Here is a 229315-nt window from a genome sequence, read left to right as displayed (position 1 = left end):
GATTTTTTAAGAACTAAGCAAACAGCTGAAATTATTTCAAAAGAAATTGGAAAGAAAGTAAAATATGATAAACGTTTAATAGAAGTAAATATTGGTATTTTTGATGGTAAAAATATTAAAGAGTACCGTAAATTATTTGAAGGGAAAATAGATAAATTTGACAAAAGGCCGTTTAAAGGAGAAAGCTACACAGATGTTAAAAAGCGAGTCTACGATTTTCTAAAAGAAGTAGATAAAAAATACAAAAATAAGAATATTTTAATTGTTAGCCATGGCGGTCCAATCTTAATGGCGGAAAGTATTGTTAAAGGATTTTCTCAACAAGAAATTACACAACACTGGCAAGATAGAAGTATGGATGTTGGAGAATTAAGGAGATTAGAATTTAAGCTTTTTCCTTATAATAAAGAAAATCAAGAATTGGATTTTCACAAACCATATATTGATGAAGTAAAATTTGAGTGTCCTAAATGTAATAATTTAATGAAGCGAGTTCCAGAAGTGATTGATTGCTGGTTTGATTCTGGCGCAATGCCGTTTGCCCAGTATCATTACCCTTTTGAGCAAGAAAAATTTAAAAATCAATTTCCAGCTGATTATATTTGCGAAGCAATTGATCAAACAAGAGGCTGGTTTTATACCATGTTGGCAATCTCAACTTTATTAGATTTTGGCACTCCTTATAAAAATGTTATTTCTTTAGGCCATGTTTTAGACGAAAAGGGAGAAAAAATGTCAAAGTCCAAGGGCAATGTGGTTGATCCCTGGCATATAATTGAAAAATATGGTTCAGATGCTGCTCGCTGGTATTTTTATACTATAAATCAGCCAGGCGATTCCAAACTATTTACAGAAAAAGATGTAGATAAGGCATTAAAGAAATTTATTCTTACTTACTATAATGTATATACCTTTTTTGAAACATATGTTCCAAAAGAAAACTCAAAGCTCAAAATTCAAAGTGCAAAGCCACAACGCAAAGCTCAAAACTTGTTAGATAGATGGATAATTTCCAGATTAAATGAATTAATTTCAGGGGTTTCTGAAAAGATAGATAATTACGATATTACTTCAGCGGCCAGAGATATAGAGGATTTTGTTATCAACGATTTATCTTTATGGTATGTGAGAAGATCTAGGAAGAGATTTCAGAACCCCAAAACAAAAAAAGATTTTCAAGAAGCGTCGCAAACTTTGGGATTTGTTCTTCTTAGCTTAGCTAAGTTGACAGCCCCGTTTGTTCCATTTATTTCAGAAGAAATATGCCAAAATTCTTCGAAAAATAAATCTGTTCATTTAGAAGATTGGCCAAAACCAGATAAGAAGGCAATTGATAAGAAATTAGAAGAAAAAATGAAAATAGTGCGGGAAATTGTAGCAAAGGGATTGGCTCAACGAGCAAAGGCAGGAATAAAAGTCCGTCAGCCGCTCGCTTTGCTCGAAGTAAAAAGTAAAAATGAAAAGCTAAAAAGGAATAAAGAATTATTAGGATTGATTAAAGATGAAGTAAATGTGAAAAAAATTACCTTTGATAAAACCTTTAAATTAGATACTAAAATTACGCCGAAGTTAAGAGAAGAAGGAATAATCAGGGAGATTATTCGAAATATTCAAGAAATGCGTAAAAAAGCTGGTTATAAGCCCAAACACCGGGTGTTTGTTAGATATTCTGGGGAAGAAAAGCTCTGTGAAATTTTAAAGAAAAATAAAAAGACAATTTTAAAAGAGATTGTAGTTAAGGACCTTTTAGAGGGTGACAGACCAAAAAGAGTTTTTGATATTGAGAAAACTTTTAAAATAGAAGGCCAAGAACTCTGGCTGGGAATTAGAAGAATTTAATTATGGCTGTTCATTATAGGACAAAAAGTTTTTTTATAACAGAGATTGCTCAAGGAGAATCAGATAAATTATTTGTAGTTTATACAAAGGATTTTGGAAAGTTAAAGATTTTAGGAAAAGCAATTAGAAAAATTAAATCAAAGCTAAGGGGCGGAGCAGGGCTTTTTTATCTTTCAGAAATTGAATTTATTCAAGGAAAAACTTATAAAACCTTGACTGATACTATTTTGATTAATAGCTTTCCAGATATAAGAAAAGATTTAGAAAAATTAAAAACTGCTTTTCAAATTAGCGATGTCTTGGATAAATTAGTTAAAGATGAAGAAAAAGACGAGAAAATTTGGGAATTACTGAAAGAAGTTTTTGAGAAATTGAAAATTGAAAATTCAATGAAAATTGGAAATTGGAAATTAGAAATTATATACTACTATTTTCTTTGGAATCTTCTTTCTGCTTTAGGATATCAGCCAGAGTTTTATAAATGTTCATCTTGTGGAAAAGAATTAAAACCATTTCAATTATACTTCAGTCCAGAGCAAGGGGGAATTGTTTGTAATGTTTGCGCTCAGGAAATTAAAAAAGAGGATTCTTTGACTAAATTAATAGAGATAAAGCCAGATGTTATAAAAATTTTACGGCTTTTTCTGCAAAAAGATTGGTCTGTTCTATCAAAGTTAAAAGTTGAAGAAAAAAATAAAGAGTTATTAGAAACAATTTCTGAAGATTATCTTTCTTTTGTTTTGGAAAATTTCTGAAAAACTGTTAAGATAAAAAGATGAGAAACAAATTGATATTATTTTTAATATTTTTGAGTGTTCTTATAGGAGTAACTGGTTTTTGGTATTATCAGAAAAATATTTATTCAAAAGAAATTATAAAGCTTGAAATATTGGGTTCTGAAAAAGTAGAAGCAGGTGAAGAGATTGAGTATCTTGTTAAATATAAAAATAATGGTAATACAAGAGTTGAAGAGCCAAAGCTTATTTTTGAATACCCTGAAAACTCAATAACTGATGATGGTCATTTGAGGGACGAGATAGAGATTGAAAAATTAGGCGAGGCAATTTATCCTGGTCAAGAGAAAACATTCAGTTTTAAAGCCCGGCTTTTAGGAAAAGAGGGCGAGAAAAAACAGGCAAAGGCAGTTCTGACCTACAGGCCCAAGAATTTAGAATCACGATATGAATCAAAAACCACTTTTACTTCTATTATTGAAAAGGTCCCTTTGACTTTTGAGTTTGATTTTCCTTCAAGAATCCAGGAAGGCAAAGAAATTAAATTTCATTTGAATTATTTTTCTTATATTGACTATCCTCTTTCTGATTTAGGCATAAAAGTTGAATATCCTTTTGGTTTTGAGTTCATAAAGTCTTCTCCTTCTGCTTTAGAAAATACAGATTGGTCAATCAATCTTTTAGATAAATCAGAGGGAGGCAGGATTGAGATTACAGGCAAGCTTTCCGGCAATGTTGGAGAAAAGAAAATTTTTCAAGCTGAATTTGGTGTTTGGCAAGAAGGGGAATTTGTGTTGTTAAAACAAGCGTCCAAAGGCGTTGAAATTATTGAACCATCGCTTTATATCTCACAACAGATTAATAGCAATCCGCAATATGTTGCTAATGCAGGGGATTTGCTGCATTATGAGATTTTTTTTAGGAATATCGGGGAAAAGGCGCTAACTAATCTTTCTTTAGTAACAAAGCTGGAAGGAAAGCTGTTTGATCTTAATAGCATTAAAACATTTGATGGTAATTTTGGGCCTGGAGACAATTCAATTATTTTTGACTGGAAAAAAGTTTCAAAGCTCCAGTTTTTAGATTCTCAAGAAGAGGGCAGGGTTGAGTTCTGGATAAATTTGAAAGATGACTGGCAAATGGACAATTCAGGAGATAAAAATTTGACAATAAAAAATAAAATTTATTTAGCTCAACAAGCTCGGGAAGAATTTATAACTAAAGTGAATTCAAAGTTAGTTGTTGAACAAAAAGGATATTTCCAAGACGAGGTCTTTGGGAATTCCGGACCAATTCCTCCAGAAGTTGGTAAAACTATCACTTATACTATAATCTGGCAAATTAAGAATTATTACAATGATATCAAAAATGTAAGAGTTAAAGCAGTTTTGCCAAAAGAAGTAAGCCTTACTAGTAAGATTTTTCCAGAACAACAAAAAGAAAAATTTTCTTTTGACTCTGATTCTAGAGAAATTGTTTGGAATATAGAAAATTTAGGAGCAGAAATAGGTATTTTAGATTCTGATGTTTCTGCTGTTAGTATGAGTTTGGCTTTCCAGATTGCTTTTACGCCAAGTATTCATCAAACAGGACAAACACCAGAAATTATTAAGGAAGTTTTGATTTTTGCTGAAGATACTTGGACAGAAGAATTATTAGAGAGCAATGATGAAAACATAGATACAACCCTGCCTGATGATGAAACCATTACTGACGAACAAGGCATTGTTCAATAGGATCGCTCGAATTTCTTTCTTTCCTCCCCGCCAAGGCGGGGTCTCGGAAAGCAAGAAATCCTCACCATCCTATTTTAAAAATAGGTTTTCTTCGCAAAAATACTATATAAATATGGATAATTTAATAAATAAAATTATTTCTCTTTGCAAAAGGCGGGGATTTGTCTTTCCCAGTTCTGAAATCTATGGCGGTTTTTCAAGCTGTTATGATTTCGGACCTTTGGGAGTAGGACTCAAAAGAAATATTAAAAATCTCTGGTGGGATGAAATGACAAAACTCCATGATAATATTACGGGATTAGATGCTGGTATTCTAATGTCGCCAAAAGTTTGGCAGGCATCTGGTCATTTAGCTGCTGGTTTTGCTGATGAATTAGTTGAATGTAAAAAATGCCATAAGCGATTTAAGTTAGATGAAATAGAAACAAAATCCCGCAGTATGCGGGAAAAATGTCCGGAATGCAGGGGAGAATTAACTAAACCAAAGAAATTTAACCTAATGATGAAGACATTTGTAGGGCCTGTTGAGAATGAAGCAGCTAAAACTTATTTAAGGCCGGAGACCTGTCAGGGGATTTATGTTAATTTTTTAAATGTTTTAAATTCAATGAGAATGAAAATTCCTTTTGGTATTGCCCAGATCGGCAAGGCATTCAGAAATGAAATTACGCCTGGCAATTATATTTTTCGTCTTCGTGAATTTGAACAAATGGAAATGCAGTGGTTCTCTGAATCATCTAAGGCAGATGATTGGTTTAATTATTGGAAAGAAAAGCGCTTAAAATGGTATTTAAATTTAGGGATAAAAAAAGAGAACTTGAGAGCCGTAGAAATTCCTAAAAAAGAACGAGCTCATTATGCTAAACGACAAATAGATATTGAATATCATTTTCCATTCGGCTCGCCGGGCGGCGAAGCGGGCTGGAAGGAAATTGAAGGGGTTCATAATAGAGGTGATTTTGATTTATCCAATCACGCGAAACACAGTAAGGAAGATTTATCTTATTTTGACGAAGCGAATGGCAAAAAATACATTCCTCATATTATTGAAACATCAGTAGGAGTAGAGCGGATTTTATTAGCTTTTCTTTGCGATGCTTATACAGAAGTAAAAGGCGGAAGAACAGAAACAACCAAGGCAGTAAAAGAAGTTGAATCAGTTTTGAAATTAGATAAGCGGTTAGCTCCAATTAAAGCAGCAGTTTTGCCTTTAGTAAAAAACAAGCAGAAGCTGGTAAAAAAAGCTAAAGAAGTTTATAAATTGTTAAAAACCAATTTTACCTGCCAATACGATGAGGTTGGTTCTATAGGTCGCCGGTACCGAAGAGTTGATGAGATTGGTGTTCCTTTTGCAGTTACAGTGGACTTTGAGACCTTGGAGGATAACGCAGTTACTCTCCGCGACCGCGACACAATGAAGCAGGAAAGAGTAAAGATTAATCAAATTGTTGAGGTAATAAATAAGAAATTTGCTGTCGCTATTTGATACCGACAAACTATTTTTATGAAAGAACTTTTATCTGAATATTCTTCTTTATTAAAAAATCTTCATCAAATCGCTTTAAAAAGCGATTGTTATTTAATTGCGCGCATTCAAGAACAAAAAACAAAATCTGTGAATGTGATAGATAATAAATTAGAACAGGCGAGAAAAGATTGTTTATTAGGCATAGGTATGCGTGTTTTTACCAAGAGTGGTCATAATGCCTTTGGGTCAATAGACGATATTCGCAATAAAAATGAGGTTATTAAACTTTTAAAACAAATTATTTCTTCAGCGAAAAAGGCAGAAAAATTAAAATTTGCTACAAATAAAGAAATTTTCAAACTAAAACCGACAAGAGATATTATAGTTCCTAAGACAAAATATTCTTTTGAGAAAATTAAATTAGAAGAAATTAAAAAAATACTAATTGATATAAACAAAGAAGCAAAAGAGTTCCTTCTAGTAAAAGCTAACAGTTCATTTAATATAGCTGAAGAAATATGGAGAATAACCAGGTCTGACGGAACAGATGTAAGTTTTCAAATTCCTCGCAGTGTTTTGGGTAGTATCTTAACCTATAAGGAAAAGGGAGAAACCATCCAGAGAGGTGCAAGTATAGGCGGTAAAAGTTATGAAATACTGTTAGGTAGAGAAAGTCGGCAAAAGCTGATAAAAGAAATCAAAAAATTATCTATAGTGATGCCCAAATTAATTAAAGCTTCTGTGTATAAATCTGGAAGTTACGATTTACTCTTAGATACACGATTAGCTGGTACCCTAATTCACGAGGCATTTGGGCATGCTGCTGAATCCGATATACTTTATGCAGGTTCTATTCTAAGCAAAAATAGAAAATTATTAAAAGGTAAAAAAGTAGCTAACTCTGTGGTTTCTATTTACGATTATGCTCAAGAAAATGAACGAGGTTTTTATCCCTATGATTCTCAAGGCGTAAAAAGAAAAAAAATAACTATTGTAGATAAAGGAATTTTGAAAGAAGCGATATCTGATGTCTATACAGCAGAAAAAATTGGAGCGCTTTTAACAGGTGGTTCAAAAGCAGAATTTTATAGTTCTATTCCTATACCCCGAATGAGCAACACGATTTTAGAAGTAGAAAAAGTTATTGATGATAAAATATTTTCTAAAGAATTGTCCGACATTTCTATACAAGAGCTCAAAAATTTTTTAGTTAAATCTGATATTTTGAAAAAAGGAAGAAAAATTCTTTTTCTTCAAGGAACCAGAGGAGGACAAGTTAATACCCTAAAAGGAGCATTTATGCTTGGTATGAATGCACTTTACGAATTTACTGAAAACTCGGTTAAATTATTTAAACCTGCTTCGTTTAGCGGAACAACTTTAGATGCTCTTCGCTCAATAAAATTTGCTTTAGGTAAAAAAACTTACGGTTTTCCGGGTACTTGCGGTAAGACAGGACAGTGGGCTCCTGTTTCTGAAATTGCCAATCAATTTATTTTTATTGCTGCCAACAAAAAAGTCAAAATCGGAGGCAATTAGTTTTTTATGTTTGCTCAAAAATTTTATAAAAAATTTGAAGACGCTAAGAATAAAAAAATAATTTCAAATTATCGGGTTTTTATTTCAAAAACAAAGGGTTGTCAGATAGGTGTCACTAACGAGGAAATAGCCGGCGTGTATAATCCCATCACTCTTTCTTCAGAAATTTCAGGTGATTGTCTTGTTCAATGGCAAAATGGCCTAATCAGTTCGGCTAATTTAGATGATGAAACCTTATATCGTTTTGAAAAATTTTTGCGGGAGCTAAAATTTTTAAGCTATAAAGACCCGGCTATGGCGAATTTTCTTCCTCCTCAAAAATATCCTAATGTCAAATTATACGATAAAAATGTAGATGACATTATTGAAGGTAAAGAAAAGATACTACTAGATTTGGTATTAAAGTTAAAAAAATGGCAGGATAGAATAAAGACAAAAGTAAAGGAAATTTCTGCTTATGCTATAAATATAGAAAATGTGGTTTTTACTTCTAATGGCTTGTTTGAATCAGAAAAGTCAACCTTATGCGGTTATGCCTCTACCTATGAAGATACAATCGTTCTTGAAGATAGCTTAAGAAAAGTTCCTAAAAAAAATAAAATTGACGAAAAAAGAAGATTTATTGAGCAATTTTATTTTGAGTTGACAAAGAGTCGCAAAGTTAAACCAAAAGATAAAAAAATGCTATGTCTCTTGGCGCCTTGGGTTTCCAAAGATATATTTTATCATTTTATTATTAGTAATTTGGACGGTTCTTCGGTTTATAACAAACAAAGTTGCTTTTCTATAAATAATTTCAAAAATAAGAAGCAAATTTTAAGAAGAGATTTAAGTTTGAAATATGACCCTACTATTGATTTTGATGTTGGTTCTTACAAATTTACCGGGGAAGGTGTGAACAGCCAGCCAACTGATTTTATAAAAAACGGCAAATTAGAAACCCCGATTTTGGACTTAAAATATGCTAAATTACAGAAAAGTAAGCCAACAGCCATTTTTAGCAGCCAAGCAATACCTTTACTAAAATCTGGAAAAGAAATCTCTTTTGAGAAATGTTTTAATATAATTGACGAAGGAATTATGGTTTTTAATGTCTTGGGTCTGCATACCCAAAGTCCGGTGAGCGGTGATTATTCCTTGCCCTCCCCGCAAGTGCTATATGTTAAAAATGGCAAAATCGTTGGCAGGACAAGAGCAATAATTGTAGGCAATCTTTTTGAGGATATGAATCAAAAAGATTTTCAGCTAATAAATTTTGCTACAGAAAAATTTCCTGGTTTTTTAATAGAAACAAATGTAAGTTTTGAATCGGTTCAATAAATAGTTGATTATATTATAAAAAATGATATTCTAAAAGTAGCTAAAGATATTTTTTATGACTAATGAGAAAATATTAGATATTAGCTGGGCAACAATTTTAAAAATTGCTGTAGCTGGTATAATTTTTTATTTTTTATATTCAATTAGCGAATTTTTAGTTTTGTTTGCTTTTGCTTTTGTTATTGCAATGCTTTTTGAGCCAGCCATTAAATGGTTTGGCAGAAGAAGAGTCCCTCGTTTTTTAGCAATTACTTTTATTTATCTTTCAATTTTTGGCATTTTAAGCATTTGTATTTATCTTTCAGCTCCTTATTTTATTGCTGAAGTTCAATATTTTTCAGAATATTTTCCACAGGTATTTCCAGAATACTTTGGAAAAATATCTCCTTTTTTTGAAAAGATAGGCCTTGAATCATTTAAAGATTTGGAAACATTTTTAAGTAAAATTCAAGGAAATTTAGAACAATTGGGTGGAAATGTTTTTAGCGCTATTTTTGTGTTCTTTGGCGGTATTTTTAGCGCTGTTTTTATTATTACTATTGCTATTTTTCTTTCTTTAGAAAGGAAGAATATAGAAAAAGGATTAACTCTTTTCTTCCCCAAAAAATATGAGGATTATTTGCTTAATGCCTGGATAAAATCACAGAAAAAAATTACTGGCTGGTTTTTAATGCGCATTATCGGAGTTGCCTTTGTCGGAATAAGTTCATATATTGCTTTCTATTTTCTTAATGTAGAGTATGCTGTTTCTTTAGCTTTAATTGCCGGTATTTTTGATTTTGTTCCTATAATTGGACCATTTTTTGCCGCTATTATCGCCTTCTTTATAATTTCTATGGATAATATCGCAAAAGCGATTTTTGTTTTAATAGCTTTCGGCCTTATTCAGCTTATTGAGAATAGTATTCTTTTGCCAGTTCTTTCAAAAAAAGTTATCAAAGTTTCACCTCTCTTGGTTATAATAGCCCTTTTCATTGGCGGAAAATTTTGGGGACCGTTAGGAGCCATTTTGGCTGTGCCATTAGCCGCAATCTTAATGGATTTTTTCAAGGACTTTTTAGAAAAGCGAAAAGAGGAAGAGGAAGAGGAAGAGGAAGAGGAAGTAATATCACAAAATGAGTAAATTTAATTTGTTTTATTTGACTTTTCATTTGAAAAAGATATAGCAAGACAAGTCTTGATATATTACACTTCGTGTATTATAATAAAAATGATGACTACAACAATAATAAAAGAAAAAAACACTATAAAAATTGGCAAAGAACCAATGGTGATTTTGCCTTTGAAAAAGTGGGAAGAGATAGAAGAAATGCTTGAGGATTTTGAGGATATGATCAGGTTTAATAAGGCCTTTAAAGAAAGTCGTGGAGAAAAAATGATTAGCTTAAAAGAATTGAAAAGAAAATATAGCTTAAAATCATAATGTTTGAAGTTCAATTAACAAAACGGGCAGAAAGAGAATTCAATAGATTGCCGAATAATTTAAAACAGAAATTTTATAACGAATTCAAAAAACTTTCAGTAGATATTTTTGAACATCCACAAGTTAGAAAAATTCAAGATACTGAGTTTGGTTATCGCCTCCGCATCGGCCGGTGGCGTATTTTGTTTGCTCTTTTCTCAAAAGAGAAACGAATAGAAATTGTAGATATTTTTATAGAAAAAGGAAAAGACGACTATCGCAAAAGAAGAAAATTATTATAGTAGAGGAAAAGAAACAGAATTACTCACAAAATTTATGTCAAGCAAAAAGAAAAAATTTTATATCACTAGTAGTTTAGCCTATACAAATGCTCTGCCGCATATAGGATTTGCTCAAGAACTGATTCAAGCCGATGTTCTTGCTAGATATCATCGGTTTTTGAGTGAAGAAACTTTCTTTTTAACCGGAACAGATGAACATGGCCAAAAAAATTTAAAGGCGGCTGAAAAAGCTGGAAAGAACCCAAAAGAATTTACAGATGAGATTTCAGATAAGTTTAGAAACCTAACAAATGTTTTGAATTTATCTAACGATGATTTTATCAGAACTACTGATCAAAAACGTCATTGGCCGACAGTAAAAAAGGTTTGGCTGAAATTAAAAAAAAATGGCGATATTTGCAAGAAAAAATATAAAGGATTTTATTGTATTGGTTGTGAAGCCTTTATTACGAAGAAAGATTTAGTGAATGGAAAATGTCCTATTCACAAAAAGAGGCCAGAGATTATTGAAGAAGAGAATTATTTTTTTAAACTCTCAAAGTACTCAAAAAAAATAAAAAAGGCGATAGAAAAAGATAAGGTTAAAATTATTCCTCAAACCCGAAAAAATGAGATTTTAAGTTTTGTAAAGCAAGGGTTAAAAGATATTAGTTTCTCTCGCTCAAGGCAAAATTCGAAATGGGGAATTCCTGTGCCAGAAGACAAAAATCAGACCATTTATGTATGGAGCGATGCCCTTGTAAATTATGTTTCTGCTCTTGGCTATGCTCAGAACAATGAAAAATTCAAAAAATTCTGGCCAGCTGATGTACATTGTATTGGAAAAGATATAATCAGATTCCATGCTATAATTTGGCTTGGCATATTGCTTTCTTTAAAGCTAAAACTACCTAAAATTATTCTTGTTCACGGTTTTATCACATCTGGCGGTCAGAAAATGTCAAAATCTTTGGGAAATGTTGTTGACCCATTTGTATTAGTTGAAAAATACGGGACTGATGCTGTTAGGTATTTTCTTTTGAGGGAGATTTCTCCAACTGAAGATGGTGACTTTACTTATGAAAAATTTGAAGCAAGATATAATGCAGATTTGGCAAAAGGGCTGGGAAATCTTACTGCTCGGGTCTTGACCATGGCAGAAAAAATAAAAACTTCCCGAAGCAGAGCAAGCTTGCTACGAGACAAGCAAAATTTAAAAGTAACCAAAGCTATTAGAAATACAGAGAAAAAATATAAAAATGCCTTAGATAATTTTAAATTTAATGAAGCATTGGAAGAAATTTGGAAGTTAATTAGTTATTGCGATAGATATATAGAAAAGGAAAGGCCTTGGGAGAAATCCGAGAGACAGTTATTAGTAATTAGTGAGTTGTTATTTGCTTTAACAAATATAGCTGAAATGTTAGAGCCGTTTTTACCAGAAACATCAGAAAAGATATTGAAACAAATCAAAGCCAAAAAAAGCAAATCGCTTTTTCCGCGAATTAAGTAAAGGCTACAAAAACAAGATTTTTAAATCATTACAGTTTGCTCGGATTTCGAAATTTCCTCGCGCTTTACCCTAAAGGGCTCCGACACGTCTTCGGAAAATTCAGAATCCTCGCCAACCTAATTTGAAAAATCTGTTTTCTTTGCAAGAAGATTTTACTTTTACATTTTAACTTTTTAATTATGCTTGTAGATACTCATGCTCATCTTAATTTTGCTGCTTTTGACAGAGATAGAGATGAAGTTATAAAGAGATGTTTAGATAATAATATTTGGATGATAAATGTAGGGACAAATTATGAGACCTCAAAAAAAGCAGTTGAAATTTCAAAGGATTATAATGAAAGAGTATATGCGGCGATTGGACTTCACCCTATTAATATTAAACAAAACTCAAAAGTCAAAACTCAAAAGTCAAAGCCACAACTTAAAACTCAAAACTTAGAAGATATATTAGAAGAGAATTTTAATTTCAATAAATACAAAGAATTAGCAAAATCTAAAAAAGTAGTGGCTATTGGCGAAATTGGATTGGATTATTACTATAAGCCGAAAACAAAGAAAAAGCTTGCGCTTTTTAAAGAAAAACAAAAAGCACTTCTTGAGCAGGAATTAAAATTAGCCGAAGAATTAAATCTGCCAGTAATCTTTCACTGCCGAATGGCTCACGACGATTTAATAGAAATACTTGAGGTCAGACCTCCTATAGAAGGTCTGACCTCGGTAATCCATTCTTTTACCGGTACTTGGGAGCAGGCAGAGAAATTTTTAGAAATGGGATTTTATTTAGGTTTTAATGGAATTGTTTTTAAATTAGACCTTGATGAAATAATTAAAAAAACGCCATTAGATAGAATTTTGATTGAAACAGATTGTCCTTTTTTAACTCCGCCTTTGCCCGCCAAAGCTTTAGCGAAGGCGGGCCGAAATGAACCCATTTTTATCAAATACATTGCCGAACATATTGCTAAAATTAAAAATATCCCTCTTGAGAAAATAGCTGAAATCACCAGTACAAACGCTAAAAAGTTGTTTAAAATTTAAGTTTTTTATACAGACACATTTTATATTCGGCTTGTAATAGGCTGATTTTTTTTGTAAGATTAAGATATAATTATAGTTCAATGATGAAAAAATACGAACCGCAAAAAATTGAGCCAAAATGGCAAAGAACTTGGGAAAAATCAGAAATATATAGAGCTCAAGATTTTTCAAAGAGACCTAAAAAATATATTTTAATTGAATTTCCTTATCCTTCAGGAGAAGGGCTTCATGTTGGTCATTTAAGACCTTATACTGCCTTAGACGCTGTTGCTCGAAAAAAAAGAATGGAAGGATATAATGTTTTGTTTCCTATTGGCTGGGATGCTTTTGGTTTGCCGGCAGAAAATTATGCTATAAAAACAGGGATTCATCCTCAAGAAGCAACTAAAAAAAATATCGCCAATTTTAAAAGACAATTTAAAAATTTAGGTCTTTCTTTTGATTGGAATAGGGAAATTAATACCACTGACACAAAATATTACAAATGGACTCAATGGATTTTTCTTCAGCTTTTTGAAAAGGGCTTGGCTTATCAGGCAGAAATACCTATTAACTGGTGTCCTTCCTGCAAAATTGGCTTAGCCAATGAAGAAGTGGTTTCCGGTAAGTGCGAGCGCTGCAATACTCAAGTAGAAAAAAAAATAAAAAAACAATGGATGTTAAAAATCACTAAATATGCTGACCGGCTGATAGATGATTTAGAAAAGCTTGATTATTTAGAAAAAATTAAAGCCCAGCAGATAAATTGGATTGGCAGAAGTTATGGCATAGAAATTAATTTCAAAATTGAAAATTCTCAAGACACAATAAAAGTTTTTACTACTAGGACTGACACTATTTTCGGGGTGACAGCTGTTGTCTTAGCTCCGGAACATTCCTTGATTGAAAAGCTAATTACAGATGGCAACAATGAGAAAGTAATTAATTATATTGAACAATCAAAGAAAAAAAGTGATTTTGAAAGAACAGAATTAAAAAAAGAAAAAACAGGAGTTTTTACTGGCTCTTATTGTATTAATCCAGTAAATAATGAAAAAATTCCTATTTGGATAGGAGATTATATAGTGGCGACTTATGGAGGAGGGGCAGTAATGGTAGTTCCTGCTCATGACAAACGAGATTTTAATTTTGCTAAAAAATATAAATTGCCAGTCAAAGAAGTAATAGTCTCGCGAGAACGGTTCTCGTTGACGAAATCAACGAGAACCGTTCTCCCCAAGTTAAATGAATGTTTTGTAGAAGACGGAGTTTTGATTAACTCCGGACAATTTTCGGGTTTGAGTTCAAAAAAAGCAAGAGATGAAATGCTAAAATGTGCTGAAAAGCAGGGCTTTGGCAGAAAAACAGTTCACTACAGACTAAGGGACTGGGTTTTTTCCAGACAGCATTACTGGGGAGAACCGATGCCAATTATTCATTGTGAAAAATGCGGTGCAATTCCAGTGCCGGAGAAAGATTTACCAGTAAAACTTCCTTATATTGAAAAGTATCAGCCAACAGGCACTGGTGAATCGCCTTTAGCAAAAATTAAAGATTGGGTTGATATCAAGTGTCCAAAATGCAAGGGACCAGCTAAAAGAGAAACCGACACTATGCCTAACTGGGCTGGTTCTTCTTGGTATTTTATGCGCTATACTGATACTGATAATAATAAATCGTTAGCTGATTCCAAAAAATTAAAATATTGGCTGCCAGTAGATTGGTATAACGGCGGCATGGAGCACACAACTTTGCATCTTCTATATTCTCGTTTTTGGTATAAATTTCTTTTTGATATTGGCATTGCTCCGCAGGCAGAACCCTATACTCGAAGGACTTCTCATGGTATAGTTTTAGCTGAAGATGGAAGAAAAATGTCAAAGTCATTTGGCAATGTAGTTAATCCTGATGATATTATTAAAGAATACGGAGCAGATACTTTGCGTGTTTATGAAATGTTTATGGGTCCATTTGGTCAGGCAATTGTCTGGAGCGCTAAAGGAGTGAAAGGTGTTTATCGGTTTTTAGAAAAAGTTTGGAAATTGAGTTTGGAGTGTTCTAAAAACGAAAAAAGCAGTCCCAAAATAATAAGAGCGATTCATCAACTTAATAAAAAAATAGATGAGGATTTAGAAGCAACAAAATTCAATACCATCATTGCTGGTTTTATGAAGTTTGTAAATTTGGGTTTGGAAGATAAAAAAGAAGTTGGCAAAGATACAATTGAAAAAATGTTGATTTTGCTTTCTCCTTTTGCGCCGCATATTTCAGAAGAGATTTATCAAAATTTAGGTTATAAAAAATCTATTTTTAAAGAAAAATGGCCCAAGTATAATCCGAAGTTAATTAAAGAAGAAAAAATCTTTTTAATCATCCAGATTAATGGCAAAATGCGCGACAAAATAGAAGTTGAAATAGACATTTCAGAAGAAGAAGCAAAAAGATTGACATTAGAGAGAGAAAAAGTTAAAAAATGGATAGAGGACAAGCCCATCAAGAAGGTGGTATTTATTAAAGGAAGATTAATTAATATTGTTTGTTAAAATTTTTGAGTTATCTCGCCACTAATTTTACAAATTAGTATCGGGATGCTCAATTTTGTTTCCGCTTAGCTTTGCCTTACGGCTTGCTTCGCGGACAAAATTGGCATGTGCGGCATCGTTGGCTACATTGGTAAAAAAAATGATCCCCAAATTGGTCTGAACGCCTTGAAGCGTTTGGAATACAGAGGATATGATTCTGCTGGAATGGCAGTATTTAATCCTGAAAAACAGGAGATTTTTTGTTTGAAAGCAAAAGGAAAGATAAGCGAGCTTGAGAATAAATTTTCTCAATCGCCTTTCAACGGTAATCCTTTTATACTGCATACTCGCTGGGCAACTCATGGCGAAGCAAGTGAAATAAACGCGCATCCGCATTGGGACTGTAAAAAAAACATTTATGTCGTCCACAACGGTATTATTGAAAACTATAAAGAATTGAAAGAGCAGTTAATGTCAGAAGGGCATCAATTTATTAGCGAAACAGACACAGAGGTTATCGCTCATTTAATAGAGAGTTGCTTCAAAAGCAATTTAGAAGAAGCTGTAAGACAAGCGCTGAAAAAAGTTAAAGGAGCTTATGCTTTGGCAGTTATTGCCCGAAAAGACCCGGAAAAGATTGTTGCGGCAAAACTTGGTTCACCTTTAATTTTAGGAATCAACAATGATGAGTTTTTAGTAGCTTCAGATACTTCTGCTATTATTTCACATACTAATCAGGTTATTACATTAGATGATAATGAAATCGCTGTTTTGTCCCCAAATAATTTTTTTATATTAAAAGAAAAACCAATTGAAAAAATTGAATGGGAGACAGAAGAGGCGCAAAAACAGGGTTTTTCACATTTTATGTTAAAAGAGATTTTTGAACAGCCATCAACAATAGAAAAAAGCATTGCCGGAAGAATGATTTTAGAGCAGGGATTAGCGAAATTAGGAGGGTTAGAACAGGTTTCAGAACAATTAAAGAAGATAGAAAAAGTCGTTATTGTTGCCTGTGGCACTGCAAGTTACGCCGGCAAAGTAGGAGAATATATGTTTGAAGAGTATGCTAAGATTCCGACAAAATTGGAGATAGGTTCCGAGTTTCGTTATAAGAATTCTATTTTAGACGATAAAACAGCTGTTTTAGTTATTTCCCAATCAGGTGAAACAGCAGATACTTTAGAGGCAGTGAAAGAAGCAAAAAGAAAAGGATGTTTGTGTTTAGGATTAGTGAATAGAGTCGGTTCTTCAATTGCCAGGGAAACAGATGCTGGTGTTTATTGTCGCATTGGTCCAGAAATTGCTGTTGCCTCAACTAAAGCATTTATTTCCCAATTGTCTATTTTGGTTCTGATTACTGTTGGACTTGGCAGACAGAGAGAAATGAGTTTAGTTGTTGGTAAAAAGATTTTGGAGGAACTGCAGAAATTGCCTGAGTTGTCTAAAAAGATTTTTAGTCAGGCCGATTACATCAAAGAATTGGCAAGGAAATATTCTCAATATAGGAATTTTTATTTTTTGGGGAGAAAATATAATTTTCCTATTGCCCTAGAGGGTTCTCATAAATTAAAAGAAATTGCTTGGAAAATTCATGCTGAAGCTTATCCTGCAGGAGACATGAAACATGGAGCAATTGCTTTAATTGATGAGAATTTTCCCACTTGTGTTATCTGTCCTTCTGATTCAGTTTATGATAAAATGAAAAATGCCATAGAAGAAATTAAGGCAAGACACGGAAAGATTTTAGCTGTGGCTACTGAAGGAAATGAAGAAATAAAAAATTTGGCTGATGACGTAATTTATATTCCAAAAACCCTTGAGATGCTTACTCCAATTTTAAGTATTATACCTTTACAACTTTTTGCTGCTTATCTTGGCTTGGAACTTGGTTTGGATATAGACAAGCCCAGAAATTTAGCAAAAAGTGTAACTGTAGAATAAAAAATATGACCAATCTTTATAAAGACATTCCAGCTGGCGATAATTTGCCAGAGGAAATAAATGTAGTAATTGATATTCCAAAAGGTTGTGCTAACAAGTATGAATATGATGAAGAAAAAGGATGCTTTAAGTTAGACAGAGTTAATTATTCGTCCTTATTTTATCCTTGCGATTATGGTTTTATACCTCAGACACATTCAGAAGACAGCGACGCTTTGGATGTTTTGCTTTTAACTACTTATCCTACTTTTTCTGGTTGCGTTGTTAAAGCCAGACCAGTTGGTTTGCTTTTAATGAAAGATGAAGCAGGGATTGATAATAAAATTATAGCTGTACCAGTAGAAAAAGTTGATCCGCGATTTAAAGAAATTCAAGACATTGAAGATATTGGTGAACATCATAAGAAAGAGATTAAAAACTTTTTTGAAGATTGTAAGAAATTAGAGCCGGAGAAATATAAATATGTGAAAGTAGAAGATTTTGAGAAAAAAGAAAAGGCAATGGAAATAATTCAAAAAGCAGTTGAAAAGTATAAAACAAATAATAAATAGATGTTTGAAAATATTTTAGAGAAACCAAACAAAAAAGTTATTCTTTTAGGAAACGAGGCAATAGTAAGAGGCGCTTTGGAAGCAGGCGTTCAGTTTGTTTCCACTTATCCTGGGACGCCGGCTTCAGAGATCGGTAATAGTTTTTATCAGATTCAAAACTCTAAAGACAAAATTAAAAGCTTATATTTTGAGTTTTCTGTTAATGAAAAAGTCGCGATAGAAGCAGCAGGAGGCGCTTCTTTTTCTGGTTTGCGCTCTTTGGTGGCAATGAAAAATTTTGGTTTAAATGTTGCTTCTGATTTTTTACTTCCATTGGTTTATTCTGGAGTTAAGGGAGGAATGGTAATTTTAATAGCAGATGATCCTTCCTGCCATAGCTCGGCTCAATCAGAAGAGAACAGCCGGGCTTTTGCGGCTTTAGCCAATATTCCTGTTCTTGAACCGTCAATCCCTCAAGAATGTAAGGATTTTATTAAATTTGCTTTTGATTTATCTGAAAAATTTGAAATTCCGATAATGATTAGAGAGACAACAAGAGTAGCGCACCAAAGCGCTCCAGTCAAACTAGACAAATTAAAAACATTGAGAACAGTTCTCCATGGAAAATTTATAAAGGACAATAAGAAATTTGTAACAATGCCGCCTCGAGTTATGGAAATGCATAAGGAACTTTTGGATAAGATTGAAAAAATACGTGAGTATAGCGAGAAAAGCAAATTGAATTTAATTAGAAGAGAAGCCGGAAGAGACCCGACCTCCGCCAGAATTGGCGGAGGTCGGGTCTCTGCGAAGCTCGGAATTATTACTTCCGGAGTTTCTTATCTCTATGTGAAAGAAGCATTAAAGGAATTAAATATTTCTTTGCCGGTTTTAAAGCTTGGATTTTTTCATCCCTTGCCAGAGAAAAAAATTAAAAATTTTATTAAAAATTTGGATAAGGTTTTAATAGTAGAAGAATTAGAACCATATTTAGAAAATGAAGTAATAAGAATGGCAAAAGAAGTAAATTGTGATTTAAAGATTATTGGCAAAGATTTAGTACCAGAAGTCGGCGAGTTGAAACCTGAAATAGTTATTCAGGCAATCGCCAAATTTACTGATAAAAAATTGGAATTGTTTGGCTCTGCCAGATCTGGCGAAGCTAGAAAAATTCCTCGTCGTCATCCTCAGCTTTGCCATGGCTGTCCTTATTGGTTGGTTTTTGGAGGCGTCAAAAAAGCTGCAAAAGGTATGGATGTAATTTTCGGCGGTGATATTGGCTGTTATATGTTGGCAGGATTTTCTCCCCACAATGTTCAGGATTATCTTTACTGTATGGGTTCTTCAATTGGTATTGCTCATGGGATTAAGAAGGTAAGCGAGCAAAAACTGATTACTTTTATTGGTGATTCAACTTTTTTCCATTCCGGCATTACTGGTTTGATTAACACGGTTTTTAATAAATCAAACCCATTAATAATTATTATGAATAATTCCACTACTGCTATGACTGGCCATCAGCCGCATCCAAGCGCGCCGACTGAACCAGATGGAGTAAGTATTGAAAATATTGTTAAAGCCTGCGGAGTTAAGCATTTAAAAACAATTGACCCGGTCAAACAGGAAGAATTTGTAAAAGCAATTAAGGATTTTTTAAACAAAAAAGAGGTTTCAGTAATAATTGCTAAACATCCCTGCAAATTCGTGCAGAAAAAATAGATTGTTTAACAATTCATCAAAAATTTGATAGGGCTAAAACAGCCCTTTTTAAATTAAGTGTGGGCTGAAAAACAAAAAGAGGTGATAAAATGACAAATCTGAATGGGATAGAAGTAGAAAATAGGTTTTTTGTTTCTTCCGGCGCTTTGGCTTATGGCAATAAATACCTTTGGGCAAAACCGTTTATTGACCCGACTATATTTGGCGCAGTAGTAACCAGGACTCTAACATTGGAACAGCGGCAGGGAAATTTTGGAGTTAGTCCAATAAAACCTAATGGGATTTTAAAACAGACACTTTGGGGTATTCAGATACTGAATGAACGGCCAACAGTTTTGCGAAAAATTCCCAACGGATGGATTAATGCTTTTGGCTGGTGGAATATTGGAATCAAAAGATATATCAGTGAGATTTATCCAAAAACAGAGAAAGTTCCCAAAATTGTCTCTATCGGAGGGTTTTCCATAAAAGAATATCTGGAAATGATCAGGCGGTTGAATGATTTAGCAATAATAGCCATTGAACTAAACGTTTCTTGCCCTAGTGTTAAAATTGACTGGGAAAAAGATGTTCTTCTTTTTAGAAAATTGATGGAGCAATGCAGAGAGGAAAGCAGGCATCCTTTATGGGAAGATAGTTGTAATCACAATTGTTCATCGTCCTGAAAAAGTGCCGAAGAACTATCGTGACCATAAAGTTCTTGCGTTGCTGGAAACAGAAGCCCATAATTGGCCAGCAGAAGAATGTCCACTGTGCAAGAAAGGATCCGAAGCTTTACCGCCAAAACCGAATTGGAAACGATTTGCCAGATTTGTGGCATAGCGGAATAAGGAGATAAAGAAAACAAAAAATAATCCGGTTTTGGTTTTCCAGAACCGTTTTTTTTATTTTCAGGAATTGCGAATCAATACTTTTTGTGCTAAAATAACAAAATATGAAAAAAGAATTTAACATAGTTATTGTTGGGACAGGTGGGCAGGGATTGATTACCCTGCTTCAAGTTTTGGCTGAAGCAGCCTTAATTGAGGGCTATGATGTAAAAACATCAGAGCTTCATGGTTTGTCTCAAAGAGGAGGTTCAGTAGAGGTGCATATTAGGTTTGGCAAAGAAATATCTTCGCCTTTAGTCATACAGGGAGGGGCAGATTTAATTTTGGCATTAGAAATACAGGAGAGTTTGAAAGGCGTTTATTTTGCAAATAAAAATACAATTTTTTTGATAAATAGGTTTTTTATTCCAATTTTAGGAGAGAAATTATTAAAAGAGCAGGAAATTTTAAAATCGCTTAGAAAAATAAGCAATAATATAATTTTAATTCCAGCAGCTGATATTTGTGAAAAAGAGCTTGGTAAAAATGTAGTGGCAGGCGTTTTTTTATTAAGTTATGCTTCTCACAAGAAAATTATTCCTTTAAAGCCAAATTCTATTTTAAAAGCAATGGAGAAGGTGGTGTCAGAAAAATACTTTGAATTAAATAAAAAAACTTTTGAATTTGCCAAAAAATATGACAAAGATTGATCCATATATTTTTAGGGCTTATGATATTAGAGGAATTTATCCTTCTCAAATAAATGAAGAATTTGCTTATAGGCTTGGTAAATCATTTGCAACTTTTAACCAAGGAAAAATTGTGGTTGGCAGAGATTGCAGAATTGGAGGAGAATCTCTGAAAAAGGAATTAGTCAAAGGATTGACTGAAAGCGGCGCTGAAGTGATTGATATTGGGATTGTTCCTACTCCATTAATAATTTTTGTTATCAGCTATTATGGTTTTAATGGGGGAATTTCTATCACTGCAAGCCATAATCCGAAAGAGTATCAAGGTTTTTTACTTTATAATAAAGAAGGTGTAGGAGTTGGAGTAGAAAATGGATTAGAGGAAATTAAAGAATTAATTCTTTCTGAAAAATTCAAAAAGGGCAAAGGTATTATCAAAGAAAAATTTGTTTTAGAGGATTATATTAATTTTATATCTAAGAAAATCACTTTAAAAGAAGCAAATAAAAAAGTTGTTATTGATTGCGGTAATGGTGTTATTTCTACTGTTTTATTTGAGTTGTTAGATAGATTTAATATAAAATACGAGCCCTTATTTTGTGAATTAGATGGAAATTTTCCAAATAGAGAACCAGAGCCCAAAAAAGAGAACTTAAAAGAACTACAAAAGACAGTAATTGCCCAAAAAGCCGATTGTGGATTTGGCTATGACGCAGACGCTGACAGGATTGTCGCCGTAGATGAGAATGGAAAAATCCTTAATTTTGCGCAATTATTCAGTATCTTAATAAAAAGTTATTTAGAAGATAAAAAAGAAAAAGTTGTTCATGATTCTTTGAGTTCAAGCGTAATTGATGAGATAATTAAATATTATAAAGGGCTGCCTATAGGTTGTAGGGTAGGACATGTTTTTATTCAGAAAAAACTTTTAGACTCCCAAGCAGTAATAGGAGGAGAAATTTCCGGACACTATTTCTTTAGAGAAATTTTTGGTGCAGATGATGCCGCTTTTGCAACCTTGAAAATTTTAGAATATTTAGAAAAGAAGAAAATAAAATTATCAGAGGCCTATAAAGATGTTCAAAACTATTATTTTAATTCTATGAGGGTTGAGATAAGAAAAAAAGATAAGTTTAAGTTTATAGAGGATTTGAAGATTAACTTCAGGCAAAAATATAAATTAGATTATTTAGACGGTCTTAAAATTATTTTTAAGGATTCCTGGGTTTTATTTAGAGCGTCTAATACTGAAGCAAAAATTTCTATTGCTTATGAAGCAAAGACAAAAAACGAATTTAAAAAATTAGAAGAATTTGTTTATAAAATCGTAGAAAGAATTCCTAAATAATGACTACTAAAAATACAATTTCTCAAGCAGTTATTTTAGCTGCCGGTAAGGGAACAAGGATTGAGCCACTTACTTTAACCAAGCCAAAACCTCTTTTGAAGATTTGCAACAGAACTATTCTTGAACATAATCTGGACCAGTTAAACGGTTTAGTAAAAGAAGTAATCTTAGTTATTGGATATAAAGGAGAGATGATAAGAAAACTTATTAGCAGTGAATATAAAGGTTTGAAAATAAAATATGTCTGGCAAAAAAATGCCTTAGGAACTGGAGATGCTGCTAAAAAAGTTGCTCTACTATTAAAAAATAAATTTCTACTTTTATATGGTGATGACTTATATTACAGAGAAGATATTAAAAAATGCTTGAAAAAATTTCCTTGTATTTTATTAAAAAAAATAGAGGAACCATCAGCTTTTGGCCAAGTATTAATAAAAAGAAACATAGTTAAGGAATTAAAAGAAAAACCAAAGAAAAATGTAAGCAATTTAGTTAATACAGGCGTTTATTTTTTGGATAAAAACATTTTTCATTTTAAAATAAAAAAATCGTCTCGCAGTGAATACGAATTTACTGATTTTATTAAAGAATTTATAAAAAAAGAAAGGCTATATTTTTCCTTGGCTGAAAATTGGATTCCTTTGCCTTATGTTTGGAACTTGCTTGATGCCAACCAATTTCTAATGGAAAAGATGAAAAAGAAAGTTTTAGGAAAAATAGAAAAGGGTTGCCAGATAAAAGGGAGGATTGTTGTAGAAAAAGGAACTATTATTAAAAAAGGAACATATATTGAAGGACCGGTCTATATTGGCAAGAATTGCCAAATCGGACCAAATTGTTATTTAAGAAAATATACTGATGTTGGAGATAGTTGTCATATTGGCCAGGCCGTGGAAATAAAAAATTGTCTTATTGGGAAAGGAACCAATATTGCTCATTTGAGTTATGTCGCTGATTCTATTATTGGAGATGATTGTAATTTTGGGGCTGGAACAATTACAGCTAATCTAAGGCATGATTATGATAATGTGAAAACAATTGTCAAAGGACAATTAATAGACACCAAAAGAAGAAAATTTGGCACTGTCTTTGGTGATAATGTTAAAACTGGCGTAGGAACTTTAATTTATCCAGGCAGAAAAATTTGGCCTGGAAAATTTACCAGGCCTGGAGAAATAATTAAAAAAGATACAATATGAATCAAAAACAATACGATTTAATAATCATTGGCGGGGGGCCGGCTGGAATAACAGCCGGGATTTACGGAGCAAGAGAAAATCTTGATATTCTTTTAGTCACTAAAGATTTTGGCGGGCAGATTAAAAGAAAATCAATAGAAATTGAGAATTATTCCGGGTTTAAGAAAATTTCCGGGCAGAAGCTAATCCAAAGATTTGAGAGCCATTTAAAGAAATTTAAGATACCAATAATACAAGATAAAGCAGTAAAAATCAAAAAACAAGGAGAGATTTTTTCTGTTTTAACTGAAAACAAAAAACAATTTAAATCATATTCAATTATTATCGCTTCTGGGGCTGATCCAAGGCCCTTGGAGGTTCCAGGGGAAAAAGAACTAATTGGCCGCGGTGTTAGTTACTGCGTGGTTTGCGACGGGCCATTATATAAAAACAAAACAGTAGTTGTTATCGGCGGCGGCAATGCTGGTTTTGAAGCAGCTATTTTTTTAAGCAGGATTGCGGAAAAGATTTGTATTTTAGAATATGGTCCAGAAATAAAAGCTGATGAAACTAATCAAAAAAGAGCTAAGAGAGCTAAAAATATTGAAGTTATCACTAATGCTGAATTAAAAGAAATCAAAGGGAAAAATTTTGTGGAAACAATAGTTTATAAAAATAATAAAAGTAAAAAATTAGAAACTCTTAAAATAAATGGTGTTTTCATTGAAATTGGAAGTATTCCAGCTACTGGCTTTGTAAAAGGATTAATTGATTTCAACAAAAGAGACGAAATTATTATTGATTCTAGAACAGGAGAAACAAAAATTCCCGGACTTTTTGCTGCTGGCGATATTACTGATGAAAAATATAAACAGATTATTATCGCTGCTGGCCAAGGCGCAAAAACTGCCTTATCAGTTTCGCGATATTTACAAAAATTAAAAGAATAATTAGAAAGGTCGTAAATAAAATTTAAAGAGTTATATTTAAAATACAAATATGAAAGTTTTAAAAATTGGTGAAAAAGGATGTGATGATTGCGAGACAATGGTGCCTCGCTGGAAAGAAATTGAAAAAGAATATCCTTGGTTAGAAACAGAATACATTGAAAGAAATGAGCATCCAGAAATTGTAGAGAAATACAATCTTTTGGCTATTCCCAGTTTTATCTTTCTTGACAAAGAAGGTAATGAGATTCGCAGATTTTCCAAAATAGTGGAAAAAGATGTTTTAGTAAAAGCAATTTTAGAGGATAAAGATAAGTAAAAAATGAAAAAAAATACCATTATAATATTTGGTTTTGGGATTATAATTATCGCCATTATTGCTGGCTATTTAGTTTATGCAAAGCAAAATCCAAGCCCGAGCCCAAGCCCGGCTCCTGATCAAAACAAAGTTAATTTAGAACTCTTTGTTTTAGATAAGGAAGGGAGAATAGCTTTAGATGCTTGTTTAGAAAGAGGACTTTCTGATAAAATTATACTTTTAGAATCAAAACATTGCAGCGCTTGTAAAATCGTTGTTCCGAGATTACAAGAACTTGAGATGGAATTAGGGAAGGAAATTATTTATTTAGATTTGTCTAAAGAAGAGGATCGAAATAGGGCTAAAGAATTTAAAATTTGGCCTAAATGGACGCCTACTGTTTTAATAGGTTGTGATGTTTTTATTGGCGCTTATTCTAAAGAAAAATATAAAGAGGCAATAGAAAATTTAAGTCATTAAAAATTAAGCTATGGAAAAAGATAAAATTATCATTGCTGTTTTAATTGCTATAGGGTTGATAGGCCTTTTTTTCTTAGCCAAACAGGCCTCTCCAGAGACCTTTAAAGAGCTCGGTTTGAGTTTGTCTTTACCTTGGTTCACTTTTATTATTGCTATTATTGACGGTTTTAATCCCTGTACTTTATGGGTTTTAACTTTTTTGCTTGTTTTACTGATTTCTGTATCTGAAAGCAGAAAAAGGATATTTATTGTTGGTTTAACTTTTGTATCAGTTATTTTTTTTGTTTATCTTATGTTTATGGCTGCCTGGTTAAATGTATTTCGTTATATAGGATTTATTGATCCTTTAAGGATAATTATTGCTATTGTAGCTTTAATTGCCGGAACAATTAATTGCAAAGAATTTTTCGCCTTTAGAAAAGGTGTCACTCTAATGATTCAAGAAAAGCATAAACCTCTTTTAATGCAAAAGATAGAAAAAATGAAAGAGGTTATAAAATACGGCTCTCTTCCTGCCTTAATCACAGCTTCTGTTGTCCTTGCTCTATTTTCTTCTTTAGTGGAACTGCCTTGCACTGCTGGCTGGCCCATAATTTATACAGGCGTATTGTCAGCAAAAGTTTTTGAAGGAACTATTTCCTATTATATCTATTTATTATTTTACAACTTTATTTACATCATACCTCTTAGCGCAGTGATATTATTATTTGGCTGGTTTTTTAAAGGTAAAAAGATTAGTAAAGAGCAAACACAAATAATAAAACTTATTGGCGGAGTAATAATGATTGCCTTGGGAATAATTTTATTAGTCAATCCAGAATTATTAATGTTAATGGAGTAAAATACCGAGAACCGTTCTCGGAAAAAAGGTCGGTTTAAAATTAAAAAACTCAAAATCTATGTTTGAATTAAAAAACAAAGTAGCTATTATTACTGGTGCTAGAAGAGGGATGGGTAGAACTCATGCTTTGATTTTAGCAAAAGCCGGAGCAAAAGTAGTTGTTTCTGATATTTCTCAGGAGGACTGTGAGAAAGTAGTGGAAGAGATAAAGAAAAATAAGGGAGAGGCAATGGCTGTAAAATGTGATGTTTCTAAAAAAGAGGAAGTAGATGAAATGGTAAAAAAAACAGTGGAGAAATTTGGTAAAATAGATATTTTAGTTAATAACGCTGGAATCTGCCAGTTCAAACTATTTCTGGAATTAACAGAGGAGGATTGGGCTCGAACATTGGATATTAATCTCAAAGGATATTTTCTCTGCGCCCAGGCAGCAGTTAAAGAAATGGCAAAGCAGAAATTCGGAAGAATTATCAATATCTCCTCAGTAGCTATGGGTCAACAGGGAATTGGATTCCCTAATATTGTGCATTATTGTGCTTCAAAAGGCGGAATTATTGGAATGACCGAAGCATTAGCAGTGGAGTTAGCTCCTTATAATATTCGAGTTAATGCCATTGCTCCGGGAATGATTGAAACACCAATGATTGAATCAGTCAAGCAGGACCCTAAAACAATGGAAGGAATGCTGGCTCGAGTCCCAATGCACCGAGTAGGCAAACCAGAAGAGGTTTCTAATTTGGTCTTGTTTTTAGCTTCAGATGAATCCTCTTACATCACTGGCTCTACAGTAGTGATTGACGGCGGCTGGCTATCTGGTTGATCCTTGTAAAAATGAAAAACAAAATCACTAAAGATACGACTTTGGCTGAGGTTTTAAAATAGCCGAAAACAAGAAAGATTTTAGAAGAATATAATTAGAAAAATAATTTTTATGCTTTTAGAAATTAAAAATTTAAAAGTTTCAGGCGATGGTAAGGAGATATTAGAAGGGATTGATTTAACAATAAAAAAAGGGGAGATACAAGCTCTTCTTGGTCCAAATGCCAGCGGGAAATCCACTCTTGCTCAAGTGATTTTAGGGAATCCGAATGTTAAAATTATAGAAGGCAGGATTTTTTTTAATAAAGAAGATATTACCAAACTTTCTCCTGAAAAACGAGTTAAATTAGGGATTGCTTTAACTTGGCAAAATCCGCCAGCTGTAAAAGGAGTAAAACTTTCTCAATTATTAGAGAAGATCCACGCGAGATCTAGAGCGAGAACTGTTCTCGCTCTGATAGAGCGAGAACAGTTCTCGCTCTACTTATTAGATAGAGAGATTAATGTTAATTTTTCCGGTGGAGAGAAAAAAATGTCAGAATTATTACAGATTTTATCTTTAAGACCAAAGCTAGTAATTTTTGATGAGATTGATTCTGGCTTGGATTTAAAGAAAATAAAAGAAGTAGCAGAGATAATTAAAAAAGAACTGCTCGCAAAAGATATTTCAATTCTCTTGATTACTCACTCTGGAGAAATTTTAAAATTTTTAAAACCAAATATTACTAATGTAATAGTTAATGGAAGGATTATTTGTAAAGAAAAAAATTATAAAAAGATTCTGAAAACCATTAAAAGATATGGATATGAAAAATGTAAAAAATGTGAATTATTATCAGATAAATAATCAAATTCCAGAAATTTGTGAGTTGAAAGAAATAGAGATTCTTCCTTCTGAATTGGCTTGGCAGAAATATAACTGGACTAAAGAATATTTTTTTAAAAAACCAAAAAGCGGCTATTTTATTTGGGTTAAAGAACAACCTCAACAGCCCATTTTTACTTGTATTACTCTTGCTAATAAAAGCATAAAGCAGGAGCTTCAGAATCTTTTAATTGTAGAAAAGAATTTAAAAGTAGAGCTCCAAGGAACTTGTAATGCTTTAAAAAAGAATTTAGCTGGAATACATCAGGCAAAAGGGAAGATTATTTTAAGACAAGGATCAACTCTTCAATATAGACATATTCACTCTTGGGGAGAAAGAGATATTGTTGAGCCAAATTATGAGTTTTTCTTAGAGAAAAAGGCGAAATTAGATTATAGTTATAAAGTTTTTTCTCCTCCTAAAAAATTAAAGATGAAAACATTAATTACTCTTTTGGAAGGATCCTCTGCTAATCTGAATATTGTGGGAAAATTTTCTCAAACCAAAACAGAATTTGAAGAGACATTAATTCTAAAAGAAAAAGGTGCTTCTGGAATAGTGAAATTAAGATTAGTTGGAGATAAAGATAGCGAAATTACTGCTCGTTCTCAAGTTATAGCCGAGTCTGAAAGCAAAGGTCATTTGGACTGCCAGGGGTTATTAGTTGACCCCGAAGGATCCCGCAGGGGCGGGACCTACGGGGCAGGCAAAGCTTCTGTAATAAGGCTTATACCAGAGCTTATTTGCAAACACCCAAAAGCTCAAATTACTCATGAGGCCTCAATTGGAAGAATTTCAGGAGAGGAATTAAATTATTTAAGAATGCGTGGATTAAACGAAAAAGAAGCCATTAATTTAATTGTTAATGGATTTTTAGAAAGACCTATTGCGAAATAATTTTTCGTAACGAAATCACAAAATTTTGAGCGAAAATTATGAAGAATGAGGAGGTTATACATTGTATAGCGCGCATCTCTGAATGATTTGCAGCCAAAATTCTGGGATTGCAGTAGAAAAGATTATTTTGCAAGAGGTCTAAAAAATAATTATGGAGGAACTTAAAAAAATAGAAAAAGAACTTAAAGAAATAAAAGAGGAAGTTCTCCAATGTAAAAAGTGCTCACTTTATAAAACACGAGGTCTGCCTGTTATTGGACAGGGAAACCATGAAGCAGAAATAATGTTTATTGGCGAGGCGCCTGGTGCGTCAGAAGACAAGACTGGTCGGCCTTTTTGCGGAGCAGCTGGTAAAATTTTAGACGAGCTTTTAAGCTCTGTAGGAATTAAGAGAACAGATGTCTATATTTGTAATATCCTGAAATGCCGTCCTCCAGAAAATCGCAATCCTAAAACAGAAGAAATAGAGGCCTGCACTTCTTATCTTTTGAAACAAATTGAAATCATAAAACCCAAAGCAATTTGCGCTTTGGGTAATTTTTCTACAGCTTTTATTTTTGAGAAATACGGCCTGAAAGATAAAATTGAGGGAATAAGCAAGATTCATGGAAAAGTTTTTGAAGTGAGAGAATTTAACAGGGTGAAAATTGTTTCTCTTTATCATCCAGCTGCAGCAACCTATAATCCAAGCATGAAGGAAATTCTCAAAAAAGATTTCCAGATTCTTAAGAATCTCTAACATAATCGCATTCCTTGTTTGAGCATTTGATTTTGCCTTTTTTTGTTTGAATTAAAAGAGAACCGCATTCAGGGCATTTTTCATTTATAGGTTTGTCCCATAAGGCAAAATCGCATTCCGGGTAGCGATTGCAAGCGTAAAAAATTTTTCCTTTTCTAGTTCTTTTTTCAACTATTTCTCCTTTTTCGCATTTTGGGCATTTTATTCCAAGCTTTGGTTTCTCTATTGGTTTGGTATATCTGCATTTTGGGAAGCCGGAACAAGCGTAAAATTTTCCATATCTGCCCATTTTTTTTATCAATGGCGAGCCGCATTCAGGGCAGTTTTCATCTGTTTTTTCTTCAGCAATTTCTTTTTTATCTATTTCTTTTTCTTTTGCCTTTAAGTTTTTTTCAAAAGGTTTATAAAATTCTTGTATTACTGGAACCAATTTTTTCTTGCCTTCAGAGATTTCATCTAAATCCTTTTCCATTTCTGCTGTGAATTTCATATCTACAATTTTAGGAAAATGTTCAACCAAAAGATCATTTACAATAATTCCTATTTCTGTCGGTTCAAACTTTTTATTTTCATTTTTCTGAACATAATTTCTATCCTGAATAGTAGAAATTGTTGGCGCATAGGTTGACGGCCTGCCAATGCCGTTTTCTTCCAAAACCTTAATTAAACCAGCTTCAGTATAGCGAGGCAACGGCTGGGTAAAGTGCTGGGAAGGAACAAGCTTTTTTAATTTTAAAACTTCATTTTTTTCTAAAATAGGTAACTCTGATTCCTCAAATTTCAAAGGGTACACTTTTAGAAAACCATCAAACTTCAATACTTGTCCAGAAGCCCTAAAAATATAGTTTTTGGCAGAGATGTCAACAGTAGTGGAATCGAAACGAGCTTGGCTCATTTGACAAGCAATAAATCTTCTCCAAATCAAATCATAGAGCCGAAATTGATTATCATCTAGTTTTTCTTTTATTTTGTTTGGCTTTTTATCAGGATAAGCAGGCCTTATAGCTTCGTGGGCTTCTTGAGCTGCTTTTGTTTTTGTTTTGTATTTTTTCAAAAATCCAGCCCAATATTCTTTTCCAAAGCTATTAATAATAAATTTTTTAGCGGAAAATAAAGATATTTCAGATAAATTTAAAGAATCGGTTCTATGATAGGTGATAAATCCTTTTTCATAAAGCTGCTGGGAAATTCTCATTGTATGTCTTACTGGCCAACGCAGCCTTCTCCATGATTCTTGCTGTAAAGTAGAAGTAGTAAATGGAGGCAAAGGATTTCTTTTAGTTTCTTTTTTTTCAATATTTGAAATTTTGTATTCTGCTCCTTTTAAATCTTCAATTATTTTTTCTGCTTCTTTTTTTACTTTAATCCCTAATTTAGGAATTACTTTGCCGTTTTTTTTAACCAAAAGCGCTTCAATACATCGAGAACTGTTCTCGATGTATTTTTCAAGATGGGCGATAATTGTCCAATATTCTTCTGGCTTAAAATTTTCAATTTCTCTTTCCCGATCTACCACAAGCCGAACTGTCACTGACTGAACCCTTCCTGCAGAGAGCCCTCTGGCAACTTTTTTCCATAAAAGAGGGGAGAGTTTATAGCCAACTAAACGGTCTAAAATTCTTCTTGCTTGCTGGGCGTCAACAAGATCCATATCTATATCACGAGGATTTTTTAGTGCTTGTTCAATCGCCTGTTTAGTTATTTCATGAAAGACAATCCTCTGATGTTTTTTACCATTTGAATTTAAAATCTGGCTTAGATGATAGGCAATTGCTTCTCCTTCTCTGTCTTCATCAGTAGCCAGAATAAGCAGGTCTGCTTTTTGAGAATCTTTTTTTAAAGAGTTAACAGTTTTTCTTGCTTTTAAAGGGATAATGTATTTTGGCTTAAAATCGTTTTCTATATCAATTCCTAATTCGCTTTTCGGCAAATCGCGGATATGGCCATATGAAGAAATGACCTTGTATTTAGGCCCTAAAAATTGCTGAATTGTTTTTGATTTCGTTGGACTTTCTACAATAATTAAGTTCATAGAAAAGATTTATTTATTAAATTCTGACATTGTTTTTTCAATGCCTTGTTTTATTGCCATTTCAATTGCCTTGCAGGTTTTTTGCACAGTTTCTTTTATAACTTTTTTTTCATCTTTTGTAAATTTTTTTAAAACAAAATCCTCAATATTTTGGATTTCCAGTTCTTTATTTTTAATTCCAATTCTAAAACGGATAAAGTTTTTATTGCCAATCTCATTAATAATTGACTGTACTCCTTTGTGTCCGGCAGAGCCGCGGTTTTGAACGATTTTCATTTTTCCTAATCCCAAATCCAAGTCGTCATGAATAACATATAGTTCTTGTCTCTTGTCTCTTGTCTCTTGTTGCATGATTTTTACTGCTTTGCCTGACTCGTTCATAAAAGTTTGCGGTTTTGCTAAAATTATTTTTTTGCCTGTTAAAGTGCCTTCTGAAATTTCTGCTTTAAATTTCTTTTTTAATTGCCAATCAGAAAAACTATGAATTTTTTTAAATTCATCTAAAACCATAAATCCAACATTATGCCGCGTCCTTTTATATTTTTCTCCAGGATTGCCTAACCCCACTATAAGAATCATTTAAACATTTAAACATTCAAACATCTAAACATTTTTGATTTAATTTTGTTAAAATGTTTATATGTTAAAATGTTAGTATGATTTTTCTATTATAGCACTTCCCTTGTAAAAATAAAAAAAGTTGTTAGAATAGAATTAGTATGAAATTCTTAAAAGGGACATTATCATTTATCTGGGAAATTTCTAAAATCGTTATTATTGCCTTGCTGATAGTAATTCCTATCCGTTATTTTATATTCCAGCCGTTTTTTGTTAAAGGCCAATCCATGGAGCCGAATTTCCATAATGGCGATTACTTAATTGTTGATGAGCTCTCTTATCGTTTTTCAGCTCCTGAAAGAGGAGAGGTAATTGTTTTTAATTATCCTAACAATCCTTCTCAACGTTATATTAAAAGGATTATTGGTTTGCCAGAAGAAACAATAAAAATAGAAGATAAAAAAGTAAACATTCTAAGTAACGATTATGAATTTATACTAAATGAATCGATGTACCTTTCTGAGTTTGTGCAAACACCAGGGAATATTACGGTTTCTTTGGGAGAAAACGAGTATTTTGTTTTAGGCGATAATAGAGATGCTTCTTTTGATTCGCGAAAATGGGGCGTTCTGCCAGAAGAAGATATTATAGGCAGAGTAATTTTTAGAGCCTGGCCAGCTAAAGCTTTGGCTAAGATAGAAATACCAAATTATTAGATCCATGAGGAAGCCGAAATTTCAAACCCTAACTGGAATGCACGATATTTTAGGCGAAGAGCAGAAATATTTTCAAAAAATTTTTGATGTATCTAAAAATATTGCTGATTTCTATGCTTTTGAAAAAATTGATACACCTATTATTGAGTATGCTGAGCTTTTTGAGAAAGGAACTGGTCCAACTACTGATATTATTCAGAAAGAGATGTATGGCTTTAGAACCAAGGGAGGAGATTTAGTAACCCTAAGGCCGGAAGGAACTCCTTCTATTGTTCGAGCTTATATTGAGCATGGCATGCAGTTTTTGCCCCAACCAGTAAAGCTTTGGCATTTTGGTCCATTTTTCAGGCATGAACGTCCGCAAACAGGCCGTTATAGAGAATTTCATCAGATAGATTTTGATATTTTAGGCGAGGAAAGTCCAGTTATTGATGCTCAGATTATTCAAATTTTTTATAATATTTTAAAAGAATTAAAAATTAAGGATATAATAATAGAGATAAACAGTGTTGGAGACTCCCAGTGCCGTTCATATTACAGAAAGCTATTAGTGAGTTATTTGAAAAATAGAGAGGGTTTGCTATGCTCTAATTGCAGAAAACGGCTTAAAGAAAATCCTTTAAGAATATTGGATTGTAAGGAGGAAAGGTGCCAGAAAGTAGTGGATCAAGCGCCTCAAATGATTGATCATCTTTGCGATGAATGCAAGCAGCATTTCAAAGGAGTTCTGGAGTTTTTAGATGACATGCAGCTGCCTTATAATCTTAATCCATATTTGGTTCGCGGGCTTGATTATTACACTAAAACCGTTTTTGAGATCTATCAGGACACAGAAGAAGGAAGAAAGCAAGGCGCTTTATCTGCTGGAGGAAGATATGATAGATTAGTTAAACTTTTGGGAGGCAGGGATACTGGAGCTTGCGGCGGGTCCTTAGGCATAGAAAGAGTGGTTAATATAATGAAGAATATGGGGCTATATCCATTTCATCCGTCTTCCCCTCGGATTTTTTTAGCTCAATTAGGCGCACTTTCCAAGCAAAGAAGCTTGAAACTCTTCGAGGAATTCAGAGAAGCTAAGATTCCAGCAGCTGAATCATTTAGCAAGGATTCTTTAAAAACACAATTAAGAATAGCTGATAAAATAGGTGTTGATTGGACTTTAATCCTTGGCCAGAAAGAGGTTTTTGAAGGAGTAATAATTTTAAGAGAAATGAAAACAGGCAAGCAGGAAACAGTTAAATTAGATAAAATAGTTGATATTATGAGGAAAAAACTTAGAAAATAATATGGCTTGTTTATTTTGTCAAATTATCAATAAAGAAATACCGGCTGATATAATCTATGAGGATGAAAAATTTGTAGTTTTCAAAGATATTAAACCCAAAGCTCCTATCCATCTCTTAATTGTTCCTAAGAAACATATTCCTTCTGTCCAGAATTTAGAATTGGAAGATAAGGAACTAATAGGAGAATTATTTCTCCTTGCCAAAAAAATAGCCCAAGAAAAAGGCATTGCCGAGAAAGGATATAAATTAGTTTTTAATGTGGGAAGAGGTGGCGGACAAATAATAGACCATCTTCATCTGCATTTAATTACTGGTTGGAAAACTCCAAAAGAAAGGGATATTCCCGGAATGCCATAAGATTAAAACATGCCTATTAAAATAGAAAAACAATTAAGAGAAAATTCTCAATCTTTGACAAGACGCTTTTCAAGAAGAATCAAGCAAAGCGGGATTTTGCGCCGGGCAAAAAAAATTAGATTTAGGAAAAGGCCAAAAAGCAAGCAATTAAAGAAAAAGGGAGCTTTAAGAAAAGAGGAGCTAAGGAAAGAATATGAAGAATTAAAAAAACTTGGCAAGGAAAAATAATAATTACTTGGGTTATGAATGAATTAAAAGAGAAAATTCAAGAGAGCTTAAATTCATCCCTGAAAAACAAAAGAGAGATTGAATTATCAACCTTAAGAATGTTAAGCGCTGCAATTTTGAATAGAGAAAAAGAAAAAAGATTCAAAACGACCAAGGAAAAGCCTGATTTAAAAGAAGAGGAATTAGTAAAAGAAAGCCAATTAAATGACAAAGAAATAATAGAAGTCATTTTTTCAGAAATCAAAACAAGAAAAGAAGCGATTTTTGAATATGAAAAAGGAGAAAGGCAGGACCTGGCAGAAAAAGAAAAAAAAGAACTTGAGGTTTTAAAAAAATACTTGCCAGAGCAGCTTTCTAAAGAAGAGCTTAAAAAAATAATAGAAGAAAGTATTAAAAAAGTTGGGGCAGAGTCAATAAAAGATATGGGCAGGGTTATAAAAGAGCTAGTGCCGCAAATAAAAGGAAAGGCAGATATGAGCGAGATAAGTAAAATGATTAGAGAATTATTGTTATGATTGAAATTAATAATCTGACAACTAATTCTGTAGATGAGAAATTTTTGAAAAAAACTGCTAAAATAATATTAAAAGGCGAGGCAAAGAAAGAAGCTAATGTATCAATTGCTTTTGTTGGACAGGGAAGAATGAGGGAAATAAATAAGAGATATCGAGACAAGAACCGAGTTACCGATGTTTTAAGTTTTCCAGAATCAAAGGTTTTATTACAGAAATTTAAGGTAGGTCCTACTCAAAGAATTCAAGGATTAGGAGAAATAATTATTTGCCTGCGCGAGGTTAAAAAAAATGCTAAAAAATTTAATTCTTCTTTTAAGAAAGAGTTAAATAGAGTTTTAATTCATGGAATTCTGCATTTGTTAGGATATGACCATGAAAAAACAGAAGAAGAGGCAAAGCAGATGGAAGAAAAAGAAAAATATTATTTATCAAAAGTTTAAAATATGAAACAATCTTTCATCACTGGTTTGGATATAGGGACTGGTTCTATAAAAGGTTTGACTATTTTAAAGAGACAAGATTCTCAAAGTTTTGAAGTTTTGGGAAGATCAGAGAAGTTCTCTTTAGGGATTAGAAAAGGAGTGATAGTTGATCCTGAAACAGTTTCTAAAAATATTCGCTTAGTGATAAACCAACTTGAAAACGAATCAGGGCAGAAAATTCAGGATGTTTATGTTAATTTAGGCGGAGGACATATTTTTTGCGTTCCATCTCATGGAACTGTGGTTGTTTCCAGGGCTGACCAGAAAATTTCTAAAGAAGACATTGACAGAGTTCTTCAATCTGCCCAAGCCTTTTCTCTGCCTTTAAATAAAGAGATACTTGAAATTTTTCCTAAAGAATTTATTGTTGATGGAGTAAAAGAAATAAAACAAGTTGAAGGAATGAGGGGGGTAAAACTGGAAGTAGATGCTTTAGCTCTTTGCGTTTTTGCTCCTTATTTAAATAATTTAACTAAAGCTGTTGAAGGTTCAGATGTCCAAGTGGGAGATATTATCCCATCTGCTTTAGCGTCAGCCAAAGCAGTGCTGACTCCGCATCAAAAAGAATTAGGCGTAGTTCTAGTAGATATTGGCGCTGGCACTACTTCTTTAGCTGTTTATGGGGAAGGGGACTTGATACATAGCGCTGTTTTTCCTATTGGTTCTGCACATATTACCAATGATATTGCTATTGGTTTGCAAACCGATATTGATATTGCTGAAAAAATCAAAAAGCAGTTTGGCACTTGTATTCTCAATAATACTGGAAGAAATAAAAAAGAAAAAATTTTATTATCTAAAGGCACGCCTTTGGTTTTTTCTAAAAAAATGCTTACAAAAATTATTGAGGCAAGAGTCTCTGAAATTTTTAATTTAGTCCAGAAAGAAATCAAAAAAATATCTCCGCAAGTATCGTTTCCAGCAGGTATTGTTTTAACCGGCGGCGGCGCAAAAATGCCAAAGATTGTAGAATTTGCCAGAAAAGAATTAAAGCTTCCGGTTCGGCGCGGATTCCCACAAGGTTTTTCAGAAATAGAGCAAGATACTTCTTTAAGCACTGTCTGCGGTTTGGCGTTAGAAGGAGCAGATTGGTCTAAAGAAGCAAGTTTTCCCGGCTTTAGTGCTGGGAAAGGTATCATCGGAAGAATCAAAAAAGTTTTTAAAATTTTTATACCATGACAAATTTAACTAAAATAAAAGTAATAGGGGTTGGCGGGTCTGGCTCTAATGCTGTTTCTCGGATGATGAAATGTAAAATTCAAGGCATTGATTTAATTGCTTTGAATACTGATGTTCAGGATTTAGCAAAAACGCAGGCGCATAAAAAAATTCGTATTGGCAGGGAAGCAACTAAAGGTTTGGGCGCTGGAATGAATCCGGAAATAGGAAAAAAAGCAGCTGAAGAAAATAGAGAAGAAATTGAACAGATTTTAAAAGATTCTGATATGGTTTTTATCACCTGCGGATTAGGCGGAGGCACAGGAAGCGGCGCTGGCCCAATGGTAGCAGAAATTGCTAAAAAACAAGGAGCTTTAACTATTGCTGTAGTTACAAAACCATTTTCTTTTGAAGGCAACCAGCGGCAGTTAATAGCTGAGAAAGCATTAGAAAATTTTAAAGATAGGGTAGACACTTTGCTTATTATTCCCAACGACAAAATCCTTTCTCTTATTGACCAAGAAACAACATTACTTTCTGCTTTTTGGGCATGCGACGAAGTTTTAAGGGAAGCGGTTCAGGGGATTTCTGACTTAATTGTTTTTCCGGGCATTATTAATGTTGATTTTGCTGATTTAAAAGCAATTATGAAAAACTCTGGTCCTGCCTTGTTTGGTATTGGTTATGGAAAAGGAGAAAACAGAACAGAGGAAGCAGTAAACAGAGCGATTAATTCTCCATTGCTTGATTTTTCAATTCATGGGGCAAAAGGTATTTTATTCAATGTTAGTGGAGGAAAAGATATTAGCTTGGATGAAGTAAACGATATTGCAAATATCATTACGAAAAACACTAATTCCAAGGCAAAAATAATTTTTGGGGCAGTTCAGGACAAAAGCTTGGCGCCTGGAGAAATAAAAATTACAGTTATTGCTACTGGTTTTAATAATAATGATTGATTTAAATGACCAAAATTTTAAAGAGGAAGTGTTGGAAAGTAACAAGCCTGTTTTAGTTGATATGTATACTAATTGGTGCCCTCCATGCAAAGTTATTGCTCCGATGGTAGAAAAAATAGCCGAAGATTATCAGGAGAAAATTAAGGTCGGGAAACTTAATGTAGACGAAGCAAGAGGAACGGCTATGACTTATGGTATTGAGGCGATTCCTACCTTAATGATTTTTAAACAAGGCCAAGTAAAAGATAGAATAGTCGGTCTTGTTCCTTATGAAGTTTTAATAAAAAAAATAGAAGATAGTTTTTAATTATATGGATGATAAAATAGAAGCCCTACTTAAAGAATATAATATTTATGCCCAGGAAAATGGTTTTGAATTGAACCAGAACAAGGAAGTCGTAGTGGGTCTGATGAGAAAATTATTAGATAATGAAGAGAAATATGGTAAAAAGTTTTGTCCTTGCCGAGTTATTACAGGAAACCACGAAGAAGATGACAAGAAAATTTGTCCTTGTATTTTCATGAATTCTGAAATAGAAGAAAAAGGGCATTGCCATTGCGGTTTATTTTTAAAACCCGTTAGATGAAAAAGATTAAAGCTATAATCTTGTTTTCAGGCGGGTTAGATTCAATTTTAGCTGTTAAGCTTTTGCAAGAACAAGTGGTAGAGCTTTTGGGAATAACTCTCAAAAGTTATTTTTTTGATGAAGAGCAAGCAAAAGAAGCTGCTAAACAAATAAAATTGTCGCTAAAAGTTATTGATTTTTCAGAAGAACATTTAAAAATAGTGAAAAAGCCAATTTATGGCTATGGGAAGAATATAAATCCTTGCATTGATTGCCATATATTAATGCTGGAAACAGCTAAGAAAACAATGAAGAAACAAGGATTTAATTTCATAGTCACTGGCGAGGTTTTAGGCGAGAGACCAATGAGCCAGAATAGAAAAGCATTAGAATTAATAGAAAAACAATCTTCTTTATCTGGATATTTATTGCGGCCTCTGTCTGCTCAATTGCTGAAACCTACCATTCCAGAGAAACTGGGCTGGGTGAATAGAAAAGAATTTTTAGATATTTCCGGCCGTTCAAGAAAAAAACAGATTGCTTTAGCTAAAAAATATAAGATGAAAGAATATCCTGCGCCTTCTGGCGGCTGTTTATTAACTGATCCAGAATTTAGCGAGCGATTAAAAGAACTATTGAAAATCTATCCAAAATGCAAAGAAAATGATATTGAATCATTAAAATTCGGCAGGCATGTATGGCTTGATAAATCAAAGGTTGTTATAGGCCGCGATGAAAAAGAAAACAAAAAAATTAGGAAAATTGCTTTTGGGCGGGATATTTTAATTGAAATGAAAAATTATCCTGGACCCTTAACTTTAGTTAGAAATTATAGTAAAGCAAGAATTTCTGAAAAAGTTATAGAAAAAGCTAAAAAACTGACTCAATATTATTCAACCAAAGCCCGTCAGAAAAAAGATATAGAGTTTAGAATTACAGCCAAAATTTGACAAAATTTTTTGTGATTGGTAAGATGAAATATCTTTAACAAAAATATATGGGGTGAGTAAAATGAAGGTATTTGAATATCTGATGGATAAACTAGAAAAAGAGCGATTGCATTTCACCTTAATTGATCCCGAAAAACAAAATACGAAAAGATCTAAGGATTTAGCCAGGGTGGCAAAAGAAGCTGGGACTGATGCTATAATGGTTGGAGGCTCTACTCCAATAGAGCAGAAGATTTTAGACCGGACTGTAATAGAAGTAAAAAAAACAGAGTTACCGGTAATCTTATTTCCTTCGAGTGCTAACTTTTTGAGTAGGTATGCCAACGCTATATTTTTCTTGAGTTTGTCAAATTCAAAAGATAGAAGGTATTTGGTCGGAGAGCAAGTGAAAGGAGTATCAATTATAAAAAAGATAGGGATAGAGCCAATTTCAGTGGGTTATATATTGGTTAAGCCAGGGATGAAAGTCGGAGAGATAGGTCGTGCAGATTTGATTCAAAGAGAAGATATTGATTTGGCGGCCAGATACGCCTTAACAGCTCAGTATTTCGGTATGAAATTTGTCTATTTGGAAGCCGGTTCCGGTTCTCTACTTTCGGTGCCGGATAAAATGATAGCTGAAGTCAAGAGAAATATAGATATTCCTTTAATCGTAGGTGGAGGAATAAGAAGCGATAGGATTGCAAAGGAAAAACTAAAAGCTGGGGCTGATATTTTAGTTACCGGTAACATAATTGAAGGACAATTGACCAAATTACAAGATATCATATTAGCCACAAAAAGAGGGAAAGTAGGGATAGGGTGAGTAATAGATAAAAATTAAAGCTGGCGGTAAATAGTCAGCTCTTTTTTATTCTTTGAAATTAAGATATAATTGAGAAATGACTTTTTCTAATATAAATCCAGTTTCATATTTATTTTTCTTCCTGAAAAGAGAATCAGATAGATTTTTTACTAGCATGGCTATACGAGGTTTTGGATTTGGGATGATTACTATATTTGTGCCGATTTATATCTATCAACATTTTAATTCACTGCCTTTAACTTTTTTATTCTTCGCCGGAATTTATGGATTACAAGGAGCCTTAGCGCCATTTGGAGGTCAGATAATGATGAAAATTGGCCTTAAAAAAGCTATGCTTGTTTCTCTGCCATTTTTTTGGGGATTTTATATCTGTCTGCTTTATTTTAATATTTCTCAGTTTTTTATTTTTCTATCAATAATCTTATATGTGTTAGGAATAATTTTTTTCTGGCCTGCTTATCACACCAATTTTGCTCGTGTTTCTGAAGGAAAAAAATTAGGAAAAGAGGTAGGCAAGCTTAATTTTGTAGTTGCTTTGCCAGGAATTTTAGCTCCAGCTATTGGAGGAACTATTATAGCTCTTTTCGGATACCCAGCTTTATTTGTAACGGTTTTAGCTGTCCTTTTCAGCTCAGCTATTCCTTTATTTTTATCCAAAGATATTCATCAAATTTATACCGACTCTTATCTCGGTGCCTATCAAAGAATATTTAAAAAAGAAAATAGATATCATAATTTAGCTTTTGCCATTTTGGGAATAGAGGGAACAATAAATAACTGCATTTGGCCTCTATTTTTAGCTATTTTAGCTATTGGCTATATCACTATTGGAAGCGTGGCTACTGTAGCTTTAATGATCTCTTTATTTTTTACTTTGTATATGGGCAGAATTACTGACAAAATGAACAAAACCAAACTTTTAGCTATTGGTTCAGTGCTTACTTCTGGCGCCTGGCTCGGAAAGTTTTTTGTATTCAACCCCATTTCTGCTTTTTTGGCTCAAGGTTTTTATAGATTTGCTAGAACCTCTGCGGGAATTCCTTTTCAAACTATTTTATATCAAAAAGCAGAAGATAAAGGCGCAGAAATTGATGAATTTATTATTTATAGAGAAATGGCGATAGCGCTTCCTCGTTGCGCTTTTCTTATAGTTTTAGCAGGACTGTCTTTGGTTATTTCTAACATAAACTTTGCCTTTATTTTGGCGGCAGTGTTTTCGTTAGGATTTATATTTATGGGAAAAATCCCAGAATTTAAATCCTGGTTTGGGAATAAAAAATGAAACAATGGATATAGATTTTTATTTATTTCAAATAGTAAATAATTGGGCAGGGCAGTATGCCTGGTTAGATAGTTTAGGTATTTTTTTTGCCAAGTATTTTGAGTATGCTTTAGTTTTTTGTTTATTCTTCTTTCTAGTAAAGAACTTCAAGAGATATTGGCCAATGGTTTGGCAGGCGATTTTAGCCGGCATTCTTTCCCGTTTAGTTTTTACAGAAATCATTCGCTGGATTTTGCCAAAAGCCAGACCCTTTATTGATAACGATGTTAATCTTCTCTTAACTCATGCTCCTACTTCTGCTTTTCCTTCAGGGCATGCCGCTTTTTACTTTGCTTTATCAACAATAATTTATTTTTACAATAAAAGAGCTGGCATTTTATTTTTTATAGCCAGTTTTTTAATTTGTTTAGCCAGAGTTTTTTGCGGGATTCATTGGCCCTTAGATATTTTTGCTGGCGCTGTTATTGGCGTTTTCTCTAGCTGGCTAATAATAAAAATTTTCAAAAAATAAATCTAATGGAAAATTTGAAAGAAAAAGTTGGGCAATTGTTTATTTGTAAAACCCCGGATAATATCGACCAAATTGAAATGTTTATAAAGGAAGGAATTGGCGGATTTATGATTGGTAAAGGCGGTGAAATCGTTTCTGAAAGTCAATCAACATTAGAAGGAGATAGCTCGGAATCGTTAAAACGATTTGTAAAATTATTGAATAGATTATCGCAGAAAAATAAAAAAATCCCTTTGTTTTTGGCAATTGATGGGGAAGGAGGAAAATATTTCAACAGGCTAAAATCTATCTCTGATTATAAATCTCCACGTTTCTATGGAAAGAAATTTGAAAAAGATAGGAATTTAGAATTCTTTAAAAAAGAAGTTGGAAAATTTGCTAAGTTAATGAATCAAATTGGGTTTAATATGAATTTTGCGCCATTGGTTGATTGTGCAAAAAAAGGGTATAAAGGATATGTGGCAGAGGAAAGAGTATTGATTAAAAATAAAGATGATTTGACAAAATCTGAAACTATAGCAGCATGCAGGTCTTATTCTGACAAAATGGAAACAGTAATCACATTGGGCTTGACTGCAATGCGAATTTTTCAAGAACAGAATATTATACCAACATTGAAACATTTTCCTTCATATGGAATTTTGAAGAAGAATCAAAATCCACACAGAATTCTGCTAAAATTAGCTATTCTTAGAAATAAAATTTTAGCACAGATTGAGCCATATAAAAAAGCTTTTAAAAATGGGTGCTATGCTATAATGAAAGGACATATAATAACTTGTTTGGATTGGAATGTGCCTACATCACTTTCAGTCAAAATTGATAAATTTCTAAAGAATGAATTAAGTTTTAATGGTTTGGTAATTGTGGATGAATTACATATGGGCGCAATAAGACAATATTATAGACTGGACCATAAAGAAGTTCCTAAAAGAGCTGCTGTTGATGCATTAAAAGTTAATGATATTATATTAACCAGTCATCCGGAAGATTTTATTGTTATGCGGGATGCGATTATTAAAGAAGCAAATAAAAATGAAAAATTTTTAGAGAGAGTTGACGAAGCATACAAAAAAATATTATATTATAAAAAAATCATAAATTTACTATAATGGCAAAAAAAATGATAACCTTAAAAAGATATATTAAAAACCCTATTCTTAAACCGATAAAAACCCATCATTGGGAAGAATACGTTTACAATTGCGCTGCAATAATCTTGGACAATAAAGTCCATATAGTTTATAGAGCATTAGGCAGGGATAAAGTATCAAGGCTTGGTTATGCGTCAAGTAAAGATGGTTTTCGCATTGATGAAAGGTTAGAAAAACCAATTTTTATCCCAGAGTTAGAATTTGAAAAACCAATGGTAAAATTCAATAATTCTGGTATTGAGGACCCAAGATTAACAAGGATTGGCAGCAGAATTTATATGCTTTATGCCGGCGTAAATGGCAGAACAGCCCAATCATCTATGGCTTCAATTGAAGTTGAAGATTTTTTACAAAAGAAATGGAATTGGAAAAGGCATGGGGTTATTTTTCCAGATATTGATGATAGAAATGCAGGTTTATTTCCAGAAAAGATAAATGGTAAATATGTTCTTTATACAAGATTTATGCCGAATATTTGGGTGAGTTATTCAAGAGATTTGAAAAACTGGTCAAGACCAAAAATAGTAATGAAACCAAGAAAAGGGATGTGGGATGAATACAAAATTGGTATAGCCGGACCTCCTCTAAAATTGAATAATTCCTGGCTATTAATTTATCATGGAGTTGAACAAAAGCAAGCCGGAAGAATTTATAGATTAGGATTTACTTTAATAGATCTCAAAAACCCAGAAAAAATTTTATATAGATCCAAAAAACCAATTCTTGAACCAGTCAAGAATTATGAATTAAAAGGACAGGTTCCAAATGTGGTTTTTTCATGCGCTGCTGTTATTAAAGGAAAAAAGCTTTTTGTTTATTATGGCGGCGCTGACACTGTAATAGGAGTGGCTACCGCAGACATTTCTAAATTTCTTTGAAACAAAAAAATACGGGGATTGATTTCCCGTTTTTATTGTGCCGGAGGAGGGACTCGAACCCTCACAGACTTTCGTCTATACGATTTTGAATCGTACGCGTAAACCAATTCCGCCACCCCGGCTCAATTTAATTCTATCAAAAATTATCCCCCTTTGTCAATTTTGAAATCTTATGCTAAAATAAAATAATGGCTAGGATTATCTCTATATGTAACCAAAAAGGAGGGGTAGGGAAGTCAAATGTTGCTGTAAACATGCCAGTTTTTTTGAGTGCCAAAGGGAAGAGAGTTTTATTAGTAGATATGGACCCCCAAGCCAATGCAACTTTGAGTTTAGGAATTAACTGCCGTAATCTGCCTCTTTCTATTTATAATGTTTTAATGGAGCAGATTACTCCTTCGGCAATTATTAGAAAAAGTTCTTTTTTTGGTTATGATATTATGCCTGCTTCTCCGGATTTAGCCGGTGCTACTGTGGAATTGGTTGGAATGAAAAACCGAGAATTTAAATTGTCTCAAGTTCTAAAAAAGGTTGAAGAATCTTATGATTTTATCATTATTGATTCACCTCCAAGCTTAGGCATTTTAACCCTTAATTCTTTAGTCGGCTCCAAGGAAGTTTTAATTCCTGTTCAGTGTGAATACTTGGCTTTAGAGGGGTTAGATCAGCTGCTTGATACCATTGCCTTAGTAAAAAACAATCTTGGCCAAGATTTAAAAATTACTGGAGCTTTATTAACAATGTATAATAGAAGAAATCGTATTTGCAGGGATGTTGCCAAAGAAGTAAGAAGAAGCTTTTCTGGGTATGTGTTTGATACTATTATTCCTAGAAGCGTGGTTTTAGCTGAAGCGCCAAAATACGGCCAGACAATTTTACAATACGCTCCTGGTTCTCAAGCAGCCAAAGCATATAAGCAATTAGCCGAAGAAATTCTTATTCTTGAAACTAAAAATTTAGAATCTTAATTATTTAATTTTATGAAACAAACATTTGGCAAGGGGATAGAATCATTAATTCCTAATAAAAAACAAAAAAATATTGAAAAATCAGCAACCAAGAAAGAAGCAGTTTTTTATATTGAAGTTGAGAGAATAAAATCTAATCCATATCAGCCAAGGAGAGAATTTAATATGGATGCTTTAAATTCTCTGGCAGAGTCAATTAGAGAGCATGGAATTTTACAGCCATTAGTTGTTGCTAAAATTGAAACATCTGGCTTAAAGGATAAAAGCATGCAGACGCAATATCAGTTAATTGCTGGTGAAAGACGTTTAATGGCGTCTAAAATAATTGGTTTAAAAGAGGTGCCAGTGATAGTAAGGCATCCTACAAATAAAGAAAGGCTGGAATTATCTTTAGTAGAAAATGTTCAGCGCCAGGATTTAAATCCAATAGAAAAAGCAGAGGCATTTGACCGTCTTCATAAGGAGTTTGGCTTGACTCATGAAAAAATCGGACAATTAGCAGGTATTACTAGACCGGTTGTCAGCAATATGGTCCGATTTTTAGGCCTATCTCAAGAAATAAAACAAGCAATTAGAGAAAATAAAATCACTGAGGGGCTGGCAAAAGCCATTTTATTGACTAAAGAGCCGCAGAAAAGAAAAGTAGTTTTTGATAAGATTTTAAGAGATAACTTAAATGTGAGGGAAGCAGAACATCTTGCGAGAAAACTTAATATATGGCAGCCGGGCAAAGGCGTTAAAAAAGAAATAGTTGATGAATTAGTTGATTTAGAGATGAAATTCAAAGAGCTTTTTGGAGTTACTGCCAAAACAATTAAATTAAAGCTTGAAGACGGCAGGCCAAAATTAACAGTATTCTTTGATTCAAAACACGAAGCAGAAAAACTGCTCAATGATTTGAAATAAAACTTTTTAATAATCAATATTAAATTCTTTTCCAGGTGGTTTTAATAATTCTTTGAGGCCATTTTTCTTTTTCTTTTCTAACATTAACACAGTCAATTTTGTGTATAGTGGCTCCTTGATTTTTTGTAACATAAGCAATGATTTTGTCTCCTGGCTTAGGAGAACAGCATTTTGCCATATTTATTAATATTCCTCTTTGCTTCTCTAAAGTTTGTCCCTCTAAAGAAACAACAGTTTTTTCTTCTTTTTTTATTGCTTTTTTACTTTTTCTTTCTTTTTTGGTAGGCATTGGCATAAAAGAAAGAATTTTAGGCAAAGAAATTTTTCTCTTTTTTTCTATTATTGGAGTAAAGAATCGTTTGATTCTAATTCTGGCTAAATTTGTTTTAACAAAATCAAGCCAGTTCCGCGACGGCACTTTATTTTTGTTTATTATAATTTTAACCCTGTCTCCTGTTTTCAATTCTTGATTTAAACGTACTATTTTTCCATTTACTTTTGCTTCCTGGCAGTGATGTCCTATTTCAGTATGCACAGCATATGCGAAATCTACTGGCGTGGCTCCTTCTGGCAAATCAATAATATCGTTTTTTGGCGTAAAAACAAAAATTCTATTGCCAAAAAAATCAATTTTCAAGGATTCTAAATATCTGTCTGGAGAAAATTTCTTTGTTTCTTTTTGCCATTCCCTTAATTGTTTCAACCAGTATAGTTTTCGTTCCGGCGGTTTGGAAACCAGTCTTTTAATATAGGTTTTTAGCCCTTTTTGTTCTGAATAATACCAGTGAGTAGCAATACCGAGTTCTGCTTCTTTATGCATTTCAGGAGTTCTGATTTGAACTTCAATGATTTTATTATCTATACAGGAAACGGTAGTATGCAGGGAACGGTATTGGTTTGGTTTTGGCTTGGAAATGTAATCTTTAATTCTGTCTGGCAATGGGTTCCATATTTTATGGATAATACCCAGTGTTTTATAACATTGCTCTACATCCTTAACAATTATTCGCAGGGCGACTAAATCATAAATTTTATCTAAATTATCATCATATCTTTTAAGTTTTTGATAAAGAGAATAATAATGCTTTGCTCGAGAGTTAATTTGGATAGGTTTAATTTTTTCTTTTTTTAATTCTTTTTCAATAATTGGGACAAGTTTGTTTAGATAACTTTCTCGTTTTTTATATCTATCTTTAACCCTTGATACAAGTTTTTTGTATTCGTCAGGGTAAGCATATGGAAAAGCAAAATCCTCTAATTTGCCTTTGATTTCCCCGATACCCAAGCGGTAGGCGAGAGGAGCATAAATATCAATGGTTTCTAATGCAATTCTTTTAGCTTTATCAGGCCTTAGATAGTTTAAACTTTTTAGATTATGGAGGCGATCGCATAATTTAATGAAAATCACCCGTATATCTTCTGCCATAGCTAAAAACAGCTTTCTGAAATTTTCCGCTTGCCTTTCAATGCCGTGATACTTAATTTTTCCTAACTTGCTTACTCCCTGCACTAAAATGGCAATTTCTTTGCCAAATTCTTTTTTGATTTCATTATTAGTTATATCAGTGTCGTCTACTACATCATGAAGCAAGCCGGCAACTATTGTAGTTGGACATAGCCCTGCTTTTTTTAAACAAATAGCAGTACGCAAAGGATGTATAATAAATTCCTCTCCGGATGCCCTTTTTTGGTTTCTATGGGCATTCTCAGCAAATTGATAGGCCTTTTGAATCAATCTTGGGTCAGTGCTGTCTTTTATAAGCTCTTGAAATAATCTTTGTTTTTTGCTTGACATAGAAATAGTTTGGTTATATTTTACAATACCCCAAAATTTATTTTTTGGCAACTTTCAATAAAGCTATAATTAATGTATAATAAAAATGAAAAGGTCAATTTTATTATTATTTTAAAATATAGCAAAATATGGCAAAAATTCTCATAACTTCAAATGGTTCTGATTTAAATTCTCAAGTTTCTCCTATTTTTGGAAGATGCCAGTATTTTTTAATTGTTGATGAAAAGGGAAAAATGGAAAAAGCTGTTCCTAATGCCGGTATTCAGGCGATAAGAGGCGCTGGCATTGCTGCTGCTCAAACAGTAGTAAGTGAAGGCGCAGCAGTTGTTATCACGGGTAGTGTCGGCCCTAATGCTTTTTCAGTTTTACAACAATCAGGGATTAAACTCTATAATGGAGTAGGGATGACTGGCATGGAAGCTTTAGATAAATTTGAGAAAAATCAATTAACAGAAATTGCTACATCAGCTGGCCGTTTCGGCGGCAGAGGGTTTGGTCAAGGTTCTGGTAGAGGAATGGGCCGCGGCATAGGCGGCGGCGCAGGAGGAGGAAGACAGGTTTAAAATATAAAAGGAAAGAATAAAGAATCCATTACTATATTTATTATTTGGAGAAAAATAAAATGACTAAAACTTTAGCAGTGACAGGGGGAAAAGGAGGAACTGGAAAATCTACAGTAGCTGTTTTATTGGCTAATGAATTTATAAAGAAGGACAAAACAGTCCTTCTTTGCGATTGTGATGTGGAGTGCCCAAATGACTATTTGCTAATTGGTGAGAAATTAAAAAAACCAGTTAAAAAAATATTTGCTGAATTTCCCAAATTAAGCAAGGAAAAGTGCCGGAAATGCGGATTTTGCGCTAAGACCTGCCAAAGTAATGCCATTTTTTTACCTCCGGGAAAGTATCCGGTATTTATTAAAGATTTATGTTCTGCCTGCGGCGCTTGCTGGGCTGTTTGTCCTTATAGCGCAATTACACCTAAAAAAGAAGAAATAGGAAAAATATACTTAAATAAAGTCAAAACTAGCCTTTACTTAATAACTGGAATGGCTAAGCCAGGGATAGAAGAAACAGGGCCGGTTGTTACCCAGCTTAAAGAATTTGTTTTGGATTTTGCCAAGACAATAAAAGCAGATTATATTTTATTTGATACCGCAGCTGGTATCCATTGTCCGGTCATCAGCGCTTTATTAGGCTGTGATTTTGCTTATGCTGTTACAGAGCCAACTCCAATGGGCGCTTATGATTTAAATTTAATTTTAAACTTGTGTAAAAAACTTAAGGTGCCAGCTAAAATAATTATAAATCAAGCAGATTTAGGGGATAAAAAGGAAATTAAAAAAATTGCCAAAAAACACGAAACCAAAATAGTAAAAGAGATTCCTTATTCAAAAGAAATAGTTAATGCCTATTCCAAAGGAAAAATGCTTAAAGTTAGTATTTAGAAATGAAAAAAGATAAAAAATTAAAAGAATTTAAGTTAGTGGTTTCAGGAGGAAAAGGAGGAGTGGGTAAATCTATGCTTACTTCTGCTTTAGCTATGCTTTTCGCGGAAGAAGGACAGTCCCTTATAGCGGCAGTTGATTGTGATGTTGATGCTCCTAATTTAGCAATATGGCTTAATGAAGACAGGAATTGGCAGAAAATTAAGAAGATTTCTACATCATCTAAGGCAGTAATTGATTATAAAAAGTGTACTGGTTGCGGTTTGTGCGCTGAAAAGTGTCGGTTTAATGCTATAAAAATGGAAAAAGGCAAGCCAGTCATAAATCCTTTTTTATGTGAGGGATGCGCTGCTTGCCAAGTTATCTGTCCTCAAAAAGCAGTAAAGCTGAAACCAGTGAAAAATGGTGAAATAAAAATTAAAAGAACAAAGTATGGCTTTTTCTTGGTTTCTGGCCAGCTTTTTCCCGGAGAAACTGGTTCTGGCAAGATAGTAACCGAGATTAAAAAAGAAGCATCCGCCTTCGCTAAAGCTTCGGCGGACAAGCAAGCGGATAATTATATTATGCTCATAGATTCAGCTCCGGGTACTGGCTGTCCGGTAATTGCTTCTCTCCAAGGTGCTGATTTTGTTGTATTGATTACTGAACCAACTCCTTCCGGGTTTTCTGACCTAAATCGGGTCTTAGAGGTGGTAAATCATTTTAATATCCCTTATAATATAGTAATAAACAAATGGGATATTAATTCTAGCTTGAGCAAGAGAATTGAAAAATGGGCTGGTCCAAAATTTTTGGGTAAAATTTCTTACGATAAAAATATATTTAAAGCTATTTCCAGCTTAACCCCGATTTTGGAAACAAATTTAAAAGCAAAACAAGAGATTAAGAAGATTTATGAGAAACTGGCTAAAAAGATAGATTAAGGGTTTTAGGGGCTTGACTATATCTCTTGCTTAATTTAAGCTTAAGTATAGTAAACAAATAATATAGAAAAGGTCGAAAATATAGAATAAAATTATTAACTTTAAATATAATTTTAATTATGGCTGAAAAAATTACTGCTTATTGCGTAAAATGTAAAGCAAAAAGAGAAATAAACGATCCAAAAGAAGTTACCATGAAAGGAAAAGGAGGAGCTAAAAGAAGAGCTATGACTGGTACTTGTCCAAAATGCGGGACAAAGATGTTTAGAATAATGGGGAATAAGTAAAATTTTGGAATATTCTAGAATTTCAAGCCTGGTGTTTTATCAACACTGGGCTTTATATTTGATTTAAGCTATTATTAATTAATGAAAAATAATCAAAAGATTGTTTTTGGGATTTTGGGAATATTAGTTATGGCTAATGTTTTAGCTTTTTCGGTTGTATTTGAGCTGAACCAGCCGCAAATGCTGGAAGTAAGTTTCTTTGACGTAGGCCAAGGCGATAGTATTTTTATTGAAACGCCAGAAGGGCATCAGATTTTAATTGACGGAGGCCCATCCTCAGCTGTTCTTGAAAAATTAGCTAAGGAGATGCCTTTTTATGACAGGACGATTGATTTAATTATTTTAACTCATCCAGAACATGACCATATTGCCGGCTTGATTAAAGTTTTGAAAAGATATAATATAGATTATATCTTATGGACAGGAATTATTAGGGATACAGGAGAGTACAAAGAATGGCAAAAATTAATTCAGGAGCAAGGAGCAGATATTAAAATAGCGCAGGCCGGTCAAAAAATTAAAGCTGGAGAAGCATATTTAGATATAATTTATCCTTTTGATAATTTAGAAGGCAGGGAAGCGAAAAATGTAAATAATACTTCTATAATTTCTCGTTTAGTTTTCAGAGAAAATTCTTTTATTTTTACCGGCGATGCTTTTAAATCTGTGGAAAGAGAATTAAAGGAAAGAGGCGCTGTTTTAGATTCAGATGTTTTAAAAGTCGGGCATCATGGAAGCAAGACATCGTCGTCTCAAGAGTTTATACAAGCAGTCAGTCCGGAAATAGCTGTGATTCAGTGCGGTAAAGATAATAGATACGGCCATCCTAATTTTGAAACATTGGAAACTCTTGGAATGCTTGGCATAGAGATATTGAGAACGGATAGAGATGGCGATATTAAAATTGTTTCTGATGGCAAAAAAATCATTTTAACATCTTTTAAATCCATCTTTTGTTAATATGTTAGTATGTTTAAATGTTAGTATGTTTTCGTGAACTTTCCAATTTTTAAAACAAAAACAAAAGGAGCAAATAAAAAATTTGATTTAACCGATCCAAAACAAAGGAGCGAGTATTTTGAATTAAAGGCTGGCGATGAAATAAAAAAAATAAGAAAGTATTTGGATAATCACACTTTTATTATTTATTTTTTAGGCAAAAAAAATTCAGGTAAAGGGACTTATGCCAAAATGTTCGCAGAAATTGTCGCGCCAGAAAAAATTTTTCATTTTTCCATTGGTGATATGATAAGAGAAATTGATAAAGAATTAAGAGATGATAAGAGAAAAAAGAAATTGATTAGCTTTTTAGAAAAAAATTATAGAGGATGGCAGTCTCTCGATGAAATAATTTCTGTATTGGAGTCAAGAAGCACTAAAAGGCTGCTGCCGACAGAACTGATTTTAGCTTTAGTCAAAAGAGAAATAGCCCGGCAAAAAGGAAAAGCTATTTTTATTGACGGCTTTCCCAGAGAATTAGACCAAATAAGTTTTTCTTTGTTTTTTCGGGATTTAGTTGATTATAGGGAAGACCCGGATATTTTTGTTTTAATTGATGTGCCTGAAAAAGTCATTGATGAAAGAATAAAATGGAGAAGAGTTTGTCCTGTTTGTCAAACATCAAGAAATTTAAAGCTACTGCCTACTTCAAAAGTCGGCTACAACAAGGACAAAAAAGAGTTTTTCCTAATTTGCGATAATCCAAAATGCAAGAAAGCTAAAATGCTTCAAAAAGAGGGAGACGAATCAGGCATAGGACCGATAAAAGAACGTTTAAACTTAGATGAGACATTAATTAAAAAGGCATTTTCCTTGTATGGCATTCCTAAAATTTTATTGAGAAATTCTATTCCAGCAAACAAAGCCAAAGAATTTACTGATGACTATGAAATCACTCCGGAATATTGCTATCAATGGGACGAGAAAGAGAAAAAAGTAAAAATAATTGAAAAACCCTGGATTGTCCGCGATGAAAAAAACCTTTTTTCTTACAGCTTGATGCCTCCGCCAGTAGTGCTGTCTTTTATTTCTCAAATGGTTGATGTTCTAAAACTTCGCTGATGTGGTGGGGGTTGACACAGGTTTTAAAAGATATATAATGAAAGTGGAGAAAGGATAGAAATTCGGCGGTGCTTCATTAGAAACTATAAATAAGATAATTTCTAACGGAGCCCTGCTGGGTTCTAATTAGATTCTGGACAAAAGTTTTTTCTGGGGACTATATTTGTGTGGTCTGTGGATCGTACAAGAAGTGCCCACTTAGATATTTTTCCGGAGATTCTTCTAGGAGCCGCAGGGTGTTCAATTTGTCTTAATATAGAGGCAGATTTTTTTTATATTAATCTACGACATTATTCCTCCAAATAATTTTATAAAAGCAGATATTTCCATAGAGGAATAAATTCAGTACTTACTCCTTTCATTACTTTTTTCCCTTCAAAGTTTTTAGTAATAACTAATAATTTTTTAGATCTCAAGTATTTTACTGCTAAAAGATTATTTTTAATTTCTGGTTTTGTATCACTATATTTTATTTCAATAGGTGTATTTTGATGATAAAAATCAATTTCTGTATATTTTTTCCAAAACCATTTAGCATTTAGATGAGAACAGACCAAATTTTCAGCTAAGAACGGAATTTGATTTAATAGTTCCTTTTCAGAATCCATAAATCCAGCAGCTAAATTTACAGTTCCTAAATATGCCTTCTTTAATTTTCTTGCTCTGGCTATGGGACTGCCTCGAAAATTATAAATAAGGTTAATTAAAAATGATTTTTCTAAATAGCCAACATATTTTGAGACCGTTTGATAACTTATGCCCAGAGACGAAGCCAAAGACCGATATTCCAAAAGCATTCCTGGTTTTTGAGCGATTAAAGAAAGGATACTCTTTAAGACTTCTGGTTCGCCAACATCATAGACCTTAGGAATATCATAGAAAATAACCTTATCTACAATTGAATTAATATATTTTTTAATTTTCAGGAAGTTATTTTCTTTGATAATCTCTGGCAAAGAACCAGAAAGAAAATATTTATTAAGTTCTTTTTTTAGGGTGAGTTGTTGAAGGTTAAGATTTTCAATTTTTATTCCTTTCAGGTAAAGAAATTCTTTAAAATCCAATGGTTTGAGTTCAAATTCATAAATTCTTCCGGCTAAGCTTTCTTTTGTTTTTTTTAAATAAATACTTGATGAACAGGAAACAAAAAACTTAATCCTTTTTTTTAGGTCATAGTATCTTTTTAAGATAACCTGCCAGTTTTTTAGATGGTTGACCTCGTCAAAAAAGATATAGACATTTTTTAATTCATCTTTAAGGATTTCGTTTTCGTAGATTTCAATAACTTTTTCAATAATTTCCGGGTCCTTACCTAAAATTTCATCAAAAGAAAAATAAAGAATTTTTTTAGGAGGGATATTTTTGAGTAATTTTTCAATCGTTTGTAAAAGAAGCACGGTTTTACCCGTTCTTCTCATTCCCAAAACAGCGATTATCTGAGAATCGTCACGATATTGCCAGAGCTCTTTTAGAAGAAATCTTTTTTGATAATTTTTGATTTCTTCTATCTCTTTTTTCTCCCACCAGGGATTTTGTTTAATAATTCTCTCAAGTAAAGTCATATTTTTTAGTAGTTATACTTTTATCTTTATATTACTTTTAGTTAATATGTTGTCAAGACCTATTTTGTGGATAACTTTTCCTTGTTTTAAAATTTGCTTTTACTATAATACTATAATAAATGCTATAATATAGGTAAGATGCAAAAATTAAATAATAATTATTTTCAGCCCGTAAGGGCTGAAACCGAGAGAGAATAATCGCTCACCGAGTTTTTTGGTTTTATTCAATCCTTGTGTTATAATATCATTATATGAATAAAGATTTTAGCGAGTTAATTGAATATTTAAATAAGAAGTTTGAGAAGACAGCTACCAAAAAAAATTTGGCCGGTTTAGTAACCCTTGAAAAATTTAGATACACTTTTTACCAAGAAGACAGTTAAAGAATATCACAGAGCAAAGCTCGGTGCGGGGCAAGGAGAGAGAGTAATTCGCGCCTGCCCCGTAGTGAACTTGTTCTACTTTGGGGCCTGTTGCTTATAATATAGGAGGGACAAAAATTATGTTGATAACCAAAGAACAAAAGCAAAAAATTGAAGAAATTGGCAGAAAATATAATTTAAAGCTGATTTTACTTCATGGTTCTTACGCTACTGGTAAAATTAAGCCCGGCAGCGATTTAGACGTTGCGGTTCTTGGTAAAAAACCGATTGAATTTGAGGAATTGTTAAAAATCCATGGTGATTTAGCGAATATTTTTGGCGATAATCGTGAGCGAGAGCTGGATTTGAAATCTTTGCATAAGATCAATGCTTTGTTTCGTTTTGAAGTGATGCGGTATAGTGTTTTGCTTTATGGAAATCTTATTGACTATTATTCTTTCAAGGCGTATGCGTTTCGCGATTTTCAGGACAGCCAGAGTCTTTTCTATCTTTTAGGAAAGCTCATAAAAAAGAGACAGAAGTATTTAATGGAAGCTTATGTTAAATAAACAATTTATTAAAGTAAAAATTGAGTATATCCAGCGAGATTTAAATAGATTAGAAGCAATGGCTGGTTTAACCATTAATGAAGTTGCTAAAGATTATGTGAAATATGCTGCCTTGAAGAATTTTTTAATGGAGATAATCGGTCGGGCGATTGATATTAACGAACACATTATCGCCGAAGCAGGTGATGCTAAATTAGAAGCTCCATTGAAATACAGGGAAACATTTTTACGATTAGCCAATATGGGCGTTCTGCCGGTAGATTTTGCCAAAGAAATAGCAGAGAGCGCTGGATTTAGAAATGCCGTAGTTCATGACTATAATAATTTAGATAAGCATATTGTTCATAAAAGCGTTGACGAGGCGATTAAACAATACGCGAAATACTGCGGCTATATTTTGAAATTTATTGAGAAATAAAAGGTTTTTTATGTTAATTACAACAATTAAATATTTATGAATGATACTAAAATTGCTATTTTCAAGGGCAAAAAAGTGAGAAAAGCTATTCACAAGAATGAATGGTGGTTTTCGGTTGTTGATGTGTGCGAGGTATTAACCAACAGCGTTGATGCGGGAGCATATTGGAGGAAATTAAAACAACGACTAAAAGAGGAAAGTGATGAGGTTGTGACATTTTGTCACGGACTGAAATTAGAAGCGTCTGACGGTAAAAAATACGAAACCGATTGCGCTAATACCGACGGGTTAAGAAATTAAAGTAGATGTTATTCTAATTCTAAAAATGTGATACAATTCTATTAAGATGACAAAATCTATTTTTGAACAAATTGTGAATTACGAGAGACGCCAGCACTGGAGCAAGCTCGGTGTATGGCAAGGAGAGAGTAATTCGCGCTCGCCGTGCCTGGCTCCGTAAAATCCGCAGGATTGTTCGGGGTTTTGAATTTTATAAAATTTTTTATTGAAAAAGTGTTAAAAGCGGAAAACGAAGTTGATTTTGAAACTCGTCTGAAATTAAAAAACGCTGTCAGAAATTTAAGCGATGAGGAAATTTTAAACCAATGGAATAAATTTGTTGAAAGCAAAACTGAAAACGAAGCCCAGGAAGAAGCAAAAAATTTGTTGGAAATGCTGATAAATAAAATAAGCGGCGGCGAGGTCTGACCTCGCTCTAATAAATACGCAGCTACAAAGTAACTAAAAAAATACTCGTAGAAACGAGTATTTTTCGTTGATCGGAGTGACAGGGATTGAATCAGGGCGACACTCCGGGTTACTTTAATTTAGAAAGGGACTTGATGCATTTGGTACAGGCAAGGATTCTTTTGCCAACGAATTTTTTAAAAGCTTTTCTTTCTGTGTCCATAGGAACTTTAACCCATTGTAGATTAGGGTATTTTCTTTTTTTTGGGCTGGGATTGTACTTGCCGCGAAGCTTGTTTAATTTCCGAGCCATTATTCCTTTTTTTTCGCATATTGCGCATTGCTTAGCCATCGTATTTTATATTAGTATCTTTTTATAAATTTGGCAATAGTTAGTTTATTTGCTATACTAATTAATATATAATTTTTAATTTTTAATTTTCCACTTTTAACTTGAGCGATAGCGAATATGGATCCTTCAACTTTAATTTTAATAATTATAATTTTTCTTTTTTCTGTAGTGATTCACGAAGTAGCTCACGGTACTATGGCGAATATATTAGGAGATCCGACTGCTAAATATGCAGGCCGGCTTACCTTAAATCCCTTAAAGCACTTAGATTTATTTGGTTCTATCATTGTGCCAGGTATTTTAATTCTAACCAGCATGGCTGTAGGAGGCGGAATTATTTTTGGCTGGGCAAAGCCGGTTCCTATTAATCCATATAATTTCCGAGACCAAAAATATGGTTCAGCTAAAACAGCTCTTGCCGGTCCGGCAGCTAATATTTTTCTTGCTTTAGTTTTTGGTTTATTAATAAGATTTTTACCTTTTGGCACAGGTTTATTTTCCCAAAATTTGATTTTTGTTTTTGGGTTCATTGTCTGGGTAAATTTACTTTTAGCAGTATTTAATCTTTTGCCCATTCCGCCTTTAGACGGTTCTCATATTCTTTTTGCTTTTTTACCTCAAAGATTAGAACATCTAAAAATTGTTTTAGCTCAATATGGTTTATTTATCTTACTTTTTGTTATTTTCTTTTTATTACATTGGATTATACCAATGATTAATTATCTATTCGCTTTAATCGTCGGCGTTCCATTTTTCTGATTGACATTGTCTTCAACATCTGTTAAATTTAAAAACATCAATATGCCAACAATACACCAATTAGTTAAAAAGAAGAGAAAAACTACAAAAAAAGCCAATAAAAGGCCGGCTTTGAGTTTTGGTTTCAATGTTTTAAAAAATAGGCCTAAAAAATATCCTTCTCCTTTTAAAAGAGGTGTTTGTCTTAAGGTTTTTACTGTTACCCCTAGGAAGCCGAATTCTGCTTTAAGAAAAGTAGCTCGTGTTAGATTAAGCAATGGGTCGGAAGTTACTGCTTATATTCCTGGCATCGGCCATAACCTGCAAGAGCATTCAGTGATTGTAATTAGGGGAGGGAGAGTTAAAGATTTGCCAGGAGTAAGATACCATGTTGTAAGGGGTCTTTTAGATACTGGCGGAGTTGAAGGAAGAAAACAAGGAAGAAGCAAATATGGAACTAAAAAAGAAAAAGGCAAAACACCTTCTTCTTAAATAAATTATGCGCAAAGCAGTTAAAAAAAGAGAAATATTGCCTGATCCTGTTTATGATAATGTTATGGTTGCCCAGTTTATCAATAAGATGATGCGTAAAGGCAAAAAAACAATTGCCAGAAAAATTATTTATGGCGCTTTTGATATTATTAAAGAAAAAACAAAAAAAGAGCCTTTGGAAGTTTTTGATTTAGCTATTCAAAATGCTTCTCCTTTATTAGAAGTAAAATCAAAAAGGATTGGCGGAGCAGTTTATCAGGTTCCAAGAGAAGTAAGGGGAGAAAGGAAAATAAGTTTAGCTATGCACTGGATTATTTTAGCCGCTAAGGCAAAAAAAGGAAAAGCAATGAAGGAAAAGCTGTCCGAAGAATTAATTGTGGCTTCTAAAAATGAAGGAGCGGCCATTAAGAAAAAGCACGATACGCACCGTATGGCAGAAGCTAATAGAGCATTTGCCCATTTTGCCTAAAATATAATGGAAACTTTAGATTTTATTTTTTCTTTTATATTAGTATTACTTTTAATATATCTTTTACTAATCTGGTAAAAGTTTTGGTTGATTAAATTTTAATTTTATAGTATATATAAAATATATGGCAACAATAACTATTCAAAAAAAACAATATCAGAGTCTTTTAGAAAAAGCTCTTCGTTATGAATATATTCGAGAAATTATGAAAGAGAATTTATTTGCTTCTCCTTCTGTTCGTGATACAAAAGAAATTATTAAGAGTTTTAAAGAGACAGGAAAATATAATGATAAATTTCTAAAGAGTTTGGAAAAAGGATTAAAGCGCTCTTCATACTTTAAATAATTTATGAAAATAATTGCCCTTCATTCTGAAATTAAAGAATATCTTAGAAAAAGAAAACTAGAGAAAAAATTTGAAAAACAAAAGTACCTCTTTGAGGTTAATCCATTTCATCCAAGTTTAAAAACAGAACTTCTTGAACCAAGAAAAATGAGAATCTGGAGTTTTAGAGTTAATCAGAAATATCGGGCGATTTTTGTTTTTAGAGAAAAAGATACAATTGAAATTATTGATGTGAACGACCATTATCAATAATCTAAGCACAAAATTCAAAATTAAATAAAAAAAATCGGCAGCAATACGATGATTGCTACCTATTTTATATTTTTTGGTTTTTTGAAAGAACTATTCTATCCATCCTCTTTCAATGATTCTTCTAATGTCGCTATTATCCCTACTATTGTTGTAAGGAAAATGGCTATCGTTGCTCCAAAGATTATCGATGCTAATATCCCTAAAAATATACTCGATAGCAATAGTGCTATTATTGTGGAGCATAAAGAGGATGCACTTCCGATTGATGTCCACAGTATTCCTGACGTTATGTTTTTGTTGCTTTCGTATTCATCTTCCATTTCTATCACCTCAAAATTAGCATAACATACCATCAAAATTTTGTCAAGGGAATTCCTTGATAAATGATATATAAGGAATTTTTTATTTTGAAAATTAAGACATTGAAAATTCATTGATAATTGAAAATTGATAATTGCAAATTATGCGAAAGTATCCAATAGAAAAAACAAGAGATATAGGGATTATTGCCCATATTGACGCCGGCAAAACAACCGTTTCAGAACGGGTGCTTTTTTATACTGGTATTTCACATAAAATCGGCGAAGTCCATGAAGGTGAAGCTATTATGGATTGGATGGAGCAGGAAAGAGAAAGAGGGATTACTATTACTTCAGCGGCCACAACTTGTTTTTGGTTAGGGCATAGAATTAATATCATTGATACGCCAGGCCATATTGACTTTACAGCTGAAGTTCAGCGCTCTCTTCGCGTTTTAGACGGGGCTGTAGTTGTTTTTGACGGTGTGGCTGGTGTTGAGCCGCAGTCAGAGACAGTTTGGCGCCAGGCAGATAAGTTCAAAGTTCCGAGAATTTGTTTTATAAACAAGTTAGATAGAATGGGCGCAAATTTTGAGAAAAGCTTTTATTCTATTATTCAGAAGCTTTCTCCTAATGCCTGCGCAATGCAGATTCCAATTGGTATTGAGGATAGGCTTGAAGGAGTGATTGATTTGTTGAAAATGAAAGCGTTAAAATTTGAAGGCGATCTTGGCGAGAAAGTGGTAGAAGAAGAAATACCAGATGGTATAAAAAAAGAGGCAGAGGAATGGCGAAAGAAAATGCTGGAAAAAATCGCTGGTGAAGATGAAAAACTTTTGGAAAAATATTTAGCTGAGCAAGAGATTTCAGAGCAGGAATTAAGAGAGGTGTTGAGAAGGGCTACAATAGACTATAAGCTGATTCCAGTATTTTGCGGTTCTGCCTTGAAAAATAAAGGTGTTCAGCAGGTTTTAGACGCTATTATTTATTATCTTCCTTCTCCTGTAGATATTCCTCCAATAATTGGCAAGAATCCAAAAACAAATGAAGAAGTAGAAAGAAAATCTGATGACAACGAACCATTTACTGCTTTGGCTTTTAAAATTGCTACTGATCCCTATGTAGGCACTTTGACTTATTTCAGAGTTTATTCAGGAACTTTAAAAAAGGGTTCCTATGTTTTAAATACCTTTACTGGAGAAAAAGAACGATTAGGCAGGATTTTAAGAATGCATGCTGCCGAAAGAGAAGAAGTTGATGAACTTTTCGCCGGTGATATTGCCGCTACAGTTGGTTTAAAAAACACGAGTACAGGCCATACCCTATGCGATGAGTCCAGCCCGATTATATTAGAAGAGATTACCTTTCCAGAGCCGGTTATTGGCATTAGGATTGAACCAAAAACAAAAGATGATCAGGAAAAGATGAGTTTGGCTTTAAAGAAATTATCAGAAGAGGACCCTACTTTTAAAATAAAAACAGATGCAGAAACAGGGGAAACGATTATTTCTGGAATGGGCGAACTGCATCTTGATATACTTTGCGACCGAATGAAAAGAGAATTTAAGGTTGATGCAGCAATGGGCAGGCCACAAGTTGCTTATAAAGAAACAATCATGACGGAAGCAGAAGCAGAAGGCAAATATATTCGGCAGTCTGGCGGCCGCGGACAGTATGGCCATGTTTGGCTTCGTTTAGCTCCGAAAGAAAGAGGAAAAGGTTTTGAATTTATTAATGAGATTAAAGGAGGAACGATTCCAAGAGAGTTTATCCCTGCAGTAGAAAAAGGAGTAAAAGAGGCAGTAGATAAAGGTGTGATAGCCGGCTATCCAGTAGTAGATGTTTCGGTTACCCTTTATGACGGTTCTTTCCATGAAGTTGATTCTTCAGAAATAGCTTTTAAAATTGCCGCTTCTACTGCGTTTCAAGAAGGAGCTAAAAGGGCAAAACCAATGCTTCTTGAGCCGATTATGAAGCTAGAAGTAGTTATCCCTGAAGATTTCCTAGGAGAAGTTATTGGAGATTTAAGTTCAAGACGAGGAAAGATTGAAGAAACACAGGAAAGGTTAAATATGAAAGTTATTAACACTAAGGTGCCATTGGCTGGAATGTTTGGATATGCCACCTCTCTTCGTTCCTTAACAGAAGGCAGGGGAACTTTCACAATGGAATTTGACCATTATGAGCCAGTTCCGGAAAACATTGCCCAAGAAATCATTGAAGGAAAGAGAAAATAAGTTGATTTTTTGGGAGAAGTTTGCTAATATAAAACCATTATGGATTTAGATGAAATCAAAAATTTAATAAAAATTGATGGAGGAAAGTTTATTATTGTGGAAAATGGAGAGCCAGTGCTAATGGTGATGAGTTTTCAAGATTATAAAAAAATAATAGAGGAGAATTCTGAAAGAATTTCTTCCCGGCAATCAAATCCGAGTTCTATAGAAAAAATCCCAGAAGCTCAAGAATTTAATTCAGAGAGCGATAACGAATATACAGAGGCAGTTGAGAAAACTCCGCAATCAGAAGAATCATTAAAGATTGAAGATTTGCCGGTTTAACTCTTTTTTCAATAAAGGGGGTTGACTTTTTTTTAATTTTTAATATTATATATAATATAATCTTATAACAACATACTAACACGTTAACATATTAACAAAAATTAATGTTAAAATGTTAAAATGCTTAGATGTTAAAATGATTTATGGCTGAGAAAGAAAAATTTGAAAGAGGAAAAACTCATCTTAATATTGGCACCATTGGTCATGTAGACCATGGCAAGACCACTCTTACTGCAGCTATACTGCACATTTTAAGATTAAAGGGATTCAAGGCCTCAGAAAAAGCAGTAGATCAGATTGATTCTGCTCCAGAGGAAAAAGCGCGCGGCTTAACTATTAATATTTCTCATTTGGAGTATGAAACAGAGAAGAGGCATTATGCCCATATTGATTGTCCTGGCCACGCTGACTATATTAAGAATATGGTTACCGGAGCCGCGCAGATGGATGGCGCTATTTTGGTTGTTTCTGCGGCTGACGGCGTTATGCCTCAAACCAGAGAGCATATTTTACTTGCCCGTCAGGTAGGATTATCAAATATAGTAGTGTTTTTAAATAAATGCGACACTGTAGACGACCCTGAAATAATTGATTTAGTGGAATCAGAAGTAAGGGAGCTTTTAAAGAAATATAAGTTTCCTGGTGATGAAGTTCCAGTGATTCGCGGTTCAGCTATTAAATCATTAGAGGTAAAGTCAGTTGATGAAGAGGCAGCAAAACCCATCTTAGATTTAGTCAAAGCAGTAGATGATTATTTCCCTGAACCAGTCCGGGATATTGATAAGCCAGTTTTAATGGCTATTGAGGATGTTTTTTCTATTGCTGGAAGAGGAACTGTTGCTACTGGCAGGATTGAAAGAGGTGTAGTGCATCCAAATGAGGAGGTAGAACTTATTGGTTTTAAACCTACTCAGAAAACAGTCGTAGTAAGCGTTGAAATGTTTAATAAAATGCTGGATGAAGGAAGGGCAGGTGACAATGTTGGTATTTTGCTTAGGGGTTTAAAAAAGGAAGAAGTTGAAAGGGGGCAGGTTTTGGCTAAGCCAGGCAGTATAACACCTCATACTGAATTTGAAGGCGAGGTTTATATTTTAAGCAAAGAAGAAGGCGGAAGGCATTCTCCTTTCTTCACTGGCTATAAGCCTCAATTCTATATTCGAACCACTGATGTTACTGGTGATGTTGTTCTGCCAGAAGGGACAGAAATGGTTATGCCAGGAGATACGGTTACCTTAAAGATTAAATTAATTGCTCCAGTTGCTCTTGAAGAAAAGCAAAGATTTGCTATTAGGGAGGGAGGTAAAACTGTTGGTGCTGGAGTAGTAACAAAGATTATTAAGTAAATCAAAAGCAGGAACTTAAAAGTTTAAAATAAACGTGGCTACAAAAAAGAAAGCAGTTGAAGAAGAGATTAAGTCCAAACTTCGTATTAAGTTGCGGGCTTATGATCATAAAGTTATTGATAATAGCGCTAGGCAGATTGTTGAAACAGTCGAGCGCTATGGTGTTGAAGTTTATGGTCCCATTCCTTTACCTACTGAAATTCATAAATATACAGTGAATAGATCTTCTTTTATTCATAAAGATAGCAGAGAGCAGTTTGAAATGAGGGTTCATAAACGTTTGATTGATATTCTTAATCCAAATCCCAAAATTGTTGATGCTTTAACTAGTTTGACTCTTCCAGCTGGTGTAGAAATTGAAATCAAGATGTAATATAAAATAAAAATATCGGCCAAGGCAGAAAACCGGGCTATACCCGGTTTTTAATTAAATCTAAGTAAAATATGAAATTTATTTTAGGAAAAAAATTGGAGATGAGTCAGTTTTTTGACGAAAAAGGCAAGCAGGTTCCAATAACTTTAATTGAGGCTGGACCTTGTTATATTACACAGATAAAAATGCAAGAAAAGGATAAATATGAAGCGATTCAGATTGGTTTTGAAAAAATTACCAAGCAAAAAAAAATTAAGAAAACTATGAAAGGAAAAGAGTTTAAATATATCAGAGAGTTTAAGCCCGCTTTCGCTAAATCTTTAGATAACAAACAGGAATTAAAAATAGGTGATAAGATAGATGTTTCAATTTTTGAACAAGGAGATAAAGTAAGAATTTCCGGTATTTCCAAGGGAAAAGGTTTTCAAGGAGCAGTGAAAAGATGGGGTTTCCATGGAAGAAATGCCACTCATGGAGTGAAGCATGAACAAAGAACATTAGGTTCAGTAGGAAGTTCTTTCCCGGAAAGGGTTATTAAGGGAAGAAAAATGCCTGGCAGAATGGGAGCTGAAAGAGTTACAGTTAAGAATTTAAAAATAGTCAAAATTGATAAAGATAATAATCTATTAGCAGTGAAAGGCGCAATACCAGGTCATCGCGGCACCTTGCTGGAAATCCGAGTATAGTTCGAGAACAGTTATTTATGAAAATTAATCTTTACAATCAAAAAGGCGAGAAGAAAGAAGAAGTTGAATTGCCAAAAGAGATTTTTGAGGTTGCTTTTAATTCTGATTTGGTTCATCAGGTGGTTGTTTCGCAAATGGCAAACAGGCGGCAGAATAGCGCGCACGCTAAAGACAGAAGCGAGGTTAAAGGAGGCGGCAGAAAGCCGTGGAGGCAGAAAGGCACTGGCAGGGCAAGAGTAGGCTCTATCCGTTCGCCTTTATGGAGAGGAGGAGGCATTACTTTTGGTCCTGTTAAAGAGAGAGATTTTAAAAAAATAATTCCCAAGAAAATGAAAAGAAAAGCTCTTTTTATGGTTTTGAGCCAAAAAGTAAAAGTAAAAGGATTAATTATTTTAGATGAATTAAAAATTGATAAGGCGAAAACAAGAGAGATGAAAGTCATAAGAGATAATTTAGTCAAGCCAGATAAGAAAAAAATAAAGAGCGTTTTAATCGCTTTGCCAAAGATGGATAAAAATGTAATTTTATCAGCAAGAAATATTCCTAAATTAGCGACGATTCAAGCAAAAGAATTAAATTGCCTTGATATTTTAAATTATAAATATTTGATTATGCCGAAAGAGTCAATAAAAGTAATAAAAGAAACATTTGTAAAATCTTAATATGAAATTATTTGATTTTTTTAAAAAAGAGAAGAAAAAAATTGAAGAAAAACCTAAGATTGCTGAAAAAAAGGAAGTTAAAGAGAAAAAAGAAGTTGAACCTAAAGTTGTTGAAAAAGAAAAAAAGGAAGAAAAACCGAAAAAGAAAGTAGATTTAGCCCGTCCGCCAAGACCTCGTTCAGACGGAGTCGGGCAGGCTTGGAGGGTTTTAGAGCAACCTCATATTTCTGAAAAAGCGACTGATTTAACTAAAGAAAATAAATATATTTTTAGAGTTTTCCCCAAATCAAACAAAAAAGAGATTAAAAAAGCAGTAGAAGGTATTTATGGAGTTGATGTTTTAGATGTTAGGACTGTTAGTATCCCTAGGAAAAAAAAGATGAGAGGTAGAATTCTTGGTTGGAAAAAAGGATATAAAAAAGCAATTGTAAAAATAAAAAAAGGCCAAAAGATAGAATTATTGCCAAGATAAAATATATGAAGAAGTATAAACCAACGACACCGGGAAGGAGAGGCATGACCAAAATTGAATCTCCTCAATTAAACAAGAAAAAACCTGAAAAAGGTTTAATTTCAATATTAAAAAAAAGAGGAGGAAGGAATTTACAAGGGAGAATTACTATAAGGCATAGAGGCGGCGGCGCAAAAAGAATGTATCGCCACATTGATTTCAGCCAGGAAAAAATTAATATTCCAGCAAAAGTTGTTGCTTTAGAATATGATCCTAATCGCTCTGCTTTTATCGCTCTTTTAGAATATGAAGATAAGGAGAAAAGATATATTCTCGCTCCTCAGGGATTAAAAGTAGATGATACGATTGTTATTTCAGAGAAAGGAGAGTTTAAGCCGGGAAACAGAATGAAATTAAAAAACATTCCAATAGGAACCTTAGTTTATAATATTGAGTTTGAGCCAGGCAAAGGAGGGCTTATTGTAAAAGGAGCAGGCACCACAGCGAGAGTTTTGGCTCAAGAAGGAGGATATACTCATCTTGTTCTTCCTTCTTCTGAAATTAGAAAAGTATCAATGGAATGTTTTGCTTCAATAGGAATGGTTTCAAATCCTGAATATAAATATGTTAAAATAGGAAAAGCAGGCAGGAGCCGTTATAAGGACAGAAGGCCGCATGTTAGAGGATCAGCAATGAATCCTGTTGACCATCCTCATGGAGGCGGAGAGGGAAGAACCGGAATTGGAATGAAGCATCCGAAAACGCCTTGGGGGAAACCTGCATTAGGGGTAAAAACAAGAAAGAAAAAATGGACAGACAAGCTTATTATCAAGAGACGAAAGAAGAAGAAAAAAACCTAAAAAATTAAAAGTTTAAAGTTAGAAGTTAAAAGTCAAAGTTTTAAGTTAAAAGTTTTAATAAATAATTTTTAATTTTTCACTTTTAACTTGACTGAGCGAAGCGAAGGAACATGGCTAGATCTCTGAAAAAAGGTCCATATGTGGACGAAAAATTATTAAAAAAAATAAGCAAGTTCAAGAAAGGCGACAGAGTAATTATTAAGACTTGGGCGAGAGCTTGCACTATATCTCCAGAAATGGTTGGTTTTACATTTGGCGTTCATAACGGCAAGGAGCATATTCCAGTATTAGTTGCAGAGGATATGGTGGGGCATAAGTTAGGTGAATTTGCTCCAACAAAAAAATTTGTAAGGCATGGGGGAAAAATACAGAAAGAGCAGGAAATAAAAACAAAACAGCAAGAAACCGAAAAAGATAAATCATCTTAATATTTTGTTTATATGAACATTACAGCCAAACTAAGATATCTTCATATTGCGCCGCGAAAGGTTCGTTTAATGGTTGATTTGATTAGGGGAAAATCAGTTGAGCAAGCTCAAAGGATTTTAAATTTCACGCCGAATAGATCGTCTGAGCCGTTATTAAAACTCTTGAAGTCAAGTATAGCTAATGCTAAAGATAATCTTCAGCTTGAAGAAGATAATCTTTATATCTCAAAGATTTTTGTTGATGAAGGACCGAAGCTAAAAAGATGGCATGCTCAGTCAAGAGGAAGAGCTGCTGAAATTCAGAAAAAGAGTTCTCATATTTCTTTAGAATTAAGCGAGATTAAAAAGAAAAAAGTTAAAAAGGTTAAGAAAACAGAAAAGAAAGTTGTAGATGAGAAAATAGAGAAGGAAGAAAAAACAACTGTCAAACCAGAACAACCAAAGCCAAAGGATACGAAAGAGAAATATGTGCCAAAAATAACACAAGGCATGAAAAGAGTATTTAGGCGAAAAGCCTTCTAAATTAAAAGTTTAAAGTTAGAAGTTAAAAGTCAAAGTTAGAAGTTAAAAGTTTTAATAAATAATTTTTAATTTTTCACTTTTAATTTTTAACTTGAGCGATAGCGAACATGAGTCATAGAGTGCATCCAAAAGCATATAGATTGAGAGAAACAAGTGATTGGGATTCTCGATGGCAGTTTAAAAAGAGTATTCCTAAATATTTAAAGGAAGATTTTGTGATAAGAGACTTTTTAGAAGAAAGGCTAAAGGATTCTGGGGTTCAAAATATTGAAATTGAGAGATTTCCCGGTAAAGTCAATATTATTATTAATACTTCAAAGCCAGGTTTTATTATAGGCCGCGGAGGCAAAGGAGCAGAAGAACTTAAAAAAGAGTTAGAGAAAAAAATCATTAAGAGCTATAAGCCACTTATTAATCAAAAATTAACAGCATTAAACAAAGTAAAAGAAGAAATCAGAATTGAAATTAGAGAAATTAGAAATCCTTGGACATATTCGAATATTATTGCTCAATGGATTGCCCAGCAGATAGAAAGGAGAATGCCTTATCGCAGGGTATTAAAACAAGCATTGAGCAAGATTATGGTCAATAAAGAAATAAAAGGGGCAAGAGTAGAGGTTTCCGGTCGTTTGAATGGAGCGCAAATCGCGCGTAGAGAATGGATAAAAAATGGCCGTCTTCCAAGACAAACATTAAGAGCAGATATTGATTATGGAACAGCAAGAGCTTATTGTACTTATGGTGTGATAGGAATAAAGGTATGGTTATACAAAGGCGAAAAATTTTAACTTTATAAAGGAACATGTTGATGCCAAAAAAAATTAAACATAGAAAATGGCATAAAGGCCGTTCAAGAGGGATAGAGAGGCGGGCAGCTGATCTGTCTTTTGGCAGTTATGGTTTAAAAGCATTGGAGAAAAAATGGATTACAGCCCGCCAAATTGAGGCAAGCCGCAGAGCTATTATTAGATATTTAAAAAAAGGTGGGAAGCTTTGGATAAGAATTTTTCCAGATAAACCTATAACTAAAAAAGGAACAGAAGTTCCTATGGGCGGAGGAAAGGGAACTGTTGAATATTATGCTTTTCCAATAAAACCAGGTAGAATCATTTTTGAGTTAGAAGGAATAAAAGAGGAAATGGCCAAAGAAGCTTTTAGCAGAGCGGCAGATAAGCTGCCGATAAAGACAAAATTTATTAAAAGATAATCTATAATTTATGCAGGCAACAGAATTACAACGTAAATCAAAATCAGAGCTTCATGGTATTTTAATAAAAAATCGTGAGAAATTACGACAGTTGCGTTTTGATTTAGTCTCTGGTAAAGTGAAAAATGTTAGAGAGATTAGAAAAATTAAAAAAGAAATTGCTCAAATATTAACAATTTTAAAGCAAAATTAGTATGAAGAAAAAATTAAAAGGAATAGTTGTTTCTAATAAAATGTTAAAGACAATAGTGGTAGAGGTAGAAAGGATAAAAGTCCATCCTAAATATAAGAGAAGATATAAAATGCATAAAAAATATAAAGCCCATAATGAAAATGGAGAATTTAATGTCGGCGACAGGGTTATAATTGAAGAAACAAGGCCAATATCAAAAGACAAACGATGGGTAGTAATTAAAAAGATATGATTCAGCCGCAAACAATGTTAAAAATAACAGATAATACCGGAGCCAAACTTGCTCAGTGTTTTAAGGTGCTCGGCGGCACCAGGAGAAGATATGCTCAAATTGGAGATATAGTAGTAGCAGCAGTGAAAAAAGCAGAGCCAAGGAAAATTGTTAAAAAACATGATAAAGTTAGAGTAGTAATCATCAGGCAGAAAAAAGAATATAGGCGTTCAGATGGTTCTTATATTCGTTTTGATGATAATGCAGGAGTAATTCTTGAGGGTAAAACTAAAGAACCAAAAGGAGGAAGAATTTTAGGCCCTGTTGCCAGAGAGTTAAAAGAAAAAGGATTTGATAAAATAGCTGGAATGGCAAAGGATCTTGTATAAAACATGAAGATAAAAAAAGGCGATACAGTATTAATAATTTCAGGCAAGGACCGAACCAGAAAAGGCAAGGTTCTTGAAGCTTTGCCTAAAGGGCAAAGAATTTTAGTTGAAGGCATAAACATAAGAAAAAAAAGTGTTAGGCCTAAAAAAACTGGTGAAAAAGGACAGATAGTAGAAATGCCTGGTTCAATCTCTGTCTCAAATGTGAAGCTGATTTGCACTAAATGTAAAAAAGCGGCAAGGATAGAATATAAAATAGTAAAGCCAAAAGCAGGATCTGCCAGCAAATCGAAGAAGATTAAAATAAGAATTTGTAAAAAGTGCGGAGGAGAAATTTAAATCATACTAACATTTAAGCATACTAACATATTAACAAAAAATAAAATCAGAAATGTTAAAATGCTTAAATGTTAAAATGTTAAAATGAGTGTTGTCAAACTAAAAGACAAATATATTAAAGAGGTTGTGCCGGCTATGAAAAAAAAGTTCGGATACAAAAACAGTATGGCTGTTCCTAATGTTGAAAAGGTAGTGGTTAATATTGGTTTTGGCAGAATGATAACAGATAAAACATCTGATGAAAAAAAGAAAATTAAGGCAGCAATTGTCCATGATTTAGCTTTAATATGCGGACAACGTCCAGTTTTAACTAAAGCAAAGAAATCTATTTCTACATTTAAAATCCGTGAGGGTATGGAGATTGGAGCCAAAGTGACTCTAAGAAAACAAAAAATGCATGATTTTTTAGATAGATTAATTCATATCGCGCTTCCTCGTTCACGTGATTTTCAAGGTATTGAGCTTAAATCAATTGATCAAAAAGGAAATTTAACTATTGCTATAAAAGAACATATATCTTTTCCAGAAATATCCCCGGAGAAAACAAGATTCCTTTTTAGCTTTGAGATTACTATTGTAACCACAGCAAAAAAAAGAGAGCAAGGATTAGAATTATTAAGATTATTAGGTTTCCCAATAAAGAAATAAGATGGCTACTAAATCACAAATAGCAAAATCAAATAAAAAACCCAAATTTTCAACTCGTATTGTAAGGAGATGTTTTAGATGCGGCAGAAAGAGAGGCTATTTAAGAGAATTTGGACTATGCCGAATTTGTTTCAGGGAAATGGCGAATAAAGGGCAAATCCCAGGAGTAAAGAAATCAAGCTGGTAGTTTGCATCTAAACATACAAACATGCTAACATTTAAACAAAATTTTAATTTATTATGTTAAAATGTTTGAATGTTAAAATGTTAAAATGAATTTTTATGACTGATCCAGTAACTGATATGTTTAATAGAATAAAAAATGCTCAAGCCGTATTAAAGCCTACGGTTGATATTCCTTTTTCAGCTTTCAAATATGAAATTGCAAAGATTTTAGAAAAGACAGGATACATTAAAAAAACGGAAAAAAAGAAAAGAAAGACAGAAAAAATAATAGAACTTTCTCTTAAATATAATAAAGATATTTCGGCTATCACTGAGTTAAAAAGGATTTCAAAGCCAGGACAGAGAATTTATATTCCTTATCAGAAAATAAGGAAGATAAAAGGAGGATTTGGAACAGCTATTATTTCCACATCAAAAGGATTGATGGCTGATGGAGAAGCAAGAAAAAATAGATTAGGAGGAGAGGTAATATGTGAAATATGGTAAAGTTCATCTAAACATACAAACATGCTAACATTTAAACAAAATTTTAATTTATTATGTTAAAATGCTTAAATGCTAAAATGTTAAAATGATTTATGAGTCGTATAGGCAAAAAACCAATTGAAATACCAGATGGTGTCGAACTAAAAATTGATGGTCAGAAAGTTACAGTTAAGGGTCCTAAAGGCGAACTTTCTAAAGAGGTTCGGCCTGAAATTGATATTGAAATTAAAACTCAAGAAGTTTACGTTTTTCCTAAAAAAGAAAACCAGAAAACGACTTCAAGAAAAGAATCAGGAAAGCAAGCAAAAGAGATTAATGCTTTTTGGGGGTTGACTAGAGCTTTTTTAGCCAATATGATACAAGGCGTTAAAGATGGTTATGAGAAAAAGCTTCAAATAGAAGGTTTGGGATACAAGGCCTCTTTAGATGGAAATGATTTAATATTAAACATCGGTTTTAGCCATCCAGTGAAAATTAAATCTTTAGATGGCATAAAATTATCAGTAGAAAAAAATATTATTACTATTTCAGGTATTGATAAAGAATTAGTTGGCATGGTCGCTGCTAAAATAAGAAAAGTAAAACCGCCGGAGCCGTATAAGGGAAAAGGAATTAGATATATTAATGAAATAGTCAGGAAAAAGGTAGGTAAAAAGGCAGTAGCCGCAGAATAATATGTTAAAAAAACAAGAAAAAAGATATAGACGGCATAAAAAAGTAAGAGTTAAAATATCTGGGACAGCTAAAATTCCGCGGCTTTGTATTTTTCGTTCAAATAAATATATTTATGCCCAGCTAATTGACGATGAAAAAGGTAAGACAATTTTAAGTTCAAGTGAGTTTGAAATTAAAAAAGCAAAAAATAAAGAAACCACTAAAATCTTTATTGCTAATCAAATTGGGGAACTGATTGCTAAAAAGGCCGTTGAGAAGAAAATTAAAAAAGTGGTTTTTGACAGGGGCGGATATAAATATCATGGAAGAGTCAAAGCGTTAGCCGAGGGAGCAAGAAAAGGAGGACTAAATTTTTAAATTATATGGAAAGATTTATAAGAAAAGAAAAACCAAAAGATGAGTTTGATTCTAAATTATTAGATTTAACTCGAGTAAGCAGGATGACAGCCGGCGGACGCCGGATGAGATTTCGCGCTGTTATGGTTGTTGGCAATAGAAAAGGAAAGGTTGGATTAGGTGTTTCCAAAGGCAAGGATGTGGCCCAAGCGATTGAAAAGGCTACACGTTTAGCAAAGAAAAATTTAATTGAAATTCCTATTGTAGAAGGCACTGTTCCTTATGAGATTATTTCTAAATTCGGAGCAGCTAAGGTTTTACTTAGACCCCAAAGAAAAACAAGGGGGTTAGTTGCTGGCGGTACAGTCCGTGTAATTTGTGATTTAGCCGGTATAAAGAATATATCTTCAAAGATTCTTGGAAGGACTGGAAACAAACTTAACAATGCCAAAGCAACTATTCAAGCATTAGAAAAATTAAAACCAAAAAGCTAAATTTATTGCTTCGAAAACATGCAGATAAATCAAATTAAGCCAAAACATAAAGCAAAACAAAAAAAACGGATAGGCCGCGGCGGTAAACGCGGTACTTATTCTGGTCGAGGAATGAAAGGTCAGAGATCGCGCGCTGGAAGAACTTCAGAGCCGATTATCCGCGGATTAATTAAGAGATACCCCAAACTTAGGGGATATAAATTTAATAAATGGAAAGTAAAACCGACAATAGTTAATATTAGCAGTTTAGAGCAGTTTAAAGACGGAGACAAAATTAGTCCTTCTGTCTTGTTTAAAAAGGAAATAATTCGTAGAATAAAAGGGAAGGCGCTGAAAGTAAAAATTTTAGGCAATGGAAAACTAACCAAGTCATTGACGATTGAAGGATGTGATGTTTCAAAATCAGCAAAAGAGAAGATAGAGAAAGCCGGCGGCACAATTATATGAGAAACTAAATCATTTGCTATGAAAACAAAATTTTTCAAATTCAGCCCTCCTTCGGGCTTCGCCGCGCCCACGCCCCAGAATTTGAAAAATCTGTTTTCTTCGCAACTTTTTACTTTTTCACTTTTAATTTTTAACTTGAGCGTAAGCGAACATGTGGTTTAATAAGCTTATCCAAATATTTAAAATTCATGATTTGCGGAACAAACTTTTTTTTGTTCTGTTTATTTTTGCTGTTTTTCGATTAATGGCAAATATTCCTGTTCCTGGAGTAAATCTTGAGAATCTAAAGATGTTCTTTGCCAGCAATGAAAGTTTAAGTTTATTAAATTTATTCACAGGCGGCGCATTGGAAAGGTCTTCTATTGTCATGCTGGGATTGGGCCCGTATATTACTTCAGTCATTATTCTTCAGCTTTTGACAATGATTTTTCCGCAGTTGGAAAAAATGTATAAAGAAGAAGGAGAGGCAGGCCGCAGGAAATTCAATCAATACGGAAGAATATTAACTGTTCCTTTTGCCGCTTTACAGGGATTTGCAATGTTGAGTCTGCTTCAGCGCCAGAGTCCGCCAGTAGTTGAATTTGCTTCTCCAGTTTTGCTGCTGGCTGCTGTTTTAAGCATTACAGCAGGAGCGGTCTTTTTAATGTGGCTGGGAGAATTAATTACTGAAAGAGGAATTGGTAATGGTGTTTCTCTTTTAATTTTTGCCGGTATTATTGCAGCTTTTCCAATGTCTATTTATCAAAGTTATTTTGACGTTGAATCAAGCCCTGAGAAAACTCTTTCTTATGTCTTGTTCTTTGTTTTAGCTTTGGTTATAATTTTCAGCGTTGTTTTAGTTAATGAGGCGCGCAGGAATATTCCTGTCTCTTATGCTAAAAGAGTAAGGGGGATGAAGATGTATGGCGGCGTATCTACTTATTTGCCATTGAATCTTAATCCTGCTGGTGTTATTCCTATTATTTTTGCTCTTGCTATTATGCTTTTTCCTGGAATGATTGCCAGTTTTTTAGGAGGTGTAGGAGGAATGGTGGGCAATATCGCCCAAACTCTTGGTAATCTTTTTGATCCGCAAAGAAATCTTTTAGTTTATGGAATGTTCTATTTTATTCTAGTGGTCTTATTTACATTTTTTTATACAGCAGTAACATTTGACCCTAAAGCGATTGCTACTAATTTGCAGAAAATGGGCGGATTTGTGCCTGGTATCAGGCCAGGTTCTTCCACTGCAAACTTTTTGAAATATATTTTAAACAGAGTCTTGCTTTTCGGAGCTTTGTTCTTAGGTTTAATTGCAGTAATGCCTTTTATAGTAAGCGGTATAACCAGCGTTCAAACATTTTCCTTTTTAATAGGAGGAACATCTTTGTTGATTATTGTGAGCGTTGTCTTAGAAACTATAAAACAAATAAATTCCCAACTACAAATGAGAGATTACGATACATTTTAAATATGTCTAAGCCATTAAATTTTACTTTAATAGGGAGATCTGGTTCAGGAAAGGGGACACAAGCAAAACTTTTGATGAAGCATTTTGGAAATCTATTTTATGTTTCTACTGGTGATTTGTTTAGAGATTTATCCAAAGCTAATACAGATACGAGCATAAGAGTTCAAAAAATAATAAAAGAAGGAGGTCTGCCGTTTGATGATTTAGCAGCTGCTTTATGGATGCATGAACTTGCTTATAATCTTAAAGAAAACCATGGATTTATTCTTGATGGCGCTCCTCGCCGAGTTAATGAAGCTCAAACATTAGACAGATATTTAGATTTTTTAGAAAGAAAAGAAACCTGTTTTAATTTATTGATTGATATTTCCAGAGAAGAAGCATTTGGCCGTTTATCAAAAAGAAGAATTTGTAAAAAGTGCGGGCATTTAATTCCATGGGTTGGCGAATTTAAAAAATTAAAAGTTTGCGACAAATGCGGCGGAGAATTGATTACTCGGGCTGACGATAGTCCAGAAGCAATAAACAGTAGATTAGATTTTTATGATAATAGAGTAGCTCAAACAGCTAAATTTTATAAAAACCAAAACCGTCTTATAAAAATCAATGGTCAGCAACCAATTGAAGATGTTTTTAAAGATATTCTAAAAGCCATAAATTCAAAATCAAAATAAAAATTAGCGTCACAAACTAACACGATCGTGCTACTTTGTGACTGGCAAAAATACCGAGAACTGTTCTCGGCAGAGCCGAGAACAGTTCTCCAAAAGTTAATGATTTCAATAAAAACTCCGGAAGAAATTAGGATAATGGCTGAAGGTTGTAAAATCCTGGCAAAGATTATGAAACAATTAGTGGACATGATTAAGCCAGGGATTACTACTAAAGAATTAAATATGGCTGCCGAAAGCCATATTTTTAAATATGGGGCAGAGCCGGGATTTAAAGGTCCAATTTCTAAGGGCTATGGCGGTTTTCCTACGGCTTTATGCACTTCTATTAATCAGGTAATTGTTCATGGAGTTCCTTCTTATTACAAATTAAAACAAGGCGATATTTTGTCTTTGGATTTAGGATTAAGATGGAAAGGGTATTTTGCTGATATGGCAGTTACTGTTCCAGTAGGAGAGATTTCTTTAGAAGCTCAACGTTTAATTAGAGTAACCAAAAAAGCTTTGAAAAGGGGAATTAAAAAAGTCAGGCCTGGAAATACATTTGGAGATATTGGGAATACGATTCAAAGATATGTTGAGTCGCAAGGTTTTAATGTTGTGCGCGAGCTTTGCGGACACGGCATTGGCAAAGAATTGCATGAAGATCCTCAAATTTTGAATTATGGCAAACGCCATGCCGGTCCAAAAATAAAACAAGGCATGGTTTTTTGCCTTGAACCAATGGTGACAGCAGGTGATTGGAAGATTAGAAAATCAGAAGATGGCAATGGTTTTGAAGCTATAGATGGCTCTCTATCAGCTCATTTTGAACACCAAATGGCAGTCACCGAACACGGCTGTCGAGTATTGACAGAAATATAGTCTGGACATATATTACTGACGGCCGTCAGTGCTGTATGTCCAGCACGCAACTACGCGAGAACATTTCTCGTAGTTTTTCTGTTTTTATTTTCAATTTTGTGCTAAAATAATTTAATGCTCAATGAAATTTACCTTTCAGTTATAGTCCCTGCTTATAAAGAGGAAAAAAGGATTGTTAAGACATTAAAAGAAATTGACAAGTATTTGTCAAAACAGACATATGCTTATGAAATTATTGTAGTTAATGACGGTTCTCCAGATAGAACTGCAGAGGTTGTAAGAAAAGTAATCCCTGAAATTAAGAATTTACGAATAATTAACAATAAAACAAACCACGGCAAAGGTTATGTTGTTAGACAGGGATTATTAGAAGCAAAGGGGAAATACAGAGTTTTTACTGACGCTGATAATTCTACCTCAATTGACCAAATAGAAAAAATGTGGCCAGAATTTCAAAATGGTTATGAAGTTGTAATTGGTTCGCGGGATATTAAGGGAGCAGTTATTACTGTCCCTCAGACCTGGTGGAGAATAATGCTTGGTAATATCTTTAATTTAATTGTCCAGATTATTTCCGGACTTTTTGGAATATGGGATACCCAGTGCGGATTTAAGGGTTTTACTAAAAAAGCAGTGGAAGATATTTTTCCGAAATGTAAAATCAACCGTTTTGCTTTTGATGTGGAAGTTTTAGTTTTAGTTAAAAAACTTGGTTATAAAATAAAAGAAATTCCAGTTGTTTGGATAAACGATCAAGCAAGTACAGTAGGATTCAAGTCAATGGTAAAAATGTTAATTGAAGTATTTCAAATTAGATGGAATTTAATTAGTAAAAAATATGTCTAAAAACCAAAAACTGAAATTTCCTTCCGAATTACGTTTTGATCTCGCTTCAAAGGATTGGGTTGTTATTGCGACTGGCAGGGCGCGGAGGCCGGAAACTTTTAAAAAAGAAAGAAGAAAAATAGAAAAGGTTTCTAAAAAAGATTGTCCTTTTTGCCAAATTCATACTCAGGAGATGCCAACAATTTTATTTTCCAATGGTAAAAAAATAAAATTTAAACCCGGGAGCAAGATTCCAAAAAATTGGACAACAATTTCTGTACCAAATAAATATCCTGCCTTTATTCCTAATTCAAAAATAGATAAACATATTGAAGGGGGCTTATATGAGAAGATGAACGCAGTGGGTTTTCACGAAGTAGTGATTACTCGAGACCATAATAAACAAATGACTCAATTTTCAATAAAACAGATTAAAGAAGTAATAGATATTTATCAAGAAAGATATTTAAGTTTAATGAAAGAAAAGTTTGTCAATTATATCTCAATTTTTCATAACCATGGTATAGAATCAGGCGCTTCAATTGCTCATCCTCATTCTCAAATTATAACTACGCCTCTTATTGATACTGATTTAAAGAAAGCAATCCGTAATTCTAAAAAATATTTCAGAGCTCATAAAAAATGCCTTTATTGTTTAATGGGCGATTGGGAAAGGAAAAATAAAAAGAGAGTAGTTTTTGAAAACAATGATTTTTTAGTTATTTGTCCTTTTGCCTCTAAAATGGCTTTTGAAGTTATTATTACTCCTAAAAAACACCTTTCTTATTTTGAAAGAATTACTGAAAAAGAAAAACAGCATTTAGCAGAGGCATTTCAAAAAGCATTAAGCAAGCTTTATAAAGGTTTAAATGATCCAGCTTACAATTTTTATCTCCACACTGCTCCTTGCGATGGAAGAAATTACGATCATTATCACTGGCATTGGACCATCTTGCCAAAAACTTCAACTTGGGCCGGATTTGAAATAGGGACCAGAATGGAGATTTCTACTATTGAGCCGGAAAAAGCAGCAGAGTATTTAAGAAAACAATGATATTAGAATTAAAAACATTTTTATTGGCAATGGCGCCGATAGGCGAACTTCGGATATCTATCCCTTATGCATTAGAAGTGTATGATTTATCAGTTTGGTCAGCTTATTTTTTTTCTGTTATTGGCAACTTAATTCCAGCTATTTTTCTGCTTTGGTTTTTAGGACCGATTTCAAAATATTTGAGTCATCATTTTTATTCTTTTAACCGTTTTTTCGCCTGGCTTTTTGAGAGAAATAGAAAAAATCACAGTAATAAGTTTAAAAACTGGAAAGAGCTGGCTTTGGTGATTTTAGTAGCTATTCCTCTTCCTTTTACTGGCGCCTGGACTGGTTCAATCTGCGCATTTATTTTCAGAATTCCTTTTAAAACAGCCCTGCCTTTAATCTTTATCGGAATACTCATAGCCGGTTTATTAGTTACATTATTAACTTTAGGCATATTCCAATTTTTTTAATTTAAATCATTTATACAAACACCGGGTGTTTGTTTAAAATTTTATGAAAAAGTCAGAAAAATATATTTTATGGTATAAGGACATCTCTAAAGATGATGTTGCTTTGGTTGGCGGCAAAAATGCTTCTTTGGGTGAGATGTTTTCGCAATTAACTAAAAAGGGAATTAATATTCCTGATGGTTTTGTATTAACCTCAAAAGCCTATTGGTATTTTTTGAAAGCAAATAAAATAGACAAAAAAATAAAAGAGATTTTTCAAAAATTCAATCCAAAAAGCATAAAGTCGCTTCAAGAAACCGGGAAAATGGCTCGGCAATTTATTTCAAAAGCCGAGTTTCCACAGGATTTAAAAAAAGAGATTTTAGAAAATTATAAAAAACTATCTCAAAAATATGGAGAGGAGAATACTGATGTAGCTGTTAGAAGTTCGGCTACTGCGGAAGACCTGCCAAGCGCGAGTTTTGCCGGACAGCACGAAACATACTTGAATATTTCCAGCGAGGAAGAATTATTAAAAGCCATTAAAAAATGCATGGCTTCTTTATTTACTGATAGAGCTATTGCTTATCGTGAGGAGAAAGGTTTTGATCACTTAAAAATTGCTCTTTCTGTTGGTGTTCAAAAAATGGTTAGATCGGATTTAGGCACAGCTGGAGTAATATTCACCATGGACACTGAGACAGGTTTTAAAGATATAGTTTTAATTAACTCTATTTTTGGAATAGGTGAGATGCTCGTTAAAGGAAAGATTACTCCTGATGAATTTTATGTTTTCAAGCCAACTTTGGAACAAGGGTGTAAGTCAATTATCTCTAAAAATTTAGGAAGAAAGAATAAAAAATACATCTATAATAAAAATGGAGGATTAAAAGAAATTAGTGTCGCAGAGAAACAGCAAACAAAATTTAGTTTAAATGACAAAGAAATTCTTACTTTGGCAAAATGGGCTTGTTTAATTGAAGAACATTATAAGATGGCTCAAGATATTGAATGGGCAAAAGATGGAAAAACAGGAGAGTTATTTATTGTTCAGGCAAGACCAGAAACAGTGCATATTCCTAAAAAAATTCAATTTTATGAAGAATATCAAATAAAAACATCAAAAAATCCTATTTTGACAGGTATTGCTGTTGGAAATAAAATCGGGCAGGGGAAAGTGCATATTATTAAAGATATTGCAAGAATTTCAGATTTTAAAAAAGGAGAAGTTTTAGTAACGCAAATGACTGATCCTGATTGGGTTCCGATTATTAGAAATGCTTCAGCAGTTATTACTAATGAGGGTTCTAAGGTTTGTCATGCAGCAATTGTTTCAAGGGAATTAGGGATTCCTTGCATAGTAGGAACATTAAACGGAACAAAGGTTTTAAAAACAGGCGAGGAAATAACAGTTGATTGCACACAAGGATTAGACGGTAAGATTTATCAAGGAAAGATTGGCTTTAAAGTTAAAAAATATGATTTAAAAAAGATTCCTGAACTGAAAACAAAAATTATGCTTAATATTGGTACTCCGGATATTGCTTTTAAATCATCTTTTTTGCCTAATGACGGAGTAGGCCTGGCCAGACAAGAGTTTATTATCGCTGAAAAAATTAGAATACACCCATTGGCTTTGTATCACTATAAAAAATTAAAAGACAAAATATTAAAGAAAAAAATTGAGAAAATAACCATTGGGTATAAAGATAAAAAGCAGTATTTTGTTGATAAGTTAGCTGAGGGGATAGCTATTATCGCGGCAGCGTTTTATCCAAAAGAAGTGATTTTAAGATTTTCTGATTTTAAAACCAATGAATATAAAAATCTAATTGGCGGCGAACTTTTTGAACAAGAAGAAGCAAATCCAATGATGGGATTTAGGGGCGCTTGCCGTTATTTAGATAAAGAGTTTCAGCCAGCTTTTAAAATGGAATGCCAGGCGATAAAAAAAGCCAGAGATGTTTTTGGCTTAAAAAATATTACTTTAATGGTTCCTTTTTGCCGGACAGTAGAAGAGGGGAAGAAAGTTTTAGATTTAATGAAAAAGTTTGGATTAGAAAAAGGAAAAGACGGCTTAAAAGTAATAATAATGTGCGAGATTCCTTCCAATGTTATTTTAGCAGAAGAGTTTTTAGAGATTTTTGATGGAATGTCAATTGGCTCAAATGATTTAACTCAACTTTCTTTAGGAATGGATAGGGACAACGCACGCATTGCTCATATTACTGATGAAAGAGACCAGACTATAAAAAAAATGCTCTCAAAAGTAATTACTCTTTGCTGCCAAAAGAAAAAATACTGTGGAATTTGCGGCCAATCACCGAGCGACTTTCCAGAATTTGCCGAATTTTTAGTTCAAGAGGGGATTGAAAGCATTTCTTTAAATCCAGATACAGTAATCAAAACAATTTTAAATTTGGCAAAAAAGAAAAACAAGTGATATAATGATATAAATATGGAAAAAACATTTACATTAAAAGAATATGTGAAAAAAAACGATAAAGAGCTGGCAGATTTGATTGTAAAGATAGCTGATATCGCAGAAAGGATAAGCCAAGAGCTTCCGTACAGGCGAGGCAAGGCAGATACAAAAAATGTATTTGGCGAAACACAATTAGTTGCAGACAAATGGGCAGATGAATTTATAACTGATGAATTAAAAAAATCAGGATTGATCAAGATGATGACATCAGAAGAACAGGAAGATGTGGTAAAACTTGATAACAAAGGGACATTTAGTATTACCCTGGATCCATTAGACGGTTCTTCAAACATTGAAAGCAATAATTTGGTCGGTACAATTTTTGGCATATATAAAAAAGACCTGCCAGTTAAAGGAAAATACCAGATGGGTGCGCTGTATATTTTATACGGTCCTGTGATGACTTTAGTTTATGCAACAAGAAATGGAGTTAATGAATTTTTACATACCAGAAAAGGATTTATACTTAAGAAAAAAAATATAAAACTTCCAGAGCCAGGTAAGTTATATGGAATCGGCGGTTTGCGCAAAGATTGGCTTCCTAGGTTTAGAAAATATATTAAAGGATTAGAAGCAGAGGGATATAAATTAAGATATGGCGGCGCGTTTGTTGGTGATTTTAATCAAATTCTTCATTATGGCGGGATTTTTGCTTATCCAGCGCTTAGTACCAAACCAAATGGAAAATTAAGATTATTAGCTGAAAGCAATCCAATGTCGTTTATTATAAAGCAAGCAGGTGGCTCTTCAACTAATGGTGCAGGGTCAATATTAGATATTCAGCCAGAAAGCATTAATCAAAGAGTTCCAACTTATGTTGGCAACAAAGGTCTCATTAAAAATTTAGAAAAAATATTATATGAAAAAAACAATTAAAGCGCCTTTGGATGTTCCAAAAGCAATGCAAAAAAAATATATTCAAAATTATTTGGATATAACACATAATTCCGGCAGGATAATGCTTTTTGCCGGAGATCAGAAAATAGAGCATTTGAACAAAGATTTTTGTGGTGAAGGGATACATCCTGATGATGCTAATCCAGAGCATCTTTTCCGAATTGCAAGCAAGGCAAAAATCGGAGTCTTTGCTACACAGCTTGGACTTATTGCTAAATATGGTGCTGATTATAAAAATATTCAGTATCTTGTAAAACTTAATTCAAAGACGAATCTTATTAAAACAGAACAGAGAGATCCGTATAGTGGAAAAATTACTCATATTAATGAAGTTATTGAATTTCAGAAAAATTCTGGTTTAAAGATAGTTGCTGTTGGATATACAATTTATTTAGGGAGTGAATATGAAGTAGAAATGTTGAGGGAAGCATCGAGAATGGTTTATGAGGCGCATAAAAATGGTCTTTTAACAGTTCTTTGGATATACCCGCGAGGAAAAGCAGTAAAGGATGAAAAAGATCCGCATTTAATTGCAGGCGCAACAGGTGTGGCTGCTTGTTTGGGTAGTGATTTTGTCAAGATTAATTATCCAAAAATGGAAGGAGAAGAATCAAAGGAATTATTAAAGGAAGCGATTCAGTCAGCAGGCAGAACAGGAGTTGTATGTGCAGGCGGTTCTTCAGTAGATGTTAAAGTGTTTTTACAACGGTTGTATGATCAAATTGAGGTTGGAGCATGCGGAAATGCCACTGGAAGAAACATTCATCAAAAAGGATTTAAAGAAGCAGTAGCAATGTGCAATGCAATTTACGCTATCACTGTTGAAAACAAAACAGTTGATGATTCTTTAAAGATTTACAATCAAAGCATTTAAGAATTTTCTTGACTTTTCTGCTTATATTCTGATACAATACACAAGCATTATGCCAAAGATTATTTTAGATAAATCAAAATGTGTTGGATGCGGGGCATGCCAGGCAGTATGCCCGAGATATTTTGAGATTGGAGAAGATAATAAACCGCATCTTAAGGGTACTGAAGATGATTCAGAAGAACAAGAATTAGAAATTAAAGAAATTGATTGCGCCAAAGAAGCAGCTGAAGGATGCCCGGCGCAGTGTATCCATATTAAAGAATAATCATTTTAGCATATTAACATACTAACATTTTAACATTTTTAAATTTATTTTTTGTTAATATGTTTAAATGTTAAAATGAAAGCGAAGCGATTATGCTTAGTTTATCAGCCGAAATTAGAGATGAAAAAGAGAAGACAGACACTCTCCGGCAAGAGGGTTTTTTACCTGCGGTTTTGTATGGTCCGAAAATTAAAAACTTTTCTTTACAAGTTAATGAAAAAGAATTTGAAAAAGTTTTTAAAGAAGCAGGCGAGAGTTCTTTAATCAAGTTAAAAGTTGGTGAAAATGAGTTCTTGGTTTTAATTCACGATTTCCAAAAAGATCCCTTAAAAGGTAGTTTTATCCATATTGATTTCTACCAGCCTGTTTTAGATGAAGAAACAGAAGCAACAGTATCTTTAGAATTTTTAGGAGAAGCACCAGCTGTAAAAGAATTAGGAGGAACATTAGTGAAAAATATTAAAGAGATAGAAGTAAAAGCCCTTCCACAAAATCTTCCTCACAGTATTAAGGTTAATGTTGAAAGTTTAAAAACTTTTGAAGATAGTATTATGGTAAAAGATTTGCAAGTTCCAGAAGGAGTAAAAGTTTTAAAAGAACAGGAGGAAGTTATAGTTTTAGTGACTCCGCCTGAAAAAGTAGAAGAAGAATTAGAAAAGCCAGTTGAAGAAAAAGTTGAGGAAGTTGAAAAAGTAGGAGAGAAGGAGAAAGAGGAGAAAGAGGCGGAGAAAGAAGAACCTGCTTCTGCTGAAGCTTCGGCGGGCAAGGAAGAAAAATAATTTGGAGAAACAAAATAATATGTTTTTTCGTTTTTATAAATTAATACTTTTAATTTTACTTATTTTGGCTTTAGCTTTGCCAAATTTTTTTCTATTGGCTGAAGAAAACTTAGAAAAAGAATGCCAGATAGAAAATATTGAAAAAAGGGAAAGCGAGCTTTCAAAGAATGACTATGAAAGTTTTTTAAGAAAGTGTGAAGCATATTTTGTAGAAAAAAGCGAGGAAATAGAAAAGGATATTAATAAAACCGAAACAGAGAAAAAAAGCCTGGAAAACAAAATTTATAGTTTAAGAAAGAAAATTCAAAACTTAAATTATAAAATTAATCAGAGCAGTTTAATAATAAAAGACCTTGGCTTGCAAATTACAGACACTGAATCATCAATAGATGAAACCACATTAGGAATTGAAGATTTAAAAGAAAACATGGCAGAGCTTTTGCGTCTTATTTATGAAGAAGACCAAAAATCATTAATTGAGATTTTTCTTTCAGAAAAAGAGCTTTCTGATTTTTTTGATAATTTAGTGGCATTAGAAATACTTAACTCTGAAAACCAAGAAATTTTAAAAAATATTAAAAGTTTGAAGACATATTTGGAAAATCAAAAACAATCATTAGATGGAGAAAAAGAAGACAGAGAAAAGACTCTTGCTGTTTATAATTTACAAAAACAAGAAAATGCAGAAATAAAAACAGAGAAGGAATATTTTCTTAAATTAACAGAAAAAGAATATCAAAAGTATATTAAAGACAAGGAGGCAACAGATAAAACTGCTTCTGAAATAAGAGCTCGTATTTTTGAGTTAGTTGGTGTCGCTAAAGCACCAACTTTTGGCGAAGCATATGAATTAGCTAAATATGTTGAGGGAGTCACTGGAATTCGTCCTGCATTTTTACTGGCGATTTTAACTCAAGAATCAAATATTGGTAAGAATGTTGGACAGTGCTATTTAAAAAATACAAAGACCGGTGATGGAATTTACATAAAAACTGGTAGAACAGCGCCTAAGACAATGGGGCCTAAAAGTATTCCTAAGTTTTTAGAGATTACTAAATCGTTAGGAAGAGATCCTTATAGCACGCCTGTTTCCTGCTGTATGTATTATAAAGGCAAACCTTATGGCTGGGGAGGGGCAATGGGTCCAGCCCAGTTTATTCCTTCTACTTGGGTTTTATATAAAGATAAAATAAAAGCAGTGACTGGAAAAACTGCTGATCCTTGGAATATAAAAGACGCTTTTTTAGCGTCTGGTATTTACCTGACAGAATTAGGCTGTACAAAAAATGAATTTAAAGCAGCCATGCATTATTTCTCTGGAAGCGCTTGGACTAAATATGAAGAATTTTACGGAAGGTCTGTAGTGTCCTTAGCTGATAGATACGAAAAAGACATTGCTAAGCTTGAAAGCGAGAAGTAAAAATTTAATTTTTTAGATTTTTTTCTAAAGTTTTAACCATTTTGTCTAATTCTCCATCCATAATTTTTTCAATATGATGCCAGGATTTTTTTATGCGATGGTCAGTAATACGGTCTTGAGGAAAATTATAAGTTCTAATTTTCTCTGCCCTTTGCGCCGCATGAATCTGGGCATTTCTTGTTCCTTTAATTTTCTCTTCTTCTTCTCTTTGTTTTTTTTCTAAAAGCCGTGCCTCCAGAATGCTTAAAGCATTTTCTTTATTTTCTAACTGGTTTCTTTCTGTTTGAGATGTGACTATTATTCCAGTAGGCAAGTGGGTTACTCTAATTGCTGTTTCTCTTTTGTTGACGTTTTGTCCTCCTGGCCCGGAAGATTTGTAAATATCAATTTTTAAATCTTTTGAATCTATTTTAATTTGAGTTTTTTTTGATTTTGGCAGAACAGCTACAGTTGCCGTGGAAGTGTGCGTTCTCCCCCCTTTTTCTGTTTCTGGAATTCTTTGAACTCTATGAACTCCTCCTTCATATTTCATTTGAGGCCAGGCCTCTTCATTTTTTAATTCAAATGTTATTTGTTTATATCCGCCAAGTTCTGTTCTTTGGGAATCTAAAATTTTTTGTTTCCATTCTTTATTTTGAGCATATCTTGTATACATTCTAAATAAATTAGCTGCAAATAAAGCAGCTTCTTCTCCTCCAGCCCCAGCCCTGATTTCTATAATTACTGAGTCAATTTTTGATTCGTTCTCATCAGTCATATTTTATTTTTTTCTTTTTTTCGTTTCTTTTTTGGCAAGCCGTTTTCTAAATTTTTCAACTCTTCCAGCAGTATCTATAATTTTTTCTTTGCCAGTATAAAAAGGATGGCATTGAGAACAAATCTCAATTTCAATGAGTTCTTTTGTTGAGCCAATAGTAAAACTATTGCCGCACGCGCACCGCACTTGTGCATTTGGGTAGTATTTTGGATGGATGTCTTTCTTCATAATATTATAGTAACAAAAATATTTTAAGAAATCAACCCTTCGGCAAGCTCAGGGCGAGTCCAAAAAAAAGAGGCAAATAATAGATGCCTCATAGCTTTTCTTTTTATGTTAAAACATATTTCCCACAGAGTGAATTTATTCTTGAACAAAATGCCTGTGGATTAATGTCGAGAATTATGCGTTGTTCTTCTAATGATTCTATCGCTTTTTCAAAATCCTTTTTTTGGCTTAGTTCTTTCAGTTGAGCTATTACTTGTAAAATTTCTTGCTCTGTTTCCGAACCCATTTTTATCACCTCCTTATTTTTTTGAAATTTGCTTTATTATTTTCTTTCTACCAAACCAGATAAAAAAGTCAATGTCTTTACAATAAAACTTGAAAAAATATCCATATGGATAAAAAGTCAAGTAATCGGAAATCAAAATTGAAAATAAAAAAGGGATAAAGTATATTATCCCAAAAAATTATGTTATAGGTGCTATTAAAAGATCTATTCCTGTTTCTGTCCCTATATATGTTGAAAAGTTTGGTTTTGTTGCCAAATATAAATGATTTGACAATAATGGCACTATCTTTTTTAGGTATCTATACTCTATTGCGACATCTTCGTTTATCTTACCTTTGATTTTGGTTTGACACTTTAATTCTATCTCTTCTCCAATAGTGGTTGCTGTCTTCCAATTCATGCCAGTTAGTTTATAGAAAACCATGCTAATACCGTTTTCTGTTTTTATTTTTATCTTCCACTTTCTACTTGTTAACCTTAGTATTCTCTTGAGTATCTGGGCGTCAATGATTATCTCTGTAGGGTCTGGAAGTTGGCGTTTTATGTTTTTCATAGCTTTTCTTAATGCAGAAGAATGTTTATTGGGTATTATGTCAATGCCTTCCTTTATCTTTAGTTTGCCATCATATTGTTCAGCGATAATTCTTGGCCACATTCTGTTTCTAATTTCTAATATAGAGCCCTTTTTAATCGTTGGCGGTATCTCAATAGCAATTTTTAATTCTCCACTAATATTGTCTGTTTTTCCATTCAAGATTATATTATCTATTTCCATATCATAGAGAAGTGTCATTGTAGGGTCTAATCCAATAATATGCAATCCCTCTTCTTCTGTGTTTTCTATTCCAATATAACCGCTTTTTTTACTAATTTTTTCAACATACTTTAATGCATCTACGATATCTACCATTTTTTTCACCTCCTTTTCTTTTTTATACCACCAAATTTTCAAGGTGCGAAACCTATCATCAAATCGTATATCCTTTCTACCAAACCAGACAAAAAAGTCAATGTCTTGATTATTTTTCAAAGTGATGATATATTAAAACTATTATGACGGATAAAAAAGAAACCAAAGAGAAACAAAAAGAGGAAAAGGAAACTAAAAAAGAGAAGCCGAAGCCCGCCTCCGCTAAAGCTACGGCTGGCAAGGAAGAAAAAAAAGTTGAAGATAAAAAAGTTTCTAAAAAGGAAACTAATTTTAAAATTGACGTAGATGAAATGTTGGCGGCCGGTGTTCATTTCGGCCATCGGACATCTCGCCTTCATCCAAAAATGGAGCCTTATTTAGCTGGTGTTAAAAACACAGTTCATATTATTGATTTAGAAAAAACCGTGAAGAAATTTGAAGAAGCATTGAAATTTATTCAAGAACTTATTTCTGAAAACAAGGTTTTACTTTTGACTGGCACTAAAATTCAGATTAAGGATTTAGTTAAAGAAATTGCTGAAGAATGCGCGTTGCCTTATGTTAATGAAAGATGGCTCGGCGGGACATTAACTAATTTTGGAGTGCTTTCTAAACGAGTGGAATATTTAAAAGAGATAGAAAAGAAAAAAGCAGGCGGCGGATGGGAAAAGTATACGAAAAAAGAAAGGATTAAAATGAACAGAGAGCTTCAAAATATGAAAACCAAATTTGAAGGACTTAAAAAACTTGAATGGGTCCCTGATGCCATTTTTGTTTTAGATATAAGAAAGGATGATTTAGCAGTGAAAGAGGCGAGAATGAAAGGAATAAAAGTAATTGCTATTTGTGATACTAATGTTGATCCAACATTAGTTGATTATCCTATTCCTGGCAATGACGATGCAATATCATCTGTAAAATATATATTAGAAAAAGTTAAAGAGACAATACTAAAAACAAAGAAATAATATGGTTTCTATTGACCAAATCAAACAACTTCGGGAAGAGACTGATGTTTCTGTTTCAGAATGCAAAAAGGCATTAGAGCAAGCTAATGGGGATATTAACACAGCCAAAGAAATTTTAAGAAAATGGGGCAAGGATTTAGCTGGTAAGAAATCAGAAAGACAAGTTAAGCAGGGAATAATTGAAAGTTATATTCATTCAAATAAAAAAATTGGCGTTATATTAAAGATTCTTTGCGAAACTGATTTTGTCGCAAAATCAGAGCAATTTCAGATGCTGGCTCATGAAATTTGCCTGCAGATAGCCGCTTCCAAGCCATTATTTTTAAAAGAAGAAGACATTCCTGAAGAATTTTTACATGGAGAAACAAAGATTTATCAAGAACAATTTAAGGATTCTGGCAAGCCTAAAAAGATTATAGATGAAATAATAGAAGGAAAGCTGACAAAATACAAGAAAGAAATTTCATTATTATCCCAGTCCTGGATAAAAGACGAAGCAAAGACAGTAAAGGATTTGATTGACGAATATATTGCCAGGATTGGTGAAAATATCGTTGTATCAGAATTTAAGAGATACGAAATTTAATAGTTAAAAGTTAAAAATGAAAAGTGTAAAGTTAAAGTTTTAAGTTAAAAGTTTAATTTATTAAATTTTTTCTTGAATTCTAACTTTTAATTTTTAACTATGACTTTTGACTTTCTACTTTTAACTTGTTTTTATTATGGCAGGACTAATCGCAACAATAATTTTATTTGGTAGTTTGTCTGGTATGGCGATTATTGTATTCCGAAAGATTCCAGTTTTGGTTGATTTACCATTGACTAGTGGAGAAGAAAGCCTATTTTTAAAAGCAAAAAGAGAAATTAAAGGATTAAATTTTTCTGAAATTTTTGATTCTAAAAATTTTTTACAGAAACTTCTTATGCGGATTCGCATTTTAACTTTAAAAATGGAAAACAGAATTAGTAAGACATTAGATGGATTGCGTCAGAAGGACAATGAAGATCATTATAAGAAAGATAATTATTGGGAAGAGATAAAGCAAACGCAAAACTCAAAACTCAAAGTTCAAAACCACCCGCTTCGCCCGCGAAGCGATGCGAGCAGCTCAAAACGCAAAACTCAAAAAAAACTAAAAGTCAAAAGTCAGGAGTAAAAAAATGCCGGTGTAGCTCAGCGGTAGAATAATTTTACCAAAGTTTCGCCTCCTTAGCTTAGTGGCAGAGCAATGGTTTTGTAAACCATAGACGTCAGTCCAATTCTGACAGGAGGCTTTTTGAAAATTTCTAATAAAAAAAGATTATTTAGAGCTTGAGAGGGAATATTCACAATTTATAAAAAACTGGGAATATAGGAATAGTCCATTTCCTATAGAATAAAATTTCAAGTAGTATAAAAATTATGACAGATTATAAAGGCGTTATCATTGAAGAATCTCTTGAAAATAAGAAGGTTCTTAAAAAAGTAAAGATTATCTCAACGAAAGTTGAACAAGTTACGACCAAACATAAAACACCATGGCTTTCGCAATGGACTTTACACACTGTTGAGATACCGGAAAATGAGGCAAGAGATATAGCCGAAGAAATTAGCCAATCATTAGATCGTGATCATGGCGGCTCGTGGTATGCCGATTTCAAAAATAAAACTTACGCCTATATTATTTTCCGGAACAAAATTTTCTACATTGACCGAACAAGCAAAGAACAACATGACGAAGCGAAACGTTACGGTATTTCGCTTGGCATACCAGAATATCAAGTTGATTTTCACCCCGATATTGCGGAATAGGAAAGAACAAAGCAGATTTAGAGTATGATTATTTAATTGACAAAGATTTTATTAATTGATACAATGAAAATAGAAGGAACAAGGAAAGTTCGTTGATAATTGAATAATAAAATTGGTTTTTTAGAGTTGTCCCGAATCAAATTTTTTGAGAGTTTGATCCTGGCTCAGGATGAACGCTGGCGACGTGGATAAGGCATGCAAGTCGAACGCTCCCGATTTATCGGGGGAGTGGCGAACGGGTTAGTAACACGTAGATACATACCGTTAAGTTGGGAATAATTTCGCGAAAGCGGAACTAATACCCAATAGTCCCTGAGAGTAATCGAAGGGTAAAGGTTTTGAGTAATCGATTCCGCTTAATGAATGGTCTGCGGCTTATCAGCTTGTTGGTAAGGTAATGGCTTACCAAGGCAATGACGAGTAGGGGGTGTGAGAGCACGGCCCCCAACATAGGCACTGAGACACGGGCCTAACTCCTACGGGAGGCAGCAGTCGAGAATATTGGGCAATGGACGAAAGTCTGACCCAGCGACGTCGCGTGCAGGAAGAAGGCCTTCGGGTTGTAAACTGCTTTTCTGGAGGATGAACCTTCGGGTGACAGTACTCCAGGAATAAGGAGCCGCTAATTACGTGCCAGAAGCGTCGGTAATACGTAAGCTTCAAGCGTTATCCGGATTTATTGGGCGTAAAGCGTCTGTAGGCGGTTTGAAAAGTCTTTGGTTAAAGCTAATGGCTTAACCTTTAGATTGCCAAAGATACTTTCAGACTAGAGGGTGTTAGAGGCTGATGGAACGGTCGGTGTAGGGGTGAAATCCGTTGATATCGACCGGAACACCGAAAGCGAAGGCATTCAGCTGGGGCAACCCTGACGCTGAGAGACGAAAGCGTGGGTATCGAATGGGATTAGATACCCCAGTAGTCCACGCTGTAAACGATGGATACTAGCTATTGGTAGTGTCGACCCTATCAGTGGCGAAGCTAACGCGTTAAGTATCCCGCCTGGGAAGTACGGCCGCAAGGCTAAAACTCAAAGGAATAGACGGGGACTCACACAAGCGGTGGATCATGTGGCTTAATTCGACGATAAACGAAGAACCTCACCAGGGCTTGACATGCTAGTGAAATTCCGATGAAAATCGGAACTACCCACAAGGACACTAGCACAGGTGCTGCATGGTTGTCGTCAGCAGGTGTCGTGAGACGCTCCTTTTAATAGGGAAACCTGCGCAACCCTTGCCCTATGTTTTACTTGTCATAGGGGACTGCCTCGGACAACGGGGAGGAAGGTGAGGATGACGCCAAATCAGCATGGCCCTTTGATGCCCTGGGCTGCACACATGATACAATGGCCGGTACAATGGGCTGCTTAGCCGCAAGGTGAAGCTAATCCCTTAAAACCGGTCTCAGTTCGGATTGAGGTCTGTAATTCGACCTCATGAAGCTGGAATCGCTAGTAATCGCCAATCAGCTATGTGGCGATGAATACGTTCCTGAGTCTTGTACTCACCGCCCGTCACACCAAGAGAGCTGGCAATGCCCGAAACTCCCGTCTTGACGGGGTCTAAGGTAAGGTCAGTAATATGGGTGAAGTCGTAACAAGGCACGCGTAGCGGAAGCTGTGCGTGGATCATTACATTTTAAAAGTGTTGACTAAAGTTGAAGGGTGAGAATTCTCTCTTTAACTTTAAAGGTATTGGTCGAACATCTTAAAGATCGACCCGGGACAACTCTAAGAAACCAAAAAAATTAAGGCCAGTAAGGTCTTTTATTTTTGGTAAAATTTGATAAAATAAAGCTATGAATTCTGATAAACTGCGCAAGAATTTTTTAGATTTTTTTAAAAAAAGAAAGCATAAAATCGTATCGTCTTCTTCTTTGCTGCCTTCTGATTCTACTGTTTTATTCACTACTGCTGGAATGCAGCAGTTTTCTTTGTATTTATCTGGCGAAAAAGATGTTCTAAAAGATTTTAAAACAAGACACTTAGCTAATTGCCAAAAATGCTTTCGCAGTGATGATATTGAAGAAATAGGCGATGATACGCATAATACTTTTTTTGAGATGTTGGGAAACTGGTCAATTGGCCAGGATGAAAAAGGACATTATTTTAAACAAGGAACAATTAAATATGCTTTGGAATTTTTAATCAATGAACTTAAATTAGATAAAAACAAATTTTATATTACTATATTTAAAGGAAACGAAGAAATTCCTAAAGACGAGGAATCTATAAAGATTTGGAAAAAACAAGGTATTCCAGGAGAAAGAATAAAAGAATTTAGCGAAGAAGACAATCTTTGGGGCCCAGTAGGAGAGACAGGAATTTGCGGACCCTGTTCAGAGATTCATTATGACAGAGGAAAAGAATTTGGCTGTGGAGACACAGATTGCGGTCCTAATTGTTCTAAATGCCAGCGTTTTATAGAAATATGGAATCTTGTTTTTATAGAATATTTAAAAAACAAAAATGGCAATTATCAGAAACTTTCTCAGAAAAATGTAGATACTGGAATGGGTCTTGAAAGAGTTCTGGCAATTTTAGAAAATAAACATTCAGCTTATGAAACAGATTTATTTCTGCCGATTATTCAAGAAATAGAAAGGCAATCTTCAAAAAAATACGAAAACAATAAAAAATATTTTAGAATTATAGCAGATCATATCCGTGGTTCTGTATTTTTAATAAGCGAAGGTGTTTTTCCTTCCAATATAGAACAAGGATATGTTTTAAGGCGGATTTTGAGAAGAGCTATCCGTTATGGTAAGATAATAGAAGCAGGACCAGGATTTTTAATTCCTTTAGCAAATAAAACAATTGAGATTTATAAAGACATTTATCCCGAAGTTTTTTCCAAGCAACCAGATATTTTAACTGTTATCCAAAAAGAGGAAGAGAAATTTGAAAAAGCCTTAGAAGTTGGTATTAAAGAAACTAATATAATCATTGTCAAAGGAGACATTACAGGAAAACAAGCTTTTGATTTATACCAAAATTATGGCTTTCCAATTGAAATGATAGAGGAAATAGCAAAAGAGCATAATAAAAAAGTTGACAAACAAGGTTTTGAAAAAGCGCTTAAGGACCACCAGGAGATTTCCCGGGCTGGCAAAGAAAAGAAATTTGGCGGCGGCGGAAAATTTTCTTCAAAACTTCATACTGCTACTCATCTTCTTCATAGCGCTTTAAGACAAGTTTTAGGAGATAAGGTTAAGCAGATGGGCTCTGATATTACTTCAGAAAGATTAAGATTTGATTTTTCTTTTGATAGAAAGCTGGCCAAAGAAGAAATAAAAAAAGTTGAGGATTTAGTCAATCAAAAGATAAAGCAGGATTTAGAAGTTAAAAAACAAGAAATGCCGCTGGAAAAAGCATTAAAATCAGGCGCTTTAGCGTTTTTTAAAGAAAAGTATCCAGAAAAAGTGTTTGTTTATTCAATACAAGTTTTTTCTAAAGAAATTTGCGCTGGCCCTCATGTCAAGAGAACTGGAGAATTGGGAAAATTTAAAATTATAAAAGAAGAATCAAGCAGCGCTGGCATCAGGAGAATAAAAGCCATTCTTGAGAAATAAATGTTTGTTTAAATAATTTATTGCTTCGAAAAATCTGTTTTCTTCGCTGAAAAAATTATATTTTTATGTCTAAAAAGATATTTGATATTATTCCTCCAAAAAAAGAAAGTATAGACAGCATTTTGATTAAGAAAAAAGATGGCTTATCTAAAAAGAGAGAGAAGATTGCTTTTTTGTCTCCAAAAAAACTTATATTTCTGCTAATTGCTTTTATTTTTTTAGGTGTTTTCATACACATCACTTTTTCTAAAGCAGAAATAGAAATATGGCCGGAAAAAGAATTATTAAGTTTTGAAGATAATATTACCATAAATTTAAATACTAAAGATAGCGATTTTTCTAATAAGATTATCTCAGGAGAAATAATGGAAGAAGAAAAAGAAATAGTTCAGGAATTTTCTGCGACTGGTTCTGTTTCTAAAAAAGCAAAAGGCATAGCCCGTGTTTATAATGCTTATTCTACTTCTTCACAGGTTTTAGTGGCAACAACAAGATTTGTTTCTGCGTCTGGAAAGCTGTTTCGCACGCCTAAGAAAATAGTAATACCAGGAGGCCATTACGAAAAAGGCAAGCTGGTTCCTGGCCAGATTGATGTTGAAATTATTGCTGACCAGCCTGGTGAAGATTATAATATTGAGCCGACAACTTTCTCTATTCCTGGGTTTGCCGGTTCCTCCAAATTTACTTTTTTTTACGCTAAATCATTTTCTCCAATGGCAGGCGGAGGGATAGTTGCTCAGGTTACTGAAGCAGATTTAGAAAATGCAGAAAAGGCCTTGTTGGACAGCTTAAAAAAAGAAACTAAAAAGACATTATTACTCAAGGCGGAACCAGAATACTATTTATTAGAGAAAACCTTAAAGCAAGAGATCATAGAATCATCTTCATCAATTCAAGCAGAAACAGAAGCAGAAAGATTTAATTATAAAGTGAAATTAAAGTCAAAGGCATTAACATTCAAAAAGCAAAATCTTAGGGATTTTGTTAAAAATACAATTTCTTCTCAGATTTCAGCAGATAAAAAGTTGCACAATGAAAGCGTGCAAATCAGTTATTCTATTCAAACGATTAATTCAGAAGCCAGTAAAGTTAATCTTTCCTTAGATTTTTCAGCTAATATTTATCCTGCTCTTGATATTTTAGCTTTTAAAGATGCTTTAAGCGATAAATTATTTGATGAAGCAAAGGTGCTTTTAGAAAATCAGCAAGAGATTACCGCTTTTCAGATTGAACTTTGGCCTTTTTGGCTTAAAAAAATTCCAAAAGATACAGAAAAAATTGATATTGAAATTAAACTTGACTAGCTTTATAAAATTTGTTAATCTTAATACCAGATGGGGAATTTAAATAACAAAAATTCAAATAAAACAAAAATAGAGGGAATAGTTTTAGAAACTTTACCTAGTTTAAAATTTAAAGTAAAGTTAGATGACGGAAGGGAAATAATTGCTTATCTTGCCGGCCGGTTGCGTATGTATAGAATTAAAATTTTAGCTGGTGATAAGGTAACAATAGAAATGGGTCCTTATGACGAAAATAGAGGCAGGATTGTATACAGAGGGAAATAGCAACCACTAATAGAATCACGAATAAAAATCGCGGATATATCCAAATACTTATTCGTGAGAATTAGTGGTTTTAATTAGTGTTTATTTATAAGATATGAAAGTTAGGTCATCGGTGAAAAAAATGTGTAAAGATTGTAAAGTCGTCCGAAGAAAAGGGCGAGTTTATATTATTTGTTCTAAAAATCCGAAGCATAAACAACGCCAAGGGTAGAAACATGCCACGTATAGCAGGGATAAATATCCCGGAAAACAAACAAATAGAAATTGCTTTAACCTATATTTATGGAATAGGCCGTTCTTTGGCTAAAGAAATTTTGACAGAAACAGAGATTGACCATTATATTCCTGCTTCTAAATTGAGTCCAGAGCAGATTAACGCGCTTAGAGAAGCCATTGAAAAGAAATATAAAATTGAGGGAGACCTTAGGCGCGAAAGAATAGTTGCCATAAAGCGCTTAAAAGACATTGGTTGCTTAAAGGGTATCCGTCATATTAAAAATTTACCAGTTAGAGGCCAAAGAACTAAAAGCAATAATAGGACTGTTCGCGGCAATGTAAGAAAAACAGTTGGTAGCGGAAGAAAACCGCCTCCAACAGCAAAATAATCATTCTAACATTCTAACATTTAAGCATTTTAACATTTTGAATTTACATTTTGTTAATATGTTAGTATGTTAATATGTTAGTATGCTTCTGTGGGTAAGAAACGTATTATTCAAAAAACAGAAAAAGAGCTGATTCAAGAAAAGGAAAAAGTAGATGCTGCTGTAAAAAAAGAGACAAAGATTCAACCTTCCAGAAAAATAAACGAAGGCAGAGTTTGTATTTATTCTTCTTATAATAATACTATTATTACACTGACTGATTTGCAGGGAAATATATTAAGCTGGGCAAGCGCTGGCAATATCGGTTTTAGGGGAACAAAAAAAGCTACCCCTTTTGCCGCTTCAAAAGTCGCTGAAGCATTAATCCAACGGGCTCAAAAAATAGGAATAGAAAGAATTCAAATAATAGTAAAAGGCGTTGGCAGTGGCAGAGATTCAGCAATAAGAGCCTTAGCAAGCAGAGGTTTTGATATTTTATCTATTAAGGATGTTACACCTATACCTCATAATGGGTGCAGGCCTAGAAAGGCAAGAAGAGTATAAAATCATAAATGTTAAAATGATTAACGCAAAATGTAAAATTTGTAGAAGAGCTGAAGTCAAGCTTTTTTTAAGAGGAGAGCGATGTTTCTCTACTAAATGCGCTATGATAAAAAGGCCTTATCCGCCTGGCAAAAGAATTAAAAGAAGAAAATCTATTTCTGAATACGGCAAGGAATTAAAAGAAAAACAAAAACTTAAAAATTGGTATAATCTAAAAGAAGAGCAATTCAGCAAATACGTAAAAAAAGCATTAGGAAAAAGAGGGAAAGTAGAGGATGCAGGAACCTTTCTTATGAAAGAGTTAGAGAGCCGTTTTGATAATGTAATTTTTAAATTAGGATGGGCTTCTTCCCGTTCTCAAGCTCGACAAATGGTTTCCCATCAACATTTTTTAATTAATGGAAAGAAAGTTAATATACCTTCTTACAAATTAAAGAAAGGAGACAAAATCACTATTCATCCTTCTTCTTTGAAACTAAACATTTTTCAGAAACTTCCTGCTGCTTTGAAAAAATATCAGCTTCCTGCCTGGTTAGAACTCAATTTAGAAAAGCTAGAAGCAAAAGTTAAGGAAGAACCATTAATGGATGAGTCAGATTTTCCTGCCGAGATTTCTGTAATTTTTGAGTATTATTCAAGATAAATAGCATACTAACACTCAAACATTCTAACATTTTAACATTCTGAATTTAAATTATGTTTATATGTTAAGATGCTTAAATGTTTAGATGTTAAAATGATTTTATGATTTCTTTACCTAATAAAATAAAAATTATTGAAAAAAAAGACAACTGGGCTCGTTTTCAAATAGAAGCTCTTTATCCTGGTTACGGTGTTACTGTTGGAAATGCTTTAAGGAGAGTTTTACTTTCTTCTTTGCCTGGTGCTGCGGTTACTCAAGTAAAAATTAGAGGAATTTCCCACGAGTTTTCAACTATCCCAGGTGTTTTAGAGGATGTGGTTTCAATTTTATTAAATTTAAAACAATTAAGGTTTAAGATTCATAGTGATGAGCCGCAAAGAGCAGTTCTTTCTATAAAGGGCGAGAAAAAAGTAAAAGGTTCTGACTTTAAATTGCCGGCTCAATTAGATTTAATAAATAAAGATGCTTTTATGGCTACTTTAACAGATAAGAAAGCAGAATTAGAAATGGAAATTTTAGTTGAGAGAGGATTTGGTTATGAGCCGGTAGAATGGAGAAAAAAAGAGAAATTGGAAATAGGTGAAATGCCTCTTGATGCAATTTTTACACCAGTGAGAAAAGTGTCCTTCCATATAGAAAATGTTATGGTAGAGGAAAGGACGGATTTTGACAGTTTAAAAATAGAGATTGAGACAGATGGGACTATTACTCCGGAGCAAGCCCTATTCCAGTCCTCTGAAATTTTAAAGAAACATTTTTCCTTACTTACAGATATTTTTCAAGAAAAAGAAAAGCCGAAGCCATTAGAAACCGAAAAGCCAGCGAAAAAAGAGAAACCTACAAAGGCAAAGAAACCAGCCATAAAAAAGAAAAAGTATAATGCGAAAACGAAAAGAAGGTAGAAAATTTCATAGGCAAAAAGATCAGCGGAAAGCGCTTTTAAAAACTTTAGCAAGTGCTCTTATTTTGAATGAGAAAATAAAAACAACTGAAGTAAAAAGCAAGGAAGTTTCCAAATTTGTTGAGAAAAATATTACCAAAGCAAAAAAAGGAACAATGGCTGCAAGAAGATTATTAGCCAAGTTTTTTGCTCCTAAAATAGTTAAGAAACTTATAGATGATATTGGACCAAGATATAAGGGGAGGAATGGTGGCTATACTCGAATTATAAAATTAGGAATTAGAAAATCAGACGGAACAAAGATGGCGATAATAGAATTAGTTAAGTAGAATTTGAAAAATTTGTTTTCTTCGCAGAAATACTTTTTAGTTTTTAATTTATGAAGAGAAATACTCATACAATCGATGCCACTAATAAGGTTCTCGGTCGTTTAGCGACTGAGATCGCAGTTTTCTTGCGTGGCAAGCACAAACCTGATTTTACATATAATAAAGATATAGGAGATTTTGTTATTGTAAAAAATGTTGATAAAATTAAATTTACAGGTAAGAAGATAGAGCAGAAAGTTTACTATCATCATACAGGTTTTATGGGTGGTTTAAAAGAAACGCCCTTAAAAGATCTTTTTGAACAAAGTCCTGGAGAAGTTTTAAAAAAAGCAGTTTTCGGAATGCTGCCTAAAAATAGATTACGCGCTAAGATAATAAAACGTTTAAAAATTCAATAATTTTTATGGAGAAAATCAAACCTAAAAAAATAACTAAAGAACCAAAAAAGCAGAAAGAAGTCAAAAAGAAGGAAAAAAGCGCTTCTAAAATAATTGAAAAAAAACCTAAAAAGGTCTCTTCCTCCTATATAGAGGCCATTGGAAGAAGAAAAACATCAGTTGCTCGAGTGAGGGTTTGGACAAGAGGCGAGAAAGAGTTTTTTGTTAATAATAAAGCATTAAAAGATTATTTCCCTGATTTTGAAACGCAAAAAATTGCTGGTGAAAGTTTAGATAAAATGAAAAGTGAGGACAAGTTTAAGATTCAGGTTTTAGTAAAAGGAGGCGGTTTTCATTCCCAAGCTGAAGCAGTAAGACACGGGATAGCGCGCGCGTTAGTTAAATTTAATTCGGATTTTAGAAAACGTTTAAAGAAAGCAGGCCATTTAACTAGGGATCCTAGAATGAGGGAAAGGAAGAAATTCGGACTTAAGCGAGCCCGCCGCGCTCCGCAGTGGAGAAAGAGATAAGGAAGTGTGCGCCGTGCATGGATAGGAAGATAACGGCATGGATTTTGAGGAAAATAAAAAGGGTTCACATTGAAGTGAACCTTGAGCCGAAGCCCTTATGTAAAAAATGTTACCTGCGTGGAGCTTTGAGTTCCTCCGCGGTTGGCTCTTCTTCGCCGTAGTCCAATCGTCCCGCTTTCTTTAGTTCTGTTTCGGGAATTTCTTCTCGATGAAATGCCAGATAGTGAATACATAGAGAATTAGTTATCTGGTCGTTCGGTAACTTGTAGTCGCAGTTAGAACTAAATACACCACAGCTACATACATGGAATCCACGATATCCAGGGCCAGGAATACTTCGACGAAATGCTGCAGTCATCTTGCGGGTCAACTGATCGACGATTGGATGAAGAGATACACGAGCCGATGGTTCAATGTATAGAATACCACTGTCGTTTATCATTTTTTACCTCCTGTTTTTATTATAGCAATCCCACGTAATTTGTCAAGTGTGGCGAGTGCCAGTGCGGTGCGCGCTCCGCAGTGGAGAAAGAGATAATATGCTAACAGAACTTATAGATAAATTTTATTTGGAACAGCAAAGCAATAGAGAGCAGAATCATTTTTATATTACTGATGCGGGCAAATGTCCCCGGGCAGTATTTTTTAAATTTAAAAATGTACCCAGGGAAAAGATGGATGCGCGCATTCTAAGAATATTTGAACGTGGAGAGTCAATGCATATGAACACTATTAATACCTTAATTAGATTAGGTATTGTGGTAGCGGCAGAAATAAAAATCCCTGAACAAGAAATAATTTCCGGCAGAGCAGATGCTATTCTTTCTTTAAATAATGAGCTTTATGTTTTAGATATTAAAAGTATGAACAGTATGATTTTTAGAAACCTAACTGAGCCAAAGCCAGAGAATCTCCAACAAGTCCAGCTTTATCTTCATTATTTTAAAATTAAAAAAGGCATATTGCTTTATATTGATAAAGACCAGCAAAACATTAAAGAATTTGTGTTTGATTATGATGAAAATCTTGTGAAATCTCTTTTACAAGGATTTGAATCGCTAAAAACAAAAATTGACAATAATCTTATTCCTCCAAAATTGGCAGAATCGCCAAATAACTGGCAGTGCAACTATTGCCAGTTTAAAGATGTTTGTTCAACAGCTGGAGATGGAGAGATTGATTGGAATGATTTTAAAAAGAAGATAGAGGAATAAAATTCAAAACGTTTTTTTTAGTAAGAATGTAAAGTTGTTTAAATTCATTACCCCAAGTGAATTTTTTTATTTCTGAACACAATTCATAATTATTTATTTTGTCACGGTCATCGATTTCCATGACTCTTATTTTACTTTCTAAATCAAATATTAAATAATGAGAATTAAACCAGGAAACATCATTGATTTTTTCTGAAAAACGGCTTAGAAATTGCTTGGTCATTGCTTCTTTTTTTGGCTGTTTTTCTTGTTTTTCCAGGAATAAAATCCAGATTTCGTGTTCATTAAAATAAAGGATTTTTTTGCCGTCAGGAGAGAGTTTAATTTCTTTTACTGGCTCAAAGATTTTTTCAAAGTTTTTATCTTTTGAGTTAAATAAAAATAAACTTTGGTTTTCTAAAATAAAAATAAGGCTATTCTCAACTTTTAATTCATATTTAGTTTCCTTTTTTAAAGAAAAAGGAACAATATTGATTTTTTCTTCAGAATCAAAAGATAAATTATTTTTAAAAATATAACCGCGCTGATTAATATAATAAATATTATTGTCTAAAATTTTATAAGTCAATATTTCTTCTAAAACACATCGAGAACAATTCTCGATGTGTTTTAGTAAATCAACTTCAAATAAATTACCATCTTTAAAATAAAATATTATATTTAGCTCTTGAGGATGAAAATCAACTCTTTCTGCGTCTGATTCTAAAAAATCAAGAGGAATAATTTCAGGCGGGCTTTGTTCTAAATCTAAGATATAGTATTGAAGCTGTTCTTTAATCCCGAGTTTCAAGAGGATTTTTTTATTGTCTGAAGAAATATTTAATTTTAATAGCTCTGATTCTTTTTTAGAAATTTCTTTTTCACTAATTAAGTGGTTCTTAAGATTGTTTTCTAAATCAAATATTTTCAAAGCCCATTCATCCTCGTCCGTCGTAGCTTTTTCATCCGCCGAAGCTTTAGCGAAGGCGGAAGCGGATTCTTCAAAAATTAATTTTTCTTGAGATAAAACCCAAAAGTTTTCTACTTTTTTAGTTAAAGTTTTAATCTCTAAATTTTTTGGAATTAAAGTAATGTTTTTCGCTTCAGCAACTTGTTTTTCTTTTATTTCTAAATTTTTTTCCCAGATATTATAATCATTTTTTTCTACCCGAATATTGTATTTTTTTGGCAGCAAGTTATCAATATAAACCGAGCCAAAGAAAAAGCTTGTTTTTTCTTCTATCTTTCCATCTAAAAAAACATCAGCATTTTTAGGAAAAACCTTCACAAACAAACCCCCTGTTTGGGTAATTTTTATTCCGCCGCTTGGCGGATTAAAATCAAAACGATATCCCTGCGAGTGTAAAACCAAAATAGGAGTAATCAGAAAAAATGAAGATATTAAAACAAAAATTGATATAGCCCTGAATTTATTAGTCATAATCTAATTATATCCAAATATTGACAAAAAGGAAAGAGTTTGCTATGCTTATAATTCAGTGAGGGCTTGCTGTTTTTATTATCACCTAATTTTAGGTGTGTGAGCAAGCCCGATGACCTGCACATTTAGAAGTAAAAAAGGAGAAAAAGTAAAAAGAGGTGAAAAGAAAAAAAATGGAAGAAATAGAAATAGAAGAACAATTTAGAAGGGTGAAAGAGAAGGCTAGAATAACTGGAGAATGCCAAAACGTCTTTAATCATGGAGTAGGAATAGTAACAGCTGTCATTTGTCCGAATGGAGAGATTGATGGTTACGATGGCGACGGAAATCGTTGGGAGAATATATAAAAGGTGATTGTAAAAAAGGAGGTAAAAAGGAAAAAATGGGAGAATTTGAAAATAGGATAGAGGAAATTAACAGTCTTTATGCAAAGGCTGTTGGAGGAGAGGAATACGTGTCAATAATGGAAAAGACAAATAAACTAGAGGAAGACATGAAGGAAGGCGGTAAATCAGTAGAGGAGATCGCGGAGGGGATATATAATGGCTTTTTCGGAGAGTATTACTGGGTTAGAAAGTTTTTCACAACCGACCGGCACATATCTATGCTTAAGGAAAGCGTAGGAGAGTATTATCAACAAATAAAGGAGCCGTCGCTTAAGGTGAAATATGGCTATTTGTTGACAGTGATTGTTAGCGAGCTTGAAGAGAACTTTGACGAGGCCAGAAGGATAGAAAAAGAAATCCGTGAGATAGCAAGTAAGACGGGAAATACAGCGTCGATTTTCAGAGAAATAAATGCCAGAGGACTACGCAAGATGAAAGAAAGTGACTTCAGTGGAGCAGTAAAGGTTTTTAATGAGATAAATGATTTCGAGGAAATTTCAAGAGAAGATTTCAGGCACGCCGGGAATATTGTCAACAACAGAGGAGCGGCGAGGATCAGAGGAAACATAGATATCATAGATGGAGCGAGAGATTTGCTGTTAGCAGCGGACTATTATTTGCAGGAAGAAGAACCATCAAGAGGACATCTTGGCGGACTCAGGAACAGATTAAGAGAAGTAATGGAAAAGTTGTGAAAGATAGCACAAATATAAAAAAGTTTTATGCAGAGAATTATATTTATATCTCTGCTTGTTTTTTTGGAAAATTTTGAGGTTTATTGTAAAATAAATCTATGCAGTTTAAAATTTTTAAAAATAAAAACTTAATTCATGGAGTTTCAGATAATTCTTTTGGTTCAATGAGAACTAATAAGCAAGCAATAAAATTTTTAGAATTTTTAGCTTACAAAAATATTAATTCCAAAAATTTGATTTGGGCGCAGCAGGTTTTTAGTTCAAGAGTTCATATCTGCAAACAGAAAGACTTAGGAAAAACCGTAAAAAATGTTGATGGTTTAATTTCCAATATACCCGGCCAGATTTTAGCCACAATTTCTGCTGATTGTGTGCCAATTTTAATATACGATCCAAAACAAAAAGTAATTGCCGCTTTACACAGCGGCAGGAATTGTTTAGTTAAGGGAATTATTAAAAATACTATTGATAAAATGGTTAGGAATTTTAAAACAAATCCAAAAGATGTTTTAGTGGGAATTGGTCCGCATATAAGGGTTTGTCATTATTGGTTAAAAGGAAAAAGTTATCAAAATCTTAAAAATACTAAATTCAAGAAATATTTTGTGAAAAGAAAAGAAAAAATATTTTTTGATTTAACCAAGTTAGCTTTTGACGAACTTTTAAAGTCTGGGATAAAAAGAAAAAATATAGAAGATTGTAAAGTTTGCACTTTTTGTAAATACAAAAAATATTTTTCAGCCCGAAAACAGGAACAATTTCCAAAAATTTACAAAGAAAAAAAGCCCAGGTTTGCTTCATTCATCGGCTTAAAAATTTGACAAACTTTAAAAAAGTGATATTGTTTATTTGATGGTAAGAAAATAAACCATCAGCACATAAGAGTTTAATATAGAAAAAAGAACAGGAGGTGAAAAAAAGAGAAAAATGGAAGAAAAGAAGATAAGGGAAATGGTGAATGAAGCGAATCGGCTTTCGAAAGTTGGTAAGAACGAAGAGGCGTTAGCCCAGTTGAACATGGCTTTTGATGAGATAAATCTTTTGCCTGAAGTCGAGATGCAACAATCTTTGTTGGGATTGACATGGCATTATCGAGGGAGTACTTTGCAGAGAATGGGCAAATATGATATAGCTGTCGAAGCGATAGAAATGGCAATTGCGTTCAGAGAAAATGACCCAATAGCAAAAGCGTATTCTGTATTCCAGCGATTCATCTGCAAGATATACGGCAAGATTACAATTTTTGACGAGGAAATACGGCAAACAAAAATGGTGCTCATAGAGGCAATGGCAGATGACGCGGCGACTATCGCAGATATTGGAAATATGATGCAAAACCTTGCGTATATTAAGCAAGTGAGAGGGGATACAGAGAAAGCCATTTTGTTTTATAAAATGACTTTGGCCGCGCGAAGAGAAGCGCAGGACGAGAGGGGGCTCGCTTTGACAGAAGCAAGATTGGCAGAAGAATATTGGAAAATGGAAGGCAGAGGTGATTTAGCTATGAGTTTCGGCAGCAGAGCATTGGGATATTTCAAAAGAACAGGCGATGTCGAGAGAATAAAGCAAGTGAAAGATATATTCGGCTGGGAGTAGTGCTATAATCGCAAACATTTGCTTAATTAGCGTTTGGCTGAAAAAACAAAAACGCGTTTGGTTAAAATGACTGAACGTTCTTTTTTTATCTATGCGATTTTTTAAAGATTTATATTTGGATAATCTTTATAACAAACTGATACGATCGTGCTGGTTTGTTATGCATTGAATGTTTAACACTTGTCTACTTGACTTTTCTTGCGGTCGCAAGATTATTAAAGTGCACATTTAACATTTGACAAAAATTTGAATGTATAATAAGGTTTATTAGATGGCGAAGAAATAAGCCATTAAAAGTACACGAAAAATTGAAAAAGGAGGATGATGTAAAATGGGGGAAAAAGGAATATTTGACGTGGTAGTAGTTGGAGCAGGGCCGTCCGGATCAGTAGCGGCGAAAACAGCAGCGGAACAGGGATTAGATGTTTTGATGGTAGAAAAACATCACGGAATAGGTATTCCGGTCCAATGCGCGGAAGGAATAAGTGAAGAGGGGTTAGAAATATTAAAAGCTCTTTTAGGAGAAAAGGCAGTTCCGCGTTGGGTAGCTAAGCAGGCAAAAATAGCTGAAATTATTACTCCAGACGGAACTACAATAACAGTGGATAGGAAGGGATATGTTTTAGAGAGAAGAATTTTAGACAAAGATTTGGCAATAAGCGCGCTGAGAGCGGGAGCTGAAATAGTTAAGGGCACAGCAGTTGGGTTTACAAGAAACAAAGAAGCAGATTGTGTGGTAGTTAGGGTGGTTTCATCTGGGCACGATTATTCTTTTCCTGCTAAGATTGTAATCGGAGCAGACGGTCCTGAATCCAGGATAGGTAAATGTGCAGGAGTAGACACAAAACTAAATCCTTCTGATAAAATACTTGGTCAGCAGTATTTAGTATACTCGCCCGAACTTGAAGATTTAGATAGAGTTAGGTGTTTTTTGGGTCCCAAGATTGCCCCTGGTGGCGGTTATGCTTGGATTTTTTCGAAAGGAAACAGTACTGCCAATGTGGGAATAGGAATGTTTGAAGACAAACTTAAGGAGTTTGATATTTCTGTTCCTGATTACTTTTTGAACGGTTTTGTTGGAAGAGTATTCAAGGAATACCAGATTATAGAAAAAACAGCAGGAATAATTCCAGGAGCGCCGCCATCTGATATAGTCGCAGATGATGTAATGTTAGCAGGGGATGCCGCAGGAGCTGTTAATTATATATCAGGAGGAGGATTAAGAACCGGAATGGAATCAGGGAAGATTGCAGGCGAGATAGCAGCCGCAGCTATTTCAAAAGGAGACACTTCCAAAAAAGGATTGGCTGATTACAGGAGAAGAATTTTTGTGGCATTCGGGAAAGATAATGAGCAGTTCCTTACAATGAGAAGGTTTTCCCAGACCTTAACAGACAAAGACTATAATGACTTGGGCCATTCCTTAAAAGATGTAAATTTTTCATCGGAGGCCTCTGCTATCTCTTTGGTAACAACATTGCTTTTCAGCAACCCGGGAATTGCGGCGCGGTTCGCTGTTTTTAAAGTAAAAAATAAATTGTAATAAACGCTCCATTTGAGCGTTCTTTTTTTAAAAACGACCTCTTGAAACTTTAGTTTGACAAAGGTCAAGTTTTTTAATAGGATAAAATTACTGATATGCCAGAGAAATTTATTATTCAAGGCGGGAAACCGTTAAACGGCGAAGTAGAAATTGAGGGATATAAAAACTCTGCTGGAGCAGTTTTAGCTGCTTCTCTTTTGACTAAAGAAGAAGTCATTATTGATAATCTTCCTTTAATGGAAGATGTTTTTACAATGATTGATATTTTAAAAGATATGGGAGTGCGAGTAGATTGGATTGATAAAAGAAAAATAAGAATAAAGGCAGAACAAGTGGATATCAGTAAATTAGATCCAGAAAAAATTTATAAAACAAGAGTTTCAGTTCTTCTAATAGGGCCTTTATTGGTTCGTTTTAGAGATTTTAAATTCTTTCGTCCTGGCGGTGATAGGATTGGTTTAAGGCCTATTACTACTCATTTAGAAGCTTTAAAAAGATTTGGCGTTCAGATTGAAGAAAGAGAAAATTTTTATGATTTTAAATCAGAAAATCTTTTTCCTGCAGAGATTATTTTAAAAGAATTTAGTGTTACAGCTACAGAAAATGTGATGATGGCTGCTTCTTTATTAGATGGTGAAACGACTATTAAAGGCGCAGCTTGCGAGCCGCAAGTCCAGGATTTGGGAGAAATGCTTCAAAAAATGGGAGCGGAAATTCAAGGATTAGGATCGCATACAATTATTATTAAGGGCAAAGAAAAGTTGAATGGTGCTTCACATAAAATTATTCCTGATCCAATAGTAACAGCAACTTTTATAATAGCTGGCTGCATGACTCCCGGTCAAGTTGTTTTAAAAAATATTCGGCTTGATCACTTAGATCTTTTTTTAGATAAATTAGAAGAGATAGGAGTGAGGTTCAAAAAAGGAAATAATTCTATTACTGTTGACTATTCTCCTGATTTGAAGCCGGCGAGAATTCAGACATTTTTCTATCCTGGATTTCCTACTGATTTTTTGCCTTTTACTTCTGTTTTGTCAACTCAAGCGAATGGCAAAACTCTAATCCATGATCCTTTATATGAATCCCGTTTTAGTTATCTTGAAGAATTAAAAAAAATGGGAGCAGATATTGAAATAGTTGATCCTCATCGAGCTATTATTTTCGGCAAGACGCCATTGCATGGTTTGAATATTGAAAGCTGGGATATTAGAGGAGGCGCTTCTTTGATTATTGCTGGACTTTTAGCTAAAGGCACTACAACTATAAATAATATTTATCAAATTGACAGAGGATACGAACGGATTGAAGAACGACTACAGAAGTTAGGGGCGGACATCAAAAGAGTGAGGGTTTAATAAATTACTGGACTTTAGTTAAAAGTTAAAAATGAAAAGTTAAAGTTTTAAGTTAAAAGTTTAATTAATTTAATTTTTTTCTTAAATTCTAATTTTTAATTTTTAACTTTTAACTTGACTAAGCTCGAGTGAACCCTGAACAAAGCGAAGGGGAGCGAGGGCGAAGGAACGTGTTTATAAAAAAAATCGGTATTGACTTAGGAACATGCAATTCATTGGTTTTCTTGCCAAGGCAAGGTATTGTTTTGCAAGAGCCGTCAGTGGTTGCTGTTTCTCTTGATGAAAATAGAATTTTAGCTGTAGGCGAGGAAGCCAAAGAAATGACTGGGCGCACCCCTGATACAATTAGAGTTTATCGCCCTTTGAAAGATGGCGTTATTGCTGATTTTCGGGTAACACAGGCAATGCTCGCATATTTTATCAAAAAAACAGCAGGTTCTTTCAGATTTCTAAAACCAGAATTAATGATTTCTGTGCCAGCAGGAGTTACTTCCACTGAGAAAAGAGCTGTAATTGAGGCAGGTATGAATGCTGGCGCAAAAGCAGTTTATGTAGCTAAAGAACCGATTTTAGCAGCTATTGGCGCCGGTATTCCAATAAATTCCTGCTCTGGCAACTTAATTTTAGATATAGGAGGAGGAACTTCTGAAGTTGCAACTATTTCTTTAGGCGGGATTGTTAATTCTTCTTCAATGAGAGTGGCAGGCGATAAGATGAATACAGCTATATCTGATTATATTAAAAAGAAATATAATTTAGCAGTAGGAGAGCAGACTGCTGAAGAAATAAAAATGAAAATTGGCACTGCCTTGCCGGAAAAAGAACAAAAATATTTAGAAATCCGCGGCAGGGATTTAGTATTAGGCCTTCCTCGGACTATTAAAATTTCCTCAAATGAAGTTTGCAATGCCACTTTCAGTGTTTTAGAAGAAATAATTCAAGTAGTCAAATTAGTTTTAAGGGATACGCCGCCAGAGATTTCAGCTGATATTATGGATAAAGGAATGATTGTTTCTGGAGGCGGAGCTCTTTTAAGAAACATTGACGAGCTTATTACTCAAAATATAGGTATTCCTTGTTTTATAGCAGAAGAACCGTTATTGTGTGTAGCTAAAGGCACTGGAGTAGTGCTTGAGAATTTAGACGTTTATAAAAAGAGCATAATGAGCAAGAAGTAACCATTTTAACATTTAAGCATTCAAACATTTTAACATTTTGTATTTTAAGTTTATGTTTAAATGTTAATATGTTAATATGTTTTAATGATTATTGGTCATAAAAAACAATGGCAGTTTTTAAAAAGTTGTTATGAGATGCAAAAGCTTTCTCATGCTTATTTATTTTCCGGCCCGGAACATATTGGAAAAAAAACACTAGCTGTTGAATTTGTTAAATTTTTAAACTGTGAAGCGGAAAAGCCTTCTCTTAAACCTTGTCAAGTTTGCCGGTCCTGTAAAGATATTGAAAAAAAAGCTTATCCTGATTTTTTATTAGTGGAACCGGAAAAAGAAATTAAAATTAGCCAAATAAGAAAAATGGAGAATGTCTTTTCTCTTTATCCTTCTTTATCCTCATTTAAAATAGCAATTATAGATAAAGCTCATTCTATGACTAAAGAAGCGCAAAATTCTTTTTTAAAAACCTTGGAAGAGCCAAAAGGAAATACTCTTTTTATTTTGATCAGCGAGTATCCAGAAATGCTTTTGCCAACTATTTTATCAAGAGTTCAAAGAATTAATTTTCATCCGGCAAAACAAGAGGAAATTGGAGATTATATTAAATCAAAAAATATCTCTAATGAGAAATTCAGAGAGGTTGTTGAGCTTTCTTTGGGCAGGATAGGTGAAATAATAGACCTTATAAGAAACCCTCATAGGCTAGAAGAGTTTAAAAATAGAATAAGAGAAATTGATAAGCTTACTAAATCAGATTTGTCTTATCGTTTTCAGTATGTCAAGGATTTAACTGAAAAAAATAATGATTTAAAAGAAGTATTAGATATTTGGTTGAGATATTTTAGAAAAAAGTTATTGGCCGCTATTAAGTCCCAAAATATTGACTCATTAACCAGTATAAAAATAACTATTGAGAATATTTCTAAAATACAGCTTTTAATTTCTACTACCAATGTCAATCCAAGGCTATCTTTAGAAACCATAATGTTAGACTTATAATTGAATTTAATTTTATTTTTGTTATTATATAAACATATGAATTTTAAAGAAATTATTAATCAAATTAAACCGGAGATGGAAAGAACAATTGATTTTTTAGAAAGAGAAATGATTAAAGTTCGGACAGGCCGCGCTTCTATTTCTTTAGTAGAAGATATAATAGTAGATTGTTTTAGCCAGAAACTTCCTTTAAAGCAATTAGCGGCAATATCAGTGCCAGAACCAAGAAAAATTACTATCCAGCCATGGGATAAATCATATATAGAGCCGATAGAAAGAGCTGTTTCTAAATCTTCCTTAGGAGCTGCTCCTATTGTTGATAAAGATATAATTCGTATTAGTCTGCCAGCTATGAACGAGGAATACAGAAAAAATTTTTTAAGATTTATTTCTGAAAAGCAAGAAGAGGCAAAAAAAACAATTAGGCATTGGCGTGAGAAGGCATGGGACGAGGTTCAAGAAGAGTTTAAAAATGGAGAAATTAGGGAAGATGATAAATTCCGCGCAAAAGACGAATTACAAGATTTAATTGATGAATATAATAAAAAAATTGAAGAGATAGGTGAAAGGAAGAAAAAAGAAATAGAACTATAAAATAAATTTCTAACAACCAATTATTGCTTTGAAAAATCTGTTTTCTTCGCAATAATTATTAAATAAAAATAAGTTAATTAGATATTAGACATTTTAGAACTTTTATGATTTTTGCTGTTATTGTTTTCATTTTAATACTAAGTTTTCTAATATTTGTCCATGAGTTGGGCCATTTTATTTGTGCTAAAGCTACTGGGGTAAAGGTGGAAGAATTTTGTATTGGTTTTCCCCCAAGGATATGGCAAAAGAAAAAAGGTGATACCCTTTATGCAATCGGTGCTATTCCTTTTGGCGGTTTTAATAAAATTTATGGCGAGATAGATACCCAAAAAATTAAAGACCCCAAAAGTTTTTCCAGTAAGCCAATTAGAATAAGGGCTTTGATAACTATTGGCGGAGTAGCAATGAATGTGCTTTTGGCAGCGATTATTTTTTACTTTTTATTAGGATTTAGCGGGTTTCAATCTCATCAGTCCTTAATTTTTGATTATGAGTTTCCTTTTGGCAAACAAGAGAATTTTGTCATCATCGGAGATATTGCCCAAAACTCACCAGCAGAAGAACAAGGCATTGAAGCAGGGGATATTATAATTGAAGCCAATCGAATGCAATTTGAAAATTCAAAAGAATTTATAAAGTTTATAGAAGAGAACAAAGGCAAGGAAATAAGCCTGTATTTAGAAAATTTTTCTACTCAAAAAACAAAAAATATAACTGTAGTTCCCCGTATTGATCCGCCTGCAGGAGAAGGCGCTTTAGGCGTCGCTTTAGGCAATATTGCTGAAATAAGCTATCCTAGCTTATTAGAAAAATCCTCTTCAGGATTTTTACATTCTTTTAATATTCTGCATTATTCTTTTTTTGGTCTTGGCCATATTATAAAAATATCTTTTCAGCAAAAAGATATTAAACCATTAAGTTCTTCAGTGGCAGGTCCAGTTGGTATTTTGCATTTTACTGAACTAACCATAGAGGCAGGTATTACTGCTGTTATAACTCTTTTAGCTGTGATTTCTTTAGCTTTGGCTTTATTTAATATCCTGCCCATTCCAGCTTTGGATGGCGGAAAACTAGTTTTTTTAGGAATTGAAGCAATCACTAGAAAACCATTTCCTCAAAAAATAGAAGAAAAACTGACTATTTTTTTCTTTGCCTTATTAATTCTTCTAATGATTGTTGTCACTATCAATGATGTCCAAAGATTTTTTATTAAATGAGGTTCAATAATTAAGAATGATTTTCACCGAGAACCGTTCTCGGTTTTTTGTTGATTATTTTTGCTTTTTGGGATACCATAAGAGAATGAGGCAATCGCAACTTTTTACTAAAACATTAAGAGAAGCGCCTAAAGATGAAAAAAGCATTAGCGTTCAGTTTTTAATTAGAGCTGGCTTTATTGATAAACTAAGTGCCGGTGTATACACTTTCTTGCCTTTAGGCTTCCGGGTTTTAGAAAAAATTGAAAAAATAATTTCTGAAGAAATAGAAGAAATAGACGGCAAAAGGATTTTAATGCCAGTTCTTATTCCAAAAGAAAATTGGCACCGAACAGGCAGATGGAAAAGTTTTAAAGAACTTTTCAAGATTAAGGGGAAAAGTGATCAAGAATATGGATTAGGTTCAACTCATGAAGAAGTAGTAGTACCTTTAGTCCAGAAATACGTTTCTTCTTATAAGGATTTGCCTTGTTATGTTTATCAGATTCAAGCAAAATTCAGAGATGAAATTAGAGCAAAATCAGGCATTTTAAGGACCAGAGAATTTCACATGAAAGACCTTTATTCTTTTCACAGAGATGAAAAAGATTTAGATGGATATTATGAAAAAGTAAAAAAGCTCTATTTTAAAATTTTAAGAAGAGTGGGTTTAGAAAATAAAACTTATTTAACATTGGCTTCAGGTAGCACTTTTTCTAAATTTTCCCATGAGTTCCAGACCATAACTTCAGCTGGTGAAGATATTATTTATATTTGCCAAAACTGCGGTTTAGCTATTAACCAGGAAATTAAAAAAGATTATTCAAAATGTCCAGATTGCGGAAAAAGTAAATTCAAAAAAGAAAAAGCTATAGAAGTAGGCAATATTTTTAAATTAGGCACAAGGTATACTGAGCCGTTTGATTTTAAATTTATTGACAAAAATAGTACTAAGAGATTAGTAATAATGGGATGTTATGGTATTGGTCTTAGTCGTTTAATGGGGACAATAGTAGAAATTTATAATGATAAAAATGGAATTATCTGGCCTAAAGAGGTAGCGCCGTTTGATATCCATTTGATATCATTGTCAGATACTACGAGGTCTGTCCTCGCAGCGTCAGAGAAGATATATAAAAATTTATCCGCCTTCGCCAAAGGCTTCGGCGGACAAGGCAAAGGAATTGAAGTATTATATGATGACAGGCAAAATAAATCTGCTGGCGAAAAATTCGCTGATGCTGATTTAATTGGAATACCAATAAGAATTGTGATAAGCGAACGAACCCTTAAAAGTGACTGTGTAGAATTTAAAAAACGAAATGAGAAACAAATACGATTAATAAAAATCAAGAATATTTTTTCAGAGTTAAAAATTAAAAGTGAAAAATGAAAAGTTAAAGTTTTAAGTTAAAAGTTTTTTTAATTAAATTATTCATAACTTTTAACTTCTAACTTTATACTTTTAACTTATTTTGGTGTTCAATAAAATATTTTCATATTTATCTCAGGATATTGCTATTGACCTTGGGACTGCTAATTCTTTAGTTTATGTAAGGGGCCAAGGAATTGTTATCTCTGAACCTTCAGTTGTCGCTTTAAACCAGAAAACTGGTCAGATTCTAGCTATTGGAGATGAAGCAAAAAAAATGGTAGGCAGAACTCCTGCTTATATTATAGCAAGCAGACCTTTAGTAAAAGGAGTAATTTCTGATTTTGAAGTAACGGAACAAATGCTGAAGTACTTTCTTGAAAAGGTTAGTAAAAGCAGGATTAGTTTTATTGCTCAGCCAAGAATAATTATTGGTATTCCATGCGGTGTTACTGAAGTAGAAAAGAAAGCTGTCCAAGATGCTGCGAAATCAGCTGGAGCGAGAAAAGTTTATTTAATTGAACAGCCAATGGCAGCTGCTATTGGAGCAAGATTGGCGGTCCAGGAGGCAGGAGGAAATTTTATTGTTGATATTGGTGGCGGAACAACCGAAATAGCAGTCATCTCTTTAGGAGGAATGGTCATAGCTAAAAGTTTGAGAATAGCTGGCGATAAACTTAATGAGGACATAATTTATTATGCCCAAGAGGAATATAAATTATTAATCGGAGAAAGAACAGCAGAAGAAATTAAAATTGGCATTGGTTCTGCTTATCCTTCAAAAGAAAAAAAAGAAATGCCGATGAGGGGAAGAAATTTAGTCACTGGCTTGCCTGAAGAGATTACTGTTTCTGACGAGGATGTTCGCAAAGCATTGGAGAAATCAGTAAAACAAATTGTAGATGAGATAAAGGCTACTGTAGAGGAAACACCGCCAGAACTTTTAGCCGATGTTATGTCAAAAGGAATATATCTTGCTGGAGGAGGTTCATTGCTTAGAGATTTAGACACTCTTATTACCAAAGAGACCAAAATTCCGGCTAAAATTATTGATGACCCTTTAACAGCAGTGGCTCGGGGGGCAGGAATGGTTTTAGAAAAATTAGATGAACTACAAGAGGTTTTAATAGAAACAGAAGAAATGGAACCGCCGAAATAAAAATCATTCAAACATATTAACATAATTTAAATTCAGAATATTAAAATGAATTTATGATTTCTGAGAAAGAAGTAAAACACATTGCAAAACTTGCTCGGTTGAGTTTGAACACGAAAGAAATAAAAAAAATGGAGAAGGAGCTTTCTTCTATTTTGGATTACTTTGATTTATTAAAAAAAATAGATGTTGAGAAAGTTGCGTCTTTCAGTTATTCTTTTTCAATTGAGAATGTAATGAGAGAGGATTTGGCTGAAAAACAGCCAAAAGAAAAAAATGATAAATTATTAAAGGCAATGCCAAAGAAAAAAGAAAGATACCTAAAAGTAAAAAGCGTGTTGTAAATTTATACTATGGATATAACTTCTTTTAACATTAAAGAAACGCATCAAAGATTGATTAAAAAAGAATTTTCAGCATTAGAATTAGCTAAGGTCTATTTAGATAAAATAAAAAAACAAGATAAAAAAATCAATTCTTTTTTAACAGTTTGTAATAATTTAGCTCTTTCTCAAGCTAAAGAAATAGATAAGAAAATTTCAAGAAAAGAAAAAATAGGTTTATTAGCTGGAATTCCTTGCGCTGTTAAAGATAATATAATGATAGAGGATATTAAATGTACAGCTGCTTCAAAGATTTTAGAAGATTATATCGCTTGTTATGATGCTACAGTAATAAGAAGGCTAAAAGAATCAGGAGCAGTGATTTTAGGAAAAACAAATTTAGATGAGTTTGCTATGGGTTCTTCCTGTGAAAATTCTGCTTTTGGAGCGACGAAAAATCCTTGTGATTTAAAGAGGGTCACGGGCGGTTCTTCCGGCGGTTCAGCTGCTGCAGCAGCAGCTGAGCTATGCGGTTACGCTTTGGGCTCTGATACTGGCGGATCTATCCGCTTGCCTGCATCATTTTGCGGAGTAGTTGGTTTAAAACCGACTTATGGAGCTGTATCCCGTTATGGCCTGATTGCTTTTGCTTCTTCCTTGGACCAAATTGGACCGCTCGCCAGAACAGTAGAGGACGCCCAGATAGTTTTTGATGTTATCAAGGGTTGGGATGAGATGGATAGCACAAGCATAGAAACTAAGTCATTAAGTCACTTAGTGACTAAGTCTTTAAAAGACTTAAAAATTGGTGTGCCAAAGGAGTATTTTATAAAGGGAATGGATCCAGAAGTTGAAAAAATAATTAAAAAAGCAATTAAAAAATACGAAGACATGGGTGCCAAGATTGTGGAAATATCTCTGCCTAATACGAAGCATGCTTTAGCTGTTTATTATATTATCAGCAATTCAGAAGCAAGCGCTAATCTGGCTCGTTTTGATGGAATAAAGTACGGCTTCTCCGCAAATTCGAAAATCCAGAACTTAATAGACGTTTACCTAAGAAGCAGGAGCCATGGTTTTGGAGATGAAGTAAAAAGAAGAATAATGCTTGGAACATATACTTTATCTGCTGGTTATTATGATGCTTATTACTTAAAAGCTCAAAAAGTTAGAACTTTAATTAAACAGGATTTTGATAATGCTTTTAAAAAAACTGATATTCTTTTAACTCCGGTTTCTCCTACTACGGCTTTTAAAATAGGCGAAAAAATTGATGACCCTTTACAAATGTATCTTTCTGATATTTTTACCATTTCAGTCAATTTAGCTGGCTTGCCTGCTTTGTCTTTGCCATGCGGTATGGCTGGCAGATTGCCAGTCGGCTTGCAGATTATTGGCAACAGCTTTGAAGAAGAAAAAATTTTAGAGACAGGCAAGGCATTAGAAAACTATGAATGATATTTATAATATAATTTCATACTTGACTTCAGCTGAATCAAGAGAAACACTACTTGTTTTTCGAAATGGCTTTTTTCTTTTTTCTTTTTTCTTTGTTATTATTATCATCATTCTTTTTCTTAGAACTAATTGGAAAAAATATGCTTTTTTAGAGGATACTGTTCATTTCTTTACTTTTAGACCTTATGGAGCTAAAAAATTTACTAAATCCTGGCAGAGAATTTCTAAAAAATTAAAAACCCGCGAAGAGCCAGAGTATAAACTGGCTATCATTGAAGCAGATACAACATTAGATGATATTTTAGAAGAAGTGGGATATAAAGGAGAAAAATTTGAAGATAAAATAGATAAAGTAAGCCCAGTTGTTATTTCTAATAAAGAAGAAATTTTAGAAGCGCATAAGATTAGAAACAGCATTGTTTATAATCCTAATTATAAAGTAGAGTTTGAAGAGGCAGAAAGAATATTAGAAATTTATAAAAAAGCGCTTTCTGATTTGGGGATTTTGTGATCATTAGTCATTGACTTTAAAATGAAAACAAGGTAAAATTTATAATAGATTTTGTTTTTATTATAGCGGCGTGGAGAAGTAGTATCTTACAAGCCTCATAAGCTTGGGACCCAGGTGCAATTCCTGGCGCCGCAACACTTCGACTACGCGAAGCGGAGGAGAAGTGTCCTGAGCAAGCCCCGAATATAAATGAGTGGCGAGCCGAAGGACATTTTATTTTTCTGTCTCCGCTTCGCTCAGTGCAAGCAAATATTAAAAAGTAGTTTGTTTATATTATTCAGTGTAAAGATAGAAGTTTTTATATTGGCGTAACTCCTGACATCAAAAGACGATTTCAAGAGCATAAAGAAGGACGAGGGGGAAGATATACAAAATTATTCAAGGTAGATAAACTTGTATATTATGAGAGATATTTTAATAAAAAGGAAGCACTGAAACGCGAAAGACAAATTAAAGGATGGCGAAGAGAAAAGAAAGAAAATTTAATAGAGCATGGAAATCCTAAAGTGCCGAGGAGTAGACCGGCGTCTAAGACCGTCTCATAAGCGGCCAATGTGGGTTCAACTCCCGCCCTCGGTACTAATTTAATTTTACGGTCGCGTGGTGTAGCGGTTAACATGTCGCCCTGTCACGGCGAAGATCGTGGGTTCAAATCCCATCGCGACCGCAAGAATATGCTGGATTTATAATCCAGTATTTTTTTGTTTTCCACAGTTGATTTTAAGTTTAAAATAAGTTAAAATGAATATAATAATGGATATAAAAACAATAAAAAAAGAGGCGAAAAAAGATATAGATTTGTCTAAAAATTTAAAGGAATTAGATGATGTTTATAAGAAATATCTGGGTAAAAAAGGAGAAATTACCCAGGTTTTGCGTTCTTTAAAAGATCTTCCTGAAAGACAAAAAAAAGAAACAGGAATGCTGGCTAATAAAATCAAGAAAGAATTAGAAATAGATATAAAAGAAAAAAAATATGTGTTTCAATCTGCTGACTGGCTGGCAAATAAATTCCATGATATTTTTGATATTTCTGTTCCAGGCAAAAAGCCATTAGTTGGTCATCTTCATCCTATTACTATTGTAAGGCGAAAAGTTGAAGAAATTTTTCAGCAAATGGGTTTTTCCGTTATTGAGGGTCCTGAAGTAGAAACAGAATGGTATAATTTTGACGCGTTAAATATTCCAAAAGACCATCCTGCTCGAGACGCTTGGGATACTTTATGGCTAAAGCCAGAAAACAAAAAATTATTATTAAGAACGCATACATCGCCAGTACAAATTAGATATATGAAAAAACACCAGCCGCCTTTGAGAATTATTGTTCCTGGCAGGGTTTTCCGACATGAAGCCACTGATGCTTCCCATGATGTTCAATTTTATCAATTAGAGGGATTGATGATTGGTAAAGATGTTTCAGTGGCTAGTTTTAAAGCAATAGCAAAAGAATTTTTTCAGAGATTTTTCAATAGAGACATTAAAATACGATTAAGACCAAGCTTTTTTCCTTTTACTGAACCAAGTTTTGAAATAGATATAAGCTGTGTTAATTGCCAGGGTAAGGGATGTAGTGTTTGTAAAAAAACTGGCTGGGTAGAAACATTAGGATCTGGCATGGTTCATCCCAATGTGTTGAAAGCCGTGGGATTAAATCCAAAATTCTGGCAGGGTTTTGCCTTTGGAATAGGTTTGGACAGATTAGCAATGATGAAGTATAAAATAAATGATATTCGTCTTTTCTATTCAAGCGATTTGCGATTCTTAGAACAATTTTAATTATGATATTTTCTTACAACTGGTTACAATCGTTTTTCAACCTGACCTCCGCTAAAGCTTCGGCGGACAAGGAAAAATTACCTAAGCCAGAGAAATTGGCAGAGGTTTTGACTATGCACAGCTTTGAAGTGGAAAGTTTGGCAAGGAAAGGCAAGGATTGGCTCTTAGATATTGATGTTACTCCTAATAGGGCAGGTGATTGTTTTTCTCATTTAGGAATTGCCAGAGAAATAGGAGCAATAGCTAATCTTAATTGCCGAGAACCGTTCTCGGTTATTAAAGAGGATGAAAAACTAAAATCCAACGATTTTATAAAAATTGAAGTTAAAGATAAAAATTCTTGTCCAAGATATACTGCCAGAGTTATTACTGATGTTAAAGTAGGGGATTCGCCTAAATGGATTAAGGAAAGATTAGAGGCCTGCGGCTTGCAGCCAATCAATAATATTGTTGATATTGCTAATTATGTTATGTTAGAGCTTGGCCAGCCCCTGCATGCTTTTGATTTTGGAAAAATCGAAAGTGTAAATTCAAAATTCAAAACAATCATTATTAGAAGAGCAAAAAAAGAAGAAAAAATCACAACTTTAGATAATCAAAAATTTGATTTAAATAATAATATTTTGATAATTGCGGATTCTAAAGAGCCGTTGGCTATTGCTGGGATAAAGGGCGGGAAAAAAGCGGAAATTGATAAAAATACAAAAACAATAGTTTTAGAATCAGCTAATTTTGAGCATAGGATTATCCGCAAGGCGTCAAAATTATTAACCCTAAAAACAGATGCTTCTTGGCGTTTTGAACATGGTCTTGACCCAAATTTAACTGAAGAAGCCATAAATAGAGCAGCAGATTTGATTCAAGGAATAGCAAAAGGGAAAGCGGCAAAAGGATTAAAAGATTTTTATCCCAAAAAAGTTCTTCCTAAAAAAATTAAATTAGATTTAAATTATGTTGAAAAGCTATTAGGAGCAAAGATTCCACAAAAAGAAATAATACGAATTCTCAAAAGTTTAAATTTTCAATGTAGTGAGAACGGTTCTCGATGGGTTATGGTTGAAGTTCCAACCTTCAGATTAGACATTTCTATTCCAGAGGATTTAATTGAAGAAATTGGCAGGATTTACGGTTATAAAAAGATTGAGCCAGTAATACCGTTAAGCAGTTTAATCCCCCCAGAAAAAAATGAAGATATCTTTTGGCAGAATTTTATTAAAAATATTTTAAAAGAGCTTTGCTTCACAGAGGTTTATAATTATTCCTTTATCAGTGAAAAAGACAAAGAGATTTTCATAAACTCTACGAGAACTGTTCTCGTAGAAATAGAAAATCCAATGAGTGTTGAGCAGAAATATTTAAGGCCAACATTGCTCATTAATTTGTTAAAGAACATTAAGAGCAACATTAAAAATTATGAAGAGATGAAGCTTTTTGAAATCGGAAAGAGGCATACAAAAGATTCAGTACGAGGGATAGACGAAAGAACAATGCTTTCTGGAATAATTATCAAAAAAGATAAAAAAGAATTGTTTTATGAATTAAAAGGAATAATTGGCTTGTTGTTAAATAAATTAGGAATTAGTGATATCTGGTATAATGAACACAAAGTATCTTTTGAGGATATTAAACTTTGGCATTTGGAAAAATGCGCTGAAATCAAAATCAGCGGAGAAAAAATCGGATTTTTAGGAGAAATTTCTCCCAATATTTTGGAGAGTTTTAAGATAAAGAAAAATGTTTGCGCTTTTGAAATTGATTTTGAGAAATTAAAAAAGCTTTGTTTAGAGGAACAAGAATATCAGCCGATTTCTGCTTATCCAAGCGCTATAAGAGATTTAGCCCTTTTAGCGCCAAGAGAAGTAAAGGTAGTGGATGTTTTAAATACAATAAATGCTTCTGGAGGAACCTTAGTAAGGGATGTTGATTTGTTTGATATGTATGAAGGCAAAGAGCTTCCAGATGGCAAAAAGAATTTAGCTTTTCATATAATTTATCAGGCGAAAGACAGGACATTGCTTTCAAAAGAAATAGATGAGGTTCATAATAGAATTATTAAAGCATTAGAAAAAAACCCGACTTGGGAAGTAAGAAAATGAAAAAAACAAAAACAGAAACAAAAAAAACAAAGGAGAGTTACGGAGCGAAGGATATATATGTACTTGAGGGTCTTGAGCCGGTTAGGCGAAGGCCTGGAATGTATATTGGTTCAACTGGTTCTGAGGGACTGCATCATTTGGTTTGGGAATGTGTTGATAATAATATTGATGAAGCAATAGCTGGCTTTTGCAGTGAAGTAGAGATTATCCTTTCACCTGGAAACAAAGTTTCAACTAAAGACAATGGCAGAGGCATTCCAGTAGATATTCATCCACAAACAAAAAAATCAGCATTAGAAACAGTAATGACTACTCTACATGCTGGAGCAAAGTTTGGAGGCAAGGCATATCAAGTAGCTGGAGGCCTTCACGGTGTTGGAATATCAGTCGTCTGCGCTCTTTCTAAATCCATGAAAGCAGAGATTTGCCGAAATGGCATAAAGTATACGCAGGAATATTCTAAAGGCAAGCCAATTACTAAAGTCAAAAAAGATGGAAAATGCAGGCACACTGGGACCACAGTCATTTTTGAGCCAGATCCAGAGATTTTCAAAGACATTACATTTGATTTAAAAAAAATAATAAATCACTTGCGCCAGCAGGCATATCTAACAAAAGGCATAAAAATAAAAATTAAAGATGAAAGAGAAGAAAAGAAAAAAATCTATAATTTTTATTTTGAAGGCGGATTAACTGCTTATGTTAAGCATTTAATTAGGGGAGTAGAACCAAAAAATGATAATATTTTTTACGTCTCAGGAGAAAAAGACGAGATTTTAGTAGAAACTGCTTTCCAATATACCCAGGAATACGAGGTATACGAAGAGAGTTTTACCAACAACATTTATACTGGAGAAGGCGGCACCCATCTTACTGGTTTTAGAGCTGCTTTAACAAGGGGCTTGAATGATTATGCTCGGAAAAACAGTTTAATTAAAGAGGGAGATGACAATCTTTCCGGGGAGGATGTAAGGGAAGGGTTGACAGCTGTGGTTTCTGTAAAGATAAAAGAGCCGCAGTTTGAGGGACAAACCAAAGCAAAGCTAGGAAATCCAGAAGCAAAAGTAGCAGTAGAAACAGTTGTTTTAGAGGGATTAGCCGATTTTTTAGAAAGAAATCCTCAAGACGCCAGGGCTATTATTGGAAGCTGCCTTTTATCTGCTAAAGCCAGAAAAGCAGCTAGAGCAGCCAGACAGACAGTTTTAAGAAAAGGCGCTTTAGACGGTTTGGCTTTGCCTGGCAAGTTAGCTGATTGTTCTTCCAAGGATCCAGAAGAATCAGAGCTTTATATTGTAGAAGGTGAGAGTGCCGGCGGAAGCGCGAAAGGAGGCAGAGACAGGAGATTCCAAGCAATTTTGCCGTTGAGAGGGAAAATTTTAAATACCGAAAGGGCGCGTTTAGATAAAATTTTGGATTCAAAAGAAATCAAATCATTAATTATTGCTTTAGGCACTGCGATTGCTGAAGATTTTAATCTTGAGAAAATTAGATATCATAGGGTAATAATAATGTGCGATGCGGATTCTGACGGAAACCATATCCGTACATTGCTTTTAACTCTTTTCTTTAGATATTTTAAACCAATTATTGAAGCTGGCTATCTTTATATCGCCCAGCCTCCGCTTTATAAAATTCAAATAGGTTCAAGGATTGAGTATGCTTATACTGATTCAGATAAAGTTGAAATTTTAAGCTCAATAAAAGAAGAGAAGAAGAAGCAGAGAAAAGCTAAAACTCAAACTAAAATTAAAGCTCAAAAAGAGATTATTGAAGAAGAGAAAATTTCTGGTGTAAACATTCAACGTTATAAAGGTTTAGGAGAAATGAATCCAAATCAATTATGGGAGACAACTATGGATCCTAAAAACAGGGTTTTGTTAAAAGTTAATATTGAGAACGCTAAAGAAGCAGATAGAATTTTTGATACTCTAATGGGTGAGGAGGTTTTGCCTCGCAAGAAGTTTATTCAAACACATGCGAAAAAAGTAAAAAACCTTGACATTTAACTATTTTTTCATAAGATAAAGATGAAGCCCTTTAGGGCTGTTTTAAAAAACTATGAATATAAAAAATCTTCCAAATCAAATCATTACATTCCTTAAAGAAGCAAAGCTTGAATTGAAAAAAGTTAATTGGCCTACTCGTAAAGAAACAGTAAGGTATACTTTGATTGTTGTTGGTATTTCCATAGCTGTAGCTATATTTTTAGGCGGATTAGATGTTATATTTAGTGATTTATTGAATAGATTCTTACTTTAATATGCCAAAACAACAAATTTCTCAAGAGAAAAGTTGGTATGTCCTGCATACATATTCTGGTTATGAAGATGCAGTTGCTAAAAGTTTGAAGCAGCGGATTGAGTCTTTAGGCATGGAAGACAAGATTTTTGATGTTATAGTGCCAAAAGAAAAAAAAATTAAAATTAAGAATAATAAAAGAAAAATAATAGAAGAAAAAATTTACCCAGGGTATGTTTTAGTGCAGATGATTGTTACAGACGATTCTTGGTACGTAGTAAGAAATACGCCGAATGTTACTGGTTTTGTAGGCGCTGGCACCACGCCAGTTCCTGTTTCTAAAAACGAGATTGATGTTTTAAAAAAGAGAATGGGTGTGGAAGAGCCGCAGTATAAAATTGATGTTAATGTGGGTGATACTGTAAAAATTACAGATGGTCTTTTTAAAGATTATGACGGAAAGGTTGCAGAGATTGACCAAGAAAAAGGGAAAATTAAGGTTTTAGTGAATATGTTTGGCAGGGATACACCTGTGGAGTTAGATTCTCTTCAAATTAAGAAAATATAATTATGGCAAAAAAAATAAAAGCTATTGTAAAATTACAGATTGAAGCTGGCAAAGCAACGCCTGCGCCGCCAGTAGGTTCGGCTTTGGCGCAGTATGGGCTTAATATCGCTGAATTTTGCCAAAAATTTAATGATGCTTCTAAAGAGCTTGTTGGTTTTAAAATTCCGGTAGAAATTACGGTTTATGAAGACAGAACCTATGATTTTAAATTAAAACAACCTACAGCCGCTGAACTTTTAAAAAAAGCAGCTGCTATTGAAAAGGGTTCTGGAACACCTAACAAAACAAAAGTGGCTAAGATTACAAGAGCTCAGCTCCAAGAAATTGCTGAAAAGAAATTGCCTGATTTGAATGCTTTAGATATAGAGCAGGCAATGAAAATTATTGAAGGCACAGCCCGCCAAATGGGAATTGAGGTAGAGTAGATTTTTTGCTTTGAAAAATCTGTTTTCTTCGCTAAAATAATTTTTTTTCGTTCTAACTTTTTAATTTAGCAAAGCGATGATGCGTCCATCAAAAGACCAATATTATTTGAATATTGCCCGAGAAGTTGCCCAACGTTCAACTTGTATGCGAATGAAGTTTGGGGCAATTATTGTCCGAGACGACCAGATTATCGCTACCGGTTATGTTGGCGCTCCAAGAAACACTAAGGACTGCCTTGAAAGGGGAAATTGTTTAAGAGACCAATTAAAAATTCCCCATGGTCAGAGATACGAACTTTGTAGAAGCGTGCATGCTGAACAAAATGCTATAATTAACGCTGCTCGGGCTGGTGTGAGTTTACTCGGCGGTGATATGTTTCTTTACTGTGAGGATCAGAAAGGAGAAATGAAAAATGCTATACCTTGCTTTATTTGTAAAAAAATGATTATCAATGCTGGCTTAAATAGAGTAATTTGCTCAACTGAAGAGGGAAAATATAAAATTTTCAATATTCAGGACTGGGTTCACGACTGGCAGGAAAAAGACATTTTAGATGACCAGCATCAATACGGAAAGGATTAAAATAGGGGTTGACCCCCCTTTTTATTTTTGATAGTGTAAAATTACAGCACACATAAAATTAAAGAGGGGAAAAAATGGGAGAAGAGATAGAATATGTAATAGTTTGGAACAGGGAAACTTCTGAAGTGCGTGATGACATTTCAGAGAATGAGTTAGACACTTTTCTTAAAAGTGATGAGGGCAAGGGTTTTAAACTTGTCTGGCAGCATAACAAGAAAGGAGTAAAGAGAAATGTCTGAAGAAAGAGAGCCGAATAGACAGGAAACTCTTGCCAGAAAAATAGCAAGAGTGAAAGGAATAGAGATTGACCAATTGATATTATCACTCAAAGGACAAGAAGAAGACGATCCGGATTTTCAGCAATACTTAGAAGAAAGAGAAATAGAGATAGAGACAACTATACAATGTTGGGAAAGAGAGATAAAACAGTAAAAACAGAGAAGACATCTTGACAAATTTATTGGAAAGAGTAAAATGAAAACTGGAGGTACTAGAAATGAGTCAGTTAGAAAAGATAGCTATTGCCACAGAGTTGACAGAAAGAGCTAAATACATACATAAAATAGCTCTTATGTTAGCAAGTCTGAGACGATAAGAAAATCGGTAAATCGGCTTTAAAAAATAAACAATATATAAATTTAGAGGGTTTTCTTTTATCCCTCATTTCTATTTTTTAGCTCTTTTCATTTTTAGCTCTTTTAATTTTTATCACATTTAACAAAGAGGTTTTTATGCCTCTTTATTTTTTTTGGCTGTGTATTACAATTTATTGACATTTTATTTAATATAGATAAGATAAAAATGGAGGTAAAAACAGAATATTAAAAAAAGAATATAGAGAGAAATGAGAAAAAAAGAAGGAGATGATAGAAAATGGAAATAGAAGAGATAGAAGAAAGAGTACATCTTTGGTTAGCAGAGGAGTATAGAGAAGATGCATTATACAGAGTTTCGGTTCTCCTGTCTCAACTTGGCGATATAGCAAAATTTATTTACCATGACCCGGAATACAATCCAGAAGCTCGAGTTGTTGGTGTTCACAAAGACGAAATTTCAATTTATGGTGAAGCAATGTGTCATTTGATAGCACTGATGATTTCCAGAAAAGTAAATGTATTCGATGCTTTGGAAGCAGGATTAAAACGTTTGGAAGATAGAGATGGGTACAAGAAAAAGGGCGAAGTTGTAAAATTAGATAATACAACAATGTTTAAGGGAATTCGTGCTTCGCCCGGCAGAGCTGAAGGAACAGCAATGGTAATGCAGTTCGTCTCAGTAAAAGAGTTTGAGAAATCGCCAATGAATTTGAGAGATGAAAAGAAAATACTGGTGACAGAAAGTTTAACTCTCGATGCAGTTGATTTTTTGAGAGCAATGAATCTGATAGGAATAGTGACGAATCAAGGAGGAAGTACTTCACACGGAGCAATAATAGCCAGAGAGATGGGGATTCCTTGCGTTGCAGGAACAGAGAGGGCAACAGAAATAATTAATTCCGGAGACTACATTATCATAGATGGAAATAAAGGAGAAGTGGTTTTAAAATGGTGGTGATAAAAAATGGTAAAAGTTGGTTTTTTGGAAGATGAGCCGATTATATTGGCTGCAGTAGGAGTGAAAATCTCTCAGACGCCGTTTGAAAAAGGAAGCATCCGAGATATTTACGAAGAACGTCGAGCAGACAAGGAAGAATCTAAGAAATTAGTGAACGAGATAATGACAAAGCATAGACATCTAATACTAGGTGATTTCTTACCCCATGCTATAATCCTAGAAGATATCTCACGGCTGGCAGCGATTTATATCTGGCGGATGGTGAATGTCAATAATTTGGTTTTCGGCGCTGGCATAGAAGCATCATTTAAGGTGATAAAGCCAAATAGATACAATGAGGCAGTTAGTAATTTTGGAGAGATGGCTTTTGAGGCTTATGAGAGAGCGGTGAGCGGTGGAGTTCCAGAACAAGACGCAAGATATTTACTGCCAGAAGGGGTATTGACAAGGATGATATTTTCTAGCACACCTCGCTATTTAGAAAAACTGGCAAATGCTCTGAAAAATACGTCATTACAGGAATTCAAAGAAATCGGTGAAAAAGTTGAGACATTGGTTAAGAAAGAATTCGGTCTGGAATTATTGCAGGAGACACTGCCTTCGGAATGGAAATTTTGGGGAAAGGAAGAGATTAGACAAAGAACTTCTGTTGTATATAGGGGAGATATTTACGCTCTTTCTATTGATACGGAAGTTAGCGGAAGTTTGGCGATGTATGCGCAGTTAGTGAGACAGAGATTATTGCTTTGTGAGATTGAGCCATTGGAGGGAATAAGCAAGAGAGGGACATTCGTTGTTCCGTCTACTTTTTCTGAAGCAGCGAGGGAAGATTACCAAGAGATAGCCAAAGAGGTAAAGCAAAAGCAGATAGCGTTAATAGAAAAGCGCGACTCAAATTTTGTTTACTATCTTTTACTTGGCCAGGAAGCCAAAGCAATGATGTATGGAAAAGGTTTTGCTGTAATTGAGACATCCAGAGCAAGAAGCGAAGGAGTGGCGTAGTGGGAAATAAGAAATGAGGTGGGAATTCCAATAACAAAAAAATTGGCGAAGTATCCCGAGTTGCGAGCGCAAATTGGTCCAAACTGTTGGCGAATAGGAAAATGCATAGAACCTGCTACGTTTAAGACAAAAAAGAGCATGTGTGAGGCATTTTTTCAAGCAGGAGGAAACTGGACAGGAACTTTGGAAGAGCTACTTGACACTTTGACTGAACATTACGAAACCTTTATGGTATAAGAGAACAAAATATACAAAAATAAAAAAATTTATGGCTTCTAATTTTTGAGGCCTTCTTTTTTTATCTGCGAAAATGTGGTATTATAAAATAATAGTAAAAAATTTTTATCATATGAAAAATATTGCTAAATGCATTGACCACACAAACATTAAGCAGGACGCAACTATTAAGGATATTAAAAAAACCTGTGATGAGGCAAAGCAGTATGGTTTTCGGAGTGTTTGCATAAATCCAGAATGGGTGAAGTTAGTTAAAAAAGAATTGAGCGGAACAGGGGTTCACCCTGTTAAATCCCCGATAAATCGGGGAATTTCGCCAAAAGCGAAATTATTTAACAGGGTAAAAGTGGTGGTTTTAATTGATCCGCCAATGGGTTTGAGTTTGCATCAAAAACGGCTCAAAATGTGCCAGAAGGCAAAGAAAGACGGCGCAGATGAATTGGATATAGTAATGAATATCGTTGACTTAAAATATGAGAAATATGATAAAGTTTTAAAGGATTTAAAAGGAATTTGTAAAATTTTACCAACAAAAGTAATTATTGGCTCTGGTTATCTAACTGATGAAGAGATTGTTAAGGCATCTCAAATTGTCAAAAAAGCCGATGCCTTTTGCGTTAAAACAGCAACTGAAAAAGATCCCTTGGAGCATCGGGAATTAAAAGAAAAATATTTTCATCTAAAATTAATGAAGAAGGGAGCGCCGGGTTTGAAAATTAAAGTGGCTGGAAAGATTAGAACTCTGGCTGATGTGAAAGAATCCATCAAAGCCAGCGCAGACATTATTGGCACTAGTTCCGGAGTATCAATTATAAAGGAAGTTAAAAAATGATTTTATGAGTTATTTCCCAACCATCGGTCTGGAAATCCATGCCGAACTGAAAACAAAATCAAAAATGTTTTGTTCCTGTATTAATAATTCAGATGAAAAGCAGGCTAACACTAATATCTGTCCTGTTTGCACGGCTCATCCAGGCACTTTGCCGGTTATAAATAAGGAAGCAATAAAAAAAGTAATTAAAACCGGTTTGGCTTTGAATTGTCAAATTCCAGAATCTTCAAAATTTGACAGAAAAAACTATTTTTATCCTGATTTGCCAAAGGCATACCAAATTAGCCAGTTTTATTCGCCTTTATGCAGAAATGGTGCCTTAGAGATTAACAATAAGAGAATAAAGATAAGGGAAATTCATCTTGAGGAAGATACAGCACGGCTGATTCATCCTTCTAAAGCAGATTATTCTTTAGTTGATTTCAACAGAGCAGGTGTTCCTCTAATGGAATTGGTGACAGACCCAGATATTCATTCAGCAAGAGAAGCCAGAAGATTTGCTCAAGAGCTGCAAATGATATTAAGGTATCTTGATGTGTCTGATGCAGATATGGAAAAGGGAGAAATGAGAGTTGAAGCTAATATCTCATTAGGAAAAGACAAGAAATTAGGAACTAAAGTAGAAATCAAAAACTTGAATTCTTTTCGAGCAGTAGAAAAGGGGATTGATTATGAAATTAAAAGGCAGGGAGAAATTTTAAAAACTGGTAAGAAAATTATTCAAGAAACACGGGGCTGGCACGATACAAAACAAATAACAATAAGCCAAAGAGAAAAAGAGGAAGCTCATGATTATAGATATTTTCCAGAACCAGACCTGCCAATGCTTTGCTTCAAAAATTAATAATTTAAATTACGAGGATTTCCTTCTTTCCTTGCGCTTTATCCCTCGTTCTGTAAGCAGAACGGGGAGAGCCCTACGCGTCTCGGAAAGCAGAAAATCCTCGTCATTTTATGGATATAGATATTAATAAAATAAAAAATGAAATAGAAGAATTGCCTCAAGCCAAAAGAGAGAGATTTAAAGCAGAATATGATTTGTCAGATAATGAGATAGAAGTTTTTGTTCAAAACAAAAATCTTGGAGAATATTTTGAAAAAGTAATGTCAGAGCTAAGAAACTGGATAAAAGAAGCAGATATAAAAAGAAAAGTTGATAGACAGGAATTTTTAAGGCTATCAAAAATTTGCTCTAATTACCTTATTACTGATTTACAGAGATTATTAAAAGGAGGTGAAGGGTTAATTACTTCAGAAAATTTTGCTGAGTTTATCACTTTGCTTTATAAAAAAGAAATTTCCTCGAAGATCGCCAAAATAGTTTTAAATGAGATGTTTAAAACTGGAGCTGATCCGTCGCACATTATTAAAGAAAAGGAATTGAGCCAAGTGACCGATGAAATAGAAATTGAAAAGGCAGTAAAACAAGTAATTTCTAAAAATACAAAACCAGTTGAAGATTATAAAAAAGGAAAAGAAAACGCCCTTCAATTTTTAATAGGCCAGGTAATGGCAGCTACCAGAGGCAAGGCAAAACCGGAAACAGTTAGCAAGATTTTGAGAAAAAACTTGACTTAATTTTTGACAGTGATAATTTAAAAGTAGCAGTTTAAGAAGAAGAATAGGAGGTGAAAAAGAAAATGGAAAAAAGATTTTGCGATGAGTGCGGAGAAGAAATAGATGAGAATTATAAAACTATAGAATCTAAAGGCAAAGAGAGAGATTTTGGATTAGATCTTACCTTTGGAAAACCAGCGGATTTCTGTAATTGGCGGTGTTTAATCGCTTGGGCTGAAGAAAAAAGGATATCAGCAGTAATACAAGAAGAAAGAACTGAAATGGGGAAGAAGAAAAAAATATTGTACTCATGGGAAGGAAAAGATATACTTTCTAACGATATAGAGAAGAAAAATGGAGAACTTCGACTCACTCAGGGGGCATACGAAAGATTAAAATAAATAAAGGTGGATTATTTAATTACCACCTTCTTTTTTATTTCAGAATTAACTTTTAGAGAACAGTTCTCTTTAGGAGAACTGTTCTCTTTATATTAAATGGCCTTTGAGTCCCCAAGGGATAGCGTCAGTAACTTTTACTCTTACAAATTTGCCGAAGTCCGACTTCCTTAAGGAAGTCGGACTTCTTAAACTTTGAAATTTAATAGTCTTATATTCTCTAGTCTTTCCAATCAACCAGTTCTTTCTTTCGTATTCTGACAGAACTTCAACTATTTTTCCAATGTATTTTTTATTGTTTTTTAAAGCAGTTTTTTTTAGAACTTCAGTCAAAACCTTATCTCTTCTTTCTTTTTCTTGGTGAGAAACAGTATCTTTCATCTTATAAGCGGCAGTGCCTGGCCTTGGAGAGTACTGGGCGATATATGCCATATCAAAGCTTGTTTCTTTGAAAAAATTGACAGTATTTTGAAACCGTTTTTTTGTTTCTCCAGGGAAACCTACAATTACATCAGTAGATAAAGTAAGATTAGGAATTTCTTTCCTGATTTTTTTAACTAAATTTTTATAATTTCTAACAGTATAAGGCCGGTTCATTTTTTTTAAAATTTCATCATCTCCTGACTGAATAGGCAAACTGATATATTTTGTTACTTTCTCGCACTTAGCAATTGTTTTAATTAATTCGTCAGAAAAATCTTTGGGATGAGAAGAAGTAAATCTTATCCAAAAGTCGCCAGGAATATCATTTATCATTTTTAACAATTTAGAAAAATTAACCTTGTTTGATGAATAAGAATTCACATTTTCACCAAGCAGCCATATTTCCTTGTATCTTTTTTTAACTAAATTTTTTACTTCTTTCACAATATCTTCTGCAGACCTTGAAATTTCTTGCCCCCGAGTATATGGGACAACACAATAAGAACAAAAATTATTACATCCAATAACAACAGGGATATAGGCAGAAAACTTAGTGGTGTATTTTGGTTTAATTTTTAAATAGTTACAACTTAATGTGCCGAGAACAGTTCTCGGCATATTTGCCGAGAACTGTTCTCGGCTTTTTATTTGGTTTGGATAATAGATATACTTTTTCTTCTTCAATAACTTTTTCCAGTGAGGCAAGCTCTTAATAGATAAAACATAATCAAATTTTTCTTTAAGTTTTTTCAAGTCATATTTAGTGATACAGCCAGTTAGAATAATTTTAAGTTTTTTATTCTTTTTTTTGAGTTTATCAAAGTTTTTAATATTGCCATAAACTCGGTCAACAGCTGATTGCCGCACAGAACACATATTAACCACAATCAAATCCGCCTCATCTATTTTTGAGGCGGATAAGTATTTCATTGTTTCCAGAGTTAAAGCAATCCGTTCACTGTCAGATTTATTCATCTGACACCCATAAGTAATGATCCAATATTTTTTCATAATTTATTCATTCTTTTTCCCGCTCTAAAATTTTTGCTTTCCATTCGATCATTCTTTGCTTTAATTGAATATTTTTTGATGTTTTTGACGCTTTTTGTATCTCTGATTCTAAATTCTCCAAAATCTCCAAATGTTTTTCTTCATTCCCGCTAATTTCTTCAAGATAATCTTCAAATCTTTTATGGTCTTCAAGAGACATCTTCTCTAAATCTCTATGCAATCTTTTGAGCACATTTTCTTGAGCTTTTCTAATTGATTCTTTTGCCTGTTCTGGAACTTTTTCTTCAAGCTCTAATAAAACTTCTAAACTCTTGAAATTTTTAAATTGACTGCCCATTATTTCTTCCAGATTTTTCTCTAATCTTTCACTAATATTCGCTTTATCTTGCAGTTTTGCCATTACTTCAGCAAATCTTTCAAGATGTCTTTCTCGAGCTTGTTTTATTTTTTCAAATACTTCAGTTGGAACCTGGGTTTCTAATTTAGTAAGGAGGTTTTGATGCAGGAATTCATGTTTGATGAATTTATTTAAAAACTTTTCCACATCTGTATTTTCTTCCGCCTTTTCTTTTATTTTTTCAGATGCTTCCTTAATTTCATCCATTTCATCTTGATAGTTATCTATGGCTTTGTTGATAATTTTTGGCTTTTTCTTTAACTCAACTATTTTTTTTAGTTCTATTAATTTCTCGTTAGCAAATTTTGATTTCAATTCAGCTTTTTTTATTGGGTTAAAAGTAAAGAAAGACTGGATTCCTCGACCCCAGTTTTTTAAGAAATAAAAAGAACTATCCGGTAATAAAGTTGGTTCTTCAATATCTAGATATTCTGCATAAATATTTTCATCAAGAGCAGCGTCTGTTATAGGCATCTCAGCAGAGGCCGTTGAGATTACTCCTAATCCCAAACAAAAAGCGATTAAGATTAAGGGAATAAAAAACTCATTTGAGTTCATATATCATATAGATAGACAAACATATAAACATTTGAACAAAATTTAAATTAAAAATGTTAAAATGTTTGAATGTTAAAATGAAATTAGTGTATTTCCTCTTTTTTCTCTTTTAAAAAATATCGCCATTGCTCTAAGAATTTTACAAAAGAAAGAAAAGGCATATCAATTAGAGCAGCGATAATTAAAGCAATGTTTAATTTAGCCCATTTTTTTGAAAACCATCTTCCTGTGCTTACTACTGGCAGAGTAAAGAAATCAAAAAGAGTGCCTAAAAATGTTTCTTTTTCTTTTTCTATTGTAAGCTCCTTGCCTCTTTCTCTGATTTTTACTCCAAAAAAACTAATCATTGACAGGAATAAAAGAAATATAATCATAGAAACAGTTCCGAAATCTAATCTTTGGAGTATTAATATAATTATACCAAATGAAAGAACAAAAGCCAGAAAGTAAATGCCAAGAATTATGCTATTTAAAATTTTACCTCTCTTTTTCGGTATCTTTATTTCATAAATATCTTTTTTTTCTCTTACAAAAACAAGCTTCATAACTTCTATTATCACTCTTTGAAGATTTTCTTTTTTTGGAGCTCTAACGCTTGCTACCAAAAGAAACATCAAAAAAGGAGGGAAAAGAATATTCACCCCTAAGCTGAGATAATTAAAATCACTAGTAATAAATTTATCAAAAGGTATTTCAATTGATAAAGCTAAAACCATTTTAGTTATAAAAATAGAGAGAGTGCTATAAATAGCTGCTCTTCTCATTACTCCTTTTAATTTAATTACCCTTTTGTTATAGGATTTTTTAATCAATTCTTCTAAAATTTCCGGCTTTTCAAAATTTTCTTTTACTTTCATTGGATTTTCCTCTATAACATCTCCTAAAATTAAATAAGGAGTATCATATTTTTCGCAAAGATGATAGAATTTTTGAGCTAAAGGATGATAGAGAGCTTTTTCAACTTTTCTTTTAGTGGAATAGATATTTTGAGCAATCTCTAAAAGTAGGGAAGAAGAAGGAGAAAGATCATCCCATCCTATATATTGTTTTTCTAAAAGATTATAACCAATTATGGAATCGTCTACCTTGAAAAGAGCTTTCTGGACAGCGATATAAATTTGAATATTTTTTTCATTCTCTGTCATTTTTTCTATTGTTATTCCTGCCATGCTAATAGTTCCTTCCCGAATTTTTATTTGTTCTTTTATTAATCCAAACATATATTCAATCAATACTTCTTCTTTTACAGGAGGGGAAAGAGTTTTTTCTAATTCATAACTGGCAATTTCTATGAGCCAATCTTGTAGTTCTTTTTTTTCTTTTTCTGGCCTATTGGGTCTGTTTTCTAAAATATAAAAGTATTTGTCAATGAGTTTATCAACAACTGTTATTTTTGATTCAGGAATAGTATCATTGAGAAAATGTCCGCCCCTAATCAATTCGTAAATTAATGATTCAGCCATACCTTCTCTTTTTTCTTGGCCAAAAATAATTCTTCTTTTTAGAGACCGCTCAATAGCTCTTTTTCTTAAAAGATGTTCTTCTTTCCAATCAATCACCCCTTTTATTTTTTCATAAAAAGCGGCTACTCTGGCAGCAACTTCATCTACATGAATAGTAGAAACACCCTTTTTTGGTTGGAGGGATTGATGCCATTCCTGGTATTTTTGGATTAGTTTTTCTGTTTCTTGAGAAAACATATTTTTTTGATAAATTTTTCTAATTTCATCATTCCGATGTCTCCTTTTTCTCTTTCTCTTACCCGAACTGATTTAGATTTTTGTTCTTTATCGCCGACTACTAAAAGATAAGGAATCTTTTCAATTTCTCCTTCGCGAATTTTTTTAGATACCGTCTCATTTTCATCTTTTAGTTCTACTCGGCAACCAATGTCCAAGAACCGTTCTCGGACGAGTTGAGCGTATTTTTCGTGCCGGGTTCCCACTGGGATAACCCAAACCTGAACAGGCGAGAGCCACAAAGGAAAAGCGCCGGCATAATGTTCAAGCAAGACGCCAATAAACCTTTCTATGCTTCCTAAAAGCGCTCTATGAATCATAATGGGTTGTTGTTTTTTTCCTTTTTCATCAATATAGGTTATCTTAAATTTTTCCGGCAAGTTAAAGTCAACTTGAATAGTAGTGCATTGCCAAGCCCTAGCCAAAGAGTCATTTATTTTAATATCAATTTTAGGTCCATAAAACACGCCTTCGCCAGGGTCAATTTTATATTTTATACCTGATTTATCCAAAGCAAATTTTAAAGAATTAAAGGCCTTTTGCCAATTTTTAATAGAGCCGACATATTTCTTGGGACGAGTGGATAGATAAACATCGTAATCATTAAAGCCAAAGGTTTTAAGAATTTTTAAGGTATATTTTAAGAGTTTCACCAACTCTTCGCTTAATTGTTCTTTAGTGCAGAAAATATGAGCATCATCTTGGGTAAATCCGCGAACTCTGGTTAAACCGTGCAGTACACCAGATTTTTCATAACGATAAACAGTTCCAAGTTCAGCATATTTTATTGGTAAATTCCGATAACTTCTGATTTTGTTTTGATATGCCTTAATATGAAAAGGGCAATTCATTGGCTTTAATAGATATTTTTCTTCATCTATCTGAATAGGAGAGTATATATATTCTCTGTAAAAATCCCAATGCCCAGATTTTTTCCATAAATTCAAATTGCCAATATGTGGAGTCCAGAGCCAATCATAGCCCTGTTCAGTTAGCTCCTTGTATAAATAATCTTCTATAATTTTTTTTAGAATTGCTCCTTTTGGAAGCCAGATTGGCAGTCCAGCGCCTATTTCTTCATCGAACATAAATAATTCTAATTTTTGACCCAAAATACGATGGTCTCGTTTCTCTGCTTCTTTTTGTTGATGAAGATAATTCTGAAGTTCTTTTTTTGTTTGAAAAGCAATTCCATAAATCCGAGTGAGCATTGGATTTTTTTCATCTCCTTTCCAATAAGCGCCAGCAATTTTTGTTAGTTTAAACGCATCAATTGGTATTTCTTTTAATGATTTAATATGCGGTCCCTTACACAAATCAATAAAGTCACCAACTTGATAAACAGTTGGTTGCTTAACCTGGTTAAGCAATTCTAATTTGTATGGCTGGTCTTTAAATAATTTATCGAAGTCGGACTTCGATAAATTAGATTTCTTAAAAGAGATGTTTTTTTTAATCATCTCTCGCATTTTTTTTTCAATTTTTGGCAAGTCAGTAGGGGATATGGACTGCGGCAAATCAAAATCATAATAAAAACCGTTTTCTATTGCTGGCCCAATGCCAAACTTAACTCCCGGATACATTTCCTGGACTGCTGCTGCCAATATATGAGCTAATGAATGCCTGATTGTTTCAATTTTTACCATATTAACTTTCTTCAACTACTTCCTCAATTTCGTTGCAGATTATTTTAGGAACTCCGCCGCGATTATCAACCCTTCCTTTTACCATTACAATTTTATTCTCTTGAAAAATAGTTGGATTTTGTTCAATAATTGAAGGGAAAACCACTAATTCAATTTTATCTGTTTGGTCTTCTAATTTGACAAAAAGCATTGGCTTGCCGTTTTTAGCAATGATTTTCTTTATACCGCAAATTACGCCTCCGATTCTTACTATTTTACCAGTTATATCTTGAGAGATTTTAAATAACGGCAGAACTTTTTTTTCAAAAGCTTTTTTAAAATCTTCTAATGGATGACTGGTAATATATAATCCTAAAAGTTCTTTTTCCCAGTTTAATCTTTCTTTTTTTGCGGCTAATGGAGCAGAAGCAAGGGTTATGCTGTTATTATTCAAATTTTTTCCTTGGCTATTTCCTGAAAAAGAATCAAAAAGTCCTTTTTGCCCGTTGGTTTTATTTTTATGTGTTTCCCTGCTAAATTCCAATAGCTTTTCCATGTTTTGCAAAAGTTTGTTTCTTTCTTCAAACCTATCAAAAGCGCCGGTTTTAATCAAGCTCTCTAAAGATTTTTTATTAATATCTTTAGAGCTGATTCTATTCATAAAATCATTAATGGAAAGAAATTGTCCTTTTTCTTTTCTTTCCCTTACAATTGCTTCTACCACATTATGGCCGACATTTTTAATCGCCAGCAAGCCAAATCTTATTTTGTTCTCTTCAGGTACAACGCTGAAATTTCTAAAACTTTCATTAATGTCTGGAGCTAAAACTTCTATTCCCATTTTTTTGCATTCTTCAATTAAAAAAGCAATTTTTTCAATATCATTTTTTTCAGAAGTCAAAGCGGCAGCCATAAATTCAACTGGATAATTAGCTTTAAGGTAAGCAGTCCTATAAGCGATCATTGCATAAGAAGCCGCGTGGGACCTATTAAATCCGTAACTTGCAAAAGGCAGAATCCATTCCCAGATTTTTTCAGCAATTTCTTTTTGAACGCCTTCATTTGTGGCTCCTTTAATAAATTTTTCTTTTTGCTCTAAAAGAAGTTTTTTAATTTTTTTGCCTACGGCTTTTCTTAATATATCCGCTTCAGCCATAGAGAAACCGGCTAATTGCTGGGTCACTTGCATTAATTGTTCCTGATAAACCATTATTCCATAGGTATTTTTTAAAATTGGCTCTATTTTTGGATGAATATATTTTATTTTTTTGGGATTATTTTTTCCTTTAATATAACTTGAAATAAACTGCATAGGTCCTGGACGGTATAAGGCAACCATAGCAATAATATCTTCAAATTCTGTTGGTTTTAACTGTTTTAAATATCTTTTCATTCCATCGCTTTCCAGTTGAAACACGCTTGTGCTTTGTGCTTTTTGCAGTATTTCGTAAGTTTTTTTATCGTCTAAGGGAATATCTTCTATTTTTATACTTTTATTCTGGACTTTGTAAATACGAGCGAGAGTATCTTCAATAATAGTCAAGTTTTTTAATCCTAAAAGATCCATTTTTAATAATCCTAAATCTTCAATTGAATGCATTTCATATTGGGTAATAATTGTTTCGTCATTCTGGGTTGGATGTTGAAGTGGGACTAATTCTGTTAATGGTTTTTCAGAAATAACTACGCCGCAGGCATGGGTTGAAGCGTGACGTACAACCCCCTCAAGCTTTTTAGCCAAGTCAATAAGTGTGACAGCTTTTTCGTCTGATTGATAAAGTTGCTTGAATTCATCTATTCTTTCTAATGCTTGCTTCAGAGTAAAACCAAAAGGAATCATTTTAGCAATTCTATCACAGTAAATATAAGGATACTGCAATGCCCTTCCAACATCTCTTATTACAGCGCGAGCCGCCATAGTTCCAAAAGTAATAATTTGGGCAACTTTGTCTCTGCCGTATTTTTGAGCTATATATTCTATAACTTCGTCTCTTCTCCAATCAGTAAAGTCAAGGTCAATGTCAGGCATTGAGATTCGTGAAGGATTTAAAAATCTTTCAAAAAGCAGATTGTATTTTAAAGGATTAATATCAGTTATATTTAAAAGATAAGAAACAATAGAGCCAGCTGCGCTTCCGCGGCCAGGGCCGACAACAATCCTATTTTCTTTTGCCCAGTTGACAAAGTCCTGGACAATCAAGAAATAAGAAGCAAAGCCGGTTTGTTTAATTATAGATAATTCGTATTCTAACCGCTTTAAAGCTTCATCGCGGTTTGTAATTTGGGATTTGCGTTTTTCCAATCCTTGCTCGCATAATTTTTTTAAATATCCATCGTAATTTTCTTTTTCTGGCAAAGGGAAATAGGGAAGTTTTATTTCTCCTAATTTGAATTCAAAATTACATAGTTCTTTGATTTTTTGTGTATTTTCAATTGCTTCTGGAACTTCCTTGAAATCATTTATCATCTGTTTAGGATTTTTTATTGAGTAGTCATCCCATTTCATTGTTTTGCGGTTAGGATCGTCAGCTTTTGTATCTGTATTAATCAACATTAAAACATCTTGGGCTTCATTGTCTTCAGACCGGAGATAGTGGCAGTCATTTGTTGCAACCAATGGAATATCCAGTTTTTTAGAAAAAGAAATCAAGGCATCATTAACTGTTTGCTGTCCGGGCAGATTAGGATGGTGCTGTAATTCTAAATAAAAGTTGTCTTTGCCAAAAATTTTCTTATATCTTAGAGCTATTTTTTCAGCTTGTTCAATTTTTTTATTTAGGATAAGAGTAGGAATTTTTCCATGCAGACAAGCGCTCATGCCAATTAATCCCTGGCTGTGTTTTAATAAAAGCTCTTCGTCAATTCTTGGCTTATAATAAAAGCCCTCTAAGTGGGCTTTGGTTACTAATTGAACCAGATTTTTATAACCTTGTTCATTTTTAGCTAAGAGGACTAAATGATATTTTTTGTCATCAATCTTCGGCCTTTTTTGCTCCATTTTTTCATAAGCCATATATACTTCACATCCAATAATCGGCTTGATTCCTCTTTCCTTTGCTTTTTTATAGAATTCTACAGCTCCATACAAAACACCATGGTCAGTCAATGCGACTGAATCCATTCCCAACTCTTTTACATAGTCCAAAAGCTCGTCTATTTTTGACAAACCATCTAATAGGGAGTAATGGCTGTGAACATGCAAATGAGTGAATTTTGACATTAACTCATTATATCACTTTCCTGTTTTACAACAACTATTGACAAATATAATAAGGATGATATAGTATAAGTTAGTGAGGTGAGGATTGTGAAGAATAAAAATAAAAAGCCAAAATATATTTTGGGAAAGAAGGGAAGAATCTATAGTCTATGCGGCTGTCAGCAATACGTTGAAGCAGAAGAGGTCCCATGTATTGGTGGAGCAGGAAAAATTTGTCTTCATTTTGACTGCGCTAATTGCGGGGAAGAATGGTATAAGAAGAACGCAGCAGAAGCAGGCATAAGAGGGTATTATTATTCTGCGACTGGCAGGAAAATTTCTTGTGATCAGTATGGGCACACAGGTGTCCATATTTAGCAAAATAACATAGGGCAATCTGAAAATATTTCAGTTTGACCCTCTTTTTTATTTTGTTTTTATTATTTTTATGCTATTATAAACATATGTTTTATTTAAGTATTTTAATTGCTGGGTTTGGCGGTGGAGCAGTGAGAGGGTTGGTTGGCTATATCAAGCATCAGTATTCATATAAAAATGTTGGTTTTGACCTGCCATATTTTTTTACTATGATGTTTATTTCAGGCATGATTGGAATATTGACCGCAGTGAGCATAAAAGAATTTGGTGTTGATTTTTTAGGAATAGATGGTTTTTCTCCTGCCTTGGCATTTATTATTGGTTACGCTGGCGGCGACTTTCTTGAGAATGTTTACAAAATAATTACGAAGAAACAAACTCTTGCCAAATAAAAGGATATTTGTTAGTATCTATGCTATGAAAACAAGATTTTCTCCGCTGAAAAATTTGTTTTCTTCGCGAATATGGCTGTTCCAAAACAAAGACATACTAAATCAAGAAGAAATAAGCGCAGAATGCATATCTTTGCCAAAGCGCTGACTTTAGTTAAGTGCCCGAAATGCGGAAAAGCAATTTTACCTCACAGTGTTTGCCATTTTTGCGGATATTATAAAACTATGGAAGTTATAGATGTAATGAAGAAGTTAACCAAAAAAGAAAAGAAAAAGAAAGAAAAAGAAATTGCGGCAAAAGAAGATCAAGAAAAAAAGTCAAAACCATTAAGTATGGAAGGACTAAGCAAGAAATAATTTTATGGCTAGTCGTCATTTATCACGTTCAATAGCAATGCAGAGCCTGTATGAGTGGGATTTTTCCGGCAAAAAACCAGACGAGTTGAATGAAATAACAGAAAGGAATATAAAAGAGTTTGGCCCTGGATTAGAAAATGTTGATTTAGTTTGGGAATTAGTGCATGGCATAAAGGATAATTTAGCCAAGCTTGATAAAGTTATTGAAAAAGCGGCTCCAGAATGGCCCATTGATCAAATAAATATCATAGATAGAAATGTTTTACGGATAGGGCTTTATGAGCTTATTTACAGCGATAAAGAGGCAGTGCCTCCAAAAGTAGCCATTAACGAAGCCATTGAATTGGCAAAGACATTTAGCGGCGAGTCAGCAGGGAAATTTATAAACGGAGTATTAGGAACTGTTTACAAAGAAATAGAACAATAAATCATTTTAACATTTTAGCATATAAACATTTTAACATTTTGTTTATATGTTAGCATGTTATAATGTTAATGTGTTTTTGTGAAAGACTTTTCTACACTTGAAAAAAAATTAGATATTAATTTCAAAAATAAAAATTTACTGATTCAGGCGTTTATCCACCGTTCCTATTTAAACGAGAGGCCAAAATTTTATCTTCATCATAATGAACGGTTGGAATTTTTAGGCGATGCAGTCCTGGAACTAGTAGTTACTAAATATCTTTTTGAAAGCTATCCGAAAAAACAAGAAGGCATGATGACTAATTGGCGCGCAGCTTTAGTGAATTCTAAAATGCTTTCAAAAATTGCTAAAAGGATTGGTTTTAATGATTTTCTTCTTCTTTCCCAAGGTGAAGAAAAAGAAACAGGCAAGGCTCGTCGGTTTATATTAGCAAACACTCTTGAAGCATTTATAGGAGCTTTGTATTTAGACCAGGGATATGAGCCCTGCGATAGTTTTATTCGCAGGTATTTAATAAAAGAACTGCCTGAAATAATTAAAAAAGGTCTTTTCAGGGATGCTAAATCTTCTTTTCAAGAACAATCCCAGGAAAAAGCAGGAATTACACCGTCCTATAAAGTTTTAAAAGAATGGGGGCCGGATCATAATAAGAATTTTGTCATCGGTGTTTTTCTTGAACAAGAATTGGTCGCTGAAGGCAAAGGTTCTTCAAAGCAAGAAGCGGAAGAAGCGGCAGCCAAAAATGGATTAAATATAAAAAAATGGTAGCATGTTAGTTATTCGTTTTTTAAGAACAGGAAAAAAGAATCAGGCATTTTTCAGAATTGTCGTAACTGATAAAAGAAACCCTCCTAAAGCGGGCCGGTTTTTGGAAATTTTAGGGTTCTATAATCCTTTGACTAAAGAAAAGAAGATAAAAACAGAGCGAATTCAACATTGGATTTCAAACGGAGCTAAACCATCAGATAGGGTCCATAATTTACTAATTTCAGAAGGAGTAATAAAAGGCAAAAAAATAGCTGTCCATTCTACAACCAAGAAAAAGAAAAAAGAAGGCGAGAAACCCGAAAAAAAACCAAAAGAGCCGATCTCCGTCCCGCGTAGCGGGACTACGGCGGACAAGGAAAAGCCAGTAGAAAAACCAGAAGAGCCAAAAAAAACAGATGAAAAGCCGGCAGAACAAGAGAAACCAGCAGAGAAGCTGGCAGAGCCAGAAAAAACAGATGAGAAACCAGAAAAAGAAGTAGAAAAAAATGATGATAAAAACAAGTAAGGTATTGACTTTTTTCTATTAAATAGTAAAATTACAATCATAGTAGCTTTAATGAAATGAAAGGTCGGGCTACTGAATGAAAAAAATAAAGTTAAGAAAGTACAGACTTATGGCAAAAGATAATGACAAAGAATTTCTTGAGTACATAATTAAAGGATTAGTAGATCACCCTGACGATGTTAAAGTAGACAGAAAGGTAGATGAAATGGGGGTATTGCTTTCTCTTAAGATTAATTCTGAAGATATGGGTCAGGTAATCGGGAAAGCTGGCTCCACTGCCAGATCTATCAGAAACTTAGTCAGAATTGTTGGTCTTAAAAACCATGCAAGGGTGAACTTGAAGATTGAGGAACCCGAAGGTGGTAAAGCTGCTCCTCGAGAAAGAACAGAAACCAGCGCTAAAGAAGGCCTGGACGATTTAAAACTCTAAAAGTAAACGAGATCTCAAAAATTGTTTACAAACAATAGAAAACCGTGCTATCATATTTGATAGCGCGGTTTTTATTTAAGCCTCGGAAGCAAATTTTTAAAATTCTCTTGGTTTGCTCGGATTTCCTTCTTTCCTCCCCGCCAAGGCGGGGTCTCGGAAAGCAGAAAATCCTCGCCACCTTATCGCTATGCGTTTTGATATTATTACAATTTTTCCAGGCATTTTTGATTCTTATTTTAAAGAGAGCCTGCTTTTGCGCGCCCAGCAAAGGAAACTAATTAAGATTAAAGTGCATAATTTAAGAGATTTTACTTTTGACAAGCATCATGTTATTGATGACAGGCCTTTTGGCGGCGGCTTTGGAATGGTGATGAAAGTAGAACCCATCTTTAGAGCAGTTACAAAAATAAAACAAAAAATTTACCCTGTTCAATCCAAAACGATTTTATTTACTCCGAGAGGGAAAAAATTCAATCAAAAAACAGCTTATCAGCTTTCCAAAAATGACCAGCTTATTTTAATTTGCGGCAGATACGAGGGATTTGACGAAAGAGTGGCAAAAATTGCTGATATGGAATTATCTATTGGTGATTATGTTTTAATGGGAGGCGAATTGCCAGCAATGGTTGTGATAGAAACAATAGCTCGCTTAATTCCTAGAGTAATCGGCAAGCCAGAGTTATTAAAAGAAAGAATTCCAGTTAAGCGCGGCAGAACTGGCAGGGGATTCATTGAATATCCTCAATATACCAGGCCGGAAGTTTTCAACCCAAAAAAGGGCATAAAATGGCGAGCTCCAAAGGTTTTATTATCAGGCAATCAGAAAAAAATTGAACAATGGCGGAGAGAACACAGAAAAATCATCCTTCAATAGGTTCAGGACAGGTTGAAAAGTAAGTAGTTTTATGATAAGCTATCATTGAAATTGGGTGGTTCGCATAGCGGCAATTGCATTTGGTTGTAAACCAAATGTCTTCGGACTTCGGGGGTTCGAGTCCCTCACCACCCACATTTTTGCCCGGATAGTTCAGTGGTAGAACATCTTCTTGGTAAGAAGAAGGCCGTGAGTCCAATTCTCACTCCGGGCTCAAAAAGTTTATTTTTAATTTTTGTTCCGTCATTTTTAACTTTTCATTTTGAATTTTTAATTTGACTGAGCGAAGCGAAGGAATATGGCAACAAAAAAGAGACCATTTGTAAAAATGCAGTGTAAAATCTGCAAAAGAATAAATTATTTTACCCACAAGTCAAAGGGCATGCTTGAGGAGAAGTTAGAATTGAAGAAATTCTGCAAATGGTGCAAGAAACATACAATACATAAGGAGATGAAGAAATAAAATAAAACCGTGACCAGAAATAAAAAAATCACAATAGGAATCGCAGGCGGAATAATTCTGGTGACAGCAATCGCCGTCTTCGCATTTCAATCCCAATTTTCAGCACCAGAAAAAGAAGCCGAAATAGAGAGAATCGTAGTCAATCTGACCACAACCGAAGAAGAACTCATCCCTAAGCTAAAAGAACAGGGGTATATAAGAAGCGAGTGGGCATTCAATTATGTGCTAAAAAAGAAAGGGTGGCAGGGCAAAATAGAGCCAGGCGGATACAAGATTTCAAAAACTATGAATGCTTGGTATTTAGCAGAAACACTGGTTAATTATCGATATCAAAACTGGATAGTAATACCCGAAGGATTAAGGAAAGAAGAGATTGCCGAGATGTTACAAGGGGGACTTTATTGGTCAGATGATACAAAAGAGGAATTCTTAAATTATGCTAAAGAAGGATACTTATTTCCTAATACCTACTTACTTGAGGTGCTTAATATTAGAGATGCAGGTAAGAAAGTAGCCAAAAGAATGGAAAATGCTTTTAATGAGAAATGCCAAGCAATTTTCAAAGAATTCAAAGGGCAGAACATCCGCAATGACACGGCAATCATACTGGCTTCCATCATTCAAAGAGAAGCAGCCAACCAAGAAGAAATGCCATTGATAGCGGGAATTATTTGGAACAGGTTACTCAAGCCAATGCCTCTCCAGATAGACGCAACTATTCAATACATCGTGGGAGAGGAAGGTAATTGGTGGAGACCAGTAACGCCAGAGGAATACAAAATAGAATCGCCCTACAATACCTACCTGCACGAAGGTAGACCGCCAGCACCAATCTGCAATCCAGGACTGGCAGCAATTGAAGCAGTAGTTCACGACCAGCCCAGCGATTACTTTTACTACCTGCACGACAGCGACGGGCAAATCCATCTCGCCAAGACCTACGAGGAACATAAGGAAAACATTGAGCAATACCTCAAAAGAAATACTACAAAGAATAAAACACAATCAACGATACAGAAGATAGAGGGAGAAATCCATTACTGCACAACGGCTTGCGAAGATGCTCATCTTTATTGCGTGGGAAAGCCAACCAGCAAGAAGACGGTAAAAGTTCAAATTAGAAATCCCTACAACGGCAACACAATTGAATGCTACCAAGAAAGATTCCCATTGATAAGAACCGAGATTCCAATTCTGACAATAAACAAGGAGATGTGGGACGAATTAAAAGGAGAAAGAATTCCATACCAAGTAGAGCTAACAGCATTCAAACCTTGACACACACTTTTATACAGATTAGAAATTTACTAAAAGTGAGCAACAAGACAGCTTATAAATTATCACAGGATTTAGTTGAAGAAGAAGTGATAAAAAAGGTAGGAAAAGGCAGAAGTATTTATTATGTTTTAGGGTAATGATTATACGAAATATAATTCCATTAAGGAACTGCTAACCTTATTAAAAAATCCGTGTATTGAATTGAAGAAATTCTGCAAGTGGTGCAAAAAGCATACAGCGCATAAAGAGATGAAGAAATAGTGGCGTAGCTCAACTTGCAGAGCGACTGTCTTCAACTCCGCGCTAATATAGGGGCATAGTTCAATGGCAGAATAGCGGTTTCCAAAACCGTTGATGGGGGTTCGACTCCCTCTGCCCCTGCAGCTCAAAACCGCAGCCATCGTTGTGCCGGCGTTGCGGTTTTTTGTTTTTAAGGGTGTTGACTTATATTTTAGAATATATAAACTGAAAAATAGTTATAAAGATAGGAGGATGATAAAAAGTGAAAGGAAAGAAAGATAGAAAAGAAATTAAAAATAGAGGAGCGGAAATAGCTCCTGAGGTATTGAACGCGATGGGGAATCTATTTTCGCATATTAGTGATGTTGTGAAGCTAGAGATCAAGAAAGGCGGACGAGTTGTAGAGATTTGGTATGGGGAAGAACTTATCTGCACAAAAAATAAAGACGATAATAATGTAGAAGTAGACGAAACGGTTGTCAAATGGACAGACATCGACGGTGATATACTGCTTGACAGGAAAAGCGGTAATTGGACGAAAATTCCCAACTCACAAAAGTTAAAATAATGCTGAAAAATTTTTATTGGGTTTTTCAGCAATTTTTTTATAATTTTTTGCGTTTTATTAGGTTATTTAAAAAACAAAAATCTCTCAATTTATTTTGTTAAATTAAGATTGTAGGCTTGTGGACTTAAATCCGGGATGTAGATATGCTCGATTTGTCGCTGAATAATAGTTCTAACATCGTTTACGATGTCCTGCACTTCGGCAAGCTCATTGCGAGCTTATAAAATCGCAGTCCTCGTTTTGCCTGCGCTACGGTTTTTTGGTAGAATAAAAAAAGGACGAATAGCATTTTAATTTAAGAATAGGGAGAACAAAGGAGGTGATAAAAATGGAGAATAGAAAAGAAATAATGAAACTACGGACTAATATAATATTTTTGAACAAAGATATAGATGCAATAGAAGGGAAAAAAAGAATTAAGGAAAGCCAAAAAGCAGGATTAGACAAAAATAAAGATCGGGTATTAATAAGAAAGCTGCAAACCGAGATAGAAGCATTGGACGACAACATAAAAGGATTAGAAGGCAACAAAAAGAAAATAGAAACCCAAATAGTAATGGCGGGATCATCTTGATTTCGCTTTTTTTTTTTATTCCCTGTTAAAAATCAAGAAAAAAAACCAAAAAAAGCCCATTATGGGCATTTTTTTTATTGCTAAAACCCCGAAAATGAGTTAAATTAAAAGAAAGCGATTTTTAGTAAAAATTTGGTAACAAAAAAAGCGGGCACCCAGACCTGGGACACGCTTCACTTTAATAATAGTAAACTGACACCCCCTGTCAAGCCCAATTTATCCACATAAGTAAATCTATAAAACTCGCCAAAAAGGCGGTTTTTGTTTAGTCTTGACTTATTTTAGATTTTCACTAAACTGAATTTAGCACAAAAAGGAGGAGAAAAATATGTTATTTAGAAAATATTATGGAATTGGAGAAAGTGGATTTGATATTTTTTCCAGTAATTCTAATGACGCAAAGACTTTCAGAGAAATTCAGAGTGCTTTTAATAAAAAGAAAGCAACAGTTTCTTTGGAAAATGGCGATACGCTTGTAATCAGTATTGAGGGAGACGAGATTTTAAGTTTTGGATTAGATTTAGATGAAATGTTGGAAGCCAGAGATCTGTTAAATAACGAAATACACATAGAAGTAGGCAAAGAGAAAGGAGAATTAAAAATCAGAAATCTAAAGAAACGACCAATTTCTAATAAGAACAAAAAGTATCCCGGAAACAAGCATCGACGCAAAAAGAAAGAAAGAAAACAAAAAAGAAAAAAGAAAATAAAAAAAGCAAAGAAATGAGAGAAAATAAAATCTCTCTTTTTTTATTGATAAAAACCCAAAAATGAGTTAAATAAGACCAGGAAAAGTTATCCACAATTGAAGCTATTGACACCGACCAAACAGTCGGTTATTATGATGTAATATGATAAAAGAAGTTATTACTAAACGACAAAAAGAAGTTTTACAAATAATTTATGATAGCATAAAGGATTTTGGGTTTCCGCCTTCTTTTAGTGAATTGAAAGAAAGATTAAACATATCTTCCAATCAATCACTTTTGGATTTTTTTTCTGTATTAGAAAGAAAAAATTTAATTACTCGTGAAGAAGGATCTGCTCGCGGTATTAAAATTTTAAAGAAAGGGTATAAAACAATTAATGCTAGGCCGTTAGCTCCCATAGTTGGCATTACTTCAGCAGGCAGTTTTATAGAAGCGATAGAAGATGTTGATGCTTGGATACCATTATCAAAAGAAACAGAAATTATTTCCGATGATGTAATTGTTACGCGAGTTATTGGAGATTCAATGATTAAGGCTGGCATTGAAGATGGAGATTTGCTACTATTCAAGAAGATGCAGCAATTTTCCTCTGGGGATATTGTTTTAGCCGAAACATCGGATGGAACAACTGTCAAAAGGTTTATTTCAGAAGATAAACCGCCCTATGTTTATCTCAAGCCGGAAAATCCAAAATATGACATCATTCCTTTTACCGATGAGATGAAAATAATCGGTAAAATGATTAAAAAATTATGACTATAAGAAAAATAAAAAAATTAAATCCAAAATCCAATATTATAAATAGTGTTATTGTCGGCGATTGTTTTACAGAAATGAAAAAAATAAAAAGCAATAGTTTTGATATGATTTTTGCGGATCCGCCTTATAATATGCAATTACAAAACGAATTATATCGTCCAAATAATACAAAAGTTGATGGTGTTGATGATGAATGGGATCAATTTAAAAATTTTAAACATTATGACGATTTTACTATAGCTTGGCTAAAAGAAGTTAAAAGAATAATGAAAAAAAATGCAACGCTTTGGGTAATTGGTTCTTATCATAATATTTTTAGAGTTGGAAATATCTTGCAGAATTTGGGATTTTGGATATTGAATGATGTCCATTGGATTAAGTCTAATCCTATGCCAAATTTTAAAGGTGTTAGATTTACTAATGCCTCCGAAACTTTAATATGGGCAGTAAAAGATAAAAATGTAAAAAATTATACTTTTAATTATGAAGAAATGAAAAAAATTAACAATGGAAAACAAATGAGAAATGATTGGTACTTTAGTATTTGTAATGGTCTTGAAAGATTAAGAGATAGACAAAGAAAAAAAATTCATTCCACACAGAAACCACTTGCTTTATTAGAACGAATAATTTTATCTTCTACTGAAAAGAATAATTTGGTTTTTGATCCATTTGCGGGAACTTGCACTACTGCTGTAGCAGCTTATAAGCACAAAAGAAATTTTACAATGATAGAAAAAAACGAATTCTATGTTGATTGGGCATTAAGAAGATTTAATAAAAATTTTAAAAGTAATAATTTGCAATTATGAAAAACAATAATATCAAGGAACTTATTAAAAATTCTGTGATTGAACTGCTGGATAACACTATCTCTGAGAGAAAAATTGAAAAGATTACTAACAAACATATAATAAAAACTCATTTTATTCCTGTTAAATACAGGATATTTGGCGGACTTTTGCAGTCCTTGAATATTCAGTTCGGAAATTTCATTGAAGTTTTAATCAATAACATTGTTGAAAGAGAAAAACATCTTGAGGTTATTTCTGGCATTTCTGGTAAAAAAGACGTTATTCTCTCTCTTGCGAAAACAAGCGATGCTTTGATTGATCATTTTATTACAAATAGGCAAACTAACAATAATAGCAAACTTAATAACGAATTTAAACAATTACTTAATGGCATTATCAGAAATCAAAAATTGAGTCATAATCTTATTGTCTCTAAACACGATGTTGATGTTTTATTTAAGGACGTAAAAAATAACATCTTTTATTATGTTGAGGTGAAATATAACGACGATCATGATACTGGTAAATTTGTTGATATTAACAGAAAATTTATCAAAACTTATGCTGGATTGGTGAAAAAATTGAATATTCAAAACATTTCCGAACTGAAACCGATTCTCTATTATTTTAATAGAAAAATTATGAAAGGTAATATTTATGTCCCCGAAGAAAAATATATTTATAGAGGGGAAAAATTATTTGATGAATTTTTTGCGATTAAATACTCTGATTTAGATGATTGTTTGCGAAATGTGAGCGAGGATAAAGAGATTGTAAAAATTTTTGATAATCTTTATAAAAAAATAAGATATGATAATTAATTTTAAGAAGTTAAAAATATAAACGCTAAAAAATTATTAAAACAAGCAAAAACAAAAGTTGAAAAAATAATTAAGAAATAAAATTATGGCGAAAACTATAGATGAGGGTTTTAAAATTTTTCACTCTCGACTTACACCAACTAAAACCGAATCTGAAAGCGCAAAAAAACACCGTGCATCAATTGAAGCTTGCATTAGTACTAATTTTGGTTTAAAACGTTTTTTTAGAACAGGATCATTTGGAAATGGAACTAGTATCGCTGCATACAGTGATGTAGATTACTTTGCAAGCATTCCAAGAAAAAGTCTGACAAATAATTCTTTCTCAACCTTAGTAAAACTAAAAGAGGCTTTGGTAAAAAGGTTTCCAGACACCGGTGTTAGAATTAGCTCTCCGGCAGTTGTAGTGCCCTTTGGGACTGATCCATCAGAAACAACAGAAGTGGTTCCGGCAGATTTTATAAGAAAAAATTTATTTGAAAGACATATTTATGATATTCCAAATGGACAAGGTGGTTGGAGAAAATCTAGCCCTGACGCTCATAATTCTTATGTTTTACGTTATGATAAAAAGTTAGACGGAAAATTAAAGCCACTCATTAGATTTATTAAAGCATGGAAATTTTACAGAGCAGTATCTATTTCATCGTTTTACCTTGAGATATTTGTGACAAAATATGCATCTAGTGAGAAAACCATTATTTACCCAATCGATATAAAGATTATTTTTAAAAAATTAAACGATAATAAATTAGCTAATATTACGGATCCTTTGGGAATTTCTGGGTACATCACCGCTTGTTCTAGCTTAGAAAAAAAGAAAGAATCTCTTGCGCGACTAAAAAGAGCCTTAACGCGAGCAGAGCACGCTTTAACTGCTGATAAAAATGGTAGGACGGCTAAGGCTTTTTATTGGTGGAATAAGGTATATGCCGATAAATTTCCTTCTTATCATTAGGATAATTTTTAATAAAAAAATGCGAAATAATATACTAAAAGAGACAAAAAGAATCGAAGAAGATTGTCTTTATTCAGCAAAAGGCCATTTTATTGTTAGCCATTTTTGGACGACTTTCCATATATGGATTGGGATACCAATAACCGTTTTAGCCTTTACCGCTGGAGTTTTTGCATTATCTAAATTTGATAATCATGCCATATTAGCGGGAATAATATCTATTATTGTTACTATTCTAACAGCAGTAAATTTGTTCTTAAATCCTAATCAAAAATCAGCCATTCATAGAGATGCTGGAAATAAATACAATGCTTTAAGGAATCAAACTAGAATTTTTTATGGAATAGATTACAATGGGATTCTTAAATCTGAACAAGAGATAGTAAATAAATTAAAGGATTTGTCAGAACAAAGAGATAAATTAAATCAAGAAACTCCACAGATTCCAAGATGGGCCTACAAAAAAGCAAAAATAGGAATAGAGGGTGGAGAAGCTAGCTATAAAATTGATGAAGAAAAATAGCTATATTTGTAAAAAATAATCAAAATTTAGGCTGAAGTTGAGGGATTTTAATTAAATCAATCAATTTTAGAAAAAGCTCTGATAAAAAATAGAGTTGACCCCATTTTCCCCACTCAAAATTTATCAAGAAAATGCAAAATTGTCTCCTATCCCCGAAGCAATTTTAAAAGTGTATAGAAGAATATTTAAATAAAGATTATGAAAGATTTATTTGGTAACATCAGTAGTGAATATGAAAACTTTACTCTTTTTCAAGACGAAGCAGGCTGTAAGGATAGTAATTTTTTCTACCACGGATATTTACTTGTTAATAACAAGTTTGGTAGAAAGATTTTAGATGATATTCTTAAGGCGAAGGGTAAAAACAGTAAAGATTCAGAGATAACATTTAAGCAAATTAGGAAAGATGATTATAGGGTAAGGATAGTAGTTAGGTGGTTAAAATTAGCAGATGAATGGTTGCAGAATGGGAAAATCAGATTTTATGTTTTAGGTGTTAATAAAAATAATTTGAAGAATTTTTGGGATAACTCTTGGCGTTTTGAAAAGAATGTTTATTTGAGATTTTTTGAAATCGGCTTAAACAGTTTATTGGGGTGGTTTAGAAACGATCCAAAGTTATACAGACCATTACGAGTAACTCATATATTTTACGAACATGGAAATTATAATGATGAAAGAAAAAATAAAGTAAGATGGCTTGAGAGTTTATCGGGCTATAAAAATTCTGAATCCGTCCATTCTAATCCAAAAAAACAACGAATAGAAAATGAAAAATTATACGAAATGTCAAATTTAATCCAATTTACTGATGTTTTGTTGGGAGTTACTAAATATAGCTTTATTAAAATAAACGATATACATATTGGAAAACAAAAATGTATTGACAACTTCCTTGATGTTATTGAAAGATTCAATAATAAAAAAGCTTATAATACTAAAAGTCGCTACTATAAACGCTATGCATTGCAATTCTTTCCAACTAAAAGTAATATCACAAAAAAAGAATTTTTAAGTAATGATATAGAAAGTGTAAAAAAAAGAGGTGGATTCTATTCTGACAGGCCAACATATCGTCAGCAGTTAGAGTTGGATAAAAATCTTAAATTATTTTAACTATGCAATTAAAAATTTATCAAATAATTCACAAATCCTTAGCAGACATATTATCAAAGAACTGTTAAAATAATATATAAAGGTCGGTTAATTCATAAATTTTATTTTAAATCAATATGATAAATACTCCTACTCAAAAATTGGTTGATGCTTATTTTAATGGCGGAAATGTTAAAGATATTAAAACTTCAAAAGATTTAAGGGTAATGCTTGAAACTATTAAATCTTTTGTTGAAAGTACAGAACAAAAAGAAGTTGAGAAAAGAAATGAAGAATTATATGAAAATTAATTCTTGACTTTTTTTAATTCCTTGTGTTTTATAGTATATTTTTTTCCTTTCTGTATTTTTTTTCAATCCCAGTATTTTTTTCACTTCTTCCTTTGTAATAATCTTTTCTTCAACTAAGTGAAAGATATTTTGTGTATTTTCTATTATTTTTCCTAGTGAAGGAAAAACAGTGTCAATTCTGATTTCAAAAAAAAATAAAAAAGTCGCGTGAATAATTAAAATTAAATAAAATTATGGATAATATGAGGAAAAATTTAGAGTATGCAATTTGTGGTTCTATGGCCAGCATTTTCTTTTTTGTAAATACTTACCCTATTTGCGAGAGATGTTTAATACATATGAGGGAAAATCCTCACACAATTGAAGTTCCTTTCTCAACTGGACCTGCAGGACTGAACTATAATTCAGGAATCAGGATAACCACTACTGTGACAGCATCGACTGCTGGCATTATAGATTTAGAATTATCAATAAGATGATAAGAAAAAAAAGGGGTCAGGAGCCTTTTTTGCAAGTAAGATAATAAAATGGAAAATAAAAGAATTTATTTAAATAAATTTAATTATGAAATTTATTTTTATTGATGAAATAGAACAACATAGTAAAAACAAGAATTTTTTTGGTCTTGGAGCTATTCTTATTGATTCAGCAAATTATAGTAAATTTAAGAACGAAGCTAATAAACATTTCAAAAAATTAAAATGGCCAGAAAAAATAGAATTTAAGGGACGATATTTATTTTCGCAAAAGGTAGATAAAAATATTACAATAGAAGAAAGGATAAATTTTGTAAATGAATTTTCAAAAATGTCTGTTGCTACCAAAAACGCTAGATATAGTTTTCTTTTTTCATACAATTTTAAAAAGAAAACAAAAAACAATTATTTGCTTTTATTAGGAAAAATAACGAACAAAATTCCTGCCCCTTCAAGTTGTAAAGGAGATAGATGTCTAGTAGCAGTATTTTGCGATAATGGTGATATTGTAAGTCTAGATGATATTTATGATACAATTTTGAAAAAGTTAAAAAATAAATTAATAATTTTTGAGCGTCCATTTTGTATTAATTCAGACAATAAAACTTTTGGAATAATGACGGTTGATATTTTGTGTTATTTAAAATCATGGATTGAATTAAGCGAAGATGACAAAGCTGCACAAAAAACGCTATTTAACCCTATTATTGGAAGTATTGATAAAAGAAAATTGATGACAATCAAAAATATTATTTCAAATGTAAAAAATATGAAGGTTATAAAATAACTAAGGGAAACAGTGTTAACTCTGATTTTAAAAAAAATAAAAAGGTCGCGGGAATAATTAAAATTAAATAAAATTATGGAAAAACAAGAAAGCAATTTTGCGTTTATTGACAGTCAAAACCTTAATTTAGGAATTCAAAACTTGGGCTGGAAATTGAATTACAGAAGATTTAGAGTTTATTTAAAAGAGAAATATAAAGTATCTATAGCTTATTTGTTTATCGGCTATATTCCAGCTAATCAAGACTTATATTCTTCATTGCAAGAAGCCGGGTATGTTTTGGTCTTTAAGCCGACGTTGCCTGATAAGAATGGAGAGGTAAAGGGTAACGTGGACGCAGATTTGGTTTTACAGGTAATGATTGATTATAAGAAATATAACAAAGCCATAATTGTTACAAGCGACGGAGATTTTTATTCTTTAGTTAAATATTTATACAAAAATGATAAACTTAGATGCGTGATAAGTCCATATATTAAAACTTGTTCGGTTTTGTTAAAAAAAACAGCTAAAGAAAAAATTGTTTTTATAGAAAATTTGCGTAAAAAACTTGAATATAAAATGAAAAAGCACCGCGTAAGGACAAAACCTTAAAAGGTGCTTTTTCGTATGTATTCTATTATCAATATAGCAAACCCACACCCCTTGTCAAGTGGAAAAACAGTGTCAACTCTATTTTTTAGAAACCAAATCCTAGTAGTATAAACTTTTGTTTAACTACGGGGCACGGCAAAAGGTCGAACCCTTCGATAAACTTAGAGTAAAGAATTAATAAAAGAATATATAATAAAATTATGCCAAATGGAAAAGGTCCATTAGGACCAGGTAAATTTGCTCCTCCAGGCAGGGGAAGAGGTCGTCAGCCAGGCGGTTTCGGATTAGGACCCAGCGGAGAATGTATCTGCCCTAAATGTGGAAATAGGGTCCCTCATGAAAGAGGAATTCCTTGTTATGAACAAAAATGTCCAAAATGCGGCAGTCCAATGACTAGGGAAAGGTAAATTGAAAATGATAAAGAAAAATTCTCAAGCTTATACAATAAAGGTTTATTGTATGAAATGCAAAACTCTTCTTTATAGATACAAAAAGGAAGGGCAGGGACATTTAGTAAAATGCTATAAAGATGGGATTATTGAAGATAACACAAAAGGAAATTTAAGATGTCCTCAATGCAAACAGTTATTTGCAAGAAAAGCCATGTATCATAATCGGCTGGCTAACAAAATAATTCAAGGAAAAGTTTATGTAGGAAGATAAAAGTAGAGAGAAGAAAATAGAGGCCAACTCTATTTTCTTTATTTCCAAAATGGCGGTTTTTTTTGTGAAAAATTGTCTTGTAAAAATTCAATTTTTTGTTAAAATAAAGTATATGAGCAAAAAAAGCATCATTATTATAGCCGTTATATTGATAGTCGTTGTTTTGGTCGGCTATCAGAAATTCTTTAAGGAGGCAGAATTGCCTTTTACTTTGGCTGAAGTTGTAAGGGGAGATATTTCACAAGAAATTTCTGAAACCGGCGAGATAAAAAAGGGAGAAGAAATCAATCTTAATTTCAAAAGCACGGGAATAATTGAAAAAATATATGTTGATAAAGGCGATATAGTTGATAAAGGCGCTGTTTTAATAAAAATAGATGACAGTCAGCTCCAAATTCAGCTTATAGAAGCCAAAGCAGGATTAGATCTATATCAGGCAACATTAGACAAGCTTTTAGCCGGCTCAAGCCCGGAAGAAATTCAGGTTTCCCAGACAACCGTAGATAATGCTGAGACCACTCTGGAAAACGCTCAAAAGAATTTAGATGATGTTTGGGCTAAAGCAGATGAAGATTTGAATCAGGCATATGAAGACGCCTTAAATGTTTTAGATGATGCTTATTTAAAAATATATAATGCTTTTAATGTTGTTGATTCAGTTTTAGAAACATATTTCAGCAAGGAAACCCAGGAAAGCACTAGAGTGAAAAGAAAAGTAGAATCAATAGAAACAAATATGAATGCGGTAAAGACATACGTTGACAGCGCTAGAGCGAGTTCTACAAACGAAAACATTGACAGCGCTCTTTCTAAAATGAAGACAGTGCTGGAGGATGTTTACAGCGCTTTAACAGTTATTAGAGAGACATCTGAAAATCCGCTTTATCATAATCCTGTTTCCGCTGCTGATAAGAGTTCTTTGGATACGCATAGGGGATATATTAGTACCGCCTTAACTAATACAGTGAATTCTCAACAAACAATTTCTTCTGCTAAAATTACCAACACTACAAATATTAATACTGCTGAGGCAACTGTTTCTTCGGCTCAAGGCGCTTTAAAAGCGGCGCAGGACGCTTTAGCTGTATTATCGGCTGAACCTCGTCAGGAAGATATTGATTTATATCAAGCTCAAGTGAATCAGGCAAAAGCTAAAGTCCGGCTTTTAGAAAATCAAATTTACGAAGCTGTTTTAAGAAGCCCTGCTGACGCGCAGATTACCAAGCTCCATAAAAAAGTAAAAGAAATGGCTCAGCCATCATTGCAAGATCCTGTGATTTCTTTGCTGCCGCTTGTCTTATTTGAAATAGAGGTAAATATTTATGAAGAAGATGTAATAAAAATGGATATTGGCAACCCTGTGGATATTTCTTTAATTGCTTTTCCTAGTCAGACTTTTCAAGGAGAGGTAATATCAATTGATCCAGCGCAAGAACTTATTGATGGAGTAGTTTATTATAAGGCAACTATCAATCCCGGAGAAATTCCAGACCAGGTTAAGCCCGGAATGACTGCTGATTTAATTATTAAAACTGCATTCAAGGAAAATGTATTAATTATCCCTGAAGATGGAATCCAATACAAAGAAGATAAAAAGATTGTTGAAGTTTTTAAAGATGGTTCAGTGGAAGAAAGGGAAGTTGTTATTGGGCTTCAAGGCAGTGATTATATGGTTGAAGTTGTATCCGGCTTAAAAGAAGGTGAAAACATTGTTTTACACTAATGGAGAAACCAATTATTAAATTAGAAAATGTTTGGAAGACTTATAAATTAGGAAAAGTAGACCTTAATGCTATCAAAGGAATAAACCTGGAAGTTTTTTCAGGTTCTTTTGTAACTATAATGGGCGCTTCAGGGTCTGGGAAATCTACTCTCTTAAATATGATAGGTTGTTTAGACTCTCCAACTAATGGCAGGGTTTTTTTAAAAAACAAGGATACATCTCTGCTTTCTGAAGATGAGCTGTCTCAGCTTAGGGGGAAAACAATTGGTTTTGTTTTTCAGGAGTTTAATCTATTACCAAACCTAAATGCTTTAGAAAATGTGAGTTTGCCAATGGTTTTTCAAGGAGTGCCTTTGGAAAAAAGAATAGAGAAAGCAAAAGAGCTTTTGACAGCCGTAGAATTGAAAGAAAGAATTTATCACCAGCCGGCTGAACTTTCCGGCGGAGAGCGCCAAAGAGTAGCTGTAGCTCGAGCTTTTGCCAATGATCCGGAGTTAGTAATAGCTGATGAACCTACTGGAAATTTAGATTCAACAACTGGGAAAAAAATAATGAAATTTTTAACTGATTTTCACAAAAAAGAAGGAAAAACCATTGTTGTTGTTACTCATGATCCAAATATTGCCGGCTATAGTGAAGAAATAATTAATATTAAAGACGGTGAAATAGTTGCCAATCATAAGCAAACAGATAAAATTTTATGGAAGAACTAAAAGAATATTTTCATATTGCCTTAAGAAATATAAGAACCAGACGCTTAAGAAGTTTCTTGACTGTTTTAGGCATTGTTATCGGCGTGTTTTTGATAATTTCCTTGCTTTCTTTAAGCGAAGGATTGAAAACAACCATTAACAAGCAATTACAGGCAATGGGCGGGGAAATGCTCATGGTAATGCCGGGAAGCGAGGGAGATATTCTTACCAGCTTTATGTTTGGCGGCGCAAAATTAGAAAAACAAGATATTGAGGCAATCAAAAAAGCAAAAGGCGTAGATAAAGTTTTAGCATATTCTTATACAGGGACTGTTGCCAGATATAAGGATGAATCAAAACAAATTGCAATGAGTGGTTATGACCCTTGGAAAGAAGGTTTGGATATTTTGAGTATTTTTCAGGGTTGGAGCTTATCAGAAGGAAGATGGCCTACCAAGGGAAATCAGATTTTAATCGGTCAATATATAGCTAATGAAATTTTTTCAAAAAAGATAAAAGCAGGGTCAGAAATGGTAATAAAAGGAAAAAAGTTTGAGGTGGCAGGAATATTAAATTCCTTGGGAAGCCAGCAGGATGACAGCATGGTTTATATGGATATGAAGGTATATCAAGATTTAACCGGAGAAAAACGCGGCACTGCCGCGTATGCAATGGTTAAACTTGAACAAGGAGCAGACGAAAATGCGGTGAAAACAGCGATTGAATCCAGCCTTGAAAAGACAAGAAAAAGAAGAGCTGGCACCGATGTGGCTGATTTTTCAGTTATTACTTCGGAAAAGATGGGTGAGTTAGTAGGTACTATTTTAGGTATAATTCAGGTTGTTATTATTGGATTTGCCAGTATTGCCATTCTCGTGGGCGGTATTGGAATTACAAACAGTATGTTTACTTCAGTCAGAGAAAGAACCAAAGAAATCGGAATTATGAAAGCGATTGGAGCCAAGAATTCAGCAATTCTGTCAATCTTTTTAATTGAAGCAGGAATAGTGGGGATTTTTGGCGGAGTGGGCGGATTATTGCTTGGAAGTATTCTGGCTAAGGCAATTGGTTATTATGGCCAGATTAATCCCACATTTTATTTTACAACAACTATTTCTCCCTGGATGGTTATTTTCGCTTTAGTTTTTTCATTTTCCATAGGATGTTTAGCCGGGTTTTTTCCTGCCAGGTCAGCAGCTAAACTTAAACCAGTTGAAGCATTAAGGAGATATGAGTAATTTAATAGATTCTTTAATTGAACAAGGGTGGCTGAAAACGCCCAGAATAATTGAGGCATTTAGGAAAGTCAAAAGAAAGGATTTTTTGCCAGAGAACGCCAAGCATTTATCTGAATTAAATGAAGCTTTGCCTATTGGCTATGGACAGACGATTTCCCAGCCTTTAGTTGTTGCTTTTATGCTGGAGAAGTTAGAACCGAAAAGAGGAGACAGGATTTTAGACATAGGTTCCGGCTCTGGCTGGACAGCGGCTCTCTTGGCAGAAATTGTTGGCACCAATGGAAAAGTTATTGCCTTTGAAATCATTCCTGAACTTATGGAATTCGGCAAGAAAAATGTGGAGAAATATAATTTCCTGAAGAAGGGGATTGTAGAATTTAATTGCGGTGATGGTTCTAATGGATGTATGGAACAAGCTCCATATAATAAAATTCTTGCTTCAGCAAGCGCTAAAGAGCTTCCTTTGGCATGGAAAAAACAGTTGGAGGTGCATGGCAGGATTGTTATTCCGATTGGTTCTTCAATTTGGCTTTTTGTAAAAAAATATTCTTTTCTAAATAAAGAAACTGGAAAAATGGAAGACATATTTGAACAGTATGAATACCCAGGCTTTGCTTTTGTGCCGTTAGTCAGTAAATAGTTGACAAGGTTTTTTGATAATCTATAATAGAAACAGATAAACTAAATTATTAATTATGTTAACTGATGAGGATATTCAAAAATTAATGGAGGTATTTCCAATTAAAGACGAAGTACTTTCTAAGGGAGATTTCGAAGATTTAAGAAAGGATTTTTCTCGTTTACAAACAAGCATTGATGCTTACGCTAAAAAAAGCAGATTAGAATATTGATCTTTTCTGTAATGTTTAAATTTGCTTTTTACCCGGGATTTTTCTCGGGTTTTATGATAAAATAATTGTGATGAAAAAGTTTTTTGTTTTTTTAATATTATTTTTAATAGCGGTTTTTTTTACATGGCATGGGATTTATTCACCTGTTAATTGTAATTCTCTTGAAGAAAAATTATTCTCCATTGAAAAAGGGCAGGGTTTATTTCAAATTGCTGAAAATTTGGAAAAACAAGATTTAGTTAAAAACAGGTTTCTATTTTCTCTTTATATTATTTTTCAAAGAGAGCAAGGTAATCTTCAGGCAGGTAAGTATTTATTAAACCCTTCAATGAATATTCCAGTTATTTCACAAAAAATAATTTCAGGCGAAACCCATACTATAAAAATAACAATTCCAGAAGGATATAATTTAACGCAAATTGAAGAAAAATTGAATTTAAAATTGCCAGAGGAAAATTTAGAAGGATTCTTATTTCCTGATACTTATCAATTTCCTATAGGAGTAAGCGGAGAAGAAGTGGTTAGAATAATGAAGGATAATTTTGATAAGAAGTTAAGCGCGGAATTAAGAGAAGAAATTGAAAAGCAAGATAAAACTATTTTTGAAATAATCACTATGGCTTCAATGATTGAGAAAGAAGTAAGAACTATTGAGGATAAAAAACTAGTTTCTGGAATTTTATGGAAGCGGCTGGAAAGTAAAATGCCTTTGCAGGTTGATGCCACTATTACATATATTACCGGCAAGGCAACAACAAAAATTAGTATTGAAGAGCTTAAAATTGATTCGCCTTACAATACATATAAATATTTAGGACTTCCTGCAGGCCCAATTTGCAATCCAGGACTTGACAGTATTTTAGCCGCGGTCTATCCTAAAGATAGCGGTTACTGGTATTATTTATCTAATTCAAAAGGAGAAACAGTTTTTAGCAAAACCCTGAAAGAGCATCGCATTAATAAAGAAAAATATTTATGACTAATAAAATAGCAATGATTATTGCGCATAGGGACTTCAGAGATGAGGAATATTTTATTCCTAAACGCATTCTAATGAGCAAGAACTTTGAAATTGTTACTGTAAGCAGTTTCAATGAAAAAGCTGTTGGTATGCACGGAGGCGAGGCAAAAATAGATATGGTTATAAATAATTTAATTGTAGATGATTTTGACGCTGTTTTATTTATCGGCGGCGCTGGAGTTGCAGATGATATAAATAATTCTGAATTCCATAGAGTGGCTAAGGCAGCAGTTGAGAAAGGCAAGATTTTGGGAGCAATTTGCGTGGCTCCGATGATTTTAGCAAAAGCTGGTGTTTTGAACGGCAAAAAGGCGACTGTTTGGTCAAGCCCGATGAATAAAAATCCTATTAAAGTTTTAAAAGAAAACGGAGCTATTTATGAGGATGACACAGTTGTTGTGGATGGGAAAATCATTACTGGCAATGGCCCCTTATCCGCTGACCAGTTTGGTCAAACAATAGTAGAAGTATTGACAGGGGGCAGGTAATTTGTATAATTAAAAATACCGCAGACAGCAGGCATTTTTGTAAGACCTGCCGAGGAAAAGTATTTTTATTTTGTCTGCGAAAGCAGATTTTTTAATTTAAGCAAAACGAACGTGGCAAAGACAAAAGAAGAAAAACAAAAAATAATTCAAGAACTGAAAGAAAAAATAAAAAAGCAGAAAAGCATTGTTTTTGTGGATTTTTCCGGTTTGGAAGTAAAAGCCATTACTGAATTGAGAAAAGAAATGAGAAAGCAAGATTGCGAATTTAAAGTAGCTAAAAAAACCTTTATAGAAATAGCTCTTAAAGATTTTAAAGAAGATATAGCTAAAAAAGCAAGGGAGATGGATGGAGAAATCGGCATTGGCTTTGGCTATAAAGACGAGGTTATGCCTTTTAAAATTTTAGGCGATTGCGCTAAAGAGCAGGAGAATTTGAAATTATTAGCCGGCTTAATTGGAGATGAGTTTTTAGGGCAAGAAGAAACTGTTGCTATGTCTAAACTGCCATCCAGAGAAGAAGTTGTGGCAAGAATAGTAGGAAGCATAAGCGCTCCTATATCAAATTTTGTGAATGTTTTACAAGGAAACATTAAAGGTCTACTACAAGTTTTAACTACAATAAAATCATCTTAACATACTAACATATTAACAAAAGATAAATTCAAAAAATGTTAAAATGTTAAAATGTTAAAATGTTTAAATGAATATGGTTGAAGAACAAAAAAAAGAAGCTTCTGAAAAAGAGGCGCAGAAAGAGGAAAAAAAGGTAGAGGTTCCAGAGAAATTTAAGGATTTAGTTGAGAAAGTTGAAAAGATGTCTGTTTTGGATTTGGCAGAATTAGTAAAGATTTTAGAGAAGAAATTCGGCGTATCTGCAATGGCTCCAGCAGCTGCAGCTCCAGCCGGCGCTGCTCCTGGAGCTAGTCCAGCTGAAGAAAAATCAGTTTTCAATATTGAGTTAACTGGAACAGGTGATAAGAAAATTGAAGTAATTAAAGCAGTTAAGGATGTTACTGAAAAGGGTTTGAAAGACGCAAAAGATTTAGTTGACGCTGCGGCAAGTTCTCCGCAAGTGGTTAAGGAAAATGTTAAGAAAGAAGAAGCAGAAGAGATTAAGAAAAAATTTGAAGCAGCCGGCGCAAAAGTAGAGTTGAAATAAAAACCTTGACAGATTTTTTAAATCTGTTATAATTAAGACATTATAAAAAGCATAGTGTGATTACTATGCTTTTTGTAATCTAAAAATTAAAGAGTCATCTCTGGGCGTCGGCTAAATGAATTTTTTTCCTCCTTAGTTCGACGCCCAAAAATGGCTCTTTTTAATGTGTGTGCGGGGTTGACAAGATTTTATAGATATGTAAACTGAATGATACTTAGATTAGATGCGGGGTTGACAAGATTTTATGGATATGTAAACTGGATAATACCCAGAGTAGGCAGAGGGGCTTGACAAGATTTTATAGATATGTAAACTGGATAATACTTATTAGATAATATTACAATAATAATATAGATAATACAGGAATAAAAAATTATTTAGAGGAGGAACTAAATAAATTATCAGTGAATTTAGAATCATTAAGATTAAACAATAATGATTTAAGAATATTAAGACTTCTTCGTAGAATTCAAAGGTGTTTTTGAAATGCGAAGGGGTTTTTTATTTTAAAAATAAAAAGGTCGAAAAAGATTAAAAGATTAATTTAGAACAAAAATTATGAACAAAAAAATATTAATTAGTTTAACCGTAATTGCAGTTGTTGCCGTTATTGGCATTGGCGGAACTGTTGCTTACTTTAGCGACACTGAAACCAGTACTGGCAATGTCTTCACAGCAGGAGGCATTGACTTGAAAATTGATTATGACTGTTACTTCAATAAAGTAGCTGACGGAACGCCAAATTGTCCTTCTTGGGATTTAAAGAGTTTGACCACAGAGAAATTTTTTGATTTTGATGATATCAAACCAGGTGATTTCGGTGAAGGAACAATCAGCTTCCATGTTTTTAACAATGATGCATGGGGAGCGTTTACAATAGACAATATTGTTGATTTAGATAACGACATTACAGAGCCAGAAGATGAGGTTGATGGTTTAATAGATGACGAAGACGGCACTCCTGACGGTGATTTAGACGACGGTCTTGAAGTGATGGTTTGGCTTGACCACGGCTGCGTGCCAGGATTTCAATGTCCTGCTGACGAGCCAAGATGTCAAGCAGATACTTGTGAAGGAGATAATGTTTGGCAAGGCGATTGTTGGGAGCCAGCTTTATTTACTGGTACAGGAACGCAAGGTCCTGAATGGATTAATGTCAAGAACGACATAGATCCAAATGGAGAAACCTGGGCTATGAGTGATGCCATTAAAGCTGTTTTTCAGCGCTTTGGCGGTGGTTATCCAGGAATTACTGAAGACGGACGTTTAGAAGGCAGTATTACTTATTACATTGGTGTTGCTTGGACTGCTTCTGAATTACTTGGAAACATTGCCCAGACCGACACTTGGGGAGCTGATTTATCATTTGAAGTTACTCAAGCCAGAAATCAGGTAGATCCTTATTAGTCAGCCCTAAAAGATTAAATTGATTGAATCTTTTTTGTCCCCTTCAATAAAGGGAGGGGACTATAAAGGATTTAAAGAAATATGGAGAAGAGAATAAACACAATTTTAATAATGTTAATGTTCATTGTTATGTCTATTACAGTTGCTGGAACAGCAGCTTACTTTGGCGATACTGAAACCAGTGCTGGTAATGTTTTTACTGCTGGAGCTATTGACATTACTATTGCGCCAGGCGGTGATACAGTATCTTTGCCGGCTGAAATTGTTGATATGAAGCCCTGTATCACAAAATACATTACAATTAATGTAACCAATGAATTCAATTCCAATCCAATTAATCTTTGGAAAAAGATTGCCAATGTGGTTAATGAGGAAAATGGCATAATAGAGCCAGAGCAGGTTTGGTACGACAATAATGGAATCGGAATAGAAGGGAAAAACGATATAGATACAGTTATAGAATATGATATGACAGTTGAAGGAGAAGTTTTAATAGATATAAGCAATGGTTTAACAATTGAACAAATTAAAGATTATTATATTTATTTAGGTCAGATTGAACCCAATGAGACAGTTGAAATATCGCAAAGTTATCATATGAAAGGTGATACTGAAAACTGGGCGCAGAGTGATAAAATGAATTTTGATATTGAGTTTTTAGCCCAGCAGCTCACTGCGCCATCTCCGGAAAACGAATTGCCAGGATACGAAAAACCAAATGAATAAAGATGAAGATATTTAAAATAATTTACTACATTTTTATTGCTTTTATCGCTGCCGTCGCTCTTTTACTGATTATTTCTGTTCTCCCGATTACTGGAAATTTTAAAGTGCTGACTGTTCTTTCCGGATCAATGGAACCAGATATTAAGACAGGGAGCGTAGTAGTAGTAAAGCCGGTTGATAATTATAAGATTGAAGATATCATTACTTTTACAAATTCGAAGAAGCCGGACGAATCAGTTACCCACAGAATTTACGATATGAAAGTCAATGAAGGAGTTCCTGTTTATATTACCAAGGGTGATGCCAATAATGTTCCTGACACAAGGGAAATACGAGAAAAAGATATTATTGGAAAAGTTTTGCTGGATATTCCTTATCTTGGCTACGCTGTGAATTTTGCTAAAAAGCCGTTAGGATTTGCTTTAATTATTATTGTTCCAGCCATGATTATCATTGGCGACGAAATTAGAAAAATCTATGGAGAGCTTAAAAAAAAGAAAACAAATGAAACGGAATAAAGGAATTGTAAAAACCTCGATTTTTAGAATTGTTGTGCTTCTGATGATTATCGGGCTTAACTGGTCCGGGATTTCAGCTATTGGCCAAACTTTAGCTTATTTTAATGATACTGAAATTTCTGGCAATACAAGCATTACTATTGGCACATTAGACTTTTCCTTAAGTTCGCCAGGAGATTTTTCTCCTTTAGCTACTCCAGACCAATCTGCAAATAGAAGCATTGATGTTATAAATGACGGCACATTAGGTTTTCAATACCAGGTATATGCAAGTGATTTTTCTGGAGATATGGATCTTTGCAATGCCTTGCAATTAGCAGCTAATTTAGATGAAGGTGGTGCTGAATATTCTGGAAGCTTAACTGGTTTTACTTATAATGCAGGGGAATTTGTTGAGCCGGAAAATTGGGAATTTATTGTAAGTTTGCCTTCCGACGCTTCTCCTGATTTAGAAAATAAAACCTGCAATTTTAAATTTATTTTTAATGGCGTCCAGCTTGGCAACTGCGCTGGTTTTATGGACATAGAAGAGATTGAAAATACAATAAGCTCTGGACAATGGGCAGTTGCAGAGGAAATTAAAATCAACAAAGTTTATTATGATGTTGATGCTGATCACGGAACAGAGCCGGCAAATGAATGGGTTGAACTTTATAATGCTTCTGATTCTCCAGTAGATATTGCTGATTGGACAATTGAAGATAACACATCTTCAGACCTGCTTTCCGGCTCAACGCTTATTATTCCTGCTTATGGCTATGCTGTTATCACAGGCAGTTCATCTACTTGGGATTATTGGAGCATTCCTGGCGATGTAATAAAAATTGTTTTGTCAGACGGCAAAATTGGCAATGGATTGGCTAATGATGGAGATAGATTGATTTTAAAAAATGCTAGTGGATACGAAGTTGACGCGATGAGTTATGGAACTGATACTTACGCTTTTGACCCTGCTTGTCCTGATGTTGATGAAGGGCATATGCTCGGCAGAGTGCCGAATGGTTATGATACTGATCAGGCATCTGACTTTAAAGATTTAGAACCTCCTACCGTATCTGTCACTTATTACAGCGGCACATGGTATTGCGGAAGCACTTATACTATTAATTGGATAGCAATAAATAATAATGGCGATGATAGTGAATTATTGATTGATATTATTTACATCACAGACAATGATAAAAATGGTACAATTAGCGATGGTGATAATGTTTATCTTGTTGAAGAAAAAATAGGAAATTCAGGATGGTATGATTTTTATATAGATTCCTGTAAGGGATATTGTTATTACGGCTATGTTTGGGTTAAAATAATTGCTTATGGCCCAGAGAACTTTATGGTTCAGGGCTCTGATACAGGTCCTCGTGTTTTTGAGCCGCCTGTTCCAGAAAGTGATCTAAATGCAGTAGCTTGTCCTTTTGAACTTGAATATGAAGAGGACGTTCCAATTGATGTGCCAGATATTAGTCCTGTTGATACAACCAGTTCTGAAGAAGATGGGGTAGAAGCTGATGAGCCAGCTGATGAGCCAGCTATAATACAAGACCCTGTTATTAATGTTCCAGATATTGATCCTATTGATACAACCAGTTCTGAAGAAGATGGGGTAGAAGCTGATGAGCCAGCTGATGAGCCAGCTATAATACAAGACCCTGTTATTGATGTTCCAGACATTAATCCAATTGAAACAACCACTTCTGAACAAGATGGGGTAAATAACGAAGAATAATATGAAAATTTTATCTAAAACAATTTTAATCTCTTTAATCGCTCTCTTTGGCGCCGGAGTTTTATTTGTCCAGCCGACTTTGGCTGGTCCTCCTTTAACTATTGAATTTGAACAAGATCCTTTATTTTCTAATACAGATATAAAGCCAGGAGATAGTGTCACTAAATGGATAAAGGTAACTAATCATTATTACGATCAGACAAAGCCAATTGCTGTTGAAGCAATAAATTATCCCGGCTTTCCAGATTCTAACAATGTTCCAACTGATGATTTATCCCGAGCTTTAGACATAGTTATCAGCCAAGGAGCAACAGTTTTATATAATAAAACCCTGTATGATTTTTATGTTGACGGTGAAACTTATTTATCTGATATTGGCCCTGAACAAACAATTCAATATGATTTTACGATTTCTTTTCCTTCTGAAAAAGAAAATGAATGGCAGAATAAAACCACTTGTTTTGATATTTTAATCGGCTTCCAAGGTGAAGAAGGCGGCAATGGCGGTAATGGCGGCAATGGCAATGGCGGAGACGGCAATGGCGGCGGTGGAGGCGGTTATTCTCCTCCTCCTGGTTTAACTATTTTAGATGAATCAGTTTATGCTGCTACTACAGGAACTTGTGAAGTAATAATTACTTGGACAACTAGCTATAATTCTACCAGCCAGGTAATTTATGCTCAAGAAGGCGAGGCGCATTATTTAAATCCAATGACTCCTCCTTATTATGGTTATGCCCGTAAGACACCTGAATATGATACTGATCCAAAAGTTAAGGAACATTCAGTAACTATTTCCGGCTTAACTCCTTTGACTACTTATTATTATCGGGCTGTCTCTCACGCTTCGCCTGCAACAATCAGCATGCAGCATACTTTTACTACCACTTCTTGCTCTGAATTATATGAAGAAGAAGTCCCAGGCGAAGAAGAACCTCCTGCTGAAACTCCTCCTGCTGGACCTGGACCAGGCGAAGAAATAGTTATTGGCCCAGGTCCAGGAGAGGAAATTCCTCCTGCTGAAGAGGTAGAAGAAGCAATAGCGCAAGTACCGTCTGAAGAAGAAGAAGAAGTTGAAGAACCAGAGGAATCAGCTTTGGCAAACTTTTTAGCAAGCTTGAGCGATATATTCAACGGGTGTTTCCCTTGGTGGCTTATCTTGATTTTAGCGCTTTATCCTTTGATGAAACTGATTAATATTCAAAAGGAAAAGAAAAAGGAATTTCCCTTGACAACAAAAAATACGCTTAAAAACCATGAAAGGGTTTGGCTTATATTGACTTTATTTCTTGTATTTTTAGCACTCTACTTTTATTATATTCATTATTTCTGCATAGCAGTATGGATTTTACTTGTTTTGGGATTAGCCACTTTTTTAATCCGGTATTTCATTTTAAGGCAAGGAAAAGCAAACCAGGCACAGGACCAGATAAATTTAGGGCTATAAAGTGGAATAAGTGTGAATAACTTTTTACTGAATTTTATTTTTGTTCGTAAAAAATTAATTTAACTGTGGATAAGTTTGTTTGACCATATACTGGATTGATGTAATATAAATATTACTTATAATTTATTTAGAGGAGGAACTAAATAAAGCAATGATTAGTGTTTATAAAATCATTAATACTAAAAAATAATAGTTCAGGAATATTAGGACTTCTTTGTGAATTTTTCACAGAGAGGTTTTTTATTTTAAATATATCGAAGTCAAACTTCGATAGATTATAATTAAAGGTCGAAACATAAAAAATTAATTAACAGAAAATAATATGACAAAAAAAATATTAGTCGGTTTATTAACTGTTGGTGTAGTTGTAAGCGGTGTAGCTGTGATGTCAGCTTTTGAAGCCCACGTCATCAACGTCACCGCCCACATTGAGAATGCTCTTTCTGTTGACCCGCAAGAAATTGATTTTGGCGTTGTCTTTCCTCAAGAATATGTAGAAAAACAATTTACAGTTAAATTAAGCGATTCTTTTTGTGAGCAGGACAGAGCGCATGATGTATATTACAAAATAGTTCAAAAACCAAAGCCGCTTCCTAATGATGAGTTTCTTTATAAAGATGTTGTTGGAAATGCTGTGTTAAATCCTTGGTATACATTTATTAACCCAACACCTGCTGACGGGAGTGATTACTCAATTTTAGGCGGAGTGTTGACGATTACTGCCGCACCTTATGACGATCTTTTCGGTCTTCCTGATTCACCACCCGGGCACAATTACACTGCGCCGAGAATGTTGACTGGTGTAACTGGCGATTTTACTATTGAAACAAAAGTTACAGCTATTCCGACTCAAGATTATCAAGGCGCTGGTTTGTTAGTTTATGGAAGTGATGGAAATTTAATCCGTTTAGAGTTGGTTAATTTCGGCTGGTTTGACAGGAATATTTACATGGAAAGTCAAGAAAATTATGTAAAAGTTGCAAAAAGGTGGACAGGAGGTGAAGCACCCAATATCCCAACCGAGGTGTATTTGCGCATAACAAGAACAGCCGATCAATTTAATGGTTATTACAGTACTGATGGTACAACATGGACCGAAGTACCTTACGCCGAAGGTGAGAATCCAATTGTCAATGAAAGCATTGGAGACCGTCCCCAGGCAGGTGTGGCTGTAACAGCTAATGGAAATACCACAGGAATGTTCTCAGCTGAATTTGAGTATTTCAAAGGCGGTGTTTACAAAGACCTTTGCAGGTTCCTTTCTAAACTGCCAAAGGAAGAGGAAGATGGAGATGAGGGAGTGCTAAGTTATTACGTTGACGGTGATCTAGATTACTGCAGGAATCCGGGACCACATATCGCTTTTGGTCACTTAGAAAAAACCTCTGACGAGGAAGATGGTTGGACAGTTGACCTTAAAGTTCCGCCAGTTGAAGGTTATGTAGGCCAGGATTGGCCAGAGAGTTGTGCCGATTACACTGTACCTCATGACAGTTTAACTTACGGCTGTGATCTCTGGATTGAAGTAACCGAACTTAGTTACTGGCAGTGCAGTGATGGGATAGATAATGATCAAGATCAGCTAATAGATGAGCATGATCCGGGATGTCACTCTGACGGAAACGCTAGTAATCCAGCAAGTTATGTTCCAAATGATGACAATGAAACTGATGATTAATAATTCTAGGCACAGTTTTAATTCCTGATGGATTCCCGGCTAAATCCTTGTTAGCCGGGAGAGATGAGGGATTAAGGTAAGTCGGGTGAAATGTCCACCATTACCACCCTACTATAAAATCCAAGAAAAAGTTAGAAAAGGTCGCGTTGCTCGAGAATTCTCTGCTATTGGAGGTCATCGGGTAATGAATCTCTCCAAAAATTTGGAGGAATAAAATGGCAGAGAGATAACATAAAAATTAAAGAGTAAAAAAAAATGGTTAAAAAAATTCTACTTGGTTTATTCACTATTGGAGTAGTCGTCGGTGGCGTAGCAGCAATGTCTGCTTTTGAAGCGCATATTATTAATGTGACTGCTCATATTGAAAATGCCTTAAAAGTTGACACAAAAGAAATTAAATTTGGAACTGTTTTTCCGCAGGAAAAGTTTGTAGAAAATATTTGGATTTCTCTAAGCGACTCTTTTCTAAAGGAAAATCGGGTTGATGATGTAGAATATAAGATAGTTCAGAAGCCGAAATTCAAGGTTTATCCTAAGGCAGATGTTTTGTTTGCTTTTGATACTACTGGAAGTATGGCATATGCCATTGATGATGCTAAAACCAATGCCATTGAGATTATGGATACGCTCAAGACATTAATTCCTGATGCTGGTTTTGGAGTAGTAAAGTTTGAGGATTATAATTTTCATCCTTATGGTGTTTCAGGTGATACTCCTTATACCCTTACTCAATCAATAACCACAGATACCAGTGTAGTAGCAGGTGCTATTAACGCGTTAACTATTGGTTCTGGAGGAGATCTTCCGCAAAGCTATACCAGGGTAATGTATGAAAGTTATACAGACACTGCTATTGATTGGCGTCCAAGCACCCAGCAGATTTTAATTATCTTAGGCGATCATGTTTCTCATGATGATAATCTGACTCAAGACCCGATTTACGGATTAGCTCCCTGGGCAGTTCCAAATCCCTGGATCACTGGTTATCCGACTAGCTTTTTAGATCCAGGACCAGATGGGCTTGAAAATACTGCTGATGATTTGGATTTCCAAACCACTCTTAAAGCAATGGCAGACAATAACATTATTCTCTATTATCTAAGCTATGGAGGTTATGATTATGAGTGGGATTGGTGGTGCGCAAAAACCAGCGGCAGTGCAGTAGAGGCAAGCGATTATGGCACTATTCCTGAAGCCATCAAGGGATTATTTGTTTATAAGAATCTTTGTCCTTATCTTTCAAAGTTGAAGAAAGAGATAGATCCTGACGAATATCAGATGGATACAAATATTCCGGATGATATTGGAGTGCCTTCGCCTCATGGACCAGGAGCAATAGCTTCCGGCTATATGAGTAAGTTATATAACGATATAAGAGACGGTTGGGATATTGATTTAGTTGTGCCTTGTTTTATAGGAATGTGCGACCAGGATTACGATCCAGCAGTATATGGTCCGCCTCTTGACCCAAGATTAGAAGGTCAGGACTTTGGCTGTGATTTGTGGATAGAAATAACTGACATCAGCGAATTACCAATATGAGGTTAAGATTTGATTGTTGATGAATTCCGTCCCGAAGTTATCGGTCGGGACGGAATGATTAGCAATTAAAAATATAAAAAACATGAACAAAATTAAAAAAATATTATTAATTATTGCGCTTGTAATTGTTGCTGTTTTAGCAGTTCAGGTTATAAACGCTGACAAGTATAAAATGGTTGTTAATGTTGTTGAAGGAGAAAACATAATGGGAGTTAACCCAACAACAGAAAAGCTGGATTTCGGCGATTTATCCAGAAATAATGGAATGGAAAGATATGTTACTTTAAAAAGTCAGGGAACAGTTTCCACATATATTATGGTTTGGAAATTCGGAAGTATTTCAGATTTAGTTAAATTAGACAAAAATTATTTCACATTAGAGCCGGGCCAGGAAAAGAAATTATCTTTCGCAATCCATATTCCGCCTTCAGCAGAAACCAAGCAATACTCTGGCTGGGCAGTAATTTTTAGATTACCGAAACTATGAGAAAAATTTTTAAAGACATTTCAATTTGGATTTTATACATTGCTGTTTTGATTTGCTTGATTTATGCAGTGCCAAGAGCATTGGCTTATATTTTGAAAACAGAATATCCTATGGCAGCTATTACATCAAGCTCAATGTGGCCTTCTTTAAAAAAAGGCGACTTGGTTTTAATCAAGGGAATCCAGGATAAAAAAGAAATAAAGATAGGGGATATTATTGTTTATGAAAATCCGAGAGGATTTACTATTCACAGGGTTATAAAAACAGGGGAGAACACTTTGATTACCAAAGGCGATGCAAATAATTCTTCTGATTCTGCTATCAGATATGAAGATGTTATTGGCAGAACTTTGACATTTAACGAAAAAACCATGAAAATTCCTCTTTTAGGAAATCTTAGCATTATATTTAATAAAAAAAGCATATAATATGTCAAGAGAGGAATCACAATATTATAAGGCACTAAAAATACCAGTAAGGGTTATTGAAACAGAAAGCAAGCCAAAAAATCAATTTGGAGGCAAGGCCATTGTTTTATTTTTATGTTTGTTTTTAATTTTAGGACAGATTCAAATCCTTTCTGCTTTTGAAGCGCATATTATAAATGTGACTGCCACTATTATTAATGATGTTCCTGCGAGCGATCCGCCAGGCGGTCAGTTTTGCAATGAAGATATAGTTACAGCCGAGCTGACAATAAGCTTGTCTGACAGCATTATTTGGTACACCTTAGACGGCACTGATCCAATTTGCTATAACAGCAATGGCCAGGGGTATGTGGATCCCATTGTCCTGCCAGAAGGCATAACTGTTTTAAAGGCAAGATCCTGCCACGACGCACAGCAGAGCATTATTATTTCCTGGACTTTTGATATTTCTTCTGAATATTGCGAACCCTCGCCAAACGATTGTATGAAAATTAATGAAGTGTATTATCATCCTGACCCAGAGCATCAGGGCAAGCCAAACGAAGAAAAGTTTGAATGGATTGAACTTTACAATAATTGCGAGGAAACAGTAAATTTAAAGGACTGGTATATTGAAGATAATAGCGGCGGCCAGGAAATTATCCATCAGAATTATCCAATTGATCCGCACGAGTTTGTAATAATAGCTGCCAATGCCGCTGTCTGGAATACTTATTGGGATATAATTCCAGCAAATGCAATTAAAATTGCTTTGGGCGGCAATATGATGTTTGACGGCTTGGATAATGACGGCGACAGAGTATTTTTATACGATAATAATGGCAATGAAATAGACGCTGTCAGCTGGGGGACTGATGATTCTGCTTTTGTTCCTCCAGTTGATGATGTTGACGAAGGCCATTCTATTGCCAGAAATCCTTTAGCCCATGACACTGATACAGCAGATGACTGGGAAGATTTACCAAGCCCGAATCCAGGAACTAATCCTCATTCTTTTCAAATGATCATAGTTGATTTGCCAGATATTGACCCGTTGAATATTAATCCTATTGAAACAGTCACATTAGAAGAAGATGGAATTGGACTGCCAGATATTGATCCTATTGGGACAAGTACGCCAGCAATGGATGGAATTGGAATTGATCCTGTTGAAACAACCACTTCTGCGCAAGACGGCATAAATTAAAAATATCGAAGTTGGACTTCGATAGAATTTCAACCCAGCGAGGACAGACCTCGCTGGGTTTTGTATTGACAAAGATTGATAAATTGTGTTATATTCAGCTAATATAGTATTTTTAAAATTTAGGAGGTGAAAAAGAGAAAAATGAACGTAAAAAGAAGCAAAGGAATAATTGGAATGGTATTGATAGTAGTGATATTAGCTCTTTCGCTTACAGCGGTTTCAGCAAGTGAAGTTCAAATCGAGAAGATGCAACAGGTCAGTTCTGCAAATGGATGTTTAGCCATTATTGAAGTGCATGATTGCGGCACAGACGCACTTATTACCAATGCTGAAGTAGTCTGGGATGACGGTAATATTACATATACAGATGAGAACGGAAGGACAAGTCAACGAGTGTCAACAGGATGGCATACGGTCAACATTTCAAAGCTTAGTCCGGGCGAAAACGAGTGTTACGATAGTTTTTCAGTGGACTTTTACTGCTATTCTTGCGGCAATACAGTAATGGTAAAGGTTTGCTTGGATAGCTGTCCCTGCCCGCCAGTTTCAGTGCCGGCATTATCGCCGATCGGAATAGTATTATTGGTCTCATTGCTAGGACTATGTAGTTTAGTCGTAATGAGACGGCAGAAGCAAAAGTAAAAAACAAAAACCCTTAGCAATATATTTAGCTAAGGGCCCTTTTTTTATCAAACACAGCGAGGTCTGTCCTCGCCCCCACACCAAAAGTTTTGGTGGGGGGCTCGTAGTGTTTTAGAGATTTTTTTCTTTGAAACTTCCAAGACTTTGAAAATCTCAAAGAAAAAAAGAAAAAATAGAAGGAAGGTTTTATTTTTTTGTTGTTTTAGTCGTTTTTACGATAATTCTAGGATGACTTTTGGGCACACTGGATATATCATGTCGTTTTCACCCTCTACTACTTCCAGTTGTATATTGCTAAAGCTGATTGTCCAGTTTCCAATTTCGCAGGACTCTCCTAGCGACAGGGTTTTAATTGCCGTGGCGTTTTCTCTCTCACTTACACCAAGTATCACTTCGGTTCCTCTATCGTCTAGCCAAATTTGGAAAGCCGCTGTTTTCTCCCCGTAGAATTGGAAATATTCTGTGATGTTGAATGGTTTAATAGTTCTAAGTAATCTTTCTGGATCCATCTGATAATTGTCTCTGAACCACTCCTTGGAGACAACTATATTGTTGACTCTGACTTGTTTTCCATCACAGACGAAACCTTCCCCAGGTCTCAACTCTTCTATAAATGGCCCTTCGACTGTTTCGTTTAATATTGTATCCTGTGATGGCTGCTGAGTAGTTAGTACTAACACGAATATTGCTAATAGAATCACCAAAGTTATTACTAGAATCCTCCAAATTATTTTATCCATATCCATTTTTCTTTTCACCTCCGTGGGCAGGAAACTATTTTGATTTCCTATCCATAGAGGTGAAAATTTCCTCTTCCTTCTATTTTTATATTACAAAGAACTACTTATAATATAGCATACGATTTATATTTTGTCAAGAAAACACAGCGAGGTCTGTCCTCGCCCCCACACCAAAAGTTTTGGTGGGGGGCTCGTAGTGTTTTAGAGATTTATTTGATAAACTTTTGAGCTGTTGAGAAGCCAGATTGTTTTTCCATTTTCAGATACGATGAAATCTTTTAAGTTGTCAAATTTTTCACTAAAAAACTGCTTGATAATATCTCCAGTTTTATTGATGATGATTACTCGCTTTTCTTCGGGCTCTAAAAGATAAATATAAGATAGGGCAGGGGAGGTGTGAATTTTTTCAAGTTTCTCAATGTCTGGAAAAATATTTAGTTCTAATGTTTCCTGCCATTTGCCTGCATAATAACGGTCAATTTTATTATCTTTGTTTATAATCCAAATGCTTCCGTCAATTGCCATTGCTCTGGCATTAATTAATTTTTCTGATTTTCCCCAGATTTTTCCTTGTTTTATTATTTCACCAGCTGCAGGATTTAAAGAATAAACTTTTGAACGATAAATAATTTCTTCAGCGCCAAAATCTTTTTCTTCAAAATCATTTGACAGCAGAGGCTCTTTAATTTCTTCTATTTTATTTAAAATATATAACTGTTCTTCAATTGATTCTTTCAAAACCAGAGCTTCGTCTTTTAGAATAAAGCGCGTTTCAGTAAGGGATATTGTGTTTTTCCGCGCTTCCAGCAATAAGATATTAGCCTTTTCTTCATCTTTGAAAATTAAGAAATTTTCAGCTTGCTCTATTTTTTCTTTTATTTCTTCCAATGACTGGTTTGCCATTTGAATTTTTTTATCTTTTTCATTTTTGAAAATCATAGAGCCGACTGCCAATATTAGGATTAAAAGGAAAACCAGGATTAGTTTTTTGCTGAAAATAACTGTTCTGAATTTTGCTTTAAACTCTTTCCATGCCTCTGAAATTCTTTGAGGCGTTTTTCTAATTTTTTCTGGAAGAGCAATCAGGAAAGCAATTATTGATTTAAAAAATATTAAAATAGAATTAATCTTACCAAAAGAAGGTTTTTTTAACTTAGTTAGTAAATTAAGATTAAATGATTTTTGGAAAGCATTTCTTTTGAAAATTTTAACAGCACTGGGTCTCAAAATTATTAAAAGAAAAATTCCAGAGATTTTAGATAAAGCTTTTTTGTGTTCTTTTAAAAGCTTGTTGATTTCTTTTTTCTTTTGGACAGAGCTTATTTTTTCTATAAGATTGTTATCTTCAAAAAAATCAAGGACTTGTTCTGTAAAGACCATAGCCTTATCATTTTGCAGTAATTCACCAGAGGTAATATTTTCAATAGTTCTTGAAGGTTTTTGACTGATCTCTTGTATTTCTTTTTCTCTGGAAATAATAGCCTTAATATTGCCTTTTTTACTAAGATGAATTTGCCATTGGTTAGATATGGCAAAGACAGCCAAGTTAATTTTTTCTAAAAGTTCAATATCTCCATATTCCCCAGCTTTTCTAAGAAGAAATTCATTTGCTTTTTTAAGGGCTTTTTTAAAGTTTTTTTCCGGCGTCTGCGAAGAATCAGAGTAATATTCCTGTTTTATAACAGAAGCCAGATCATTTAATAATTGAGAAGCATTAATAGCAGTATCTTGAATTTCAGCGACAATGTATAAGTTTCCCAGTTTTTCTTCCTGCTCATTTTCCGGCTCATAACAAAAACTGTCACAGATTTTCTCTTTTTTTATTTTGGGATTAAATTGGAATTCCAAGGTATCCACACTTTTATTATATTCTTTTTTCTGCTAAAATAAAACAATGGGCGTGTAGCTCAATTGGTTAGAGCATTGCATTCACATTGCAAAGGTCTGTGGTTCGAATCCGCACACGCCCACATTATCCAAATTTAGACGAGTGAACAAGAGGTCAGAGGTTCAAATCCTGCATCGTCCACTAACTAAAGCTATGTCAATTTTTTATAAAAATAAAAAAGGATTTACTCTTATTGAACTATTGGTTGTTATCGCTGTAATTGGAGTTTTATCTAGTATTGTTTTAGTTAGTTTAAGCGGAGCAAGAGACAGAGCGCGAGATGCTATCAGAAAAAGTGATATGAGTCAAATTAGAAAAGCCTTAGAGGTATATTGGTCTACTTATGAACATTATCCTCCAGAAGGTTTATGTTGTGATACAAGCGTTGGAGCTAATCCGATTGCGGATTACTGTTGGGTGGGTTGTCAAAGTAATCCACCCGGTGATTACTGGGACGCTAATAGTGACCTTCAAGATTTAGTTACTGCTGATATAACATCTGTAATTCCTGTTGATCCTATCAATGACGCTACTTATGGTTACTGGTATGAACCTGATAATATTGGTCAAGGTGTTCCTCCCTGCCAAGTAAATAGTTGTAGATATGTATTGTGTTGTAGATTAGAAACTGGAGGAAATTATTGTGTTCATAGTTTAGAGAAAGGATCTTAAAACTGAGATAAGATAAAATTAATTAGATCATATTCAATTAATATCCAAATTTTATTATTATGAACAATCAAAAAAATGAAAACGAAAAAATTGATTTGAGCCGATTTCCTATAGGAAAAAAAGAGCCGATTTCTGATTCGAAAAAATCTTTTAGTCCAAAAAATATTGGAGATTCTTTTGCTAAGATGGATGAGAAAAATAAGATTTATATAATAATCATTATAATTTCTTTTATTTTAATGGTTATTTTTTTGAGTTTATTTTTATCTAAAAAGAGTGAAAAAGGAGGAACTGTTGCTCCTGAATACGCTCCTCCGGCCGAGGAGGAAAATATGTTTTCTCAATAAAACTATGTCAATTTTTCATAAAAGTAAAAAAGGTTTTACTCTCATAGAACTGTTGGTTGTTATTGCTATTATTGGAGTTTTATCAAGTATTGTTTTAGTTAGTTTAAGCGGAGCAAGAGACAGAGCGCGAGATGCTGTCAGACAAAGTGATATGAGTCAAATTAGAAAAGCCTTAGAGGTATATTATGCTAATCACGAACACTATCCTAGTACAGGGAGTATTACAACTACATATTGTGATCTTGGTTGTACAGGTGTATGTGGACACGCTAGTGCTCGTGAAAAATGGATACCGGATTTAGTAGAAAATGGTTATTTTGCCGAATTACCTCGTGATCCTAATCCTAAAGATCAAGCCAGAGGGTCTAGTAATAAAGCTGCTTGTTATATGTATGCTAGCGATGGAAATAAATATATTTTAAGCGCTTGGGCTACTGTAGAGAGTGGTCCTATAAATGTAAATCATGGTTTTTATAGCAGAGCAGGATTTAGAGAGGTTAGTATTTGTGATCAATTTTATCTTTGTGATCATCCTAATATAGGTAATCCAGCTTGGGGAGATTATTATAGATATTCATATACAATCACTAGTGATAATTTTGGTTGTAGCTGGTAATTTTATTTTTATGTCAAATATTATTGTTCAATATCTACAATGGCATTTTGTTGGCCAGGTCAAGGCGATTTTAAGGGCTTTTTCTCGAGGGAAAGATTTAGTTTTTAAAGAAGTGGTAAATAAAATCCATGTATATTTATCTTGATGAATCATATAATCTAAAAGACAGAGAAAAGAAGCAGTTTATTAGCATCAACGGTTTTGCAGTTTTACTTGAGTTTGCTGATTTTATCTCTAATATTTTTTATCGAGCTTATATTGAAGACAATGAAAAGTTTTTTGAGAATCTAAAATTCAAGATGGTCCAAATAAAAAATCCGCTGAAATAGCGGATAGAAGCCTTTTAGGACTGTTCTGGTTTCACTGGGATATTCCTAAAATGAGAATGCCCTTCGCCAGACTTTACCTTCAGGACTTACTCTATTATCATTATAGTAATACAAGAATCCTTGTCAAGAGCTTTAATACATTTCTCAAATTATCTCCAAGTGGTATAATAATAAAACTATGTCAATTTTTTATAAAAATAAAAAAGGATTTACTCTCATAGAACTGTTGGTTGTTATTGCTATTATTGGAGTTTTATCAGGTATTGTATTAGTAAGTTTAAGCGGAGCAAGAGACAGAGCAAGGATCGCTCGAGCTCTGCAATTTTCAGATTCACTTAGAGGAGGATTACAACATTCAATAATCAGCTGGTGGAAATTTAATGAGAATGCGGGAAATAAAGCTTATGATGATTGGGGAGGTAATGATGTAAACTTAAGTGGAAGTTGGGTAGAAGGTATTCAAAATTCCGCTTATCAATTTGCAGGAGTCGGTTGGGTCACAACAAATTTTGGAAAAGGTATTGGAGAAGGGGTAACTTATGAGTTTTGGTTTCGATTACCAAATACTAGCGATCTTTCAGGAACTTTCTTTTGCACAGAGGATGTTTCAAATACTTCTTTGGAAGATAATTTGGGTCAAACAAATTACGGTAATAAAGGATGTGGCGTTTCTTGGGGAAACTCAAAATTTAATATTTCAGATACAAAATGGCACCATTTTGCTTTTAGTAAATCTTCTGATTCCAAACTATGTTTAGACGGAAAATGTACCAATTTGGGGGATGCTACAAGTAATATTCCTAATATAAAAAGGATAGAATTTAATGGTGGCTGTGGTTGTGGATATGGAAACTTTTCTCAAGGAATAATTATTGACGAACTCCGTATTTATAGTGAAGGTTTTTAAAATTATATGTCCAATATCTTATTTCAATATCTACAATGGCATTTTGTTGGCCAGGTGAAAGCAATTTTAAGGGCTTGGAGGAATTTTTTGAGCTTTAGTCTAAACTTCTGCGGGAAGCCATCCCGCAGAATAAATCAATAATAATTTATGTCAATTTTTTATAAAAATAAAAAAGGATTTACTCTTATTGAATTATTAGTTGTTATTTCGGTTATTGGAGTTTTATCTAGTATTGTTTTAGTTAGCTTGGAGAGTGCAAGGGAAAGGGCACGTATAGCAAAAGCTGAAAGTATGATTGAGCAGTTGCATAAAATTATTTTAATAAATCATCTAAATTCAGATGGTATTTCTCCTTCGCCTTCTAATACTGCTATAGGCACAGGATGTATATATTGGGGTCCTGGGACTGTTGTAGGATTTGTTAATAATTCTGGCAATTATTATGCTAATTGGATGGGTCCTTATATTTCAGAAGTTCCCAAGGATCCATGGGGTAATTGTTATGTTATGGATGGTCCAGTTGGAGAGGGTTGTCCTGCAAGTTATGGTTCAATGATATGTTCTTCTGGTCCAAACGGAAGTTTTGCTGGGGTTGACTATCCCTGGAATCTTCCACCAGGACAGGGGGACAATATATGTAAAGAATTTTTATGTCCTTAAAAAGTATGAACAATCAAGAAGACGAAAACGAAAAAATTGATTTGAGCCGATTTCCTATAGAAAAAAAAGAGCCGATTTCTGATTCGAAAAAATCTTTTAGTCCAAAAAATATTGGAGATTCTTTTGCTAAGATGGATGAGAAAAATAAGATTTATATAATAATCATTATAATTTCTTTTATTTTAATGGTTATTTTTTTGAGTTTATTTTTATCTAAAAAGAGTGGAAAAGGAGGAACTGTTGCTCCTGAATACGCTCCTCCGGCTGAAGAGAATATATAATTATCAATTATCAATTCTATATGTCAATTTTTCATAAAAGTAAAAAAGGTTTTACTCTCATAGAACTGTTGGTTGTTATTGCTATTATTGGAGTTTTATCAATTATTGTTTTAATTAGTTTAAGCGGAGCAAAAGAGAGAGCAAGAATTGCTAAAATACTGCCTTTTAGCGCTACTATCTACCATGGCTTTGGAGCTTATGCAGTAGGTGTTTGGAATTTTAATGAAGGGATAGATAATACTTGCACAAACGCTAATCCTGATGCTGGCGGAAACGACTTCTGCGATTCTTCAGGAAATGGAAATCATTGTGAAAATTACGGCACTGCAAGACAGTTAGAGGTTAGCCACAATAATGTTTTAGGAGATTCTTTATTCTTTGATGGCAGTGCTTATGTTGATTGCGGAAGCCACGAAAGTTTAGATATCACTAATGCACTCACAATTGAGGCGTGGGTTTATTACAATGGCAATGGTGTTATTCTTAGTAATGGTGGATGGCATATGTGTGGAAATGGATATTATCTATCTTGGTTTGATCCAGAAATAGTAGCAAGATTAAGTAAGGGTTGTCATCAGCCAATACTTAGAAACCCCGCACCTAGTAAAAATGCATGGCATCATATTGTCCTTACATGGGACATAGATTCAAAAACAGAGAAAATGTATATAGATAGTATTCAAGCGCCGAATGTTGTGACGTTCAATGGTCCTATTGGAACTTCATCTCGTAATTTAAATATTGGAAGGGATCCTCAGTTCCATTGGAAGTTTAAGGGCACAATCGACGAGGTCAGGATTTATAAAGAAGCGTTAAGTTCTGCAGAAATCAAAAAGCATTATGCTGAAGGAGCGGAAAAGCGCGGAATAGTATTAAATAATTTTTAAATTTTATATGTCTAATATTATTATTCAATATCTACAATGGCATTTTGTTGGCCAGGTGAAAGCAATTTTAAGGGCTTGGAGGAATTTTTTGAGGTTTAGTCTAAACTTTTTTTCCATTTCTTTACTTTTGAGAACTTTTTGTTCGCCATGGAGAAGATATAGATACGCTTATCCAAAAGCTTTTGATTTGAGAAAATATTTTGATGCCTTAACTTTTAATGCTATTTCCAGAGTAATTGGTATGATAATGAGAACGGCTTTAATTATTATCGGCGTTATAGCCGCATTTTTTATTTTTTGCGCCGGTTTTTTAATTCTTTTATTCTGGCTGTTTTTGCCAGTTATTTTAATTATTTTATTTTTCTATGGCATCAAGCTTTTATTTTAATTTAAAACAGGCAAAGATTTTTCAGGCAGTCAAATGGGCAAGGCATCCGATTTTTGGATGGTCTGGGTTTTTGAAGAGACTGTTTTTGTTTCTTTTTATCGGTTTTGCTTTTCTCTTTTTAGCGACTTTTTTATCTAATAATGTTTTACTTGGCTTGTCTTTGATTTTCTTCTCTTTCTATTTTTGGTTTTTAATTGTTGAAGAATTTTTTAACTTAAAGCTGGCTCAGCCAGAATTGGAAGCAGAGCTGAAGAAAATTGCTTTAAGGCCGGGGAAAAATAATTTAGCAGAATTTTTAAGTTTTGAATCAGCTAGGGCGGTTTGGAATGCCTTAAAATGGACTAAAAGAAAAAAAACATTTGAACTGGACTCTACTGCTCTTTTTTATTATCTGATTCTTGGCAATGAAAATTTAAATTTTATTTTTTACAGAGCATTAATAAATATTAAAGAAGTTAAAAAAGCGCTAAAAGAATATCTACAGAAAGATTTAATTAAAGCTCCTTTAATGGAAAGACTTAAAGCAAGGCAGGAGCTTTATTCAGATGATTTCCAAGAAACTATTATTGAATCTTTAAAAATAGCCAAGGCAAGAGGGCATCAAAGAATAGAGATATTTGATTTAACAACCGCTTTAAGCAAAGCCAATCCTATTTTCCGGGAGATTTTGATAAAATCAGAGCTTAAATCAGAAGATATTGAGAATTTAACTGATTGGCTGGAAAGAATAGAAAGAAAAGCAAATAAAAGAAAAAGATTTTGGGATTTAACAAATTTAAATAAAAAAGGGTCTTTTGCCAAGGACTGGTGCGCTGGTTATACAATTACTTTAGATAAGTATTCTTTTGACTGGACAAGCGCAATGGCAGCAGACGGCTTTGGAGAAATTGTTGGCCATAGCAATGAAGTGTTTGGATTGGAAAGAATCCTTTCACGCCTGGAAATTAATAATGCTTTATTGGTAGGCAGGCCGGGCATCGGCAGAAAAAACATTGTTCAGGCATTAACTAAAAAAAGTTTTTTCAACGAAAGCCTGCCTCAGATAAATTATAAGCGGGTAGTTGAATTAAATCTTCCTTCATTATTAAGCAGGATTGACAGCTTTGAAGAAGTAGAATTTGTTTTAAACAGAATTTTTGAAGAAGTTGTTTCTGCCGGCAATATTATTTTAATTATTGACGAATTCCATAATTTTGTCAGCAGCCAGTCCAAGCCTGGAGTGATAGATATTTCAGGCATTCTTTCTCCGTTTCTACGTCTGCCACAGCTGCAGATTATAGCCATAACTACTTTTGCCGGCTTGCATAAAAACATTGAGAAAAATTCTTCTTTAATCGGCCTTTTTGAAAAAGTTGAGGTTTCAGAGATTTCAGAAAAAGAAACCATTACGGTCTTGGAAAGGATGGTTCCTTTCTTAGAAAAAAAATACAAGAAGTTTATCAGTTATCCGGTTTTAAAAACAATAGTTTCTTATTCCAGCCGTTATCTTCCAGCTGCGCCTTTTCCTAAAAAAGCCATTGATTTATTGGATGAAATTATGATTTATACATCCAGCCAGCGCAAAAAGGTTTTAGTTCTTCCTGAAGATGCGGCTAAGGTTGTTTCTGATAAAACGGAAATTCCAGTAGGCAAAGTTGAAGCTCAAGAAAGAAATATTCTGCTGAATTTAGAAAGCCTGCTCCATGAACGGATTATTAACCAGGAAACAGCAGTAAAAGAGGTTTCTTCAGCTTTGCGCAGGTCAAGAGTTGAAATCACCAAAAGAAAAAAGCCAATGGGCACATTCTTGTTTTTGGGCCCAACTGGCGTGGGCAAAACAGAAACCTCAAAAGCATTGAGTGCGATTTATTTTGGCGCTGAAGACAGAATGATCCGCTTGGATATGTCTGAATTTCAAGCCATTAAAGATATTCCCCGTTTAATCGGTTCAGCAGAGCAGGAAGGCATTTTAACCACTAAGGTGAGGGAAGACCCGTTTTCTTTAATCCTTTTAGATGAAATAGAAAAAGCCCATCCAAATATTTTAAATCTGTTTTTACAGGTTTTAGATGAAGGGCATATTACTGACGGATTGGGAAGAAAAGTTCTCTTTTCCAACAGCATCATTATTGCGACAAGTAATGCCGGCGCAGAAGTTATTTGGAAAGACATTAAAAAAGATAAGCAATTAAATATTATTAAAGAGGATCTATTAGCGCTTTTGTTTAAAAGAAGGAAATTCAGGCCGGAGTTTATTAATAGGTTTGATGCTGTGGTTGTTTTCAAGCCGCTAACAAAAGAAAATCTTTTAGACATTTCAGAGCTGATGCTTAATAAAATAAAGAAGAACCTCAAAGAAGAGAAGGGGATTGACCTTGTAATCACAAATGAATTAAAGAAAAGGATTGTTGATTTGGGTTATAGCCCTGCTTTTGGAGCTCGTGAAATGCGCCGGGTAATTGCTGATATGGTGGAAAATCTTTTGGCTATTTCATTGTTAAAAAAAGAGATCAAAAGAGGGGATAAAATAAGCATTGACCATGAAGGTTTTGAGATAGTTCATCAGAAATAATATGGAGAATAAGAGTTTTAGAATTTTTTTTATTTTTTTATTGTTATTGCTAATCCTTATTTTTCCGCAGGATATATTTGCTAAAAATTTTTTAGATGAAGCTAAAGATTTTTTTAATTTAATTAAGGAAATTAATAATAAAGATTTTCAAAAAAGGCAGAAGGCGTTAGAAAAATCAAGCGATATCAAAGGAATTTATTTGACCCAATATACAGCTAACTCAAAATCTGCTTGGGCAGTTAACAAACGAAAAGAAGTAAAAGAACTTTTAATTAACACAGAGCTTAATGGAGTGGTTATTGATGTTAAAGAAGTTTCAGGCATACGTTTTTCTGATACACTGGGAGTGTTCATAGATGAACTTCATAAGTATGACTTTTGGGTTATTGCTCGGGTTGTGGCGTGCCGTGATTCATCAATGATAAATATCAAACCAGAATGGTATCTTAAGAATTCTTCTAGCTCTCTTTGGCAGGACGATGCTGGCTATTTTTGGCTGGATCCAGCCTGCCCTGAAGTTCAGGGCTATATTTCTGCTGTAAGCCGGAAAGCCATTGATGCTGGTTTTGATGAAATCCAGTTTGATTATCTTCGTTTTCCAGACAGGGGAGCATTAGAAAAAATTGTTTATCCTTGCCATAATAAGGAAAGAAAAAAGAGAGAATCAATCAATGATTTTTATTCAGTTCTTTCAGAAGATATAAGAGATTATAAAAATGATATTATTATTTCCATTGACCTTTTTGGCTTAGTGGCTCAATATTTTAATATTTCAGGAACAGGACAGAATATTTCAGATACTTTAGGCAAGTTTGATTATATTTCATTTATGCTTTATCCCAGCCATTTTTTTCATGGCTTTGTTGTTAAAAAAGATCTAAAAAGAAATCTGCCGGCTCTTTATTTTTCTTCGCCGTCCAATTATCCTTATGAAGTTGTACACAGAACGGTTTTAAATGCTTCTGACTATATCTCTTCTTTTTATCCTAAACCAACAGCAAGACCTTCTCAATATAAAAAAAGCCAATCTTTTATGTTTTTCTTGAATTATTTATTTTCCGAGTATAATATTTTTCTTGATGAAAAGAAAAAAAACAAAAGCAAAATTCGTCCATGGCTCCAGGACTTTGACTTAAAAAAAGACAGCCAGAAAGGAATTTATTATAATGCTGAAAAAGTTAGGGCGCAAATCAAAGCAACCGAGGATGCTGGAGTTTCTGGCTGGCTGTTATGGAATCCGTGGAATGTGTACACTATTGAAGCACTGAAACCATATTAAATTGAAAATTAAATCTGTGTCTCAAAAAATAATTATAACAATTTATTTCTCTCTTATTATAGCCGCATCAATATTGTTTAGTTCACTCTATATCCAAGCATGGGATCCAACGTGGAATCCTTTCAGGCCTGATCCAAGCGTTGTTATAACTGAAATGGGCATTGAATTGGCTAAAGTAAAAACTTTTCATAGTGATGTTGATTTTGAGATTGGAATAAAAAAAGAGCAAGAATTTAATATCAATGGAAATATTAAAGCAGAAGCAGATATTACTAACCCTGAGAATGTAAAATCAGCAATAGAATTTAAATTTTTCTTTGCGGCTGAAGGAATGGAATTGTCATTGGATGGCGAGAGTAAAACCATAGATGATACTAACTATTTTAAACTTACTAGTATTCCAGCTTTTCCTGCCTTAGAGCCGTTTTTAGCAATGCTTGGTATGGATTTAGAGGATTTTAAAAATCAGTGGATTAAGATAGATCAAGAAAGCTTGGAGAAAATAGCCGGAGAAGAATATCAGCCGCCAGAAGAAGAGGAAAAAATGGAAGAATTTATAGTAGGGATAAAAGAAGTATTAGAGAAAGTAAAGATGTTTAAAGTGAAAGAGGAATTGGCAGACGAAGAAATCAATGGCCAGAAAGCGTATCATTATATGGTGGTTTTAGATTTAGATGATTTTTTTGAAAAAACTGGAGAAATAGGAGAAATACCAGCTGAAATATGGATTGGCAAAAAAGATAAATTGCCCTATAGGATTAAGCTTAAGAAAGAAATAGATATCAGCAAGTTTGACAAAACCCAAGATGGATTAATAGATATTAAATTAAATATAGAAATGTCTGATTTTAACCAGACAGCTAATATTGAAGCACCACAGAATTTTAAGACCATAGATGAACTATTGACAAATTATCAGTAGTATGTTATATTACTGGTAATGAAAACAAAACTTAATATCTATTATTTAAGCATAGATAAACAACTTGATATTATTGAGGAGCAAATTAGGGAAAAGATAAGAAAGACGCAAGAACTTGTTTGGTTTGATTTTAAAGAATATTTCAGCCACGAAGAACAATTAAAAATCATTGGTATTTTTGTTTTTGTTATAATGATAGGAATATCAACATTTTTTATTGTTGCCTTTGAATTAGCTGTTTTGTTTTTTCTTTTAACATTAGTAATTGAATATTTTCTATACAACAATATTAAGAATTTTATAGAAAGAGATAAAAGGATTGAGAAAATAAGAAATGAAATGCAGGAAATGAGAAATGACCTTTAAAATAAAGAAAGGAGGTGATTTAAAAAAGATGCCTACTGAAGTAGAAATAGAGGAAGGAGATATGATATTATCTGACGGAGCGACAAAAAGTATGGTGGTAAAAATTTCTCGAGACAAGAAATATGTGGCACTGGTGAGAGTACTGCCATACGAAGAAGTAGGAAAAATGAAAAAAATATAAAATAGGAAGTGGTTTTTTACACTTCCTCCTTTTTTTTGAACTGTGGATTATCTGTGGAAAAGTTAATGGTTTTAAGAGGGATTTAGGATATTTTAATGTATTTGACATCAATGTTAAAGTGGAGTATAAAGTAAGTGTAGTGGATGATTGTGGATAACTATGGGATAACTACCCAAAACTGTGGATAACTATGTTTATCGGCGAATATACATATTCAATAGACGAAAAAAAGAGATTGGCTATTCCGACAAAGTTTCGGCAGATTTTAGGCAGAAAGGCAGTTATCACCAAAGGACTGGACAACTGCCTTTTTCTTTATCCTTTAAAAGAATGGGAGAAGTTAGCGGAAAAACTAAGCAAGCTTCCTTTATCGCAGGCCGATGCCAGGGGATTTGCCAGGATAATGCTTGTTGGAGCTATGGATGTTAAAATAGATGGTTTAGGCAGGATTCTTATTCCTGATTATTTAAAAAGCTATGCCTGTTTTAAAAAAAAGATAGTTATTGCAGGACTATATAACAGGATTGAGATTTGGGATGAAAGCAAATGGAAAGAATATAGTCAAAAGACAGAAGCTGGAATAGGCGATATTGCTGAAAGATTAGGAGAATTAGGACTATAATTTTCAATTTAAATACCAATGCACATACCTGTTCTTCAAAAAGAAGTTATCAAATATCTGCAAGTGAAGACGAATGAGAATTTTATAGACGCAACACTTGGGGGAGCTGGTCACAGTTTAGCCATTTTGGAAAGAAATAAGCCCAATGGAAAAGTATTAGGAATAGAAATAGACACACGGTTGTTTGAAACAGTTAAACAGAGAGATAGATTGGTTTTAGTTAATGATTCTTATGTAAATTTGAAAAAGATCGTTGAGAAATATAAATTTAAGCCTGCTGGAATTTTATTTGACTTGGGCTTTTCTTCCTGGCATATAGAAGAATCAGGAAAAGGATTTTCTTTTCAGAAAGATGAACCATTGATTATGCGTTATGATTCGCGCAAAGGATTGACTGCTCAAGAGATTTTGAACAAATGGCCAGAGAAAGAGATTGAAAAGATATTAATGGAATATGGCGAAGAAAAATTTTCAAAGAGAATAGCTAAAGAAATAGCAAAAGCAAGAAAAATAGAACCAATTAAAACAACTTTCCAGCTGAAAGAGATAATTATAAAAGCGGTTCCTAAAAATTATGAGAAAGGAAGAATTTTCCCGGCCACAAGAACTTTTCAGGCGTTAAGGATTGCAGTTAATCAGGAATTAGAAAACATCAGAAATGTTTTACCTCAAGCATTAGAAATTTTACAACCAGAAGGAAGGATAGTAATTATTTCTTTTCATTCTTTGGAAGATAGAATAGTTAAAAAAATTTTTAAAGAAAAAGCTAAAAAAGGCCGGATTAAAATACTAACTAAAAAACCAATCAGACCAACAGACGATGAAATAAGGATAAATCCTCGTTCAAGGTCGGCTCGCTTGCGGGCAGCAATAAAAATATGAACAGTAAAATTAATTTAATAACATTTTCTAAATTACTTTTGTCTTTTTGTATTATTCTAATGATTTCTTTAAGTATTTCTTATATAATTCAGATTAATGGCACAACAAATGAGTCCAATCTTATTTTAAACTGTCAGCAGGATATTAAAGAGCTTTCACAGCAGAATAAAAACTTGGAAATAGGGCTTTTCCAAGGCGATTCATTAGAGAATATTGAATTATTAGCTAAAGAATTGAATTATGAGAAAGTAGGAAGGATTGGTTATATTAAGATTTTAGAAAGCACAGCAATAGCCAAATGAAACATACTAACATATAAACAAAATGTTAAAATGCTTAAATGTTAAAATGTTAAAATGAAACACTGGCGTATAAATATAATTTTTTTTCTTTTTTTATTATTTGGAGCGGTTGTAATAGGCCGCTTGTTTTATATCCAAATTTCAAACCATGATTTTTATAAAGCATTGGCCCAGGGACAGCAGAAGTTTTTTGCCGAGATTGAAGGAGAAAGGGGAGAGATTTATCTCCAAGACAGAAAAGGATCCTTATATCCTTTAGCTGTTAATAAGAGCTGGCAAATGGTTTATGTCTGCCCTCCAGAAGTAAAAGAAAAGCAAGAAACATCTCAAAAACTGGCGGAAATTCTTGGATTAGAGGCAGAATTAGTTTTAGAAAAGCTAAATCAAGAAGACAGTTTTTTTCAGCTCATAAAAAATAAATTATCTGAAGAAGAAGTGTCTATGTTAAAAGAATTAGAAATCAAAGGCATTTATCTTAAAGAATTTTTAGGAAGATATTATCCCCAAGAATCATTAGCCTCTCAAGTTGTTGGTTTTTTAGGCGGACAGGGCACAGGCCAATACGGTTTAGAAGGTTATTATGACAGCACTTTAAGGGGAGAAGAGAAGTTTCAAGAAGGAGGAAGAAACGCGTGGATTGATTTGTTTTTACCTTCAAGAGACGAACCGCAAAAGGGTTCTGATATTGTTTTAACTATTGATTATCATATCCAGTCAATGGCAGAGAAATTGTTGAGAGACGCAAAACAAGGACTGGATATTGAATCAGGTCAGATTATAGTTATAGAGCCATTTTCAGGAGAGATTTTAGCTATGGCTAATTTGCCTGGATTTAATCCTAATTACTATTTTCAGGAAGAGCAGGAAAGTTTTCAAAACAGCGCTATTTATTGGCTTTTTGAACCGGGCTCAATTTTTAAAGCCATTACTATGTCAGCCGCTCTTGATGCAGGGAAAATAACTCCACAGACCACTTATATTGATAAGGGCCAGCTTGAAATTAGTGATTATACTATTTATAACTATGATAAAGGGGTATGGGGCGAGAAAACAATGACAGAAGTATTAGAGAAATCAATAAATACTGGAGCTGTATTTGTTGAAGAGCAGATAGGGCATAAAGATTTTTTAAAGTATATTGAAAAATTCGGCATTTTTGAACTTACAGGCATTGATTTGCAGGAAGAAACTTTTTCCCAAAACAAAGAGTTGAAAAAAGGTTATGAAATAGGTTTTGCCACTGCTTCTTTTGGCCAGGGTATAGAAATGACCCCTATTCAGATAGTCAGGGCTTACTGCGCTATTATTAATGGCGGGAACCTAGTAAATCCTTACGTTATAGAAAGAATAAGTGATGGAAAGCAAATTATATCTTCTAATGCTTCTTCTAAGGCTACAGCTATGTTAGTGAGCGTGGTAGAGCATGGTTATGCTAAAACTGCCAGAGTTCCAGGATATTATATTGGCGGAAAAACAGGCACTGCCCAGGTCTCTTGGGCGTCTCTTGGTTTTGATAAAAAGGGTTATTCAGATAAGACATGGCAGACATTTGTAGGATTTGGACCTGCTTTTGACCCCAGATTCCTTATTTTAGTAAAGCTTGATAATCCTAAAACAAAAACAGCAGAGTATTCTGCTGTGCCTGTTTTCCAAGAATTGGCAAAATATATTATTGATTATTACGAAATCCCGCCTGATTACGAATAGCAGTTGAACCTCAATAGATTTTGTGATAAAAAGAAAATATAAACGGCCCTGTCGTCTAGCTTGGTCTAGGACGTCAGATTCTCAATCTGGTAACACGGGTTCAAATCCCGTCAGGGCCACAAGAGCCACCGAGAACTGTTCTCGGTAGTTATTTCGTCCTGTGGATAACTGGTATTGACAAGTTTTTTGTTTAATCTATCATTTGATTATGAGAGATTTTACAAAGGTAGTCGGCTTGTTTTCTCTCTGATAAAATAATAAACTAATTAAAAAAATGACAACAGAATTTTTAATGCAGGAAGAGACAGAAACAGAAGAAGGAGAAGCTAAAGAAGGAGGAACAGAAGAAAAAAAAGAAGAATCTGAAGAGTAAAATAATTAAAGAAAAAGAGGGATTAATCAATCCCTCTTTTTCTTTACTTTATTTCTAAATATAAATTGCTATAGCAAATCAGAAATTTGGTATATCAAACTAAAGTTTGTTATAATAGAGTAATGTCTAAAAAAAGCTGGCATAATTTTTCTATCCAGGAAGTTGTTAAAATTTTAGAAACTGATGAAGAGACAGGTCTGTCTAATGAAGAAGTAGTTGAGAGGCGAAAAAAAATTGGACTAAACAGGCTTCCTGAAGAAAAACATCTATCTAAGGCAGGGATATTTTTTGAGCAGTTTAAAAGCCCTTTAATTTATATTTTAGTGTTTGCTGGAATTGGCACTGCTGTTTTCAAACTTTATACTGACAGTATTGTTATTATGGCTGCTATTATTTTTAATACTGTTATCGGCTATTTTCAGGAAAACAAGGCGTCTAAAGCGTTAAGAGAATTGAAAAAAATAGTTAAGATAAAAGCCAAAGTAATCAGAGAAGGCAGAGAAAGAAGGCTTGACGCTGAATATCTTGTGCCAGGAGATATTATTGTTTTGTCTGCTGGAGACAAGGTGCCGGCTGACGGCCGTTTAATCCAGAATTACGGACTCAAAATAAATGAATCGCCCTTAACTGGCGAGTGGCTGCGAGCTAAAAAAACAACAGATATTTTGCCTAAAAAAACTTCAGTAGCTGACAGGGATAATATGGTATATATGGGTTGCGTGATAGAAGGCGGGAAAGGCAAAGCAGTAATTACTGAAATTGGCAAAGATACAGAAATAGGCAGGGTAGCTGATTTAATAAAAGAAACTAAAGAAGAAAAAACGCCTCTCCAGAAAAGGATAGCTGTTTTGAGTAAGAAAATCGGGCTGATTGTTACTATTTTTGCTGTCTATATTTTTTTAGCAGGTTTGCTTAAGGGTCAAGGCGCTTTAGAGATGTTTGAAGTGGCTGTGGCTGTGGCTGTGGCTGCTATTCCAGAAGGGCTTCCGATTGCTGTAACTGTGATTTTAGCCCTTGGAATGATGAGAATTCTGAAAAGAAAAGGCCTTGTAAGGAAGTTAGTAGCGGCAGAAACATTAGGGAGCACTTCTATTATTGCCACTGACAAAACATTGACTCTGACTGAGGGGAGGATGGAAGTGGCAGAAATTATTAGTTCTGATAAAAAAACAAAGGCATTGTCTTTAAAAGCCGCTGTTTTATGCAGTGAGGCATTTATAGAAAATCCTGAAGATCTTTATCCTGTTTGGCAGATTCAGGGCGAGCCCACTGATAAAGCGTTTATTTCAGCTGGCGCAAAACTTGGTCTTGAAAAGCCAAGCTTGGAGAAAGAGTATTTAGAAATTGACGAGATTACTTTTAATCCTGAAAACAAATTTATTGCCAGTTTGCGCCAGGAAAACAAAAAAGGGAATATTTTGTATGTTTCAGGCGCGCCTGAAAAAATAATTTCTCTTTCTTCTCATTTATTAATTAAAAACAGAAATAGACTGTTAAATGATAGATTAAAACAGAAATTAAATAAACAATTAGAAGAATTAACTGAAAAAGGGCTAAGAGTGGTAGCAACAGCACAGAAAAAAGTAAAAAGTAAAAATGAAAAAGGAAAAAGTTTGGAAGAGGAAGTCAAGGATTTAACTTTTTTAGGGTTTATTGCTCTTAAAGATCCTGTTAGAAAAGAGGCAAAAGAAGCAATAAGGATTTGTAAAAAGGCGGGTATGAGGCCAATGATTGTCACTGGAGACCATAAACTAACTGCTAAAGCAGTAGCTAAGGAGATAGGCTTTAGAATAAAAGAAAAAAATATTATAGAAGGCAAAGAATTAGATGAGCTTTCAGATGAAGAATTTGAAAGAAGAATCAAAGACATTCAAGTTTATGCCCGAGTTGAACCAAAACATAAATTGAGAATAATTCAGGCATGGCAGAGAAAAGGGGAAGTGGTGGCAATGACAGGAGACGGAATTAATGATGCTCCAGCTCTTAAAAAAGCTGATATTGGCATAGCCTTAGGTTCAGGCACTGATGTAGCAAAAGAAGTTTCAGATCTAATTTTATTAACAGATAATTTTAATATTATTGTAGCTACAATAGAAGAAGGAAGGGCGATAATGGATAATATTAGAAAAGTCATTACTTATCTGCTTTCAGGTTCTTTCACAGAGACCATTTTAATTGGAGTAAGTATTGTTTTAGGCCTGCCATTGCCTGTTATTGCTGTTCAAATATTATGGATAAATTTAATTGAAGATGGTTTGCCCAGCATAGCTTTAACTTTTGAGCCGAAAGAAAAGGACTTAATGAAGCGAAAACCGCAGGAAAAAGGCAGTTCTCTTTTAACAAATGAGATGAAGGCCTTGATTTTTATTATTGGAATTATTACAGATATTTTGCTTTTAACGCTGTTTTTTTGGCTTTTAAGATATTCTGGTTATAGCCATACGCATATTCAATCAATAATTTTTGCAGCTTTAGCTATTGATTCTCTTTTTTATATTTTTTCCTGCAAGAGTTTAAGAAGAAATATTTGGCATATAAATCTTTTTTCTAATAAGCTTTTAATTTTGAGCTGGATTGTTGGGTTAACAGCTTTGGTGGCTGCTTTATATGTTCCGGCTTTACAAACGCTTTTAAAGACTGTGCCGTTAAATTGGTATGACTGGAAATTGATTTTAGGAATAGGAATTTCTAATTTAATCTTGATTGAGGCAACGAAATGGTATTTTATAACTAAAAAAGCATGATTGGTTTTTATACTTTTATTTTTGTTTTTTCTTGTATAATTCTTCTTTGGTCAGGAAGGCTATTAGTTGAAGGATTGATTAGAATAGCCAGGTTTTTAAAATGGAAGGAATTTGTGGTTGCTTTTTTTGTTATGGCTTTTGCCGGCTCTGTTCCAAATCTTTTTGTCGGAATTAATTCAGCTCTTTACAAAATTCCTGAGCTTTCTTTTGGAGATGTAGTGGGAGGCAATGTTATTGATTTAACATTAGCAGTGGCTTTGGTTGTCTTAATTTCAAAAACGTTTATCCCTGCAAAAGGCCAGCTTATTCAAACTTCTTCAATTTTTACAATTGCTGTAGCTATTTTGCCAATAGTTTTAATTTTAGACGGGACATTAGGCAGGGGAGACGGAATTTTGTTAATTTTTGCTTTTATGTTTTATGTTTTCTGGCTCTTTTCTAAAAAAGAAAGATTTAAAAAAGTTTATAAAGAAGAAGAAAAAGAAGAAAAAAAAGATACTATTATAGGATTTAAGCTTTTTATAAAGAGCTTGACTACAGTCATTTTATCCCTGGTTTTACTGTTAGTAGCAGCAGAAGGAATAGTGAGGTCAGCTTCTTTTTTCGCGCAGAACTGGAATTTATCTTTGCCTTTAATCGGTATTTTAATTGTCGGCCTTGGAAACGCTTTGCCTGAAATACATTTTGCTATTATCTCTGCTAAAAGGGGGGAGACTGGAATGATTTTAGGCAATTTAATGGGCTCAATCATGGTGCCTGCTACTTTGGTCTTAGGAATTGTTGCTTTTATCTGTCCGATTGAAATAATTAATTTTTCTTCTTTTGCTGTTGCTCGATTTTTCTTAATTCTTTCAGCCTTGTTCTTTTTCTTCTGCGTTCGGACTGATAGCAAAATTACTAAAAAAGAAGCTCTGTTTCTATTAGGCATTTATATTACTTTTGTATTTTGTGAATTATTAACTCAATAATCTATGTTTTATTTTTATATTTTACTTTTTCTTGTTTCTTGTTTCTTGCTTTTCTTGTCTGGAAAGTGGCTTGTTGATGGATTAGTAAAAATGGCTTGTTTTTTAAAATTAAGGGAATTTGTCATTGCTTTTTTTATAGTGGCTGTTGCCGGCTCTGCGCCTAATTTTTTCTTTGGCATTCTATCTGCTTTTAAAGGAGTTCCTCAGCTTTCTTTTGGAGATACGCTTGGCGGCAATCTTCTTGACTTAACAGTTATTGTTGCCTTGTCTGCTTTTATTAGCAAGGGAATACCAGCTAGGAGCAAGATGGTTCAGTCATCAGCGGTCTTTACTTTCATTATTGCTCTTTTGCCTCTTTTTCTAATTTTTGACGGCGTTTTATCAAGAGGCGATGGAATGGTTTTGATTTCTGCTTTTATATTTTATGCTCTTTGGCTTTTCTCTAAAAAAGAAAGATTCAGCAAGACATATAATGGGAATAAAATTAGCGCAAAAAGTTTTAAAGATTTTTTTAAGGGCTTGGGGAAAGTAGCCTTTGGAATAATTATTTTACTCGCAGCCTCTAAAGGAATGGTAGAATCAGCTTATTATTTTGCAGAGACCTTTCATTTCTCTTTGGTTTTTATTGGAATGTTTATTATTGCCATTGGCAATGCTTTTCCAGAAGCGTATTTTACCATGCTTTCAGCCCGGCAAGGCCAGAATTGGATGCTTTTAGGCGATTTAATGGGTGTTGTTATAGTCGCCTCTACCTTAGTTTTAGGCATTGTAGCTATTATTTGTCCGATTGAAATCGTTAGTTTTTCTCCTTACGCTGTTGCTCGGTTTTTCTTAATTATGGCTGCTTTATTCTTTTTAATATTTGTCCGTTCTGACAGAAAAATTACCAAAAAAGAAGGACTATTTCTATTAGGAGTTTACATCCTTTTCATCATCACCGAGATCCTCGTAAAATAACACTGTCCGAGAACCGTTCTCGGACAGTTAAAAATAATATGCCAATTAAAAGGCCACCGTTAGTAAATGAAGAAATATACCATATTGTTATTCGAGCAGTTGAAGGAATGAATCTTTTTAGGAATGAAAAGGATTATTTTCGTTTTCTTCATAATTTATTTGAATTCAACGACGAAAATCCAATTGATTCAGGTTATCGTCACAAGACTGCTAAAACTTTGCCGAGAACAGTTCTCGGCAAAGTTATAAGAAAGAAAAGAGAGATATTGATACAGATTTTGGCGTTTTGTTTGATGCCAAATCATGTTCATTTATTAGTCAAACAAATTAGCGACAGCGGAATTAGTAAGTTTATGAGAAAAATTGGAGCAGGTTATGGAATCTATTATAATAAGAAATACGAAAGAAAGGGTCATGTTTTCGGGGGAAAATTTAGAGCAGTTCTTGTGAAAAATGATGAGCAATTAAAAACATTATTTGTTTATATCCATACGAATCCAGTGGCCATTATAGCTCCTAAATGGAAAGAACAAGGAATTAAAATTAAAAATTTGGAAGAAATTATTGAGTTTTTAGAAAGTTATAAATGGTCAAGTTATCCTGATTATTTAGGCAGGAAAAATTATCCTTCATTAACAAACAGAGAGTTATTAGCTAACTTAATGGGCAGTGTAGATAATAGCCGTCATTTTATTAAACAATGGCTTTTGCTCAAAAAACAAATGGCCGATTCCAATTTTAAAGAAATATTAATAAATTAATAAACACATCGAGGACAGACCTCGATGTGTTAGATTTATGAGGGAAAAATTTACGCCAAAAATTGAATATGGAAAAGAAAAAGAAATGACAGAAAAAAAAGAAGATATTTTTGAAGAAGGGCCGTTAACATCTGAAAATTTTGAGATTTATTATAATAATGAAATAAAAAACATTTTAGAAGATGGTGATGAGAAAAAATTTGATGAAGTGAAAGAATTTGTTGATAAGATATTGGGTTCAAAAAGAGATATGGCAAGCGAGAAATCAAAAATCTATTTATTTTCAGATAAAGAAAAATATTCCAAATTCTTAAAGGAAAATTTTCCAAATATATCCCCGGAATCGGCAACTTTTGATAAAGAGACAAAAAGTGTTTTTAAGTATGTATCTGTTCTAACTAAAGAGGAAATAGAAGAATATAAGGATTTATTACAAAAAAAGGGAATTTTTTTAAAAGAGATTGAAAACACTGCTCGTAGCGGTATATTTTCCGGAGTGGGTCATGAACTTGGGCATCTGCATCCTTTTTTTGGCGGAGTTGGTAATGAGGAATCAGAGAGTAAATGGGAGCAAGAAATGGTCTCTATTTTCATTGGAGAAAAAATTAGAACAAATTTTGGCAATAAGCGTTTTAGAAAATATCAATTTAAACAAGCTCAAAAAGAATTAAAGGAATTAGAAAAAAAGAGCGAAAGTTTTTCGTGGGAAGGAACCGGGAAAGATTGGGAAGATGAAATCAAAAGTTGGGAGGGATTTGTTTATCCTTGGCTTGAGAAAAAATACGGATTAAGGAAATTACAAGAACTTTGGCAAGAAATGTTTAAAAATAAAAAGACTATAACCGAAGCTGTTAGAAATGTTTATAATAAAGAGATTGATGTTTTACAAGATAGTTTTGAAAAAGATATGTTAAAAGCTAAAGAATATTTAGATATAGAGAAATAAATACATCGAGAACTGTCCTCGATGTGTTATAACTCTTTATTTTTAGTTCAATTATGATAGAATAGAACAAATAGTGAAATAAAAATATAGTAGAATTATGCGAGAGAGATTCAAGTCAAAAATTGAAAATGCCGAAGAGAAATCGCAAGAATTAAAGTTACCCTTAAAAGAAAAGCGCTTAAAAGAAATAGAGAAAGAAGTTAAAAAAATAGCAGATGCCGAAGGAAGGCCTATTGATCCTGGGATTAAAGAAACTGTAATTACCCTAAAAGCTTTAGAATTTCCAACATATCAATCTTGTGAAGGACATCCCGCCAAGCGCCCCGAAGAAATAGAGGTAAAAGGACATCAATCAAGGGCTCCTTGGGTTTGGATTAAATCTCCTGAACCAAAAAATTTAAAAGAGAGTGAATCAGTTCAAAAAGAATGGAAAAAAGAAAATCTAAAACACCAATCAAGAATGATTGAATTATTAGATGAGTTTTACAAAGATAGAGAAGTTGCTTTTGATATTCGGCTTCATATAGAATCACGGGGAATTTATGGGGCTTTTGCCATCACTAATCAAGGAGCGGATGTGGTTGAGGATTTGCCTCAAGCCAAGCAAGAAGAGGGAATATTGGTTTACCAAAAAGAGATGCAAGAATTTAGTAAATTTTTGAAAGAAAAATATTTTCAAGGCGAAAAGAAATAGACTATGTCTAATCAAAATCAATTACAAAGTTATGTCGCGGATTTTAAGGAAATAATGGATAAAGTACTGACGAGTTTTGAAAAGGTGGATTTGAGAGAGATTGAAAAGCGAAACAAGGAATTAAATTCTTTAAGGCCTTTGCCAGCAGGGTCGTTAAAATCGCTTGAAGAAAAACTTGCTATTGATGAAATTCATAATTCCACGGCGATAGAAGGGAACACTTTAACTTTGGGTGAGACCGCATTAGTAATAGAAAAAGGAATTACTATCTCTGGCAAGCCCTTAAAAGATCATTTAGAGGTTTTAGGATATAATAAGGCGTTGAAGTTTATCAAAGAAATTGTTAAAGAAAAAGAAAAATATCCTTTAAACGAAGATTTAATGAAAGAAGTTCATAAAATTTTGTTTAAACCAATGGAAAATTTAGAAAAAGAATATGAATATGGCATTGGATTTTATAGAAAAAACCAGCGATTTATTAAAGGTTCTCGTCATGTTCTGCCTCGACCAGAAAAAGTTCCTGAATTAATGGAAGAATTTGTAAAGATTATGAACGATATTGATATTCATCCTATAAAAAGAGCTGTTTTATTTCATTTCTGCTTTACTCATATTCATCCTTTTACTGATGGCAATGGCAGAGCAGCCCGGCTTTTAATGAATTTAATGCTTTTGCGAGACAGTTATCCGATTACTATTATTCCTTTAGAAAAAAGAGGTATATATATTAATGCTTTAGAAAAAGCATCTGTCCAGCACGATGGAAGCGATTTTTTGAGTTTTATTGTTGAATGTATGAATGATGTTTTAAACTTTTATTTTAGTATCGTAAATCAAAAATAATATGGAAGAAACAAATAAAAAAATTGAAAAGGCACCGGGAAAGGAATACAGAGAAGAGGTTTTTCCCAAAGAAACCCTAGAAGAAAGGGAGGAGATTTTAGAAAAGAAAGAATTAACCGAGCAGGAAAAAGAAGCAAGGAAAGAAATAGAAAAAGAGATTGAAAAGGTTAAGTTATCTCCTCAAACAAAAGTCCAAGCCCAAAAGCAAGCCGATGATATAAAAAAAGGAACGGTTCAAGGGAAGATCCAGCATCTTTTAGATTTGGCTCAAACCCAGGGTTTGGCTTATGCGGTAGAAGTGGTTCGGAAAATGAACGACCCATATCTTTTAGATTTATTCCACGACACTTTAGCAGAAGAAGGCCGTTTCAAGAAATTTTTAGAAAAATAAATTAGAAAAATAAAAAGGTCGAGTTTAATAAAAAAAATTCAAAATTTAAATTTATGCCAAAACAAGAAAAACCTAAAATTGAATATGAGGGCAGAACAAGAGCAGAAAAAAGGAAAGAAGAAGGGGCAGTTAAAGAAGAAAAAATTGAAGAAGTGTCAGAAGAGGAAATTGAGGAACAAGAAGCCGAGATTGAAGCCGAAGACAAAAGAAAGATTAAAGAAACAAGGAAAGAGTTAAAAGACGAATTAACACCAGAAGAAAGGGAAATAATAGAAGAAGAGAAAGAAAAAATAGAAGAAGCTATGGAAAAAATGCGAGAAATGGAAAATTGGAAAGAGTTGCAAAGAAATGGATTGTTAACAGAAAAAGCCGAGGAGATTTTTAATAACTTAGAAGGAGTAATTTTAGAAATAGACCAGAAATATAAGATGTTAACTATGGCGAAGGAGAATGCGGAAAGATTTAAAATAAGAATAGAAAAAGGTGAATTTGACAAAGGTGGAATTCGTAGAATACCAGAAGAAAAATGGCAAAATCCTCTGATAGATTTAGAAGAAAGAGAAAAAGAAATGAAGAAATTGGAAGAAAATTATAATCAATTAAAGGAAGAATTACAAGAATTAGAACGAAGAGGAGAGCTTGTGAAAAAGACAGAGTCAGAAAAAGATGAAGAAAAAATTAGTGGAGAAGAAACAGGAATACCAGAAGGGAAAGAGAAAGAAGAGGAAGAGAAAGGTAGGCTGGGAATAATAAAAAGATTGTTTGGAAGAAAATAAAACAGTGAAATACTATTGATACTATTTATGTATTTTTTATTTACGATTTTAATTTTTATAGCTTTTATTCTTGCTGGAACAGGTTGGTTTTTAGTTATTAAGAAAAGAAAAATTAAGCAATTAACAAAATCATTGGATATGGTTTTGTTTTTGGTGAGATTACCGAAATACGAAAAGAAAGAAGAAAAAGAGAAACAGGACATAAAATCAGTGATTGGAATAATGGAGCAGATATATTCTAATTTTTTGTATTTAGAAAAGCCGAATTTTATTAAAAGATTTTTGCAAGGCTCGCCAAGAATTGCTTTAGAAATTGCTTCACAAACAGGCGGCAGTGATATTTCTTTTTATGTTGCTGTTCCAACTGATTTGGCAACCAGATTAGAAAAAAATATTCAGGGATTATATCCAGGCGCTCAAGTAGAAAAAGTTCCTGAAGATTATACTGTATTTGAACCAGAAGGAAAAGTATCTGGTTGTTATCTAAAATTAAAAAAAGCAATTTATTATCCGATTAATACTTATAAAAATTTGGATAGAGATCCTTTGGCAAGCATTACTAATACTTTAAGCAAGATTAATCCTGACGAAGGAGCGGCAGTTCAAATAATTCTTAGGCCTTGTCCAATAGATTTGAAGTATAAGGGAGAAAAGGTTCTTTATAAAATCAGAGAAGGAAAATCTGCCTCATCAGCTATTACTGAAGCAGAGAAAAGCGGAATAATGAAGTTTTTTGAATCATTTTTTGAAGCAGTATCTCCAAAAAAAGAAGAAGAGAAGAAAGGACTATTAGATAAAGAAAAAGACAAACCATTTGAAGAACCGAGCTTTGAAGCAATTAAAACAAAAATCCAAAAGCCGGTTTTTGATATAAATATCCGTTTAGTAAGTGTAGCACCGGAACAATCAAGGGCAGAGGAAATTTTAGACCACTTAGAAAGCGGTTTTTCCCAGTTTTATAATAATTTCAATGAATTTAAGGCAGTAAGAATAAAAGCGAACAAACTCAAGCAGTTTATTTATAATTTCAGTTTTCGTGTTTTCAATAAAAACCAGAGGAGTATTCTAAATTTAGAAGAACTTACAAGTATTTATCATTTCCCTTTATCTAATATTGAAAGCCCTCAAATCAAGTGGGTCAAAACAAAAGAAACAGCGCCGCCTACTGAATTGCCCTCTACTGGACTTAATTTAATAGGTAAGGCAGTTTTTCGCAATGAAGAAAAAGATGTTTATTTTGCTTCAGAAAACGACAGGCGCCGCCATTGTTATATTATTGGTCAAACCGGAACTGGTAAGTCATCCTTGTTAAGAGAAATGATCCGTCAGGATATAGAACAAGGAAGAGGGGTAGCTGTAATTGACCCTCACGGTGATTTGATTGAAGACACTTTAGCAAATATTCCAAAAGAAAGGGCTGAAGATGTGGTTTTGTTTGAACCATTTGATTTAGAAAGACCATGCGGATTAAATATGCTGGAATGGGATACGCCTGAACAAAAAGATTTTGCTGTTTCTGAAATGATTGCTATTTTCTCCAAGCTTTTTCCTCCAGAAATCATTGGTCCTATGTTTGAGCATTATATGAGAAACGCAATGCTTGCTTTAATGGCAGATAAAGAAAACCCAGGAACATTAGTGGAAATTCCAAGAATTTTTACAGATGATGATTTTATGAAGGAACGGTTAGAAAAAGTCAAAGATCCTTTAGTAAAGCAGTTCTGGCTGAAAGAATGGGCTCAAACAACTGGCGAAACAAAGTCAGATATGCTTGGTTATGTTGTTTCCAAAGTTGGCAGATTTGTTGAGAATGAAATGATGAGGAATATTATTGGCCAGTCCTTTTCTGGGTTTGATTTGGCAAAGATTATGGATGAAGGAAAAATATTTTTAGCCAATTTGTCAAAAGGACAAACAGGCGAAATGAATAGTTCTTTATTGGGTTTGATTTTGGTCTCAAAAATGCAGTTAGCTGCAATGAAAAGAGGGAAACTGCCTGAAGAACAGAGAAAAGATTTTTACTTATATATTGATGAATTTCAAAACTTCACCACTGATACCATTGCTACTATTTTATCAGAGGCGAGAAAATACCGTTTGGATTTAATTTTAGCACACCAGTTTATTCCTCAATTAACCGATGAGATTAGAAACGCTGTGATTGGAAACGTGGGAACAATTGCTGCCTTCAGAATTGGCGCCACTGATGCTGAATTTTTGGAAAATGTCCTTGAGCCGGAATTCTCCCGTTATGACTTAGTTAATCTTGATAATTTTCAGTTTATTGTTAAGATGATAATAGACAACAAGGTTTCTTCTCCATTTAAGGTAAAAACCATTAAACCAGTTGGAGGTAATCCAAAAATTGTAGAACCAGTCAAGAAAATCTCCAAGCTAAAATATGGCAGACCAAGAGCACTTGTTGAAAGAGAAATAATGGAAAGGTCAAGACTTGGATAAAATTATTTAACAGGGTAAAAAACATGAGAAAAAGAGAAAGAGGATTAGGAAAAAAAATTCTCAAAGAGATGAAAGAAACGGGCAAAGAGACGGGCTGGAATTTTTCAGTTGAAGAAGAGGAGGAAGTGAAAGAGGATGATTTTACAAACGAAACAAAAGAAAAAATAAAAAGGTCGGAACTAAAAGATGAAAATAATAACAAAAAAAATGTGGGAAAACAAGAAAAAGGAGAAAAAATAGCGGATAAAGAAATAGATAAAGATAGTATGTCAAAGGAAGAGATTGAAAAAATACTGGAAGCGAGAAAAAAAGAAGCGGGAAAAGGAGAAGAAGAAAAAGAAAAAAAGGAAAAGGAAGAAAAAGTAGAGAGAAAAAAGAAGAAAAAATCTCCTGAATTGGGAGAAAAATTGGAAGAGGAAAAAAGAAAGAAAACAGAGGATAGAAAAAGTGAAATTTATAGAAGATTTTACGACAAAGAAAGATTTAGCGTAGATAAAGATACTATTAAAAGTATTCAAGGCATTCTTGAGGAGCAAATGAAAGATATTTTAGTTAGTCAAGGTAAAGAATGGTTAAAAGAGCAAATAGAAAATTACCCAGATGATTATTCGGAATTGGCAGGGCAAGACATAGATGAGTTTGATGAAAGCAGAGTAATGGATTGTGTCAGGGATAAGAATGAATTTTGGGGTTTACTTGATAAAGAGAATAAAGAATGGAAATACGCTGAAAATTTAAGAGAAGAAATAGAATATTTTGGAGAAGATCTCCCTCCGGATATAAAAACAGCAATTTTCAAACGTCTTCCCGAGGGTCCAATTAAAGAAAAAGTTTGGGAAAAGCTTGTTGGAGAAAATTTAGATAAGAAAACAAAAACTGAAGCAGGTATAGGAGAAAAAAATGATTATGTAGAAAAAGGAATAGAAACTTTTAAAATTGAAGAAATAAATAAATTTTTTCAGGAGGAATGGGACAGATTATCGCCTGTGAAGCAAAAAGCAGCGGGAAGTATTGATGATTATGCTAAGTCAAGAGTAGATTATCTGCAGGAAACTTTAAATAAGAATTTGAAAGGATTGAAGGAAATAGAAGAAAGTGATGTTCTTGCTTTTCTAAAACAGGAAATTTCTCCAGAGGAGATTGGAAAAATAAAAAAAGCAAGAAAAATTAATCCTTTTGGTGAGGATAAAGTTAATATAACAGGGAAGCAAATAGGTGGGAAGATAAAAATGACAAGATTTGAAAAAATTATTGAAATAGGTAATGAAATAAAAAATGGAGAAATTAATACCAAAAAAGAGGAATTGGGAGAGGAATGGAATATAAAATTTGAAGAAAAAAAGAATGATATTCTTAAAGAGGAAGTGGAAAAAACCACAGATGAAATAATAGAGAAATGTTATGAAAAAATGGGAAGAGATGTAGCGGCACGAGAATTATCAAAAGAAATTGACAAAGATTCTAAAAGAAAAGCGAAAATAGAAAAAGAATTTGGAAAAGGCAAAGAAGGGAAAGAAAATATAAAAAAAGAATTTACTAAATTAATAAAAAAAGATGAAGAATTAGAAGGAGAATGGGAAGAAGATGAGGAAGGTTTGAGAGAAACTCTTGAAAGTTGGGGGATTGAGCCAGAAAAACTTACAGACGAGCAGAAAGAAGTTTATAAAGAATTCTCAGAAAAAAAGTATGGTCTAATAGATTGGATTTTAGCAATTATTTTTGGAGAAATATAAACTTATGACTAATATTCTTCTCACAAATAAATCTTTGAAAGGCCTTATTAAAGAAACTCCATTAATAACAGAAGAACAAAGAAAGGAATTTTTAGATAGATTGCCTTATTTAGATGAAAAAGAAAGGATTGGTCTTTTGAAAACTTTAAAGGATATCATTTTGCTTGACACAGAAAAAGAAGAAGCAGTTAAAGGAATAAAAGAATAGATTTTTCATTTTAGAATGAGGCATTTTTATTATGGCTGAGTTGTTTTTTGTTTTAATAATAGTTTTAGTTGTTAGCGGGGGAGTGGTGCTCTCAGTTTTTTTAATTAGAAAAGAGCTAAGATTATTAAAAGAAAGAAAAGAAGATGAGCCGGTTTTTAATTTGTTCCAGCAGGAATTAAAAGAAATCCGGGAAAAAATAGAAAAAACAAGCGAAAAGAATATAGAGTCATTACAAAAACAACTTAATGAAAGCGGTAAGATTGTAAGAGACGTAACCAGCCAGTTGGAGAAAATCCACAGCGACCACCAGCATGTTTTAGATGTTAAATCGCAACTGGGTAAATTGACTGATGTTTTGGCTAATCCAAAACAAAGAGGGATTTTAGGCGAGTATTTTTTAGAAACCCTGCTAAAAAATGTTTTTCAGCCAAATCAATACAAGCTTCAGTATCAATTCAAGGATGGCGAGATTGTTGACGCAGTAATTTTTATAAAAGATAAAATTGTTCCAATTGATTCCAAGTTTTCTTTAGAAAACTACAATAAAATTTTAGAGGAAAAAGAGCCGGAGAAAAGGGAGAAATTAGAAAAAATATTTAAACAGGATATAAAAACGAGAATTGAGGAAACAGCCAAATATATCAGGCCAGACGAAGGAACAATGGATTTTGCTTTTATGTTCATTCCTTCTGAAGGCATTTATTATGACTTGCTAATTAATCAAATTGGTGCTATAAAGATAACTACTTACGACTTAATTGAATATGCCTTTAAAGAAAAGCATGTTATTATTGTTTCTCCGACTTCTTTTTATGCCTATTTGCAAACCGTGCTTCAGGGCTTGCGCGCTCTGCAGATAGAAGAATCAGCCAAGCAAATTGGAAAGCAAGTAGAAAATCTTCAAAAACATTTGCTGAATTACGATAGTTTTCTGCAGAGGTTAGGAAATAATATTAGCACAACAGTAAATACTTATAATCAGGCATATAAGGAATTTGGCAAAATAGATAAAGATGTGGCTAAGATAACTAAAGGAGAGAAAAAAGTTGAACCATTACAAATAGAAAAACCAGAGCAATAATCATTCTAACATTCTAACATTTTAGCATTCCAGCATTCCAGCAAAATTTTTTGATTTTGAGTTATGTTAATATGTTTAAATGTTTATATGCTAATATGACACTGGCCGTAATTAAAACTGGCGGAAAACAGTATATTGTTGAGCCAGGAACTAAATTAAAAATAGAGAAACTTGACGCAAAAGAGGAAAAAGAGATAAAATTTTCCGAAGTTTTGCTTTTAGAAAAGAATAAAAAACTGGAAATTGGAACTCCTTTAGTGAAGGGAGCTAAAGTTATTGGAAAAGTTTTAAAGCAGGGCAAAGAAAAAAAAGTAATTATTTTTAAATACAAGGCAAAGAAAAGATATAGAAAAAAAACCGGCCATCGCCAGCTATTTACAGAGGTTGAAATCCTAAAAATTGAAACAGAATAATTTAAAAATATCAATTTTTTCTATTAGTAATAATCTTACGGTCGCAATATTATTACTAATTTTGTTTTAGAAAGAGAATCTAAAAAACACCTTAAATGGTGTTTTTAATATTTGGCAAAAAATTATTTTATCTTCTGCTTTCAAGTGCAGATGACAGGGTTTCTTGGTCAGCGTATTCTAATTCACCGCCTATGGGTAAGCCACGGCCCAGCTGCGTTATCTTCTTGCCAAGCGGCTTTAAGAGCCGTTTTAAATATAAAGCAGTAGCTTCGCTTTCAGCAGTAGGATTAAAAGCAATAATGATTTCTTGAAAATCAGCTCCAGAAATTCCAAATTTTTCTGGATTTTTTATTCTTTCTATTAATGCTTCAGCTCTTAGCTTTCTAATCTCATCTTCTTTTAGTTTAGAAACAGTTCCGCCTAATATAAAATAAAGCCCATTGTATTTTTTAGTTTTTTCAAGAGCAACTAAATCAGTTTCTTTTTCAATAATGCAAAGCAGATTTCTATTCCGGGTCTTATTTTGGCAAATCGGGCAAAGAGTTTCTTCAGTGTCTGCTGCTTGAAAAGGACTAAAACAAAAAGAGCAAATTTTTATGGTCTTTTTTAAATTGGAAACAGAATCTAAGATTTCTTTTATCTTTTCTTCCGGTAGCCGCATTAGATAAAAAACAAAACGAGCCGCAGTTCGCGGGCCAACAGTAGGAAAACTGGAAAATATATCAATAAGTTTTTGGATTGAAGGAGGATAATTATTCATACTCTGATTCGCCGAATTCTTCTTTTTCAGTTTTTTCTAAACTCCTAAAACTGACTTTTTGTTCGTTAAAATATAATTCCACTTTTCCAGGCGGGCCATTACGGTGCTTGGCTATAATAATATCAGCGATATTTTTGCGCGCTGTATCAGGCCTGTATTTATCTTCCCGATGGATAAACAAAACCACATCAGCATCCTGTTCAAGAGCTCCTGTGTCACGCAAGTCTGATAAACGCGGAATCTGCGGAGAGCGCTGTTCTACTGCTCTTGATAATTGCGAAAGAGCTAAAACTGGAACATTAAGCTCTCGAGCAAGTCCTTTTAAGGAACGGGAAATTTCAGTCATTTGCTGAACAATATTGGCGCTGGCAGTTCTTGGCTCCATGAGCTGGAGATAATCAACAATAACCAAACCCAATCCTTTATCTGCTTGCAAACGGCGCGCCATTGCTCTCATTTGAAGAATATTAGAAGTGGCGGCATCATCAATATAAATTGGCGCTTCAGACAATATGCCCAATGACTGCTGGATTTTGGAAAAATCATTGTTTTCTCCTTCGCTTGACAAACGGCCTGTTCTAAAACGCCATAAATCAACATTAGCCGTACTGGCAATAATCCTGTCTACTACCTGGTCTTTTGACATTTCTAAACTGAATATTCCAACTGCAATTTTATGGTGAATAGCTGCATTACGCGCGATGTCAAGCGCTAAACTGCTTTTCCCCAAAGATGGCCGGGAAGCTAAAATAATAAGATCAGATTTTTGAAGGCCGGATAACTTATTGTCTAAATCAATAAAACCAGTTGGCACTCCTCTTATGCCTTCTTTCTGCTTTGATAAAGCGTCAAGGCGCTCAAATGCCTCTTCCAATGTGTCTTTTACCGGAACAAATTTTTGAGAAAGTGATTTTTGGGCAATGCTAAAAATTCTTTTTTCCGCGTTATCCAATAAAACATCTACATCGTCTGTTTCATTATAGCCCATTAAACCGATTTCATAAGAAGCGCTTATTAAATCCCTTAAAATTCTTTTTCTTTGGGCGATTTTAGCATAGTTAAGAACATGAAGCGCATTAGGCACAGAGTTTATTAATTCAGTTAGATAACTGTTTCCTCCGATTGCTTCCAATTGCTCTTTTTCTTTAAGCCGGTTGGAGACAGAAAGCAAATCAACTGGCTCTTTTTTTTCAAATAGTTCTGCCATTGTCTCGTAAATCTGCTGGTGTATGCCTTGATAGAAATCTTTTGACTGTAAAAAGTCAACGACTTTAACGATAGCGTTTTTATCAATCATCAAAGAGCCGAGCAGGGATTTTTCTGCTTCTATATTTTGAGGCGGAAGTTTTTCAGGCAGTTCTTTATTTAATGAATTGTTTTCCGGCATATTGTTATACTTTAAATTATATAATTTTTATTATTTTTTCAAGATTTTATATCCTTTTTCAGTATCTTCAATTTGATATCCAATTTTTTCAACTTTTTTGCGAGCTTCATCTGCTTTTTTCCAGTTTTTCTGCTCACGAAATTTTTCTCTTTCTTCTACAAGTTTTTTAACTTGTTGAGGTATTCGCAGTTTTTTAACTTTGTCTAAGTCCAAGCTAAAAACTTTGTCAAAATCTAATAAAAGTTTATACTTTTCTCTGTTTGATATTTCTTGAGCTTTGACTATTTGCCAGAGTAAAGCTAAAGCTTTTGGCGTATTCAAATCGTCATTAACAAATTCCAGAAATTTGTTTTGATAATTTTTGATTTTGGAAGAATCGTTCTTGATTCTTCCAGAGCGAGAACGGTTCTCGGAGTATTCGGCTACTTTTTGATAAAGATTATTTAAAGAATTTTGGGCTCCTTCTAATGCCTTCCATGAAAAGTTTAGTTTTGAGCGGTAATGCGCGCCAAGGCATAAATAGCGATAGGCAAGAGGATTAAATGCTTTTTTGATAACCTCATCCAAAATAGCAATATTGCCCTTAGATTTTGCCATTTTTTCCTTGCCTAAAACGAGAAATTCACTATGCAGCCAGAAATTTGCTAAAATTTTTCCATAAGCAGCTTCTGCCTGGGCGATTTCATTAGTATGGTGAATAAGAATATGATCAATTCCGCCGCAGTGAATATCAAATGGAACACCTAAATTTTTAATTCCCATTACCACGCATTCTGTATGCCAGCCAGGAAATCCAATCCCCCAAGGCGATTTCCATTCCATTTGCCTTTTAGCTCCTTTTGGGCTGAATTTCCACAAAGCAAAGTCAGTAGGATTTTTTTTGCCAGCAGCCATTTTTATTCTTGCTTCTGGTTTCATTGATATCTTTTTTCTGCCCCATAATCGGCCATAAGTTTTAAGTTTTGCTGTATTAAAATAAATGCCGTCGTCAATTTTATAAGTAAATCCTTTTTTCTCCAAAATTTTGATTAAATTTATCTGGTCTTTAATAGTGTCAGTTGCTTTTATCCAAATATCTGGTTCTTCAATGTTTAAATCTTTTATATCTTTCTTAAACGCCTTGGTATAGAATTCAGCGATTTGCCAAACAGTTTTCTTTTCTCTTTTTGCGCCTTTTTCCAGTTTATCTTCGCCAGTATCAGCGTCAGAAGTTAAATGGCCTACATCAGTGATATTCATTACATGGTTTACTTTATAGCTGTTATACTCTAATATTTTTTTTAAAATATCTTCAAAAATATAAGTTTTCAAATTACCTATATGGGCATAAAAATAAACCGTTGGTCCGCAGGTATAAAGTCCAACTTGCTTTTTCTTTATTGGTTTAAAAACCTCTTTTTTCCGCGATAAAGTATTGTATAGCTTTAACATATATTTAATCTTAACCCATATATTTACATCAAGCAACCTTGACAAAATTTTATTGATATGCTATGTTATATGTAGTATTTATACAAAAAGCAAAAAAAGGGAGGTAGAAAAAATGGGAAGAGAAGAAACTGTAAGAAGGATAGTAAAGACCGCAAAAAAAGCAGATAAAGGAATGTATATCGGAGCTATATTTTTCCCGGGTGGAAAAGGTGAAATTTTCACAAGCGAGAAGCATATAAACAGGATTTGCAAAATCGGGAGGTGAAAAAAAATGAAAGTACAACTAGAAGAGATAACAGAGCCGAAAAAAGTCAGGAGAGCCAGGAAAAAGATCAGAAGCTTTTTACACATGATAGAGAGAAACTTTGACCATCTTGGTCTTGAACTTATTGATAAAAAGGGACACAAACAGGGATTGCGATTTAGGAAAGTGAAAAGTGGAAGTTGGATGGTTGAAAAACCGAGCGATGCCAGTAAGGCTCCAATAGTGAATACTAACACTATAGAGATAACAGAGTTGGTAGACATAGAGAAAGAACTCAAAAAGGCAAAAGATGTCTTAGAGTTCCAGCGATTTCTAAATGGAGCAAAAATACAATAAAAAGTTTCCAAAAATGGGAGTAAATTTAGTTTGCTCCTCTATTTTTTTACAAATATTTTTCACCTCTGTCAGGAAAAATTGTGACAATCGTTCCGTTAGGATTTTTTTGGGCAAATTTTTGGCTAAGAAACATTGCCGCGCCAGATGAGATACCAACAAAAATGCCATATTCTTTGGCTAATTTTTTTTGCCAAAATAAAGCATCTTTTTCTTCAACTTCAATTATTTTGTCAATAACTTTTAAATCTAAAATTGGCGGCACATAACCTTCTTTTAAAGATTTTAATCCCTCAATATTTGAGCCCTTTTTCGGCTCAATTCCAATAATTTTTATATTCGGATATTTCTCTTTTAACCGCTTTCCAATTCCAGTAATTGTGCCGCCAGTGCCAATGCCTGCAATAAAATAATCAATTGATCTGTTGTTTATCTGTTCTAAAATTTCTTTTGCCGTATTCTCATAGTGGACTTTTACATTTATTTCATTTTCATATTGATTAAGCATCACTAGGTTTTTGTCTTTTTCGGCTAAACCCTTAGTAAATTTTATGGCATTATCCCGCCAGTCCTTGTCTTTAACTAAAATTATCTCTCCGCCAAAAACCTTTATCATAGCTCTTTTTATAATTTTCATTGATTCCGGCATTACAACTTTTACCTTATATCCCTTTATCGCTCCGAACATCGCCAAGCTAATCCCAGTATTTCCGCTTGTTGGTTCAATAATTGTTTTGCCTTTTGTTAAAATACCTTCTTTCTCAGCTTTCACGAGCATTGCCAAAGCAATTCTGTCTTTTACAGAACCAGTAGGGTTAAACCCTTCTAACTTAGCAAAGATATTTCCAATTTTTACTAATGGAGTATTGCCAATAAAATCTAAGATAGTCATATCAATAAAAAAACCTCTTTTAGAGGCCAGTTAAGAATAAGCAATTAACAATGAATAATCATCAACTAACCTCTTGTGAAAGAGGCGCAACAACATGCGCAGCAAGCGCAAAATTGAATTAAATGATTTTCACAGTATAACATAAGCTATTTATATAGAATAGCAAACCATCAAACCTTGTCAAGTATTGTTAGTTTTGATAGAATAAAACAATATGAAAAAGACAGATATTATCGTAGCTCTTGTTATTGGAGAGCTAATTGCTTTATTAAGCTTTGGGATTTTAAAGAATCTCGGCTTGGAGGCAAAGCTGTTATATTGGATTTGGCCTGTTTTCCTGCCTGTTTTTTGTTTAACCTGTCTTTATATAGCTCACATTTTAAGCCAGAAAATAAAAGTATTCTGGCAATTGGCTAAATTTGTTTTAGTAGGAGTATTAAACACAATTATTGATTTAGGGATTTTAAATCTATTAATGTTATTTTCAGGAGTTGTTTTAGGCCCATATTACTCTTTCTTTAAGGGAATTTCTTTTGTAGCAGCCACAACCAACAGTTATTTTTGGAATAAATTCTGGACATTTGAAAAGAAAAAAGCAGTTAAGCCGAAAAAAGAATTTTTGCAGTTTTTTGTTATTAGCGCTATTGGTTTTGCAATAAATGTTGGAACTGCTTCTATAATAGTAAATTTAGTTGATCCTCAATTTAATTTGAATCTAGCTCAATGGGCAAATTTTGGGGCAATTACTGCTTCTTTTGTCGGCTTAACTTGGAATTTCCTCGGCTATAAATTTATCGTCTTCAAAAAATAAAATGAGCTTAGCTTTATATCGAAAATACAGGCCCCAGACATTTAAAGAGATTGTTGGCCAGGAGTATATCGTTAAAACCCTGACTAACGCTCTTGCTTCAGGAATGGTTTCCCATGCATATTTATTTTCCGGGCCGCGCGGTTCTGGAAAGACTTCCATTGCCAGGATTTTAGCAAAAGCGGTAAATTGTGAAAAAAGAAAACAAGATAGTTTTGAACCTTGCAATGAATGCTCTTCCTGTTTGGAAATCAAGCAGGGCAGAGCAATAGATTTAATTGAGATTGATGCCGCTTCGCACAGAGGGATTGATGAAATGAGAGATTTAAGGGACGGCATTAGGTTCGGGCCCACTAAATCAAAATACAAGGTATTTATTATTGACGAATGCCATCAATTAACCAAAGAAGCGTCAAATGCTTTATTAAAAACATTAGAAGAACCGCCATCCTATGCCATATTTATTTTAGCCACTACTGAAATCCATAAAATGATTTCTACTATTCTTTCCCGCTGCCAGAGATTTGATTTCCGCAAGTTAACATTAGAGGAAATTATCAAAAGATTAGAATTTATTTGCGGAAAAGAAGGCATTAAGATTGAAAAACCAGCTTTAGAATTAATTGCTTTGAATGCTGGCGGAGCAGTAAGAGACGCAGAAAGTTTATTAGACAGAGTTTCCGCTTTTAGTTTAGACAGAAAAAAAGAAATAAAAGCAGAGGATATTAAAGACATATTAGGTTTGGTAGAAATAAATCAGGTAAGCAAATTTACTGATTTGATTATTCAAAAAAAACCAGCGGAAACCATTGATTTTTTAAATAATATAATTGATAAAGGCCAGGATGTTCAGGAATTGAGCAAGGCATTAGTAAATTATTTAAGGCAGGCATTGCTTTTAAAAATAAGCGGAGGAGCAGGAGAGGATAATCCGCTAATTACCGGCTTAACTAAAGAAGAGGTCCAGCATCTTGAAAAGCAAACAGAGAAATTTACAGAACTGGAACTTCAAAAAATCATAAACCTTTTTCTACAAGCAGAAAACAGAATCAAATATTCATCAATACCGCAATTGCCCTTAGAATTGGCGATTGTGGAGATAATTGTAGGAAAGTAAAAATAAAAGATTGCCGGGTCGTCTAACGGTAGGACAACAGCCCTTGGAGCTGTCTATTTAGGTTCGAATCCTAACCCGGCAGCCATCACATGCTAAGTCAGGTGACTGAGCCGCCCAGCAATGAGCTGGGCAGTTTTTATTTTCTGCCAAAAATTGCCAAAAAAATCAACTAAAAGTTATCCACAGGCAAGACTATTGACAATACGATAAGGATATCATATCCTTATCGTATAAGGTTATTATTTGCTAAATAAACAATAAAAATTATGACTAAACAAAACGAAAAAAGAGAAAGGTTTAAAAGACTAGCCACATATAGGACTAATGAGGTTCTAAAAAGACTTAAGGTTCTTGGTAACTGTGCCAATAGAAGTGCCTACCAATATAATGAAGAAGAAATTAAAAAGATTTTTAATGTAATTGATTTTAAATTGAGAGAAGTAAAAGGAAAATTTCACTTCCCTAAACATAAAAAATTTAAATTATAGAAATATGGTAAATGAAGATATCAAAAATCTAACGCTTTTATTAGCAAAAGCAGAAACAGAAAAAGAAGTTATCGGAGTATTAAATAGTTTTAATTTATGGAAAGACGAGAATACGTGGAAGGAAATTGACGAGAGTCAGGGAAATTGGTCAACTATCGGTAATCAGCAGAGCGCACCAGATACTGCTCTCGTTGAAAAAATTATTAATTCTGTAGATGCGGTATTAATGCGAGAATGTTTGAGGAGCGGGATCAAGCCCGAAAGTGACGCTGCACCAAAAAACATAGCCGAAGCCCAAAAAAAGTATTTTGGTATTTATAATGGTAAGTTATCTTTAATTGACGCTAGTACAAGATCGAAAATTGCTGAAAATATTTTTTTAATTGCATCTGGTGAAAAAGGGACTAATGCAAACCCTTCATATTCAATAGTTGATTTAGGCGAAGGACAGTCACCAAAATCTTTTCTTAATACTTTTCTTTCTCTTAATAGGGGTAATAAAAGTAAAATTCAGTTTGTGCAAGGTAAATTTGGAATGGGCGGAACGGGAGTTTTTAGATTTGGTAGTCCGGAACATAATTTACAGCTAATCATATCAAAGAGAGACCCTGGAATAAAAGAAGAAAATATAGATGATAAATGGGGTATGACAATTATTAGAAGGAAAAGTCCAGTTGGTCAAATGAGAAGTTCTGTTTTTATTTATCTCGCTCCCGGTGGTAAAATTCTTTCTTTTAATTCATCGTCTCTGCCGTTATTGCCCGGAGAGGATATACGGCCATACAAAAAACCTATAACTCACGGAACTTTTGTAAAAGTTTATGAATACCAAATAGGGACAGGTCGCTTAAGATCTGATGCCACACGTCACTTGCATAATAGACTTTCACTTTTGATGCCAAATATTGCTCTTCCTATAAAAGTGGCCGATGTTAGATATGAGAAAAGCCCCTTGAAAATACTTTCCGGATTGAGTGTTAGACTTGATGAAGATAAACGAGAAAATCTTGAAGATAACTTTCCAAGCTCTGGTGAACTTGTTATCAGGGGACAAAAAATGGATTATTCAATTTTTGCATTTAAGTCCGGAAAAAGAGAAACTTATGCCGGCCAAGAAGGAATTATTTTTACAGTTAATGGCCAAACGCACGGTTTTTTGTTAAAGTCATTCTTTGAACGGCAGTCAGTTCGTATGGGTTACCTCGTAGATAGTATTTTGGTTATGGTAGATTGTTCAAAAATTAATAGAAGAATGCAAGAAGATTTGTTTATGAATAGTCGTGACAGGTTGAGCGGTGGACCGATGCAAGATGAAATCGAAGCGTCCCTTGAAGATATTATTAAAAATCACCAAGGACTTAGAGACTTGAGGGAAAAAAGGAGAAGAGAAGATATTGAAAACAAGTTGCAGGATTCAAAACCGTTAGCGGATATCTTAGAGAATATAATAAAAAAATCCCCATCATTATCAAGCCTTTTTACAAAAGGTATAAGAATTAAAAATCCGTTTAAGCTTACGGGGGTATCAGGGAAAGGGAAATTTAAAGGCAAGGAATTTCCTACTTATTTCAAATTAGATAAAGAATATACAAAATCAAAGCCAAAAGTGTGTCCCATAAGTAATACAAAATTTCGTGTCCAATATGAAACCGATGCTGAAAATGATTATTTTAATCGCGACAAAGAACCTGGCGAGTTAATCATTAAAATTAACAATATAGCTACCAAAAACCATTCTATAAATTTGTGGAATGGTATTGCCACGTTAACAATCGAAATGCTGTCCGATGTAAAAATCGGGGACAAGCTATACTTTCAATCAGAAGTGTCTGATATAACCCGGGTTGAACCATTTTTAAATGAATTTTGCATAATTATAGATCAACCGCAGGAAAACGAAGGAAATAATAATGGAGAGAATAAAAAGAAAAAGTCTCCCGGTAAGAAAAAAGGTTCAGATAGACAAGACTCGGCTCATCTTGATATTCCTAACATCTGTGAGGTGAGAAGAAACGAGTGGGAAAAATATAAGTTCGATGAAAAAAGCGCTTTGTATGTATTAGATGCGGGAGAGGAGGCAGGATACGATTTTTACATAAATATGGATAATATTTATCTTCAAATGGAGATAAAAGGAAATATAAAAACTGACCCTAAAATTTTAGAAGCAAGATTTAAGTATGGTATGGTTCTTTTGGGTATATCTTTCCTTGATTTTGACAAAAAAGCTGAAAAAGAAAAAACCTTTAAAGACGCAAAAGTTGGTGCTATGTCGGTTTTTGAGAAAATTTCACAATTTTCAAGAGCGATTTCCCCAACCTTACTTCCAATGATAACTGCATTAGGAGATCTAGAAATATAATTAATAGTTAAAATTAATTGAAAAAAGAACCTATTCTAGAACAAACAATAAAATGTCCAAATTGTCTCCAGGTTATTCCCTTAACAGAGGTATTTACATATCAAATACGAGAAAAAATTAAATCAGAGTTGGGAGTCTAGGTACAGAAAAAACAAAGGAAACATAAAAAAGAAAAATTAAAATGGATGTAAATTTAGTAAAAATAGATAAAATAATAGATATAAACAAAGTAAAACCAGTCTCATTCGGGCAGTTTTCGGTAAGTATTGTGCCGGCTACTGTGAGTGCTGCAGGGTTTGATTTAACTATACCTATTGATAGATTCTCTATGCTTGATTGGTTTATGACTTTAAAGTTAGTTAATGCTTCAAAGGAAAATTTAATAATTGAGAATATTCAAGCAGAATGGATAGGGAAAGATAATTATAGATGTAAATCTAATTATGTAAAAATTTGTGAAGCAATTCAAGAAAATAAAAAAAATGAAGCGATGATTGTCGATCAACTTATTGATGAAAAGAAAAGTTTAGAAAGAAAACCTATATTTTTACCAATTTTCTTAAAACATCAATCAGAAAAGTTTATTCGAGTTGATTTTTTATTAAAAACATATAAACGGATATTTTTTAGTTATTGGAGACCTATTTCTTTTAAAAAAGAGGAGATAAAAGTACCTAAAACATATGAACAATTATTACAGAAAGCAATCATTAAAATCACGACCGACAGAAGTCGAAAACCTCTTTTATTAAAAATATGATTTTTAGAAAGGGAAAAAATAATCCATGCAAATTTCAGAAGAAACCATTAAAAGATTTCAGAAAATATTTGAAAAAGATTATGGTAAAAAGTTAAGCAGACAAGAAACTTTTGAAGCAGCCAATAATCTTGTCGGATTTTTTGATTTACTCTTCAAAATTGATAGGAGAGTAAATTCTCAAAGATATAAATCAAAGAAGAAGATCTAATCAAGTTGACTAGTAAATAATTTTTTATGGGTTTTCCAAGTAAAGAACAAAAAACAGTGATTGATCATAAGGGAAAACCCCTTATTGTTATCGCTGCGCCTGGCACGGGAAAAACTAGTACTATAGTAGAACGGATGATAGGACTACTTATTGACGATCCTAATCGTGAAGTATCATTTATTACATTTACTCGGACAAGTCGTAGAGATACCGATAAAAAAGTAAGAAAAGAGGTTGGCGAGGATGCTTTCGATGGAGTAAAAGTTCATTTTGAGTTTCCAAGGATTAGTACCTTACATACCTATGCTAAGAGCATAGTTCATAAATATGCATCTCTAATTGAACGAGATTCAAAATTCTCGATCTTAATAAAAGACCGAAACGAACATAAGATTTTATTGAATGAATTAATTGACGATCTTAAACTTGAGGTTTCTGTAGATCGTTTGGATTTAGATATTAATTATTATCAATGCACTCGTTCTTTTCGGACAGATTGTCCCATACCTGAAGATAGACGACAAGAAGTTTTAAGACACCTTGATTGCTTATTTAAGTTTTATAATACTTTTGATTTAGACGGAATTGTTAAATACGCATGCGATATTCTGGAAAAAGAACAAGTTAATTTTCCGTCAGCATTTTTACAAATTGATGAATATCAAGATTTGAATCCAATGGATCAAAAATTAATTGATTTATTAAGTTTTAAATGGGGAAGCGAAGTTATAATTGTGGGCGATGATGCCCAAAGTATTTATGGTTTTCGCCATGCATATCCCCAAGGAATACGAGAACGTTTGGGATCAGAAAAATGGGAGAAAGTATATTTTCCCGATTCTCACAGATTACCACCCCATATTCTACGAGCATCACAATCCTTAATTTTGGGTGAAAATTATCTTGGTGGAAAAGTTAATATTCCAGCTGATAACGGACAAAAGATTTTAACTTTACAATGTACAAAAAGTGGTATCCAAATTAAAAAAGTTGCCTCGTTAATAAAAGAGATAATGGGAAAAAAGACCAATAGAAACGGGGAGTCGCTTAATTATAATGATTTTATGGTTCTTTGTCCTATTTCAAAATTTGTAAAAACAGTAGCGTCTACTTTAGAAACGGAATTTTCCTTACCTACAAAACTAAAAGAAAAAGCTCATATTCCTGATAATTATTGGCGACTTCTGTTGGTATTAAAAATGTTAAATTCTTCTGATAGTCTTGCCCTTAGACAATGGTTAAAAATAGTTGGACTAAAAGCGAAGGAGATTACTGATATAAGACGAAAGGCTATGAAAGTCGGAAAATCCCTTTACGATTATTGCTCTACCTTAGAAACCCCAATTATAAAAGAAATCTTTACTAGTCTTAATAAGCTTCACGGAGTTATTGATAATATCAACGAATTTCAGAAGGAGTTAAAAGCTTTCCCCCACTTACTAGTTGATGAAACATTATTTTCTCAAGCGAATATTACACTTAACGAAGAAACACAGAAACTTTATTCCATTGGCTCGGTCATCAAATTTATTCATGAAAAATTTGGCCTTTTAGATTCAGAAGATGAGATTCCAAAAGAAGATAAAATTCTGGTAACAACAATGTATTCAGCTAAAGGGATAGAGGCAGAATTTGTTTTTGTGCTATGGCTAAATGATACTTTTATACCTGCGCGTAATCATGATATAAAAGAAGAACTCAGGGTTTTATATGTTGCCCTAACCAGAGCAAAACAAGATGTTATTTTGTCTTTTCATGAAAGATATGAAAAGTCTAGATATCTGAGAACCGAAGCGATGTCGCCATTTTTAAAAAAGATTAGTAGCCATTTGAGGATCGAAAGAATTACCAAGGATAATTTCAAATAATCAATGTTTCGTAAGATTACACGCTGGTGCATTTGAGACACGAAAATATACCCTTAAGTAGTGTCTCATTTGTGCTATAATTTTGATATAAAGCATAAAGACTGACATAGAGGCATTAGGAATTTCTAAAAATATACAAAAACCTCTCAAAATATCTCTATTTTAGGTTCTAAGGTGTATTTACCACACCCGCAAGTGGAACCCATAAGTGGTATCTCAGAAGGTATTATTGCCAACTCCATTATTAATATATCAAACTAAAAAATCCTGAAAATTTACTACAATTTACTACTATGTATTAAGTTGTGGAGATAGATGGTAGGATATTAATAAACATGAAAAAAATAGCTCATGCTTGGCTAGCCTTAATGGCCCTAGAAAGATTAAAGGGGCCTAAAAGATATAAATCTTTTAGGCGGAGTTTTCTTGGTAAAAATTTCAGGGGCTATTTTCTCGGCGACGATTTTGACGATCATTTTAAAAAACAAGCTGAAAGCTTTGTGAAATTTTTTGATAAACACAAAGATGCATTTCTTAAAGGGGCTTGGTTTCCGGACAACGTTATTTCTGATAACCTCACTGGCGGGCATACCTTTAAACTTAAAAAACCGTCAACAAGGAAAGAAAGAAAAGAAGCTAAAGAATTCAAGAATCGAACACCGAATCATTTGTGTTCGTTGAGAAAACTTGGAATTAATGAATCCAGACTTAAAGAAAAAGTCTGCAGAAAGTCTAAATATGTGCTTCCTGATAGATGTGAGGCCCTATCTCACGCTATTAGAGATATGGTTTTGATTCAAAAAAAGGAGCCAAAAGGTTCCAATATTATGTTCAATGATAATCAAATAGCGCTTTATTTCTTAATGTTAAGTCATTATTTATCTGACGCTCATGTGCCGCCGCATTGCGATGATAGAGACTTTTATGGACCCTCAACTATTCATCCAGATATGGAGAAATACTGGGATAAAGAAATAATAAAATTTTACGAATTTGATAAAAAAAGAGATGTTTTTGATTATGATATTGATGGTGCGCCTGAGTTTATTAAAAATAAAAAGCTGAAAGAAAAGTTCAAAGAATCTTTTCTCTATGGAGTAATAGATGAATTAAGTAAAAGAAAGTGGGAAATAGAAAAAGTTAAAGGAAAACTTGCTGATAAGAAAATTTTAGGCAAGGGGAACAAAAAGATATATGATTATGTCAAAGCGGTTTGTTTTGTTTCTTATTTAATTTCCACTGATTTTATTCCGGAAGGCATTAAGAAACAAGAATATGAAAAAATGAAAATTTTAGAAGATTCAGAGTATAAAGATAAACTTGATAAAATTAGTATTTATATTTTGGCTGATGCCATTGATTCCATTGCCTTGGTTTGGTTGCTTACTTGGGATAAATATAAAAAATTAGAGGAGGGGATAAAGGATAAAATGAAAACAATAGAAAAAGAAGGAGGGATTATTAAGTAGATTAAAGATATCTCAGTTTAGTGAATTGAGATATTTTGCTAAAGATAATTTATAAAGGTCGACCTCAAATAATCTTAATCAAAGGAAATAATTATTATGTCTAAAAGGCTAGTAATTCATATTACTCCAAATAAAAAAGGAGGGGTAAAAGACTGGAAGATAACCAAAGAAGGAAACAAACAACCGATTGCTGTGTTTGAAAATAAAGAAAAAGCAATTAAAAAAGCCCGGGGAATTGCAAGAAAGCAAGAACCAAGCCAGATAAAAATACACGGAAGAACTGGCAAAATTCAGACAGAACATACTTACGGAGCAGATCCGAGAAAATATAAGGGTTAAGAACTGAACGTTGCCAGTAAAAAAGATAATTAACAGAAACGGAGCTGAAATAAGAAAGGATAATTTTGATGTAGGGCTGTCTTTTGAGGTGGACGATTTAAGTAAAGATTACGACACAGTAATTTTAGAAAATAAACCCAAACACTGAAACATAAATTTAAAAAATTTGAGAGGAGTAAAACTCCCCCGAAATTTAGGATTGGTAAGGCGGACCTTAAAATTCTTCAGGACTTGGACAATCATAGATTTTGAGACACTCAAATATACCCTTAAGTAGTGTCTCATTTGTCTCATTTCCTGAACAAAACGCCCTGACTGAGACACGTCAATGAGACACTCTAAAAAGCCCCAATTTTCCCCTTAAAATACGAGTTCTAGACCGATGTTGCCAGCACTTCGACAAGCTCAGTGCAGGCCACTGAGAGGTCTAGTAAATAAAAGAGTCCATCGTTGGACGATTTTTATTGACAAAAGGTTGTATATTTAGTATGATGAAAGGGTAATGTCGCGAGACTTTGTGCGGCATTTTATTTTATTTATGGTAACAAGACATTTTGACAAACATTCATTCCGCAAATATTCCAACTTCGGCGTTCGCAAAAGACGCTCGGGTTTTGCTAAGGAAATCAGCATTGATCGGTTTATTAACAAAAACGTTGTTGCTCAAAAAGCGAAAGTTTTCGCGCCGACTCACCAGTTCCAAGATTTTAATATTGATCAGCGTTTGAGAGCCAATATTCTGGCTAAAGGATTTAAAACGCCCACTCCCATTCAAGATAAAATCATTGAGCATGTTTTACAAGGCCTTGACGTGGTGGGCATTGCCAATACAGGTACTGGCAAAACCGGCGCTTTTTTAATCCCTTTGATACAGAAAGTATTGTTAAATCCTCGAGAAAAAGTGCTGATTATCGCGCCTACTCGCGAGCTGGCGACACAAATCAACCAGGAGTTTAAGAGTTTTTCGCGCGGCATTAATATTTATTCCGCCTGCTGCGTTGGCGGAACTTCCATCCGTAGCCAAATTTCCGAATTGAAAAATTACCGCAATCATTTTATTATCGGCACTCCGGGGAGATTAAAGGATTTGATCCAACGGAGATTTATAAATCTTTCCGCTTTTTCCACAATTATTTTAGACGAAGCCGACCGAATGCTGGATATGGGGTTTATCGCGGATATAAAATTTATTACGTCTCTAATGCCTCCAAAGCGCCACGCGCTTTGCTTTTTAGCGACTATGACCCGAGAAGCTGAGCTGCTCATTAACGAATTTCTCAACAAACCTGTTACCGTGTTTGTTAAAACCGGAGATACGCCGGAAAACATTTATCAAGACATAGTTAGAGTTTCAAGCAGAGGAAAGATAGGGACACTTTGTAATTTATTGGCGAAAGACGAATTCCGCAAAGTGCTTATTTTTGGCAGAACCAAGTACGGCGTGGAAAGATTATCTAACAATCTAGCGAGATACGGTTTTAAAGCTGATTCAATCCACGGAGACAAGAACTATGCCAGCCGCCTTAGATCCTTAAAATCGTTTAAGGAAGACAATATCAGTATTTTAGTGGCAACAGATGTGGCGGCTCGGGGGCTTGATATCCCTGATGTGAGCCATGTGATTAATTACGACGTGCCCGCAACTTACGAAGATTACGTGCACCGCATCGGCAGAACAGGCCGTATCAATAAAAGAGGCGTTGCCTTAACATTTGTTGAATAATATTATGGATAAAATTAATATCAGAAATATCGCTATTATTGCCCATGTTGACCACGGAAAAACCACGCTGGTTGACGCTTTATTGCGCCAGTCCAAAAGCGACTTGGGGAAAGATTTGGCTAATCAAGTATGCATAATGGACAGTAATGAGTTGGAAAAGGAAAGAGGTATCACTATTTTTTCTAAAAATGCGGCGATTCACTATAATGGGACTAAAATCAATATCATTGACACTCCGGGCCACGCGGATTTTGGCGGAGAGGTGGAAAGAGTTTTAAATATGGCGGATGGTTGTTTGCTGTTAATTGACGCAAAAGACGGCCCCATGCATCAGACCAGATTTGTTTTGAAAAAAGCGCTTGAAATGGGCCATAAAATTATCGTGGTGATCAATAAAATAGATAAAGCCGGCGCGAGAATAGATTTTGCTTTAAACGCGACGCTTGATTTGTTTTTAGAATTGAGCGCGGACGAAAACGCTTTGAATTTCCCTGTAATTTATGCTTCTGGGAGAGAAGGCAAAGCGGGGATAGATCCCGACCTTAATAAAATGACTGATATTATCCCTCTTTTTGATGCGATTCTCAAGCATATTCCGTCGCCATTAGGCGATCCGCAAAAGCCGTTGCAGATGCTTGTTACTTCAATTTCTGGAGACGATTTTAAGGGAAGAATTTGCATCGGCAGAGTTCATAACGGCGTTATTAAATCCGGGCAGGAAATAACCTACATTAACAAGCGCGGCCAGGTAAAGAAACACCGTTTAATTTCTTTAATGACCTTTTCTGGCTTAAACAGAAAGGAGGCAGCCGAGGTTTCAGCAGGCGATATCGCGGCTTTAGCCGGAATACCGGACGTGACTATCGGGGAAACAATTGCCGATCCTATAGATCCAAAAGCTCTGCCAATAATTAATATAGAAGAGCCGACTGTTAAAATGACATTTTTGGTCAATAATTCTCCGTTTGCCGGCAAAGAAGGACAGTTTTCAACTTCGCGCCAAGTAAAAGCAAGGATCTATAAAGAATTGGAAACCGACGTGGCTTTAAGAATTGAAGAATTAACGAGCGTCAGTTGGACGGTTTCCGGACGGGGAGAGCTGCATTTAGCTATTCTCATTGAAAGAATACGCCGCGAGGGCTATGAATTGCAGGTTTCCAGACCTCAGGTGATTGTTAAGGAAATTGATGGACAGAAAATGGTTCCGTTTGAAAAAGTTTACATTGAAGTGCCGGAAAAATTCCATGGTTCTGTTATACAAAAGTTAAATAGCCGAAAAGGGGAGTTGGTTGATATGAAGAATATTGACGGCATTGTTTTTTTGGAATTTATCATTCCGACCAGAGGCCTTTTTGGATACAGGAGCGAATTTCTAACTGACACTAAAGGCATGGGTATTATTAATACTAATTTTTATCAATATCAAAAGGATTCCGGCGGCTGGAAAGAAAGAAATCATGGTTCTTTGGTAGCTCACGAAACTGGTATGACCAATTTATACGGATTGAGAAACGTTCAAAGCCGGGGGTTTTTGTTTTTGGGGCCTGGCATCAAAGTTTATGAAGGCCAGGTGGTCGGTCAGAATTCAAGAAGCGAAGATATCAGGGTGAATGTCTGCAAAGAAAAACAGCTTTCTAATATGCGTTCACGTGGCGATGGCGTCACCGAGCATTTTAACGAACCGAAAATCATGGATTTAGAAGACGCCTTGGTTTATATCAACGATGACGAGCTTGTGGAAATTACTCCCAAAAATATCCGGATAAGAAAAGTATTTTTGGACGAAAACAGCGCGAAACGAGCGGCTCGAGAAGAAAAACATTGACATAATTTTTAATTTGTATATTATAAACAATGATGAAAGTTTTTATCCAAACAATAGAATATACGAGAGCGATTTAACAGGGAAATAATTGATTGCAAATAGCCGAAAACGACTAATATATTCGTCTATTGTATTGAATTATTTAATCCCTGTTTTTTTATGGACAAAAATAACATAAAAATTCCAAAATTTTTTTACGAAAACCAATCAGAAAAAATTAAAAATCCTTTATTGATTCTGCATGGTATTTCAAAATCCTATAGAGAGGAGGATCTGTTTTCTGATATTGATTTAACAATAAATTCTAATGACAGAATCGCTATTGTAGGCGCAAATGGAATAGGCAAAAGCACTCTTTTAAAAATAATTATAGGAACAGAGGAAGCAGATGAAGGGGATATCAGTAAAAATAAAAATCTCAAAATAGGATATTTGCCGCAAGAAACCCTTTGGAAATCTCTTCAAAACACGCTTTTAGAGGAAATACGTTCAGTAAGCGCGGAAATGTTAAAACTGGACAGCCTTCGCTACGAAGGATTGATAAAAAATCTTTTAGAAAATTTTGGTTTTTCAGAACAATATCTGCAAAGGAAAATTAAAACATTAAGCGGTGGAGAAAGGACAAGGCTGGCGTTGGCTAAAATTTTAGCGTCTAAGCCTAATTTGTTGATTTTAGACGAGCCGACTAATCATCTTGACTTAAAAACAATAGAATGGCTGGAACAATTTTTATTAAATTGGAATAAAACGATGATATGCGTATCTCACGATAGATTATTTTTGGATAAAATGTGCGATAAGACATTTGAATTAACTAAGCAGGGATTGCAAAAATATTATTGCCCTTATTCCGAATACATAAAAGAAAAAGAGAAACGTATTGGAATACAAGAAAAGAATTATAAAAATCAGCAAAAGTATTTCAAGAAGCAGCAGGAATTTATTGACCGTTTTAGATATAAGGCGGCAATAGCAGGACAGGTTCAGGGCAGGATTAAGCAATTAGCAAAAGTAGAGCGAGTAGAAAAACCGAAAACAAGCAGCGATATCAAAATCAATTTTGATATTGCAGAAAAAACTTGCACAAGGGTTTTAGAAATTAATAATTTAATAGTTGGAGACGAGCAATCGCCTTTGTTTGAAATACAAGGCAGAATAGAAGTAAATTGGGGAGATAAAATCGGCATTATAGGGAATAATGGAGCAGGAAAATCAAGTTTGTTAAAAACCATTATTGGCGAGAGCCCGAGCGTCGCTGGAAAAGTAAAAATAACGCAAGGAATAAAAATAGGTTATTACGCTCAAGCGCATGAAGAATTAGATCTGGAAAAAAGCATATTAGAAGAAGTAGCGTTTAAAACAATATCCGATGAAGAAAAAATCAGAAATGTTTTGGGCTGTCTTTTGTTTGCCCAAAACCAGACAGCTAAAAAAATTCATCAATTAAGCGGCGGAGAGCGGGCAAGAGTTGCCTTGGCTGAATTAATACTGCAAAAATCAAATTTTCTTGTATTAGACGAGCCAACAAATCATTTAGACCTTCCAAGTAAAGAAGTTGTGACTAATATGCTTAAAGAATACAAGGGTACGATTCTTTTAGTTTCCCATGACCGTTATATTCTCAATAAAGTATGTAATAATATTTGGGAAATTAAAAATAAGAAATTAAAAGCATATTTAGGGAATTATAAAGATTATCTCTATTCAAATAAATAGATTGTTGATAAATGAGAGAAAGATTGATAAAACTCCAAAAATGAGTTAAATTAAAATAATAAGGAAAAAAAATGGCATTGGATTTAAAAAAACTAAATGAAGAACAAAGAAAAGCTGTAGTTTATGGCAATGGGCCGCTTTTAATTGTCGCTGGCGCCGGGACCGGAAAAACAACGGTTATCACTCAGAGAATCGTTTATCTAATAGAAAGAGGAGAGGCTAAAACAGAGGAAATCCTGGCTGTTACTTTTACTGAAAAAGCAGCCGAAGAAATGGAGGAAAGGGTTGACAAGCTTTTACCTTTTGGTTATGTGGATTTATGGATTTCCACTTTTCATTCTTTCTGCGAAAGAATTTTAAGGGATTATGCCTTAGATATAGGTTTGCCTGCTGATTTCAAAATTTTAGATAATACTGCTGGCTGGCTTTTGGTTTATCGGAATTTAGACAAGTTTGAACTTGATTATTACAAACCCTTGGGCAACCCGACAAAATTTATCCAGGCTCTGATTTCGCATTTTTCTCATTGCAAAGACCAGGCAATTTATCCCGAGGATTATTTAAAATACGCGGATAAGCTGAAAACCAATCTTACTGACTTGCCGGAAAGCAATGAATCAGAAAGAATAAAAGAAGTCGCTAACGCATATCATGTTTATCAGCGCTTGCTTTTGGAAAACAGCTCATTGGATTTTGGCGATTTAATTAATTATTGTTTGAAACTTTTTCAAAAAAGACCCATGATTTTAAAAAAATACAGGGGGAAATTCAAGTACATTTTAGTTGATGAGTTTCAGGACACAAACTGGGCGCAGTATGAACTTATAAAGATTTTGGCAAAGCCAAAGAATAATCTGACAGTCTGCGCCGACGACGATCAATCAATTTATAAGTGGAGGGGCGCGTCTTTTTCAAATATCATACAATTCAAAAAGGATTTTCCCAAGGCAAAAGAAATTTCTTTGGTTAAAAATTACAGGTCTAGCCAGAATATTTTGGATTTAGCCTACAAATTTATAAAAGCCAACGACCCAAACCGGCTTGAATATGTAAATAAAATTAATAAAAAACTGCTTGCCCAGAAAAAAGGAAGCGGGATAATTGAACATATTTTCGCCAAGAGTTTAGATGAAGAAGTCGGGAAAACAATAAAGAAAATTTTAGAGATTCTTAAAAGGGATAAGGATGCCGTTTATAATGATTTTGCGATTTTAGTAAGGGCAAATGATGCGGCAAATCTTTTTACCAAAGCGCTGGAACGCGCTGGTTTGCCTTATCAATTTTTAGCTTCAAAGGGGCTTTATTCAAAGCCCGTGGTTTTGGATATTATTTCATATTTTAAGCTTTTGGACAATTATCATGAAAGCACGGCTGTTTACAGGATTTTAAATATGCCGTTTTTGGAAATTCCCTTGCAAGACATAATAAAGCTTACGCAATACAGCCATAAAAGGACAAAATCGCTTTATGAAGCAATGGAAGAGCTTGCTTTGATTCAAGGAGTTTCCCAAAAAACGCAGGAGAAAATCGCTTTTGTTTTGAGTTTGATTAAAAGACACAGCGTCCTTGCGCAAGAAAAAACAGTTTCAGAAATACTGGTGGCTTTTCTTGAAGATTCAGGCTATCTGAAATATTTAATAAAGCTAGAAGCCAAAGAACAGCTTGATTTGCTCAATCAATTTTATAAAAAAGTAAAGAATTTTGAAGAAACAACAATTGAGCCAAGCTTGAGTAATTTCATGCTGGAAATAAATTTGGAAATAGAATCTGGTGAAGAGGGAAAGCTTGAATTTGATCCGGAACAGGGTCCTGATATGATAAAAATAATGACCATTCACGGAGCCAAGGGCTTGGAATTCAAGTATGTCTTTTTAGTTAATATGGTAGATAAAAGATTTCCGACCATTGAAAGAAAAGATTTAATAGAACTTCCCGAAGAATTGATTAAAGACATAAAACCGACTGGCGACATCCATTTGCAGGAAGAAAGGCGCATCTGCTATGTGGCAATGACCAGGGCTAAAAAAGAGCTTTATTTCTTTTCAGCCGAAGATTACGGCGGCATGAGAAAAAAGAAATTGTCGCGTTTTTTAATAGAAATGGGCTATAAAAAAGAAGAGAAAGACGGAGAAACTGTTAATGGGTTATTAAAAGTAAAACCTGTTGCTTCTGCTGGCAGGACAAGAATAAGTCCTGATTATCTGCCTGAACATTTTTCTTTCTCGCAATTAGCGGCTTTCAGCAAATGTCCTTTGCAGTACAAATTTGCTTTTATTTTAAAAATTCCAATAAAAGGCAAGGCAGTGTTTTCATTCGGAAAGGCAATGCACAACACTTTATATGACTTTTTAAAATACGCCAATGAGAATAATATAAAAAACCAAAGCAATTTATTTGGCTTTGATGGGGAAAAAACTTCGGAAGGGCTCGTAAATTTTGACTATTTAGTTAAAATTTACGAGAAAAACTGGATTGATGAATGGTATGAAAATAAAAAACAAAAAGAGGAGTATTACAAGCTCGGTAAAAAAATAATTAAAGATTTTTACAGCGAATTTTCAAAAAAACAGCCAAAGATTTTAAAAATCAACAATGTTTTAGCTTTGGAAATTCCGTTTAGCTTGAAAATAGGGGATAATAGTTTGCGCGGCAGGATAGACAGGATTGATGAGAAACAAGGCGGAGCCGCGATTATTGATTACAAAACAGGAAGTTCAAAAGAGAAATTATCATTAGACGATAAAGAGCAATTATTAATTTATCAAATAGCGGCTGAAGAGATTTTCAAAATAGATCCAAAAGAACTGATTTATTATTATCTAAACGACAACAAGAAAACATTTTTTCTGGGCTCTGAAAAAGAAAAAAACCGGTTGAAAGAGAAAATAATCAAGGAAATTGAGGAAATAAAAAAGAGCGATTTTAAAGCAACACCCGGCTGGCAATGCTCTTTTTGCGATTTCAAAGACATCTGCGACTTTGCGCGAAGATAAAAAAGAACATATTTAATTGTTGAGGCATAACTTCAACAATTTTTTTTATTGCTAAAATCCCAAAAATGAGTTAAATTAGAATAATAAAGAAAAAATATGACAAAATATTTAACACAGGAAGGTTTGAAGAAAATAAAAAAAGAGCTGGAGTACCTAGAGAAAGTTATAAGAAAAGAGGTTTCAGAGGATCTAAAACATACTTCTTCTCAGGGCGATTTGAAAGAAAATGCTGGATATCATATAGCTAAAGAAAAACAGGGATTTGTTGAGGGAAAAATAAAAGAGTTAAGAGAAATTATTGCCCAAGCTAAAGTGATAGAAAAGAAAGAAAATGGTAGAAGCCAAATAGGTTCTTTTGTTTCTTTAAAATTAGAAGGAAGAAAAGAAAAATTCCAGATTGTCGAGACAGAAGAAGTAGATATTTTAAAAGGTAAAATCTCATTTAATTCTCCTTTAGGTGGAGCTCTTTTAGGTAAAAAGAAAGGAGATATTATTGAAGTTGATGCTCCTCAAGGCAAGAAAAAATACAAGGTGATTGACATCGGATAGATTGGTGTGTGTTAGATATTGAGTGCCTAACAGGCCCTATCGCCAAGAAAGCAGTTTTCTGGTAGAATTGAAATATGGATTATGGAGCAACTAAAATTGTATACAACTTGTTGACAACTTTGAATTTTGGGGATACAATAAAGTTGTCAACTGACAAGAAAGTTAAAAAAATATGGATATAAAAGCATTAATATTAAAACACCTAAAAAAGAATAAGAAAGTTAAGGTTGCTGATGTAGTTAAAGCAACTGGGTTTTCGCGCGCCTATATCAATAGATCCTTTAGGGAATTAGTAAATCAGGAAAAAATTGCTTTAATTGGAAAAGCAAATCAGGCTCACTATATTGAAGCAAGAAAGAGTGTTGTCCGAAAAACAAAAAGAGAAATTTTAAGTATTAAGCGGATCCTTAAAAACAAAAATCTTTCTGAATCTGACATTTTAGATCAAATAAAGGAAGATTGCGGGATATTTTTGGATTTACCAAAAAATATCGTTTCTATTTTGGATTACGCTTTTACTGAGATGTTAAACAATGCTATTGAACACTCTAATTCAAAAGAAATAGTTGTTATAATGGAAAAAGATAAATTTAGCGTCAATTTTGAAGTGATTGATTTTGGAATAGGTATTTTTAATAATTTGATGGAAAAAAGAGGATTAAAAAACGAATTAGAAGCAATTCAGGACCTTTTAAAAGGAAAACAAACCACTGTCCCTAAAGAACATACAGGCGAGGGCATTTTTTTTACTTCAAAAGTAGCTGATAAATTAATTATTAATAGTTCAACCAAAAAATTAATTATTGACAACCAGCTCAATGATATTTTTATTAAAGACATAAAAGCAATTAAAGGGACAAAAGTACGATTTGAAATTGGCAAAAAAGCTATGCAAAATTTAAATGCTATATTTAAGAAATTTGCCGGAAATACATTTGAATTTAGTAAAACCGAAGTGACGGTTGACCTTTATCAGATGAATAATGTTTTTATTTCGCGTTCTCAAGCACGAAGAGTTCTTAGCGGATTGGACAAATTTAGAACAATAATTATTGATTTTAAGAATATTAATACCATTGGTCAATCCTTTGCTGATGAAGTTTTTAGAGTTTGGCAAAGTCATCATCTAGAGATCGATATTAGGTATAAAAACGCTAATGAAAATGTGCTATTTATGATTAAACGAGCACAGATTAAGAATTAAAATTATGGAAAATCAAGAAAAAAGAATTTTTCTAATCGGAATTTTAGGGGGAATAATGGGAGTGCTTTTGGTTTTTGGAGGAATTTTTTTGTTTTTTGTTTCAATGGAAAAATTTCACACCATTCAAATTAATTGTCTGCCTGAAAAATCAGTTGAGTCAAAAAACATTAGCTGCGAGATTTTAGAAGTTGAGGAAATGGGAAATATCTTAAAAGCAGCAGAAATAGCGTCTCCTCCTGTTAATGAAGAGGAATTAAAAAGAATAAAGGATTTGGAAACAGAGGGAAAGTTCGTGAAAGTAAAAATAAAAGCATTGAACAAAAGAAAAGATTCAATTAACCTTTCAACCGTTTATTTTATTGATGTAGAAGGAAGAAAATTTACTTCTTCCTATAAAGCCAATTACTGGCTATCGGAAGAAGAGAAGTTTAGCGGAAGCATTCTTCCTGATACGGGAAAAGAGTTTGCCAAAATTTTTGAAGTTTCAGAAAATTCTGATTTGGCTAAGTTAAAGATAAAATTTTATCGCCAAACAAGAATATTTGATTAACCCGGAAAAATGTTGATTAAGGTTAAAGTTTTTCCAAATTCAAAAAAGAAAGAGATAATTAAAAAATCAGAAGATAGTTTTGAGATTAAGGTTAAGGCGAAGC

260 protein-coding genes, 11 tRNA genes, 1 rRNA gene, 1 pseudogene and 1 other annotated feature (2 of these 274 cut by a window edge) are annotated in these 229315 nt (G+C 33.7%); of the genes and pseudogenes, 251 read left to right on the top strand and 22 right to left on the bottom strand.

Annotation, left to right across the window (positions count from 1 at the left end; all coding sequences use genetic code 11):
- From KAT95_02335 to KAT95_02205, 27 genes are all read left to right on the top strand, one after another.
- Positions 1-1839, top strand: partial view of a class I tRNA ligase family protein gene (locus tag KAT95_02335; GenBank protein ID MCK4520685.1) — the 3' portion only. The gene continues 1590 nt to the left of window position 1, outside the view; the window shows 1839 of its 3429 coding nt (coding positions 1591-3429); its start codon lies beyond the left edge, outside the window; it ends in the stop codon at positions 1837-1839.
- Between the two features lie 2 nt (positions 1840-1841).
- Positions 1842-2594, top strand: coding sequence for a DNA repair protein RecO (gene recO, locus KAT95_02330; GenBank protein MCK4520684.1), 753 nt, complete (start codon positions 1842-1844; stop codon positions 2592-2594).
- A gap of 20 nt (positions 2595-2614) precedes the next feature.
- A complete protein-coding gene (locus KAT95_02325; protein ID MCK4520683.1) occupies positions 2615-4309 on the top strand; it encodes a hypothetical protein in 1695 nt (564 codons plus the stop codon).
- Positions 4310-4421: 112 nt separating this feature from the next.
- A complete protein-coding gene (locus KAT95_02320; GenBank protein MCK4520682.1) occupies positions 4422-5795 on the top strand; it encodes a glycine--tRNA ligase in 1374 nt (457 codons plus the stop codon).
- Between the two features lie 18 nt (positions 5796-5813).
- Positions 5814-7316 (top strand): TldD/PmbA family protein, encoded by a 1503-nt coding sequence (locus tag KAT95_02315; GenBank protein ID MCK4520681.1) that lies wholly within the window; start codon positions 5814-5816, stop codon positions 7314-7316.
- A 6-nt stretch (positions 7317-7322) separates the two neighbouring features.
- The gene (locus KAT95_02310) at positions 7323-8636 is read left to right on the top strand and encodes a hypothetical protein (protein MCK4520680.1); all 1314 of its coding nucleotides are present in this window, start codon (positions 7323-7325) and stop codon (positions 8634-8636) included.
- A 55-nt stretch (positions 8637-8691) separates the two neighbouring features.
- A complete protein-coding gene (locus KAT95_02305) occupies positions 8692-9759 on the top strand; it encodes an AI-2E family transporter (protein MCK4520679.1) in 1068 nt (355 codons plus the stop codon).
- Positions 9760-9849: 90 nt separating this feature from the next.
- Entirely contained in the window at positions 9850-10059 is a 210-nt protein-coding gene (locus tag KAT95_02300) for a hypothetical protein (GenBank protein ID MCK4520678.1), read from the top strand.
- Positions 10059-10340, top strand: coding sequence for a type II toxin-antitoxin system RelE/ParE family toxin (locus tag KAT95_02295; protein ID MCK4520677.1), 282 nt, complete (start codon positions 10059-10061; stop codon positions 10338-10340). The genes KAT95_02300 and KAT95_02295 overlap by 1 nt, the downstream gene beginning before the upstream one ends.
- A 34-nt stretch (positions 10341-10374) precedes the next feature.
- The gene (locus KAT95_02290; GenBank protein ID MCK4520676.1) at positions 10375-11832 is read left to right on the top strand and encodes a methionine--tRNA ligase; all 1458 of its coding nucleotides are present in this window, start codon (positions 10375-10377) and stop codon (positions 11830-11832) included.
- A gap of 179 nt (positions 11833-12011) precedes the next feature.
- Positions 12012-12872, top strand: a complete 861-nt coding sequence (locus tag KAT95_02285; protein MCK4520675.1) for a TatD family hydrolase — start codon at positions 12012-12014, stop codon at positions 12870-12872.
- Positions 12873-12955: 83 nt separating this feature from the next.
- Positions 12956-15394 carry a leucine--tRNA ligase gene (locus tag KAT95_02280; GenBank protein ID MCK4520674.1) on the top strand — a complete coding sequence of 813 codons (2439 nt, stop codon included), beginning with the start codon at positions 12956-12958 and terminating at the stop codon, positions 15392-15394.
- 105 nt (positions 15395-15499) lie between these two features.
- A complete protein-coding gene (gene glmS, locus KAT95_02275; GenBank protein ID MCK4520673.1) occupies positions 15500-17317 on the top strand; it encodes a glutamine--fructose-6-phosphate transaminase (isomerizing) in 1818 nt (605 codons plus the stop codon).
- Positions 17318-17322: 5 nt separating this feature from the next.
- Positions 17323-17868 carry an inorganic diphosphatase gene (gene ppa / locus KAT95_02270; protein MCK4520672.1) on the top strand — a complete coding sequence of 182 codons (546 nt, stop codon included), beginning with the start codon at positions 17323-17325 and terminating at the stop codon, positions 17866-17868.
- Positions 17869-19566: an indolepyruvate ferredoxin oxidoreductase subunit alpha gene (locus KAT95_02265; GenBank protein ID MCK4520671.1), complete on the top strand. Its 1698-nt coding sequence runs from the start codon at positions 17869-17871 to the stop codon at positions 19564-19566.
- A gap of 89 nt (positions 19567-19655) precedes the next feature.
- Positions 19656-20231 (top strand): hypothetical protein, encoded by a 576-nt coding sequence (locus KAT95_02260; protein ID MCK4520670.1) that lies wholly within the window; start codon positions 19656-19658, stop codon positions 20229-20231.
- 269 nt (positions 20232-20500) lie between these two features.
- Positions 20501-21085, top strand: a complete 585-nt coding sequence (locus KAT95_02255) for an indolepyruvate oxidoreductase subunit beta (protein ID MCK4520669.1) — start codon at positions 20501-20503, stop codon at positions 21083-21085.
- Positions 21072-22412 carry a phosphomannomutase/phosphoglucomutase gene (locus KAT95_02250; protein ID MCK4520668.1) on the top strand — a complete coding sequence of 447 codons (1341 nt, stop codon included), beginning with the start codon at positions 21072-21074 and terminating at the stop codon, positions 22410-22412. Before KAT95_02255 ends, KAT95_02250 begins: the two co-directional genes overlap by 14 nt.
- Complete coding sequence (locus KAT95_02245) at positions 22412-23611, top strand: NTP transferase domain-containing protein (GenBank protein MCK4520667.1); 1200 nt, start codon at positions 22412-22414, stop codon at positions 23609-23611. The genes KAT95_02250 and KAT95_02245 overlap by 1 nt, the downstream gene beginning before the upstream one ends.
- A complete protein-coding gene (locus KAT95_02240; GenBank protein MCK4520666.1) occupies positions 23608-24540 on the top strand; it encodes an FAD-dependent oxidoreductase in 933 nt (310 codons plus the stop codon). Before KAT95_02245 ends, KAT95_02240 begins: the two co-directional genes overlap by 4 nt.
- A gap of 49 nt (positions 24541-24589) precedes the next feature.
- On the top strand, positions 24590-24856 hold the full coding sequence (locus KAT95_02235; GenBank protein ID MCK4520665.1) for a thioredoxin family protein: 267 nt from the start codon (positions 24590-24592) through the stop codon (positions 24854-24856).
- 3 nt (positions 24857-24859) lie between these two features.
- The gene (locus KAT95_02230; protein MCK4520664.1) at positions 24860-25315 is read left to right on the top strand and encodes a hypothetical protein; all 456 of its coding nucleotides are present in this window, start codon (positions 24860-24862) and stop codon (positions 25313-25315) included.
- A gap of 10 nt (positions 25316-25325) precedes the next feature.
- Positions 25326-26156: a hypothetical protein gene (locus KAT95_02225; GenBank protein MCK4520663.1), complete on the top strand. Its 831-nt coding sequence runs from the start codon at positions 25326-25328 to the stop codon at positions 26154-26156.
- A 58-nt stretch (positions 26157-26214) separates the two neighbouring features.
- Entirely contained in the window at positions 26215-26976 is a 762-nt protein-coding gene (locus KAT95_02220; GenBank protein ID MCK4520662.1) for an SDR family oxidoreductase, read from the top strand.
- Positions 26977-27087: 111 nt separating this feature from the next.
- Positions 27088-27822 (top strand): ABC transporter ATP-binding protein, encoded by a 735-nt coding sequence (locus KAT95_02215; GenBank protein ID MCK4520661.1) that lies wholly within the window; start codon positions 27088-27090, stop codon positions 27820-27822.
- The gene (locus tag KAT95_02210; protein MCK4520660.1) at positions 27782-28738 is read left to right on the top strand and encodes a SufD family Fe-S cluster assembly protein; all 957 of its coding nucleotides are present in this window, start codon (positions 27782-27784) and stop codon (positions 28736-28738) included. Before KAT95_02215 ends, KAT95_02210 begins: the two co-directional genes overlap by 41 nt.
- A 151-nt stretch (positions 28739-28889) precedes the next feature.
- Positions 28890-29477, top strand: coding sequence for a uracil-DNA glycosylase (locus KAT95_02205; GenBank protein ID MCK4520659.1), 588 nt, complete (start codon positions 28890-28892; stop codon positions 29475-29477).
- Here KAT95_02205 and topA read toward each other — a convergent pair.
- Positions 29464-31509 (bottom strand): type I DNA topoisomerase, encoded by a 2046-nt coding sequence (gene topA / locus KAT95_02200; protein ID MCK4520658.1) that lies wholly within the window; start codon positions 31507-31509, stop codon positions 29464-29466. The two genes, KAT95_02205 and topA, sit on opposite strands and share 14 nt — an antisense overlap.
- Positions 31510-31518: 9 nt before the next feature.
- Positions 31519-32088 carry an aminoacyl-tRNA hydrolase gene (locus KAT95_02195; protein MCK4520657.1) on the bottom strand — a complete coding sequence of 190 codons (570 nt, stop codon included), beginning with the start codon at positions 32086-32088 and terminating at the stop codon, positions 31519-31521.
- A 140-nt stretch (positions 32089-32228) separates the two neighbouring features.
- Here KAT95_02195 and lepB point away from each other — a divergent pair, with 140 nt between their 5' ends.
- The 16 genes from lepB to KAT95_02115 all read left to right on the top strand — a co-directional run bounded on the left by lepB (position 32229) and on the right by KAT95_02115 (position 43914).
- Positions 32229-32783, top strand: coding sequence for a signal peptidase I (gene lepB / locus KAT95_02190; protein MCK4520656.1), 555 nt, complete (start codon positions 32229-32231; stop codon positions 32781-32783).
- A 4-nt stretch (positions 32784-32787) separates the two neighbouring features.
- Positions 32788-34068, top strand: a complete 1281-nt coding sequence (locus KAT95_02185; GenBank protein ID MCK4520655.1) for a histidine--tRNA ligase — start codon at positions 32788-32790, stop codon at positions 34066-34068.
- Between the two features lies 1 nt (position 34069).
- Positions 34070-34426: a histidine triad nucleotide-binding protein gene (locus tag KAT95_02180; protein ID MCK4520654.1), complete on the top strand. Its 357-nt coding sequence runs from the start codon at positions 34070-34072 to the stop codon at positions 34424-34426.
- Between the two features lie 9 nt (positions 34427-34435).
- Positions 34436-34654: a hypothetical protein gene (locus KAT95_02175; protein MCK4520653.1), complete on the top strand. Its 219-nt coding sequence runs from the start codon at positions 34436-34438 to the stop codon at positions 34652-34654.
- 14 nt (positions 34655-34668) lie between these two features.
- A complete protein-coding gene (locus tag KAT95_02170) occupies positions 34669-35169 on the top strand; it encodes a GatB/YqeY domain-containing protein (GenBank protein ID MCK4520652.1) in 501 nt (166 codons plus the stop codon).
- Positions 35166-35609, top strand: coding sequence for an rRNA maturation RNase YbeY (gene ybeY / locus KAT95_02165; protein MCK4520651.1), 444 nt, complete (start codon positions 35166-35168; stop codon positions 35607-35609). Before KAT95_02170 ends, ybeY begins: the two co-directional genes overlap by 4 nt.
- Before the next feature lie 3 nt (positions 35610-35612).
- Positions 35613-36830: a cell division protein FtsA gene (gene ftsA, locus KAT95_02160; protein MCK4520650.1), complete on the top strand. Its 1218-nt coding sequence runs from the start codon at positions 35613-35615 to the stop codon at positions 36828-36830.
- Positions 36827-37768: a cell division protein FtsZ gene (gene ftsZ, locus KAT95_02155; GenBank protein MCK4520649.1), complete on the top strand. Its 942-nt coding sequence runs from the start codon at positions 36827-36829 to the stop codon at positions 37766-37768. The genes ftsA and ftsZ overlap by 4 nt, the downstream gene beginning before the upstream one ends.
- The gene (trxA, locus tag KAT95_02150) at positions 37761-38075 is read left to right on the top strand and encodes a thioredoxin (GenBank protein MCK4520648.1); all 315 of its coding nucleotides are present in this window, start codon (positions 37761-37763) and stop codon (positions 38073-38075) included. The genes ftsZ and trxA overlap by 8 nt, the downstream gene beginning before the upstream one ends.
- A gap of 4 nt (positions 38076-38079) precedes the next feature.
- A complete protein-coding gene (locus KAT95_02145) occupies positions 38080-38355 on the top strand; it encodes a ferredoxin:thioredoxin reductase (protein MCK4520647.1) in 276 nt (91 codons plus the stop codon).
- A complete protein-coding gene (locus KAT95_02140) occupies positions 38352-39284 on the top strand; it encodes a tRNA 4-thiouridine(8) synthase ThiI (protein ID MCK4520646.1) in 933 nt (310 codons plus the stop codon). The genes KAT95_02145 and KAT95_02140 overlap by 4 nt, the downstream gene beginning before the upstream one ends.
- Before the next feature lie 61 nt (positions 39285-39345).
- Positions 39346-40089, top strand: coding sequence for a geranylgeranylglyceryl/heptaprenylglyceryl phosphate synthase (locus KAT95_02135; GenBank protein ID MCK4520645.1), 744 nt, complete (start codon positions 39346-39348; stop codon positions 40087-40089).
- Between the two features lie 76 nt (positions 40090-40165).
- A complete protein-coding gene (locus KAT95_02130; protein ID MCK4520644.1) occupies positions 40166-41371 on the top strand; it encodes an MFS transporter in 1206 nt (401 codons plus the stop codon).
- Positions 41372-41375: 4 nt separating this feature from the next.
- Positions 41376-41882: a phosphatase PAP2 family protein gene (locus tag KAT95_02125; protein MCK4520643.1), complete on the top strand. Its 507-nt coding sequence runs from the start codon at positions 41376-41378 to the stop codon at positions 41880-41882.
- 5 nt (positions 41883-41887) lie between these two features.
- Positions 41888-42994, top strand: a complete 1107-nt coding sequence (locus tag KAT95_02120) for a hypothetical protein (protein ID MCK4520642.1) — start codon at positions 41888-41890, stop codon at positions 42992-42994.
- An 11-nt stretch (positions 42995-43005) separates the two neighbouring features.
- Positions 43006-43914 (top strand): glycosidase, encoded by a 909-nt coding sequence (locus KAT95_02115; GenBank protein MCK4520641.1) that lies wholly within the window; start codon positions 43006-43008, stop codon positions 43912-43914.
- 38 nt (positions 43915-43952) lie between these two features.
- On the opposite strand, the gene KAT95_02110 is transcribed toward KAT95_02115, so the two are convergent.
- Positions 43953-44036 (bottom strand) — tRNA-Leu (locus tag KAT95_02110).
- A 66-nt stretch (positions 44037-44102) separates the two neighbouring features.
- Between KAT95_02110 and KAT95_02105 the strand changes: the two genes are divergently transcribed.
- A complete protein-coding gene (locus KAT95_02105) occupies positions 44103-44882 on the top strand; it encodes an AAA family ATPase (protein ID MCK4520640.1) in 780 nt (259 codons plus the stop codon).
- Between the two features lie 12 nt (positions 44883-44894).
- Entirely contained in the window at positions 44895-45788 is an 894-nt protein-coding gene (locus tag KAT95_02100; GenBank protein ID MCK4520639.1) for a ParB/RepB/Spo0J family partition protein, read from the top strand.
- A 19-nt stretch (positions 45789-45807) separates the two neighbouring features.
- Here the strand turns inward: KAT95_02100 and KAT95_02095 are convergent, their stop codons facing one another.
- A complete protein-coding gene (locus KAT95_02095) occupies positions 45808-47583 on the bottom strand; it encodes a bifunctional (p)ppGpp synthetase/guanosine-3',5'-bis(diphosphate) 3'-pyrophosphohydrolase (GenBank protein ID MCK4520638.1) in 1776 nt (591 codons plus the stop codon).
- Positions 47584-47711: 128 nt separating this feature from the next.
- Here KAT95_02095 and KAT95_02090 point away from each other — a divergent pair, with 128 nt between their 5' ends.
- The 6 genes from KAT95_02090 (at position 47712) to KAT95_02065 (ending at position 52301) form a co-directional block, all read left to right on the top strand.
- Positions 47712-48146 carry a NifB/NifX family molybdenum-iron cluster-binding protein gene (locus KAT95_02090; GenBank protein ID MCK4520637.1) on the top strand — a complete coding sequence of 145 codons (435 nt, stop codon included), beginning with the start codon at positions 47712-47714 and terminating at the stop codon, positions 48144-48146.
- A 59-nt stretch (positions 48147-48205) separates the two neighbouring features.
- Positions 48206-49030, top strand: a complete 825-nt coding sequence (locus KAT95_02085; protein MCK4520636.1) for an ATP-binding protein — start codon at positions 48206-48208, stop codon at positions 49028-49030.
- Positions 49031-49032: 2 nt separating this feature from the next.
- A complete protein-coding gene (locus KAT95_02080) occupies positions 49033-49953 on the top strand; it encodes an ATP-binding protein (protein ID MCK4520635.1) in 921 nt (306 codons plus the stop codon).
- Positions 49954-50072: 119 nt separating this feature from the next.
- On the top strand, positions 50073-50240 hold the full coding sequence (locus tag KAT95_02075; GenBank protein MCK4520634.1) for a hypothetical protein: 168 nt from the start codon (positions 50073-50075) through the stop codon (positions 50238-50240).
- A gap of 81 nt (positions 50241-50321) precedes the next feature.
- Positions 50322-51200, top strand: a complete 879-nt coding sequence (locus tag KAT95_02070) for an MBL fold metallo-hydrolase (GenBank protein MCK4520633.1) — start codon at positions 50322-50324, stop codon at positions 51198-51200.
- A gap of 33 nt (positions 51201-51233) precedes the next feature.
- Entirely contained in the window at positions 51234-52301 is a 1068-nt protein-coding gene (locus KAT95_02065; GenBank protein ID MCK4520632.1) for a nucleoside monophosphate kinase, read from the top strand.
- A 308-nt stretch (positions 52302-52609) separates the two neighbouring features.
- Here KAT95_02065 and KAT95_02060 read toward each other — a convergent pair whose 3' ends face one another.
- The gene (locus KAT95_02060; protein ID MCK4520631.1) at positions 52610-53863 is read right to left on the bottom strand and encodes an ATP-binding protein; all 1254 of its coding nucleotides are present in this window, start codon (positions 53861-53863) and stop codon (positions 52610-52612) included.
- A 502-nt stretch (positions 53864-54365) separates the two neighbouring features.
- Here KAT95_02060 and KAT95_02055 point away from each other — a divergent pair.
- The 4 genes from KAT95_02055 to KAT95_02040 all read left to right on the top strand — a co-directional run bounded on the left by KAT95_02055 (position 54366) and on the right by KAT95_02040 (position 55920).
- The gene (locus tag KAT95_02055; GenBank protein ID MCK4520630.1) at positions 54366-54794 is read left to right on the top strand and encodes a nucleotidyltransferase domain-containing protein; all 429 of its coding nucleotides are present in this window, start codon (positions 54366-54368) and stop codon (positions 54792-54794) included.
- Entirely contained in the window at positions 54784-55212 is a 429-nt protein-coding gene (locus KAT95_02050; GenBank protein MCK4520629.1) for a DUF86 domain-containing protein, read from the top strand. Before KAT95_02055 ends, KAT95_02050 begins: the two co-directional genes overlap by 11 nt.
- A gap of 36 nt (positions 55213-55248) precedes the next feature.
- Positions 55249-55512 (top strand): hypothetical protein, encoded by a 264-nt coding sequence (locus KAT95_02045; protein ID MCK4520628.1) that lies wholly within the window; start codon positions 55249-55251, stop codon positions 55510-55512.
- A 183-nt stretch (positions 55513-55695) separates the two neighbouring features.
- The gene (locus KAT95_02040) at positions 55696-55920 is read left to right on the top strand and encodes a hypothetical protein (protein MCK4520627.1); all 225 of its coding nucleotides are present in this window, start codon (positions 55696-55698) and stop codon (positions 55918-55920) included.
- Between the two features lie 109 nt (positions 55921-56029).
- Here the strand turns inward: KAT95_02040 and KAT95_02035 are convergent, their stop codons facing one another.
- Positions 56030-56251 (bottom strand): hypothetical protein, encoded by a 222-nt coding sequence (locus tag KAT95_02035; protein ID MCK4520626.1) that lies wholly within the window; start codon positions 56249-56251, stop codon positions 56030-56032.
- 117 nt (positions 56252-56368) lie between these two features.
- Here KAT95_02035 and KAT95_02030 point away from each other — a divergent pair, with 117 nt between their 5' ends.
- The 41 genes from KAT95_02030 to KAT95_01830 all read left to right on the top strand — a co-directional run bounded on the left by KAT95_02030 (position 56369) and on the right by KAT95_01830 (position 84362).
- The gene (locus KAT95_02030; protein ID MCK4520625.1) at positions 56369-57010 is read left to right on the top strand and encodes a site-2 protease family protein; all 642 of its coding nucleotides are present in this window, start codon (positions 56369-56371) and stop codon (positions 57008-57010) included.
- Between the two features lie 42 nt (positions 57011-57052).
- Entirely contained in the window at positions 57053-57481 is a 429-nt protein-coding gene (gene rpsL, locus KAT95_02025) for a 30S ribosomal protein S12 (protein MCK4520624.1), read from the top strand.
- Positions 57482-57485: 4 nt separating this feature from the next.
- Complete coding sequence (gene rpsG, locus KAT95_02020; protein MCK4520623.1) at positions 57486-57950, top strand: 30S ribosomal protein S7; 465 nt, start codon at positions 57486-57488, stop codon at positions 57948-57950.
- Between the two features lie 124 nt (positions 57951-58074).
- Entirely contained in the window at positions 58075-58296 is a 222-nt protein-coding gene (locus tag KAT95_02015) for a hypothetical protein (protein MCK4520622.1), read from the top strand.
- Positions 58297-58299: 3 nt separating this feature from the next.
- Positions 58300-58548: a type II toxin-antitoxin system RelE/ParE family toxin gene (locus KAT95_02010; GenBank protein MCK4520621.1), complete on the top strand. Its 249-nt coding sequence runs from the start codon at positions 58300-58302 to the stop codon at positions 58546-58548.
- A 48-nt stretch (positions 58549-58596) separates the two neighbouring features.
- Entirely contained in the window at positions 58597-58893 is a 297-nt protein-coding gene (locus KAT95_02005; GenBank protein ID MCK4520620.1) for a hypothetical protein, read from the top strand.
- 115 nt (positions 58894-59008) lie between these two features.
- A complete protein-coding gene (gene fusA / locus KAT95_02000) occupies positions 59009-61084 on the top strand; it encodes an elongation factor G (GenBank protein ID MCK4520619.1) in 2076 nt (691 codons plus the stop codon).
- A 39-nt stretch (positions 61085-61123) separates the two neighbouring features.
- Positions 61124-61408 carry a hypothetical protein gene (locus KAT95_01995; protein ID MCK4520618.1) on the top strand — a complete coding sequence of 95 codons (285 nt, stop codon included), beginning with the start codon at positions 61124-61126 and terminating at the stop codon, positions 61406-61408.
- 143 nt (positions 61409-61551) lie between these two features.
- On the top strand, positions 61552-62751 hold the full coding sequence (gene tuf / locus KAT95_01990; GenBank protein ID MCK4520617.1) for an elongation factor Tu: 1200 nt from the start codon (positions 61552-61554) through the stop codon (positions 62749-62751).
- Positions 62752-62818: 67 nt separating this feature from the next.
- Positions 62819-63124 carry a 30S ribosomal protein S10 gene (gene rpsJ / locus KAT95_01985; protein ID MCK4520616.1) on the top strand — a complete coding sequence of 102 codons (306 nt, stop codon included), beginning with the start codon at positions 62819-62821 and terminating at the stop codon, positions 63122-63124.
- 71 nt (positions 63125-63195) lie between these two features.
- Positions 63196-63810, top strand: a complete 615-nt coding sequence (gene rplC / locus KAT95_01980) for a 50S ribosomal protein L3 (protein ID MCK4520615.1) — start codon at positions 63196-63198, stop codon at positions 63808-63810.
- Between the two features lie 17 nt (positions 63811-63827).
- Positions 63828-64472 carry a 50S ribosomal protein L4 gene (rplD, locus tag KAT95_01975; protein ID MCK4520614.1) on the top strand — a complete coding sequence of 215 codons (645 nt, stop codon included), beginning with the start codon at positions 63828-63830 and terminating at the stop codon, positions 64470-64472.
- Between the two features lies 1 nt (position 64473).
- Positions 64474-64944, top strand: coding sequence for a 50S ribosomal protein L23 (rplW, locus tag KAT95_01970; GenBank protein ID MCK4520613.1), 471 nt, complete (start codon positions 64474-64476; stop codon positions 64942-64944).
- 5 nt (positions 64945-64949) lie between these two features.
- The gene (rplB, locus tag KAT95_01965) at positions 64950-65783 is read left to right on the top strand and encodes a 50S ribosomal protein L2 (GenBank protein ID MCK4520612.1); all 834 of its coding nucleotides are present in this window, start codon (positions 64950-64952) and stop codon (positions 65781-65783) included.
- Between the two features lie 110 nt (positions 65784-65893).
- The gene (gene rpsS / locus KAT95_01960; protein MCK4520611.1) at positions 65894-66211 is read left to right on the top strand and encodes a 30S ribosomal protein S19; all 318 of its coding nucleotides are present in this window, start codon (positions 65894-65896) and stop codon (positions 66209-66211) included.
- A 12-nt stretch (positions 66212-66223) separates the two neighbouring features.
- Entirely contained in the window at positions 66224-66733 is a 510-nt protein-coding gene (gene rplV / locus KAT95_01955; GenBank protein ID MCK4520610.1) for a 50S ribosomal protein L22, read from the top strand.
- Between the two features lie 107 nt (positions 66734-66840).
- Positions 66841-67521: a 30S ribosomal protein S3 gene (rpsC, locus tag KAT95_01950; GenBank protein ID MCK4520609.1), complete on the top strand. Its 681-nt coding sequence runs from the start codon at positions 66841-66843 to the stop codon at positions 67519-67521.
- A 14-nt stretch (positions 67522-67535) separates the two neighbouring features.
- On the top strand, positions 67536-67940 hold the full coding sequence (gene rplP, locus KAT95_01945; protein MCK4520608.1) for a 50S ribosomal protein L16: 405 nt from the start codon (positions 67536-67538) through the stop codon (positions 67938-67940).
- A 10-nt stretch (positions 67941-67950) separates the two neighbouring features.
- Positions 67951-68133: a 50S ribosomal protein L29 gene (gene rpmC / locus KAT95_01940; protein ID MCK4520607.1), complete on the top strand. Its 183-nt coding sequence runs from the start codon at positions 67951-67953 to the stop codon at positions 68131-68133.
- Between the two features lies 1 nt (position 68134).
- A complete protein-coding gene (gene rpsQ / locus KAT95_01935; protein MCK4520606.1) occupies positions 68135-68365 on the top strand; it encodes a 30S ribosomal protein S17 in 231 nt (76 codons plus the stop codon).
- Positions 68362-68733, top strand: a complete 372-nt coding sequence (rplN, locus tag KAT95_01930; protein ID MCK4520605.1) for a 50S ribosomal protein L14 — start codon at positions 68362-68364, stop codon at positions 68731-68733. Before rpsQ ends, rplN begins: the two co-directional genes overlap by 4 nt.
- A gap of 3 nt (positions 68734-68736) precedes the next feature.
- Positions 68737-69072, top strand: coding sequence for a 50S ribosomal protein L24 (rplX, locus tag KAT95_01925; protein ID MCK4520604.1), 336 nt, complete (start codon positions 68737-68739; stop codon positions 69070-69072).
- Between the two features lie 84 nt (positions 69073-69156).
- The gene (gene rplE / locus KAT95_01920; protein ID MCK4520603.1) at positions 69157-69720 is read left to right on the top strand and encodes a 50S ribosomal protein L5; all 564 of its coding nucleotides are present in this window, start codon (positions 69157-69159) and stop codon (positions 69718-69720) included.
- Position 69721: 1 nt separating this feature from the next.
- Positions 69722-69907: a type Z 30S ribosomal protein S14 gene (locus KAT95_01915; GenBank protein ID MCK4520602.1), complete on the top strand. Its 186-nt coding sequence runs from the start codon at positions 69722-69724 to the stop codon at positions 69905-69907.
- Between the two features lie 95 nt (positions 69908-70002).
- Positions 70003-70392, top strand: coding sequence for a 30S ribosomal protein S8 (rpsH, locus tag KAT95_01910; protein ID MCK4520601.1), 390 nt, complete (start codon positions 70003-70005; stop codon positions 70390-70392).
- Positions 70393-70484: 92 nt separating this feature from the next.
- Positions 70485-71066: a 50S ribosomal protein L6 gene (gene rplF / locus KAT95_01905; protein ID MCK4520600.1), complete on the top strand. Its 582-nt coding sequence runs from the start codon at positions 70485-70487 to the stop codon at positions 71064-71066.
- A 1-nt stretch (position 71067) separates the two neighbouring features.
- The gene (locus KAT95_01900; GenBank protein ID MCK4520599.1) at positions 71068-71424 is read left to right on the top strand and encodes a 50S ribosomal protein L18; all 357 of its coding nucleotides are present in this window, start codon (positions 71068-71070) and stop codon (positions 71422-71424) included.
- Positions 71425-71429: 5 nt separating this feature from the next.
- Positions 71430-71897 carry a 30S ribosomal protein S5 gene (locus KAT95_01895; protein MCK4520598.1) on the top strand — a complete coding sequence of 156 codons (468 nt, stop codon included), beginning with the start codon at positions 71430-71432 and terminating at the stop codon, positions 71895-71897.
- Positions 71898-71915: 18 nt separating this feature from the next.
- The gene (gene rplO, locus KAT95_01890) at positions 71916-72344 is read left to right on the top strand and encodes a 50S ribosomal protein L15 (GenBank protein MCK4520597.1); all 429 of its coding nucleotides are present in this window, start codon (positions 71916-71918) and stop codon (positions 72342-72344) included.
- 151 nt (positions 72345-72495) lie between these two features.
- Positions 72496-73794: a preprotein translocase subunit SecY gene (secY, locus tag KAT95_01885; protein ID MCK4520596.1), complete on the top strand. Its 1299-nt coding sequence runs from the start codon at positions 72496-72498 to the stop codon at positions 73792-73794.
- Between the two features lie 2 nt (positions 73795-73796).
- Positions 73797-74468, top strand: coding sequence for a nucleoside monophosphate kinase (locus tag KAT95_01880; GenBank protein ID MCK4520595.1), 672 nt, complete (start codon positions 73797-73799; stop codon positions 74466-74468).
- A gap of 99 nt (positions 74469-74567) precedes the next feature.
- Positions 74568-75329 carry a type I methionyl aminopeptidase gene (gene map, locus KAT95_01875; GenBank protein ID MCK4520594.1) on the top strand — a complete coding sequence of 254 codons (762 nt, stop codon included), beginning with the start codon at positions 74568-74570 and terminating at the stop codon, positions 75327-75329.
- A 126-nt stretch (positions 75330-75455) separates the two neighbouring features.
- Positions 75456-76175 carry a glycosyltransferase family 2 protein gene (locus KAT95_01870; protein MCK4520593.1) on the top strand — a complete coding sequence of 240 codons (720 nt, stop codon included), beginning with the start codon at positions 75456-75458 and terminating at the stop codon, positions 76173-76175.
- Positions 76168-77208 (top strand): galactose-1-phosphate uridylyltransferase, encoded by a 1041-nt coding sequence (gene galT, locus KAT95_01865; GenBank protein ID MCK4520592.1) that lies wholly within the window; start codon positions 76168-76170, stop codon positions 77206-77208. The genes KAT95_01870 and galT overlap by 8 nt, the downstream gene beginning before the upstream one ends.
- Entirely contained in the window at positions 77205-77663 is a 459-nt protein-coding gene (locus tag KAT95_01860; protein MCK4520591.1) for a small multi-drug export protein, read from the top strand. The genes galT and KAT95_01860 overlap by 4 nt, the downstream gene beginning before the upstream one ends.
- Before the next feature lie 43 nt (positions 77664-77706).
- On the top strand, positions 77707-80085 hold the full coding sequence (gene ppsA, locus KAT95_01855) for a phosphoenolpyruvate synthase (GenBank protein ID MCK4520590.1): 2379 nt from the start codon (positions 77707-77709) through the stop codon (positions 80083-80085).
- A gap of 15 nt (positions 80086-80100) precedes the next feature.
- On the top strand, positions 80101-81003 hold the full coding sequence (locus KAT95_01850) for a fructose-1,6-bisphosphatase (protein MCK4520589.1): 903 nt from the start codon (positions 80101-80103) through the stop codon (positions 81001-81003).
- Positions 80987-81898, top strand: a complete 912-nt coding sequence (locus tag KAT95_01845) for an aldolase (protein ID MCK4520588.1) — start codon at positions 80987-80989, stop codon at positions 81896-81898. The genes KAT95_01850 and KAT95_01845 overlap by 17 nt, the downstream gene beginning before the upstream one ends.
- A gap of 49 nt (positions 81899-81947) precedes the next feature.
- Complete coding sequence (locus tag KAT95_01840) at positions 81948-82163, top strand: ferredoxin (GenBank protein ID MCK4520587.1); 216 nt, start codon at positions 81948-81950, stop codon at positions 82161-82163.
- A gap of 92 nt (positions 82164-82255) precedes the next feature.
- The gene (locus KAT95_01835; GenBank protein MCK4520586.1) at positions 82256-82942 is read left to right on the top strand and encodes a 50S ribosomal protein L25; all 687 of its coding nucleotides are present in this window, start codon (positions 82256-82258) and stop codon (positions 82940-82942) included.
- A gap of 19 nt (positions 82943-82961) precedes the next feature.
- Positions 82962-84362, top strand: a complete 1401-nt coding sequence (locus KAT95_01830; GenBank protein MCK4520585.1) for a lytic murein transglycosylase — start codon at positions 82962-82964, stop codon at positions 84360-84362.
- Positions 84363-84366: 4 nt separating this feature from the next.
- Here the strand turns inward: KAT95_01830 and KAT95_01825 are convergent, their stop codons facing one another.
- The 4 genes from KAT95_01825 to KAT95_01810 all read right to left on the bottom strand — a co-directional run bounded on the left by KAT95_01825 (position 84367) and on the right by KAT95_01810 (position 86663).
- Positions 84367-85119, bottom strand: coding sequence for a PCRF domain-containing protein (locus KAT95_01825; protein ID MCK4520584.1), 753 nt, complete (start codon positions 85117-85119; stop codon positions 84367-84369).
- A gap of 3 nt (positions 85120-85122) precedes the next feature.
- Positions 85123-85347 (bottom strand): 50S ribosomal protein L31, encoded by a 225-nt coding sequence (gene rpmE / locus KAT95_01820; GenBank protein ID MCK4520583.1) that lies wholly within the window; start codon positions 85345-85347, stop codon positions 85123-85125.
- 103 nt (positions 85348-85450) lie between these two features.
- The gene (locus KAT95_01815; GenBank protein MCK4520582.1) at positions 85451-85633 is read right to left on the bottom strand and encodes a hypothetical protein; all 183 of its coding nucleotides are present in this window, start codon (positions 85631-85633) and stop codon (positions 85451-85453) included.
- A 178-nt stretch (positions 85634-85811) separates the two neighbouring features.
- Positions 85812-86663 carry a hypothetical protein gene (locus KAT95_01810; GenBank protein ID MCK4520581.1) on the bottom strand — a complete coding sequence of 284 codons (852 nt, stop codon included), beginning with the start codon at positions 86661-86663 and terminating at the stop codon, positions 85812-85814.
- Positions 86664-86686: 23 nt separating this feature from the next.
- Here KAT95_01810 and rpsB point away from each other — a divergent pair, with 23 nt between their 5' ends.
- The 18 genes from rpsB to KAT95_01720 all read left to right on the top strand — a co-directional run bounded on the left by rpsB (position 86687) and on the right by KAT95_01720 (position 99583).
- A complete protein-coding gene (rpsB, locus tag KAT95_01805) occupies positions 86687-87511 on the top strand; it encodes a 30S ribosomal protein S2 (protein MCK4520580.1) in 825 nt (274 codons plus the stop codon).
- A 1-nt stretch (position 87512) separates the two neighbouring features.
- Positions 87513-88097 (top strand): elongation factor Ts, encoded by a 585-nt coding sequence (tsf, locus tag KAT95_01800; protein MCK4520579.1) that lies wholly within the window; start codon positions 87513-87515, stop codon positions 88095-88097.
- 136 nt (positions 88098-88233) lie between these two features.
- On the top strand, positions 88234-88668 hold the full coding sequence (locus KAT95_01795) for a hypothetical protein (protein MCK4520578.1): 435 nt from the start codon (positions 88234-88236) through the stop codon (positions 88666-88668).
- Positions 88669-88715: 47 nt separating this feature from the next.
- Positions 88716-88786: transfer RNA gene (locus KAT95_01790), tRNA-Thr, on the top strand.
- A gap of 127 nt (positions 88787-88913) precedes the next feature.
- Positions 88914-89303 (top strand): hypothetical protein, encoded by a 390-nt coding sequence (locus KAT95_01785; protein MCK4520577.1) that lies wholly within the window; start codon positions 88914-88916, stop codon positions 89301-89303.
- Between the two features lie 141 nt (positions 89304-89444).
- A 16S ribosomal RNA gene (locus tag KAT95_01780) occupies positions 89445-90941 on the top strand.
- A 159-nt stretch (positions 90942-91100) separates the two neighbouring features.
- Positions 91101-92873 (top strand): alanine--tRNA ligase, encoded by a 1773-nt coding sequence (locus KAT95_01775; protein MCK4520576.1) that lies wholly within the window; start codon positions 91101-91103, stop codon positions 92871-92873.
- A 65-nt stretch (positions 92874-92938) separates the two neighbouring features.
- Positions 92939-94177: a hypothetical protein gene (locus KAT95_01770; GenBank protein MCK4520575.1), complete on the top strand. Its 1239-nt coding sequence runs from the start codon at positions 92939-92941 to the stop codon at positions 94175-94177.
- 30 nt (positions 94178-94207) lie between these two features.
- Complete coding sequence (infA, locus tag KAT95_01765) at positions 94208-94441, top strand: translation initiation factor IF-1 (protein ID MCK4520574.1); 234 nt, start codon at positions 94208-94210, stop codon at positions 94439-94441.
- Between the two features lie 94 nt (positions 94442-94535).
- Positions 94536-94652 carry a 50S ribosomal protein L36 gene (rpmJ, locus tag KAT95_01760; protein MCK4520573.1) on the top strand — a complete coding sequence of 39 codons (117 nt, stop codon included), beginning with the start codon at positions 94536-94538 and terminating at the stop codon, positions 94650-94652.
- A 4-nt stretch (positions 94653-94656) separates the two neighbouring features.
- Positions 94657-95046, top strand: coding sequence for a 30S ribosomal protein S13 (rpsM, locus tag KAT95_01755; GenBank protein MCK4520572.1), 390 nt, complete (start codon positions 94657-94659; stop codon positions 95044-95046).
- A gap of 90 nt (positions 95047-95136) precedes the next feature.
- Entirely contained in the window at positions 95137-95589 is a 453-nt protein-coding gene (rpsK, locus tag KAT95_01750; GenBank protein MCK4520571.1) for a 30S ribosomal protein S11, read from the top strand.
- A gap of 16 nt (positions 95590-95605) precedes the next feature.
- Positions 95606-96232 carry a 30S ribosomal protein S4 gene (rpsD, locus tag KAT95_01745; protein MCK4520570.1) on the top strand — a complete coding sequence of 209 codons (627 nt, stop codon included), beginning with the start codon at positions 95606-95608 and terminating at the stop codon, positions 96230-96232.
- 101 nt (positions 96233-96333) lie between these two features.
- Complete coding sequence (locus KAT95_01740; GenBank protein ID MCK4520569.1) at positions 96334-97134, top strand: DNA-directed RNA polymerase subunit alpha; 801 nt, start codon at positions 96334-96336, stop codon at positions 97132-97134.
- Positions 97112-97462 carry a 50S ribosomal protein L17 gene (gene rplQ, locus KAT95_01735; protein ID MCK4520568.1) on the top strand — a complete coding sequence of 117 codons (351 nt, stop codon included), beginning with the start codon at positions 97112-97114 and terminating at the stop codon, positions 97460-97462. Before KAT95_01740 ends, rplQ begins: the two co-directional genes overlap by 23 nt.
- Positions 97463-97512: 50 nt before the next feature.
- Positions 97513-97860, top strand: coding sequence for a 50S ribosomal protein L13 (rplM, locus tag KAT95_01730; protein MCK4520567.1), 348 nt, complete (start codon positions 97513-97515; stop codon positions 97858-97860).
- A 5-nt stretch (positions 97861-97865) separates the two neighbouring features.
- Positions 97866-98369, top strand: coding sequence for a 30S ribosomal protein S9 (gene rpsI, locus KAT95_01725; protein ID MCK4520566.1), 504 nt, complete (start codon positions 97866-97868; stop codon positions 98367-98369).
- A 539-nt stretch (positions 98370-98908) separates the two neighbouring features.
- Positions 98909-99583 carry a PD-(D/E)XK nuclease family protein gene (locus KAT95_01720; protein MCK4520565.1) on the top strand — a complete coding sequence of 225 codons (675 nt, stop codon included), beginning with the start codon at positions 98909-98911 and terminating at the stop codon, positions 99581-99583.
- Here the strand turns inward: KAT95_01720 and KAT95_01715 are convergent.
- Complete coding sequence (locus KAT95_01715) at positions 99561-101003, bottom strand: hypothetical protein (protein ID MCK4520564.1); 1443 nt, start codon at positions 101001-101003, stop codon at positions 99561-99563. The two genes, KAT95_01720 and KAT95_01715, sit on opposite strands and share 23 nt — an antisense overlap.
- Positions 101004-101176: 173 nt before the next feature.
- Between KAT95_01715 and KAT95_01710 the strand changes: the two genes are divergently transcribed.
- The 34 genes and pseudogenes from KAT95_01710 (at position 101177) to KAT95_01545 (ending at position 128634) form a co-directional block, all read left to right on the top strand.
- Entirely contained in the window at positions 101177-101350 is a 174-nt protein-coding gene (locus tag KAT95_01710; protein ID MCK4520563.1) for a hypothetical protein, read from the top strand.
- Between the two features lie 35 nt (positions 101351-101385).
- Complete coding sequence (locus tag KAT95_01705; protein ID MCK4520562.1) at positions 101386-102084, top strand: hypothetical protein; 699 nt, start codon at positions 101386-101388, stop codon at positions 102082-102084.
- A gap of 98 nt (positions 102085-102182) precedes the next feature.
- Positions 102183-102905 carry a peptidoglycan editing factor PgeF gene (pgeF, locus tag KAT95_01700; GenBank protein ID MCK4520561.1) on the top strand — a complete coding sequence of 241 codons (723 nt, stop codon included), beginning with the start codon at positions 102183-102185 and terminating at the stop codon, positions 102903-102905.
- Between the two features lie 106 nt (positions 102906-103011).
- Complete coding sequence (locus KAT95_01695; GenBank protein ID MCK4520560.1) at positions 103012-103680, top strand: hypothetical protein; 669 nt, start codon at positions 103012-103014, stop codon at positions 103678-103680.
- 331 nt (positions 103681-104011) lie between these two features.
- On the top strand, positions 104012-105223 hold the full coding sequence (locus KAT95_01690) for an NAD(P)/FAD-dependent oxidoreductase (GenBank protein ID MCK4520559.1): 1212 nt from the start codon (positions 104012-104014) through the stop codon (positions 105221-105223).
- Positions 105224-105318: 95 nt separating this feature from the next.
- The gene (gene murA / locus KAT95_01685) at positions 105319-106581 is read left to right on the top strand and encodes a UDP-N-acetylglucosamine 1-carboxyvinyltransferase (protein MCK4520558.1); all 1263 of its coding nucleotides are present in this window, start codon (positions 105319-105321) and stop codon (positions 106579-106581) included.
- A 170-nt stretch (positions 106582-106751) separates the two neighbouring features.
- Positions 106752-107759 (top strand): rod shape-determining protein, encoded by a 1008-nt coding sequence (locus tag KAT95_01680; protein ID MCK4520557.1) that lies wholly within the window; start codon positions 106752-106754, stop codon positions 107757-107759.
- A gap of 84 nt (positions 107760-107843) precedes the next feature.
- Positions 107844-108755, top strand: coding sequence for a DNA polymerase III subunit delta' (holB, locus tag KAT95_01675; GenBank protein ID MCK4520556.1), 912 nt, complete (start codon positions 107844-107846; stop codon positions 108753-108755).
- Positions 108756-108791: 36 nt separating this feature from the next.
- Positions 108792-109349 (top strand): ribosome recycling factor, encoded by a 558-nt coding sequence (gene frr / locus KAT95_01670; protein ID MCK4520555.1) that lies wholly within the window; start codon positions 108792-108794, stop codon positions 109347-109349.
- Between the two features lie 104 nt (positions 109350-109453).
- Entirely contained in the window at positions 109454-110566 is a 1113-nt protein-coding gene (locus KAT95_01665) for a site-2 protease family protein (GenBank protein ID MCK4520554.1), read from the top strand.
- An 85-nt stretch (positions 110567-110651) separates the two neighbouring features.
- Positions 110652-111938, top strand: a complete 1287-nt coding sequence (locus KAT95_01660; GenBank protein ID MCK4520553.1) for a prolyl-tRNA synthetase — start codon at positions 110652-110654, stop codon at positions 111936-111938.
- A 97-nt stretch (positions 111939-112035) separates the two neighbouring features.
- Positions 112036-113076 (top strand): rod shape-determining protein, encoded by a 1041-nt coding sequence (locus KAT95_01655; protein MCK4520552.1) that lies wholly within the window; start codon positions 112036-112038, stop codon positions 113074-113076.
- A 53-nt stretch (positions 113077-113129) separates the two neighbouring features.
- On the top strand, positions 113130-113417 hold the full coding sequence (gene gatC / locus KAT95_01650) for an Asp-tRNA(Asn)/Glu-tRNA(Gln) amidotransferase subunit GatC (protein MCK4520551.1): 288 nt from the start codon (positions 113130-113132) through the stop codon (positions 113415-113417).
- 9 nt (positions 113418-113426) lie between these two features.
- Positions 113427-114854 (top strand): Asp-tRNA(Asn)/Glu-tRNA(Gln) amidotransferase subunit GatA, encoded by a 1428-nt coding sequence (gene gatA / locus KAT95_01645; protein MCK4520550.1) that lies wholly within the window; start codon positions 113427-113429, stop codon positions 114852-114854.
- Positions 114847-115365 (top strand): hypothetical protein, encoded by a 519-nt coding sequence (locus KAT95_01640; GenBank protein ID MCK4520549.1) that lies wholly within the window; start codon positions 114847-114849, stop codon positions 115363-115365. Before gatA ends, KAT95_01640 begins: the two co-directional genes overlap by 8 nt.
- Positions 115366-115429: 64 nt before the next feature.
- A tRNA-Met gene (locus KAT95_01635) sits at positions 115430-115500 on the top strand.
- 116 nt (positions 115501-115616) lie between these two features.
- Positions 115617-115910, top strand: a pseudogene (locus KAT95_01630) (GIY-YIG nuclease family protein).
- Positions 115874-115944: transfer RNA gene (locus tag KAT95_01625), tRNA-OTHER, on the top strand. Before KAT95_01630 ends, KAT95_01625 begins: the two are co-directional and overlap by 37 nt.
- A 15-nt stretch (positions 115945-115959) precedes the next feature.
- A tRNA-Asp gene (locus tag KAT95_01620) sits at positions 115960-116032 on the top strand.
- Positions 116033-116106: 74 nt separating this feature from the next.
- Positions 116107-117141 carry a phenylalanine--tRNA ligase subunit alpha gene (pheS, locus tag KAT95_01615; protein ID MCK4520548.1) on the top strand — a complete coding sequence of 345 codons (1035 nt, stop codon included), beginning with the start codon at positions 116107-116109 and terminating at the stop codon, positions 117139-117141.
- 2 nt (positions 117142-117143) lie between these two features.
- Positions 117144-119237 (top strand): phenylalanine--tRNA ligase subunit beta, encoded by a 2094-nt coding sequence (locus tag KAT95_01610; protein MCK4520547.1) that lies wholly within the window; start codon positions 117144-117146, stop codon positions 119235-119237.
- On the top strand, positions 119234-121243 hold the full coding sequence (gene gyrB / locus KAT95_01605; protein ID MCK4520546.1) for a DNA topoisomerase (ATP-hydrolyzing) subunit B: 2010 nt from the start codon (positions 119234-119236) through the stop codon (positions 121241-121243). Before KAT95_01610 ends, gyrB begins: the two co-directional genes overlap by 4 nt.
- A 52-nt stretch (positions 121244-121295) precedes the next feature.
- Positions 121296-121496: a preprotein translocase subunit SecE gene (gene secE / locus KAT95_01600; GenBank protein MCK4520545.1), complete on the top strand. Its 201-nt coding sequence runs from the start codon at positions 121296-121298 to the stop codon at positions 121494-121496.
- A 1-nt stretch (position 121497) separates the two neighbouring features.
- Entirely contained in the window at positions 121498-122043 is a 546-nt protein-coding gene (gene nusG / locus KAT95_01595; GenBank protein ID MCK4520544.1) for a transcription termination/antitermination protein NusG, read from the top strand.
- A 2-nt stretch (positions 122044-122045) separates the two neighbouring features.
- Positions 122046-122468, top strand: a complete 423-nt coding sequence (gene rplK / locus KAT95_01590; protein MCK4520543.1) for a 50S ribosomal protein L11 — start codon at positions 122046-122048, stop codon at positions 122466-122468.
- 76 nt (positions 122469-122544) lie between these two features.
- The gene (locus KAT95_01585) at positions 122545-123051 is read left to right on the top strand and encodes a dCMP deaminase family protein (GenBank protein ID MCK4520542.1); all 507 of its coding nucleotides are present in this window, start codon (positions 122545-122547) and stop codon (positions 123049-123051) included.
- Positions 123052-123125: 74 nt separating this feature from the next.
- Complete coding sequence (locus KAT95_01580) at positions 123126-123290, top strand: hypothetical protein (GenBank protein MCK4520541.1); 165 nt, start codon at positions 123126-123128, stop codon at positions 123288-123290.
- Positions 123283-123483: a hypothetical protein gene (locus tag KAT95_01575; GenBank protein ID MCK4520540.1), complete on the top strand. Its 201-nt coding sequence runs from the start codon at positions 123283-123285 to the stop codon at positions 123481-123483. The genes KAT95_01580 and KAT95_01575 overlap by 8 nt, the downstream gene beginning before the upstream one ends.
- Positions 123484-123924: 441 nt before the next feature.
- Complete coding sequence (locus tag KAT95_01570) at positions 123925-124605, top strand: hypothetical protein (protein ID MCK4520539.1); 681 nt, start codon at positions 123925-123927, stop codon at positions 124603-124605.
- Between the two features lie 6 nt (positions 124606-124611).
- Positions 124612-125607 carry an FAD-dependent thymidylate synthase gene (locus KAT95_01565; protein MCK4520538.1) on the top strand — a complete coding sequence of 332 codons (996 nt, stop codon included), beginning with the start codon at positions 124612-124614 and terminating at the stop codon, positions 125605-125607.
- 349 nt (positions 125608-125956) lie between these two features.
- A complete protein-coding gene (locus tag KAT95_01560; protein ID MCK4520537.1) occupies positions 125957-126676 on the top strand; it encodes a 2-deoxyribose-5-phosphate aldolase in 720 nt (239 codons plus the stop codon).
- A gap of 4 nt (positions 126677-126680) precedes the next feature.
- The gene (gatB, locus tag KAT95_01555) at positions 126681-127520 is read left to right on the top strand and encodes an Asp-tRNA(Asn)/Glu-tRNA(Gln) amidotransferase subunit GatB (GenBank protein MCK4520536.1); all 840 of its coding nucleotides are present in this window, start codon (positions 126681-126683) and stop codon (positions 127518-127520) included.
- Between the two features lie 110 nt (positions 127521-127630).
- Complete coding sequence (locus tag KAT95_01550) at positions 127631-128254, top strand: hypothetical protein (GenBank protein MCK4520535.1); 624 nt, start codon at positions 127631-127633, stop codon at positions 128252-128254.
- A gap of 62 nt (positions 128255-128316) precedes the next feature.
- Positions 128317-128634: a hypothetical protein gene (locus KAT95_01545; protein ID MCK4520534.1), complete on the top strand. Its 318-nt coding sequence runs from the start codon at positions 128317-128319 to the stop codon at positions 128632-128634.
- An 87-nt stretch (positions 128635-128721) separates the two neighbouring features.
- Here KAT95_01545 and miaB read toward each other — a convergent pair whose 3' ends face one another.
- From miaB to KAT95_01520, 5 genes are all read right to left on the bottom strand, one after another.
- Complete coding sequence (gene miaB / locus KAT95_01540) at positions 128722-130065, bottom strand: tRNA (N6-isopentenyl adenosine(37)-C2)-methylthiotransferase MiaB (GenBank protein ID MCK4520533.1); 1344 nt, start codon at positions 130063-130065, stop codon at positions 128722-128724.
- A gap of 7 nt (positions 130066-130072) precedes the next feature.
- On the bottom strand, positions 130073-131020 hold the full coding sequence (locus KAT95_01535; GenBank protein MCK4520532.1) for a hypothetical protein: 948 nt from the start codon (positions 131018-131020) through the stop codon (positions 130073-130075).
- Between the two features lie 83 nt (positions 131021-131103).
- Positions 131104-132720 carry a hypothetical protein gene (locus tag KAT95_01530; GenBank protein ID MCK4520531.1) on the bottom strand — a complete coding sequence of 539 codons (1617 nt, stop codon included), beginning with the start codon at positions 132718-132720 and terminating at the stop codon, positions 131104-131106.
- On the bottom strand, positions 132693-134405 hold the full coding sequence (locus tag KAT95_01525) for a threonine--tRNA ligase (GenBank protein ID MCK4520530.1): 1713 nt from the start codon (positions 134403-134405) through the stop codon (positions 132693-132695). The genes KAT95_01530 and KAT95_01525 overlap by 28 nt, the downstream gene beginning before the upstream one ends.
- A gap of 1 nt (position 134406) precedes the next feature.
- Positions 134407-137604 carry a DNA polymerase III subunit alpha gene (locus KAT95_01520; protein ID MCK4520529.1) on the bottom strand — a complete coding sequence of 1066 codons (3198 nt, stop codon included), beginning with the start codon at positions 137602-137604 and terminating at the stop codon, positions 134407-134409.
- 87 nt (positions 137605-137691) lie between these two features.
- Here KAT95_01520 and KAT95_01515 point away from each other — a divergent pair, with 87 nt between their 5' ends.
- From KAT95_01515 to KAT95_01275, 49 genes are all read left to right on the top strand, one after another.
- Positions 137692-137961, top strand: coding sequence for a hypothetical protein (locus KAT95_01515; protein ID MCK4520528.1), 270 nt, complete (start codon positions 137692-137694; stop codon positions 137959-137961).
- An 86-nt stretch (positions 137962-138047) separates the two neighbouring features.
- Complete coding sequence (locus KAT95_01510; GenBank protein ID MCK4520527.1) at positions 138048-138353, top strand: hypothetical protein; 306 nt, start codon at positions 138048-138050, stop codon at positions 138351-138353.
- 72 nt (positions 138354-138425) lie between these two features.
- Positions 138426-138710, top strand: a complete 285-nt coding sequence (rpmF, locus tag KAT95_01505) for a 50S ribosomal protein L32 (protein MCK4520526.1) — start codon at positions 138426-138428, stop codon at positions 138708-138710.
- A 4-nt stretch (positions 138711-138714) separates the two neighbouring features.
- Positions 138715-139137 carry a transcription antitermination factor NusB gene (gene nusB / locus KAT95_01500; GenBank protein MCK4520525.1) on the top strand — a complete coding sequence of 141 codons (423 nt, stop codon included), beginning with the start codon at positions 138715-138717 and terminating at the stop codon, positions 139135-139137.
- Between the two features lie 78 nt (positions 139138-139215).
- Positions 139216-139905: a ribonuclease III gene (rnc, locus tag KAT95_01495; protein MCK4520524.1), complete on the top strand. Its 690-nt coding sequence runs from the start codon at positions 139216-139218 to the stop codon at positions 139903-139905.
- A 1-nt stretch (position 139906) separates the two neighbouring features.
- Positions 139907-140410 carry a 30S ribosomal protein S16 gene (rpsP, locus tag KAT95_01490; GenBank protein ID MCK4520523.1) on the top strand — a complete coding sequence of 168 codons (504 nt, stop codon included), beginning with the start codon at positions 139907-139909 and terminating at the stop codon, positions 140408-140410.
- 109 nt (positions 140411-140519) lie between these two features.
- A complete protein-coding gene (locus KAT95_01485) occupies positions 140520-140840 on the top strand; it encodes a KH domain-containing protein (GenBank protein ID MCK4520522.1) in 321 nt (106 codons plus the stop codon).
- 187 nt (positions 140841-141027) lie between these two features.
- Positions 141028-141714, top strand: coding sequence for a tRNA (guanosine(37)-N1)-methyltransferase TrmD (gene trmD, locus KAT95_01480; GenBank protein MCK4520521.1), 687 nt, complete (start codon positions 141028-141030; stop codon positions 141712-141714).
- Positions 141715-141767: 53 nt separating this feature from the next.
- A tRNA-Tyr gene (locus tag KAT95_01475) sits at positions 141768-141849 on the top strand.
- Positions 141850-141856: 7 nt separating this feature from the next.
- Positions 141857-141928 (top strand) — tRNA-Thr (locus tag KAT95_01470).
- Between the two features lie 84 nt (positions 141929-142012).
- Complete coding sequence (rpmG, locus tag KAT95_01465; protein ID MCK4520520.1) at positions 142013-142177, top strand: 50S ribosomal protein L33; 165 nt, start codon at positions 142013-142015, stop codon at positions 142175-142177.
- Between the two features lie 9 nt (positions 142178-142186).
- The gene (gene mltG, locus KAT95_01460; GenBank protein MCK4520519.1) at positions 142187-143455 is read left to right on the top strand and encodes an endolytic transglycosylase MltG; all 1269 of its coding nucleotides are present in this window, start codon (positions 142187-142189) and stop codon (positions 143453-143455) included.
- A gap of 159 nt (positions 143456-143614) precedes the next feature.
- Complete coding sequence (gene rpmG / locus KAT95_01455) at positions 143615-143716, top strand: 50S ribosomal protein L33 (GenBank protein ID MCK4520518.1); 102 nt, start codon at positions 143615-143617, stop codon at positions 143714-143716.
- 49 nt (positions 143717-143765) lie between these two features.
- Positions 143766-143836 (top strand) — tRNA-Trp (locus KAT95_01450).
- A gap of 121 nt (positions 143837-143957) precedes the next feature.
- Positions 143958-144263, top strand: coding sequence for a hypothetical protein (locus KAT95_01445; protein MCK4520517.1), 306 nt, complete (start codon positions 143958-143960; stop codon positions 144261-144263).
- Positions 144264-144591: 328 nt separating this feature from the next.
- A complete protein-coding gene (locus KAT95_01440; protein ID MCK4520516.1) occupies positions 144592-144837 on the top strand; it encodes a hypothetical protein in 246 nt (81 codons plus the stop codon).
- A 328-nt stretch (positions 144838-145165) separates the two neighbouring features.
- Positions 145166-145564 carry a hypothetical protein gene (locus KAT95_01435; protein ID MCK4520515.1) on the top strand — a complete coding sequence of 133 codons (399 nt, stop codon included), beginning with the start codon at positions 145166-145168 and terminating at the stop codon, positions 145562-145564.
- Positions 145565-145688: 124 nt separating this feature from the next.
- Positions 145689-146303 (top strand): repressor LexA, encoded by a 615-nt coding sequence (gene lexA / locus KAT95_01430; GenBank protein ID MCK4520514.1) that lies wholly within the window; start codon positions 145689-145691, stop codon positions 146301-146303.
- Positions 146300-147118, top strand: a complete 819-nt coding sequence (locus tag KAT95_01425; protein MCK4520513.1) for a site-specific DNA-methyltransferase — start codon at positions 146300-146302, stop codon at positions 147116-147118. The genes lexA and KAT95_01425 overlap by 4 nt, the downstream gene beginning before the upstream one ends.
- Positions 147115-147921 carry a restriction endonuclease gene (locus KAT95_01420; GenBank protein ID MCK4520512.1) on the top strand — a complete coding sequence of 269 codons (807 nt, stop codon included), beginning with the start codon at positions 147115-147117 and terminating at the stop codon, positions 147919-147921. The genes KAT95_01425 and KAT95_01420 overlap by 4 nt, the downstream gene beginning before the upstream one ends.
- Positions 147922-148006: 85 nt before the next feature.
- On the top strand, positions 148007-148879 hold the full coding sequence (locus tag KAT95_01415; GenBank protein ID MCK4520511.1) for a nucleotidyltransferase: 873 nt from the start codon (positions 148007-148009) through the stop codon (positions 148877-148879).
- Between the two features lie 19 nt (positions 148880-148898).
- The gene (locus tag KAT95_01410; protein MCK4520510.1) at positions 148899-149402 is read left to right on the top strand and encodes an SLATT domain-containing protein; all 504 of its coding nucleotides are present in this window, start codon (positions 148899-148901) and stop codon (positions 149400-149402) included.
- Positions 149403-149600: 198 nt separating this feature from the next.
- Complete coding sequence (locus KAT95_01405; protein ID MCK4520509.1) at positions 149601-150518, top strand: hypothetical protein; 918 nt, start codon at positions 149601-149603, stop codon at positions 150516-150518.
- Between the two features lie 116 nt (positions 150519-150634).
- Positions 150635-150808, top strand: a complete 174-nt coding sequence (locus KAT95_01400) for a hypothetical protein (protein MCK4520508.1) — start codon at positions 150635-150637, stop codon at positions 150806-150808.
- A gap of 233 nt (positions 150809-151041) precedes the next feature.
- Positions 151042-151287: a hypothetical protein gene (locus KAT95_01395; protein MCK4520507.1), complete on the top strand. Its 246-nt coding sequence runs from the start codon at positions 151042-151044 to the stop codon at positions 151285-151287.
- An 85-nt stretch (positions 151288-151372) separates the two neighbouring features.
- Positions 151373-152071 (top strand): DUF3800 domain-containing protein, encoded by a 699-nt coding sequence (locus KAT95_01390; protein ID MCK4520506.1) that lies wholly within the window; start codon positions 151373-151375, stop codon positions 152069-152071.
- A gap of 75 nt (positions 152072-152146) precedes the next feature.
- Positions 152147-152665, top strand: a complete 519-nt coding sequence (locus KAT95_01385; protein MCK4520505.1) for an NYN domain-containing protein — start codon at positions 152147-152149, stop codon at positions 152663-152665.
- Between the two features lie 200 nt (positions 152666-152865).
- Positions 152866-153072, top strand: a complete 207-nt coding sequence (locus KAT95_01380) for a hypothetical protein (protein MCK4520504.1) — start codon at positions 152866-152868, stop codon at positions 153070-153072.
- Positions 153073-153079: 7 nt separating this feature from the next.
- On the top strand, positions 153080-153328 hold the full coding sequence (locus KAT95_01375) for a hypothetical protein (protein ID MCK4520503.1): 249 nt from the start codon (positions 153080-153082) through the stop codon (positions 153326-153328).
- A 112-nt stretch (positions 153329-153440) separates the two neighbouring features.
- Positions 153441-155051, top strand: coding sequence for an HlyD family efflux transporter periplasmic adaptor subunit (locus tag KAT95_01370; GenBank protein MCK4520502.1), 1611 nt, complete (start codon positions 153441-153443; stop codon positions 155049-155051).
- A complete protein-coding gene (locus KAT95_01365) occupies positions 155051-155764 on the top strand; it encodes an ABC transporter ATP-binding protein (protein ID MCK4520501.1) in 714 nt (237 codons plus the stop codon). Before KAT95_01370 ends, KAT95_01365 begins: the two co-directional genes overlap by 1 nt.
- A complete protein-coding gene (locus tag KAT95_01360) occupies positions 155752-156981 on the top strand; it encodes an ABC transporter permease (protein ID MCK4520500.1) in 1230 nt (409 codons plus the stop codon). The genes KAT95_01365 and KAT95_01360 overlap by 13 nt, the downstream gene beginning before the upstream one ends.
- On the top strand, positions 156974-157621 hold the full coding sequence (gene pcm / locus KAT95_01355) for a protein-L-isoaspartate O-methyltransferase (protein ID MCK4520499.1): 648 nt from the start codon (positions 156974-156976) through the stop codon (positions 157619-157621). Before KAT95_01360 ends, pcm begins: the two co-directional genes overlap by 8 nt.
- A gap of 55 nt (positions 157622-157676) precedes the next feature.
- Positions 157677-157832 (top strand): hypothetical protein, encoded by a 156-nt coding sequence (locus KAT95_01350; protein MCK4520498.1) that lies wholly within the window; start codon positions 157677-157679, stop codon positions 157830-157832.
- Between the two features lie 70 nt (positions 157833-157902).
- A complete protein-coding gene (gene mltG / locus KAT95_01345; GenBank protein ID MCK4520497.1) occupies positions 157903-158811 on the top strand; it encodes an endolytic transglycosylase MltG in 909 nt (302 codons plus the stop codon).
- Positions 158808-159341, top strand: coding sequence for a DJ-1/PfpI family protein (locus KAT95_01340; protein MCK4520496.1), 534 nt, complete (start codon positions 158808-158810; stop codon positions 159339-159341). Before mltG (KAT95_01345) ends, KAT95_01340 begins: the two co-directional genes overlap by 4 nt.
- Positions 159342-159443 (top strand) — a sequence feature (ribosomal protein L10 leader region).
- Between the two features lie 9 nt (positions 159444-159452).
- Positions 159453-159974, top strand: coding sequence for a 50S ribosomal protein L10 (locus KAT95_01335; GenBank protein ID MCK4520495.1), 522 nt, complete (start codon positions 159453-159455; stop codon positions 159972-159974).
- A 73-nt stretch (positions 159975-160047) separates the two neighbouring features.
- A complete protein-coding gene (gene rplL / locus KAT95_01330; protein ID MCK4520494.1) occupies positions 160048-160500 on the top strand; it encodes a 50S ribosomal protein L7/L12 in 453 nt (150 codons plus the stop codon).
- A 558-nt stretch (positions 160501-161058) separates the two neighbouring features.
- Positions 161059-161907, top strand: a complete 849-nt coding sequence (locus KAT95_01325; protein ID MCK4520493.1) for a SipW-dependent-type signal peptide-containing protein — start codon at positions 161059-161061, stop codon at positions 161905-161907.
- Positions 161908-161988: 81 nt separating this feature from the next.
- On the top strand, positions 161989-162633 hold the full coding sequence (locus KAT95_01320) for a SipW-dependent-type signal peptide-containing protein (GenBank protein ID MCK4520492.1): 645 nt from the start codon (positions 161989-161991) through the stop codon (positions 162631-162633).
- A gap of 2 nt (positions 162634-162635) precedes the next feature.
- Positions 162636-163151, top strand: coding sequence for a signal peptidase I (locus tag KAT95_01315; GenBank protein MCK4520491.1), 516 nt, complete (start codon positions 162636-162638; stop codon positions 163149-163151).
- Complete coding sequence (locus tag KAT95_01310) at positions 163138-164880, top strand: lamin tail domain-containing protein (protein MCK4520490.1); 1743 nt, start codon at positions 163138-163140, stop codon at positions 164878-164880. Before KAT95_01315 ends, KAT95_01310 begins: the two co-directional genes overlap by 14 nt.
- A gap of 1 nt (position 164881) precedes the next feature.
- Positions 164882-166327 carry a fibronectin type III domain-containing protein gene (locus tag KAT95_01305; GenBank protein ID MCK4520489.1) on the top strand — a complete coding sequence of 482 codons (1446 nt, stop codon included), beginning with the start codon at positions 164882-164884 and terminating at the stop codon, positions 166325-166327.
- A 322-nt stretch (positions 166328-166649) separates the two neighbouring features.
- The gene (locus KAT95_01300; protein MCK4520488.1) at positions 166650-168005 is read left to right on the top strand and encodes a DUF1349 domain-containing protein; all 1356 of its coding nucleotides are present in this window, start codon (positions 166650-166652) and stop codon (positions 168003-168005) included.
- Between the two features lie 255 nt (positions 168006-168260).
- On the top strand, positions 168261-169547 hold the full coding sequence (locus KAT95_01295) for a VWA domain-containing protein (protein MCK4520487.1): 1287 nt from the start codon (positions 168261-168263) through the stop codon (positions 169545-169547).
- 82 nt (positions 169548-169629) lie between these two features.
- Positions 169630-170034 (top strand): hypothetical protein, encoded by a 405-nt coding sequence (locus KAT95_01290; GenBank protein MCK4520486.1) that lies wholly within the window; start codon positions 169630-169632, stop codon positions 170032-170034.
- A complete protein-coding gene (locus tag KAT95_01285; protein ID MCK4520485.1) occupies positions 170031-170462 on the top strand; it encodes a signal peptidase I in 432 nt (143 codons plus the stop codon). Before KAT95_01290 ends, KAT95_01285 begins: the two co-directional genes overlap by 4 nt.
- A 1-nt stretch (position 170463) precedes the next feature.
- Complete coding sequence (locus KAT95_01280; GenBank protein ID MCK4520484.1) at positions 170464-171648, top strand: lamin tail domain-containing protein; 1185 nt, start codon at positions 170464-170466, stop codon at positions 171646-171648.
- A gap of 126 nt (positions 171649-171774) precedes the next feature.
- Positions 171775-172290: an IPTL-CTERM sorting domain-containing protein gene (locus KAT95_01275; GenBank protein ID MCK4520483.1), complete on the top strand. Its 516-nt coding sequence runs from the start codon at positions 171775-171777 to the stop codon at positions 172288-172290.
- Positions 172291-172502: 212 nt separating this feature from the next.
- Here KAT95_01275 and KAT95_01270 read toward each other — a convergent pair whose 3' ends face one another.
- Together KAT95_01270 and KAT95_01265 are read right to left on the bottom strand one after the other, a co-directional pair.
- A complete protein-coding gene (locus KAT95_01270; protein MCK4520482.1) occupies positions 172503-173030 on the bottom strand; it encodes a hypothetical protein in 528 nt (175 codons plus the stop codon).
- Positions 173031-173231: 201 nt separating this feature from the next.
- Positions 173232-174887: a hypothetical protein gene (locus KAT95_01265; protein ID MCK4520481.1), complete on the bottom strand. Its 1656-nt coding sequence runs from the start codon at positions 174885-174887 to the stop codon at positions 173232-173234.
- 39 nt (positions 174888-174926) lie between these two features.
- On the opposite strand from KAT95_01265, the gene KAT95_01260 reads away from it, so the two are divergent.
- The 34 genes from KAT95_01260 to rplU all read left to right on the top strand — a co-directional run bounded on the left by KAT95_01260 (position 174927) and on the right by rplU (position 204165).
- Positions 174927-175000, top strand: a tRNA-Val gene (locus KAT95_01260).
- A gap of 71 nt (positions 175001-175071) precedes the next feature.
- Entirely contained in the window at positions 175072-175590 is a 519-nt protein-coding gene (locus KAT95_01255; GenBank protein ID MCK4520480.1) for a type II secretion system protein, read from the top strand.
- A 59-nt stretch (positions 175591-175649) separates the two neighbouring features.
- Positions 175650-175937 carry a hypothetical protein gene (locus KAT95_01250; protein MCK4520479.1) on the top strand — a complete coding sequence of 96 codons (288 nt, stop codon included), beginning with the start codon at positions 175650-175652 and terminating at the stop codon, positions 175935-175937.
- A 4-nt stretch (positions 175938-175941) separates the two neighbouring features.
- Positions 175942-176553 (top strand): type II secretion system protein, encoded by a 612-nt coding sequence (locus tag KAT95_01245; GenBank protein MCK4520478.1) that lies wholly within the window; start codon positions 175942-175944, stop codon positions 176551-176553.
- A 128-nt stretch (positions 176554-176681) separates the two neighbouring features.
- Positions 176682-176882 (top strand): hypothetical protein, encoded by a 201-nt coding sequence (locus KAT95_01240; GenBank protein MCK4520477.1) that lies wholly within the window; start codon positions 176682-176684, stop codon positions 176880-176882.
- A gap of 178 nt (positions 176883-177060) precedes the next feature.
- Positions 177061-177789: a prepilin-type N-terminal cleavage/methylation domain-containing protein gene (locus tag KAT95_01235; protein ID MCK4520476.1), complete on the top strand. Its 729-nt coding sequence runs from the start codon at positions 177061-177063 to the stop codon at positions 177787-177789.
- Positions 177790-177936: 147 nt separating this feature from the next.
- Positions 177937-178449: a prepilin-type N-terminal cleavage/methylation domain-containing protein gene (locus tag KAT95_01230; protein MCK4520475.1), complete on the top strand. Its 513-nt coding sequence runs from the start codon at positions 177937-177939 to the stop codon at positions 178447-178449.
- A gap of 5 nt (positions 178450-178454) precedes the next feature.
- Positions 178455-178730 (top strand): hypothetical protein, encoded by a 276-nt coding sequence (locus tag KAT95_01225; protein MCK4520474.1) that lies wholly within the window; start codon positions 178455-178457, stop codon positions 178728-178730.
- A 20-nt stretch (positions 178731-178750) separates the two neighbouring features.
- Entirely contained in the window at positions 178751-179617 is an 867-nt protein-coding gene (locus KAT95_01220; GenBank protein MCK4520473.1) for a prepilin-type N-terminal cleavage/methylation domain-containing protein, read from the top strand.
- Between the two features lie 7 nt (positions 179618-179624).
- Positions 179625-180005: a hypothetical protein gene (locus tag KAT95_01215; protein ID MCK4520472.1), complete on the top strand. Its 381-nt coding sequence runs from the start codon at positions 179625-179627 to the stop codon at positions 180003-180005.
- The gene (locus KAT95_01210) at positions 179983-182556 is read left to right on the top strand and encodes an ATP-dependent Clp protease ATP-binding subunit (GenBank protein MCK4520471.1); all 2574 of its coding nucleotides are present in this window, start codon (positions 179983-179985) and stop codon (positions 182554-182556) included. Before KAT95_01215 ends, KAT95_01210 begins: the two co-directional genes overlap by 23 nt.
- A 1-nt stretch (position 182557) precedes the next feature.
- Positions 182558-183835, top strand: a complete 1278-nt coding sequence (locus KAT95_01205) for a hypothetical protein (protein MCK4520470.1) — start codon at positions 182558-182560, stop codon at positions 183833-183835.
- Positions 183836-183851: 16 nt separating this feature from the next.
- Positions 183852-184757, top strand: a complete 906-nt coding sequence (locus KAT95_01200) for a hypothetical protein (GenBank protein ID MCK4520469.1) — start codon at positions 183852-183854, stop codon at positions 184755-184757.
- Positions 184758-184775: 18 nt separating this feature from the next.
- A complete protein-coding gene (locus tag KAT95_01195) occupies positions 184776-185123 on the top strand; it encodes a hypothetical protein (GenBank protein ID MCK4520468.1) in 348 nt (115 codons plus the stop codon).
- Positions 185113-185304 (top strand): hypothetical protein, encoded by a 192-nt coding sequence (locus KAT95_01190; GenBank protein MCK4520467.1) that lies wholly within the window; start codon positions 185113-185115, stop codon positions 185302-185304. Before KAT95_01195 ends, KAT95_01190 begins: the two co-directional genes overlap by 11 nt.
- 190 nt (positions 185305-185494) lie before the next feature.
- Positions 185495-185926, top strand: a complete 432-nt coding sequence (gene mraZ / locus KAT95_01185) for a division/cell wall cluster transcriptional repressor MraZ (GenBank protein ID MCK4520466.1) — start codon at positions 185495-185497, stop codon at positions 185924-185926.
- A gap of 18 nt (positions 185927-185944) precedes the next feature.
- The gene (rsmH, locus tag KAT95_01180) at positions 185945-186808 is read left to right on the top strand and encodes a 16S rRNA (cytosine(1402)-N(4))-methyltransferase RsmH (protein MCK4520465.1); all 864 of its coding nucleotides are present in this window, start codon (positions 185945-185947) and stop codon (positions 186806-186808) included.
- Positions 186805-187110 (top strand): hypothetical protein, encoded by a 306-nt coding sequence (locus KAT95_01175; GenBank protein MCK4520464.1) that lies wholly within the window; start codon positions 186805-186807, stop codon positions 187108-187110. The genes rsmH and KAT95_01175 overlap by 4 nt, the downstream gene beginning before the upstream one ends.
- 54 nt (positions 187111-187164) lie before the next feature.
- Positions 187165-188817 (top strand): penicillin-binding protein 2, encoded by a 1653-nt coding sequence (locus KAT95_01170; protein ID MCK4520463.1) that lies wholly within the window; start codon positions 187165-187167, stop codon positions 188815-188817.
- Positions 188818-188861: 44 nt separating this feature from the next.
- Positions 188862-188936: transfer RNA gene (locus tag KAT95_01165), tRNA-Glu, on the top strand.
- Positions 188937-189312: 376 nt separating this feature from the next.
- On the top strand, positions 189313-191934 hold the full coding sequence (locus KAT95_01160) for an HAD-IC family P-type ATPase (GenBank protein MCK4520462.1): 2622 nt from the start codon (positions 189313-189315) through the stop codon (positions 191932-191934).
- A complete protein-coding gene (locus KAT95_01155; protein MCK4520461.1) occupies positions 191931-192902 on the top strand; it encodes a sodium:calcium antiporter in 972 nt (323 codons plus the stop codon). The genes KAT95_01160 and KAT95_01155 overlap by 4 nt, the downstream gene beginning before the upstream one ends.
- 3 nt (positions 192903-192905) lie before the next feature.
- Positions 192906-193859: a sodium:calcium antiporter gene (locus tag KAT95_01150; GenBank protein MCK4520460.1), complete on the top strand. Its 954-nt coding sequence runs from the start codon at positions 192906-192908 to the stop codon at positions 193857-193859.
- A gap of 38 nt (positions 193860-193897) precedes the next feature.
- The gene (locus KAT95_01145; GenBank protein ID MCK4520459.1) at positions 193898-194620 is read left to right on the top strand and encodes a transposase; all 723 of its coding nucleotides are present in this window, start codon (positions 193898-193900) and stop codon (positions 194618-194620) included.
- A gap of 37 nt (positions 194621-194657) precedes the next feature.
- Positions 194658-195566 (top strand): hypothetical protein, encoded by a 909-nt coding sequence (locus tag KAT95_01140; protein ID MCK4520458.1) that lies wholly within the window; start codon positions 194658-194660, stop codon positions 195564-195566.
- A 97-nt stretch (positions 195567-195663) separates the two neighbouring features.
- Entirely contained in the window at positions 195664-196260 is a 597-nt protein-coding gene (locus tag KAT95_01135; protein MCK4520457.1) for a hypothetical protein, read from the top strand.
- A 3-nt stretch (positions 196261-196263) separates the two neighbouring features.
- Positions 196264-197103, top strand: coding sequence for a Fic family protein (locus KAT95_01130; protein ID MCK4520456.1), 840 nt, complete (start codon positions 196264-196266; stop codon positions 197101-197103).
- Position 197104: 1 nt separating this feature from the next.
- The gene (locus tag KAT95_01125) at positions 197105-197494 is read left to right on the top strand and encodes a hypothetical protein (GenBank protein MCK4520455.1); all 390 of its coding nucleotides are present in this window, start codon (positions 197105-197107) and stop codon (positions 197492-197494) included.
- Between the two features lie 53 nt (positions 197495-197547).
- Positions 197548-198270, top strand: a complete 723-nt coding sequence (locus KAT95_01120) for a hypothetical protein (GenBank protein ID MCK4520454.1) — start codon at positions 197548-197550, stop codon at positions 198268-198270.
- 27 nt (positions 198271-198297) lie between these two features.
- The gene (locus KAT95_01115; GenBank protein ID MCK4520453.1) at positions 198298-200730 is read left to right on the top strand and encodes a type IV secretion system DNA-binding domain-containing protein; all 2433 of its coding nucleotides are present in this window, start codon (positions 198298-198300) and stop codon (positions 200728-200730) included.
- A gap of 23 nt (positions 200731-200753) precedes the next feature.
- Complete coding sequence (locus KAT95_01110; GenBank protein MCK4520452.1) at positions 200754-202463, top strand: hypothetical protein; 1710 nt, start codon at positions 200754-200756, stop codon at positions 202461-202463.
- Between the two features lie 4 nt (positions 202464-202467).
- The gene (locus KAT95_01105) at positions 202468-202671 is read left to right on the top strand and encodes a hypothetical protein (protein ID MCK4520451.1); all 204 of its coding nucleotides are present in this window, start codon (positions 202468-202470) and stop codon (positions 202669-202671) included.
- Positions 202672-202702: 31 nt separating this feature from the next.
- Positions 202703-203752, top strand: coding sequence for a DNA recombination protein RmuC (locus KAT95_01100; GenBank protein MCK4520450.1), 1050 nt, complete (start codon positions 202703-202705; stop codon positions 203750-203752).
- 95 nt (positions 203753-203847) lie between these two features.
- On the top strand, positions 203848-204165 hold the full coding sequence (rplU, locus tag KAT95_01095; protein ID MCK4520449.1) for a 50S ribosomal protein L21: 318 nt from the start codon (positions 203848-203850) through the stop codon (positions 204163-204165).
- A gap of 127 nt (positions 204166-204292) precedes the next feature.
- Here rplU and recR read toward each other — a convergent pair whose 3' ends face one another.
- From recR to cysS, 3 genes are read right to left on the bottom strand one after another with little or no spacing between them, the layout of a single operon-like run.
- Positions 204293-204925 (bottom strand): recombination protein RecR, encoded by a 633-nt coding sequence (gene recR / locus KAT95_01090; protein MCK4520448.1) that lies wholly within the window; start codon positions 204923-204925, stop codon positions 204293-204295.
- A complete protein-coding gene (gene dnaB, locus KAT95_01085; protein MCK4520447.1) occupies positions 204918-206312 on the bottom strand; it encodes a replicative DNA helicase in 1395 nt (464 codons plus the stop codon). Before dnaB ends, recR begins: the two co-directional genes overlap by 8 nt.
- A gap of 30 nt (positions 206313-206342) precedes the next feature.
- Complete coding sequence (cysS, locus tag KAT95_01080) at positions 206343-207743, bottom strand: cysteine--tRNA ligase (protein ID MCK4520446.1); 1401 nt, start codon at positions 207741-207743, stop codon at positions 206343-206345.
- A 112-nt stretch (positions 207744-207855) separates the two neighbouring features.
- On the opposite strand from cysS, the gene KAT95_01075 reads away from it, so the two are divergent.
- Together KAT95_01075 and KAT95_01070 are read left to right on the top strand one after the other, a co-directional pair.
- Entirely contained in the window at positions 207856-208008 is a 153-nt protein-coding gene (locus KAT95_01075; protein MCK4520445.1) for a hypothetical protein, read from the top strand.
- Positions 208009-208014: 6 nt separating this feature from the next.
- Positions 208015-208344: a hypothetical protein gene (locus tag KAT95_01070; GenBank protein MCK4520444.1), complete on the top strand. Its 330-nt coding sequence runs from the start codon at positions 208015-208017 to the stop codon at positions 208342-208344.
- Between the two features lie 46 nt (positions 208345-208390).
- On the opposite strand, the gene KAT95_01065 is transcribed toward KAT95_01070, so the two are convergent.
- On the bottom strand, positions 208391-209233 hold the full coding sequence (locus KAT95_01065; protein MCK4520443.1) for a cysteine synthase family protein: 843 nt from the start codon (positions 209231-209233) through the stop codon (positions 208391-208393).
- 214 nt (positions 209234-209447) lie between these two features.
- On the opposite strand from KAT95_01065, the gene KAT95_01060 reads away from it, so the two are divergent.
- The 18 genes from KAT95_01060 to KAT95_00975 all read left to right on the top strand — a co-directional run.
- Positions 209448-210044, top strand: coding sequence for a GtrA family protein (locus tag KAT95_01060; protein ID MCK4520442.1), 597 nt, complete (start codon positions 209448-209450; stop codon positions 210042-210044).
- A 1-nt stretch (position 210045) separates the two neighbouring features.
- Positions 210046-211158: a DNA polymerase III subunit gamma/tau gene (gene dnaX / locus KAT95_01055; protein ID MCK4520441.1), complete on the top strand. Its 1113-nt coding sequence runs from the start codon at positions 210046-210048 to the stop codon at positions 211156-211158.
- Positions 211159-211169: 11 nt separating this feature from the next.
- Positions 211170-211243: transfer RNA gene (locus KAT95_01050), tRNA-Gln, on the top strand.
- Positions 211244-211424: 181 nt separating this feature from the next.
- Positions 211425-211646 (top strand): hypothetical protein, encoded by a 222-nt coding sequence (locus tag KAT95_01045; protein MCK4520440.1) that lies wholly within the window; start codon positions 211425-211427, stop codon positions 211644-211646.
- Positions 211647-211650: 4 nt separating this feature from the next.
- Entirely contained in the window at positions 211651-214008 is a 2358-nt protein-coding gene (locus tag KAT95_01040) for a hypothetical protein (GenBank protein MCK4520439.1), read from the top strand.
- 181 nt (positions 214009-214189) lie between these two features.
- Entirely contained in the window at positions 214190-214768 is a 579-nt protein-coding gene (locus KAT95_01035; GenBank protein ID MCK4520438.1) for a hypothetical protein, read from the top strand.
- A 25-nt stretch (positions 214769-214793) separates the two neighbouring features.
- Positions 214794-214976 (top strand): hypothetical protein, encoded by a 183-nt coding sequence (locus KAT95_01030; protein MCK4520437.1) that lies wholly within the window; start codon positions 214794-214796, stop codon positions 214974-214976.
- A 26-nt stretch (positions 214977-215002) separates the two neighbouring features.
- The gene (locus KAT95_01025; protein ID MCK4520436.1) at positions 215003-216844 is read left to right on the top strand and encodes an ATP-dependent helicase; all 1842 of its coding nucleotides are present in this window, start codon (positions 215003-215005) and stop codon (positions 216842-216844) included.
- Positions 216845-217179: 335 nt separating this feature from the next.
- A complete protein-coding gene (locus KAT95_01020; GenBank protein ID MCK4520435.1) occupies positions 217180-218313 on the top strand; it encodes a hypothetical protein in 1134 nt (377 codons plus the stop codon).
- Between the two features lie 96 nt (positions 218314-218409).
- Positions 218410-218652 (top strand): DUF2188 domain-containing protein, encoded by a 243-nt coding sequence (locus tag KAT95_01015; GenBank protein MCK4520434.1) that lies wholly within the window; start codon positions 218410-218412, stop codon positions 218650-218652.
- Between the two features lie 538 nt (positions 218653-219190).
- Positions 219191-220375, top strand: coding sequence for a DEAD/DEAH box helicase (locus KAT95_01010; protein ID MCK4520433.1), 1185 nt, complete (start codon positions 219191-219193; stop codon positions 220373-220375).
- Positions 220376-220379: 4 nt separating this feature from the next.
- Positions 220380-222200: a translational GTPase TypA gene (typA, locus tag KAT95_01005; protein ID MCK4520432.1), complete on the top strand. Its 1821-nt coding sequence runs from the start codon at positions 220380-220382 to the stop codon at positions 222198-222200.
- A gap of 159 nt (positions 222201-222359) precedes the next feature.
- Positions 222360-223916 carry an ABC-F family ATP-binding cassette domain-containing protein gene (locus tag KAT95_01000; protein MCK4520431.1) on the top strand — a complete coding sequence of 519 codons (1557 nt, stop codon included), beginning with the start codon at positions 222360-222362 and terminating at the stop codon, positions 223914-223916.
- A 71-nt stretch (positions 223917-223987) separates the two neighbouring features.
- Positions 223988-226909, top strand: a complete 2922-nt coding sequence (locus tag KAT95_00995) for a UvrD-helicase domain-containing protein (protein ID MCK4520430.1) — start codon at positions 223988-223990, stop codon at positions 226907-226909.
- Between the two features lie 96 nt (positions 226910-227005).
- A complete protein-coding gene (gene greA / locus KAT95_00990) occupies positions 227006-227458 on the top strand; it encodes a transcription elongation factor GreA (protein MCK4520429.1) in 453 nt (150 codons plus the stop codon).
- Between the two features lie 172 nt (positions 227459-227630).
- On the top strand, positions 227631-228662 hold the full coding sequence (locus KAT95_00985; GenBank protein MCK4520428.1) for a DUF4325 domain-containing protein: 1032 nt from the start codon (positions 227631-227633) through the stop codon (positions 228660-228662).
- A 4-nt stretch (positions 228663-228666) separates the two neighbouring features.
- Positions 228667-229212, top strand: a complete 546-nt coding sequence (locus KAT95_00980) for a hypothetical protein (GenBank protein MCK4520427.1) — start codon at positions 228667-228669, stop codon at positions 229210-229212.
- Between the two features lie 9 nt (positions 229213-229221).
- Positions 229222-229315: the 5' end (the start) of a DUF167 domain-containing protein gene (locus tag KAT95_00975; protein ID MCK4520426.1), read on the top strand. 128 nt of this gene lie beyond the right edge of the window; the window shows 94 of its 222 coding nt (coding positions 1-94); its start codon is at positions 229222-229224; its stop codon lies off the right edge, out of view.

The sequence above is a fragment of the Candidatus Parcubacteria bacterium genome, from assembly GCA_023131895.1.
Taxonomy (GTDB): Bacteria; Patescibacteriota; Minisyncoccia; order Minisyncoccales; family JAGMDC01; genus JAGLYZ01.
Note: the sequence above shows the minus strand (reverse complement) of the source record. Positions and strands in the feature narration are given on the sequence as shown.

Excerpts from the sequence above, each read along its gene's own strand:
- recO (MCK4520684.1), top strand. The coding sequence starts at position 1,842 with ATGGCTGTTCATTATAGGACAAAAAGTTTTTTTATAACAGAGATTGCT.
- KAT95_02325 (MCK4520683.1), top strand. The coding sequence starts at position 2,615 with ATGAGAAACAAATTGATATTATTTTTAATATTTTTGAGTGTTCTTATA.
- KAT95_02320 (MCK4520682.1), top strand. The coding sequence starts at position 4,422 with ATGGATAATTTAATAAATAAAATTATTTCTCTTTGCAAAAGGCGGGGA.
- KAT95_02315 (MCK4520681.1), top strand. The coding sequence starts at position 5,814 with ATGAAAGAACTTTTATCTGAATATTCTTCTTTATTAAAAAATCTTCAT.
- KAT95_02310 (MCK4520680.1), top strand. The coding sequence starts at position 7,323 with ATGTTTGCTCAAAAATTTTATAAAAAATTTGAAGACGCTAAGAATAAA.
- KAT95_02305 (MCK4520679.1), top strand. The coding sequence starts at position 8,692 with ATGACTAATGAGAAAATATTAGATATTAGCTGGGCAACAATTTTAAAA.
- KAT95_02300 (MCK4520678.1), top strand. The coding sequence starts at position 9,850 with ATGACTACAACAATAATAAAAGAAAAAAACACTATAAAAATTGGCAAA.
- KAT95_02295 (MCK4520677.1), top strand. The coding sequence starts at position 10,059 with ATGTTTGAAGTTCAATTAACAAAACGGGCAGAAAGAGAATTCAATAGA.
- KAT95_02290 (MCK4520676.1), top strand. The coding sequence starts at position 10,375 with ATGTCAAGCAAAAAGAAAAAATTTTATATCACTAGTAGTTTAGCCTAT.
- KAT95_02285 (MCK4520675.1), top strand. The coding sequence starts at position 12,012 with ATGCTTGTAGATACTCATGCTCATCTTAATTTTGCTGCTTTTGACAGA.
- KAT95_02280 (MCK4520674.1), top strand. The coding sequence starts at position 12,956 with ATGAAAAAATACGAACCGCAAAAAATTGAGCCAAAATGGCAAAGAACT.
- glmS (MCK4520673.1), top strand. The coding sequence starts at position 15,500 with ATGTGCGGCATCGTTGGCTACATTGGTAAAAAAAATGATCCCCAAATT.
- ppa (MCK4520672.1), top strand. The coding sequence starts at position 17,323 with ATGACCAATCTTTATAAAGACATTCCAGCTGGCGATAATTTGCCAGAG.
- KAT95_02265 (MCK4520671.1), top strand. The coding sequence starts at position 17,869 with ATGTTTGAAAATATTTTAGAGAAACCAAACAAAAAAGTTATTCTTTTA.
- KAT95_02260 (MCK4520670.1), top strand. The coding sequence starts at position 19,656 with ATGACAAATCTGAATGGGATAGAAGTAGAAAATAGGTTTTTTGTTTCT.
- KAT95_02255 (MCK4520669.1), top strand. The coding sequence starts at position 20,501 with ATGAAAAAAGAATTTAACATAGTTATTGTTGGGACAGGTGGGCAGGGA.
- KAT95_02250 (MCK4520668.1), top strand. The coding sequence starts at position 21,072 with ATGACAAAGATTGATCCATATATTTTTAGGGCTTATGATATTAGAGGA.
- KAT95_02245 (MCK4520667.1), top strand. The coding sequence starts at position 22,412 with ATGACTACTAAAAATACAATTTCTCAAGCAGTTATTTTAGCTGCCGGT.
- KAT95_02240 (MCK4520666.1), top strand. The coding sequence starts at position 23,608 with ATGAATCAAAAACAATACGATTTAATAATCATTGGCGGGGGGCCGGCT.
- KAT95_02235 (MCK4520665.1), top strand. The coding sequence starts at position 24,590 with ATGAAAGTTTTAAAAATTGGTGAAAAAGGATGTGATGATTGCGAGACA.
- KAT95_02230 (MCK4520664.1), top strand. The coding sequence starts at position 24,860 with ATGAAAAAAAATACCATTATAATATTTGGTTTTGGGATTATAATTATC.
- KAT95_02225 (MCK4520663.1), top strand. The coding sequence starts at position 25,326 with ATGGAAAAAGATAAAATTATCATTGCTGTTTTAATTGCTATAGGGTTG.
- KAT95_02220 (MCK4520662.1), top strand. The coding sequence starts at position 26,215 with ATGTTTGAATTAAAAAACAAAGTAGCTATTATTACTGGTGCTAGAAGA.
- KAT95_02215 (MCK4520661.1), top strand. The coding sequence starts at position 27,088 with ATGCTTTTAGAAATTAAAAATTTAAAAGTTTCAGGCGATGGTAAGGAG.
- KAT95_02210 (MCK4520660.1), top strand. The coding sequence starts at position 27,782 with ATGAAAAATGTAAAAAATGTGAATTATTATCAGATAAATAATCAAATT.
- KAT95_02205 (MCK4520659.1), top strand. The coding sequence starts at position 28,890 with ATGGAGGAACTTAAAAAAATAGAAAAAGAACTTAAAGAAATAAAAGAG.
- topA (MCK4520658.1), bottom strand. The coding sequence starts at position 31,509 with ATGAACTTAATTATTGTAGAAAGTCCAACGAAATCAAAAACAATTCAG.
- KAT95_02195 (MCK4520657.1), bottom strand. The coding sequence starts at position 32,088 with ATGATTCTTATAGTGGGGTTAGGCAATCCTGGAGAAAAATATAAAAGG.
- lepB (MCK4520656.1), top strand. The coding sequence starts at position 32,229 with ATGAAATTCTTAAAAGGGACATTATCATTTATCTGGGAAATTTCTAAA.
- KAT95_02185 (MCK4520655.1), top strand. The coding sequence starts at position 32,788 with ATGAGGAAGCCGAAATTTCAAACCCTAACTGGAATGCACGATATTTTA.
- KAT95_02180 (MCK4520654.1), top strand. The coding sequence starts at position 34,070 with ATGGCTTGTTTATTTTGTCAAATTATCAATAAAGAAATACCGGCTGAT.
- KAT95_02175 (MCK4520653.1), top strand. The coding sequence starts at position 34,436 with ATGCCTATTAAAATAGAAAAACAATTAAGAGAAAATTCTCAATCTTTG.
- KAT95_02170 (MCK4520652.1), top strand. The coding sequence starts at position 34,669 with ATGAATGAATTAAAAGAGAAAATTCAAGAGAGCTTAAATTCATCCCTG.
- ybeY (MCK4520651.1), top strand. The coding sequence starts at position 35,166 with ATGATTGAAATTAATAATCTGACAACTAATTCTGTAGATGAGAAATTT.
- ftsA (MCK4520650.1), top strand. The coding sequence starts at position 35,613 with ATGAAACAATCTTTCATCACTGGTTTGGATATAGGGACTGGTTCTATA.
- ftsZ (MCK4520649.1), top strand. The coding sequence starts at position 36,827 with ATGACAAATTTAACTAAAATAAAAGTAATAGGGGTTGGCGGGTCTGGC.
- trxA (MCK4520648.1), top strand. The coding sequence starts at position 37,761 with ATGATTGATTTAAATGACCAAAATTTTAAAGAGGAAGTGTTGGAAAGT.
- KAT95_02145 (MCK4520647.1), top strand. The coding sequence starts at position 38,080 with ATGGATGATAAAATAGAAGCCCTACTTAAAGAATATAATATTTATGCC.
- KAT95_02140 (MCK4520646.1), top strand. The coding sequence starts at position 38,352 with ATGAAAAAGATTAAAGCTATAATCTTGTTTTCAGGCGGGTTAGATTCA.
- KAT95_02135 (MCK4520645.1), top strand. The coding sequence starts at position 39,346 with ATGAAGGTATTTGAATATCTGATGGATAAACTAGAAAAAGAGCGATTG.
- KAT95_02130 (MCK4520644.1), top strand. The coding sequence starts at position 40,166 with ATGACTTTTTCTAATATAAATCCAGTTTCATATTTATTTTTCTTCCTG.
- KAT95_02125 (MCK4520643.1), top strand. The coding sequence starts at position 41,376 with ATGGATATAGATTTTTATTTATTTCAAATAGTAAATAATTGGGCAGGG.
- KAT95_02120 (MCK4520642.1), top strand. The coding sequence starts at position 41,888 with ATGGAAAATTTGAAAGAAAAAGTTGGGCAATTGTTTATTTGTAAAACC.
- KAT95_02115 (MCK4520641.1), top strand. The coding sequence starts at position 43,006 with ATGATAACCTTAAAAAGATATATTAAAAACCCTATTCTTAAACCGATA.
- KAT95_02105 (MCK4520640.1), top strand. The coding sequence starts at position 44,103 with ATGGCTAGGATTATCTCTATATGTAACCAAAAAGGAGGGGTAGGGAAG.
- KAT95_02100 (MCK4520639.1), top strand. The coding sequence starts at position 44,895 with ATGAAACAAACATTTGGCAAGGGGATAGAATCATTAATTCCTAATAAA.
- KAT95_02095 (MCK4520638.1), bottom strand. The coding sequence starts at position 47,583 with ATGTCAAGCAAAAAACAAAGATTATTTCAAGAGCTTATAAAAGACAGC.
- KAT95_02090 (MCK4520637.1), top strand. The coding sequence starts at position 47,712 with ATGGCAAAAATTCTCATAACTTCAAATGGTTCTGATTTAAATTCTCAA.
- KAT95_02085 (MCK4520636.1), top strand. The coding sequence starts at position 48,206 with ATGACTAAAACTTTAGCAGTGACAGGGGGAAAAGGAGGAACTGGAAAA.
- KAT95_02080 (MCK4520635.1), top strand. The coding sequence starts at position 49,033 with ATGAAAAAAGATAAAAAATTAAAAGAATTTAAGTTAGTGGTTTCAGGA.
- KAT95_02075 (MCK4520634.1), top strand. The coding sequence starts at position 50,073 with ATGGCTGAAAAAATTACTGCTTATTGCGTAAAATGTAAAGCAAAAAGA.
- KAT95_02070 (MCK4520633.1), top strand. The coding sequence starts at position 50,322 with ATGAAAAATAATCAAAAGATTGTTTTTGGGATTTTGGGAATATTAGTT.
- KAT95_02060 (MCK4520631.1), bottom strand. The coding sequence starts at position 53,863 with ATGACTTTACTTGAGAGAATTATTAAACAAAATCCCTGGTGGGAGAAA.
- KAT95_02055 (MCK4520630.1), top strand. The coding sequence starts at position 54,366 with ATGTTGATAACCAAAGAACAAAAGCAAAAAATTGAAGAAATTGGCAGA.
- KAT95_02050 (MCK4520629.1), top strand. The coding sequence starts at position 54,784 with ATGTTAAATAAACAATTTATTAAAGTAAAAATTGAGTATATCCAGCGA.
- KAT95_02045 (MCK4520628.1), top strand. The coding sequence starts at position 55,249 with ATGAATGATACTAAAATTGCTATTTTCAAGGGCAAAAAAGTGAGAAAA.
- KAT95_02035 (MCK4520626.1), bottom strand. The coding sequence starts at position 56,251 with ATGGCTAAGCAATGCGCAATATGCGAAAAAAAAGGAATAATGGCTCGG.
- KAT95_02030 (MCK4520625.1), top strand. The coding sequence starts at position 56,369 with ATGGATCCTTCAACTTTAATTTTAATAATTATAATTTTTCTTTTTTCT.
- rpsL (MCK4520624.1), top strand. The coding sequence starts at position 57,053 with ATGCCAACAATACACCAATTAGTTAAAAAGAAGAGAAAAACTACAAAA.
- KAT95_02015 (MCK4520622.1), top strand. The coding sequence starts at position 58,075 with ATGGCAACAATAACTATTCAAAAAAAACAATATCAGAGTCTTTTAGAA.
- KAT95_02010 (MCK4520621.1), top strand. The coding sequence starts at position 58,300 with ATGAAAATAATTGCCCTTCATTCTGAAATTAAAGAATATCTTAGAAAA.
- KAT95_02005 (MCK4520620.1), top strand. The coding sequence starts at position 58,597 with ATGATTGCTACCTATTTTATATTTTTTGGTTTTTTGAAAGAACTATTC.
- KAT95_01995 (MCK4520618.1), top strand. The coding sequence starts at position 61,124 with ATGGATTTAGATGAAATCAAAAATTTAATAAAAATTGATGGAGGAAAG.
- tuf (MCK4520617.1), top strand. The coding sequence starts at position 61,552 with ATGGCTGAGAAAGAAAAATTTGAAAGAGGAAAAACTCATCTTAATATT.
- rplC (MCK4520615.1), top strand. The coding sequence starts at position 63,196 with ATGAAATTTATTTTAGGAAAAAAATTGGAGATGAGTCAGTTTTTTGAC.
- rplD (MCK4520614.1), top strand. The coding sequence starts at position 63,828 with ATGAAAATTAATCTTTACAATCAAAAAGGCGAGAAGAAAGAAGAAGTT.
- rplW (MCK4520613.1), top strand. The coding sequence starts at position 64,474 with ATGAAATTATTTGATTTTTTTAAAAAAGAGAAGAAAAAAATTGAAGAA.
- rplB (MCK4520612.1), top strand. The coding sequence starts at position 64,950 with ATGAAGAAGTATAAACCAACGACACCGGGAAGGAGAGGCATGACCAAA.
- rpsS (MCK4520611.1), top strand. The coding sequence starts at position 65,894 with ATGGCTAGATCTCTGAAAAAAGGTCCATATGTGGACGAAAAATTATTA.
- rplV (MCK4520610.1), top strand. The coding sequence starts at position 66,224 with ATGAACATTACAGCCAAACTAAGATATCTTCATATTGCGCCGCGAAAG.
- rpsC (MCK4520609.1), top strand. The coding sequence starts at position 66,841 with ATGAGTCATAGAGTGCATCCAAAAGCATATAGATTGAGAGAAACAAGT.
- rplP (MCK4520608.1), top strand. The coding sequence starts at position 67,536 with ATGTTGATGCCAAAAAAAATTAAACATAGAAAATGGCATAAAGGCCGT.
- rpmC (MCK4520607.1), top strand. The coding sequence starts at position 67,951 with ATGCAGGCAACAGAATTACAACGTAAATCAAAATCAGAGCTTCATGGT.
- rpsQ (MCK4520606.1), top strand. The coding sequence starts at position 68,135 with ATGAAGAAAAAATTAAAAGGAATAGTTGTTTCTAATAAAATGTTAAAG.
- rplN (MCK4520605.1), top strand. The coding sequence starts at position 68,362 with ATGATTCAGCCGCAAACAATGTTAAAAATAACAGATAATACCGGAGCC.
- rplX (MCK4520604.1), top strand. The coding sequence starts at position 68,737 with ATGAAGATAAAAAAAGGCGATACAGTATTAATAATTTCAGGCAAGGAC.
- rplE (MCK4520603.1), top strand. The coding sequence starts at position 69,157 with ATGAGTGTTGTCAAACTAAAAGACAAATATATTAAAGAGGTTGTGCCG.
- KAT95_01915 (MCK4520602.1), top strand. The coding sequence starts at position 69,722 with ATGGCTACTAAATCACAAATAGCAAAATCAAATAAAAAACCCAAATTT.
- rpsH (MCK4520601.1), top strand. The coding sequence starts at position 70,003 with ATGACTGATCCAGTAACTGATATGTTTAATAGAATAAAAAATGCTCAA.
- rplF (MCK4520600.1), top strand. The coding sequence starts at position 70,485 with ATGAGTCGTATAGGCAAAAAACCAATTGAAATACCAGATGGTGTCGAA.
- KAT95_01900 (MCK4520599.1), top strand. The coding sequence starts at position 71,068 with ATGTTAAAAAAACAAGAAAAAAGATATAGACGGCATAAAAAAGTAAGA.
- KAT95_01895 (MCK4520598.1), top strand. The coding sequence starts at position 71,430 with ATGGAAAGATTTATAAGAAAAGAAAAACCAAAAGATGAGTTTGATTCT.
- rplO (MCK4520597.1), top strand. The coding sequence starts at position 71,916 with ATGCAGATAAATCAAATTAAGCCAAAACATAAAGCAAAACAAAAAAAA.
- secY (MCK4520596.1), top strand. The coding sequence starts at position 72,496 with ATGTGGTTTAATAAGCTTATCCAAATATTTAAAATTCATGATTTGCGG.
- KAT95_01880 (MCK4520595.1), top strand. The coding sequence starts at position 73,797 with ATGTCTAAGCCATTAAATTTTACTTTAATAGGGAGATCTGGTTCAGGA.
- map (MCK4520594.1), top strand. The coding sequence starts at position 74,568 with ATGATTTCAATAAAAACTCCGGAAGAAATTAGGATAATGGCTGAAGGT.
- galT (MCK4520592.1), top strand. The coding sequence starts at position 76,168 with ATGTCTAAAAACCAAAAACTGAAATTTCCTTCCGAATTACGTTTTGAT.
- KAT95_01860 (MCK4520591.1), top strand. The coding sequence starts at position 77,205 with ATGATATTAGAATTAAAAACATTTTTATTGGCAATGGCGCCGATAGGC.
- ppsA (MCK4520590.1), top strand. The coding sequence starts at position 77,707 with ATGAAAAAGTCAGAAAAATATATTTTATGGTATAAGGACATCTCTAAA.
- KAT95_01850 (MCK4520589.1), top strand. The coding sequence starts at position 80,101 with ATGGAAAAAACATTTACATTAAAAGAATATGTGAAAAAAAACGATAAA.
- KAT95_01845 (MCK4520588.1), top strand. The coding sequence starts at position 80,987 with ATGAAAAAAACAATTAAAGCGCCTTTGGATGTTCCAAAAGCAATGCAA.
- KAT95_01840 (MCK4520587.1), top strand. The coding sequence starts at position 81,948 with ATGCCAAAGATTATTTTAGATAAATCAAAATGTGTTGGATGCGGGGCA.
- KAT95_01835 (MCK4520586.1), top strand. The coding sequence starts at position 82,256 with ATGCTTAGTTTATCAGCCGAAATTAGAGATGAAAAAGAGAAGACAGAC.
- KAT95_01830 (MCK4520585.1), top strand. The coding sequence starts at position 82,962 with ATGTTTTTTCGTTTTTATAAATTAATACTTTTAATTTTACTTATTTTG.
- KAT95_01825 (MCK4520584.1), bottom strand. The coding sequence starts at position 85,119 with ATGACTGATGAGAACGAATCAAAAATTGACTCAGTAATTATAGAAATC.
- rpmE (MCK4520583.1), bottom strand. The coding sequence starts at position 85,347 with ATGAAGAAAGACATCCATCCAAAATACTACCCAAATGCACAAGTGCGG.
- KAT95_01815 (MCK4520582.1), bottom strand. The coding sequence starts at position 85,633 with ATGGGTTCGGAAACAGAGCAAGAAATTTTACAAGTAATAGCTCAACTG.
- rpsB (MCK4520580.1), top strand. The coding sequence starts at position 86,687 with ATGACGGATAAAAAAGAAACCAAAGAGAAACAAAAAGAGGAAAAGGAA.
- tsf (MCK4520579.1), top strand. The coding sequence starts at position 87,513 with ATGGTTTCTATTGACCAAATCAAACAACTTCGGGAAGAGACTGATGTT.
- KAT95_01795 (MCK4520578.1), top strand. The coding sequence starts at position 88,234 with ATGGCAGGACTAATCGCAACAATAATTTTATTTGGTAGTTTGTCTGGT.
- KAT95_01785 (MCK4520577.1), top strand. The coding sequence starts at position 88,914 with ATGACAGATTATAAAGGCGTTATCATTGAAGAATCTCTTGAAAATAAG.
- KAT95_01775 (MCK4520576.1), top strand. The coding sequence starts at position 91,101 with ATGAATTCTGATAAACTGCGCAAGAATTTTTTAGATTTTTTTAAAAAA.
- KAT95_01770 (MCK4520575.1), top strand. The coding sequence starts at position 92,939 with ATGTCTAAAAAGATATTTGATATTATTCCTCCAAAAAAAGAAAGTATA.
- infA (MCK4520574.1), top strand. The coding sequence starts at position 94,208 with ATGGGGAATTTAAATAACAAAAATTCAAATAAAACAAAAATAGAGGGA.
- rpmJ (MCK4520573.1), top strand. The coding sequence starts at position 94,536 with ATGAAAGTTAGGTCATCGGTGAAAAAAATGTGTAAAGATTGTAAAGTC.
- rpsM (MCK4520572.1), top strand. The coding sequence starts at position 94,657 with ATGCCACGTATAGCAGGGATAAATATCCCGGAAAACAAACAAATAGAA.
- rpsD (MCK4520570.1), top strand. The coding sequence starts at position 95,606 with ATGATTAACGCAAAATGTAAAATTTGTAGAAGAGCTGAAGTCAAGCTT.
- KAT95_01740 (MCK4520569.1), top strand. The coding sequence starts at position 96,334 with ATGATTTCTTTACCTAATAAAATAAAAATTATTGAAAAAAAAGACAAC.
- rplQ (MCK4520568.1), top strand. The coding sequence starts at position 97,112 with ATGCGAAAACGAAAAGAAGGTAGAAAATTTCATAGGCAAAAAGATCAG.
- rplM (MCK4520567.1), top strand. The coding sequence starts at position 97,513 with ATGAAGAGAAATACTCATACAATCGATGCCACTAATAAGGTTCTCGGT.
- rpsI (MCK4520566.1), top strand. The coding sequence starts at position 97,866 with ATGGAGAAAATCAAACCTAAAAAAATAACTAAAGAACCAAAAAAGCAG.
- KAT95_01720 (MCK4520565.1), top strand. The coding sequence starts at position 98,909 with ATGCTAACAGAACTTATAGATAAATTTTATTTGGAACAGCAAAGCAAT.
- KAT95_01715 (MCK4520564.1), bottom strand. The coding sequence starts at position 101,003 with ATGACTAATAAATTCAGGGCTATATCAATTTTTGTTTTAATATCTTCA.
- KAT95_01710 (MCK4520563.1), top strand. The coding sequence starts at position 101,177 with ATGGAAGAAATAGAAATAGAAGAACAATTTAGAAGGGTGAAAGAGAAG.
- KAT95_01705 (MCK4520562.1), top strand. The coding sequence starts at position 101,386 with ATGGGAGAATTTGAAAATAGGATAGAGGAAATTAACAGTCTTTATGCA.
- pgeF (MCK4520561.1), top strand. The coding sequence starts at position 102,183 with ATGCAGTTTAAAATTTTTAAAAATAAAAACTTAATTCATGGAGTTTCA.
- KAT95_01695 (MCK4520560.1), top strand. The coding sequence starts at position 103,012 with ATGGAAGAAAAGAAGATAAGGGAAATGGTGAATGAAGCGAATCGGCTT.
- KAT95_01690 (MCK4520559.1), top strand. The coding sequence starts at position 104,012 with ATGGGGGAAAAAGGAATATTTGACGTGGTAGTAGTTGGAGCAGGGCCG.
- murA (MCK4520558.1), top strand. The coding sequence starts at position 105,319 with ATGCCAGAGAAATTTATTATTCAAGGCGGGAAACCGTTAAACGGCGAA.
- holB (MCK4520556.1), top strand. The coding sequence starts at position 107,844 with ATGATTATTGGTCATAAAAAACAATGGCAGTTTTTAAAAAGTTGTTAT.
- frr (MCK4520555.1), top strand. The coding sequence starts at position 108,792 with ATGAATTTTAAAGAAATTATTAATCAAATTAAACCGGAGATGGAAAGA.
- KAT95_01665 (MCK4520554.1), top strand. The coding sequence starts at position 109,454 with ATGATTTTTGCTGTTATTGTTTTCATTTTAATACTAAGTTTTCTAATA.
- KAT95_01660 (MCK4520553.1), top strand. The coding sequence starts at position 110,652 with ATGAGGCAATCGCAACTTTTTACTAAAACATTAAGAGAAGCGCCTAAA.
- gatC (MCK4520551.1), top strand. The coding sequence starts at position 113,130 with ATGATTTCTGAGAAAGAAGTAAAACACATTGCAAAACTTGCTCGGTTG.
- gatA (MCK4520550.1), top strand. The coding sequence starts at position 113,427 with ATGGATATAACTTCTTTTAACATTAAAGAAACGCATCAAAGATTGATT.
- KAT95_01640 (MCK4520549.1), top strand. The coding sequence starts at position 114,847 with ATGAATGATATTTATAATATAATTTCATACTTGACTTCAGCTGAATCA.
- pheS (MCK4520548.1), top strand. The coding sequence starts at position 116,107 with ATGAATATAATAATGGATATAAAAACAATAAAAAAAGAGGCGAAAAAA.
- KAT95_01610 (MCK4520547.1), top strand. The coding sequence starts at position 117,144 with ATGATATTTTCTTACAACTGGTTACAATCGTTTTTCAACCTGACCTCC.
- gyrB (MCK4520546.1), top strand. The coding sequence starts at position 119,234 with ATGAAAAAAACAAAAACAGAAACAAAAAAAACAAAGGAGAGTTACGGA.
- secE (MCK4520545.1), top strand. The coding sequence starts at position 121,296 with ATGAATATAAAAAATCTTCCAAATCAAATCATTACATTCCTTAAAGAA.
- nusG (MCK4520544.1), top strand. The coding sequence starts at position 121,498 with ATGCCAAAACAACAAATTTCTCAAGAGAAAAGTTGGTATGTCCTGCAT.
- rplK (MCK4520543.1), top strand. The coding sequence starts at position 122,046 with ATGGCAAAAAAAATAAAAGCTATTGTAAAATTACAGATTGAAGCTGGC.
- KAT95_01585 (MCK4520542.1), top strand. The coding sequence starts at position 122,545 with ATGATGCGTCCATCAAAAGACCAATATTATTTGAATATTGCCCGAGAA.
- KAT95_01580 (MCK4520541.1), top strand. The coding sequence starts at position 123,126 with ATGGGAGAAGAGATAGAATATGTAATAGTTTGGAACAGGGAAACTTCT.
- KAT95_01575 (MCK4520540.1), top strand. The coding sequence starts at position 123,283 with ATGTCTGAAGAAAGAGAGCCGAATAGACAGGAAACTCTTGCCAGAAAA.
- KAT95_01570 (MCK4520539.1), top strand. The coding sequence starts at position 123,925 with ATGGAAATAGAAGAGATAGAAGAAAGAGTACATCTTTGGTTAGCAGAG.
- KAT95_01565 (MCK4520538.1), top strand. The coding sequence starts at position 124,612 with ATGGTAAAAGTTGGTTTTTTGGAAGATGAGCCGATTATATTGGCTGCA.
- KAT95_01560 (MCK4520537.1), top strand. The coding sequence starts at position 125,957 with ATGAAAAATATTGCTAAATGCATTGACCACACAAACATTAAGCAGGAC.
- gatB (MCK4520536.1), top strand. The coding sequence starts at position 126,681 with ATGAGTTATTTCCCAACCATCGGTCTGGAAATCCATGCCGAACTGAAA.
- KAT95_01550 (MCK4520535.1), top strand. The coding sequence starts at position 127,631 with ATGGATATAGATATTAATAAAATAAAAAATGAAATAGAAGAATTGCCT.
- KAT95_01545 (MCK4520534.1), top strand. The coding sequence starts at position 128,317 with ATGGAAAAAAGATTTTGCGATGAGTGCGGAGAAGAAATAGATGAGAAT.
- miaB (MCK4520533.1), bottom strand. The coding sequence starts at position 130,065 with ATGAAAAAATATTGGATCATTACTTATGGGTGTCAGATGAATAAATCT.
- KAT95_01535 (MCK4520532.1), bottom strand. The coding sequence starts at position 131,020 with ATGAACTCAAATGAGTTTTTTATTCCCTTAATCTTAATCGCTTTTTGT.
- KAT95_01530 (MCK4520531.1), bottom strand. The coding sequence starts at position 132,720 with ATGTTTTCTCAAGAAACAGAAAAACTAATCCAAAAATACCAGGAATGG.
- KAT95_01525 (MCK4520530.1), bottom strand. The coding sequence starts at position 134,405 with ATGGTAAAAATTGAAACAATCAGGCATTCATTAGCTCATATATTGGCA.
- KAT95_01520 (MCK4520529.1), bottom strand. The coding sequence starts at position 137,604 with ATGTCAAAATTCACTCATTTGCATGTTCACAGCCATTACTCCCTATTA.
- KAT95_01510 (MCK4520527.1), top strand. The coding sequence starts at position 138,048 with ATGTTTTATTTAAGTATTTTAATTGCTGGGTTTGGCGGTGGAGCAGTG.
- rpmF (MCK4520526.1), top strand. The coding sequence starts at position 138,426 with ATGGCTGTTCCAAAACAAAGACATACTAAATCAAGAAGAAATAAGCGC.
- nusB (MCK4520525.1), top strand. The coding sequence starts at position 138,715 with ATGGCTAGTCGTCATTTATCACGTTCAATAGCAATGCAGAGCCTGTAT.
- rpsP (MCK4520523.1), top strand. The coding sequence starts at position 139,907 with ATGTTAGTTATTCGTTTTTTAAGAACAGGAAAAAAGAATCAGGCATTT.
- KAT95_01485 (MCK4520522.1), top strand. The coding sequence starts at position 140,520 with ATGGCAAAAGATAATGACAAAGAATTTCTTGAGTACATAATTAAAGGA.
- trmD (MCK4520521.1), top strand. The coding sequence starts at position 141,028 with ATGCGTTTTGATATTATTACAATTTTTCCAGGCATTTTTGATTCTTAT.
- rpmG (MCK4520520.1), top strand. The coding sequence starts at position 142,013 with ATGGCAACAAAAAAGAGACCATTTGTAAAAATGCAGTGTAAAATCTGC.
- KAT95_01440 (MCK4520516.1), top strand. The coding sequence starts at position 144,592 with ATGGAGAATAGAAAAGAAATAATGAAACTACGGACTAATATAATATTT.
- KAT95_01435 (MCK4520515.1), top strand. The coding sequence starts at position 145,166 with ATGTTATTTAGAAAATATTATGGAATTGGAGAAAGTGGATTTGATATT.
- lexA (MCK4520514.1), top strand. The coding sequence starts at position 145,689 with ATGATAAAAGAAGTTATTACTAAACGACAAAAAGAAGTTTTACAAATA.
- KAT95_01425 (MCK4520513.1), top strand. The coding sequence starts at position 146,300 with ATGACTATAAGAAAAATAAAAAAATTAAATCCAAAATCCAATATTATA.
- KAT95_01420 (MCK4520512.1), top strand. The coding sequence starts at position 147,115 with ATGAAAAACAATAATATCAAGGAACTTATTAAAAATTCTGTGATTGAA.
- KAT95_01415 (MCK4520511.1), top strand. The coding sequence starts at position 148,007 with ATGGCGAAAACTATAGATGAGGGTTTTAAAATTTTTCACTCTCGACTT.
- KAT95_01410 (MCK4520510.1), top strand. The coding sequence starts at position 148,899 with ATGCGAAATAATATACTAAAAGAGACAAAAAGAATCGAAGAAGATTGT.
- KAT95_01405 (MCK4520509.1), top strand. The coding sequence starts at position 149,601 with ATGAAAGATTTATTTGGTAACATCAGTAGTGAATATGAAAACTTTACT.
- KAT95_01400 (MCK4520508.1), top strand. The coding sequence starts at position 150,635 with ATGATAAATACTCCTACTCAAAAATTGGTTGATGCTTATTTTAATGGC.
- KAT95_01395 (MCK4520507.1), top strand. The coding sequence starts at position 151,042 with ATGGATAATATGAGGAAAAATTTAGAGTATGCAATTTGTGGTTCTATG.
- KAT95_01390 (MCK4520506.1), top strand. The coding sequence starts at position 151,373 with ATGAAATTTATTTTTATTGATGAAATAGAACAACATAGTAAAAACAAG.
- KAT95_01385 (MCK4520505.1), top strand. The coding sequence starts at position 152,147 with ATGGAAAAACAAGAAAGCAATTTTGCGTTTATTGACAGTCAAAACCTT.
- KAT95_01380 (MCK4520504.1), top strand. The coding sequence starts at position 152,866 with ATGCCAAATGGAAAAGGTCCATTAGGACCAGGTAAATTTGCTCCTCCA.
- KAT95_01375 (MCK4520503.1), top strand. The coding sequence starts at position 153,080 with ATGATAAAGAAAAATTCTCAAGCTTATACAATAAAGGTTTATTGTATG.
- KAT95_01370 (MCK4520502.1), top strand. The coding sequence starts at position 153,441 with ATGAGCAAAAAAAGCATCATTATTATAGCCGTTATATTGATAGTCGTT.
- KAT95_01365 (MCK4520501.1), top strand. The coding sequence starts at position 155,051 with ATGGAGAAACCAATTATTAAATTAGAAAATGTTTGGAAGACTTATAAA.
- KAT95_01360 (MCK4520500.1), top strand. The coding sequence starts at position 155,752 with ATGGAAGAACTAAAAGAATATTTTCATATTGCCTTAAGAAATATAAGA.
- pcm (MCK4520499.1), top strand. The coding sequence starts at position 156,974 with ATGAGTAATTTAATAGATTCTTTAATTGAACAAGGGTGGCTGAAAACG.
- KAT95_01350 (MCK4520498.1), top strand. The coding sequence starts at position 157,677 with ATGTTAACTGATGAGGATATTCAAAAATTAATGGAGGTATTTCCAATT.
- mltG (MCK4520497.1), top strand. The coding sequence starts at position 157,903 with ATGAAAAAGTTTTTTGTTTTTTTAATATTATTTTTAATAGCGGTTTTT.
- KAT95_01340 (MCK4520496.1), top strand. The coding sequence starts at position 158,808 with ATGACTAATAAAATAGCAATGATTATTGCGCATAGGGACTTCAGAGAT.
- rplL (MCK4520494.1), top strand. The coding sequence starts at position 160,048 with ATGGTTGAAGAACAAAAAAAAGAAGCTTCTGAAAAAGAGGCGCAGAAA.
- KAT95_01325 (MCK4520493.1), top strand. The coding sequence starts at position 161,059 with ATGAACAAAAAAATATTAATTAGTTTAACCGTAATTGCAGTTGTTGCC.
- KAT95_01320 (MCK4520492.1), top strand. The coding sequence starts at position 161,989 with ATGGAGAAGAGAATAAACACAATTTTAATAATGTTAATGTTCATTGTT.
- KAT95_01315 (MCK4520491.1), top strand. The coding sequence starts at position 162,636 with ATGAAGATATTTAAAATAATTTACTACATTTTTATTGCTTTTATCGCT.
- KAT95_01310 (MCK4520490.1), top strand. The coding sequence starts at position 163,138 with ATGAAACGGAATAAAGGAATTGTAAAAACCTCGATTTTTAGAATTGTT.
- KAT95_01305 (MCK4520489.1), top strand. The coding sequence starts at position 164,882 with ATGAAAATTTTATCTAAAACAATTTTAATCTCTTTAATCGCTCTCTTT.
- KAT95_01300 (MCK4520488.1), top strand. The coding sequence starts at position 166,650 with ATGACAAAAAAAATATTAGTCGGTTTATTAACTGTTGGTGTAGTTGTA.
- KAT95_01295 (MCK4520487.1), top strand. The coding sequence starts at position 168,261 with ATGGTTAAAAAAATTCTACTTGGTTTATTCACTATTGGAGTAGTCGTC.
- KAT95_01290 (MCK4520486.1), top strand. The coding sequence starts at position 169,630 with ATGAACAAAATTAAAAAAATATTATTAATTATTGCGCTTGTAATTGTT.
- KAT95_01285 (MCK4520485.1), top strand. The coding sequence starts at position 170,031 with ATGAGAAAAATTTTTAAAGACATTTCAATTTGGATTTTATACATTGCT.
- KAT95_01280 (MCK4520484.1), top strand. The coding sequence starts at position 170,464 with ATGTCAAGAGAGGAATCACAATATTATAAGGCACTAAAAATACCAGTA.
- KAT95_01270 (MCK4520482.1), bottom strand. The coding sequence starts at position 173,030 with ATGGATAAAATAATTTGGAGGATTCTAGTAATAACTTTGGTGATTCTA.
- KAT95_01255 (MCK4520480.1), top strand. The coding sequence starts at position 175,072 with ATGTCAATTTTTTATAAAAATAAAAAAGGATTTACTCTTATTGAACTA.
- KAT95_01250 (MCK4520479.1), top strand. The coding sequence starts at position 175,650 with ATGAACAATCAAAAAAATGAAAACGAAAAAATTGATTTGAGCCGATTT.
- KAT95_01245 (MCK4520478.1), top strand. The coding sequence starts at position 175,942 with ATGTCAATTTTTCATAAAAGTAAAAAAGGTTTTACTCTCATAGAACTG.
- KAT95_01240 (MCK4520477.1), top strand. The coding sequence starts at position 176,682 with ATGTATATTTATCTTGATGAATCATATAATCTAAAAGACAGAGAAAAG.
- KAT95_01235 (MCK4520476.1), top strand. The coding sequence starts at position 177,061 with ATGTCAATTTTTTATAAAAATAAAAAAGGATTTACTCTCATAGAACTG.
- KAT95_01230 (MCK4520475.1), top strand. The coding sequence starts at position 177,937 with ATGTCAATTTTTTATAAAAATAAAAAAGGATTTACTCTTATTGAATTA.
- KAT95_01225 (MCK4520474.1), top strand. The coding sequence starts at position 178,455 with ATGAACAATCAAGAAGACGAAAACGAAAAAATTGATTTGAGCCGATTT.
- KAT95_01220 (MCK4520473.1), top strand. The coding sequence starts at position 178,751 with ATGTCAATTTTTCATAAAAGTAAAAAAGGTTTTACTCTCATAGAACTG.
- KAT95_01215 (MCK4520472.1), top strand. The coding sequence starts at position 179,625 with ATGTCTAATATTATTATTCAATATCTACAATGGCATTTTGTTGGCCAG.
- KAT95_01210 (MCK4520471.1), top strand. The coding sequence starts at position 179,983 with ATGGCATCAAGCTTTTATTTTAATTTAAAACAGGCAAAGATTTTTCAG.
- KAT95_01205 (MCK4520470.1), top strand. The coding sequence starts at position 182,558 with ATGGAGAATAAGAGTTTTAGAATTTTTTTTATTTTTTTATTGTTATTG.
- KAT95_01195 (MCK4520468.1), top strand. The coding sequence starts at position 184,776 with ATGAAAACAAAACTTAATATCTATTATTTAAGCATAGATAAACAACTT.
- KAT95_01190 (MCK4520467.1), top strand. The coding sequence starts at position 185,113 with ATGACCTTTAAAATAAAGAAAGGAGGTGATTTAAAAAAGATGCCTACT.
- mraZ (MCK4520466.1), top strand. The coding sequence starts at position 185,495 with ATGTTTATCGGCGAATATACATATTCAATAGACGAAAAAAAGAGATTG.
- rsmH (MCK4520465.1), top strand. The coding sequence starts at position 185,945 with ATGCACATACCTGTTCTTCAAAAAGAAGTTATCAAATATCTGCAAGTG.
- KAT95_01175 (MCK4520464.1), top strand. The coding sequence starts at position 186,805 with ATGAACAGTAAAATTAATTTAATAACATTTTCTAAATTACTTTTGTCT.
- KAT95_01170 (MCK4520463.1), top strand. The coding sequence starts at position 187,165 with ATGAAACACTGGCGTATAAATATAATTTTTTTTCTTTTTTTATTATTT.
- KAT95_01160 (MCK4520462.1), top strand. The coding sequence starts at position 189,313 with ATGTCTAAAAAAAGCTGGCATAATTTTTCTATCCAGGAAGTTGTTAAA.
- KAT95_01155 (MCK4520461.1), top strand. The coding sequence starts at position 191,931 with ATGATTGGTTTTTATACTTTTATTTTTGTTTTTTCTTGTATAATTCTT.
- KAT95_01150 (MCK4520460.1), top strand. The coding sequence starts at position 192,906 with ATGTTTTATTTTTATATTTTACTTTTTCTTGTTTCTTGTTTCTTGCTT.
- KAT95_01145 (MCK4520459.1), top strand. The coding sequence starts at position 193,898 with ATGCCAATTAAAAGGCCACCGTTAGTAAATGAAGAAATATACCATATT.
- KAT95_01140 (MCK4520458.1), top strand. The coding sequence starts at position 194,658 with ATGAGGGAAAAATTTACGCCAAAAATTGAATATGGAAAAGAAAAAGAA.
- KAT95_01135 (MCK4520457.1), top strand. The coding sequence starts at position 195,664 with ATGCGAGAGAGATTCAAGTCAAAAATTGAAAATGCCGAAGAGAAATCG.
- KAT95_01130 (MCK4520456.1), top strand. The coding sequence starts at position 196,264 with ATGTCTAATCAAAATCAATTACAAAGTTATGTCGCGGATTTTAAGGAA.
- KAT95_01125 (MCK4520455.1), top strand. The coding sequence starts at position 197,105 with ATGGAAGAAACAAATAAAAAAATTGAAAAGGCACCGGGAAAGGAATAC.
- KAT95_01120 (MCK4520454.1), top strand. The coding sequence starts at position 197,548 with ATGCCAAAACAAGAAAAACCTAAAATTGAATATGAGGGCAGAACAAGA.
- KAT95_01115 (MCK4520453.1), top strand. The coding sequence starts at position 198,298 with ATGTATTTTTTATTTACGATTTTAATTTTTATAGCTTTTATTCTTGCT.
- KAT95_01110 (MCK4520452.1), top strand. The coding sequence starts at position 200,754 with ATGAGAAAAAGAGAAAGAGGATTAGGAAAAAAAATTCTCAAAGAGATG.
- KAT95_01105 (MCK4520451.1), top strand. The coding sequence starts at position 202,468 with ATGACTAATATTCTTCTCACAAATAAATCTTTGAAAGGCCTTATTAAA.
- KAT95_01100 (MCK4520450.1), top strand. The coding sequence starts at position 202,703 with ATGGCTGAGTTGTTTTTTGTTTTAATAATAGTTTTAGTTGTTAGCGGG.
- rplU (MCK4520449.1), top strand. The coding sequence starts at position 203,848 with ATGACACTGGCCGTAATTAAAACTGGCGGAAAACAGTATATTGTTGAG.
- recR (MCK4520448.1), bottom strand. The coding sequence starts at position 204,925 with ATGAATAATTATCCTCCTTCAATCCAAAAACTTATTGATATATTTTCC.
- dnaB (MCK4520447.1), bottom strand. The coding sequence starts at position 206,312 with ATGCCGGAAAACAATTCATTAAATAAAGAACTGCCTGAAAAACTTCCG.
- cysS (MCK4520446.1), bottom strand. The coding sequence starts at position 207,743 with ATGTTAAAGCTATACAATACTTTATCGCGGAAAAAAGAGGTTTTTAAA.
- KAT95_01075 (MCK4520445.1), top strand. The coding sequence starts at position 207,856 with ATGGGAAGAGAAGAAACTGTAAGAAGGATAGTAAAGACCGCAAAAAAA.
- KAT95_01070 (MCK4520444.1), top strand. The coding sequence starts at position 208,015 with ATGAAAGTACAACTAGAAGAGATAACAGAGCCGAAAAAAGTCAGGAGA.
- KAT95_01065 (MCK4520443.1), bottom strand. The coding sequence starts at position 209,233 with ATGACTATCTTAGATTTTATTGGCAATACTCCATTAGTAAAAATTGGA.
- KAT95_01060 (MCK4520442.1), top strand. The coding sequence starts at position 209,448 with ATGAAAAAGACAGATATTATCGTAGCTCTTGTTATTGGAGAGCTAATT.
- dnaX (MCK4520441.1), top strand. The coding sequence starts at position 210,046 with ATGAGCTTAGCTTTATATCGAAAATACAGGCCCCAGACATTTAAAGAG.
- KAT95_01045 (MCK4520440.1), top strand. The coding sequence starts at position 211,425 with ATGACTAAACAAAACGAAAAAAGAGAAAGGTTTAAAAGACTAGCCACA.
- KAT95_01040 (MCK4520439.1), top strand. The coding sequence starts at position 211,651 with ATGGTAAATGAAGATATCAAAAATCTAACGCTTTTATTAGCAAAAGCA.
- KAT95_01035 (MCK4520438.1), top strand. The coding sequence starts at position 214,190 with ATGGATGTAAATTTAGTAAAAATAGATAAAATAATAGATATAAACAAA.
- KAT95_01030 (MCK4520437.1), top strand. The coding sequence starts at position 214,794 with ATGCAAATTTCAGAAGAAACCATTAAAAGATTTCAGAAAATATTTGAA.
- KAT95_01025 (MCK4520436.1), top strand. The coding sequence starts at position 215,003 with ATGGGTTTTCCAAGTAAAGAACAAAAAACAGTGATTGATCATAAGGGA.
- KAT95_01020 (MCK4520435.1), top strand. The coding sequence starts at position 217,180 with ATGAAAAAAATAGCTCATGCTTGGCTAGCCTTAATGGCCCTAGAAAGA.
- KAT95_01015 (MCK4520434.1), top strand. The coding sequence starts at position 218,410 with ATGTCTAAAAGGCTAGTAATTCATATTACTCCAAATAAAAAAGGAGGG.
- KAT95_01010 (MCK4520433.1), top strand. The coding sequence starts at position 219,191 with ATGGTAACAAGACATTTTGACAAACATTCATTCCGCAAATATTCCAAC.
- typA (MCK4520432.1), top strand. The coding sequence starts at position 220,380 with ATGGATAAAATTAATATCAGAAATATCGCTATTATTGCCCATGTTGAC.
- KAT95_01000 (MCK4520431.1), top strand. The coding sequence starts at position 222,360 with ATGGACAAAAATAACATAAAAATTCCAAAATTTTTTTACGAAAACCAA.
- KAT95_00995 (MCK4520430.1), top strand. The coding sequence starts at position 223,988 with ATGGCATTGGATTTAAAAAAACTAAATGAAGAACAAAGAAAAGCTGTA.
- greA (MCK4520429.1), top strand. The coding sequence starts at position 227,006 with ATGACAAAATATTTAACACAGGAAGGTTTGAAGAAAATAAAAAAAGAG.
- KAT95_00985 (MCK4520428.1), top strand. The coding sequence starts at position 227,631 with ATGGATATAAAAGCATTAATATTAAAACACCTAAAAAAGAATAAGAAA.
- KAT95_00980 (MCK4520427.1), top strand. The coding sequence starts at position 228,667 with ATGGAAAATCAAGAAAAAAGAATTTTTCTAATCGGAATTTTAGGGGGA.